The organism is Aeromonas sp. TECH754 (assembly GCF_056279295.1).
This window is the reverse complement of the sequence record NZ_JBWBRA010000001.1, coordinates 2519424-2742966: the sequence shown is the minus strand read 5'-3', so window position 1 is coordinate 2742966 and position 223543 is coordinate 2519424. Positions and strand designations below refer to the sequence as shown.

Annotated in this window: 220 protein-coding genes, 9 tRNA genes, 3 other RNA genes and 1 pseudogene (2 of these 233 only partly in view); 147 read left to right on the top strand and 86 right to left on the bottom strand. The window is 61.3% G+C overall.

What is annotated here, in order from left to right:
* The 3 genes from ACZ9IL_RS12285 to mscM form a co-directional block, all read right to left on the bottom strand.
* Positions 1-108, bottom strand: the 5' end (the start) of a protein-coding gene (locus ACZ9IL_RS12285) for a methyl-accepting chemotaxis protein (protein WP_476003765.1). 1770 nt of this gene lie to the left of the window's left edge; only the first 108 of its 1878 coding nucleotides appear in the window; it begins with the start codon at positions 106-108; the stop codon falls past the left edge of the window.
* Positions 109-266: 158 nt separating this feature from the next.
* Complete coding sequence (locus ACZ9IL_RS12280) at positions 267-944, bottom strand: glycerophosphodiester phosphodiesterase (protein ID WP_476003764.1); 678 nt, start codon at positions 942-944, stop codon at positions 267-269.
* 35 nt (positions 945-979) lie between these two features.
* Positions 980-4249 carry a miniconductance mechanosensitive channel MscM gene (gene mscM, locus ACZ9IL_RS12275; protein ID WP_476003763.1) on the bottom strand — a complete coding sequence of 1090 codons (3270 nt, stop codon included), beginning with the start codon at positions 4247-4249 and terminating at the stop codon, positions 980-982.
* A gap of 155 nt (positions 4250-4404) precedes the next feature.
* Here mscM and ACZ9IL_RS12270 point away from each other — a divergent pair, with 155 nt between their 5' ends.
* The gene (locus tag ACZ9IL_RS12270) at positions 4405-5742 is read left to right on the top strand and encodes an MATE family efflux transporter (RefSeq protein ID WP_476003762.1); all 1338 of its coding nucleotides are present in this window, start codon (positions 4405-4407) and stop codon (positions 5740-5742) included.
* Between the two features lie 83 nt (positions 5743-5825).
* Here ACZ9IL_RS12270 and ACZ9IL_RS12265 read toward each other — a convergent pair whose 3' ends face one another.
* Positions 5826-6656 (bottom strand): peptidoglycan DD-metalloendopeptidase family protein, encoded by an 831-nt coding sequence (locus ACZ9IL_RS12265; RefSeq protein ID WP_476003761.1) that lies wholly within the window; start codon positions 6654-6656, stop codon positions 5826-5828.
* Between the two features lie 259 nt (positions 6657-6915).
* On the opposite strand from ACZ9IL_RS12265, the gene ACZ9IL_RS12260 reads away from it, so the two are divergent.
* The 6 genes from ACZ9IL_RS12260 (at position 6916) to ACZ9IL_RS12235 (ending at position 13462) form a co-directional block, all read left to right on the top strand.
* The gene (locus ACZ9IL_RS12260) at positions 6916-7458 is read left to right on the top strand and encodes a fimbrial protein (protein WP_476003760.1); all 543 of its coding nucleotides are present in this window, start codon (positions 6916-6918) and stop codon (positions 7456-7458) included.
* A 10-nt stretch (positions 7459-7468) separates the two neighbouring features.
* Entirely contained in the window at positions 7469-8230 is a 762-nt protein-coding gene (locus ACZ9IL_RS12255; RefSeq protein ID WP_476003759.1) for a fimbria/pilus periplasmic chaperone, read from the top strand.
* A gap of 75 nt (positions 8231-8305) precedes the next feature.
* On the top strand, positions 8306-10882 hold the full coding sequence (locus tag ACZ9IL_RS12250) for a fimbria/pilus outer membrane usher protein (RefSeq protein ID WP_476003758.1): 2577 nt from the start codon (positions 8306-8308) through the stop codon (positions 10880-10882).
* Positions 10882-11595, top strand: coding sequence for a fimbrial biogenesis chaperone (locus tag ACZ9IL_RS12245; protein WP_476003757.1), 714 nt, complete (start codon positions 10882-10884; stop codon positions 11593-11595). Before ACZ9IL_RS12250 ends, ACZ9IL_RS12245 begins: the two co-directional genes overlap by 1 nt.
* A complete protein-coding gene (locus ACZ9IL_RS12240) occupies positions 11588-12643 on the top strand; it encodes a fimbrial protein (RefSeq protein ID WP_476003756.1) in 1056 nt (351 codons plus the stop codon). Before ACZ9IL_RS12245 ends, ACZ9IL_RS12240 begins: the two co-directional genes overlap by 8 nt.
* A 36-nt stretch (positions 12644-12679) precedes the next feature.
* Positions 12680-13462 (top strand): BPSS1780 family membrane protein, encoded by a 783-nt coding sequence (locus tag ACZ9IL_RS12235; protein ID WP_476003755.1) that lies wholly within the window; start codon positions 12680-12682, stop codon positions 13460-13462.
* A 51-nt stretch (positions 13463-13513) separates the two neighbouring features.
* On the opposite strand, the gene ACZ9IL_RS12230 is transcribed toward ACZ9IL_RS12235, so the two are convergent.
* Positions 13514-14416 carry a LysR family transcriptional regulator gene (locus tag ACZ9IL_RS12230; protein WP_476003754.1) on the bottom strand — a complete coding sequence of 301 codons (903 nt, stop codon included), beginning with the start codon at positions 14414-14416 and terminating at the stop codon, positions 13514-13516.
* Between the two features lie 124 nt (positions 14417-14540).
* Here ACZ9IL_RS12230 and ACZ9IL_RS12225 point away from each other — a divergent pair, with 124 nt between their 5' ends.
* The 3 genes from ACZ9IL_RS12225 to oxyR all read left to right on the top strand — a co-directional run bounded on the left by ACZ9IL_RS12225 (position 14541) and on the right by oxyR (position 17146).
* Positions 14541-15398 carry a Vmh family MBL fold metallo-hydrolase gene (locus ACZ9IL_RS12225; protein WP_476003753.1) on the top strand — a complete coding sequence of 286 codons (858 nt, stop codon included), beginning with the start codon at positions 14541-14543 and terminating at the stop codon, positions 15396-15398.
* A gap of 74 nt (positions 15399-15472) precedes the next feature.
* The gene (locus ACZ9IL_RS12220; protein ID WP_476003752.1) at positions 15473-16108 is read left to right on the top strand and encodes a DsbA family protein; all 636 of its coding nucleotides are present in this window, start codon (positions 15473-15475) and stop codon (positions 16106-16108) included.
* A 141-nt stretch (positions 16109-16249) separates the two neighbouring features.
* Positions 16250-17146: a DNA-binding transcriptional regulator OxyR gene (gene oxyR / locus ACZ9IL_RS12215; protein WP_476003751.1), complete on the top strand. Its 897-nt coding sequence runs from the start codon at positions 16250-16252 to the stop codon at positions 17144-17146.
* Positions 17147-17213: 67 nt separating this feature from the next.
* Here the strand turns inward: oxyR and ACZ9IL_RS12210 are convergent, their stop codons facing one another.
* Complete coding sequence (locus ACZ9IL_RS12210) at positions 17214-19703, bottom strand: penicillin-binding protein 1A (protein WP_476003750.1); 2490 nt, start codon at positions 19701-19703, stop codon at positions 17214-17216.
* Positions 19704-20000: 297 nt separating this feature from the next.
* Here ACZ9IL_RS12210 and tapM point away from each other — a divergent pair, with 297 nt between their 5' ends.
* The 18 genes from tapM (at position 20001) to ACZ9IL_RS12120 (ending at position 37789) form a co-directional block, all read left to right on the top strand.
* On the top strand, positions 20001-21062 hold the full coding sequence (gene tapM / locus ACZ9IL_RS12205; RefSeq protein ID WP_476003749.1) for a PilM family type IVa pilus assembly protein TapM: 1062 nt from the start codon (positions 20001-20003) through the stop codon (positions 21060-21062).
* Positions 21050-21619 (top strand): PilN family type IV pilus biogenesis protein TapN, encoded by a 570-nt coding sequence (tapN, locus tag ACZ9IL_RS12200; protein WP_476003748.1) that lies wholly within the window; start codon positions 21050-21052, stop codon positions 21617-21619. The genes tapM and tapN overlap by 13 nt, the downstream gene beginning before the upstream one ends.
* Positions 21616-22215: a PilO family type IV pilus biogenesis protein TapO gene (gene tapO / locus ACZ9IL_RS12195; protein ID WP_476003747.1), complete on the top strand. Its 600-nt coding sequence runs from the start codon at positions 21616-21618 to the stop codon at positions 22213-22215. Before tapN ends, tapO begins: the two co-directional genes overlap by 4 nt.
* 2 nt (positions 22216-22217) lie before the next feature.
* On the top strand, positions 22218-22745 hold the full coding sequence (locus tag ACZ9IL_RS12190) for a pilus assembly protein PilP (protein ID WP_476005348.1): 528 nt from the start codon (positions 22218-22220) through the stop codon (positions 22743-22745).
* A 16-nt stretch (positions 22746-22761) separates the two neighbouring features.
* Complete coding sequence (locus ACZ9IL_RS12185; RefSeq protein WP_476003746.1) at positions 22762-24969, top strand: type IV pilus secretin PilQ; 2208 nt, start codon at positions 22762-22764, stop codon at positions 24967-24969.
* A gap of 191 nt (positions 24970-25160) precedes the next feature.
* Positions 25161-25679 carry a shikimate kinase AroK gene (aroK, locus tag ACZ9IL_RS12180; RefSeq protein ID WP_033131012.1) on the top strand — a complete coding sequence of 173 codons (519 nt, stop codon included), beginning with the start codon at positions 25161-25163 and terminating at the stop codon, positions 25677-25679.
* 16 nt (positions 25680-25695) lie between these two features.
* A complete protein-coding gene (gene aroB / locus ACZ9IL_RS12175; RefSeq protein ID WP_476003745.1) occupies positions 25696-26778 on the top strand; it encodes a 3-dehydroquinate synthase in 1083 nt (360 codons plus the stop codon).
* Positions 26768-28303, top strand: a complete 1536-nt coding sequence (locus tag ACZ9IL_RS12170; protein WP_476003744.1) for an AAA family ATPase — start codon at positions 26768-26770, stop codon at positions 28301-28303. Before aroB ends, ACZ9IL_RS12170 begins: the two co-directional genes overlap by 11 nt.
* Positions 28304-28373: 70 nt before the next feature.
* Positions 28374-29240: a Dam family site-specific DNA-(adenine-N6)-methyltransferase gene (locus tag ACZ9IL_RS12165; protein ID WP_476003743.1), complete on the top strand. Its 867-nt coding sequence runs from the start codon at positions 28374-28376 to the stop codon at positions 29238-29240.
* Between the two features lie 245 nt (positions 29241-29485).
* Complete coding sequence (gene rpe / locus ACZ9IL_RS12160) at positions 29486-30157, top strand: ribulose-phosphate 3-epimerase (RefSeq protein ID WP_476003742.1); 672 nt, start codon at positions 29486-29488, stop codon at positions 30155-30157.
* The gene (locus tag ACZ9IL_RS12155) at positions 30147-30812 is read left to right on the top strand and encodes a phosphoglycolate phosphatase (protein WP_476003741.1); all 666 of its coding nucleotides are present in this window, start codon (positions 30147-30149) and stop codon (positions 30810-30812) included. Before rpe ends, ACZ9IL_RS12155 begins: the two co-directional genes overlap by 11 nt.
* Before the next feature lie 39 nt (positions 30813-30851).
* Positions 30852-31856 (top strand): tryptophan--tRNA ligase, encoded by a 1005-nt coding sequence (trpS, locus tag ACZ9IL_RS12150; protein WP_476003740.1) that lies wholly within the window; start codon positions 30852-30854, stop codon positions 31854-31856.
* Positions 31857-31979: 123 nt separating this feature from the next.
* Positions 31980-32195: a hypothetical protein gene (locus ACZ9IL_RS12145; RefSeq protein WP_476003739.1), complete on the top strand. Its 216-nt coding sequence runs from the start codon at positions 31980-31982 to the stop codon at positions 32193-32195.
* A 21-nt stretch (positions 32196-32216) separates the two neighbouring features.
* Positions 32217-32798 (top strand): aminodeoxychorismate synthase component II, encoded by a 582-nt coding sequence (locus ACZ9IL_RS12140; protein WP_476003738.1) that lies wholly within the window; start codon positions 32217-32219, stop codon positions 32796-32798.
* Positions 32799-33076: 278 nt separating this feature from the next.
* Positions 33077-34294, top strand: coding sequence for an aspartate aminotransferase family protein (locus ACZ9IL_RS12135; RefSeq protein ID WP_476003737.1), 1218 nt, complete (start codon positions 33077-33079; stop codon positions 34292-34294).
* Positions 34295-34370: 76 nt separating this feature from the next.
* Positions 34371-35390, top strand: a complete 1020-nt coding sequence (gene astA, locus ACZ9IL_RS12130; RefSeq protein ID WP_042643939.1) for an arginine N-succinyltransferase — start codon at positions 34371-34373, stop codon at positions 35388-35390.
* A gap of 68 nt (positions 35391-35458) precedes the next feature.
* On the top strand, positions 35459-36925 hold the full coding sequence (astD, locus tag ACZ9IL_RS12125; RefSeq protein WP_476003736.1) for a succinylglutamate-semialdehyde dehydrogenase: 1467 nt from the start codon (positions 35459-35461) through the stop codon (positions 36923-36925).
* Between the two features lie 66 nt (positions 36926-36991).
* On the top strand, positions 36992-37789 hold the full coding sequence (locus ACZ9IL_RS12120; protein ID WP_476003735.1) for a 2-oxoadipate dioxygenase/decarboxylase family protein: 798 nt from the start codon (positions 36992-36994) through the stop codon (positions 37787-37789).
* Between the two features lie 86 nt (positions 37790-37875).
* Here ACZ9IL_RS12120 and ACZ9IL_RS12115 read toward each other — a convergent pair whose 3' ends face one another.
* Positions 37876-38472: an HAD family hydrolase gene (locus ACZ9IL_RS12115; protein ID WP_476003734.1), complete on the bottom strand. Its 597-nt coding sequence runs from the start codon at positions 38470-38472 to the stop codon at positions 37876-37878.
* 237 nt (positions 38473-38709) lie between these two features.
* Between ACZ9IL_RS12115 and ACZ9IL_RS12110 the strand changes: the two genes are divergently transcribed.
* Positions 38710-38943, top strand: a complete 234-nt coding sequence (locus ACZ9IL_RS12110) for an MFS transporter (RefSeq protein ID WP_476003733.1) — start codon at positions 38710-38712, stop codon at positions 38941-38943.
* A 38-nt stretch (positions 38944-38981) separates the two neighbouring features.
* Positions 38982-39188, top strand: coding sequence for a hypothetical protein (locus ACZ9IL_RS12105; RefSeq protein WP_476003732.1), 207 nt, complete (start codon positions 38982-38984; stop codon positions 39186-39188).
* Here ACZ9IL_RS12105 and ACZ9IL_RS12100 read toward each other — a convergent pair.
* From ACZ9IL_RS12100 to pnuC, 7 genes are all read right to left on the bottom strand, one after another.
* Entirely contained in the window at positions 39158-40771 is a 1614-nt protein-coding gene (locus tag ACZ9IL_RS12100) for an alpha-glucosidase (RefSeq protein ID WP_476003731.1), read from the bottom strand. The two genes, ACZ9IL_RS12105 and ACZ9IL_RS12100, sit on opposite strands and share 31 nt — an antisense overlap.
* A gap of 191 nt (positions 40772-40962) precedes the next feature.
* Positions 40963-41343, bottom strand: coding sequence for a DUF1622 domain-containing protein (locus ACZ9IL_RS12095; protein ID WP_476003730.1), 381 nt, complete (start codon positions 41341-41343; stop codon positions 40963-40965).
* A 59-nt stretch (positions 41344-41402) separates the two neighbouring features.
* A complete protein-coding gene (locus ACZ9IL_RS12090) occupies positions 41403-42320 on the bottom strand; it encodes an alpha/beta hydrolase (protein ID WP_476003729.1) in 918 nt (305 codons plus the stop codon).
* Positions 42321-42417: 97 nt separating this feature from the next.
* Positions 42418-42738 carry a N(4)-acetylcytidine aminohydrolase gene (yqfB, locus tag ACZ9IL_RS12085; RefSeq protein ID WP_476003728.1) on the bottom strand — a complete coding sequence of 107 codons (321 nt, stop codon included), beginning with the start codon at positions 42736-42738 and terminating at the stop codon, positions 42418-42420.
* 34 nt (positions 42739-42772) lie between these two features.
* On the bottom strand, positions 42773-43444 hold the full coding sequence (locus ACZ9IL_RS12080; RefSeq protein WP_476003727.1) for a Crp/Fnr family transcriptional regulator: 672 nt from the start codon (positions 43442-43444) through the stop codon (positions 42773-42775).
* Between the two features lie 138 nt (positions 43445-43582).
* The gene (locus tag ACZ9IL_RS12075; RefSeq protein WP_476003726.1) at positions 43583-44308 is read right to left on the bottom strand and encodes a nucleoside phosphorylase; all 726 of its coding nucleotides are present in this window, start codon (positions 44306-44308) and stop codon (positions 43583-43585) included.
* Positions 44305-45021, bottom strand: a complete 717-nt coding sequence (gene pnuC, locus ACZ9IL_RS12070; protein ID WP_476003725.1) for a nicotinamide riboside transporter PnuC — start codon at positions 45019-45021, stop codon at positions 44305-44307. Before pnuC ends, ACZ9IL_RS12075 begins: the two co-directional genes overlap by 4 nt.
* Before the next feature lie 295 nt (positions 45022-45316).
* Between pnuC and ACZ9IL_RS12065 the strand changes: the two genes are divergently transcribed.
* The gene (locus ACZ9IL_RS12065; protein ID WP_476003724.1) at positions 45317-47149 is read left to right on the top strand and encodes an SLC13 family permease; all 1833 of its coding nucleotides are present in this window, start codon (positions 45317-45319) and stop codon (positions 47147-47149) included.
* Between the two features lie 176 nt (positions 47150-47325).
* Here the strand turns inward: ACZ9IL_RS12065 and ACZ9IL_RS12060 are convergent.
* The 15 genes from ACZ9IL_RS12060 to lolB all read right to left on the bottom strand — a co-directional run bounded on the left by ACZ9IL_RS12060 (position 47326) and on the right by lolB (position 55233).
* Positions 47326-47409: transfer RNA gene (locus tag ACZ9IL_RS12060), tRNA-Leu, on the bottom strand.
* 8 nt (positions 47410-47417) lie between these two features.
* Positions 47418-47494, bottom strand: a tRNA-Met gene (locus ACZ9IL_RS12055).
* A 37-nt stretch (positions 47495-47531) separates the two neighbouring features.
* Positions 47532-47606, bottom strand: a tRNA-Gln gene (locus ACZ9IL_RS12050).
* A 40-nt stretch (positions 47607-47646) separates the two neighbouring features.
* Positions 47647-47721, bottom strand: a tRNA-Gln gene (locus tag ACZ9IL_RS12045).
* A gap of 17 nt (positions 47722-47738) precedes the next feature.
* Positions 47739-47815: transfer RNA gene (locus ACZ9IL_RS12040), tRNA-Met, on the bottom strand.
* 39 nt (positions 47816-47854) lie between these two features.
* A tRNA-Gln gene (locus ACZ9IL_RS12035) sits at positions 47855-47929 on the bottom strand.
* A gap of 45 nt (positions 47930-47974) precedes the next feature.
* Positions 47975-48049: transfer RNA gene (locus ACZ9IL_RS12030), tRNA-Gln, on the bottom strand.
* Between the two features lie 14 nt (positions 48050-48063).
* Positions 48064-48140, bottom strand: a tRNA-Met gene (locus ACZ9IL_RS12025).
* Between the two features lie 235 nt (positions 48141-48375).
* Positions 48376-49467, bottom strand: a complete 1092-nt coding sequence (ychF, locus tag ACZ9IL_RS12020; RefSeq protein WP_033131036.1) for a redox-regulated ATPase YchF — start codon at positions 49465-49467, stop codon at positions 48376-48378.
* Positions 49468-49572: 105 nt separating this feature from the next.
* On the bottom strand, positions 49573-50169 hold the full coding sequence (pth, locus tag ACZ9IL_RS12015; RefSeq protein WP_476003723.1) for an aminoacyl-tRNA hydrolase: 597 nt from the start codon (positions 50167-50169) through the stop codon (positions 49573-49575).
* Positions 50170-50377: 208 nt separating this feature from the next.
* Complete coding sequence (locus ACZ9IL_RS12010) at positions 50378-52366, bottom strand: bifunctional metallophosphatase/5'-nucleotidase (protein ID WP_476003722.1); 1989 nt, start codon at positions 52364-52366, stop codon at positions 50378-50380.
* 92 nt (positions 52367-52458) lie between these two features.
* Entirely contained in the window at positions 52459-53406 is a 948-nt protein-coding gene (locus ACZ9IL_RS12005; RefSeq protein WP_033131039.1) for a ribose-phosphate pyrophosphokinase, read from the bottom strand.
* A 274-nt stretch (positions 53407-53680) separates the two neighbouring features.
* Positions 53681-53755 (bottom strand) — tRNA-Gln (locus ACZ9IL_RS12000).
* Positions 53735-54622 carry a 4-(cytidine 5'-diphospho)-2-C-methyl-D-erythritol kinase gene (gene ispE / locus ACZ9IL_RS11995; protein ID WP_476005347.1) on the bottom strand — a complete coding sequence of 296 codons (888 nt, stop codon included), beginning with the start codon at positions 54620-54622 and terminating at the stop codon, positions 53735-53737. The genes ACZ9IL_RS12000 and ispE overlap by 21 nt, the downstream gene beginning before the upstream one ends.
* Before the next feature lie 26 nt (positions 54623-54648).
* Entirely contained in the window at positions 54649-55233 is a 585-nt protein-coding gene (lolB, locus tag ACZ9IL_RS11990; protein WP_476003721.1) for a lipoprotein insertase outer membrane protein LolB, read from the bottom strand.
* A 119-nt stretch (positions 55234-55352) separates the two neighbouring features.
* Between lolB and hemA the strand changes: the two genes are divergently transcribed.
* From hemA to ACZ9IL_RS11955, 7 genes are all read left to right on the top strand, one after another.
* Entirely contained in the window at positions 55353-56612 is a 1260-nt protein-coding gene (gene hemA / locus ACZ9IL_RS11985; RefSeq protein ID WP_476003720.1) for a glutamyl-tRNA reductase, read from the top strand.
* Between the two features lie 52 nt (positions 56613-56664).
* The gene (gene prfA, locus ACZ9IL_RS11980; protein WP_476003719.1) at positions 56665-57753 is read left to right on the top strand and encodes a peptide chain release factor 1; all 1089 of its coding nucleotides are present in this window, start codon (positions 56665-56667) and stop codon (positions 57751-57753) included.
* A complete protein-coding gene (gene prmC, locus ACZ9IL_RS11975) occupies positions 57753-58622 on the top strand; it encodes a peptide chain release factor N(5)-glutamine methyltransferase (RefSeq protein WP_476003718.1) in 870 nt (289 codons plus the stop codon). The genes prfA and prmC overlap by 1 nt, the downstream gene beginning before the upstream one ends.
* Positions 58622-59005: a SirB2 family protein gene (locus ACZ9IL_RS11970; RefSeq protein ID WP_476003717.1), complete on the top strand. Its 384-nt coding sequence runs from the start codon at positions 58622-58624 to the stop codon at positions 59003-59005. The genes prmC and ACZ9IL_RS11970 overlap by 1 nt, the downstream gene beginning before the upstream one ends.
* An 11-nt stretch (positions 59006-59016) precedes the next feature.
* A complete protein-coding gene (locus ACZ9IL_RS11965) occupies positions 59017-59817 on the top strand; it encodes a SirB1 family protein (RefSeq protein WP_476003716.1) in 801 nt (266 codons plus the stop codon).
* A gap of 166 nt (positions 59818-59983) precedes the next feature.
* Positions 59984-60838, top strand: coding sequence for a 3-deoxy-8-phosphooctulonate synthase (kdsA, locus tag ACZ9IL_RS11960; RefSeq protein WP_476003715.1), 855 nt, complete (start codon positions 59984-59986; stop codon positions 60836-60838).
* Positions 60839-61140: 302 nt separating this feature from the next.
* A complete protein-coding gene (locus ACZ9IL_RS11955; RefSeq protein ID WP_476003714.1) occupies positions 61141-62424 on the top strand; it encodes a dicarboxylate/amino acid:cation symporter in 1284 nt (427 codons plus the stop codon).
* A 129-nt stretch (positions 62425-62553) separates the two neighbouring features.
* Here ACZ9IL_RS11955 and grcA read toward each other — a convergent pair whose 3' ends face one another.
* The gene (grcA, locus tag ACZ9IL_RS11950) at positions 62554-62934 is read right to left on the bottom strand and encodes an autonomous glycyl radical cofactor GrcA (protein ID WP_100860996.1); all 381 of its coding nucleotides are present in this window, start codon (positions 62932-62934) and stop codon (positions 62554-62556) included.
* Positions 62935-63591: 657 nt separating this feature from the next.
* On the opposite strand from grcA, the gene ung reads away from it, so the two are divergent.
* Positions 63592-64260 carry a uracil-DNA glycosylase gene (ung, locus tag ACZ9IL_RS11945; protein WP_476003713.1) on the top strand — a complete coding sequence of 223 codons (669 nt, stop codon included), beginning with the start codon at positions 63592-63594 and terminating at the stop codon, positions 64258-64260.
* Positions 64261-64483: 223 nt separating this feature from the next.
* The gene (locus tag ACZ9IL_RS11940; RefSeq protein WP_476003712.1) at positions 64484-65032 is read left to right on the top strand and encodes a hemerythrin domain-containing protein; all 549 of its coding nucleotides are present in this window, start codon (positions 64484-64486) and stop codon (positions 65030-65032) included.
* Positions 65033-65117: 85 nt separating this feature from the next.
* On the opposite strand, the gene ACZ9IL_RS11935 is transcribed toward ACZ9IL_RS11940, so the two are convergent.
* Together ACZ9IL_RS11935 and tal are read right to left on the bottom strand one after the other, a co-directional pair.
* Positions 65118-65297 carry a DUF3545 family protein gene (locus ACZ9IL_RS11935; protein WP_476003711.1) on the bottom strand — a complete coding sequence of 60 codons (180 nt, stop codon included), beginning with the start codon at positions 65295-65297 and terminating at the stop codon, positions 65118-65120.
* Between the two features lie 427 nt (positions 65298-65724).
* Positions 65725-66675: a transaldolase gene (gene tal / locus ACZ9IL_RS11930; protein ID WP_476003710.1), complete on the bottom strand. Its 951-nt coding sequence runs from the start codon at positions 66673-66675 to the stop codon at positions 65725-65727.
* A gap of 743 nt (positions 66676-67418) precedes the next feature.
* Between tal and ACZ9IL_RS11925 the strand changes: the two genes are divergently transcribed.
* Positions 67419-68858, top strand: coding sequence for an alanine/glycine:cation symporter family protein (locus ACZ9IL_RS11925; RefSeq protein ID WP_476003709.1), 1440 nt, complete (start codon positions 67419-67421; stop codon positions 68856-68858).
* 203 nt (positions 68859-69061) lie between these two features.
* Positions 69062-70228 carry a class C beta-lactamase gene (ampC, locus tag ACZ9IL_RS11920; protein ID WP_476003708.1) on the top strand — a complete coding sequence of 389 codons (1167 nt, stop codon included), beginning with the start codon at positions 69062-69064 and terminating at the stop codon, positions 70226-70228.
* 70 nt (positions 70229-70298) lie between these two features.
* On the opposite strand, the gene ruvX is transcribed toward ampC, so the two are convergent.
* The 7 genes from ruvX to ACZ9IL_RS11885 form a co-directional block, all read right to left on the bottom strand.
* Positions 70299-70721 carry a Holliday junction resolvase RuvX gene (gene ruvX / locus ACZ9IL_RS11915; RefSeq protein ID WP_476003707.1) on the bottom strand — a complete coding sequence of 141 codons (423 nt, stop codon included), beginning with the start codon at positions 70719-70721 and terminating at the stop codon, positions 70299-70301.
* A gap of 90 nt (positions 70722-70811) precedes the next feature.
* Entirely contained in the window at positions 70812-71366 is a 555-nt protein-coding gene (locus tag ACZ9IL_RS11910) for a YqgE/AlgH family protein (protein WP_476003706.1), read from the bottom strand.
* A gap of 210 nt (positions 71367-71576) precedes the next feature.
* Positions 71577-72527: a glutathione synthase gene (gshB, locus tag ACZ9IL_RS11905; RefSeq protein ID WP_476003705.1), complete on the bottom strand. Its 951-nt coding sequence runs from the start codon at positions 72525-72527 to the stop codon at positions 71577-71579.
* Positions 72528-72717: 190 nt separating this feature from the next.
* A complete protein-coding gene (gene rsmE / locus ACZ9IL_RS11900; protein WP_476003704.1) occupies positions 72718-73449 on the bottom strand; it encodes a 16S rRNA (uracil(1498)-N(3))-methyltransferase in 732 nt (243 codons plus the stop codon).
* A 207-nt stretch (positions 73450-73656) separates the two neighbouring features.
* Positions 73657-74370 (bottom strand): endonuclease, encoded by a 714-nt coding sequence (locus ACZ9IL_RS11895; protein ID WP_476003703.1) that lies wholly within the window; start codon positions 74368-74370, stop codon positions 73657-73659.
* 73 nt (positions 74371-74443) lie between these two features.
* Positions 74444-74956 carry a SprT family zinc-dependent metalloprotease gene (locus ACZ9IL_RS11890; protein ID WP_476003702.1) on the bottom strand — a complete coding sequence of 171 codons (513 nt, stop codon included), beginning with the start codon at positions 74954-74956 and terminating at the stop codon, positions 74444-74446.
* A 309-nt stretch (positions 74957-75265) separates the two neighbouring features.
* Positions 75266-75994, bottom strand: a complete 729-nt coding sequence (locus ACZ9IL_RS11885; protein WP_476003701.1) for a S24 family peptidase — start codon at positions 75992-75994, stop codon at positions 75266-75268.
* A gap of 420 nt (positions 75995-76414) precedes the next feature.
* On the opposite strand from ACZ9IL_RS11885, the gene ACZ9IL_RS11880 reads away from it, so the two are divergent.
* From ACZ9IL_RS11880 to ACZ9IL_RS11710, 35 genes and pseudogenes are all read left to right on the top strand, one after another.
* The gene (locus ACZ9IL_RS11880) at positions 76415-78667 is read left to right on the top strand and encodes a DNA-binding protein (protein ID WP_476003700.1); all 2253 of its coding nucleotides are present in this window, start codon (positions 76415-76417) and stop codon (positions 78665-78667) included.
* A gap of 71 nt (positions 78668-78738) precedes the next feature.
* A complete protein-coding gene (locus ACZ9IL_RS11875) occupies positions 78739-79476 on the top strand; it encodes an AAA family ATPase (protein WP_476003699.1) in 738 nt (245 codons plus the stop codon).
* A 38-nt stretch (positions 79477-79514) separates the two neighbouring features.
* The gene (locus tag ACZ9IL_RS11870; protein ID WP_476003698.1) at positions 79515-80099 is read left to right on the top strand and encodes a hypothetical protein; all 585 of its coding nucleotides are present in this window, start codon (positions 79515-79517) and stop codon (positions 80097-80099) included.
* Positions 80096-80629, top strand: a complete 534-nt coding sequence (locus ACZ9IL_RS11865; RefSeq protein ID WP_476003697.1) for a transcriptional regulator — start codon at positions 80096-80098, stop codon at positions 80627-80629. Before ACZ9IL_RS11870 ends, ACZ9IL_RS11865 begins: the two co-directional genes overlap by 4 nt.
* A 76-nt stretch (positions 80630-80705) precedes the next feature.
* Positions 80706-80936, top strand: coding sequence for a hypothetical protein (locus ACZ9IL_RS11860; RefSeq protein WP_476003696.1), 231 nt, complete (start codon positions 80706-80708; stop codon positions 80934-80936).
* Between the two features lie 60 nt (positions 80937-80996).
* Positions 80997-81617 (top strand): DUF3164 family protein, encoded by a 621-nt coding sequence (locus ACZ9IL_RS11855; RefSeq protein WP_476005346.1) that lies wholly within the window; start codon positions 80997-80999, stop codon positions 81615-81617.
* Between the two features lie 15 nt (positions 81618-81632).
* The gene (locus ACZ9IL_RS11850) at positions 81633-81830 is read left to right on the top strand and encodes a hypothetical protein (RefSeq protein ID WP_476003695.1); all 198 of its coding nucleotides are present in this window, start codon (positions 81633-81635) and stop codon (positions 81828-81830) included.
* A gap of 2 nt (positions 81831-81832) precedes the next feature.
* Positions 81833-81902: hammerhead ribozyme type II (locus ACZ9IL_RS11845), an RNA gene on the top strand.
* Positions 81903-81907: 5 nt separating this feature from the next.
* The gene (locus ACZ9IL_RS11840; RefSeq protein WP_476003694.1) at positions 81908-82120 is read left to right on the top strand and encodes a hypothetical protein; all 213 of its coding nucleotides are present in this window, start codon (positions 81908-81910) and stop codon (positions 82118-82120) included.
* An RNA gene (locus ACZ9IL_RS11835) (hammerhead ribozyme type II) lies at positions 82119-82184 on the top strand. Before ACZ9IL_RS11840 ends, ACZ9IL_RS11835 begins: the two co-directional genes overlap by 2 nt.
* Before the next feature lie 40 nt (positions 82185-82224).
* Entirely contained in the window at positions 82225-82455 is a 231-nt protein-coding gene (locus tag ACZ9IL_RS11830) for a hypothetical protein (RefSeq protein WP_042074588.1), read from the top strand.
* Positions 82442-82621 (top strand): hypothetical protein, encoded by a 180-nt coding sequence (locus tag ACZ9IL_RS11825; RefSeq protein ID WP_216944065.1) that lies wholly within the window; start codon positions 82442-82444, stop codon positions 82619-82621. Before ACZ9IL_RS11830 ends, ACZ9IL_RS11825 begins: the two co-directional genes overlap by 14 nt.
* On the top strand, positions 82605-83198 hold the full coding sequence (locus tag ACZ9IL_RS11820) for a gp16 family protein (protein ID WP_476003693.1): 594 nt from the start codon (positions 82605-82607) through the stop codon (positions 83196-83198). The genes ACZ9IL_RS11825 and ACZ9IL_RS11820 overlap by 17 nt, the downstream gene beginning before the upstream one ends.
* Positions 83191-83625 carry a Mor transcription activator family protein gene (locus tag ACZ9IL_RS11815; RefSeq protein ID WP_476003692.1) on the top strand — a complete coding sequence of 145 codons (435 nt, stop codon included), beginning with the start codon at positions 83191-83193 and terminating at the stop codon, positions 83623-83625. The genes ACZ9IL_RS11820 and ACZ9IL_RS11815 overlap by 8 nt, the downstream gene beginning before the upstream one ends.
* Positions 83626-83694: 69 nt before the next feature.
* Positions 83695-84288, top strand: a complete 594-nt coding sequence (locus tag ACZ9IL_RS11810) for a DUF6338 family protein (RefSeq protein WP_476003691.1) — start codon at positions 83695-83697, stop codon at positions 84286-84288.
* 173 nt (positions 84289-84461) lie between these two features.
* Positions 84462-84602: a hypothetical protein gene (locus tag ACZ9IL_RS11805; protein WP_476003690.1), complete on the top strand. Its 141-nt coding sequence runs from the start codon at positions 84462-84464 to the stop codon at positions 84600-84602.
* A gap of 15 nt (positions 84603-84617) precedes the next feature.
* Complete coding sequence (locus ACZ9IL_RS11800) at positions 84618-84773, top strand: hypothetical protein (protein WP_476003689.1); 156 nt, start codon at positions 84618-84620, stop codon at positions 84771-84773.
* 255 nt (positions 84774-85028) lie between these two features.
* Positions 85029-85616, top strand: coding sequence for a glycoside hydrolase family 108 protein (locus ACZ9IL_RS11795; protein ID WP_476003688.1), 588 nt, complete (start codon positions 85029-85031; stop codon positions 85614-85616).
* Positions 85613-85924, top strand: a complete 312-nt coding sequence (locus tag ACZ9IL_RS11790) for a hypothetical protein (protein WP_476003687.1) — start codon at positions 85613-85615, stop codon at positions 85922-85924. The genes ACZ9IL_RS11795 and ACZ9IL_RS11790 overlap by 4 nt, the downstream gene beginning before the upstream one ends.
* Positions 85917-86138 (top strand): hypothetical protein, encoded by a 222-nt coding sequence (locus ACZ9IL_RS11785; protein ID WP_476003686.1) that lies wholly within the window; start codon positions 85917-85919, stop codon positions 86136-86138. The genes ACZ9IL_RS11790 and ACZ9IL_RS11785 overlap by 8 nt, the downstream gene beginning before the upstream one ends.
* A gap of 14 nt (positions 86139-86152) precedes the next feature.
* Entirely contained in the window at positions 86153-86380 is a 228-nt protein-coding gene (locus tag ACZ9IL_RS11780) for a TraR/DksA C4-type zinc finger protein (RefSeq protein ID WP_124813752.1), read from the top strand.
* A complete protein-coding gene (locus ACZ9IL_RS11775; RefSeq protein WP_128296927.1) occupies positions 86361-86663 on the top strand; it encodes a DUF2730 family protein in 303 nt (100 codons plus the stop codon). The genes ACZ9IL_RS11780 and ACZ9IL_RS11775 overlap by 20 nt, the downstream gene beginning before the upstream one ends.
* Positions 86660-86956 carry a VpaChn25_0724 family phage protein gene (locus tag ACZ9IL_RS11770; protein WP_476003685.1) on the top strand — a complete coding sequence of 99 codons (297 nt, stop codon included), beginning with the start codon at positions 86660-86662 and terminating at the stop codon, positions 86954-86956. Before ACZ9IL_RS11775 ends, ACZ9IL_RS11770 begins: the two co-directional genes overlap by 4 nt.
* 2 nt (positions 86957-86958) lie before the next feature.
* Positions 86959-87534: a DUF3486 family protein gene (locus ACZ9IL_RS11765; RefSeq protein ID WP_476003684.1), complete on the top strand. Its 576-nt coding sequence runs from the start codon at positions 86959-86961 to the stop codon at positions 87532-87534.
* Positions 87534-89078, top strand: coding sequence for a terminase large subunit domain-containing protein (locus ACZ9IL_RS11760; RefSeq protein WP_476003683.1), 1545 nt, complete (start codon positions 87534-87536; stop codon positions 89076-89078). The genes ACZ9IL_RS11765 and ACZ9IL_RS11760 overlap by 1 nt, the downstream gene beginning before the upstream one ends.
* Positions 89078-90649 (top strand): DUF935 domain-containing protein, encoded by a 1572-nt coding sequence (locus ACZ9IL_RS11755; protein WP_476003682.1) that lies wholly within the window; start codon positions 89078-89080, stop codon positions 90647-90649. The genes ACZ9IL_RS11760 and ACZ9IL_RS11755 overlap by 1 nt, the downstream gene beginning before the upstream one ends.
* A pseudogene (locus ACZ9IL_RS11750) lies at positions 90649-91197 on the top strand (phage head morphogenesis protein); the annotation flags it as partial. The gene ACZ9IL_RS11755 and the pseudogene ACZ9IL_RS11750, both read left to right, overlap by 1 nt.
* A 923-nt stretch (positions 91198-92120) precedes the next feature.
* Positions 92121-92321 (top strand): hypothetical protein, encoded by a 201-nt coding sequence (locus ACZ9IL_RS11745; protein ID WP_476003681.1) that lies wholly within the window; start codon positions 92121-92123, stop codon positions 92319-92321.
* Complete coding sequence (locus ACZ9IL_RS11740; RefSeq protein WP_476003680.1) at positions 92321-92767, top strand: phage virion morphogenesis protein; 447 nt, start codon at positions 92321-92323, stop codon at positions 92765-92767. The genes ACZ9IL_RS11745 and ACZ9IL_RS11740 overlap by 1 nt, the downstream gene beginning before the upstream one ends.
* 191 nt (positions 92768-92958) lie before the next feature.
* Entirely contained in the window at positions 92959-94101 is a 1143-nt protein-coding gene (locus ACZ9IL_RS11735) for a phage protease (protein WP_476003679.1), read from the top strand.
* Between the two features lie 54 nt (positions 94102-94155).
* Positions 94156-95064 carry a Mu-like prophage major head subunit gpT family protein gene (locus ACZ9IL_RS11730; RefSeq protein WP_476003678.1) on the top strand — a complete coding sequence of 303 codons (909 nt, stop codon included), beginning with the start codon at positions 94156-94158 and terminating at the stop codon, positions 95062-95064.
* A gap of 117 nt (positions 95065-95181) precedes the next feature.
* Positions 95182-95667 (top strand): Rho termination factor N-terminal domain-containing protein, encoded by a 486-nt coding sequence (locus tag ACZ9IL_RS11725; protein WP_476003677.1) that lies wholly within the window; start codon positions 95182-95184, stop codon positions 95665-95667.
* A gap of 1 nt (position 95668) precedes the next feature.
* A complete protein-coding gene (locus ACZ9IL_RS11720; RefSeq protein WP_476003676.1) occupies positions 95669-96082 on the top strand; it encodes a gp436 family protein in 414 nt (137 codons plus the stop codon).
* Positions 96079-96516, top strand: coding sequence for a phage tail terminator protein (locus ACZ9IL_RS11715; protein WP_218408996.1), 438 nt, complete (start codon positions 96079-96081; stop codon positions 96514-96516). Before ACZ9IL_RS11720 ends, ACZ9IL_RS11715 begins: the two co-directional genes overlap by 4 nt.
* On the top strand, positions 96513-97262 hold the full coding sequence (locus ACZ9IL_RS11710; protein WP_476003675.1) for a phage tail tube protein: 750 nt from the start codon (positions 96513-96515) through the stop codon (positions 97260-97262). The genes ACZ9IL_RS11715 and ACZ9IL_RS11710 overlap by 4 nt, the downstream gene beginning before the upstream one ends.
* Before the next feature lie 76 nt (positions 97263-97338).
* Here ACZ9IL_RS11710 and ACZ9IL_RS11705 read toward each other — a convergent pair whose 3' ends face one another.
* From ACZ9IL_RS11705 to ACZ9IL_RS11695, 3 genes are all read right to left on the bottom strand, one after another.
* Positions 97339-97824: a hypothetical protein gene (locus ACZ9IL_RS11705; RefSeq protein ID WP_476003674.1), complete on the bottom strand. Its 486-nt coding sequence runs from the start codon at positions 97822-97824 to the stop codon at positions 97339-97341.
* A 57-nt stretch (positions 97825-97881) separates the two neighbouring features.
* Complete coding sequence (locus ACZ9IL_RS11700) at positions 97882-98262, bottom strand: hypothetical protein (protein WP_476003673.1); 381 nt, start codon at positions 98260-98262, stop codon at positions 97882-97884.
* A 70-nt stretch (positions 98263-98332) separates the two neighbouring features.
* The gene (locus ACZ9IL_RS11695) at positions 98333-98947 is read right to left on the bottom strand and encodes a DUF1780 domain-containing protein (RefSeq protein WP_476003672.1); all 615 of its coding nucleotides are present in this window, start codon (positions 98945-98947) and stop codon (positions 98333-98335) included.
* A 184-nt stretch (positions 98948-99131) separates the two neighbouring features.
* On the opposite strand from ACZ9IL_RS11695, the gene ACZ9IL_RS11690 reads away from it, so the two are divergent.
* The 8 genes from ACZ9IL_RS11690 to ACZ9IL_RS11655 all read left to right on the top strand — a co-directional run bounded on the left by ACZ9IL_RS11690 (position 99132) and on the right by ACZ9IL_RS11655 (position 110985).
* Positions 99132-101960 (top strand): tape measure protein, encoded by a 2829-nt coding sequence (locus ACZ9IL_RS11690; RefSeq protein WP_476003671.1) that lies wholly within the window; start codon positions 99132-99134, stop codon positions 101958-101960.
* Positions 101957-102325 (top strand): hypothetical protein, encoded by a 369-nt coding sequence (locus ACZ9IL_RS11685; RefSeq protein ID WP_476003670.1) that lies wholly within the window; start codon positions 101957-101959, stop codon positions 102323-102325. Before ACZ9IL_RS11690 ends, ACZ9IL_RS11685 begins: the two co-directional genes overlap by 4 nt.
* The gene (locus ACZ9IL_RS11680; RefSeq protein ID WP_476003669.1) at positions 102322-105936 is read left to right on the top strand and encodes a curculin (mannose-binding) lectin protein; all 3615 of its coding nucleotides are present in this window, start codon (positions 102322-102324) and stop codon (positions 105934-105936) included. Before ACZ9IL_RS11685 ends, ACZ9IL_RS11680 begins: the two co-directional genes overlap by 4 nt.
* Positions 105937-106039: 103 nt before the next feature.
* Positions 106040-107236 carry a hypothetical protein gene (locus ACZ9IL_RS11675; protein ID WP_476003668.1) on the top strand — a complete coding sequence of 399 codons (1197 nt, stop codon included), beginning with the start codon at positions 106040-106042 and terminating at the stop codon, positions 107234-107236.
* 2 nt (positions 107237-107238) lie between these two features.
* Positions 107239-108387: a hypothetical protein gene (locus tag ACZ9IL_RS11670; protein WP_476003667.1), complete on the top strand. Its 1149-nt coding sequence runs from the start codon at positions 107239-107241 to the stop codon at positions 108385-108387.
* A gap of 1 nt (position 108388) precedes the next feature.
* Positions 108389-108793 carry a hypothetical protein gene (locus tag ACZ9IL_RS11665; RefSeq protein ID WP_476003666.1) on the top strand — a complete coding sequence of 135 codons (405 nt, stop codon included), beginning with the start codon at positions 108389-108391 and terminating at the stop codon, positions 108791-108793.
* Between the two features lie 24 nt (positions 108794-108817).
* Entirely contained in the window at positions 108818-110764 is a 1947-nt protein-coding gene (locus ACZ9IL_RS11660) for a hypothetical protein (RefSeq protein WP_476003665.1), read from the top strand.
* Entirely contained in the window at positions 110761-110985 is a 225-nt protein-coding gene (locus tag ACZ9IL_RS11655) for a hypothetical protein (protein WP_476003664.1), read from the top strand. Before ACZ9IL_RS11660 ends, ACZ9IL_RS11655 begins: the two co-directional genes overlap by 4 nt.
* A 178-nt stretch (positions 110986-111163) precedes the next feature.
* On the opposite strand, the gene metK is transcribed toward ACZ9IL_RS11655, so the two are convergent.
* Positions 111164-112315 carry a methionine adenosyltransferase gene (gene metK, locus ACZ9IL_RS11650; RefSeq protein ID WP_042643855.1) on the bottom strand — a complete coding sequence of 384 codons (1152 nt, stop codon included), beginning with the start codon at positions 112313-112315 and terminating at the stop codon, positions 111164-111166.
* A 340-nt stretch (positions 112316-112655) separates the two neighbouring features.
* On the opposite strand from metK, the gene tkt reads away from it, so the two are divergent.
* The 4 genes from tkt (at position 112656) to ACZ9IL_RS11630 (ending at position 116571) form a co-directional block, all read left to right on the top strand.
* On the top strand, positions 112656-114647 hold the full coding sequence (gene tkt / locus ACZ9IL_RS11645; protein WP_476003663.1) for a transketolase: 1992 nt from the start codon (positions 112656-112658) through the stop codon (positions 114645-114647).
* A gap of 243 nt (positions 114648-114890) precedes the next feature.
* The gene (locus tag ACZ9IL_RS11640; protein ID WP_476003662.1) at positions 114891-115352 is read left to right on the top strand and encodes a GNAT family N-acetyltransferase; all 462 of its coding nucleotides are present in this window, start codon (positions 114891-114893) and stop codon (positions 115350-115352) included.
* Between the two features lie 88 nt (positions 115353-115440).
* The gene (locus tag ACZ9IL_RS11635; protein WP_476003661.1) at positions 115441-115824 is read left to right on the top strand and encodes a hypothetical protein; all 384 of its coding nucleotides are present in this window, start codon (positions 115441-115443) and stop codon (positions 115822-115824) included.
* A gap of 345 nt (positions 115825-116169) precedes the next feature.
* Complete coding sequence (locus tag ACZ9IL_RS11630; RefSeq protein WP_476003660.1) at positions 116170-116571, top strand: hypothetical protein; 402 nt, start codon at positions 116170-116172, stop codon at positions 116569-116571.
* Between the two features lie 138 nt (positions 116572-116709).
* Here ACZ9IL_RS11630 and ACZ9IL_RS11625 read toward each other — a convergent pair whose 3' ends face one another.
* Positions 116710-117975: a RidA family protein gene (locus ACZ9IL_RS11625; protein ID WP_476003659.1), complete on the bottom strand. Its 1266-nt coding sequence runs from the start codon at positions 117973-117975 to the stop codon at positions 116710-116712.
* Between the two features lie 1192 nt (positions 117976-119167).
* On the opposite strand from ACZ9IL_RS11625, the gene ACZ9IL_RS11620 reads away from it, so the two are divergent.
* Together ACZ9IL_RS11620 and ACZ9IL_RS11615 are read left to right on the top strand one after the other, a co-directional pair.
* Complete coding sequence (locus ACZ9IL_RS11620; RefSeq protein ID WP_476003658.1) at positions 119168-119476, top strand: hypothetical protein; 309 nt, start codon at positions 119168-119170, stop codon at positions 119474-119476.
* Positions 119445-121199, top strand: a complete 1755-nt coding sequence (locus tag ACZ9IL_RS11615) for an alkyl/aryl-sulfatase (RefSeq protein ID WP_476003657.1) — start codon at positions 119445-119447, stop codon at positions 121197-121199. Before ACZ9IL_RS11620 ends, ACZ9IL_RS11615 begins: the two co-directional genes overlap by 32 nt.
* Before the next feature lie 279 nt (positions 121200-121478).
* Here ACZ9IL_RS11615 and ACZ9IL_RS11610 read toward each other — a convergent pair whose 3' ends face one another.
* Positions 121479-122582 carry an anhydro-N-acetylmuramic acid kinase gene (locus ACZ9IL_RS11610; protein WP_476003656.1) on the bottom strand — a complete coding sequence of 368 codons (1104 nt, stop codon included), beginning with the start codon at positions 122580-122582 and terminating at the stop codon, positions 121479-121481.
* 105 nt (positions 122583-122687) lie between these two features.
* On the bottom strand, positions 122688-123992 hold the full coding sequence (locus ACZ9IL_RS11605) for a peptidoglycan DD-metalloendopeptidase family protein (protein ID WP_476003655.1): 1305 nt from the start codon (positions 123990-123992) through the stop codon (positions 122688-122690).
* A 114-nt stretch (positions 123993-124106) separates the two neighbouring features.
* Here ACZ9IL_RS11605 and tyrS point away from each other — a divergent pair, with 114 nt between their 5' ends.
* Complete coding sequence (gene tyrS, locus ACZ9IL_RS11600) at positions 124107-125306, top strand: tyrosine--tRNA ligase (protein ID WP_476003654.1); 1200 nt, start codon at positions 124107-124109, stop codon at positions 125304-125306.
* Positions 125307-125392: 86 nt separating this feature from the next.
* Here the strand turns inward: tyrS and ygjK are convergent, their stop codons facing one another.
* Together ygjK and ACZ9IL_RS11590 are read right to left on the bottom strand one after the other, a co-directional pair.
* Positions 125393-127870 (bottom strand): alpha-glucosidase, encoded by a 2478-nt coding sequence (gene ygjK, locus ACZ9IL_RS11595; RefSeq protein ID WP_476003653.1) that lies wholly within the window; start codon positions 127868-127870, stop codon positions 125393-125395.
* A gap of 300 nt (positions 127871-128170) precedes the next feature.
* Entirely contained in the window at positions 128171-129427 is a 1257-nt protein-coding gene (locus ACZ9IL_RS11590) for an adenylosuccinate synthetase (protein ID WP_476003652.1), read from the bottom strand.
* 170 nt (positions 129428-129597) lie between these two features.
* Here ACZ9IL_RS11590 and ACZ9IL_RS11585 point away from each other — a divergent pair, with 170 nt between their 5' ends.
* Entirely contained in the window at positions 129598-130518 is a 921-nt protein-coding gene (locus ACZ9IL_RS11585; RefSeq protein WP_476005345.1) for a LysR family transcriptional regulator, read from the top strand.
* A 73-nt stretch (positions 130519-130591) separates the two neighbouring features.
* Here ACZ9IL_RS11585 and ACZ9IL_RS11580 read toward each other — a convergent pair whose 3' ends face one another.
* On the bottom strand, positions 130592-131935 hold the full coding sequence (locus ACZ9IL_RS11580) for a TAXI family TRAP transporter solute-binding subunit (protein ID WP_476003651.1): 1344 nt from the start codon (positions 131933-131935) through the stop codon (positions 130592-130594).
* A 72-nt stretch (positions 131936-132007) separates the two neighbouring features.
* Positions 132008-133147 (bottom strand): MalY/PatB family protein, encoded by a 1140-nt coding sequence (locus tag ACZ9IL_RS11575; RefSeq protein WP_476003650.1) that lies wholly within the window; start codon positions 133145-133147, stop codon positions 132008-132010.
* Between the two features lie 164 nt (positions 133148-133311).
* Here ACZ9IL_RS11575 and ACZ9IL_RS11570 point away from each other — a divergent pair, with 164 nt between their 5' ends.
* On the top strand, positions 133312-134484 hold the full coding sequence (locus ACZ9IL_RS11570; RefSeq protein WP_476003649.1) for an MFS transporter: 1173 nt from the start codon (positions 133312-133314) through the stop codon (positions 134482-134484).
* A gap of 43 nt (positions 134485-134527) precedes the next feature.
* On the opposite strand, the gene ACZ9IL_RS11565 is transcribed toward ACZ9IL_RS11570, so the two are convergent.
* Both ACZ9IL_RS11565 and ACZ9IL_RS11560 read right to left on the bottom strand, forming a co-directional pair.
* Positions 134528-135412: a LysR family transcriptional regulator gene (locus ACZ9IL_RS11565; RefSeq protein WP_476003648.1), complete on the bottom strand. Its 885-nt coding sequence runs from the start codon at positions 135410-135412 to the stop codon at positions 134528-134530.
* Positions 135413-135501: 89 nt separating this feature from the next.
* The gene (locus tag ACZ9IL_RS11560; RefSeq protein ID WP_476003647.1) at positions 135502-136272 is read right to left on the bottom strand and encodes a YciK family oxidoreductase; all 771 of its coding nucleotides are present in this window, start codon (positions 136270-136272) and stop codon (positions 135502-135504) included.
* Between the two features lie 223 nt (positions 136273-136495).
* Here ACZ9IL_RS11560 and sohB point away from each other — a divergent pair, with 223 nt between their 5' ends.
* Positions 136496-137503 carry a protease SohB gene (sohB, locus tag ACZ9IL_RS11555; RefSeq protein ID WP_476003646.1) on the top strand — a complete coding sequence of 336 codons (1008 nt, stop codon included), beginning with the start codon at positions 136496-136498 and terminating at the stop codon, positions 137501-137503.
* A 218-nt stretch (positions 137504-137721) separates the two neighbouring features.
* Here the strand turns inward: sohB and astB are convergent, their stop codons facing one another.
* Positions 137722-139074 carry an N-succinylarginine dihydrolase gene (gene astB, locus ACZ9IL_RS11550; protein ID WP_476003645.1) on the bottom strand — a complete coding sequence of 451 codons (1353 nt, stop codon included), beginning with the start codon at positions 139072-139074 and terminating at the stop codon, positions 137722-137724.
* 361 nt (positions 139075-139435) lie between these two features.
* Between astB and topA the strand changes: the two genes are divergently transcribed.
* The gene (gene topA / locus ACZ9IL_RS11545) at positions 139436-142060 is read left to right on the top strand and encodes a type I DNA topoisomerase (RefSeq protein WP_476003644.1); all 2625 of its coding nucleotides are present in this window, start codon (positions 139436-139438) and stop codon (positions 142058-142060) included.
* Positions 142061-142175: 115 nt separating this feature from the next.
* Positions 142176-142346 carry a hypothetical protein gene (locus ACZ9IL_RS11540; protein WP_476003643.1) on the top strand — a complete coding sequence of 57 codons (171 nt, stop codon included), beginning with the start codon at positions 142176-142178 and terminating at the stop codon, positions 142344-142346.
* An 11-nt stretch (positions 142347-142357) separates the two neighbouring features.
* Here the strand turns inward: ACZ9IL_RS11540 and ACZ9IL_RS11535 are convergent, their stop codons facing one another.
* The 11 genes from ACZ9IL_RS11535 to rimO all read right to left on the bottom strand — a co-directional run bounded on the left by ACZ9IL_RS11535 (position 142358) and on the right by rimO (position 156678).
* Positions 142358-142714 (bottom strand): MGMT family protein, encoded by a 357-nt coding sequence (locus tag ACZ9IL_RS11535; RefSeq protein ID WP_476003642.1) that lies wholly within the window; start codon positions 142712-142714, stop codon positions 142358-142360.
* A 67-nt stretch (positions 142715-142781) separates the two neighbouring features.
* The gene (locus ACZ9IL_RS11530; RefSeq protein ID WP_476003641.1) at positions 142782-144335 is read right to left on the bottom strand and encodes a methyl-accepting chemotaxis protein; all 1554 of its coding nucleotides are present in this window, start codon (positions 144333-144335) and stop codon (positions 142782-142784) included.
* Positions 144336-144531: 196 nt separating this feature from the next.
* The gene (locus ACZ9IL_RS11525) at positions 144532-146397 is read right to left on the bottom strand and encodes a beta-N-acetylhexosaminidase (protein ID WP_476003640.1); all 1866 of its coding nucleotides are present in this window, start codon (positions 146395-146397) and stop codon (positions 144532-144534) included.
* Complete coding sequence (locus ACZ9IL_RS11520) at positions 146382-147254, bottom strand: glucosamine kinase nucleotide-binding domain-containing protein (protein ID WP_476003639.1); 873 nt, start codon at positions 147252-147254, stop codon at positions 146382-146384. The genes ACZ9IL_RS11525 and ACZ9IL_RS11520 overlap by 16 nt, the downstream gene beginning before the upstream one ends.
* Positions 147247-148986 carry a glycoside hydrolase family 9 protein gene (locus tag ACZ9IL_RS11515; protein WP_476003638.1) on the bottom strand — a complete coding sequence of 580 codons (1740 nt, stop codon included), beginning with the start codon at positions 148984-148986 and terminating at the stop codon, positions 147247-147249. Before ACZ9IL_RS11515 ends, ACZ9IL_RS11520 begins: the two co-directional genes overlap by 8 nt.
* 63 nt (positions 148987-149049) lie before the next feature.
* Complete coding sequence (locus ACZ9IL_RS11510; RefSeq protein WP_476003637.1) at positions 149050-150042, bottom strand: ABC transporter ATP-binding protein; 993 nt, start codon at positions 150040-150042, stop codon at positions 149050-149052.
* An 11-nt stretch (positions 150043-150053) separates the two neighbouring features.
* A complete protein-coding gene (locus tag ACZ9IL_RS11505) occupies positions 150054-151073 on the bottom strand; it encodes an ABC transporter ATP-binding protein (protein ID WP_476003636.1) in 1020 nt (339 codons plus the stop codon).
* A complete protein-coding gene (locus ACZ9IL_RS11500; RefSeq protein WP_476003635.1) occupies positions 151070-151981 on the bottom strand; it encodes an ABC transporter permease in 912 nt (303 codons plus the stop codon). Before ACZ9IL_RS11500 ends, ACZ9IL_RS11505 begins: the two co-directional genes overlap by 4 nt.
* Position 151982: 1 nt before the next feature.
* Positions 151983-152966, bottom strand: a complete 984-nt coding sequence (locus ACZ9IL_RS11495) for an ABC transporter permease (RefSeq protein WP_042642273.1) — start codon at positions 152964-152966, stop codon at positions 151983-151985.
* Positions 152967-153083: 117 nt separating this feature from the next.
* Positions 153084-154766 (bottom strand): ABC transporter substrate-binding protein, encoded by a 1683-nt coding sequence (locus tag ACZ9IL_RS11490; protein WP_042642271.1) that lies wholly within the window; start codon positions 154764-154766, stop codon positions 153084-153086.
* Positions 154767-155349: 583 nt separating this feature from the next.
* Positions 155350-156678 (bottom strand): 30S ribosomal protein S12 methylthiotransferase RimO, encoded by a 1329-nt coding sequence (gene rimO, locus ACZ9IL_RS11485; protein WP_476003634.1) that lies wholly within the window; start codon positions 156676-156678, stop codon positions 155350-155352.
* Positions 156679-157041: 363 nt separating this feature from the next.
* Here rimO and ACZ9IL_RS11480 point away from each other — a divergent pair, with 363 nt between their 5' ends.
* From ACZ9IL_RS11480 to ACZ9IL_RS11285, 40 genes are all read left to right on the top strand, one after another.
* Positions 157042-157818 carry a lipid-binding SYLF domain-containing protein gene (locus tag ACZ9IL_RS11480; RefSeq protein ID WP_476003633.1) on the top strand — a complete coding sequence of 259 codons (777 nt, stop codon included), beginning with the start codon at positions 157042-157044 and terminating at the stop codon, positions 157816-157818.
* A 218-nt stretch (positions 157819-158036) separates the two neighbouring features.
* Entirely contained in the window at positions 158037-158354 is a 318-nt protein-coding gene (gene fliE / locus ACZ9IL_RS11475) for a flagellar hook-basal body complex protein FliE (RefSeq protein WP_042642266.1), read from the top strand.
* A gap of 62 nt (positions 158355-158416) precedes the next feature.
* Positions 158417-160123 (top strand): flagellar basal-body MS-ring/collar protein FliF, encoded by a 1707-nt coding sequence (fliF, locus tag ACZ9IL_RS11470; RefSeq protein WP_476003632.1) that lies wholly within the window; start codon positions 158417-158419, stop codon positions 160121-160123.
* Complete coding sequence (gene fliG, locus ACZ9IL_RS11465; RefSeq protein ID WP_033130811.1) at positions 160116-161177, top strand: flagellar motor switch protein FliG; 1062 nt, start codon at positions 160116-160118, stop codon at positions 161175-161177. Before fliF ends, fliG begins: the two co-directional genes overlap by 8 nt.
* A gap of 69 nt (positions 161178-161246) precedes the next feature.
* On the top strand, positions 161247-162050 hold the full coding sequence (fliH, locus tag ACZ9IL_RS11460) for a flagellar assembly protein FliH (protein ID WP_476003631.1): 804 nt from the start codon (positions 161247-161249) through the stop codon (positions 162048-162050).
* A gap of 186 nt (positions 162051-162236) precedes the next feature.
* Entirely contained in the window at positions 162237-163568 is a 1332-nt protein-coding gene (gene fliI, locus ACZ9IL_RS11455) for a flagellar protein export ATPase FliI (protein ID WP_476003630.1), read from the top strand.
* Positions 163569-163595: 27 nt separating this feature from the next.
* Positions 163596-164036, top strand: a complete 441-nt coding sequence (fliJ, locus tag ACZ9IL_RS11450; protein ID WP_476003629.1) for a flagellar export protein FliJ — start codon at positions 163596-163598, stop codon at positions 164034-164036.
* Positions 164037-164126: 90 nt separating this feature from the next.
* Entirely contained in the window at positions 164127-166097 is a 1971-nt protein-coding gene (locus ACZ9IL_RS11445; RefSeq protein ID WP_476003628.1) for a flagellar hook-length control protein FliK, read from the top strand.
* Positions 166098-166154: 57 nt separating this feature from the next.
* The gene (gene fliL, locus ACZ9IL_RS11440) at positions 166155-166664 is read left to right on the top strand and encodes a flagellar basal body-associated protein FliL (RefSeq protein ID WP_476003627.1); all 510 of its coding nucleotides are present in this window, start codon (positions 166155-166157) and stop codon (positions 166662-166664) included.
* Between the two features lie 10 nt (positions 166665-166674).
* Positions 166675-167745 (top strand): flagellar motor switch protein FliM, encoded by a 1071-nt coding sequence (gene fliM / locus ACZ9IL_RS11435; RefSeq protein ID WP_033130817.1) that lies wholly within the window; start codon positions 166675-166677, stop codon positions 167743-167745.
* Between the two features lie 49 nt (positions 167746-167794).
* On the top strand, positions 167795-168190 hold the full coding sequence (fliN, locus tag ACZ9IL_RS11430; protein WP_025326247.1) for a flagellar motor switch protein FliN: 396 nt from the start codon (positions 167795-167797) through the stop codon (positions 168188-168190).
* A 112-nt stretch (positions 168191-168302) separates the two neighbouring features.
* Entirely contained in the window at positions 168303-168677 is a 375-nt protein-coding gene (gene fliO / locus ACZ9IL_RS11425; RefSeq protein WP_476003626.1) for a flagellar biosynthetic protein FliO, read from the top strand.
* Positions 168664-169422: a flagellar type III secretion system pore protein FliP gene (fliP, locus tag ACZ9IL_RS11420; protein ID WP_476003625.1), complete on the top strand. Its 759-nt coding sequence runs from the start codon at positions 168664-168666 to the stop codon at positions 169420-169422. Before fliO ends, fliP begins: the two co-directional genes overlap by 14 nt.
* Positions 169423-169566: 144 nt before the next feature.
* A complete protein-coding gene (gene fliQ, locus ACZ9IL_RS11415; protein WP_033130820.1) occupies positions 169567-169836 on the top strand; it encodes a flagellar biosynthesis protein FliQ in 270 nt (89 codons plus the stop codon).
* Positions 169837-169965: 129 nt separating this feature from the next.
* A complete protein-coding gene (gene fliR / locus ACZ9IL_RS11410) occupies positions 169966-170763 on the top strand; it encodes a flagellar biosynthetic protein FliR (RefSeq protein ID WP_476003624.1) in 798 nt (265 codons plus the stop codon).
* Between the two features lie 77 nt (positions 170764-170840).
* The gene (gene flhB, locus ACZ9IL_RS11405; RefSeq protein ID WP_476003623.1) at positions 170841-171971 is read left to right on the top strand and encodes a flagellar biosynthesis protein FlhB; all 1131 of its coding nucleotides are present in this window, start codon (positions 170841-170843) and stop codon (positions 171969-171971) included.
* Positions 171972-172355: 384 nt separating this feature from the next.
* Positions 172356-174458, top strand: coding sequence for a flagellar biosynthesis protein FlhA (flhA, locus tag ACZ9IL_RS11400; RefSeq protein ID WP_476005344.1), 2103 nt, complete (start codon positions 172356-172358; stop codon positions 174456-174458).
* A gap of 16 nt (positions 174459-174474) precedes the next feature.
* Positions 174475-175935: a flagellar biosynthesis protein FlhF gene (gene flhF / locus ACZ9IL_RS11395; RefSeq protein ID WP_476003622.1), complete on the top strand. Its 1461-nt coding sequence runs from the start codon at positions 174475-174477 to the stop codon at positions 175933-175935.
* Between the two features lies 1 nt (position 175936).
* Positions 175937-176812, top strand: a complete 876-nt coding sequence (locus tag ACZ9IL_RS11390) for a MinD/ParA family protein (protein WP_042642243.1) — start codon at positions 175937-175939, stop codon at positions 176810-176812.
* The gene (locus ACZ9IL_RS11385; protein WP_476003621.1) at positions 176805-177524 is read left to right on the top strand and encodes an RNA polymerase sigma factor FliA; all 720 of its coding nucleotides are present in this window, start codon (positions 176805-176807) and stop codon (positions 177522-177524) included. The genes ACZ9IL_RS11390 and ACZ9IL_RS11385 overlap by 8 nt, the downstream gene beginning before the upstream one ends.
* A 123-nt stretch (positions 177525-177647) precedes the next feature.
* Positions 177648-178019 (top strand): chemotaxis response regulator CheY, encoded by a 372-nt coding sequence (gene cheY, locus ACZ9IL_RS11380; protein ID WP_425266319.1) that lies wholly within the window; start codon positions 177648-177650, stop codon positions 178017-178019.
* A gap of 12 nt (positions 178020-178031) precedes the next feature.
* The gene (locus ACZ9IL_RS11375) at positions 178032-178772 is read left to right on the top strand and encodes a protein phosphatase CheZ (RefSeq protein ID WP_476003620.1); all 741 of its coding nucleotides are present in this window, start codon (positions 178032-178034) and stop codon (positions 178770-178772) included.
* 11 nt (positions 178773-178783) lie between these two features.
* On the top strand, positions 178784-180922 hold the full coding sequence (locus tag ACZ9IL_RS11370; RefSeq protein ID WP_476003619.1) for a chemotaxis protein CheA: 2139 nt from the start codon (positions 178784-178786) through the stop codon (positions 180920-180922).
* A 32-nt stretch (positions 180923-180954) separates the two neighbouring features.
* Positions 180955-182067 (top strand): protein-glutamate methylesterase/protein-glutamine glutaminase, encoded by a 1113-nt coding sequence (locus ACZ9IL_RS11365; RefSeq protein WP_476003618.1) that lies wholly within the window; start codon positions 180955-180957, stop codon positions 182065-182067.
* A 2-nt stretch (positions 182068-182069) separates the two neighbouring features.
* Complete coding sequence (locus ACZ9IL_RS11360; protein ID WP_476003617.1) at positions 182070-182807, top strand: flagellar motor protein; 738 nt, start codon at positions 182070-182072, stop codon at positions 182805-182807.
* A 2-nt stretch (positions 182808-182809) separates the two neighbouring features.
* Positions 182810-183721 (top strand): flagellar motor protein MotB, encoded by a 912-nt coding sequence (locus ACZ9IL_RS11355; RefSeq protein ID WP_476003616.1) that lies wholly within the window; start codon positions 182810-182812, stop codon positions 183719-183721.
* Between the two features lie 4 nt (positions 183722-183725).
* Positions 183726-184520: a ParA family protein gene (locus tag ACZ9IL_RS11350; protein WP_476003615.1), complete on the top strand. Its 795-nt coding sequence runs from the start codon at positions 183726-183728 to the stop codon at positions 184518-184520.
* Positions 184517-185398 (top strand): chemotaxis protein CheW, encoded by an 882-nt coding sequence (locus tag ACZ9IL_RS11345; RefSeq protein WP_476003614.1) that lies wholly within the window; start codon positions 184517-184519, stop codon positions 185396-185398. The genes ACZ9IL_RS11350 and ACZ9IL_RS11345 overlap by 4 nt, the downstream gene beginning before the upstream one ends.
* A gap of 69 nt (positions 185399-185467) precedes the next feature.
* On the top strand, positions 185468-185956 hold the full coding sequence (locus tag ACZ9IL_RS11340; protein WP_033130834.1) for a chemotaxis protein CheW: 489 nt from the start codon (positions 185468-185470) through the stop codon (positions 185954-185956).
* Between the two features lie 91 nt (positions 185957-186047).
* The gene (locus ACZ9IL_RS11335; protein WP_476003612.1) at positions 186048-186434 is read left to right on the top strand and encodes a DUF2802 domain-containing protein; all 387 of its coding nucleotides are present in this window, start codon (positions 186048-186050) and stop codon (positions 186432-186434) included.
* 163 nt (positions 186435-186597) lie between these two features.
* On the top strand, positions 186598-187239 hold the full coding sequence (ccmA, locus tag ACZ9IL_RS11330; RefSeq protein WP_476003611.1) for a cytochrome c biogenesis heme-transporting ATPase CcmA: 642 nt from the start codon (positions 186598-186600) through the stop codon (positions 187237-187239).
* Positions 187239-187907 (top strand): heme exporter protein CcmB, encoded by a 669-nt coding sequence (ccmB, locus tag ACZ9IL_RS11325; RefSeq protein WP_476003610.1) that lies wholly within the window; start codon positions 187239-187241, stop codon positions 187905-187907. Before ccmA ends, ccmB begins: the two co-directional genes overlap by 1 nt.
* Before the next feature lie 163 nt (positions 187908-188070).
* Complete coding sequence (locus tag ACZ9IL_RS11320; RefSeq protein ID WP_476003609.1) at positions 188071-188811, top strand: heme ABC transporter permease; 741 nt, start codon at positions 188071-188073, stop codon at positions 188809-188811.
* 2 nt (positions 188812-188813) lie between these two features.
* The gene (gene ccmD, locus ACZ9IL_RS11315; RefSeq protein WP_476003608.1) at positions 188814-189020 is read left to right on the top strand and encodes a heme exporter protein CcmD; all 207 of its coding nucleotides are present in this window, start codon (positions 188814-188816) and stop codon (positions 189018-189020) included.
* Positions 189017-189508 (top strand): cytochrome c maturation protein CcmE, encoded by a 492-nt coding sequence (gene ccmE / locus ACZ9IL_RS11310; protein WP_476003607.1) that lies wholly within the window; start codon positions 189017-189019, stop codon positions 189506-189508. The genes ccmD and ccmE overlap by 4 nt, the downstream gene beginning before the upstream one ends.
* Positions 189509-189590: 82 nt before the next feature.
* On the top strand, positions 189591-191546 hold the full coding sequence (locus tag ACZ9IL_RS11305) for a heme lyase CcmF/NrfE family subunit (protein ID WP_476003606.1): 1956 nt from the start codon (positions 189591-189593) through the stop codon (positions 191544-191546).
* Positions 191543-192073, top strand: a complete 531-nt coding sequence (locus ACZ9IL_RS11300; RefSeq protein WP_476003605.1) for a DsbE family thiol:disulfide interchange protein — start codon at positions 191543-191545, stop codon at positions 192071-192073. Before ACZ9IL_RS11305 ends, ACZ9IL_RS11300 begins: the two co-directional genes overlap by 4 nt.
* An 11-nt stretch (positions 192074-192084) precedes the next feature.
* On the top strand, positions 192085-192564 hold the full coding sequence (locus ACZ9IL_RS11295; protein ID WP_476003604.1) for a cytochrome c-type biogenesis protein: 480 nt from the start codon (positions 192085-192087) through the stop codon (positions 192562-192564).
* On the top strand, positions 192561-193844 hold the full coding sequence (gene ccmI, locus ACZ9IL_RS11290) for a c-type cytochrome biogenesis protein CcmI (protein WP_476003603.1): 1284 nt from the start codon (positions 192561-192563) through the stop codon (positions 193842-193844). The genes ACZ9IL_RS11295 and ccmI overlap by 4 nt, the downstream gene beginning before the upstream one ends.
* A gap of 79 nt (positions 193845-193923) precedes the next feature.
* The gene (locus ACZ9IL_RS11285; RefSeq protein WP_476003602.1) at positions 193924-194733 is read left to right on the top strand and encodes an MlaA family lipoprotein; all 810 of its coding nucleotides are present in this window, start codon (positions 193924-193926) and stop codon (positions 194731-194733) included.
* 108 nt (positions 194734-194841) lie between these two features.
* Here ACZ9IL_RS11285 and sodB read toward each other — a convergent pair whose 3' ends face one another.
* A complete protein-coding gene (gene sodB, locus ACZ9IL_RS11280) occupies positions 194842-195426 on the bottom strand; it encodes a superoxide dismutase [Fe] (RefSeq protein WP_042642207.1) in 585 nt (194 codons plus the stop codon).
* A gap of 285 nt (positions 195427-195711) precedes the next feature.
* Between sodB and ACZ9IL_RS11275 the strand changes: the two genes are divergently transcribed.
* Complete coding sequence (locus tag ACZ9IL_RS11275) at positions 195712-196056, top strand: Grx4 family monothiol glutaredoxin (protein ID WP_042642206.1); 345 nt, start codon at positions 195712-195714, stop codon at positions 196054-196056.
* 67 nt (positions 196057-196123) lie between these two features.
* Here ACZ9IL_RS11275 and ACZ9IL_RS11270 read toward each other — a convergent pair whose 3' ends face one another.
* Positions 196124-197335, bottom strand: a complete 1212-nt coding sequence (locus tag ACZ9IL_RS11270) for an RsmB/NOP family class I SAM-dependent RNA methyltransferase (protein ID WP_042642204.1) — start codon at positions 197333-197335, stop codon at positions 196124-196126.
* Between the two features lie 210 nt (positions 197336-197545).
* On the opposite strand from ACZ9IL_RS11270, the gene ACZ9IL_RS11265 reads away from it, so the two are divergent.
* The 4 genes from ACZ9IL_RS11265 (at position 197546) to ACZ9IL_RS11250 (ending at position 201604) form a co-directional block, all read left to right on the top strand.
* Positions 197546-199522: a reprolysin-like metallopeptidase gene (locus ACZ9IL_RS11265; RefSeq protein WP_476003601.1), complete on the top strand. Its 1977-nt coding sequence runs from the start codon at positions 197546-197548 to the stop codon at positions 199520-199522.
* Positions 199519-199845, top strand: a complete 327-nt coding sequence (locus ACZ9IL_RS11260; protein WP_476003600.1) for a hypothetical protein — start codon at positions 199519-199521, stop codon at positions 199843-199845. Before ACZ9IL_RS11265 ends, ACZ9IL_RS11260 begins: the two co-directional genes overlap by 4 nt.
* Positions 199846-200006: 161 nt before the next feature.
* The gene (gene pdxH / locus ACZ9IL_RS11255) at positions 200007-200645 is read left to right on the top strand and encodes a pyridoxamine 5'-phosphate oxidase (RefSeq protein WP_476003599.1); all 639 of its coding nucleotides are present in this window, start codon (positions 200007-200009) and stop codon (positions 200643-200645) included.
* Positions 200645-201604 carry a LysR substrate-binding domain-containing protein gene (locus tag ACZ9IL_RS11250; RefSeq protein WP_476003598.1) on the top strand — a complete coding sequence of 320 codons (960 nt, stop codon included), beginning with the start codon at positions 200645-200647 and terminating at the stop codon, positions 201602-201604. The genes pdxH and ACZ9IL_RS11250 overlap by 1 nt, the downstream gene beginning before the upstream one ends.
* Positions 201605-201824: 220 nt before the next feature.
* Here ACZ9IL_RS11250 and ACZ9IL_RS11245 read toward each other — a convergent pair whose 3' ends face one another.
* From ACZ9IL_RS11245 to ACZ9IL_RS11235, 3 genes are read right to left on the bottom strand one after another with little or no spacing between them, the layout of a single operon-like run.
* Positions 201825-203006, bottom strand: a complete 1182-nt coding sequence (locus ACZ9IL_RS11245; RefSeq protein WP_476003597.1) for a M20 metallopeptidase family protein — start codon at positions 203004-203006, stop codon at positions 201825-201827.
* Entirely contained in the window at positions 203006-203455 is a 450-nt protein-coding gene (locus ACZ9IL_RS11240) for a hypothetical protein (protein WP_476003596.1), read from the bottom strand. The genes ACZ9IL_RS11245 and ACZ9IL_RS11240 overlap by 1 nt, the downstream gene beginning before the upstream one ends.
* Complete coding sequence (locus tag ACZ9IL_RS11235) at positions 203452-204270, bottom strand: DUF3100 domain-containing protein (RefSeq protein WP_476003595.1); 819 nt, start codon at positions 204268-204270, stop codon at positions 203452-203454. The genes ACZ9IL_RS11240 and ACZ9IL_RS11235 overlap by 4 nt, the downstream gene beginning before the upstream one ends.
* A gap of 303 nt (positions 204271-204573) precedes the next feature.
* Between ACZ9IL_RS11235 and ACZ9IL_RS11230 the strand changes: the two genes are divergently transcribed.
* Both ACZ9IL_RS11230 and ACZ9IL_RS11225 read left to right on the top strand, forming a co-directional pair.
* Entirely contained in the window at positions 204574-205794 is a 1221-nt protein-coding gene (locus tag ACZ9IL_RS11230) for a GNAT family N-acetyltransferase (RefSeq protein ID WP_476003594.1), read from the top strand.
* A gap of 141 nt (positions 205795-205935) precedes the next feature.
* Positions 205936-206442 carry a GNAT family N-acetyltransferase gene (locus tag ACZ9IL_RS11225; protein ID WP_476003593.1) on the top strand — a complete coding sequence of 169 codons (507 nt, stop codon included), beginning with the start codon at positions 205936-205938 and terminating at the stop codon, positions 206440-206442.
* 87 nt (positions 206443-206529) lie between these two features.
* Here the strand turns inward: ACZ9IL_RS11225 and ACZ9IL_RS11220 are convergent, their stop codons facing one another.
* Positions 206530-207030: an SRPBCC family protein gene (locus tag ACZ9IL_RS11220; RefSeq protein ID WP_476003592.1), complete on the bottom strand. Its 501-nt coding sequence runs from the start codon at positions 207028-207030 to the stop codon at positions 206530-206532.
* 365 nt (positions 207031-207395) lie between these two features.
* Here ACZ9IL_RS11220 and ACZ9IL_RS11215 point away from each other — a divergent pair, with 365 nt between their 5' ends.
* Entirely contained in the window at positions 207396-207827 is a 432-nt protein-coding gene (locus tag ACZ9IL_RS11215) for an N-acetyltransferase family protein (protein ID WP_476003591.1), read from the top strand.
* A 1346-nt stretch (positions 207828-209173) separates the two neighbouring features.
* Here ACZ9IL_RS11215 and ACZ9IL_RS11210 read toward each other — a convergent pair.
* The 16 genes from ACZ9IL_RS11210 to smpB all read right to left on the bottom strand — a co-directional run bounded on the left by ACZ9IL_RS11210 (position 209174) and on the right by smpB (position 222688).
* Entirely contained in the window at positions 209174-209722 is a 549-nt protein-coding gene (locus ACZ9IL_RS11210; RefSeq protein WP_476003590.1) for a phage protein Gp27 family protein, read from the bottom strand.
* A gap of 39 nt (positions 209723-209761) precedes the next feature.
* Complete coding sequence (locus tag ACZ9IL_RS11205; RefSeq protein ID WP_476003589.1) at positions 209762-211891, bottom strand: phage tail tape measure protein; 2130 nt, start codon at positions 211889-211891, stop codon at positions 209762-209764.
* Positions 211878-212039, bottom strand: coding sequence for a hypothetical protein (locus ACZ9IL_RS11200; protein ID WP_476003588.1), 162 nt, complete (start codon positions 212037-212039; stop codon positions 211878-211880). The genes ACZ9IL_RS11205 and ACZ9IL_RS11200 overlap by 14 nt, the downstream gene beginning before the upstream one ends.
* The gene (locus tag ACZ9IL_RS11195) at positions 212032-212292 is read right to left on the bottom strand and encodes a hypothetical protein (RefSeq protein ID WP_476003587.1); all 261 of its coding nucleotides are present in this window, start codon (positions 212290-212292) and stop codon (positions 212032-212034) included. The genes ACZ9IL_RS11200 and ACZ9IL_RS11195 overlap by 8 nt, the downstream gene beginning before the upstream one ends.
* A gap of 513 nt (positions 212293-212805) precedes the next feature.
* The gene (locus ACZ9IL_RS11190; protein ID WP_476003586.1) at positions 212806-215664 is read right to left on the bottom strand and encodes a DUF927 domain-containing protein; all 2859 of its coding nucleotides are present in this window, start codon (positions 215662-215664) and stop codon (positions 212806-212808) included.
* Positions 215665-215817: 153 nt separating this feature from the next.
* A complete protein-coding gene (locus ACZ9IL_RS11185) occupies positions 215818-216207 on the bottom strand; it encodes a hypothetical protein (RefSeq protein ID WP_476003585.1) in 390 nt (129 codons plus the stop codon).
* Positions 216204-216659, bottom strand: coding sequence for a hypothetical protein (locus tag ACZ9IL_RS11180; RefSeq protein WP_476003584.1), 456 nt, complete (start codon positions 216657-216659; stop codon positions 216204-216206). Before ACZ9IL_RS11180 ends, ACZ9IL_RS11185 begins: the two co-directional genes overlap by 4 nt.
* Positions 216656-216892 (bottom strand): hypothetical protein, encoded by a 237-nt coding sequence (locus ACZ9IL_RS11175; protein WP_476003583.1) that lies wholly within the window; start codon positions 216890-216892, stop codon positions 216656-216658. The genes ACZ9IL_RS11180 and ACZ9IL_RS11175 overlap by 4 nt, the downstream gene beginning before the upstream one ends.
* Positions 216893-217290: 398 nt before the next feature.
* Positions 217291-218109 (bottom strand): antA/AntB antirepressor family protein, encoded by an 819-nt coding sequence (locus ACZ9IL_RS11170; protein ID WP_476003582.1) that lies wholly within the window; start codon positions 218107-218109, stop codon positions 217291-217293.
* Entirely contained in the window at positions 218106-218339 is a 234-nt protein-coding gene (locus ACZ9IL_RS11165; RefSeq protein ID WP_476003581.1) for a helix-turn-helix transcriptional regulator, read from the bottom strand. The genes ACZ9IL_RS11170 and ACZ9IL_RS11165 overlap by 4 nt, the downstream gene beginning before the upstream one ends.
* Before the next feature lie 129 nt (positions 218340-218468).
* Positions 218469-219323, bottom strand: a complete 855-nt coding sequence (locus tag ACZ9IL_RS11160) for a hypothetical protein (RefSeq protein ID WP_476003580.1) — start codon at positions 219321-219323, stop codon at positions 218469-218471.
* 191 nt (positions 219324-219514) lie between these two features.
* The gene (locus ACZ9IL_RS11155; protein ID WP_476003579.1) at positions 219515-219856 is read right to left on the bottom strand and encodes a hypothetical protein; all 342 of its coding nucleotides are present in this window, start codon (positions 219854-219856) and stop codon (positions 219515-219517) included.
* A 2-nt stretch (positions 219857-219858) separates the two neighbouring features.
* A complete protein-coding gene (locus ACZ9IL_RS11150) occupies positions 219859-220128 on the bottom strand; it encodes a hypothetical protein (protein ID WP_476003578.1) in 270 nt (89 codons plus the stop codon).
* A 146-nt stretch (positions 220129-220274) separates the two neighbouring features.
* The gene (locus tag ACZ9IL_RS11145) at positions 220275-221531 is read right to left on the bottom strand and encodes an integrase domain-containing protein (RefSeq protein WP_476003577.1); all 1257 of its coding nucleotides are present in this window, start codon (positions 221529-221531) and stop codon (positions 220275-220277) included.
* A gap of 187 nt (positions 221532-221718) precedes the next feature.
* Positions 221719-222078, bottom strand: a transfer-messenger RNA (tmRNA) gene (gene ssrA, locus ACZ9IL_RS11140).
* Between the two features lie 121 nt (positions 222079-222199).
* The gene (gene smpB, locus ACZ9IL_RS11135) at positions 222200-222688 is read right to left on the bottom strand and encodes an SsrA-binding protein SmpB (protein WP_476003576.1); all 489 of its coding nucleotides are present in this window, start codon (positions 222686-222688) and stop codon (positions 222200-222202) included.
* Between the two features lie 248 nt (positions 222689-222936).
* On the opposite strand from smpB, the gene ACZ9IL_RS11130 reads away from it, so the two are divergent.
* Positions 222937-223371 carry an SRPBCC family protein gene (locus ACZ9IL_RS11130; protein ID WP_476003575.1) on the top strand — a complete coding sequence of 145 codons (435 nt, stop codon included), beginning with the start codon at positions 222937-222939 and terminating at the stop codon, positions 223369-223371.
* On the top strand, positions 223364-223543 hold the 5' portion of the coding sequence (locus ACZ9IL_RS11125; protein WP_476003574.1) for an RnfH family protein. Its footprint extends 180 nt past the window's final position; only the first 180 of its 360 coding nucleotides appear in the window; the start codon lies at positions 223364-223366; its stop codon lies off the right edge, out of view. The genes ACZ9IL_RS11130 and ACZ9IL_RS11125 overlap by 8 nt, the downstream gene beginning before the upstream one ends.

Sequence of the window (223543 nt, the reverse complement as noted above, 5' to 3'; positions counted from 1 at the left end):
GGTTTCGCTGCGCAGCTGGGAGGTGTTGTACCAGACCTGCAAACCGGTGATGACCAGAATGATGGCCCCGATGGCGAGTACGAGCTTGTTCTTGATGGATAGATTCATGTGTACATCCTTGTTAGCGTCAATCTGAGATCTGGGTGTGGTCTGTTATTGTTATGAGCCAATTTTATATCGGCTTGAATTGGACTTTATGTATCCCGATGCGCATGAATTTCCCGATCTTTTTTGCCTCCTGATGGCCTGCCAGGCCGCGTAGATACTCAGCTGAATCGATCTGGTCGGTTGGTAAATATCCCATCGACACCCATGGCCCTGAGTGTGTCTGCGTCACTCGGTTCATCGACGGTGTAGACCAATATGCTCAGTCCTCGCCGATGTGCATCCGCCACCAGCTCGGCATCGACAAAATCCACATCGCAATTGAGCGACCAGGCGCCGAGCTGTTCGGCGAACTGCGCCTTTGCAAGCGGCAGACTGGCGGTCAGGGCGCCGAGGCGCAACTTTGGCCGCAACCGGGCGAAGCGCGCGAGCTCGAGGTGGTGGAAGGAGGAGATGACCCACTGCGCCGGGGTGAAACCGAGCTCGGCCTCGGCGCGCCGGGTCAGCGCCGCGACCTGCTCGGCGGTATTGGCTCCCTTGAGCTCGATGTGCAGCTCGCAGCGCCCCGCAATCAGCGTCATCACCTGCCACAGGGTCGGAATGGACTCCCCTTGGCCGGCATCCAGGCTCTCGAGATAGGCGCGGGATTGTGCGCTGAGCACCCCGCGGCCATTGGTACAGCGCTCCAGCCGCCGGTCGTGGAATACCCAGAGCTCGCCGTCGGCCCACTGCACATCGAGCTCGATGGCGCTGACTCCGAGTTCGATGGCCAGCGCCATCGCCTTGAGGGTGTTCTCCGGTGCCAGCCCGCTGGCCCCGCGATGGGCAATGATCTGCATGATGGGCTCCTGTGTTGCCTGTGGTTAGCGCTGGTTTAGCCCCGGCTCATCCTGATATCGATCTGTTGATGGGGCAGATGCATGCCGAGCTGATGAAGTTTCTCCAGGATCAGCGAGTGCACCTCGTGGGTGATCGGCATCCGGTGATCCATGTTGTTGACGTAGAGGCGGATCTCGTAGATGAGCGCCGAGTCGGTGAACTCGATGAGGAACACCTCCGGGGTCGGGGTATCCAGCACCAGAGTGGACTCCTGCACGCACTGCTCCAGCAACTGTTGTACCCGCCTGGGCTCCTGGGTCAGGCCGATGCGAATGCGCAGCTTGACCCTGGTGATGGCATCGGACAGGGACCAGTTGATGAACTGCTCGGTGATGAAGGCCTTGTTGGGGACGATGATCTCCTTCCGGTCCCAGTCCACGATAGTGGTGGCGCGCGTCTTGATCTTGGTGACGGTGCCGGTCAGATCGCGGATGGTGACGGTGTCGCCGAGCCGGATCGGCTTCTCGAACAGGATGATGAGGCCGGAGACGAAGTTCGCGAAGATCTCCTGCAGGCCAAAGCCGAGCCCCACCGAGAGCGCCGCCACCAGCCACTGGGTCTTGGACCAGTCGATGCCGAGCATGGAGAAGCCGGTGAGGGCGCCGATCAACAGCACCAAGTATTTGCTGACGGTGGTGAGTGCGAAGCCGGTACCCGGGGAGAGGCTCAGGTGCTGGAGCAGGGTGAGCTCCATCAGCCCCGGCAGGTTGCGGGCGGTGACCACGGTCAGGATGAAGACGAAGACGGTCAGCATCAGATCCTGCAAGGTGATGGCGGAGAGCTGCTCTATGCCGGCCACCTTGCTGCTCACCTGCCACACCTCGATGCTGCTGAGGAAGCTGAAGGCGGAGTTGAGATCCGACCATTGCACCACCACCAGCATGGTGAAGCCCAGCATCAGCAGGGTGCGCACCAGCCCGAGGGACTGGGCGCTGATGGTGTCCAGATCCAGCTCGGGCTCCTCCACCACATCGGGGATCTCGGAGCTCAGATCATCCTCGTCCCTCTCTCGCTGGGCCAACATCTCGGCCCGCTTGCTCTTGGCGCGATCGAAGGCCAGCCGGCGGCGCTGGATCAGCATCCAGCGCCGCGCCAGATAGTAGACGAGCAGGCAGCCGAGCCCCATCAGCAGGCTCAGCTCCAGCTGGCGCAGCAGGGTGCGGGAGGTATAGAAGTAGCCGAACAGGGTGCCCAGCACCGCCAAGAGGGGCGCCAGCATCAGGCTGTTCCAGATGAAGTGGTGCAGCAGGTGGGGCTTGCTCATGTCGGCCTGTCCCCAGGTGAGCGGCAGCCGCTCCCGGTTGAGGCGAGCGAAGAACAGCAGCAGCCAGAGCGCGCCGACGATGAAGGCCAGCCGGCCGAGGGAGTCGTAGAAGGCGTGCTCCTGATAGCTGTTGGCCATGCCCTGCACGAAGAAGCTGGGGATCAGCACCAGCAGCAGGGTCCGAAACTGGCTCCACACCCGCTGCACCCGCTCTTTTTGCCAGCGAAAATGCAGGATCAGGATCCCCTTGTCCAGGGTCAGATGGCGGGCGACCAGCAGGGCCAGCAGCAGGAACCAGATCTCGCCGAGGCCGCGGGCGACCGCCACCGCGAACGGATATTGCCAGGCGCCATCCAGCAGGCCGTGGAGCATCAGCACCATGGCGGGCAGCGGCAGGGCAGCCAGCAGGGAGCGCATCAGCAGCCGGCTGGTGAGGCTGAACTTGTCCTGGGTCACCTTGCCGATACGGGGGGCTATGTAGGTGCTGTATTCCGTCAGATGGCGGCCCAGCTTGAGCCAGCACCAGGCCAGCACCAGCAGGCCGAGCCCGGCCAGGGTCAGGCTCATGGGGCTGTTCTCGGCGATGGCCTTGGGCAGTTGCAGCCAGTTGGCGGGATCGAGCGCCAGCCCCAGCGCGGCGGGGACGCCGAGCAGCACGGCGGGGCTCAAGGGGCGCACGTCCGGCATCCAGAACAGGTGGCTCGCGCTTATCTCGCGGATCTCGTCGATCTTGCTGTTCTGGCGGCTGTAGATCAGCTTGAGGCGGGTCTGCTCCTGGATCAGGGTATCGGAGGCCTCGTTGAGGCGGGTCAGCAGCTGGCGTCTGGCCTTGAGCAGGTTGTCGAGCACGGCGCGCTGGGCCCTGTCCAGAGTCACGCCGTCCAGCAGGCTGTCGCGCATCTGGACGGGATCCTTGAGGGCATCCTGCTCGGTTTCGTACTGGTATTTCGCCATGCGCGCCTTGACGATGGCGGACTCCAGCTTATCCAGCGGGAAGTAGGCGGGCAAGTCGGCGAGCTTGCTGCGCAGGTTCTCGCCGTAGGCGTTGCTTATCTGCAACCATTCCAGCTGCTCGCGTACCGAGTTGATCAGATCGTTCAAGCCGGACAGGGATTTGTCGACCCCGCGCTGCTCGTCCTGGACCCGCTCTATCTGATCCTCCAGCGCGCCGAGTTGGATGGAGAGGGCCTGGTTCTGTTGCTGTTGCTCCTGCAGCAGCGGCAGATCCGAGGTGAGCTGCTTGCGCAGCCGTTCGCTCTCGGCCAGCGCCTGCTCGGTCTTCTCCCGCCGCAGCTGGTTCTGCTGGGCGAGCAGGCTGGCCTGCCACTCGTCTTCATCGGTGATGGCGAGGCTGAGCTCTTGCAGCCTCAGCTTGCCCAGATCGTTGCGCTGCTGGGCGGAGAGCTGTTCCAGCTCCAGCATCTGGACCCTGTCCGACAGGCTCTGCTCCTTGAGGCGAGCCGCCAGTTGCTGGGCTTCCTGCAGGCGATCCGATTCGTTGCTGAAGCTGAGGCGATCGAGCTGGGTGCGGGTCTGCTGCAACTGCTTGCGCAACTCGTCGACCCGCAGGTGATACTCCTGGCCGGTGCTCTCCAGCTGGCTGAGGCTATCGGTGACGGCCTGGCGCTCCTTGCGCAGGTTGAGCTGGCGGTTGCTGCTCAGGCTGATGGCCTGGTGCAGTGCCTCTTCTTTCAGGGAGGAGAGGGGCGGGCGCGGCTGGGGTTGGTAGTTGTGCAGGCTCTCCTTGAGGCGGGCGGACTCCTTGGGGTAGTCGATGAGGATCTGCTGATAGGCCTTGCCCTGCTCCCGGTAGCGCTGGGCGTCCCGGGCATACTGCAGCGCCTGCTGGTAACTCTCCCGCAACTGCTGATTCTCCGGGCTGTCCGTCTTGGGTACGCTCTGCAGCAACTCCTCAACCTGAGTGATGGCATCGTCGGCCTGGGCAAAGGAGAAGGGGAGCAGGCTGAGACAGAGCATCAGACAGAGCAGGCGTTGCAACATGGCGCACGTTTCCGTTCATGAGAAGTGGCCCTAGCCTAAAGCAGGGACCTGGGCGGGTAAAGGCTTCCAGAGTAATGATTCACAACATAAATGACGGGCGAACAGGGCCTTGTTTGGCTATTATTCCGCTCGTTTCCCCTGTCACAGAGTATCTTATGTCTTCCCTCGATTTGGGCACGGCTCCCCTCTCTCGCCTCTTCCTGCGCTATGTCTCGCCGACGGTGGCCGCCATGCTGGTCACCGGCGTCTATGTGACCATCGACGGCATCTTCATCGGCCATATCCTGGGGCAAGATGGGCTGGCGGGCATGATGCTGGCTTATCCCATCTGCGCCGTGCTCTATGCGGTGGGGGCCTTGATCGGCATGGGCTCCTCGTCGCTCGCCTCCTTCTACCTCGGCAGGGGGGAGCAGGGGAAGGCGCGCCATATCGTCGGCAATGCACTGCTGATGGTGCTCCTCGCCTCGGCCGTGCTCGCCTTCATCGGCATTCGCTACGGCGATGCCATGCTGGCCTGGATCGGGGCGGAAGGAGAGATCTTCAGCGCCGGCATGGCCTATCTGCAGTGGTATGCCTGGCTCGGAACCTTTGCGGTGCTCTCCATGGCGTTCACCGCCCTGCTGCGCAACGACGGGCGACCCGGTTTGACCACCTGGATCCTGGTGGGCGGCGGCGTGCTCAACGTCTTGCTCGACTACCTGCTGATGGTGGTGATCCCCTGGGGACTGGCGGGGGCGGCGATTGCCACCATGCTCTCCCAGGCGGTGACCGGCGGCCTCTGCCTGTGGCACTTCTTCACCCCCCGCAGCCAGCTGCGCATTCGCTGGGATACCCTGGTGCCGGACTGGCGGCTGATGGGGGAGACCCTGCGACTCGGGGTGTCGAGCTTCCTGATGTACCTCTATCTCTCCGTGGTGCTGGCGCTGCACAACAAGGCGCTGTTGGCGGTGGGCAGCTCGCTGCACGTGGCCGCTTACGGGGTGATCAGCTACAGCGAGGCCTTCTTCTATCTCATCTTCGAGGGGATCGCGATGGGCATCCAGCCCATCGCCAGCTTCAACGCCGGGGCGGGTAACTGGCAGCGGGTGCTGCGGGTGCGCAACCTGGCGTTAGGAGTGACCATGTTGGTGGCGCTGTGTGGCATGATCCCGCTCTATCTGTGGCCGGAGGCAGTGGTTTATCTGTTTGCAGGGGACAACGCGGCCCTGCTGCCGGTGGCGAGTCTCGGCATCTGGCTCTACTTCTGGGGTCTGCCGATGGAGGGCTTGCTGCTGGTGGGGGCCACCTACTTCCAGGCCATCAACCGGGCCCGCATCGCCTCTCTGCTCACCGGCGGCAAGCTGGTGCTGATCGGCGGCTTCCTGTGGGGCTTCTCATCCCAGTGGGGGGTGGCCGGAGTCTGGCTGGCGTTGCCGACTTGCAGCACAGTGCTGGTGTTGGTGATGTGGCGGGCCATGCGCAAGGAAGCCAGGCTGCACGCCATCGCGGGCTAGCCGCAGACTCTGGCTCACCAGCAGATAAAAAAAGAAGAGGCAGCCAAGGCTGCCTCTTCTGCATTTGTGATTCGAGACTCGTCTCAGGGCTTGAAGGCCCCGATGAAGATGGCGGGATCGACCCGGGCGTCGTTGAGGCTGACGTTCCAGTGCATGTGGGGACCGGTGGCACGGCCGGTGGCGCCGACCCGGCCGACGATACCGCCACGGGGCAGGCTTTGCCCCAGCTTCACGTCCACTTTCGACATGTGGCAGAACATGCTGATCAGCCCCTGGCCGTGATCGACGAATACCGTGTTGCCGTTGAAGAAATAGTTGCCGATGAGGATCACCTTGCCCGCCGCCGGTGCCTTGATGGGGGTGCCGGCCCCGACCGCGAAGTCCAGACCTGAGTGGGGGTTGCGCTCCTCGCCATTGAAGAAGCGGCGCAGACCGAACGGGCTGGAGAGGGGGCCGTTGACCGGTTTGTCGAACAGCAGATTGCTGGGTTGGGTGGGGCTGAAGATCTGATAGGCCTTGGTCTGCTCCGCCAGCTCGCGATTGATGCGCACCATGTCTTCGGCCAGCGGATTGACTTGGCGGCCGTTCTTCAACTTGATGCGCTGTTCGCGGTAGTGCTTGGGTTGCACCACGAAGTCGAGTTGCCGGCCATCGCCAAGCTTGAGGTGGTGAGGGCCGGTTGCGCTCTTGAGCGGGATGCCGACGATGGCTATCCAGTGGCGGCCTTCCTCTCTGACGACCAGTACGGGCTTGTCCTGATAGCGGACGCTGGGGGCTTGCGCCTCATCCCCCAGGGAGACGACTGCGACGCCGCCGGGGACGGGGTGATTGAGCAGCCGGCTGATGAAGCCGGGCTCGGCGGCATAGATCGAAGTGCTGCCCAGCAGCAGGATGAGAAAATACAGGCGACGCATGACGGCTCCATCGAATAACAGGGGGATGAGATAAAGAGCGAAAATGATGCCACATTCCCGCCGGGCTGTCCGTCACCTTGGACAAGGGGGCCGGCCAAAGATGTTATCCGACGGTGAGCAAGCTTCACCAGTCTGTGCTATTTACTAATGTGTCACTAGAAAATTGGTTGTTGAATGAAGCCCATTGTGACAGCAGGGATATAAGCGCTGGCAGGGAAGGTGGCGGTCGCCGGCGGCATCAGGGTAAATGGAGGTTGTGATGAAGACGAACGCTCTCTTAATGCTCGCACTCGCCATGGGCGGGCTGGTATCGGTTCCCGTTGCCGCCTTCAACGGCACTATTACCATCAACGGGGAAGTGACCGCCGGCACCTGTGCCATCGCCGTCAATGGCGGCACCGCATCGGCCATCGTGACCCTGCCGACCGTCAGTACCAATGCGTTGACCAGCATCGGCCAGACCGCGGGGGCGACGGGGTTCAACCTCGCGCTGACCGGCTGCCCGGTAACGGGATCTGTGCGGGCCTATTTCGAGAATGTTGGGGTGGCCCAGGCAACGGGCAACCTGACCAACAAGGCCGTGTCCGCGGGGGGCAAGAATCCGGCCCAGAATGTGGAGGTACAGATCCTCTCGGCCAACAGCAGCCCCATCGACCTGCGCACCAACACCAACAACTCTCTGGTCAATTTCAGCGGCACCGGGACGGCCACCCTCTACTACAGTGCCCAGTATGTCGCCACAGGCGCCGTCGGAGCCGGTCTGGTCTCGGCTGATCTCATCTATTCGCTGGATTATCACTGAGAGTCGCTCCATGAGCCTGCCTTGCATCCGGGAGCGTGACGGGACGGCATGGTGCCGTGCGCTCTGTTGTTTGTTGTTCCTTCTTCCCTGGCAGGCCTGGGGTTATGTCCAGATATCGGGGACCCGGGTTATCTATCCTGCCGCCGCCCGTGAGGTCACGCTGGAGCTGATCAACAAGGGCAACACGCCCTCGTTGGTTCAAGTATGGATTGATTCCGGTGACCGCCGCATCCGGCCGGGCGCCGAGGCGGTTCCCTTCCTGATCACCCCCCCCATCACTCGCATCGAGGCTCAGCGCGGGCAGTCGCTGCGTCTCGCCTATGTTGGGCAGGGGCTGCCTCAGGATCGCGAGTCGGTATTTTGGTTGAATGTGCTGGAAGTCCCGCCCAGCGCCAAGTCCGCCGAGGCGAGTCAGAATCTGGTTCAGCTCGCCTTTCGCTCAAGGATCAAGCTGTTTTACCGGCCTGAAGGGTTGGCAGGCAATATTGAAGATTCTGCCCATCACCTGAGCTGGCGTCTCGTCAGACAAGGGGAAGGCTATGCACTGCGCGCCAGCAACCCGAGCCTCTATCACGTCAGCATCAGCAATCTGGAATTGCAGACGGCTCAGACGAGGCGCTACAACAACCTCAGTGGTGGCATGGTGGCGCCAGGTGGCAGCTTCGATTTTCCCGTCGATCGCCTGTCCGGCACTGTGCATGCCAAGGCGGTGACCTTCTATTGGCTCAATGACTATGGTGCCCGCGAGGTGGGCCGATTCGTCTTCAACTGATCCCTTGGTGCGGGAGCAGGATGGCCAAGCCGATTCTCCCTGCACTTCTGCTGGCTCTGAGAGGGGAGGTATGCCGTGATTGCCAGCGTTCTCCCGTTATCCACCTCCCCGACCCGTTTTTGTGCCAGACGTCATGGCCGCCAATACGGGCTGTTGTCGTTGCTGCTCTGGAGTTTCCTGGCCATGGCGGATGAAGCAGCCCCCCACTCGGTAGCGACCCAGGTAGATACCGCCCCCACGGACGTCGAGTTTGACAGCCGGTTGCTCGACAGCCTGGGGGTGAACATCGATCTGGCCCGCTTCGCCAGCGCTGACTTCGTCCCCCTCGGCCTCTATCAGATCGACATCACCATCAATGGCAAGGAGCAGGTGAGCCAGCAAGTAGAGGTGCGAGCGGGGGCCGATCCCAAGACGCCCCTGTTTTGCTTCAAGCCGGGCCAATTGACGCAGTGGGGCCTGCTTGTCGACAAGTTGCCCCATCAAGCATCGGTCAGGCAACAGCTTGAAAGTGACTGCATCCAGGTAGCCTCGCTGGTGCCGGGGGCCAGCTTCACCTTCGATCTGGCAAGCCTCAGCGGTGCACTCAGCCTGCCGCAGGCCTATGTGGGCCAGGTCAGGCGCGATTATGTCGGTCCCGATCAGTGGGTGCAGGGGATCAATGCGGCCTTCGTCGGCTATAACGCCAATCTCTATTACAGCGAGCAGGAAGGCGTCGACGAGCAGTTCAGCAACAGCGTCAACCTCAATACCGGCATCAACCTGGGGGCCTGGCGGCTGCGTCACAATGGCTCTTTCCAGGGCAATGATGGCGGCAGTTACCAGTCCCTCAACAGCTATGTTCAGCGGGATGTCACCGGGCAGACTGCCCAGCTCACCCTGGGTGAGTATTTCACCCCGGGGGACAGCTTCGACAGCGTACCTTTTACCGGTGTGCAGCTGGCCAGCGACGATGCCATGCTGCCCGATTTTGAGCGGGGCTTTGCCCCCGTGGTACGTGGCGTCGCCCAGAGCAATGCCAGAGTCAGCATCCGCCAGGGCAGCGCCCTCATCTATGAAACCCAGGTTGCCCCCGGCGCCTTTGCCATCGATGATCTCTATGCCACCAGCTTCGCCGGCGATCTGGATGTGACCATCACAGAGGCGGATGGCAGCTCCCGCAGTTTTACCCTGCCATTCTCCTCGGTGGTGCAGATGCTGCGAGACGATACCTCGCGTTTCAGTCTGACACTTGGCCGTTATCGTAACGAGGCTGGCCCCGATGGCCCGGATTTTCTGCAAGGCACCTACAGGCGCGGTTTCTCCAACACCCTGACCCTGTACGGCGGCACCATAGCCGCCGAGGATTATGCCGCCCTGCTGGGGGGCGCCGCCGTGGGATCTGACTATGGTGCGCTGGCGCTCGACGTCACCGGCTCCTGGGCTCGGGATCTGCCTGCCATGTCCGATTTGCCCTCATCGCTCTCCGGCCAGAGCTACCGTCTCACGTACAGCAAGCAGATGGATCTGACCCAGACCTACTTCACCCTGGCGGCCTATCGTTTCTCCAGCGAGGGCTACCTGGATCTGAGCGATGTGGCGGCCGTGCAGGCGCAGACCTTCGATCAGCTGCAGCGCGAGCGCAATCGCTTCCAGCTCAACATCAACCAGCCGATAGGGGATTGGGGGGATCTCTACTTCAACGGCATCAGCCGCGACTATTGGGGTGGGCAGACCGAGAGCAGCAGCTTCCAGCTCGGCTATAACCTGGGCTTTGACTGGGGCAGCCTGACGCTCTCGGCCAGCCACTCGCTCGACGACGGGGTCGGCGATCAATACATGCTGAGTCTCAGCATTCCCATCGGGAACCGACTCGGTGCCCCACGCCTGAGCAGTACTGTCTCCTATCAGGAGGGGCAAGGGTACAGCGCCAGACTGGATCTGAACGGTGGCTCCCGGGACGGACGCTTCTACTACGGGCTCTACGGCAGCCAGAGCCGGGGCGGCGGCATGGGTTATCAGGGATACGGCGCCAACCTGCAATACCAGACGGCGGCGACCCAGCTTGGCCTCTCGACCAGCCAGGGAGAGGGCTACTCCCAGTATGTGGCCTCGGCCAAGGGCACCCTGCTGGTGCATGAGGACGGTTGGGTGCTGGGGCAGACGCAAGGGGAGACGATGGCGTTGGTGGAGGCCAAGGGAGCCCAGGGGGCCAGGATCAGTCAGGGTATCGGCAGCGAGGTGGACGGAGATGGTTACGCCGTGCTGGCCGGTCTCAACCCCTATCGCACCAACGTCATCGGCCTGGATCCGACTGGCTTGCCGCTGGACGTGGAGATAGATGGCAGCGCCCAGATGGTGGCGCCGCGCCGGGGAGCCATCGTCAAGCTGGCGTACGAGACCCACATCGGCCAGCCGTTGCTGCTGAAAGTACAGCGGCCGGATGGCAGTGCCCCGCCTTTTGGCGCCGAGGTGATGGATGGTGCGGGCGGCTCCGTGGCCGTGGTTGGGCAGGGGGGGCTCATCTTCGTGCGCGGCGACTATTCAGTGCTGCATGTCCAGTGGGGCAAGGAGCCCTCCCAGCAGTGCCGACTGGACTATCGGGCGCCAAAATCTGATCCGGCCGTACCCTATCAGCAGGTGGCTGCACGCTGCGTCACGACGGAGGCCGGATAATGAGAGGCTGGGTCTGGTGGGGTCTTGTCCTCGCTGGCTTGCTGTGGGGACCGCATACGGAAGCCGCGCTCAGCCTGATGCGTACCCGGCTGGTCTATGAGGGAGGCGGGGAGGCCAGCCTGATGGTCCACAACGGGGGAGCCGAGCCCAGCTTGTTGCAGGCCTGGGTCGATGGAGGAAACCAGAATCAGGGACCGGCCGAGGCCGCCACCCCCTTCCTGGTGGTGCCCCCCATGATGCGACTCGGACCGGACAGGGGTCAGACCCTGCGCATCTTGGGGGCGGATCTGAACCGGCTGCCCCGGGACAGGGAATCCCTGTTCTGGCTCAATGTGCTCGGCTTGCCCCCCAAGGCGAGCGCCTCGGCGGCCAGCGTGCAACTGGCCTATCGCACCCGGATCAAGTTGTTCTATCGTCCCGCCGGGTTGCAGGGAACGGTGGCGGATGCGGTTACCCGGCTCCACTGGCAGGCGCAGGCACAAGGGCTGATCGTCAGCAACCCCAGCCCCTTCCACATCAGCCTGAGCGAGGTGCTGCTGGCGACGGGGGCCAGTTGGCAACAGGCGGGCCTGATTCCGCCCTATGGCATGCTGCCAATACCCATCCAAGTAGTCGAAGCGACTACTGAAAAAGGGAAGGTGCGCTGGATAGATGATGATGGTAACTACCACGAGCAGGCATTTGTACTGGGCAGGGAGGGCAGTGATGAGTGAACAGACTGGGAGTCACGGCGTGGGCATGATGGTGCGTCGGAGCCTGATGGCCGGTGTCTTGTGTTTGGGTTGCCTGCTGTGGTTGCCGAGGGCTCATGCCGTCAATGGCCAATGCACCAGCCCCTTTGTGGCAACCGGGCCCATTACCGTTACCAGTACGTTCTATCAGCCCGGAGCCACCAACGGTCCCACCACCTTCTCGACCACAAACACGGCCACCTGTGATTGTGTCGGGATCTCGGTGGGATTATTTGTGACGGTTTATTATCAGGGCACCACCAGCCTGCCAACCGTCTCCGATCCTCTCGGGACCCTCATCAAGCTCAACTCCTATTTTGGCCTCAAGGCCGAATTCAATGCAGGCAGCGGGGGCTATCAAACCGTGCCTTTCAATACCACGACCATAGGGCTGTTGAGCGCCTGTGTCGGTGGCCTATTGAATGTCTCCGTGCTGGGGGGGATCAACGTGAATGGCGGTCGCTATACCCTGAAACTGCTCAAGGGCGTCACTGGTACCCAGACCTTCAATGGCACCGTTGCCTACCTCTTCGTGCGGCGCTCCAGTATGCCGGATACCAGCCCGGCCAATGCGTTCAGCACCCTGTCGATGAACATTAGCGTCACCTCGACCCCGACTTGTCAGTTCCCGGCCGGCACCAGCATCCCCATCGATCTCGGGGCCGTGGCCCAGAGTGCCTTCGTCGAGGGCGATGTGCCCAGAGGTTATGCTCCGCGCAGCGTCAATGTGAGCGTCACCTGCAGCCAGATCCCGAGTGACTACGTGGTGCCGCTCAGCTACAGCTTCGGGGGGGCGCTCAGCAGCCAGAATCGTTTCATCACCACCAGCCTGGCCGGGGTCGGGGTCGGCATGCTCGAGCAGGACACCCAGACCTCTATTCCATTTGATACTGTCATCGCGGTACCCTATTCGGCAGCCACCAATAACACCAACTACAAGGTGAGGCTCTATCCGACCCGGCTGCCGGGTCAGGTGGTGCGCACCGGCGCTTACACGGGGACCATCATGGTCACGGTGAGCGTGCCTTGATCGCGTGCTTTCCTGCTTTTTTCAACGAGGTTGACGATGAACAGTGACAACATCCTGCGTAGCGAACCCAAGCGCCACCCCATAGGGCGAGGCTGGGCCTGGATCCGTACGGGATTCGATATCTTCAACAAGGGCATGGGGGCCAGTGTGGCCATGATAGTGCTCTGGTTCGTGGTGGGAATGGTGCTGGAGCAGTTGCCGGCGGGTGGTTTCATCTCCCAGCTGCTGTACATGGTGTGGGGCGCCGGCTGGGTGGCGGTGGCGGCGCGCGGTTTTGCGGGGCAGCCTCTTCAGTTTTCCGATTTCTTCTCTGGTTTCCGTCACCGGCTGACGCCGCTGATACTGGGGGGGCTGATGGTGCTCGGCCTGTTCACGCTGATCCTGTTGATCTGCTTTGGCCTGCTGCATCTGTGGGATCTGACCGGCTTGCTGTCCCAGGATCCGGAAACCCTGACGGTGACGCCCGAGCAGGCGCAGGGATTCCTGCTCTGTCTGCTGCTGGGGCTGGCGTTGCTGGTGCCCGTGCTGATGGCCATCACCTTCGCTCCCGCCCTCATCTTCTTCCACGGGGTGGGGATCTGGCAGGCGGCCAGGCTCAGTTTCAAGGGCTGTCTGTACAACATGTGGCCCTTCCTCTGGTGGGGGCTGCTGGGGGCGGTACTGATACTGTTCGGCGCCCTCCTGTTGCTGGTCGGCTTGCTGGTGGTGCTACCGGCCATCAATTACTCCATCTACGCGGCCTACCGTGACATCTATCTGGAAGAGCAGGAGAGCACAGAGGCGTCACCGCCAGTCAAGGCGTTCGGCTTCGAGGCATAAGCCCGTTCTGAATGAAAAAACGGGGCCTACGGGCCCCTTTTTCTTGTGCGCTCATTCGGTTTGCCACAGGGGATCGTCGGCCATGCGCGCGATGAGGAAGTCGAGGAAACTGCGCAGCAGGGGGGACATCTGCTTGCGGGTGCCGTAGATGGCATAGACGCCAAGTCGCTTGGGCTGCCACTGGGTCAGCAAGGGCACCAGGGCCCCGCTCTCCAGCTCCGCCTGCACCGAGTAGCGTGGTTGCAGGCTGATACCCGCCCCATCGAGGGTTGCCTTTAACAGCAAGTTGGAGATGTTGGCGCTGAGGTTGCCGCTCACCGGCACGGACTCGGGTCCATCGACCCCCTGAAATTCCCACAGACTCTTGCCGAAATAGGTGTAGGTGAGGCAATTGTGCAGGGCCAGATCCTGCACCCGCTGCGGCACCCCATGACGAGCCAGATAGGCCGGGCTGGCACAGACCACGGAGTGGCAGGTGCCGAGGCGGCGGGCCACCAGGTTGGGATCCAGATCGTTGGTGATGCGTACCGCGAGATCGATCCGCTCTTCCACCAGGTTGACGGTTCTGTCCAGCAGCAGGATGTCGATGGCGGTGCCGGGATAATGGGCCAGATAGTCGTTCGCGGCCTTGACCAGCAAGGCTTCCGAGAGGGAATAACTGCTGGTCATGCGCAACTGCCCCTTGGGAGCCTCGTCACTGCGGATGGCCAGCTGCTCCATCTCCTCCCCCAAAACCAGCATGGATCTTGCCCGGTTCAGCGCCTCCTCCCCCGGTCCGGTGAGGCTCAGCCGGCGGGTGGTTCTATGCAGCAGGCGGGCGCCCATCCAGCGCTCCAGCTCCGCCAGATAGCGCGACACCATGGCCCGCGACATCTCCAGTTTTTCCCCCGCACCGCTCAGGCTGCCCTGCTCGACCACGCAGACAAATACCCGCAAGGCGGTCAGTCGATCCATTCCTGGCTCCCAATATGATCGATTTGCGCAACAGTGATGTGCTTATTATGCGGTATTTGCACCGATAAAGTTTCACTAAACTGTGGGTATTCGCTGAACAACACCACCTTATGAGGAATACCCGATGAATACCCTGCTTCGCACCCTGACCCTGACCAGCACCCTGCTCGGTGGCGCCGCCCTGGCGGGCCCGCTGACAGTGACCGTCTACAACCCCGGCGAGAAGGCCATCTTCCCCGTCGCCTCCGAGCTGGTGGCGGGCGACAAGGAGGCGATCCTCATCGACGCCCAGTTCGGAGTGAATGATGGCAAGGCGCTGGTGGAGCTCATCAAGAAGAGCGGCAAGAAACTGACCACTGTCTACATCAGCGGCGGGGATCCCGACTTCTATTTCGGGCTGGAGCCCATCAAGGCCGCCTTCCCCGACGTCAAGATCCTGGCCAGTCAGTACGTGGTCGACCATATCGAGCAGACCAAGGATGCCAAGCTGGCGTACTGGGGCCCGATCCTGGCCGAGCAGGCGCCCAAGCAGCTGATCGTGCCCCAGGTGATGACCGCCTCCCGGCTGACCCTGGAAGGGGAGACGATTGAGATCAAGGCCATGAACACGCCAGCGGCCTACCTCTGGATCCCGTCCATCAAGACGGCGCTGGGCGGTGTCCCCGTATACGGTGGCGTACACGTGTGGATGGCGGATAGCCAGACCAAGGCCGAGCGGACACAGTGGGTGCAGACCCTGGACCAGCTTCTGACCCTCAAACCCGAGCGAGTCGTGCCCGGCCACTTCCTCGGGGCCGAGCCCAAGGGAGTCGAGGCGGTCACCTTCACCCGTGACTATGTGCAAGGCTTCGAGCAGGCGCTGAGCAGCACCAAGGGATCAGCCGCGCTGATCGAGGCGCTCAAGCAGGCCTACCCCTCTCTGCCGGTCGATGATGGCCTGACCATAGGCGCCAAGGTCGCGACCGGCGAGATGAAGTGGTAATTGGCTGAGTCTGATTTCCTGTGTTTTTTACCGGGCAGTGGTTGCCCGGTTTTTTCATTTTTTGGAGTGAGCCCATGAATAACATGACCCTGCATTATGTGTACGACCCGCTCTGTGGCTGGTGCTATGGTGCGGCCCCCTTGCTCGAGGCCGCGGCCCGGATCCCGGGGCTGAATATTGCCCTGCATGCCGGTGGCCTCTGGCTCGGGGATCGCCGTCAACCCATGGGCGCGGCGCTGCGCGATTATGTGCGGCCCCATGACGAGCGGATCCAGGCCCTGAGCGGCCAGCCGTTTGGAGAGCGCTATTTCAATGAGCTCTTGCTCAAGGACGGCTTGTTGCTCGACTCCGAGCCGCCCATTCGCGCCGTCCTGGCGGTCGCGGCGCTGGGAGGGGATGACCTGAGCCTGCTGCACCGCATCCAGCAGTCCCATTACCGCGATGGCCAGTGGGTGGGAGATCTCGCCCATCTGACGAGGCTCGCGCAGGAGCAGGGCATGGCGCCGGAGGCGTTCGAGCAGGCCTACCGAAGAGTGAACCTGAGCGAGCATCTGGCCCAGTGCCAGGTCTGGCTGCGTCACCTCGGCGGGCAGGGCTATCCGACTCTGGGGTTGATGCAGGGAGAGCGCCTGGTCCCGCTGGCGGTCTCTTCCTTCCTCGGTGAGCCGGAGGCCTTCTCCCGTCATCTGGCGTCCCTGATGGCCGCCTGATGCCATGGCCATTCCCCTGGCGTGCCGCACAAAATAGTGAGGATGTGAACTGCCGCCACCCATTGTGTCGGCATCCCTTGTCCCACCCCCCGTTCTTGGGCATGCTAATGACCCCATTGGCTTAGCCGGATTTAAGGACGTATGAACCTTCGCGATCTCGAGTATTTGGTAGCGCTGGAAGAGGAGAAACACTTCCGCAAGGCGGCGGAGCGCTGTTTCGTCAGCCAGCCGACCCTGAGCGGCCAGTTGCGCAAGCTGGAAGACGAGCTGGGCGTGATCCTGATCGAACGCACCTCTCGCAAGGTGTTGTTCACGTCAGCCGGTGACGCCATGGCCCAGCAGGCCCGCAAGGTACTCAAAGAGGTGCGTGAGCTCAAGAGCATAGGCCAGCACTTTGCCGAGCCGATGTCGGGCGAGATCCACATCGGTTTCATTCCCACCGTCGGCCCCTACCTGTTGCCGCACATCATCCAGGATCTGCGGGATCACTTCCCCAAGCTGGAATTCTATCTCTACGAAGAGCAGACCCAGGTGTTACTCAAGCTGCTGGAGGAGGGGACGCTCGATTGCGTCATCCTGGCCGAGCTGGAAGGGATGGAGGGGTTTGGGTCTATCCCGTTGTATCAGGAGCCCATGTGGCTCGCCGTGCCCCAGCAGCATCCCGAGGCGCGCGCCAAGTCGGTACCGCTGCACAACCTCAAGGGCAAGAAGCTGCTGATGCTGGCCGATGGTCACTGCTTGCGGGATCAGGCGATGGGCTTCTGCTTCGCCGCCGGTATTGGCGAGGATCAGCGCTTCAAGGGCACCAGCCTGGAGACGTTGCGTAACATGGTGGCGGCGGGCAGCGGCCTGACCCTGATCCCCCGGCTCGCCGTGCCGGCCCAGCCAGAAGAGCGGGGAGTCAGTTACCGACCCGTCGTGGATCCGGTGCCGGGGCGCGCTATCTCGCTGCTTTATCGTCACTATTCGGTGCGCAGGCCCTGCTTCAATGAGCTGGCCGCTCGTATCTCGCTGCTGATGCGGCCATTGCTGGCATAATATCTTGATGGACAAATAAAAAACCGGCGCCTTGGGCGCCGGTTTTTTTATCGTCTGCGGGGGCAGCTTAGAAGATGTCGTCGGTCGAGACAGGGCCATCACTGCTGGGGCCATCGCCCCCGTAGACCTGATTGCCGTCGGAGAGCTGGCTCGCGTAGCGGGTCGGCTCTGTCCCTTCCTTGAAGAACTCCTCGGTCGTGCTGCCGTCGGTACGATTGGTCAGCAGACCCGTCTCGCGATCGATGCGCACCTGCATGATCCCCTCCGGCACCGGCATCTTGCGTTCCGGCACCTGTTGCAGGGCGGTCTTCATGAAGTCGATCCAGATGGGTTGAGCGGCACCGCCACCGAACTCGGCCCGGCCCAAGCCACGCTGGTGGTTGTCAAAACCGATCCAGGAGGTGGCGACCAGATTCGGGGTGTAGCCGGAGAACCAGGCATCCCGCGATTCGTTGGTGGTCCCGGTCTTGCCCGAGATGTCGTGACGCTTGAGGTCGCGGGCCGCGCGCCAGCCGGTGCCACGCCAGCCGTTGCCACCCCAGATGGCGGTGGTCAGGGTATCGGTGACCAGGAAGGCGCTCTGGGCGCTGATGGTCTGCGGCGCCATGTTGTTCGGCACGACAGGGTCGATCGGGCACTGAGCTTTCCAGTCCGGGACGGTATTGGCATAGGCTTCGGCAGTGTCGAGCCCGGCGGCGGCCAGTGCGCCACAGTCACGGCAGGCGGCGGCCGGATTGGCCTGATACAGCGGAGTACCGAAGCTGTCGGTCACTTCGGTGATGAAGTAAGGGGTGACCTGGAAGCCGCCGTTGGCCAGCACCGAATAACCGCGCACCACTTCCAGCGGGGTGAATTCGGCGGCGCCGAGTGCCAGGGATTCGTTGGCGGAAATGTGGTCCCGTGCGAAACCGAAACGGGTCAGGCCGTCGATATAGGTATCCAGCCCGATGGCACGCATCAGCCGCACCGACATCACGTTCTTGGACTTGGCGAGCCCCAGACGCAGCGTGGTGGGGCCTTCATAGATGGCCGGTGAGTTCTTGGGCTGCCACATGGGGCCCTTGGCCGGATCCCACTGGTTGATCGGCGCGTCGTTGATGAGAGAGGCCAGGGTGTAACCCTGCTCCAGCGCGGTGGCGTAGAGGAAGGGTTTGATGTTGGAGCCGACCTGACGGCGAGCCTGATCGACCCGGTTGAACTTGGACAGCTCGAAGCTGAAGCCGCCGACCAGCGCCTCTATGGCCCCATCCTGCGGATTCATGGCGACCAGTGCGGCGTTGACGTCAGGGATCTGGGAGAGCAGCAGCTCTTCCCCTTTCTCCCGCACCCAGATCTGGGCACCGACTTTCAGCACGTCCCGTGCCGATTTCGGGGCATAACTCTGGCGATCATCGGTGATGAAGGTACGAGCCCACTTGATGCCATTCCAGCCGAGCTCGGCCTGTTTGCCATTCTTCAATACCAGGGTGGCACTCTTGTCGCCGACCTTGGTGACCACGGCCGCCATCAGCGGCTGGTAAGTGGGTTGCTTGGCCAGGTGGGCCATGATCTGGTCGTAATTCCAGTCGGGCTCACCCGCCTTCCACAGCAGCGCGGTCGGGCCACGGTAGCCGTGGCGGGTGTCGTAGTCGAAGACGCCGTCCAGCAGGGCTTGATGAGCGGCTCGCTGGCGCTTGGCGGTGACCGTGGTGTAGACGTGCAGCCCCATGGTGTAGGCATCTTCCCCAAACTGCTCCACCATCTTCTGGCGAACCATCTCGCTCAGATAGGGGGCATTGAGGGTCGTCTCGGCGCCGTGGTAACGGGCCTTGATCGGCATCTTGGAGGCTTCGTCAAACTGGGCCTGGGTGATCTTGCCAGTCTCCAGCATGCGTCCCAGCACCACGTTGCGACGCGCAAAAGCGCGCTCGGGGGAACGGATGGGGTTGAGCATGGAGGGCGCCTTGGGCAAGCCTGCGATGATGGCGATCTCATCGAGGGTCAGATCCTTGACCTCCTTGCCAAAGTAGACCTGGGCGGCGGCGCCGACCCCGAATGCCCGATAGCCGAGGGGGATCTTGTTGAGATAGAGCGTCAGGATCTCGTCCTTGGAGAGATTCTGCTCGATACGCCAGGCCAGGAAGACTTCCTTTACCTTGCGCACTATGGTCTTCTCGTTGCTCAGGAAGAAGTTGCGCGCTACCTGCTGGGTGATGGTACTGGCGCCCTGGCGGGCTTGACCGGAGACGGCCCAGACGGTGGCAGCACGAATGATGCCGATGGGATCTATCCCCGGATGCTCATAGAAGCGGGCATCCTCGGTGGCGAGCACCGCATCGATCATGGGCTGGGGAATCTCGTCCAGCCGCAGCGGGATGCGACGAATTTCGCCAAATTGGGAGATCAGTTCCCCGTCCCGGCTGTACACCTTCATCGGGGTGGCCAGTTTGACGTCGCGCAGTGCGCTCACATCCGGCAACTGGGGCTTGATGTAGAAGTAGATGCCGATGAGGCTGGCAACACCCAGCACTGCACCCAGCATCATGACAATAAACAGGCGAACGAGCCATTTCAGCATGGAAGAACTACCAATCGTCTTAAAATTAGCCAACGGGCGCAGAGTATAGCCTTTTTACCCCCGCAGATTCGAGATTTTCCTGTCCACAGACCCTGACCTCGAGAAGAGGCGCGAGGGTAGCATTCCATGGCGCAATTACCAAGAGGGCGGCGGGCATGGCCGAAAGGAGAGCCGCGTCAATTTTTGACATAAACTTTATGACATTGATAGATAGAGCATTATATTGAGGTAAGTCACCACCTCGTGATGAGCTGTCCTACAATAAGTCCTAAAACCCAATAACGCATGGATGTGTATATGTTTGGGCTATTCAGCAAAGGATCCCTCCTCTCCTTGGCGGGTATTGATTTTGGCAGTCAAACCATCAAGGCCGTCACCCTCAGCGGACGTCCCGGCAAGGTGCATCTCGAATCGATCGCCGAGATAGCCACGCCCAAGGGCACCCTGGTCGATTATCAATTGCAGGATATCGAACGGGTCAGCCAATCCCTCAAGTCCCTCAAGCGCCTCATCCAGGGGGAGTGCCAGCACGTGGCCACCGCGGTGACCGGCTCCAACGTCATCACCAAGGTCATCCAGGTCGATGCCAGGATCAGCGATAGCGAACTGGAGAGCCAGGTCCAGCAGGAAGCTGAGCAAATCATCCCTTTCCCGCTCGACGAGGTCAGCCTGGATTTCGAGATCCTCGGCATGACGGCCGATGAGACCCGCCAAGAGGTGCTGCTCAGTGCGGCCCGTACCGAAAGCGTCAGCGGCCGGGTCAGCGCCCTCACCGAAGCGGGCATGAACACCAAGGTGGTGGATGTGGGGGTTCATGCGCTCGGGCGTGCCGTCCTGGCCTGCCTGCCCGAGTTGCAGACAGCGGATAAGCCGGTCGGCATCATCGATATCGGTGCCAGCGCCATGACCTTTGCCGCCCTGCTCAGAGGCCAGATCATCTATTCCCGCTTGCAGAACTTTGGTGGCGATCAATACAGCCAAGCCTTGGCGTCTTTTTACAGTATGAGTCTGGAGGAGGCCGAGCTTGCCAAGCTCAAGGGCACCTTGCCTGCCGATCATGAGGTCGACGTGCTTTCACCTCATCTCAGTACGCTGGTGTTGCAGGTCAGACGCAATGTGCAGCTGTTTTGCAGCTCGTCGGGCAACAAGGAATTGCCGAAACTGGTATTGACGGGCGGTGGCAGCCTGCTGCCGGGTCTGGCCCAGCAGATAGGCAGCGAGCTCAATTGTGAGGTCTTGCATCCCGATCCCTTTGTGTTGTTCGGCAAGCCCAAGGGAGACGGGGGGGAAACTCATGGGGCCAAATACATGGCTGCGTTGGGTCTGGCACTGCGGAGCTTCACACCATGTCAAATATAAACCTCCTGCCTTGGCGACTGGCCAGGGCCCAGCGCCAGAAGAAGCAGTTTGGCGTCATGCTCGGAATTTTTCTGGCGGCAACAGCATCCTTTGCGTTTGCCATTGATTGGTTGGTGATGCAGCAGATTGGTTATCAACAGCAACGCAATCAACGGCTGCAGCAGGAAATGGCCATACTCGATGCCCAGCTTGGTGAGATACGGTTGCTTAAGGATCGACGCAAGGAGCTGATCGATCGCATGCAACTCATCGAGCAATTGCAGACGCAGCGCAATATACCGGTGCGTCTGTTCAACCAATTGCCCGTGCTGGTACCCAACGGCGTCTACCTCAATACCCTTGCGCTCCAAAACAACCGGATCGATATCAACGGCAAGACCGAAGCCTACGGTCGGGTTGCCAGCATGATGAGACGCATCGATGGCTCGGGTTGGCTGGGGCAATCACAGCTCAGCACCATCTTCACGGCAGACGTGGCTCCCGTTGCACTCAGCCAATTCTCCATGATGTTCCAGATCGCCGGCACGACTCTTAACGTCGCTAAGGGGCAAGAATGAATCTGCAGCAGCTCAATGATCTGGATCTCAATGACATAGCACGTTGGCCAAAGGCGGCAAAGGGTATCTTCATTCTGTTCTGCTGTGCCTTGCTTGGTGGCGCCATCTACTACTACGTGATTGCCAACTCTGTGACGGCATTGCGCCAGGAGGCGAGTAAAGAGGGTGAGTTGAAGGCCCAGTTCGAGAGCAAGGCCATGCTGGCCGCCAACTTGGGGGCATACAAGAAGCAGATGGTACAGCTTGAACAGTTGGTCGATACCCAGCTCAAGCAGTTACCCAATACTCACGAAGTGGCGGGACTGCTGGATGACATTAGCTTTATTGCCACCGATAACGGTCTCAAACTGAACAGGATTAACTGGGAAGCCGAGATCCAGCACGAGTTTTCAACCGAGCTTCCCATGCGTATCGAGGTGGTGGGGACCTATCACGAGCTCGGTAAATTCACGGCCGACATGGCGGCCTTGCCCCGTATCGTGATCCTGGAGTCGTTCCTGCTCAACCAAAGCCAGGAGCAAGGAGAAATGATTGGCATGTCCATGCAGGCCAAAACTTACAAATACAACGGTAAAACCGTGGAGCAGAAGCCATGAGCATGAGAGTGATCGGCCTCCTCTTGTCGGTGCTGTTGTTGACGGCTTGTGGCGGACAGGAGGACATGGATGAATATGTGCAGCAAACCAAGGCAAGACAACCTATCCCTATCGAACCCTTGCCGGAAATAAAGCCATTTACCCCTATGGTCTATCAGCGAAATGATCAACGCAGTCCGTTCATTGAACCGCAACCAGAGACCAGCTCCAGGGTCGATGCCAAGGCTAAACCGGATTGCGCCCAGATAGTGGCCAATCGAGACAAGGAGGTATTGGAGCGCTATTCGCTGGCTAGCCTGAGCATGAAGGGGTCAATCGGCAAGCAAGGGCAGTTATGGGCGCTGATAAGAACTCCAGATGGGCAGGCTGTGCGTGTCGGGCTAAATCAATACATAGGGCTGGATCAGGGAAGGGTCATCAAGATCACCAATACCCATGTTGACTTGATGGAGACGGTACCGGACGGCAAAGGATGCTGGGTCACCCGAGAAACTCAGCTGGCCATGGCCAATCTCGACGCAAAACAATGATCAGGGATGAGCAGAGATGAGAACAACAATAAGCAAGATGACCAGCGTGGCGCTGCTGTGTCTTGGTGCATGTGGTCAGGTGTGGGCAGTACCAACGCTGCAGGAGGTCAAAGTGAATCCACTGTTGGCCGATCAGCTCTTGCTGGAGCTGAGTTTCAGCGAGCCCGTGAGCAGCTTTACCGACAGGCTCTCTTATGAACCCAATCAGCTTCTGCTGCATGTGCCCGGGGCCGTCGGGGCCTTGACGGTCAATCCGTTGCCCATCAAACAGCAAGGGGTGGACAGCCTCAAGGTAGAGGGCAAGGGGGAGGGGCTCGATATCAAAATAGCTCTCGATCAGTTGACGCCCTATCAGGTCCATCAACAGGGCAATAAATTGCTGGTGTCATTGGGAGAAAAGGTCAGCCAATCGACGGTGACCGCAGCCGATTCTCCCACGGTTACCTCATCGGCGCTGGTCAGGAGCCAGCCGGTGGCGCAGTCAGCCTTGGTTGATACCCAGCGGATTGCCCAGAATCAGTCACAGCCACAACCTCAGCTCACCTCGGCGGCAGCACCTATGGTGGCCAGCAAACCGGTATTGACCACTTCACAGGCCAATGCGGGGGGCGCCTATTTCAACTCGGTCAAAGGGGTGGACTTCCGGCGTGGCAAGGAAGGGCAGGGGGAGTTTCTCGTTACCCTGGACAACAGCTCGGCGGCGGTAGACGTCAGCAGCCGTGGTCAGAAGGTGCTGGCCAAGTTCCATGGGACCCGGATACCGGACGATCAGCTCAATCTCATCAACGTACAGGATTTCGCCACCCCGGTCTCCCAGGTGGAGGTTTTCCGCCAGGGCAACGACACCCTGTTCGAGATCTCGGTCAATGGGCAGTTTGACTATCGCTACGATCAGGCCGACAAGATGTTCATCATCGAGGTGAAGAAGCGTGTCGCCACGACCACGGCCAAGCAGTATCAGGGCAAGCCTATTTCCTTGAACTTCCAGGATATTCCGGTACGTACCGTGCTGCAGATCATTGCCGATTTCAATAACCTCAACCTGGTGACCACGGATTCCGTCTCCGGCAACATCACCCTGCGCCTCGATGGCGTGCCCTGGGAGCAGGCGCTGGACATCATCCTCAAGGTTAGGGGGCTGGATAAGCGGTTGGACAACAACATTCTGTTGGTGGCGCCGGCGGATGAGATTGCCGCCCGTGAGAAACAGCAACTGGAGAGTCGCAATCAGGTGGCCGATCTGGCGCCGCTCTATACCGAATATTTGCAGATCAACTATGCCAAGGCGGCCGAAGTCGCTGCCTTGCTCTCCTCCGAGAGTACCAAGTTGCTCTCTGCCAGGGGCGCGGTGAGCGTGGATGAGCGGACCAACGTGCTGGTGGTCAAGGACACGGCGGATGTCATCGGCAACGTCAAGCGGATGCTGGATATCCTCGATATCCCGGTCAAACAGGTGGTGATCGAAGCCCGCATGGTGACCATAGACGACGGTTTCGATGAGGCGCTGGGGGTGCGTTGGGGGGTGACCAAGACCGATGGTCACGGCAATGGCACCTCGGGCACCATAGAGGGCAACGATGGTTCGGGTAACAATGCCAGTACCTCTGCCATCACCCGGCCAGATGTCGAGGACAGGTTGAACGTCAACCTGCCGGTGACCAATGCCGCCGGTACCCTGGCATTCCAGGTGGCGCGTCTGGCCAATGGTACCTTGCTGGATCTCGAACTTTCGGCACTGGAAAAAGAGAGCAAGGCCGAGATCATCGCGAGCCCGCGTGTCACCACCGCGAACCAGAAGCCGGCGTTGATCGAGCAGGGTACCGAGATCCCCTATGTGGAGTCCTCCTCCAGCGGGGCAACCTCGGTCACCTTCAAGAAGGCGGTGCTGAGCCTCAAGGTGACGCCGCAGATCACCCCGGACAACAGGGTGATTCTGGACCTGACCGTGACTCAGGATACCAAGGGGGAAACCGTTCCGACCGGTACCGGGGATGCCGTTTCCATCAATGCCCAGTCGATCACCACTCAGGTGCTGGTCAACAACGGCGAGACCCTGGTACTCGGTGGTATCTATCAACAGACCATCAAGAGCGACGTCAGCAAGGTGCCATTGTTGGGAGATATCCCCGGTCTTGGCTACCTGTTCAAGAAAACCACCAGCGAGAACAAGAAGCGGGAATTGCTGATCTTCGTGACCCCGAGGATAGTCACCGACGCCCTCTGAAAACTTTACATGTGAGGGTAAAACACATATAACCTTACGCCCCAATGAGGCTGGGGCGTAAGGGCTGCGGTTGCCAGTCCCGATTTCTATTGAGATAATCCCCCTCCTGATCCATCGCAAGATAAGGTTCATAGGTACCCCGGTCGAGTGTTTACCGGGGCCATACAGTTTGTAATTACTAACGAAAAGACATGGCTGAGAAACGCAATATTTTCCTGATAGGTCCCATGGGTGCGGGCAAGAGCACCATAGGTAGACATCTGGCAGAACAACTGCACATGGAGTTTTTCGACTCGGATCATGAAATTGAGCGCCGCAGTGGTGCCGATATCGGCTGGGTGTTCGATGTTGAAGGCGAAGAGGGTTTCCGGATCCGCGAAGAGAAGGTCATCGGTGATCTTGCTGAACAGCAAGGCATCGTGCTGGCGACGGGAGGCGGCGCTATCAAGAGTCGCGAAACCCGTAACAAGCTCTCTGCGCGTGGCATCGTGGTCTACCTCGAAACCACCATTGAGAAGCAGCTGGCACGTACCCAGAGAGACAAACGTCGCCCCTTGCTGCAAACCGAAGAGCCACCGCGTGAAGTGCTTGAGCGTCTGGCGCAAGAACGCAACGCCCTGTATGAAGAAGTGGCTGACTTTGTCATCCAGACGGATGATCAAAGTGCAAAAATTGTTGCTAATCAAATTGTTAAGTTGATTGGTATGTAATCAATAGAGGACGTCCATGGAAAGGTTGAAGGTCGAATTGGGTGAACGCAGCTATCCGATTGAGATAGCTGCTGGTCTGTTGCAACGCCCCGAGGTGCTGACGCAGACCATCAAGGGCAAGCGGGTCATGATAGTGACCAACACCATCGTTGCCCCCTTGTATCTTGAGCAGATCATTCAGTTGCTGTCCGGTTTTCAGGTGGAACATCTGATCCTGCCGGATGGCGAGGCCTACAAAACCCTGGCAACCTTCGAGCGGATCATGTCTGCTCTGCTGGAAACCAACCACGGTCGTGATACCACCCTCATCGCTCTGGGAGGTGGCGTGATAGGTGACGTTGTCGGCTTTGCTGCGGCAAGCTACCAACGTGGCATTCCGTTCATTCAAGTGCCTACCACGTTGCTCTCCCAGGTTGACTCCTCCGTCGGCGGCAAGACCGCCGTCAATCACCCCCTCGGCAAGAACATGGTGGGCGCTTTCTATCAGCCCAAACATGTTGTCATCGATACCGAATGCCTCAAGACCCTGCCTGCTCGCGAATTCGCTGCCGGCATGGCCGAGGTGATCAAATACGGCATCATCTGGGATGCCGACTTCTTCTCCTGGCTCGAAGCCAACATGATCCGTCTGCAGCGACTCGATACGGCTGCGCTCTCCTATGCCATTCGCCGCTGCTGCGAGATCAAGGCCGACGTGGTCGCGCAGGATGAGACCGAGCACGGCGTGCGCGCCTTGCTGAATCTGGGTCACACCTTCGGCCATGCCATCGAAGCCGAGAAGGGCTACGGCAACTGGCTGCATGGCGAGGCGGTGGCGGCGGGCATGATGCTGGCAGCGGACACGGCCCTGGCCCGTGGCGATGTGACCGAACAAGAGGTGGCCCGGATCCGCGCCCTGCTGCTGGCGGCAGACTTGCCTGTTCAGGCCCCCCCCGAGATGGATTTCGCCGCCTTCATTCGCCATATGCGCCGCGACAAGAAGGTGCTGGAAGGCAAGATGAGACTGGTGTTGCCTGTCGGGATCGGCCAGGCCCAGGTCGTGGCCGACGTCACGGATGCACAATTGATGGCGGTGATCGAGTCTGGTCGTGACGAATAAACTGCTAAAACTCCCTTCCCAGCGGCAGCTGGTTGACCGGCTGCTGCACCTGATTGAGTTCAACCACCCCTTTATTTTTCTCTGCGGCAAACCCGGCAGCGGGCGTGGCACCCTGTGTGAATCCCTGCTGGGAAGACTACCCGACACGGTACGGGTGGTGAGCCTCATCGGCAGCTCTGCCATGAAGATGGCTGACGTGCGCCAGTTGCTGCTCCAGCAGGTGGTGGCGAGGCCGCTGTTCAATCCGCAAGACGCACTGGCAGACAGTTTCTTTCGCATGCTTGAGAGCAAATCCTCGACCCTGCTGCTGCTCATCGAGCGCGCCGACGAGTTGCCTGCGGAGCTGGTCGGGGAGCTGTGGGCGCTCTGTCGCCACAATGACACCCTCGATAATCCCCACAAACTGGCGATAGTGCTCTCGGGCGGGGCTCTCTGGTGTCACAACCAGAAGGCCGGGCTCAAGGGGCGGGCGATGCCCGCACTCGAGCTGGAAGTCGCGCCACTGAGCGCGCCGGAGCAGCGTATCTTCTTGTATGAGAAGGCCAAAGAGCTCAAGATCCCGACAGCCCTCTTGCCCAAGCCGAAAGTGGAAGAGATCCTGAATGGAGCAAACGGACACCCGTCCGCCATCATGCAGTCATTGGAGGATATCATGACCGACAGAAGGCCCAAGAAACGCCAGGCCGAGTTGCCCGTCAAGAAGATAGCGACCGCGCTGGCGCTGGCCGCCGCCGGCCTGCTGGCCCTGAGTTACCTTCCCCTGTTTGATGACAAGGGCAAGGAGGATACCCAGGCGTCGTCCGAGGGCACGGCTTTGCCCAATCCCGTTGTGGCCGATCCGCTCAATGCGGGGGGGGCGAGCGGGGCCCTGGCCAGTGGCACCTCGTCCGGCGAACCGGGTAACAATCAGGTCGCCCGGGACTGGCAGCCTGATGCCAAGACCTTGCCCAAGAAGGTCGAGAGCGAGACGGTCACCACGGAGTCGACCAATTACGAGGGACGCCGTATCGTCATCTCCGACGAGGTGGTCGAGAAGCTGATGAAGCAGCCCAACGTCAGCGGCGCCCTGCCCACGGCGGTGGTGGACGAGCTGACCGGTGGCTCCGAGCCGGCATCGACAGCGGTGACGCCGCAATCGACTGCCAAGGTCCAGAGCACTACTCCTGCTGCCAAGGTTGCACCCAAGTCTACCGTGGCGGAACCAGCCGCCGCGCCGGCGCCCAAGGTGGCGCTGACGCCGGTCGCCACGCTCAACAAGAAGGCCAGGAATCACTACAGCATCCAGCTGATGGGTGGGAGCAACACCCAGGCGGTTGACAGCTTCGTGGCCGAGAATGGGCTGGCGGGCAAGGTGTGGGTCTACAAGACCCGCTTCCGTGGCAGCCCCTGGTATGTGGTGGTGCAGGGGGATTATGCCAACAGCACCCAGGCCAAGGCGGCGATCCGCAAGTTGTCCCCGGCCTTGCTCAAGGGACAACCCTGGCCCAAGTCGTTTGCCCAGATACAAAAAGAGTTGAAGCAATAGCCATTCGCCCTGTGAAGGGGGTAGAATCTTCCCCCTTTTTTGAGCGTTGCCTTCTTAACACCGGATTTCCATGAAAAAAACACGCGCATTTTTAAAATGGGCCGGGGGAAAATACTCCCTGGTCGAAGAGATAGCCGAGCGGTTGCCGGCCGGGCGTGTGTTGCTGGAGCCCTTCGTCGGGGCGGGCTCGGTGTTTCTCAACACCGATTACGATGCCTACGTGCTCAACGACATCAATCCGGATCTGATCGGCCTCTACAATCACCTCAAGCAGCAGCCGGACAGCTTCATTGGCGAGGCACGCAAGCTGTTTGTGGCCGAATACAATCACAAGACCGCCTACTATCGACTGCGTACCCAGTTCAATCAGACCGAAGCCGGTTTCGAGCGGGCTCAGCTGTTCCTGTTCCTGAACCGCCATGGTTTCAACGGCCTGTGCCGGTACAACAAGAAGGGCGGCTTCAACGTACCGTTCGGTTCTTACAAGAAGCCCTATTTCCCCGAGAAAGAGCTGTGGGCCTTCGCCGAGAAGGCGCAGAAAGCCACCTTCATCTGCGAGAGTTATGCCGATGCCATGGCCAGAGCGGAGGAAGACTGGGTGATCTACTGCGATCCGCCATACGCGCCGCTCTCCACCACGGCCAGCTTCACCAGCTACTCGGCCGGTGGTTTCAGCCTGGACGATCAGGCCCTGCTGGCCCGTCTGGCACGCCATACCGCCGCGCACAAAGGGGTTCCCGTACTTATCAGCAATCACGACCTCGAGTTGACGCGAGAGCTGTATCGCGGTGCCCGGCTGGACGAGATCCTGGTCAAGCGCACCATCAGCCGCAATGGCGGTGGTCGCAACAAGGTGGCCGAGCTGCTGGCTCTCTACCCGCCGGGCATAGCGCCGGAACAAGGTTACTATCCGAGCGAGACCGAGCTGGTCTCCTGAGATAGTGCATGGACGGCTCCTTCGGGAGCCGTCGTCGTTTTCGAGTCGGTGGGCCGTTACCGCGGCTCAAACCCGCATCCATTCTGCTTTCTGGTCATTTTTGGTAGAAATCTGCGGGGCATTTTCACCGCCTGTTTGCGGTAAGACTGGCGGTCCGCTTTCCCTGCACTTGCGGGTCGTTTTCATCGCCCGTTTGCGGTAAAATTGCGCCGCTTTTTCTGCCACGCTGCCAATGGATGACGCTGATGAAAGACTTTCTGATTGCCCCCTCGATCCTCTCCGCCGATTTCGCCCGTCTGGGTGAAGATGTCGCCAAGGTGCTGGCCGCCGGCGCCGACGTGGTGCATTTCGATGTGATGGACAACCACTATGTCCCCAACCTGACCATAGGCCCCATGGTCTGCCAGGCCTTGCGTGACTACGGCATCGAGGCACTTATCGATGTGCACCTGATGGTCAAGCCGGTGGATCGCATCGTGCCCGATTTCGCCAAGGCGGGTGCCAACCTGATCACCTTCCACCCGGAAGCCTCGGATCACGTGGATCGCACCCTGGGCCTCATCAAGGAGCAGGGCTGCCAGGCGGGTCTGGTATTGAACCCGGCCACCCCGCTCTCCTGCCTCGAGTACGTGATGGACAAGCTGGACGTGATCCTGCTGATGTCGGTCAACCCGGGCTTCGGTGGCCAGAGCTTCATCCCCGGCACTCTCGACAAGCTGCGTCAGGTCCGTCGCCTGATTGACGAGAGTGGTCGCGACATCCGTCTCGAGATCGATGGCGGCGTCAAGGTGGAGAACATCCGCGAGATCGCAGAGGCGGGCGCAGACATGTTCGTGGCCGGCTCCGCCATCTTCGGCAAGCCGGATTACAAGGCGGTGATCGATCAGATGCGGGCGGAGCTGGCTCATGTCCGTTGAACGTCCCTTTGATCTGGTGCTGTTCGATCTGGATGGCACCCTGATCGACAGCGCCCCCCAGCTGGCGCTGGCGGTCAACCGTACTCTCGCCGATCTGGATCTGGCCGAGGCCGACGAAGCCGTGGTGCGGACCTGGGTCGGCAACGGGGCCGACAAGCTGATCCAGCGGGCGCTGGATTACCGCGAGGCCCCCGAGCTGTTCGCCAGGGCGCGCCCACTGTTCGACCAGCACTATCAGGCCTGTCTGCTGGAAGGGCTGGGCATGTATGAAGGGGTCGAGCAGAGCCTGCGCCGGTTGCAACGGCTCGGCTACCGCCAGGCGGTGGTGACCAACAAGCCGAGCCACTTCGTGCAACCCATTCTGGATGCCCTCAATATTGCGGATTGCTTCGCGCTCTGGTTGGGGGGCAACTGCGTGCCCGAGAAGAAGCCGAGCCCGGCACCCTTGCTGCATGCCTGCCACGAGCTGGGGGTCAGTCCCTCCCGCACCCTGATGGTGGGGGACTCCGAAAATGACGTGCTGGCCGCCCAGGCTGCCGGCATGAAGGTGGTGGGGCTCACCTATGGCTACAACTATGGCCGCCCCATCGCCGATTCCCGCCCGGATTGGGTGTGCGAGCAGTTTGCCCAGCTCGATGCCCTGTTGGCCGAATAAGGCTGCTGGGTTGGACGAATAACAAGGATCAACACTCTGATGACTAAACCAATCGTATTGAGCGGGGCTCAACCCTCGGGCCAGCTGACCATAGGCAACTATCTGGGGGCCCTGCGTCAGTGGGTCAACATGCAGGATGACTTCGACTGCCTCTACTGCATCGTCGATCTGCATGCCATCACCACCCGCCAGGAGCCCGCCGCCCTGCGCAAGGCTTGCCTCGACGCGGCCGCCCTCTATCTGGCGGTAGGGATAGATCCCGCCAAGAGCACCGTCTTCATCCAGTCTCACGTGCCCCAGCACGCAGAGCTTGGCTGGATCCTGAACTGCTACACCCAGATGGGCGAACTGTCGCGCATGACCCAGTTCAAGGACAAGTCCGCCCGCTTCGAGAACAACGTCAACGTCGGCCTGTTCGGTTATCCGGTGCTGATGGCGGCGGATATCCTGCTCTATCAGGCCAATCAGGTCCCGGTCGGCAACGATCAGAAGCAGCATCTGGAGCTGACCCGCGACATCTGCACCCGTTTCAACAACCTGCACGGCGAGGTCTTCACCCTGCCTGAGCCCTTCATCCCGGTCGATGGTGCGCGGGTGATGAGCCTGCAGGATCCGACCAAGAAGATGTCCAAGTCCGACGACAACGAGGCAAACTTCATCGGCCTGCTGGAAGATCCCAAGCAGATCATCAAGAAGATCAAGCGGGCGATGACCGACTCCGACGAGCCGGCGGTGGTGCGCTTCGATCCGGAGAACAAGCCGGGAGTCTCCAACTTGCTGACCCTGATGTCCGGGGTGACTGGCCGCGCCATCCCCGAACTCGAGCAGCATTTCGAAGGCAAGATGTACGGCCATCTCAAGACCGAGACCGCCGAGGCCGTGGTTGCCCTGCTGGAGCCCATCCAGGCCCGCTTCCACGAGCTGCGTCAAGATGAGACTCATCTGCAGGCAATTTTGGCGGCCGGCGCGCAAAAGGCGCGGGAAAGGGCTGAAAAAACATTAACCAGCGTATATGATGTAGTCGGCTTCGTTCCTCGAGCCTGACATACTGGGAAGGTGTAGTAGGAGAGAGCTGGGTATCTGCCTGGCTTTCTTTGTTTTCCCCGACCCCTTGTTCGTCATTCCTTCTTCCAATGTCAAACGCGGGTTTTTGCCCCAAGAGAAAGCATGTCTGTCGAATCCAATACCGTGATTGAAGAACTGGGTGACAAGGGTCACTGGCTGCGCAAGTTTCGCAAGGCCAAGAACCTCAACACCCTGCAACTGATGGTCTCCAACGCCATCGACAAGCACCACAAGACCCCGGCCATCGCCGCCGCCATCTATCTGGCCGAATGCCAGCGCGAGCGCGAGATGGAACAGGGCCGCTATCTGGATCGTTGATCCTCTGCCTTTGGTTATCCCATGCTGTTGTTGATCGATAACTACGACTCCTTTACCTGGAACCTGGTGCAATATTTTGGCGCCCTGGGGCAGGAGGTGGTGGTGAAGCGCAACGACGAGCTGAGCCTGGATGACATAGCCCGGCTCGCCCCCCGCTATCTGGTGATCTCCCCCGGCCCCTGCACCCCCAATGACGCGGGTATCTCTCTCGCGGCCATCAGTCGCTTCGCGGGCCAAATTCCCATCCTCGGCGTTTGCCTCGGCCATCAATCCCTGGCGCAGGCCTTCGGTGCCCGCGTGGTGCGCGCCCGTCGGGTGATGCATGGCAAGACCTCGCTGATCCGCCATCGGGGAGAGGGAGTGTTCAAGGGATTGAACGATCCGCTGCGAGTCACCCGCTACCACTCGCTGGTGGTGGAGCGTGAGACCCTGCCCGACTGTTTCGAGGTGACCGCCTGGAGCGAGCACGCCGACGGCAGCGTCGACGAGATCATGGGGCTGCGGCATAAACGACTGGCGCTGGAGGGAGTTCAGTTCCATCCGGAGAGTATTCTGAGCGAGCAGGGCCACCAGTTGCTGGCCAATTTTTTAGCCGCCTCCTGAAAAAATCGTGATGCCCATCCCAGAATCGGGATGAGGCCAAAAATATTTTCTCTGACACTTTATTCACCCCACTCCCTGCCCAAATTATCTCTTGCCAGCCCCCCCTGAGCCGTTATGCAATGTGGTTGCCTAAAATCTCACAGGCAATCGAACATTGTTCCCTGTAACCCGACTTGTTGCAGACTTTTAGCTTTTTTTCTGTGACAATGCCGATGTGTTTACATGGATTTAACTTTTAAGCGGTGGATTATTCTGTCGCCAGCTAGCAGGAGAGCAAAATGTCAGAGTTGTTGGCAGTGACACGTGAAGTGTTTGATGAAGTGATGGTGCCCAACTATGCGCCCGCCAAGATCATCCCGGTGCGTGGCGAGGGATCACGTGTCTGGGATCAGGAAGGCCGCGAGTATGTCGACTTCGCTGGCGGGATCGCGGTCAATGGCCTCGGTCATTGCCATCCCAAGCTGGTCGAGGCCCTGAAAACCCAGGGTGAGAAGCTGTGGCACCTCTCCAACGTGATGACCAACGAGCCGGCCCTGCGCCTGGCCAAGAAGCTGGTCGACGCCACCTTCGCCGAGAAGATCTATTTCTGCAACTCCGGTGCCGAAGCCAACGAAGCCGCTCTCAAGCTGGCCCGTCGCTATGCCATCGACAAGTTCGGGGCCCACAAGACCCAGATCATCGCCTTCCATCAGGGCTTCCACGGTCGCACCTTCTTCACCGTCAGCGTCGGTGGCCAGGCGGCCTACTCCGACGGTTTCGGCCCGAAACCCGCCGACATCACTCATGTCACCTACAACAATCTGGAAGAGCTGGCAGCCGCCATCTCCGACAATACCTGCGCCGTGGTGATGGAGCCGCTGCAGGGCGAGGGTGGCATCATTCGTCCCACCGACGAGTTTGCCAAGGGCGTGCGTGAGCTGTGCACCAGGCACAATGCCCTGCTTGTCTATGACGAAGTGCAATCTGGCGTCGGCCGCACCGGCGATCTGTACGCCTACATGGGCTTGGGGGTGACTCCGGACATCCTCACCAGCGCCAAGGCGCTCGGCGGCGGCTTCCCCATCGGCGCCATGCTGACCACCAGCGAAATCGCGGCTCATCTGAAAGTGGGTACTCACGGCTCCACCTACGGCGGCAACCCGCTGGCGTGCGCCGTGGCCGAAGCGGTACTGGATGTGGTCAACACCCCCGAGGTGCTCAATGGCATCAAGCAACGGGAACAGCTGTTCCGTGACGGCATCGAGGCCATCAACGCCAAGTACCACTGCTTCAGCGAGGTACGTGGTCAGGGTCTGCTGCTGGGCGCCGTGCTCAACGACGACTTCAAGGGGCGCTCCCGTGACTTCCTGCTGGCCTCCATCGACCAGGGGCTGATGGCACTGGTAGCGGGCACCAACGTGGTGCGCTTCGCTCCCTCTCTGGTTATCCCGGAAGCGGATATCAAGGAAGGTCTGGCCCGGTTCGAGAAAGCGGTCGCTCAGGTTATCAACGCCTGATCAGGAATTGAGGTGGGGAGCCCTCCCGGCAGGAGCCGGGACCCCACCTGTCGTCAATGAAAGGGAGTTGTCATCTATGTTGGTTATCCGTCCTATCGAGCAGCGCGACTTCGCCGGCCTCAAAACCTGTGCCATCGAATCCGGCACCGGCATGACTTCATTGCCCGTCAACGACGAGCTGCTGCAACGCAAGATCGATGCCTCGACCCAGACCTTCCTGGACAAGCCTGCCGGCAAGGGAGACTGCCTCTATTTCTTCGTGGCCGAGGATCTGGAGACCGGCGAAATGGTCGGCACCTGCGCCATCGATGCCGCAGTCGGCCTGTCCCAGCCCTTCTACAACTACCACATCGGCAAGGTGGTGCACTCATCCCCCAAGCTCGGCATTTACAACGTGGTCGAGACGCTCACCCTGTCCAACGACTACACCGGCAACTCCGAGCTGTGCACCCTGTTCCTGCGTGAATGCGCCCGCGAGGGGCTCAATGGCCGCCTGCTCTCCAAGCACCGTTTCCTGTTTATGGCCGAGCACCCCGAGCTGTTTGATGAGACCGTGTTCGCCGAGATGCGTGGTGTCTCCGATGGCGACGGTCACAGCCCCTTCTACGAGTGGCTGCAAAAGCATTTCTTCTCGATGGACTTTCCCACCGTCGACTATCTCACCGGCATCGGCAAGAAGCGCTTCATCGCCGAGCTGATGCCCAAGTACCCGATCTACGTCAACCTGCTGAGCAACGAGGCACGTGCCGTCATCGGTCAGACCCACGAGAAGACCCGTCCGGCCATCAAGATGCTGCAGGACGAAGGCTTCGTGAACCGCGGCTACGTCGATATCTTCGATGCGGGCCCCACCGTCGAGTGCGATGTGAAGCACATCCGCAGCGTGCGTCGTAGCCAGAAACTGCGAGTGCTGGTGGGCGAGCCCATCGGCGGCCATACCTACCTGCTGTGCAATACCCGCTTCGATCAGTACCGCGCCTGTTACGGCAATATCCGGGTCGATCTGGACAAGCACGAAGCCATCATCCCGCCCAAGATGGCGGCCGCCCTCAAGGTGGAAAATGGCGACATGGTGCGGGTCGTCGATCTGGAGTGATGAATCTGGCGAGGCCATAACATCTGAAACAGGCAGCCACGGCTGCCTGTGAACCACAGGGAGTGAATATGTCTTTAGTGCAACTTATCGATGGCCAGTGGCTGGCCGGTGAAGGCAAGGGGTTCGAGTCAAAGGATCCGGCCAAGAATGAAGTGATCTGGCAGGGACAGGCCGCCAGCGCCGCCCAGGTCGATGCCGCCATCCGTGCCGCTCGCAGCGCCTTCTACCATTGGTCCGATCTGGCGCTGGACGATCGTCTCGCCATCGTGCGTCGCTACGCCGATCTGCTCGGCGAGCACAAGGAGGCGCTGGCCCTGACCATCGCCCGTGAAACCGGCAAGCCGCTGTGGGAGACTCGCACTGAAGTGGCCGCCATGCAGGGCAAGATTGCCATCTCCATCCGCGCCCATGACGAGCGCACCGGTACCGTCGAGAATCCCATGCCGGGCGCCAAGGCGTTCGTGCGCCACAAGCCCCACGGCGTCGTCGCGGTGTTTGGCCCCTATAACTTCCCAGGCCATCTGCCCAACGGCCACATAGTACCGGCCCTCATCGCTGGCAATACCGTGGTGTTCAAGCCCTCCGAGCTGACCCCCATGGTGGCCGAAACCATGCTCAAGATCTGGCAGGAGGCGGGCCTGCCCAAGGGCGTGCTGAACCTGGTGCAGGGCGAGGTGGAGACCGGCAAGGCGTTGGCGGGCAATCCTGACATCGACGGCTTGTTCTTCACCGGCTCGTCCCGTACCGGTCACTTCCTGCACCAGCAGTTTGCCGGTCAACCGGGCAAGATCCTGGCCCTCGAGATGGGTGGCAACAACCCGCTGATCGTCAAAGACGTGAGCGACGTGGACGGCGCCGTCCATGCCATAGTGCAATCTGCCTTTATCACCTCCGGTCAGCGCTGCACCTGCTCGCGCCGCCTGTTCGTGGAGCGCGGCGCCCGGGGCGATGCCCTGGTCAAGCGCCTGCTGGAGGTGGTCGGCCAGATCAAGGTCGGTCTGTACGATGCCGCCGAGCAGCCCTTTATGGGCGCCATGATCAGCGAGCGCGCGGCGCTCGGCATGGTGGAGGCGCAAGCCAATCTGCAGCGCCTCGGCGGCGAGAGCCTGCTGGTGCTCAAGCACCTGAAGGCGGGCACAGGTTTCGTCTCCCCCGGCATCATCGATGTGACCGGGGTGGCTGCGCTGCCGGACGAGGAGTATTTCGGCCCGCTGCTGCAGCTCATCCGCTACGACGACTTCGACGCCGCCATCGATCAGGGCAACGCCACCAGCTTCGGCCTGTCGGCGGGCCTGCTCGGTGACAACGAGGCGGACTGGCAGCACTTCTTCAAGCGCATCCGTGCCGGCATAGTCAACTGGAACAAGCCCATCACCGGCGCCTCCAGTGCCGCACCCTTCGGTGGCATAGGTGCCTCCGGCAACCACAGGGCGAGCGCCTACTACGCCGCGGACTACTGTGCTTACCCGGTCGCCTCCGTCGAGGACAGTAAGGCCGCCATGCCGGATCAGCTCTCCCCCGGCCTGACCTTCTGATAACAAGAAAATAAAGAGGGGCACTCACAGGTGCCCTTGTCTGACCCGCCATCAAAGGAAAGAGAGATGCAAAAGGATATCGAGACTCTGTTTGGCCATCTGTGGGACAACTACATTCAGGTCACCCCGAGCGCCCATCAGGTTCATCAGCTACTGGGTGGCGGCGCCCCCATCATCAACGACCACGTGGCATTTCGGACCTACAACCTGCCCAAACTCGGGTTGGAGAAGCTGGCGGCCCACTTCCGTGCTCTGGGTTACGAGGAGAAGGGCGAGTATGTGTTCAAGGCCAAGAAACTCTACGCCAAGCACTTCGAACACGCCGACCCGGACGCCCCCAAGGTGTTCATCAGCGAGCTGAAGGTGGAGGAACTCTCCGAAGGCGCTCAGGCCATCATCCACAAGTTGGTGGATCAGGTGCCCGATCACCTGACCGATACCCCGGCCTTCCTCTACACGGGCACGGCCTGGCAGGTCTCCTGGACCGACTACCAGACCTTGCTGGCGGAGAGCGAGTATGCGGCCTGGATGGCGGCCTGGGGTTATCGTGCCAACCACTTCACGGTGAACATCAACCGCCTGAGCGACTTCGAGACCATAGAGCAGGTCAATGGAGCCCTGAAGGCGGCGGGCTTCGTGCTCAACGCCGTCGGCGGCGAGGTGAAGGGAGATCCCCAGGTGATGCTGGAGCAATCCTCCACCATGGCCGACAAGGCGGACGTGCCCTTCAGCGACGGCGTGCGCGCCATCCCGAGCTGCTTCTACGAGTTCGCCCGGCGCTATCCCCAGGCCGACGGCGTGCTCTACCCGGGCTTCGTCGAAGCCTCGGCGGACAAGATCTTCGAATCCACCAACGCCATGTAACGGTTGTTATTGCTAAAAACGCCCCGAAAGGGGCGTTTTGTTTTTCAAGGCGTGCGGTGAGCAGCATAAGGCTCCGAGTCCTGGTTTTACACCAGTTGCAACTCCCCCTCGGTGGCCAGCAGGGTGGTCATGCCGCCGGCTTTGCCAGCCTGGATGCCAATCCGGGTATCTTCGAACACCAGGCAGTTGGCGGGGTTGGCCCCCAGCAGTTCGGCCACTTTCAGGAAGGTATCGGGGTGGGGTTTGTGGTTGCTGACATCGTCGGCACTGACCACCACCGAGATGTAGGCGTCGAGGCCGGTGCTTTTCAGGATGCGATCGGCCTGATCCCGCGGTGAGCCGGTGCCTATGCCCATGGGCACCTTGCCGTGATAATGCCTGATCAGCTCCCACATGGTGGGGAAGACCTGGGCCTTGTCGATCTGCTCAAGGTAGAGCGCTATCTTGCGGCGGGCGAAGGCTTCCACGTCGATCTCCAGCCCGTGCTGCTCGGCCAGGATGGTCACTATCTTGCGGGTAGGAATACCACCGTACTCATTGAGCTGCGCCCGATCGAATGGCAGGCCGAATTCGGTGCTGGTGGTCTCCCAGGCATCCAGATGCAGGGGCATGGAGTCCACCAGGGTGCCGTCCATATCGAAGATCAGGGCGTCGTATTGCTCAAACTGGAACTGCTCGGACATGGGACTGCTTCCTCTTGGGCCAAAAGACCACCTTACCAGATCCGCCTCCCGGATGCCGCGACTGCCGTCATGGTAGGGCTGACAGTGGATTTGACCCTCGCTTGCTGATTTATTGGACCATCATGTGCTCTGCGCCTCGGGTGCCGGCATCTCACCGTCTCTGCCCCAAAAATCCTCTCCTCAAGCGCGGCCTGCTGCTTGTCCGGGGTCACTGGAAAAGAGCATAGCCGCGCCCCCTTGCCCATCATAGGAGCCAAGCTGAACGTCGGCGCCGCCCTCACCCGGGTGGTCACCGCCACCCTGCCCGTGTCCGGCAAGCTGAGCGAGCTGTTCGGCCGGGGGCGGATGCTCAACATCGGCATGGGCCTGTTTCTGGCGGGAGCTGTGGCCTGCACCCTGGCCCAGGATCTGCCCACGCTGCTGGCGGCCCGGGTGCTGCAGGGACTAGGTGGCGGGGGCTCATCGCACTGACCTTCACCGTCATCGCCGACTGCATTTCCCCGCGGGAAGTGGGCAAGTATCAGGGCTGCATCTCGGCGGTCTATGCGGTTTCCGACATCGCCGGGCTACTGCTCGGGGATGACTTCACCGAGCAGCTGAGCTGGATCTTCTGGAGCAACCTGCCCCTCGGGGCCCCGCTGGTAAACCGCACACTCGGCGGGGCCTCCATGGCCGGGCGGGACGTTTATGCCAGTAGCCAGACGGCGGTCTGGTAAGGGGCAAACAGGGCGCTGGTGGGCGCGGTGGGGTAGTTGCCGATCAACAGCCGATCCGCCCCCGGCGCCTCGTCGAAATGAGGCATCCACAGTGGCCGTTCGGTGAGGTTGGCGAGCAGCAGCAGGACCTGCGTCTGGCCGGTGGCCGGATCCCGCCAGCGGCGACGGTAGCCGATGCGTTGCGAGTCCTGTTCATCCAGCAGTGCGAAGTCCCCATGGCGGATGACCGGATGGGCCTTGCGCAGGGCGATCAGCCGGCGATAGCAGTGAAACAGGGAATCGGGGCGGGCGAGCTGCTCGGCGGCGTTGATCTCAGGGTAGTTCTCGTTGATCGGGAGCCAGGGCTTGGCCGTGCTGAAGCCGGCGTGAGGCCCGGCATTCCACTGCATCGGGGTTCTGGCATTGTCGCGCCCCAGGGCATCGAGGCGCCGCGCGAGCTCGACGGGGGCCAGCCCCAGCTCCTGCTGGGCGGTGCGATAGTTGATGGCCTCCACGTCCCGCAACTCATGGGCCTGCCAGTGGCGGTTGGTCATGCCAAGTTCCTCCCCCTGATAGAGGAAGGGGGTGCCCTGCATCATGTGCAGCACCATGGCCCACTGCTTGGCGCTGAGCGCTCGCCACTGTGGCTCGTCGTTGCCAAAACGGGAGACGACGCGGGGCAGATCGTGGTTGTTCAAAAACAGGCTGTTCCAGCCGCGGCGATGCAACCCCTGTTGGTGACGAGCCATGGCCTGCTTGAAGCGCAAGGGGTCGAAGTGTGATGCCCACTTGTCCGCCCCGAGCCCCAGATGCTCGAAGTTGAACACCATGCTGAACTCGCTGCCATCGGGGTTGGAGTAGCTCTGCATATGGGCGAGATCCGCTCCCCAGGTCTCTCCCACCGTGATGATCCCCTTGCCGCCGAAGCTGGCGCGATTGAGCTCGCGAATATAGTCGTGCAGCCGGGGCCCGTTGCTCATGGCCAGGCGCGACCAATCCTTGCTCACCATGTCGATCACATCGAAGCGAAAGCCCCGGATCCCCTTGTCCAGCCAGAAGTTGATCACCTCGGCCATGGCACTGCGCACCGCCGGGTTGTCCCAGTCGAGATCGGCCTGACTGGCATCGAAGTTGTGCAGGTAGTAGCGATCGAGCGTTGGCACGTACTGCCAGCCGTTGCCGCCGAAGATGGATTGCACCGGGTGGGCATCGACGAAGGCCTGGTCCCGAAACACATAGAAGGCCTGATAGTGGGGATCTCCGGCGAGGGCACGCTGGAACCACAGATGCTCGGTGGAGGTGTGGTTAGCGACGATGTCCATCATGAGGCCGATGCCGTGCGCATCGGCCTCATGGATCAGCTGCTCCATCTCGGCCAGGGTGCCGAACGCGGGATCGATGTCGCGATAATCCGCCACGTCATAGCCGTTGTCGCACTTGGGGGAGCGGTAGACAGGGGTGAGCCAGAGCATGTCGACTCCAAGCTCGGCCAGATAGTCGAGGCGTCGACGAATGCCGTTGATGTCCCCCATGCCATCGCCGTCGCTGTCTTGAAAGCTCATGGGGTAGATCTGGTAAATCACGCAGGTATCGAGAGGGATCATGGGGCTGGTCGGCTGGGGGAAGAGGGCTTCATTCTAGGCGCTTGGGCCAGCCCTCAACAGGGAGGGGGAGGAGCTGAAAAGGGTTCCATCATCGGCAGATTGTCAAAAGTGAGGGGAGGGTCACAGTGCCGCCACTCCCTGTCGGGCGCAGAGCGGGGATGGCGGCGTATTCGTACAACAGGCTTCGGGGCTTATGGGATGCCCCTGGTCGGTGTGTCGTGCTTCTCCTGCTGGTACTCGCTCTGGGCTTCCAGCTCCTTGCCGAGGAAGTAGTTCAGGAAGGTGCGGATCACCGCGATGATGGCGAGCTGGATCAGCTCCTCCTTGCTCGGCGATACCGTGGTCGCCAGGATGTCGGCGGCGAGCTGGAACTCCAGCGCCAGGATCAGCCAACTGCCGAAACAGAGCCGGATGCGGGGGAAGCCGGGTTCGTGATCCCGCACCCGCGCCGCCAGCCAGAGCGTCTTGCCAAGGCCGATCACCACGCAGGCGATGGAGATAAGCTCCAGCAGCAGCTGGAACAGCTCGACCCCGTGCATCATGCCTTCTCGCAGGCTCGCTAATTCAAACACGCTCGCTCCTTATCGATTCAAAAGAGTCACTATTAGCACAATGCCCGCCACAGGCCAACTCAGAGCGCCCGGATGAGTGCGGCGACCTGGGCGATGGCCGAGCGGGCCGCCGGGCTGATCCCCGCGAGCTGGAAGAAGCCGTGGATGACGCCGAGCTGGCGCTGGCAGCTCACCTCGACCCCGGCCTCGAGCAGGGCGCGATAGAGTGCCTCCCCCTCCTCTCGCAGAGGATCGTATTCGGCGGTGAGGATATGGGTCGGCGGCAGACCGGCAAGATCCGGGTGGTGAAGCGGGCTGGCCTCGGGATGGGTGGCTGGCAGCGCACCCAGATAGGCGGCAAAGCCGCTCAGCAACATGTCGGCGGTGATCAGGTAATCGTCGCCATAGTCGCGATAACTTTGGCTCTCGCCGCGGGCATCCAGCATGGGGTAGATCAGGATCTGGGCGGCGGGGAGGGGGACGCCCATGGACTTGAGCCGCAAGCAGGTCACCAGCGCGAGGTGGCCGCCGGCACTGTCGCCGGCCAGCGCCACCCGCTGCGGATCTCCCTGCCATTGGCCCAGCCGCGCCATGATGGCGAGAGTCGCCGCCAGGGCATCGTCGTGGGCCGCCGGATAGACATGTTCCGGAGCGAGGCGGGTGTGCACCGCAAACACCAGCGCATTGGCGCGGTTGCACAGCATGCGCAGCTGGCGGTCGTGGGTCTCGAACTCCCCGCTGACGAAACAGCCCCCATGGAAGTAGATGAGGGCAGGATGGGTTGGTGCTGCCTGTGCCGGGCGATAGAGGCGCACCGCATACTGGGCTTCGCACCACTCTTCAATTTGCCCGACCTCCTCGCGCTCCCCGCCCAGCACGGCCGAGGCGAGATAGCCTTCACGGCGGGCTTGCCAGCTCAGTTCACTGGCCCTGGGGCGGCCAGCGGCGATAAAGCCATCGACGATGTCGGCGATGGCGGGTTCGAGAGAGGCTTGCATGGGACACTCCATAATAACTGTATATAAAAACAGTGATTATGTGCCTCTGGCCGCTCATGGCAAGACAACCGCCGTGAGGAGGCTCACAGACTCGCGACTAGATCAGCGTGAATTCAATCACATAGAGCGGCGGCAGTTCGGGGTAGATGTCCCGGATCACCTGCTTGAGCTCGGGCAGGGTCATGTTCTCCTGGCGGGCGTGCTCCTCATTCAGGGCATCGAAGGGCACAGGCGTCACCGACAACACCTCGATGGCGCCAAAGGGCTGGTGCTCCGGGTTGGTGAAGAGGGAGAGGCGCTGGCCCGGTTGCCAGTGGGCTTCGCTCTCATCGCGTATGGTGATGGTCTTGCGGCCCGCCAGGATATCCTCGACGAAGCGGCCGAAGAAGGTGAATTCGGAATAAGGATGAGTAGACATGGGTTCTCCGATGGATAAAGGGTTGAAACAGGGATCAAAGGTCGAGATAGGCGCGCAGTCTGGCCAGATCGGCGATGACGGGGCCTTCGACCCCCTCGCGCAGTATCCCCTGTTCGACCAGCTCCTTGAGCGCGCGGCGGTAGACCCGCTCCGTGGTGCCAAAGCGCGCCGCCTCGCGGGCCCGCTTGCGCGATCCCAGCATGGGGGTGCGCTGGCGATCCCGCCACAGCTCATAGGCAATGTTGTAGGCGATGGGGTGCAGCAGGCGGCTGGTGGTGATGTCCAGGGTATCGAGGTAGTCGCTGGCCAGGGCCGCGGCGAAGAACAGGGTCAGTGCGGGTTCATCCAGCAGGCGTTGAGCCAGCTTGTGAGCACAGATGACGCTGGCATCCAGCTCGGTCTCGGCCACCACGCTCCACTGCACCGGGGTGGCGCTGAAGAACTCCATCTCGCCGAAGATCTGGGAATGACACTCTATTTCACCCAGTTGGAACAGGCGACCCGAGTGTACGGCGCTGTTGAGGGACACTCGTCCGTGTTCCACCAGATAGAGGTGATCGCTTTGTTCCCCCTGGCGCATGATGGACTCACCCGGCAGGTAGCGGCGCAGATAGAGGCTGCACTCCGCGATCACCCTGGCAAAGCGAGGCTGCTGCTGACTGAGCTCGGCGTGAAAGCGGCCTAAGGGGTAGGGCTGTTGCTGCATGGGGTTCGCTGAGGATTGACGAGGGCAAGAGGCTAACAAGAGCGTGGGTCGGATGCCAGCATGCCGGGCGATGAATGCGGCGGGCTTAACGTTTTGTCGGGGCGCGGTAGTGCCCCGACAAATTGATGGCGACTCGCGCTACTGCACCAGGGCATGGAGCGCGGCGGCGATGGCCAGCCGCTCCCCCGCCATCATGGCGGCCTCTGCACTCGCATAGTCGCCCACCCCCTGCTGCACATCTTGCTCGAACGCCACCACGTTGCAGAGCACGGCGGCCACCCGTACCTTGCGCAGCCGGCCCACGGCGAGCAGGGAGGCGGTCTCCATGTCCGCCCCCAGCACGCCGCGCTCATGCCAGTAGCGACATACCGCCTGTTCGTCATCCCGATAGAAGCTGTCGTGGGAGCGCACCAGCCCGTGCCAACAAGGCTGGCTGCTGGCAGCGATGTGTTCGAGCAAGGTGGCCTGCAGGCGAATGTCGGCGCAGGCGGGATACTCGGGGGGCAGATAGGCCAGTGAGGCGCCATCGTGGCGCACGGCGCCTTCCACGACGATCAGATCCCCGAGCGCTATATTCGGCTGCAGGGCGCCCGCAGAGCCGACCCGCACCAATGCCCGGGCACCGGCCTGCACCAGCTCCTCCAGGGCGATGACGGCGGAGGCGCCGCCGATGCCGGTGCTGCAGAGGGTGATGGGCCGCCCCCGATAATGACCGTTGATGAGACGAAACTCCCGGTTCTGGCCGAGCAGCTCGCACTGCTCAAGCTGGCTGGCGATGCGATCGACCCTGGCGGGATCGCCGCACAGGATAACCCGTTCGGCGATCTGGTCTGGGCGGCACTGCAGGTGGGGCAGCAGGCTCATACGCTCGCCTGCGGGCGCTTGGCGGCCAGCATCCAGAGGCGGGTGCCGTTGGCGGCGATGAACAGCAGGATCAGGTACTCCAGCGACATGGCGTAGACACCCTGAGCGGCATAGACACCGATGCTGATGAGGTTGATGACCACCCACAGGATCCAGTTCTCCACGTATTTGCGGGTCATCAGGATCTGGGCCACCACCGAGAGTACCGTCATGCAGGCATCCCAGAACGGGAAGGCATCGGGGGAGGGCTCAGGGGTGGCCAGGCCAGCCCCGAACAGGTTGAGCAGGGCGACCGAGGTGCGGGCCAGGGCGGCGAATACCGGGTCGATGAACAGGGTCAGCAGGGCGATGGCGACGATACTCACCCCCGCGGTCAGCATCAGCTTGGACTTGCTCAGCCAGCGGATCTGCAAGCTGTCCCCCTGCTCGTTGGCGGGGCGGGTCCAAGCATACCAGCCGTAGAGATTGGCGCAGAAGAAGAACAGTTGCAGCATCAGCAGGCCGTAGAGCTGGATCTGGAAGAAGATGATGGCGAACAGGCTGACGTTGATGAGGCCGAACAGGTAGTTGATGGTCTTCTCCTGGCTGGCGAACCAGATGCAGGCCAGGCCGAACAGGGTGCCGACGGCCTCAATCCACGACATGGCGTAGCCGCCGCCAAGGGGGATGGTCACCAGGGTGTGATGGATGCTGAACCACTCAAACATGCTCATTTTCGTTTCCTTTGAAAATTTGACCGAAAGGGAAGATCGGAACAGACCCATTCTAGGGGCTGGGCGAGGGCGACAGCAGGACTTTTGTCCGCCCAGACCCGCGCGGCTTCAAAGAATGACACAGTGGCGGCATCATCCAGTCTCTGCTCTTTTTACCGGCTTCATGCGGGCTCGGATGTGCGATGATGGGGGCTCCCCTTTTTTGACATGTAACAAGATGGGGGGGCGTAAGCTGTGGTCTGATGGACGCGGTTGCAGCCCGGCATCGGGGCGGGAACGAACGAAAGGAGCGAGTGTGAATTCCGAGTTGATCTGGGTCCTCTGCATGCTGGTGGGCGCCATCTATCTGTTTATTACCAACAAGGTGCGCATGGACGTGGTGGCCTTGGGGATCGTCATCCTGTTTGTGCTGAGCGGCACCCTGACCCTGCCGGAGGCGCTGGCGGGCTTCAGCGATCCCAACGTCATCCTGATCGCCGCCCTGTTCGTGGTGGGAGAGGGGCTGGTGCGCACCGGCATCGCCTATCAGGTGGGGGATGCGCTGGTCAAGGTGGCGGGCAACAGCGAGACCCGCATGCTGGTGCTCTTGATGGTGGCGGTGGCGACCCTGGGGGCCGTGATGAGCAGCACCGGGGTGGTGGCCATCTTCATCCCCGTGGTGCTGAGCGTGGCGAACCGGATGGGGATCCCGGCCGGACGACTGATGATGCCGCTCGGCTTTGCCGGCCTCATCAGCGGCATGATGACCCTGGTGGCGACCCCGCCCAACATGGTGGTCAACAGCGAGCTGATGCGCCACGGTATTCATGGCTTCGGCTTCTTCAGCTTCACCCCCATGGGGGTGCTGATCCTCGGCCTGGGGATCCTCTACATGCTGCTGATGCGCAATTCGTTGGTGCGTGAGGGGGAGGAAGGAAAAGGCAAACAAGCGGGGCGCAGCACCATGCGCGATCTCATTCGCGACTACCGCTTGGCCGGCCGTGCCCGCCGACTGGCAATCCGCCCCGACTCCCCCATGATTGGCCAGACCCTGGACGAGCTGCAACTGCGCGCCCGTTACGGCGCCAACGTCATCGGACTGGAGCGCTGGCGCAAGTTTCGGCGGGTGATGGTGACCGTCTCAGGCGTTACCGAGTTCCAGGCCAAGGACGTGCTGCTGATCGACATGTCCGACCCCGAGGTCGATGTGCGCGAGTTCTGCAGCGAGGCGCGGCTCGAGCCCATGATACTGCGCGGGGAGTACTTCTCCGATCAGGCGCGGGAGGTGGGCATGGCCGAGGTGTCGCTCATTCCTGAATCCCGTCTGATCGGCAAGAGCATCCGCGAGGTGGCGTTTCGCTCCCACTATGGCCTGAGCGTGGTGGGCATTCGCCGCAACGGCGAGGCACTGACCGGCAAGCTGGTGGACGAGCCGCTGCAGATGGGAGACAGTCTGCTGGTGGTGGGCAATTGGAGTCTAATACGCCAGTTGCAGGCCAAAGTGCGGGATTTCCTGCTGCTGGGGTTGCCGGCAGAAGTAGACGAGATGGCGCCGGCGCGCAGTCAGGCCATTCATGCCCTGTTCTGCCTCGGGGTCATGATAGTGTTGATGGTGACCGATCCCGTGCCCAACGTCATCGCCGCGCTCATCGCCTGCCTGTTGATGGGCAAGTTCCGCTGCATCGACATGGAGAGCGCCTACAAGTCCATTCACTGGCCGACCCTGATCCTGATCGTCGGCATGCTGCCCTTCGCCCTGGCGCTGCAGAAGACCGGCGGGGTGGATCTCATCGTCGGCGGCCTGATGGCGGCGGTGGGGGACATGGGGCCCCGCGTGATGCTGGCGAGCCTGTTCGTGCTGTGCGCGGTGATCGGGCTCTTCATCTCCAATACCGCGACGGCGGTGCTGATGGCGCCCATTGCGCTCGGCACGGCCCAGCAGATGGGGGTCTCGCCCTATCCGTTCGCCATGACCATCGCCATCGCCGCTTCGGCGGCCTTCATGACGCCGGTCTCGTCACCGGTCAACACCCTGGTGCTGGGGCCCGGCAACTACAAGTTCGTGGACTTCGTGCGGATCGGGGTGCCCTTCACCCTGCTGGTGATGGTGGTGAGCGTCATCGCCATTCCCTGGATCTTCCCGTTCTAGCGCAAACGCGTGACACAAGCGGCCTGCGGGCCGCTTTTTTGTGGCCGTCATGCCGGCTTGTTAAGAGCGGAGATTGGGGGACTAAGGGGCGAACAACGCGGGGATAGGGATGCTCAGCCACAAACGGCGGGTACAAAAAAACCAGCCGGAGCTGGTCTGTTTGGTACTGCTATTAATGGTGCGGAAGGAGAGACTCGAACTCTCACGCCTAGGGCGCCAGAACCTAAATCTGGTGCGTCTACCAATTTCGCCACTTCCGCAATATTAATGGTGGCTATGACGGGATTCGAACCTGTGACCCTCGCATTATGAGTGCGATGCTCTAACCAACTGAGCTACATAGCCATCTGTCATCAACCACAGGGTGGAAGAGACGAGATAATGGCTGGGGTACTAGGATTCGAACCTAGGGATGGCGAGATCAAAACCCGCTGCCTTACCGCTTGGCGATACCCCAACAGCGATGCCAGACATTGACTGTCAAACATCTTTAAAAATGGCTGGGGTACTAGGATTCGAACCTAGGGATGGCGAGATCAAAACCCGCTGCCTTACCGCTTGGCGATACCCCAACTGAACAACTTGTAAATGGTGGCTATGACGGGATTCGAACCTGTGACCCTCGCATTATGAGTGCGATGCTCTAACCAACTGAGCTACATAGCCATCTGTCATCAACCACGATGGTGGAAGAGAACGAGATAATGGCTGGGGTACTAGGATTCGAACCTAGGGATGGCGAGATCAAAACCCGCTGCCTTACCGCTTGGCGATACCCCAACAATGTCTTTCAACTGCCTTGCGACAGGCAAAAAACTTTAAAAATGGCTGGGGTACTAGGATTCGAACCTAGGGATGGCGAGATCAAAACCCGCTGCCTTACCGCTTGGCGATACCCCAACTGAACTGATTTATGGTGGCTATGACGGGATTCGAACCTGTGACCCTCGCATTATGAGTGCGATGCTCTAACCAACTGAGCTACATAGCCAACCGTGCTTCCAGTGAGTCGTTGCCTCGTCACTGTGCGGCCGGAATTATGCGTATCTGGCTCTGGGGCGTCAACCCTTTTTTTGCCAGAAAAACCGAATTTGGGTGCGTTTGGCGAGTTATTGGACGCTATCGTGCAAAAGCCCAACAATCTGGTTTTTTTTGCGACATTTGCCAGCAGATCCGCAATCTGGGCACATAGCAAAGAGGCCAGCAAATGCTGGCCTCTCATGGGATTAGACGTTGAACAGGAAGTTCATAATATCGCCATCCTTGACGATATAGTCTTTCCCTTCGGCGCGCATCTTGCCTGCTTCCTTGGCTCCTTGCTCACCCTTGTAGGTGATAAAGTCGTCGAAGGCGATGGTCTGGGCGCGAATAAAGCCTTTCTCGAAGTCGGTGTGGATCTTGCCTGCCGCCTGTGGGGCGGTGGCACCGACCGGAATGGTCCAGGCGCGCACTTCCTTCACCCCGGCGGTGAAGTAGGTCTGCAGGTTCAGCAGCTCGTAACCGGAGCGGATCACCCGGTTCAGGCCCGGCTCTTCGATACCCAGATCGGCCATGAACTCGGCTCTGTCGGCATCGTCCAGCTCGGCGATGTCGGACTCGATGGCGCAGCAGACGACCACCACGACCGCGTTCTCGGCGGCGGCGATTTCACGCACCTTGTCGAGGAAGGGGTTGTTCTCGAAGCCGTCTTCCGCCACGTTGGCGATGTACATGGTGGGCTTCAAGGTCAGGAAGTTGAGGTGGCTGACGGCGGCCAGCTCTTCCTTGTCCAGCTTCATGCCGCGGATCATCTGGCCGTTTTCCAGCACGGCCCGAATTTTTTCAAGGGTCTCCACTTCCAGCTTGGCATCCTTGTCGCCGCCCTTGGCGCGCTTGGACTGACGGTGGATGGCGCGCTCGCAGGCGTCCAGATCCGACAGGGCCAATTCGGTGTTGATCACTTCGATGTCATCGGCCGGGGAGACCTTGCCCGCGACGTGGATGATGTTTTCGTCTTCGAAGCAGCGCACCACGTGACCGATGGCCTCGGTTTCGCGGATGTTGGCCAGGAACTGGTTGCCCAGACCCTCACCCTTGGAGGCGCCCGCCACCAGGCCGGCGATGTCCACGAATTCCATGGTGGTCGGCACCACGCGCTGGGGATTGATGATGGCCGCCAGGGCGTCGAGACGGGGATCCGGCATGGGGACCACACCCGTGTTCGGCTCAATGGTGCAGAACGGGAAGTTGGCGGCTTCGATGCCGGCCTTGGTCAGCGCATTGAACAGGGTGGATTTGCCTACATTGGGTAGGCCCACGATACCGCATTTAAAACCCATGGATTGTTACCTTATTGATGGATGCTGTGAGGGACCGCCAAGCGGCGGCCCTGGTCATATAGTCTGCGTCTACCCCCGCTCACCCCGAGGCGATGCGGGCGGTGCTTATACTTTTTCGGCCTTGAAGCTGTGCAGGCGATTCATGGCCTTGGTCATATCTTGCTTGAACAGAATGTCGGTGGCGCGCAAGGACTCATCCAATGCGGCCTCGATCAGGTTCTGTTCGCTGCTCGGGGCCTTGGTCAGCACGAAGCCGGCGACCAGCTCCTTGGCGCCGGGATGACCTATCCCCAGCCGCAGCCGGAAGAAGTTATTGTTGTTGCCCATCCTGGCGATGATGTCTTTGAGGCCATTGTGGCCGCCGTGACCACCACCCTGCTTGAACTTGGCGATGCCGGGGGGCAGGTCGAGCTCGTCATGGGCCACCAGCATCTCTTCCGGGGCTATCTGGTAGAAGCGCGCCAGCGCTGCCACGGCCTTGCCGGAGAGGTTCATGAAGGTATTGGGGATGAGCAGCCGCACATCCTGCCCTTCCACCAGGATGCGGGCGGTGTGGCCGAAGAACTTGGGTTCTTCGCGCAGGTTGGCGTTGTGCCAGCGAGCCAGTTGCTCCACATACCAGGCGCCCGCGTTGTGGCGGGTCTTGGCGTATTCGGGGCCGGGGTTGCCCAGCCCGACGATCAGTTTGATTTCGCTTGTCACGCTCGATGTCTTCACTCGTTGCTTGCGCTACTTGTTGCCATGGGCCGTTGGCCCAGGGCAATGGGACGCAATATTCTAGCCGTCGAGTGGCGATCACTCAACCAAAGCGCAGGCCAAGTGGGGAATAAGGCCGGAACTGGCGGTCAACGATGACAAAACGGGCCCTGTCAGGGCCCGTTTTGCCGCATACCTGCGTGGAGTATTGGGGCTAGTCGGCCCGCAACAGGGTGACGCCGGGCTCCGGCAGGGCGGTCAGGACCGGGCGCCGCTCCCGCACATATTGCACGAAGGAGGCGGCATCCGTGCCGCAGTCGACGCCCTCGGCCTTGCAGTCGAGCCGCTGATCGGCGGCATAGCGAGCGCTCAGCTGGGCGCCGTTTTGTACTACCTGCTGCACGGGGAAGGCGGTCAGCTTGCCGGATACCCAGGCAAGATCAAACCGCTCGGCACGCTGTTGCTGGGCGCGAGCCAGCGCCTGCCAGCCATCGTTGCCGTTGGCACTGTAGGCGTTGGTCACCACCCGATAACGCTGCTCGTCCGCCAGATTCAGCCATTGCCCTGCCGCCGTCTGCCACTGCAGCTGAGTCAGACTGCCGCGCTCGCCCGGCACGGTCTCGGTGAAGCGGTAGCGCAGGTGGCTGCCATAGGGGAACTTGCCGGCATGAGCGCTGGCGGGCAGGGTGGCGCTGATGGTCTCGGTCAGCAGGGCCCGCACATCGGCGCCGGTCAGGGTCAGCACAGTGAGCGGATTCTTGAACGGCAGCAGGGTGAGGGCGGGATCCCCCTGGCGCAGCTCGCCGGCGGGCAGATCGGCGCGCACGCCTCCCACCGCCAGCAGGGCGAAATCGACCGGGCCGCCGGTCAGCGCCTGCACCGCCGGGGTGTTGGCCCAATAGTACTGACCCTCGGCCACCAGCGGGGCGACCCGGGAGCCATGGCTGTCGCTGCCGTTGTCGCCGGGCCGACGCGCATTTTGCAGCGCCTGTGGCAGGGTGGCGATGATCGGGCCGAAGGCCTGCTCCAGCGCCGGTTTGAAGCGGCTGTCGATGAGCCCGCGCAGACGCGGATCCTCATCCACCGTCACCAGATTGGGCTGGGCGTCGATGAAGCTGCGCGCCAGCTGACTGCGGGTCTTGTCGAGGGGCTGCTGGCGAGCCGGATCGGCGAAGAAGTCACCGCTGGCCAGCAGCTGGTTCTGACCCTTGCAGCTGATGACCCGACCCTGGCCGTCGAAGCTGAGGCGGGCCAGACCGATGGCTTGAGCGTAGGAACCCGCCTGCACCACGCAGGTCAGGCCGACCCCGTCCGGGTTGGTGACCAGCGCCGCATATTCCCCGGTCTTGCCAAGGCCGACATTGTCAAAATCGCCGAGCAGGCTGTGGGAGTGGCCACCGACGATGGCATCCAGCCCGTTCACCTCGGCCGCGAGCGCCAGATCCCGCGCGTTGCCGATGTGGGTCAGGGCGATGATGTGATTGATGCCCTTGGCTTGCAGCAGATCCACCGTGGCCTGGGCGGTCTCGACTTCCTTGCGAAAATGAAGCTCACCCACGTTGGGGGAGATGTTGGCCATGTCTTCCAGCACCAGCCCCATGACGGCGACCAGTTGCGTGCCCTGGGGCAGATGGTCGAGATCACTGACCGGACTCTTCTGGTTGCCCTCGAAGGCGTAGACCACGAAGGGCTTGAGATTGTCGGCCTGGCTCAGACTCTCGTCGTCAGTGGTATCCAGATTGGCAGCCAGCACCGGGAAATTGACCCCCTGGATGAAGCGGGCCAGCTTCTGGTTGTCGAGATCGAATTCGTGGTTGCCAAGGGCCATGGCATCGAGCCCGAACTGGCTGAGCAGCTCGGCGTTGGCCATCCCCTCGTTGAGCTTGAAGTAGCCGCTACCCTGCCAGGCGTCACCGCCGTGCAGCAGCAACAGGGGTTCGTTCTTGGCGAGCGCGTCCGCCTGGTAGGCCTTGGCCATGGTCAGCAGACGGGGGTAACCGCCGAGGCGGGTATAGAGGGTGTCCTTCTCTCCCGGGTTGCCGAAGAAGGCGCCCTTGAACTCGGCGTTGACCGGATCGAACTGGGAGTGGGTGTCGTTCATGTGCGCCAGGGTCAGGGTGAAGGGCGCATTGTTCTGGCCGGGCAGGCAGGCAGCAAGCAGGACACAGAGCGGGAGGAGTAGCAGGAGACGCAAGCACTTCATGGGCAATCCTTAACCTGCCGGGGCAGGGCAATACCGGGTCTGGCTAGAAAAACAAAAACCGCCAGTCGGCGGTTTTTGTCACAACGGGACTATCAATGCTCAAACATGGCAGAGATGGACTCTTCGTTGCTGATACGACGGATGGCTTCGGCCAGCACGGTAGAAAGGGTCAGCTGCTTGACCTTGTCAACGGCTTTCATCTCGGCGGTGAGCGGGATGGAGTCGGTGATGATCAGCTCGTCGATGACCGAATTCTTGATGTTTTCCACGGCGGAGCCGGAGAAGACCGGGTGAGTCGCATAGGCGAACACACGCTTGGCTCCGCGCTCTTTCAAGGCTTCTGCGGCCTTGCACAGGGTGCCACCGGTGTCGATCATGTCATCGACGATGATGCAGTCACGGCCGGCCACGTCACCGATCAGGTGCATGACCTGGGAGACGTTCGGGCGGGGACGACGCTTGTCGATGATGGCGATGTCGGTGTCGTCCAGCAGCTTGGCGATGGCACGGGCACGCACCACGCCGCCGATGTCCGGCGAGACAACCACGGGGGATTCGAGGTTCTTGGACTGCATGTCTTCGAGCAGCACCGGGCTACCGAACACGTTGTCGACGGGGACGTCGAAGAAGCCCTGGATCTGCTCGGCATGAAGGTCAACGGTCAGCACGCGATCCACACCCACGCTGGAGAGGAAGTCGGCGACAACCTTGGCGGTGATAGGGACACGGGCGGAGCGGACGCGGCGATCCTGACGGGCATAACCGAAGTAGGGGATGACGGCAGTAATACGGCCAGCTGAAGCACGACGCAGTGCATCCACCATGACGATCAATTCCATCAAATTGTCGTTGGTCGGGGCACAGGTGGATTGAATGATGAAGATATCGCCACCACGTACATTCTCGTTGATCTGTACGCTGATCTCGCCGTCGCTAAAGCGACCTACGGCAGCATTGCCGAGTTTGATAAACAGGCGATCTGCGATCTTCTGGGCTAGTTCCGGCGTTGCGTTACCAGCAAACAGCTTCATGTCAGGCACGGTTTGAAACCTCGGGGTTGCATCCTGTATGTGGAGAGTCTGATTTCAGACCCGTATCGTTCTCGAGCAAACGATTATCGCGTTGACGGGCAAATGATGCCAGCTCGTACGGTCCGGTGCGGCGCAAGTCAGCGGTGAATGGACATGTCATCGATGGCCTGTCTCACTCACCAAGAGAATGGCTGGGGTTCCAGGATCTGCATCTAGGTGCATTGACGAGATCAAAGCCCCTCAATGTCCCCCTCAGCATGCTGCCAGCACATTCATGCGCAGTTGGCTGGGGTACTAGGATTCGAACCTAGGAATGGCGAGATCAAAACCCGCTGCCTTACCGCTTGGCGATACCCCAATCACTGACTTGTTGCAAAGTGACGAAGAGTGGTGATATGTTCTCGCCCTTGGCGACAAACCCATCCCAACCTTCCGGCACTCTTGCCAACACCTTCCGAGCAGCCATTTCGTCTTCAAATTGAGCAAAGACGCAGGCTCCAGTGCCCGTCATTCTTGACGGCGCGTATTCTAGCAACCAGCCGAGCGCATTGGCAACCTCGGGGTGGCGCTTTTTCACCAGCAATTCGCAATCGTTTTTCCACCCCCCCTCCCGCAGCCACTGTTTATCCATCAAATCGGACAAGGTCATCTTGGGGGTGTCTCTGGGCAGCTCAGGATCCTGGAACACGGCAGCGGTAGCCACATGGCAATCTGGCTTGAGCACCAGATACCAGACGCTTGGCAACTCGACCGCTTGCAGCCGCTCGCCCACCCCCTCGGCGAAGGCGGCGCGCCCCCGCACGAACACCGGCACGTCGGCCCCAAGCTGCACCCCGAGCTCGGCCAGTTCATCCTGGCTGAGCCCGGCCTGCCAGAGGTGATTGAGCGCCACCAGCGTGGTGGCCGCATCCGAGGAGCCGCCGCCGATGCCGCCGCCCATGGGCAAGATTTTCTCCAGCCGGATGTGGGCCCCCTGCGGGTGCGGCAAACGCGCCTGCAGCAGACGGGCGGCGCGGATGATCAGGTTCTGCTCATCGGGCACGCCGGGGATGGCAGGGCTAAGGGTGAGCAGGTCTGTGTCTGCGAGTGGCTCAAATTCCAGCCAATCACCGTGATCGAGGAAGATAAACAGGGTCTGCAGCTCGTGATAGCCATCCGGACGACGGCCATTGACGTGCAGGAAGAGGTTCAACTTGGCCGGGGCGGGCCAGCGGATCGGCGCCATGGGGGGCGCCTTGTCAGTGGCGGCCATCAGGGGGCCAATGTCCATTGGTTGATCTGCAGCTTGAGGCGGCTGCCCTGGCCGGTCATGGTCAGCAGGTGGGGCAGGCGATAGCCTTCCTGATCCCGGTAGTCGCCATAGACAATCTGCCACTGGCCGTCACGCACCGAGGCCAGGCTGGCGTCGGGGTTGAGCTCGAACTCCGCCTGACCCGGCAGTCCCTTGATCCATTCGGGCAGTCCCTGCACCGGGATGGCCCAGCCAGTGAGCTGGTAGACCAGGGCTTCGGCGTCCTGGCTGTGGTGCAGCTTGCCGTCGTTGTCGATCAGCGTCACCTCACCCTTGCTGCGGGACAGCTCCAGGATATGGGTGCCGACGATGCTGCTGAGATTGAGGCGATAGTCATCGCCATCCTGCTGCCAGTTGAGGCGGGCGCTGCCCTTCTGCTGGGGGGTGATGATGGCCATCTTGCCCGACAGCTGCCAGTGATTGAGCCGCTCCAGACGGGCGCGCTCCTGCTGCCAGTTGACCTGATCCCGCTGGGGTTGAGTGGTGGTACAACCGGCCAGTATCAGCAGGCAGGCAAGGGAGAAAATACGCAAGAACAAGGTCATGCTCCAGAAAGGTGATTTGGCACAGTATAAGGGGCGGCCGTATTGCTTTTAAAGACTTACCCTTTCTCGTACAATTGACGGCCTTTACACCCTGTGCACGAAACGATCATCACCCACTCATGAGTCTGCTTGCCCTCGGAATCAACCATAACACCGCCAGTGTCGCCTTGCGGGAACGGGTCGCTTTTGGCCCGGACTGCATCGATCGCGCCTTGCGTGAGCTGGTGACGCAGCCTGGCGTCAGCGAGGCGGTGATCGTCTCCACCTGCAACCGCACCGAGCTGTATTGCAGCCTGGAGCAGGGACAGGGGGAGCAGGTGCTGCACTGGTTGCAACGCTTCCATGGCCTGGATGCGCACGAGGTGATCTCCGCCATCTACCAGCATCAGGACGAAGAGGCGGTGCGCCACCTGATGCGGGTCGCCTGTGGTCTCGACTCCCTGGTATTGGGAGAGCCGCAGATCCTGGGACAGATCAAACAGTCCTACGCCCATGCCCAGCAGGCCGAAGCGGTGAAGGGGGCCCTCGAGCGCCTGTTCCAGAAATCTTTCTCGGTGGCGAAACGGGTGCGTACCGACACCGAGATCGGCGCCAGCGCCGTGTCGGTGGCCTTCGCCGCCGTGAGTCTGGCGCGCCGGATCTTCTCCGACCTCTCTCAGACCAAGGTGTTGCTGGTCGGCGCCGGGGAGACCATCGAACTGGTGGCCCGCCATCTGCGCGAGCAGAACGTGACCCAGATGATGGTCGCGAACCGCACCCTGCAACGCGCCCAACTGCTGGCCGAGGAGTTCGGTGCCCAGGTGATGACCCTGGAAGAGATCCCGGACTACCTGCACGAGGCGGACATCGTCATCAGCTCCACTGCGAGCCCGCTGCCCATCATCGGCAAGGGCATGGTGGAGCGCGCGCTCAAGGCACGCCGCTTCAAGCCGATGTTCCTGGTGGACATCGCGGTGCCGCGGGACATCGAGGCCGAGGTGGACGAGCTGTCCGACGCCTATCTCTACACGGTGGACGACCTGCAGGGCATCATCGAGCAGAACCTCGAGACCCGCAAGAAGGCTGCCGCCGAGGCGGAGCTCATCGTGCATGAAGAGCGCGATGACTTCATGGGCTGGTATCGCAGCCAGCACTCGGTCGATCTCATCCGCGACTATCGCCACCAATCCCAACAGGTGGCCGACGAAGAGCTGCAGCGCGCGCTGCTGGCCCTGGCCCAGGGCGAGAACGCCGAGCAGGCGCTCAAGGCCATGGCCCATCGTCTCACCAACAAGTTGATCCACGCCCCGACCCAGGCCCTGCGTCAGGCCGCCGCCCAGGGGGACAGCCACAAGCTGTCCCAGCTGCGCCAGGTGCTGGGGTTGTCATCAGAGTCATAGTGACGGGGTTGCCAGCCGGCGGCCCCATCCTCCCATTGAGAACACAAGATTTATGAATCCGTCATTGATCAGAAAGCTGGAAGGCCTCATCGAGCGCCACGAAGAAGTACAGGCCCTGCTCGGCGAGCCCGGCGTCGCCTCGGATCAGGACAGATATCGTGCCCTGACCCGGGAATATGCCCAGCTCGAAGATATCGTTCACGCCTTCCAGCGCTTCCGTCAGGCCGAAGAGGATCTGGCGACCACCAAGCTGATGCTGGAGGACGCCGACACCGACTTGCGCGAGATGGCGCAGGAGGAGTTGCCGCTGGTCAAGGCCGCGCTGGAAGAACAAGAGCAGGCGCTGCAGGTGATGCTGCTGCCACGGGACCCCAAGGATGACAACAACTGCTATCTGGAAATCCGGGCCGGGGCCGGTGGCGACGAGGCGGCCATCTTCGCCGGCGACTTGTTCCGCATGTACTCACGCTACGCCGAGCGTCAGGGCTGGCGCGTCTCCATCGTCAGCTGCAACGACGGCGAGCACGGTGGCTATAAGGAGGTGATCGCCAAGGTGGACGGCGAGCGCGTCTACGGTCGCCTCAAGTTCGAATCCGGCGGCCACCGGGTGCAGCGGGTGCCGGAGACCGAATCCCAGGGCCGGGTGCACACCTCCGCCTGTACCGTGGCGGTGCTGCCGGAAGTGCCGGAAGCCGAGCAGATCGAGATCAATGCGTCGGATCTGAAGATAGATACCTTCCGCGCCTCCGGGGCCGGCGGTCAGCACGTCAACAAGACGGATTCCGCCATCCGCATCACCCACCTGCCGACCGGGCTGGTGGTGGAGTGTCAGGATGAGCGCTCCCAGCACAAGAACCGCGCCAAGGCGATGTCGGTGCTCTCCGCCCGCCTGCAAGCTGCCGAGGACGAGCGCCACCGCGCCGCCGAGCAGAGCACTCGCCGCAACCTGGTGGGGTCGGGCGATCGCTCCGAGCGCATCCGCACCTACAACTACCCGCAGGGGCGCCTGTCCGAGCACCGCATCAACCTGACCCTCTATCGGCTGGGGGAGATCCTGGAAGGGGATCTCGATTGCGTCATCACCCCGCTGGTGCAGGAATATCAGGCCGATCAGCTCGCCTCCCTGGCGGAAAACGCTTAATGCAGATCCAGCAGGCACGGGCTCACATCATGGCGACCCTGGCCGCCGGGGAGTCCCCCCGCGCCGACGCCGATGCGCTGCTCTGCCATCTGCTCGATTGTCGGCGCAGCTACCTGATGACCTGGCCGGAGCGCGAGCTCGATGCCACCCAGCAGGCGACGCTGCAAGGCTGGCTCGAACGCCGCCTCAAGGGGGAGCCTATCGCCCACCTCATCGGTGAGCGGGAATTCTGGTCGCTGCCACTGAAAGTCAGCGCGGCGACCCTGATCCCGCGCCCGGACACCGAGGTATTGGTGGAGCAGGCGCTGGCCCGGCTGCCGGCAGGGACGTGCAGCGTGCTCGATCTCGGCACCGGCACCGGCGCCATCGCCCTTGCCCTCAAATCCGAGCGACCGGATATGGATGTGTGGGCAGTGGATCGGATGCCGGAGGCCGCGGCGCTGGCCCGCACCAACAGTGCGGCGCTGGGGCTGCCCATAGTGGTGCGTGACGGCAGCTGGTTCATGCCGCTCGCCGATGCGCCGCGTTTTGCCATGATCGTCTCCAACCCGCCCTATATCGACGGGGCGGATCCGCACCTCGATGAGGGGGACGTGCGCTTCGAACCGCGTTCCGCCCTGGTGGCGGACGAACAGGGGCTGGCGGATATCCGCCTGATAGTGGCGCAGGCACCGGCCCATCTGACGGCGGGCGGCTGGCTGCTGCTGGAGCACGGCTGGGACCAGGGCGAGCCGGTGCGTCAACTTTTGCTGCAACGGGGCTACCACCAGGTAGAAACCGTGCGCGATTACGGGGATAACGAACGAGTGACCCTGGGGCAATGGCCTCATCTTGAGGGCTCAGGATCACGTTCGAGTGAGGACAACTGATGTATGTTGCTATCAAGCATCTGCATGTGCTGCTGATTGCGGCGGCCGTGCTGGTGTTTATGCTGCGTTTTTACTGGGCACAGACCGGCTCTGAGCGGGCCGGCAGCGGCCGGGTGCTGCAAGCCAGCGGCTGGCTCAACGGCCTGGTGGTGCTCTCCGGCGTACTGCTGTGCATGGTGCTGGATCTCAATCCGTTCAACAACGCCACCCCCTGGCTCAGCGAGAAGCTGACGGCCATCCTGGTGGTGGCCTTCCTGGGTCTGATGGCACTGCGCCTCGCGCGCAGCAACGCCATCCGCTGGTTCGCCTTCCTCGGCGTGCTGGGGTGGGTCTATTTTATCGCCAAGCTCGCGGTGCAGAAGCAGGCCAGTCTGTTCGGTTAGGAATGACGAAGATGATACGTGTGGACGAATGGACCGATTTCGAGGCCCATGATCTGGCCGACCTGGCGTTGTCGGTGAGCGACGAGATCCTGGGCCGCAGCGGTGCCGGTGAGACCGAGTTGGCCCGGCTCGATGCCTGGCTGGATGAGGCCATTGCCGAGGGCAACTGCGATGAGGTGCGTCGCCAATTGCTCAGCGGCTTCTACCAGACACTGGGGTTTCGCGGTGACTGGCAGGATTACTTCTCGGCCGCCAACTGCGATCTGGCCCAGGTGCTGGCGCGCAGGAAGGGCATTCCGGTGAGCCTCGGCATCCTCATCATCCAGCTTGGCCGCAAGATAGGCCTGGATGTGGAGGGGATCTGCTTCCCCGGCCACTTCCTGGTGAGCTTCGCCGGCAGCGAGGGCGAGGTCTATGTGGACCCCTTCAACGGCGATGAGCTGAGCCTGCACCGCGTCGAGCTGCTGCTGCGCGGCGCCCTCGGCAACCTGGCGACCTTGAGCGACGACCATCTGCAGCCTTCGGGGCAGTGGGAGATCATCGAGCGACTGCTCAACGTCAGCAAGGGTGCCCTGCTGCGGGAGGAGCGCATGGCAGAAGCGCTGCGCTGCAGCGAGCTGCTGCTGCGCATGAAGCCGGGTGATCCGCTGGAGACGCGGGATCGGGGCTTCATCTACGAGCAGCTCGACTGCCCGCGCTTCGCCGCCGACGATTTTGAATACTTTATTGAACAATGCCCGGACGATCCGGTGGCCGATGTGTTGAAAACCCAGCTGGCCACGCTGGATCTGAGCCCCAAGCCCCTCCATTAAGCAGGATTGGGAAATAGGCCGCTGTGACCAAGGTACGGCGGCCTGACTGGGATTTAAGCCTCTTCAATTAGGGGGCTGGGAATGGAAACAGAAGAATATCGTGGTCGCTGTGCCCAGGGCACAGCGAACTGACTTGAATTAAGCCCCTTCACTTAAGGATGCCGAGATGGAACAGAAGAATATCAAGGTCAACGATATCAACGTGGCCAACGACAAGCCGTTCGTCCTGTTTGGCGGCATGAACGTGCTGGAATCCCGCGACATGGCGATGGCGGTGTGCGAGAAGTACGTGGAAGTGACCACCAAACTCGGCATCCCCTTCGTGTTCAAGGCGAGCTGGGACAAGGCCAACCGCTCCTCCATCCACTCCTACCGGGGGCCGGGTCTGGAAGAGGGGATGAAGATCTTCCAGGAGCTGAAGGCGACCTTCGGCATGCCGGTCATCTCCGACCTGCACGAGGTGCATCAGGCCAAGCCGGTCGCCGAGGTGGTTGACGTCATCCAGCTGCCCGCCTTCCTGGCGCGCCAGACCGATCTGGTGGAGGCCATGGCCCGCACCGGCAACGTCATCAACATCAAGAAGCCGCAGTTCCTGAGCCCAAGTCAGATGAAGAACATCACCGACAAGTTCGAGGAGTGCGGCAACGATCAGCTTATTCTCTGTGAGCGCGGTGCCAACTTCGGTTACGACAACCTGGTGGTGGACATGCTGGGGCTGGGGGTGATGAAGAAGAGCACCGGCGGTTATCCGGTGATCTTCGACGTGACCCACTCCCTGCAGTGCCGCGATCCGCTGGGGGCCGCCTCAGGTGGTCGTCGGGATCAGGTGACCGAGCTGGCCCGTGCCGGCATGGCGGTCGGCCTGGCCGGTCTGTTCATCGAGTCACACCCGGATCCCAAGGTTGCCCGTTGCGACGGCCCGAGTGCCCTGCCGCTGGACAAGCTGGAAGGCTTCCTCAAGCAGATGAAGGCGATCGACGATCTTATCAAGGGTTTCGAGCCGCTGGATACCTCCGCCTGATATAGGAGGCGGATCGCTTGCTGAAAAATGCCCCGCCATGCGGGGCATTTTTATATCTGAAAGGTATTCGTTAAAGTCTTAAATGAATCACTGACCAACTATATCACGGTTGCCGTGGTGTTAATGATGTTAAGTATGTTGTGTGATTGATGTCGCTAAATTGATTCTTATAACGTGTGAAAGTGCAGCCGTCGGAATGGCGAAATAGCATGAACCGGGTGAGATGGTGAAATATCTCGCCGCGGATCCTTGCACAAATTTTTTGCCATCGCCCATGTCAATTAATTAACAGGACGTTGAGCATGCACAAGAAAATATTAAGCAGCCTCTATTTTCAGGTGATATTGGCCATCACCATAGGGGTATTACTGGGGCACTTCTATCCGAGCCTGGGCGCCGATATGAAGCCGCTCGGCGATGGCTTCGTGAAACTAATCAAGATGATCATTGCCCCCGTGATTTTCTGCACAGTGGTGACCGGCATCGCGGGCATGGAGAGCATGAAGGCGGTGGGCAAGACAGGGGCCATCGCGCTTGTCTATTTTGAGGTGGTCAGCACCCTGGCACTGGTCATCGGCCTGTGCGTGGTCAATCTGCTGCAACCCGGGGTGGGCATGAACGTGGATCCATCCACCCTGGATGCCAGCGCCATCTCTGTCTACACCGAGCAGGCCAAGTCACAGGGCATCATCGCCTTCCTGCTGGACGTGATCCCGGGCAGCGTGATCGGCGCCTTCGCCAGCGGCAATATTCTGCAGGTGCTGTTATTTGCGGTGCTGTTTGGCTTCTCCCTGCATCATATCGGTGAGAAGGGAAAACTCGTCTTCAATATGGTGGACAGTTTCTCCCAGGTTATTTTCGGCATCATCAACATGATCATGAAGTTGGCGCCGGTCGGGGCATTTGGCGCCATGGCCTTCACCATAGGGAAATATGGCATCGGCTCGCTGGTGCAGCTCGGACAATTGATCGCCAGCTTCTATCTGACCTGTCTGCTGTTTATTTTCCTGGTACTTGGCAGCATCGCCAAGGCCAATGGTTTCAGCATCCTGCGCTTTATTTCCTATATCAAGGAAGAGCTGCTGATCGTGCTGGGAACCTCTTCTTCCGAATCCGTCTTGCCGCGCATGCTGGTCAAGATGGAGGCACTCGGTTGCAAGAAGTCGGTGGTGGGGTTGGTTATTCCGACCGGTTACTCCTTCAACCTGGACGGCACCTCCATCTACCTGACCATGGCCGCGGTCTTCATCGCTCAGGCGACCAACACGCCGCTGGATCTGTTCCATCAGATCACCCTGCTGGTGGTGTTGCTCATCTCCTCCAAGGGGGCGGCGGGAGTCACCGGCAGCGGCTTTATCGTGCTGGCGGCCACCATCTCGGCGGTGGGGCACCTGCCACTCGCCGGACTGGCGCTGATCCTGGGGATCGATCGCTTCATGTCGGAGGCTCGCGCCCTGACCAACCTCATCGGTAACGGGGTGGCGACCCTGGTGGTGGCCCGCTACTGCGATCAGCTCGACGAGCAGCAGATGAACGCCGTGCTCGCCAAGCCGGCCGCCGTGCAGCGCGTCGATCAGCATGGCTAAGGACGCATCCTGCCAGCCATGAGCGGCAGACTGGCGCCGTCGGGCCCATACAGGGCGCGATGTGTCAGACATAAAAAAAACGGCCCGAGTGGGCCGTTTTTTTATGATGCAGTTTAATCGCAGAGCGACTTACAGGCTCTGGGTAAAGGTGCGGGTGACCACATCACGCTGCTGTTCCGGGGTCAGGGCGTTGAAGCGCACTGCGTAGCCGGAGACGCGGATGGTCAGCTGCGGGTACTTCTCCGGATTGGCGATGGCGTCTTCCAGGGTCTCGCGGCGCAGCACGTTGACGTTCAGGTGTTGACCACCCTCGACCACTGGCTCGGTTTGCACCGGCAGCTCACGGTATTCGAACTGACCCAGATCGGACAGGGCCACTTCCTGGTCGGCGGCGAAGCTGTCGCCCTTGGCGCAGATGCAGCGAGCCTGTTGCTTCTCTTCGTCCAGCAGCCAGAAGGAATTCAGCAGCGCGGCGTTGTTGGACTGGGTGATTTGGATGCCCTTGATCATGGTATGTCTCCTCATAGGAAAGCGGGTTCTATGGTAAGGACATCTCCCCGATGGTGTTTAACTACTTCGTGTTCGTACGCGGAGCAGTTAAAGGGGGCTTGCCTTACACCTTTACTTCGTTGAGGTCATATATACCATAATGGTAATAATACGAAAATTGATCCAAATCAAAAAATACCCAAATAGCCGCTGACTCAAGGTATTAAATTATTGAGTTTAATCAAATTTCTATCATTTTTATGATTTCGTAAGATATATGAATTATGCATTTTATATTTATGAAATCTAGTAATTTAACTACATCTTTAGGCCTCTTGGGTTTCCGAGATCCTGGCCCACACCGACCAGGCGCGGGGCAAAACCGGATCTGGCTGGAATATGGGGGCCGGCATGGCGCCAGAGGTATCGATAAAAAGAATAAGTAAATGACCAAAGCATCGTTTTATCAGATGGCCTCAGAGGGGGAAGCGCACTTGTCACAGGCCTCGCCCCAGGATTGATGGCCGAGCCACGGTTGCGTCCGATGGCCTTGGCCCCTATTCTGGGCCCCTCGTTGCCTCGCGCACAGGAGTTCGGTGTACCGGCCAGGACGGATGCATCGGATCTGAAGGGAGGGGACGCGGATCTTGGCCCGTTGTATTGATTGAGGAGAGTGGTGTGGTGACCTGGACTGATGTGATTGGCTCGGAGAAAGAGCAGGACTATTTCAAGGCAACCCTGGCGACCGTCAGGCAGGAGCGGGAGGCAGGCAAGGTGATCTATCCCCCCGCCACCGAGGTGTTCAATGCCTTCAAGCTGACCGAGCTGGACGAGGTCAAGGTGGTGATCCTGGGGCAAGACCCCTATCACGGCCCGAACCAGGCCCATGGCCTCTGCTTCTCCGTGCTGCCCGGGGTGCGCACGCCGCCCTCTCTGGTCAACATCTATAAGGAGATGCAGCGGGACTTGCCAGGCTTCGTCACCCCCAGCCACGGCTTCCTGGAGTCCTGGGCCAGGCAGGGGGTGCTGCTGCTCAATACTGTGCTGACGGTGCAGGCGGGCATGGCCCACTCCCATGCGCATCTGGGCTGGGAGACCTTCACCGACAGGGTCATCGAGCAGATCAACGCCAGCTGCCAGGGCGTGGTTTTCCTGCTGTGGGGCGCCCATGCCCAGAAGAAGGGCCGCTTCATCGACCGCCAGCGCCACCACGTGCTGAGCGCCCCTCATCCGAGCCCGCTCTCCGCCCATCGTGGCTTCATCGGCTGCGGTCACTTCTCCGAAACCAACCGGTTGCTGAGCCAGCAGGGCATGAGCCCCATCAACTGGCTGTCGGTCTGCGAATAGCCCGCTAACGCCAGCTTGACATGACCCCGACACAGCGAGCCCGAGAGGGCTCGCTGTGTTTCTGGCCGCCTGTGTGCGGGCCGGAGGCGGCAATCGCGGTCATCCGCCGGCAGGTGCATGGGCCGGGATTGTCTGCGCCAGATTTGATTGAGTGCAAAGTTAGCGCAATAAATGACCGTATACTCGAGGCAGGAACTTTCTCAAATCAGTGCAAGGAGTGCCCATGTTATCCAGTCTGCATAAGGACCACCTCAACATCGCCAAGTTGTTGCAATTGCTCAAGAACAAGCTGGCAGCCATTCGCAGCGAGCAGCGGATCAGCTACTTCCTGATCCGGGACGTGGTGGATTACCTGCGGGAGGTGTCCGACACCTATCACCATCCCAAAGAAGACATGATCTACGACTACTACCTGAAATACCGGGTGGTGGAGGGGGAGGTGGCCAACCGGCTGCACGAGGAGCATGCCCGCCTGCTGGAGGCGGGCACCGAGCTCAAGGAGATGGTGGAGATGATCCTGATGGATGCGGTCATCCCGCTGGATGAGTTCACGGTGCGGCTCGAGCAGTTCATCGAGCAGCAGGAGGCGCATATGAACTACGAGGAGGGGGTGATCTTCCCCCATCTGCGCGACTCCCTGACCGAGGACGACTGGCGTCACCTCGAGCAGCTCTGGCAGAACCGGGCCATCAACGATCCCCTGTTCGGGATCGAGGTGAGCCAGCACTTCCAGGCGCTGGCCAAGCAGCTGTCGTTGCCGCACACGCCCTGATGCCAGTGCCGGCTCCCCAACAAAACGCCCCGGCTTGAGCGGGGCGTTTTGGTTTGCCGTATCGGCTGGCGACCGGCCTGCTGCGCTACAGTTGCAGCTCGTCGGAGCCTTCGTAGGCGATGTCGATGGATTGCAGCTCCTTCTGCAGGCGATGCTTGTCTTTGAGCGCCTCAATCTCACGCCATTTACGTTTCTTGCCCGTCGTCCCGCGGCTACGTGAACCCAGCTCAACGACCTCGTCGAAATCGAAGTTGAACATGTCCATGACTCCCTCCTTGGTTTTATGGTTTTCACCACTCGTATAACACGATGCACTTGAAAGTAAAACGTTTTTGTGACGAAGTTGTGACAATTGGGGAGGGGGCATAAAAAAACCGGGCTTCCCTCGCGGGAGCCCGGTTTTTATCGGGATGACAGCCTGTCAGAAACCGCTGCTTAGCGCGTCATTTTAGAGGCGGCTGGCCAGAGCATTGCTTCCAGCTTGCCGCTAGTCACTCTTAGAGGCGACTGGCCAGCATTGCTTCCGGCTTGCCGCTAGTCACTCTTAGAGGCGACTGGCCAGAGCATTGCTTCCGGCTTGCCAGCTAGTCACTCTTAGAGGCGGCTGGCCAGAGCATTGCTTCCGGCTTGCCGCTAGTCACTCTTAGAGACGGCTGGCCAGAGCATTGCTTCCGGCTTGCCGCTAGTCACTCTTAGAGACGGCTGGCCAGCATGGTTTCCAGCTTGCCCTGGTCGATGGCGAACATGCGGATGCCTTCGGCCAGCTTCTCGACTGCCATGGCGTCCTGGTTCAGCTCCCAGCGGAATTCGGCTTCGCTCAGCGGGGCCGGTTTGGCCTTGCGCTCGCCGGTGTAGTTCAGCTTGCGTACCACAGTGCCTTCGCTCTTGCTCAGCTCTTCCAGCAGGGCAGGGCCAATGGTCAGGCGATCGCAACCGGCCAGCTCCAGGATCTCGCCGGTGTTGCGGAAGCTCGCACCCATCACCACTGTCTGGTAGTCGTGCTGCTTGTAGTAGTCGTAGATGGCGGTGACGGACACCACGCCCGGATCTTCGCTGGCGGTGTAGTCACGGTTGTGCTTGGCCTTGTACCAGTCGAGGATGCGGCCAACGAAGGGGGAGATCAGGAAGGCGCCGGCTTCGGCACAGGCACGGGCCTGGGCGAAGGAGAACAGCAGGGTCAGGTTGCACTGAATGCCTTCTTTCTCCAGCACTTCGGCGGCGCGGATCCCTTCCCAGGTGGAGGCCAGCTTGATCAGGATGCGATCGTTGGTGATGCCGGCTTCGTTGTAGAGGCGGATCAGCTTGCGGGCCTTGGCGATGCTGGCCGCGGTATCGAAGGAGAGACGGGCATCCACCTCGGTGGAGATGCGGCCCGGCACGATTTTCAGCACTTCCAGACCGATGTTGACCGCCAGCTTGTCGCCGGCGTCGATGATTTGCTGTGCCTTGTCCTGGCTCTGGGCTTTGGCCCAGTTGATGGCGTCGTCGATCAGCGCCGCGTATTCGGGGATCTCGGATGCCTTCAACACCAGGGAAGGGTTGGTGGTGGCATCGATGGGCTGGTAGCGCTTGATGGCTTCGATATCACCGGTGTCGGCAACTACCGTGGTCAGGGCTTTCAGCTGGGTTAATTTATCGGCCATGGCAAATATCATCTCTTTATGAGGGCGCACTCTCTTGGTGAGGGCGCAGGCTCGGGGGTTGCGGGCGTGAGAGGACAGTTCTGAAATAAAATTACAAGATCCCGGCGACTCAGGCTCAGAAAATCAGGATGGGAGCGGCCCATCACCATTGCCTGCCTAATTAATACGGATGTGGTGCATCCTGCAATAGGGGGGCTTGTATACGAATCACCCAGCACCTGGAAGCGTTGGGCGGAAGAGGGTAAAAGTATTTGATAAAGAAAGACTTTTATTGATTGTTGGCGATCCTGCTTCGGCCTGAATAAAAGCAACTTTTTTAGTTGATTCTTCATTGTGTGCGATACATCACATAAATAGTCTCGTCAGCTACTTGAAATTTTATTACGTGTAAAACGTTTTGCGTTCTGAGTCGCGCCGCTGGGGCGATCCGACGCAAACGCTTGTCTTTTCGGCCACCCCTTTTTCGCCTCGTTTATGGCCGCAACAGAAATCCCAAAAAGATTCTCTATTGGGTCTTATTTGTCAATTGATTGATAATTCATCAACTTTTGTTGAAACTTTGCGTGCTAAATGAAGCTTTATTGCATCAAATTGTTCGTTTTCTGTCTCTTCGGCAAGGTTAGTCCCTATTCTGAGCTCCCTCCCTATGCTAGATTTCGGCCCTTTAGCGCATTGCTAATTCGGAAACTGACAGAGAGCGGCCAGCGCAGACTGGTCATGGATGTGATAACAACGAGAGAATTATGGATACCTTTATTGCAATGATTAACGACCTGATGTGGGGAGCCGTGCTCATCTACCTGCTGATCGGGGTCGGGATCTTTTTTACTTTCCGCCTGGGCTTTATCCAGGTTCGTCACTTCGGCCACATGTTCTCGGTGCTGCGCCATAGCCGCAAATCCGACAAGGCCGGCATCTCCTCCTTCCAGGCGCTCTGTACCAGCCTGGCCGCCCGGGTCGGCACCGGCAATCTGGCCGGCGTGGCCGTCGCCATCTACCTCGGTGGCCCTGGTGCCATCTTCTGGATGTGGTTGATAGCCTTCATCGGCATGGCCACCGCCTTCGTCGAAAGCACCCTGGCCCAGCTCTACAAGGTCAAGGACGAGGACGGCAACTACCGTGGCGGCCCCGCTTACTACATGGAGCGCGGTCTCGGCATGCGCTGGATGGGGGTGGTGTTCTCCCTCTGTCTGCTGCTGGCCTTCGGTCTGGTGTTCAACGCGGTGCAGGCCAACTCCATCAGCCTGGCGATGAACGTCGCCTTCGGCATCCCGGATTGGGCCAGCGGCCTGGCGCTGGTGACCCTTTCCGGCCTCATCATCTTCGGCGGCATTCGCGGCATTGCCCGCTTCGCCGAGGTGGTGGTGCCCTTCATGGCGCTGGCCTACATCCTGATGGCGCTGTTCGTGGTCGCCATGAACATCAGCGAGCTGCCAGGGGTGTTCACCCTGATCATCAAGTCCGCTTTCGGCATCGAGCAGGCCGGCTCCGGCGCCATGGGTTACGCCATCTCCCAGGCGATGATCAACGGCATCAAGCGCGGCCTGTTCTCCAACGAGGCAGGCATGGGCTCGGCGCCGAACGCCGCCGCTACCGCGACCCCCTATCCGCCGCACCCGGCCTCCCAGGGGTATGTGCAGATGCTGGGGGTCTTCCTCGACACCATCGTCATCTGCAGCTGTACCGCCGCCATCATCCTGATGTCCGGCCAGTTTGAACCGGGCTCAGGGGTGACCGGGGTCGAGCTGACCCAGCGTGCGCTCTCCTCCCAGATCGGTGGCGGTGGCAACATCTTCATCGCGGCGGCGATCTTCTTCTTCGCCTTCACCTCCATCGTTGCGAACTACTCCTACGCCGAGACCAACCTGGTGTTCCTGGAACACAACCACAAGGGCGGTCTGATGTTATTTCGGATGTTCGTGCTGGGCATGGTGATGTTCGGCTCGGTGGGCGAGCTGCCGACCGTGTGGGCGCTGGCGGATGTCTCCATGGGGATGATGGCCATCGTCAACCTGGTGGCCATGCTGCTGCTCTCCGGGGTCGCCATCAAGCTGGCCAAGGACTACAACGATCAGCTCAAGCTGGGTCGGGTACCCACCTTCGATGCCAACAAGTACCCCGAGCTGCGCAATCAGCTCGAAGAAGGGATCTGGGACAACCCGCCAAAGAGCAAGCAGGCGTAAGCGCCGCGCGAGCCATTATGCGAAGAGGGGAGCCACAGGTTCCCCTCTTTCTTTGGTGGACGCTGATGCCCTGTGGTGCGGGAAAACGGCGCGACTTCACCCTGACTTCACACAGCCTCATACCCGGCACATGCAGGCGGGCTATGCTGGCGTCACTTCTTCGTCGCGAGTGCGGCAATCCAGACAGACTAGAGGACAACAAGATGCAACAGCGATCAGATATGAACTGGTTGGCGGTGACCACGCTGCTGTGGGCCGGCCTGACTCAGGCCGCCACCGAGCCTGAACCGCTGCGCCAGCTGGTGGACGAGACCATAGCGCCGGTGATGGCGCAGCACAGGATCCCGGGGATGGCGGTCGCCGTGCTGAAAGACGGGAAGGCGCACTACTTCAACTACGGTCTGGCCAATCGGGAGACGGGGGCCAGGGTCGATGACCAGACTCTGTTCGAGATAGGGTCGGTCAGCAAGACCCTGACCGCGACCCTCGGGGCCTACGCCGTGGCCGAGGGGCATCTGAAGCTGGACGACAGGGTGAGCCAGCACTATCCCGCGCTCAAGGGCAGCGCCTTCGATCGGGTGACCATGGGGCAGCTCGCCACCTACAGTGCCGGTGGCTTGCCGCTGCAGTTCCCGGATGAGGTGGATACCGCCGACAAGATGCAGGCCTACTACCGCCAGTGGTCGCCCGCCTATCAGGCCGGTACCCACCGCCAGTATTCCAACCCGAGCATAGGCCTGTTCGGCCATCTGGCGGCGCGCAGCCGGGGGGCGTCCTTCGAGCAGACGATGGAGCAGGTCATGCTGCCCAAGCTCAAGTTGCAGCACACCTATCTGAAGGTGCCCGACGCCGCCATGGGGCACTACGCCTATGGCTATGACAAGAACGACAAGCCCATCCGGGTCAATCCGGGCATGCTGGCCGCCGAGGCCTACGGCATCAAGACCTCGGCGCCGGATCTGCTTGCCTTTGTCGAGGCAAACATGGCCGAGGCGAGCATGGGCAAGCAAGGAGACGAGAAGCTGCGTGCGGCGATCGCGCTGACCCATACCGGCGTCTATTCGGTGGGCGGCATGACCCAGGGGCTGGGCTGGGAGATGTATGACTATCCCACCTCCCTCGCGACCCTGCAGGCCGGCAACCGCACCGACATGGTATTCAAGGCACAGCCTGTCACACCCCTGAGCAGCCCTGCGCCAGCCAAGGCCAGCACCCTGTTCAACAAGACCGGCTCGACCGGCGGCTTCGGGGCTTATGTCCTCTTCGTACCGGCCAAGGGGATCGGCATCGTCATGCTGGCCAATCGCAACTATCCCAATGAGGCCCGCATCGAGGCGGCTCACCGGATACTGCAGCAGCTGGACCAGTAGAGACGTCGTCATGAAAACGCCGGAGCCCAAGGCTCCGGCGTTGTCTATTCAGGCTCTAGTGCAAAGGGCGTCAGCCGTATTGTTCTTCCATCCAGGCTTCGACGATCAACTGGGCGGAGACCCCGTCCACGCTGCCCTTGTCGAGCGCCTTGTAGCCGCCGCGCTCGAACAGCCGGGCGCGGGCATCGGTGGTGGTGAGCCGCTCATCCTTGAACTCCACCGGTTTGCCGAAGCGGCCGTGCAGACGATTGCCGAACTTGCGGGCGCGCACCGTGATCTCCTGATCGGTGCCGTCCATGTTGAGCGGCAGGCCCACGACCAGCAGATCCGGCTGCCACTCCTTGAGCAGCTTCTCTATCTCGTCCCAGTTGGGGATGCCGTCGTTGGCCTTGAGGGAACGAAGGGGACTGGCGGTGCCGGTGAGCTCCTGACCGATGGCGACGCCGATGCTCTTGGTGCCGTAGTCAAAGCCCATGATGCTGCGTGATGACATGAAAGTCCTCGAAACTGGGATACATGAAAAAGAGCCCTGTATGTCCCTTTGCCACTGAGGACAAAGGGACATGCAGGGCGACTCGGGGTCTTAACTATGCCCCACCTGACTGGAGAGATGCAGAGGATTGACGCCTATGCTGGCGGCGGCCTGTTGCCAGCGCTGGTGGATTGGCGTGTCAAACACCAACTTGGCATTGGGCGGGATCACCAGCCAGGCGCCATCCACCAGCTCCTGCTCGAGCTGACCCGCGCTCCAGCCGGCGTAGCCGAGCGCCACCAGCCAGTGACTCGGCGCCTCATCGGTGCCGAGCGTCTCCAGGATGTCCTTGGAGGTGGTGACCATCATCTCGTCACTCACCTGCAGGGAGGAGTTGAAACCGGGGCGGAAGCTGTGCAGCACGAAACCGCGATCCCCGTGAACGGGTCCGCCTTGCAGCACGGGTTGCTTCATCTCGGTGGTGTCAGGCGGGCTCAGGTTGAGTTTGGTCAGCATCTCATCCAGCGACATGTCGACCGGGATATTGACCACCAACCCCATGGCGCCCTCGCTGCTGTGTTCACACAGATAGACCAGGGAGCGTTCGAAGTAGGCGTCAGAGAGGCTCGGCATGGCGAGCAGAAAATGGTTTTGCAGTGTTTGCATAGTGGCCAAATAGTGCAAAGGTGTTTGGGGTGATTATGGCAGTTAGGGGCGGCGGGCAAAACCGCTTTTTCGCACCCATGAGCACAAGCCTGGGCGCTGGCGCACAGAGTATCCATGACTGGAACAGAACAGGGGCCGCGAGGGCCCCTGTTCTGTTTGCCTGTCAGATCGGCGCCGCCGGATAAGCGGCCGGCACCGATCAGCAGGGTGTCAGCGTCCCAGACGGCGCTCGATAGCGTCCATCAGCATGCCGGTGATGGAGACGTCGAAGGCCGCCTCGATCTCGCGGATGCAGGTCGGGCTGGTGACGTTAATCTCGGTCAGCCGATCGCCGATGATGTCGAGCCCGACGAAGATCAGTCCCTTGGCCTTGAGGGCCGGCCCCACTGCGCGGGCGATGGCCCAGTCGGCCTCGCTCAGGGGGCGTGCCTCGCCGCGGCCACCGGCCGCCAGGTTGCCACGGGTCTCCCCTTGCGCCGGGATACGGGCCAGGCAGTAAGGCACCGGCTCGCCGTCCACCACCAGCACGCGCTTGTCACCATCCTTGATGGCGGGCAGATACGTCTGCGCCATGCAGTACTGGCTGCCGTGTTCGGTGAGGGTCTCGATGATGACCCCGACGTTGGCGTCATCTTCCTTCATGCGGAAGATGGAGGCGCCGCCCATGCCGTCCAGTGGCTTCAAGATCACGTCTTTATGCTCGGCGTGGAAGGCCCGCAGCTTGTCGGCGCGACGAGTGACCAGCGTGGTCGGGGTGTGTTCGGCGAACCAGGCGGTGTAGAACTTCTCGTTGGCGTCGCGCAGGCTCTGGGGCTTGTTGACGATGAGACAGCCCTCGTCCTCGGCCCGCTCCAGCATGTAGGTGGCGTAGATGAATTCGGTGTCGAACGGCGGATCCTTGCGCATCAGGATCACGTCCAGGCTGGAGAGCGGCTGATCGACCACCTCACCCAGTTCGAACCAGTTGGCGTAATCGTACTTCACCTTGAGCGGGCGCATGGTACCGAAGGCGCGGCCCGCTTCCATGTAGAGATCCGACATCTCCAGATAGAAGAGCTCGTAGCCGCGCTTCTGCGCCTCTTCGAGCATGGCGAAGCTGGAGTCCTTCTTGATATTGATGGCCGAGATGGGGTCCATCACGATGCCGAGTTTGATGGTCATCCGAGATTCCTTCTTGTGGCTCGATTGGGTTGAGATTATCAGAACCTGCTCAAGGCCTGTCGCGAGCGGTTGCCAGCTCGGTAAAGCGCGGGAACCGGAGTGCATGTAAATACATGAGCCTCTTGGTTCCACATAAGCGAGCAGCACATGAGCCTTGCTCACGACCTCGCAGCAAGACGTTGAACAGGTTTTAGGCCAGATCGCCAAAGCGGCACTGCAGCGCCGTGATGGCGGTCAGGGCGGCGGTTTCGGTGCGCAGCACCCGCGGCCCCAGCAACATTTCCTTGAACTCTTCCTGCACAGTACGGGCGATCTCCTCGCTCGACAAGCCGCCTTCGGGGCCGATCAGCAGGCGCACGCCGTGCTCAGGCACCGGCAGGGTGTTGATGCTGTATTCGGCGCGCGGGTGCAGATTGAGCTTGAGCTCTTTCGTTTCTTCTGCGAGCCAGGCGTCCAGCTCCATCGGCATCCGCACCTCGGGCACTGTGTTGCGGCCGCACTGCTCACAGGCGCTGATCACCACCTTTTGCCACTGCTCGCGTTTCTTCTCCAGTCGATCCGCCGGCAGCTTGACGCCGCAGCGCTCGGAGAACAGCGGGGTGATGCAGGTGACGCCAAGCTCTACGGATTTCTGGATGGTGAAGTCCATCTTGTCGCCGCGGCTGATCACCTGACCGAGATGGATGGCCAGCGGCGACTCGACCGATTGGGTATCGCAGCCGTCGATGTGCACTTCCACCGACTTCTTGCCGACGCTGACAATGGTGGCGGGATACTGGTGGCCGTCGCCATTGAACAGCTCCAGAGGCTGACCCGGCTGCATGCGCAGTACCCGGCCGATGTGGTTGGCACCGTCTTCCGACAGGGCGAGGGTCTGGCCGACCTGCAGGGGGGCCGGTTCATAGATACGTGGAGTGCGCATGCTGTATATCTGTCTCTTGAATGACGATTAAGCGGTTACATATGATGCCAAGCTGCCATTTAATGGCTCATCTGCCGCGTAAAATCGTTATTTATTGGTATTAAATAGGGATTTGACGCAATCGATCAGCCCGCTGGCAGCCTGTCGTGTCGAGATAGCACCGCTTCTCATATGGGAGGGTCTGTGACTCCTCCCGGTCAAATGGGGTCATTGGCACTGCTTTTCAACGAAGGGATTGGTATTGCCCTGCAGTTTGCCGATGCGGCGATTGCGCTCGCACTCCCAGCGATCCGCCGGATATTGCCTGTCCCAGGCTTCGAACAGTTTACGCTGTTGCGCGGCCAGGCGCAGCCCGTACTGCTCCCCCATGTAGAGGTAGGCGCGGGCTATCTGGCCGCGCACCGGCCCCTTGGGTGGTTGCACCCGCTGCTCCTTGAAGTCCACCAGCATCTGGCACTTGCCGTACTGATCCGGCTTGCCGTTCCAGTCGGAGAAGCGGTAGTTCGCGCGATCGCCGTTCACCTCGCCGATGGCGGGGAAGAGGTTGTGCATGTCCCCCTCCATCTGGTTGAACTCATCGCTCTTGCCGCAGTTCTTGCGGCCCCCTTCCTGCCAACACTGCAGCTGGTGGCCGAACTCCCAGGCGGGCACCACGTGCTCCCACTCGATGCGGGCGGCGCGGGCGGCCTGCTTGCGCGGCAGATAGCCGCAGCTCTCCCAGTCCGGCGCCATCTTCTTGCCGCTGAACTTGATGTTGCAGCCGCAGTAGAAGCTGGTGGGGTGGCTCTGATAGAGCTTGACGAGATCCTGCTTGGCGGCGCGGAAGGTCTGGGCCTCCTGTGCCTGGAGCGGCGCACTGACCAGCAGGGTCAGGCCGAGGGAGAGCAGGGGAAGGCCGAAAGCGAGCGAGGGGCGAGACATGAAGATCCTTGAAAATGAAACGGTGAAACGAAGCGGTTGCGCACCCTACCACAGGGCTGCGACACAAGCTGGCTCAGTCGGTCGCCGGCACCAATGGCTGGCGGCAGCGGCGGCAGTGGTAGCGCGCCTCCCCCCGCTGCACCTTGTTGTGACGGCGGATGGAAAGCTGATGCTGCTGACAGGCGCAGGCATAGGGCTGGGTGCGCTGGTTCAGCACCGCGAGATCGAAGCTGTGGGTGGTGCGGGGTTCGAGGTTGAACACCTCCCGCATCACCGATTGCCACTGCTTGCCGTGGGGCAGCACCCGGCTCTTGCCACGACCCTCACCCCAGAGCGCATGGACCAGCAGGTGGGCCACCTCGTGAGGCACCACCTCGTCCATAAACGCCTGCTGGTTGGCCTGATAGAGGGCCGGGTTGAAGCGCAGCTCCCAGGTCTGCAGCCGCGCCGACCCTGCCGCCCGCCCACGCATGTTCAAATAGATGCGTGGGCGCGGGAAGGGGCGGCCGAGGCGAGCTTCGGCCTGCCGGAAACAGGCGTCGACCCGCGCGGCGAGCAGGGCATCGGGGGAGGGGAGGGCAGACATGGGCAATCCTGTCGGTCGGCAGATATGTAAGGGACCGTCACCAGTGATAAACCGGGAGGTCGCAGGAGCAAGTGGGAGCATGTGGGAGAAAACTCAGTCGTGGCATAGGTTCAAGACCTGTTTAGCGTCGTGAAAACGTGAGCTCATGGGAAACCGCGAAGGTATGAGAAATTTTGGTCTCTGGCGGACATGCTCCCAAATAAAACGGAGAAAGTGAGAAATCATCGAAAACGCCGGTCCGTTCGGCTGAACTGATAAAAAAGCAGGGGCTGTCGTTTAACCCACAGCTTCTGGTTACCGGCCTTTCCATTATTTCCCCACATCCTTTCCGATCCACACCACCTGGCCGATGATGGCTAGGCGATCCAGCTCGCTGGCAGGGATGACCTGCTCTTTATATTCCTTGTTGTCGCTGAGCAGCTCGATAGCGCCGTCCCAGCGTTTCTGAATGCGTTTGGCATAGAGATCATCACCGAGGCGCACCACGAAGATCTCGCCGTCGATTGGCCTAGAACTTGCCAAGTTGATGAGAAGGCTGTCGCCGCTGTTGATGGTGGGCTCCATGGAGTCACCCTTGGCAAAAACTACCTTGAGCTGCTCAGGCTTGAAGCTGCGATATTTCAGCCATTTCCTACGAAAGGCCAGGCGTCGCATGACCGGGGTATCGTCGCCGTTAAAGGCGCCATGGCCGGTACTCACAGTGACATGGTAGCCATCGACCAGTGCGTACTCCTCGTCGAAATCATCCTTGCTAACGGCAATCGCCGTGTCTGCAGGTTGATCTCCTGGATATTTAGGACCTTCACCGGTGGCTAACCATTCCAAGTTAACGTTCTTGTAGCGAGCAATCACAACCACCTTATCGAACGTTGGCTTTGATGTTCCTGGTGGCAGGTATTTCCGTAACCCCCCCTCCGAGATACCAACCATGTGCGCGAAAGTACGCAGCGATTCGTCGCCTATCAGTTCTTTTAGTCGCAAAGGGAAGGTTGCTATTCCATCAGATGGAAAAACAACTTGGTTGCTATCGTCGCTCATGAGTTGCCATTCATTGCAAGTTATTGATTTATAACATCCAGAGTCTTTTAGGATGACGTTGTGCGAACAAAAAGGAATGGCAACTCAAAAAAAGACTTGCCGTTGTCTTATTGGGCGCATAATCTGTCTTATGTGTCGCATGTGGCATCTAGCCAAGTGCGCAACATAAGGAAAAATTCTAACACGGTGGACACATGATGAGGATAGATAATGCCAACCATATCCATGCCGCCCTCAGGGCTCAGGGATTGACCTGCCGGTCATGGGCCTTGGCGCATGGCTATCACCCTCGAACCGTCTTGCATTGTATTCGCTTGTTCTCACCCGATACCGGTAGGAAGCCAAAACGTCCCCATGCGAAGGAGATCGTCAAGGCCCTGTCTGTAGCCATTGGATTCGATCTGATGCAAGGAGAGGGTGATGAGTAAGCTCTGGTTCTCTGTTCAGGAATTGATCGGGCTGGATGGTCTGCCAAGTTCGGCATTCGGAGTCCGTAAAAAAGCAGATAGCGAAGGGTGGGAATCCAGGAAGAAAGAAAAAGGCAAAGGCTTGGAGTACCACCTTGCCAGCTTGCCGCTGGTCACTCAGCAGGCCGTAGCCAAACAGAAGGCCACGGATCTGTTACAGGAGAGCGACACGGTGGTGGTGGCGGCCAAGCAACTGGTGGCCAAGTTAGAAGCCGAAGAGCAGGCAGCCAAAACTGCCATTCAGGAGAACAAGAGCAGCGGCCTGGTGCGCTTCAACAGCTTGCCGGAGAAGCGCCAAGAGCGGGCCACTGCCAAGATGATGATCTTGTCCGTCCTGGATGCCTTTGTTGAACCCTACTGCATGGCAGGGCAGAAGACTGACGGCATCCTGCGCTTTGTTACCGCTTACAACCAGCGCCAGCTCGACTTGCCCGAGTGGGTAACAGCACATCGTCAGAAGCTCTCCCAGCCCACCCTTTACCGCTGGCTCAAGAAGCGTGAGCAGGAGGGGATCATCGCTCTGGCTGGCGCCTACAACGTGGATCGCCCACACCTGGTCGAATCGTTCCCCAGGATGGAGAAGTTTCTGGTGGCGGTGTTGACCAGCAAACCGCACCTGGCCAGCAAGGCCCATACCTTGCGGGTGATGGTGGAGCATCAAGCTGGCCAGGAGATCGACTGGGTTGTTCCCTCCCACTCCAGCCTCCGGCGCTGGGTCAGCAAGTGGTTGGCGGCTCACAGCGCGGAGTTTGCCTACGTCACTGATCCCGATGGCTATAACGGCAAGCATCGGCCGGTGTTCCAGAAGATGTATCAGCGTTATGAGTTGCCCAACGATGTCTGGGAGTTCGACAGCACCCCGGTAGATGTGCAGCTCAACGTTGCAGGCAAGCTCAAACGCTACACCATCATCGGCGCCATCGACGTGATGACCCGCCGGGTGCAATTGCTTCTGGCGCCCACCTCCGATTCTGAAGGGATCTGCCTGCTGCTGCGCAAATGCTTGCTGAGTTGGGGCCTGCCCAATGAAAACGGCATCTGCAAGACAGATAACGGCTCCGACTACGTTAGCAAACGGACCACAGGGATCTTCAACCTGCTGGATATTCGATTGGAGCGAGCCAAAGCCTTCTCCGGTTGGGAGAAGCCCTTCATCGAGCGCTTCTTTCGCACCATGTCTCACGGCTTGATGGAGTTGTTGCCCGGTTACATCGGCCACAACGTGAGCGATCGCAAGAAGATTGAGGCCGTGCGCGCCTTCTGCGAACGGATCGGCAAGAACCGGGTGAAGGGTGAAAAAGAAGCGTTGGAGCTGGCGTTGACTCCTGAGCTACTGGAGCAGGCCCTGAACGATTGGCTGGAGTATCACTACCACCACGCGCCACACGACGGATTGGGCAACCTATCTCCTTTCCAGAAGTACCAGCAAAGCGGCTACCAACCACGCCAGATCAGCGAACCCCATGCCCTGGATCAACTGCTGCATTTCGTCACTGATGCCACGGTCATTAGGGGCAAAGTCTCGGCGGACGGCCTCAAGTACACCGCCTACGAGCTGATGCAGCCTGAGTGGGATCGCCGTCGGGTCAGGGTGTTTCTCGACCCCTGCAACGTGGGGCGGGCGATCCTCTATCCGCTTGACTCTTGGGGTAGCTATGTGGAAGCAACCAACGACGAGCTGATCGGCACCGCCATGGCGCCCGATGAGTTCCGGGCCAGTCGTAAGGCCGCCACCAAGAAGTTGAACAACTTCCGGCGCGATGCCAAGCAGCTGGGGATGGAGTTCGATATCAACGACGTGGCTGCCCGCATGCTGGCTGCCAAGAAGGCCCAGAACCAAAGTCTGGTGGGCTTACCCATGGGCAGTCGCGAGCACGACAATGATGCCATTACCGCCCTCACTAATGCCGCTACCACGCTGCTGAATCAACCCGAACAGCACTTTACCGACACAGAGCGAGAGGCGCTGGCACATCGACGTGAGCAGAATCGCCTGCTGATGCGTCAGCAGGAGGAGCACAAGGCCAAGCTGCTGCGCAGCGAAGAAGAGCAAGCCTGGCACCTGTCCCGCAAGGCGTTGGCCGAGCCGCTGACAGACAAGGAGGCCGCGTGGCTGGAGCAGTATCGGAAGGATTACTACCTGGTCGCCCGGCGTATCGATTACACCCTGCGCAAAGAGCAGGAAGCAAAGGTCCAAGGCCAGTAAACCACGCTGGCAGGTTGCCAGCTATCAGCAATTAACTGGAAGTAATTGTTCATTTAACAGGAGTTTACATCATGAAAAAACGAGTCGTTCCCGTCAAAAACGTGACCCGTACCGAGTCACTGTTCCACAACCTCAATAGCCGCTCCCAGGTGGTCCCCGGTATCGGCCTGGTGTATGGCCTGACCGGGTTTGGCAAGACCACCACCATGACCTGGTTGTTCAACCAGGACGGGGTGAATGCCATCTATATCCGCTGCTATGCCACCGACACCCCCAGCAGCGTGTTGGAGCGCATCGTGCGCGAGCTGGGGATGGTACCCCGCTACCCCATGCAGCGCATGGTGGATGACGTTATCGAGAGGATGCGCGCCGAGGAGCTGACCCTGTTTGTGGATGAGTGCGACTACGTGGTCGGCTCCAACCGCATCATGGATAGCTTCCGCGACATCTATGACGGCACCGACCAGCCGGTGATCCTCATCGGCATGGACCAGATCGCCAAGCGCATCAGCCAGCGCAAGCAGTTGTTCAACCGTATTTCCGACTGGATCGAGTTCCAACCCGCTGACCTGGCTGACGTGGGGATGTTCGCCGATCACCTGCTTGAGGCAGACATCCTGCTGGAAGAGGACCTGCTCAATGCCATTTGTAAGCGTGCCCACGGCGAGGTGCGGCGGATCCTGACTGCGCTGGAAAAGGTTGAATCGTTGGCGATGGCCAACGATATGGCGGTGGTCAGTCTGGCGGATCTGAAAGGCCGTGAAGCCGATCTGTTCCTGGATTTTAACGGTAAGGGGCGTCTGGGCTGAGAACAGCCTTGGCATGGCTGTTTAAGGGGATTTTTTGAATGTCTCAAATCACAACCAATAAAAGAGCCGAGGCCTGGAGCCATATTGCGACCGCTGAACGTTTCACGGTCAACGATATTGCCACAGCCATATCAGAGCCAACTGAAAAGGGACGGGAAATTGTTAAGGAATTCGAAAAACGGGGCGTGATCCAGCAGGTCGCCGGAATCGGTGTTGCTGGTCGTCCCAAGGTGTACGCCCGCATCGAAGGGCAAGAGCCGGTACTAGGCCGTGGCCATTGTGGAGAAGGTCGGGTGGTTCGGAGCCAGAATCGGAAAACCAAACAGCAGAAGATGTGGAACGCGATGAAGATGCACAAGCACTTCACTCGGCTGGATCTGCAGATGACCGCCGAGGTGACCGATAGCCACGCCAAGTCTTACCTCAGCGCGCTTCACAAGACCGGTTATGTGCGCTTTCTGGTCAAAGTGAAGGCCGGGCAAAAGAGCAAGGGGAGGCTGAGCCGTTACAGCCTGCTGCGCAATACCGGCAAGCTGGCCCCCTTGGTGCGCAAAACAGGGATATGGGATCAGAACGAACAGGCGTTCTATCCGTTTGAACCAACAGGAGGAGATGAGTCATGAGCAGCCCCAATGCGCTGCCGGCGTGGTTGGCCGCCTTGCAGCAGGCAGTAAAGAGCAGCTCTCTGGCCACTGTCGCCCAGCGCCTCGGGGTATCCCGGACCTTGGTGAGCCAGGTCTGTAACCAGAAATATCCGGGGGATGTGGAACGGGTACAGAAGCTGGTGGAGGGGGCCTACCTCTCTTGCACCGTGATGTGCCCAATCTTGGGTGAGATACGCCAGGACCAGTGCCTGGCGCACCAAGCTCGTAGCAATGTCAGCAGCAACCCGCTTTATATCCAGGTCTACAAGGCGTGCCGCAGCGGTTGCCCGCACAGCCGGATCCCGGAAGAGAAGCAGCTCAAACGCCCCATTCGTCTGAGAACGGAGAGCGAGGAAGTTGAGTTGTATCACGCTTCGCGGGTGATCAGCCGCTTGGCCTTTCAGGCGGATGGCGACGAGCGCGAGTTGGTGAAGCTGCTTAGCAATGAGCTAGAGCACCTGGCGATGCGTTTGAACCAATTGTTGAAGAAGCAGGGCGAGGGCAAGTGATTGCCACAAACAGCCAATAAACCAGCGGGCTCGGGGTGTGCGGTGGGCCCAGTGACGAGATCACAAGGAGAACGGGATGAACAGAAATCTGCAGAACACGGCCGACCAGCTGCGCCTCTGGCTGACGGCAAACGGATGCAAGGTACGCACCGGCCAGGTGCGCCATACCCCGCTGCTGATGGTGACCGGACCTTTGCCACCGGAGATGACCCGGCGGGCGGTGTGGGGGCGCGAATACCTGGCCGGAGTGGTCAGCGAGGTGGCCATGGTGCGCTTTGCAGGCTGCGTATTGCACTGGCGCCAATGAGGGCGGGCAGCCCACCGGATAACAACGAGAGCAATCAAGGAGCATTACATGCAGGAAGTCATGCAAGAAGCACAGACCAGCAACACGACCCCGATGCGGCAGAACGCCCAGGGGCACTGGGTACCGGAGAACCTGATTGCCCCAGCGGACAAGCTGCGTGATGAGGTAGTGATGGCCATCATCGCGGCGGCCCGTGAGCAACGTTCACTGCTCGCCACCTTCAAGATTGGCGCCATGCAGCAGATCGCCGATTTTGTGGACCTCTCGGCCGAGCAGTATGGGGTGGCCTGGGGCGGTACCAAGGGCAACGTCACCCTGCTCAGTTTTGACGGCCGTTACAAGCTCATCCGGGCGGTGGGGGAACACCGCAAATTTGATGAACGGATCCAGGCGGCCAAGGTGCTGATCGATAGCTGCATCGCGCGCTGGAGCGACGGCGCCGACGCCAAGCTGCGGGCCTTGGTGGACCACGCCTTTCGGGTTTCCAAGGCGGGACACATCGACGTCAACCAGGTGCTCTCCCTGCGCCAGCTGAACATCGAAGACGCCGACTGGGAGCAGGCCATGCAGGCGATCGCCGATGCCATCCAGGTGACCGGCACCAGCCAATACCTGCGGCTCTACGAGCGGGACGGTCAGGGCCGTTACGTCCAGATGAGCCTGGATCTGGCGAAGTTATAAGAAGGGGAGTGTGCGATGGAAATCAACGTAGAAAAAGCCGAAGAACAACTGCTGCTGTGTGAACAGATCACCGAGACCGAGGGCACCTGTTACCCCGATGACACCTACGAGGATGGCATCAAGGCCGCCCTGTTGTGGGCCCTGGGGTTGGGTCCGGCGCCCCTCAATGCAGAGGAATATCAGGGGCTGATACCGCTGCAGTTTGAGCAGTGACAGTGCGAAACAGGGTGGCCATGTCGCCCTGTCTGCCCGGCGTGGTGGTCGGGCATTGATGAGCAGCCGGAGGACGGATGGATAACGTGAAAACACTTCTGAACACCAGCGTGGCCGATGCGAAAAGCTCCCTGGAGTGCCTGCTGATGAACAATCCGCAGCAGGCTCTGGAGGATGCGCAACTGGCCGTTGATTTCATCAATCAGTACGGTCAGGCCATCAATCAGAAGTCCAGGATGGCCATGCTGGCCACCATTGTGAGCAAGGCACGAAAGCGCCTGGTCAAGTAAGCGAAACGGGGGACTTTCTCCCGTCTGCCTGGCGTGGTGGCCAGGCACTGATGAGCAGCCGACCTGGGCCCAGGTCTTCACCGCCTCGAACAAGGAGCACGGCGATGACCAAAACAGAGATGGATATTCGGCTTACCAAGATATTCAGCGCGGCCGCCATTGCACAGGCGACCCCTGATAAACGGGCTGTGTGCAGACAGCTCAAGCAGTTTGATAGAGAGGCTCGTGCCCAAGGGCTGTTTGCCCTGGCAGGAGAGGCCAGCCAGATGCGCTGGCAACTCGTGGCAGAGCTGCAGCAAGCCAGAGCAGCAGAGGTCAGTCATGGCGGCGTCTAATTGGCAGGCCCTGCTGGCCTATGTGATGAAGTTTGGCCCCTTGAACCAGCAAGGTGCCGAGCAGTGGCTCGATAGTCATTGCCCTGAGTGGCGCAATGGAAACGATGTGCCTGCCGGTCAAATCTGGGTGGCAAAAGTGGGGAGAAGTCATGACAGCAAGCAATGAACGCACTCGCTTGATCCGGCTGGTGCAGGTGGGCCGCCGCTCCCTGGGGCTGGATGAAGAGACCTATCGGGAGCTGCTGGCCCAGCAGAGTGGCAAGCGTTCGGCGGCAGAGCTGACGCTCCAGCAGTTGAACAAGGTCCTGCTGGCCATGAAAGGGGCGGGGTTTAAACCGACCGTTAAACGTGGCGTAAACGGGGGCAAGCAGAAGCGTTTAAGCCCGGCCAGCGGTACACCGGTTCGGACGGCCGAGATAGGTGTGATCCGGGCTATCTGGATCACCATGCACCGCCATGGCCTGCTGCGTGATGGCAGCGAAACGGCGCTCAATCACTATGTGGAGCGTCAGACGGTGCGGATCAATAACGGGGTGGGTGTGGCCGAGGTGTCCTGGCTCGATGGTGCGTTGGCTTATTCGGTGCTGGAGTCCCTCAAGCACTGGCATAAGCGGGAGATGGTCAAGGCATTGCAGGCGGCTAATAAAACTATCCCCATCAATGAGAAGACCGGACGGGTGGCGGGCTATCAGGCCGTTGTGGCAGCCTTTGAGCAGATGCAGGCGGAGGTGCAACATGGATAGCAGCCAAGAGAATCTGGACCTGTTCGCCGATGACCATGAATCCTTGGGGCAGTTGGTGGACCGACTGGATCAAATCCCGGCGGCCGAGCTGACCGCCAAGTGGCCCAAGGCGCTGGCCGAGCTGGTCGATGTGCTCGCCTGTGAGCTGGGGCGCGGCGGGATGGTGGCAGATAAGGCCTTGGCCCAGGCCCGCAAGCTGGCGCTGGTACAGGCTCATTATATGGGCGGTCGTGCCTACTACATCCCGACCGGGGAGCATCTCAAGGCGGCGCTGCGGGATCGGGCTATTTGGGATGAGTTCAATGGCCGCAATATCGACCAACTGGCTCGCAAGCATGGGCTCTCGGTGCCCCAGACCTATGCGGTAGTGGCAGAGCAGCGGGAGCTGACCCGCCGCCGTCATCAGCCCGATCTGTTTGGGAGTTAATAGCGGGTATTCCCAGATGACATCAAGGAGTATAGATTGAAGGAATTATCAAGAAACTCGGTATAATCCATGAGTTTGGAACTGCTTGAACTGAATAAGTTGCTACTTTTTGTGGCATTTGTTATGCCCGGATTCATTGCAATAAAAGCATACGAGCTTTTTGCTGTTGCAAGTGAGCGAAAATCGACCTCTGAGCAGCTTATTGATGCTGTGTCGTATAGCTGTATTAACTATGTGCTCTGGTTGCCAGTTGTCTATGCGGTTGAGTCAGGTGAACTGAAGAACGTACACATCTGGTTGTACGTTCTTTTTTACTTTCTAGTTCTTTTCCTTTCTCCTGTAGTAATTTCATATATTTGGGTAAGGGTTAGAGTTAAGAGACTCAAATTGCACCCAATACAAAAGCCATGGGATTATTTTTTTTCCAAAAGGCAGAGATACTGGGTAATCGTCACACTCAAATCTGGTGAAAAGGTAGGAGGGCTCTATGACTCGGAGTCTTTTGCCTCAAGCTCTCCTGCGCCTGAACAAATTTTTTTGCAAAACTCATATATCATCAATGATGATAAATGTCTTGAACGGCCAAAGGATGGCTCTGCAGGAATATTGATATTATCTTCTGAAATTCTTTATTTGGAATTTTACACGGTGACGGAAGGGTGAAAATGACAGTGAAAAGTGATAACAATTCATCTAATGATTCAAATAAATATGGCTATCAACCCAAGGATTCCGGTGGTTCAGGTTCCTCTGGTGTAAGGGGCGGATATCAGCCAGCGGGTTCTGGCGGGAGTCCAACAAACCCGCCCCCTAAAAAGCCATAAGGAGTAGATGGTATGTCTCAAGACAAAGATATCCCCCTTTTTGATGGATATCAGCCCAAACGGCAAGAGCCAAATCATCAAGGAACAAGCACTCCTGGTTATCAGCCTCCCAAGACTAAGGCTGAGGTCAATCCTCCCCCCAAAAAACCATGATTAAGGTGGAGCGGAATGTCTAAAAAAAAAGAAAAATATGACAGTAAAAAAAGACTGCCTGTTCGAGAAGGAAAAATAGGAGCGAAAGAGGATATCCAAAAAGGGTATCAACCTACGTCACGTACAGAAAATCGAGCAGGTGAACCTATTTCACCCCCGAAAAAACCCTGATATCAAGGTGTTTTCTAATGTCTCACAGTAAACAGAAGCCTCCGTCGCAGAGTAATCCTGGAATCGGTATGGATGGATATCAACCGAAGCCAAGACCAAGTGGTATCAATACAAACGGATACCAGCCCCCGAAAAGTAGTGGTACAAGCCCAACTGCACCACCACCTAAGAAGCCATAGTTCTAACCCACCATAAACCCGCCCCATTAAGGCCCCTCGGTACGCTGCGATAACGCAGTTCATCGAGGGGCCTTTTATGTTGCCTGATACCTACCCCATAGCGCTTGCCTGGTTGCTTCGTCCCGATGTGGAAGGGAGCGAGGTGAACCACCCGGCCGACCGGGGCGGCCACACCAAGTTCGGCATGGCCGATGCCGCCGACGGCAAGAAAGACGGCATGATCGATCTCGATCGGGATGGTCGGCCGGACATTGCCGTCGGTGAGGCGACCCCTGCCCACGCCCAGCTGTTTTACCGCGCGAACTACTGGCTGCCAGCCCGCTGTGATCGGGTCGATAGTGTCTGCCCGCTGATTGCCATCGCCCTGTTCGACGGCGCCGTGCATCACGGCCATGGTCGTGCAGTGCGCCAGTTGCAGCAAGCGCTTGGTGTCATGGCCGATGGGTTGCTGGGCTCGCATACCTTGCGGGTGCTGGCCGCCAAGACGGGGCGAGACGGTGGCCGCGCCCTGTTGCTGACACTGCTGGAGATCCGCGCCGGCTTCATGCTCGGCATAGTACGCAAAGACCCGAGCCAGTGGGCCAATGCCCATGGCTGGGTCAACCGCTTGCTGCGCCTGCAGAGCTACCTGCTCTCTACCCGATTCGGAGAGGGGGCGGCATGAGCAAACCTAGCCTCATCAACAAGCGTCGTCAGGCATTGCAGGGGATCCATGCCGCCGGCTATTTCGGTATCCCCGAGCTCAAGAACCCCCGTTACCTCGCCTGTTTCAAGGATGGGCGCCGCGCCCATCTGAAAGCCTATCTGGCCGAATCCGCCCCCACGGACCTGGAGGCGATCCCGCTCTACAGCCATCACGCCACTCGCCAATCCCTGTTTGAGCAGGGCTGGCGGTCGGTGGGTGAGCTGGATCGCCTGCGGGCCCGTGCCCGTCTTACCCCAACCCAACATAAGGAAGCCCATCATGGCTGATTCCCTGTTACCCCAAGCAAAGCCTGCGATCCAAAGCCGCGCCGTGATCGGCGGCATCATCGCCGTGGGGGCCGGTATCGCCGGCCTGTTCGGTGTACCGGTCGATGTCGGTACCCAAGCCGGCCTGGTCACCACAGCCGTGGATCTGGCCAGTGCTATCGGTGGCCTGCTGGCCATCTGGGGGCGTCTCAAGGCGACCCATGTCATCAAGTAGGCCAGGAGACTCCCTTGAGCGACCCCATAGACCGCGCCCAGCAGCTCGACGCCGAGCGAACCGGGCGCCTTATTCAGTCCCATCAAACAAGGGCAAGGCCCCATGGGGATGGCATCTGCTGCGATTGCGATGACGCCATCCCGCCCTTACGCCTTGCAGCAGAACCTGGTGCCGAGCGCTGTATCGAGTGCCAGACCCTATTCGAGCGCAAGGAGGCTGTCCGTGTGGGAATTCATCGTTAAGAACTGGGGCCCGCTCTATGCGTTGGCCAGTCTGGTGGGGCTGATTGTCATCATTCTGCTCTCCAAGACCTACGCCAAGCGGGAGGATGTCACTGGCCTGGCCGCCAGGGTGGCCAGGGTCGAGCAGCAACTCTCGGATCTGCCGACCGAGAAAGAGCTGCACACCCTGCAACTGGAGATCAGCGAGCTGCGTGGCGAGCTACGGGCGCTGGCGCCTGAACTTCGCCAGGCCCGCCGTCTTGCCGACCTGCTGCTGGAAAATGAACTCAAGGAGAGAACATGAGCATTCAAGGGATATTGGACGCCCAGCAACGCCTGGTGATCTTGCGCTCTCTGCTCGATATCGGCGGGGCGGCCAACGAGTCGATCCTCAACGATTGCCTCGACCAGCTCGGTACCGGCCGGGTGACGCGGGATAGGGTGAAGACTCAGCTGGCTTGGCTGGAAGAGCAAGGGCTGGTACGCATCGAGCGCCTCGCCCAGGTGCAGGTGGCACACCTTACCGGCAGGGGTCAGGACGTGGCCGAAGGGCGGGCCAGCGTGCCGGGCATCAAGAAGCCCCGAGCGGAGGATTGACCATGGCCGAGAAACCGACCCGAGGCCGCGCCAGCAAAATATGGCTGCTGCCCGAGGGCATCCGCGATGCGCTCAACGTGCTGCTGCGCGACAAGGGCAACAGCCAGGCCGCCATCCTGGACGAGATCAACGGCCTTATCGAGGAGGCAGGGCTGCCAGATGATCTCAAGCTTTCCCGCTCGGGCTTGAGCCGCCACGCCAGCCAGGTGGAGCAGGTTGGCCAGCACCTGCGCGATCTGCGGGAGACCACGGCGGCACTGACGGCCCAGCTCGGCGACAAGCCGATGGGGGAGACCACCAAGCTCATTTTGGAGCTGGGCCGCTCCCAGCTGTTCAAGGCGATGCTGGCCCAGGTGCAGAACCCGGAGGAGGCGGTGGATATCGACATGCTGAAAAACGCCATGCTGGCGGCGCAGCGGCTCGAATCCACCGCCATGCAGAGCCACAAGCGGGAAAAAGAGATCCGCCAGGCCTTTGCCGAGGAAGTGGCCGCCAAGACCGAGGCCATCGTCACCCAGGCAGGCTTGAGCGGTGAAGCCGCCGCCGCCATTCGCCGCGAAATTCTGGGGATTGTCTGATGACCGCGATCGCCCAACAGCTGGCCCAGGCACTCGGCACCGAGTACGACCCGGACGAGGTGCTGCTGCCTTATCAGAAGATTTGGATAGCCGACGAGAGCCCGCTCAAGATCGCCGAGAAGAGCCGCCGCACCGGTATCACCTGGGCGGAGGCTGCCGACGCCGCCCTGACGGCCTCTCGCGCAAAGGCGGCTGGCGGCTGCCACCACTTCTACGTGGGCAGCAACAAGGAGATGGCCCGCGAGTTTATCGACGCCGTGGCCATGTGGGCCAAGGCCTACAGCAAGGCGGCTGGTGAGATCCAGGAGGAGGTATTCACTGACGACGAGGACAAGGCGATCCTCACCTTCGTGGTCTATTTTGCCTCGGGCTTCAAGGTGCAGGCCCTCTCCAGCAACCCCTCCAACCTGCGGGGGATGCAGGGCAATGTGACTATCGACGAGGCCGCCTTCCACGACCGGTTGGCCGAGGTGCTCAAGGCTGCCATGGCGCTGACCATGTGGGGGGCCAAGGTGCGACTGATCAGCACCCACAACGGCGTCGATAACCTGTTTAACCAGCTGATAAACGACAGCCGGGCGGGCCGTAAAGACTATTCCATTCACACCATCAGCCTGGACGACGCCTGCCGCCAGGGGCTCTATCGCCGCATCTGCCAGGTCAAGGGCACGCCCTGGACACCGGAGGCCGAGGAGAGCTGGAAGGCAGGGCTGCTCAAGGCCACCGCCACCGAGGAAGACGCGCTGGAGGAGTATTTCTGCGTGCCCAAGCAGAGCAGCGGCGTCTATATCAAGCGCACCCTGATCGAGCGGGCCATGCAGCCGGATATCCCCATCCTGCGCTTCACTTCCCCTGCGGATTTCGAGCTGCAAAGCGAGGAGACCCGCAAGGCGGTAGCGGAGATCTGGTGCGAGGAGAACCTCAAGCCCTGCCTGGAGGCGCTCGACCGGACTTGCCGCCATGTGCTCGGCGAGGACTTCGCCCGCAAGGGGGATCTCTCGGTGTTCGTCCCGCTCTCCATCGCGGCCAACCTGCGCAAGACCGTGCCCTTCGTGGTGGAGCTGGTCAATGCCCCCTATGAGACCCAGCGCCAGATCCTGTTCACCCTGCTGCAGGGGCTGCACCGGTTCACGGCGGCGGCTTTCGATGCCACCGGCAACGGCGGCTATCTGGCAGAAGCTGCCCGCTTGCGCTGGGGCGCCAGCATGATCGAGTGCGTGATGCTCAATGACCCCTGGTACCGGGAGTGGATGCCCAAGCTCAAGGCCGAGTTCGAGGACGACAACCTGGTGATCCCGCGCCATGCGGACGTGCAGGACGACCTCGGCAAGATCCAGGTCATCAACGGCATCCCCAAGATCGACAAAGGCAAGAACACCGGCCAGGGCGGCCAGCAGCGCCACGGCGACTTTGCGGTGGCGCTGGCCATGGCGGTGCGGGCCAGTTGGATGGAAGGGGGCGCCATCGAGTTCACCCCCTTGCCGGGCAAGCGCGACACAGGGCGCAACGACGACTACCACACATTTGAACGAGGGGGCTGGTAATGGCCGGGATCATCGACATTCATGGCAATCCTCTGCGCCTGCAGAAGGAGCCACAGACCGAGAACGACGCCAAGCTGGCCCAGCTGCGCCGCCACTACAGCGAGCACCCGACGGTGGGGCTCACCCCAGGTAAAGCGGCCACCGCGCTGAAAGAGGCGGAGGAGGGCAACCTTATCGCCCAGATGGAGCTGGCCGAGGACATGGAGGAGAAGGACGCCCACCTGCAAAGCGAATTGGGCAAGCGGCGCCGCTCCCTGCTTGGGGTGAGCTGGACCATAGAGCCGCCCCGCAACGCCACCCCCGCCGAGCAGCGCGATTGCGAGATGATCCGCGAGCTGCTGGAGGACTTCACCTGGTTGGATGACGCCATCTTTGACGCCACCGATGCGGTGCTCAAGGGGTTCAGTGCCCAGGAGTTTAGCGGCTGGGAACTGGTGGAGGGGCTGCAGCTCCCCAAGGGTATCGTCTGGCGCGATCCCGCCTGGTTCCAGACCCACCCGGATGACTGGAACCAGTTGCGGCTGCGGGACGGCAGCAAGGAGGGAGCGGCCCTCAATCCGTTCGGCTGGATCATGCACAAGGCCAAGTCGAAGTCGGGGTATCTTGCCCGCACCGGCCTTATCCGCACCCTGGTCTGGCCCTTCCTGTTCAAGAACTACAGCGTGCGGGACCTCGCCGAGTTTCTGGAGATCTACGGCCTGCCGGTGCGTCTGGGCAAATACCCGGAAGGGGCCACCGAGAAGGAGAAATCCACCTTGCTGCAGGCGGTGCTCTCCATCGGCCACAACGCGGGCGGCATCATCCCCCGGGGGATGGAGATCGAGTTTGAGAACGCAGCCAATGGCCAGGCCGATCCCTTCGTGGTGATGATGGACTGGTGCGAACGCTCCATGAGCAAGGCCATCCTAGGGGGCACATTGACCAGCCAGGCCGACGGCAAGAGCTCGACCAATGCGCTCGGTAACGTGCATAACGAGGTGCGCCAGGAGGTGCGGGACGCCGACTTGCGGCAACTCGCCGCGACTCTGACCCGGGATCTGGTTTATCCGCTGTTTGCCCTCAACGGCAAAAGCTACCAGGGCCCGCGTCGTGCCCCCCGGCTGGAGTTCGATGTGACCGAGCCGGAGGATATGCGCGATCTGGCTTATCCGCTGCGGGCCCTGGTGGGCATGGGGATGCAGATCCCGGCGCAGTGGGTGCGCGACAAGCTGCAGATCCCGGCGCCCAAGGAAGGGGAGGAAGTGCTGGTCATAGTCGATAAGCAGGCAGGTGCGGGGGAGGCGGTCCTGACGGCGCAGGGATTGGCGGCGCTGGCGGCAAAGCACCCTGTCCAGGGTGATAACAACGACGCCCAACTGGCGAGGCTGCAGGCAGAGGTCGCCCCTTTGTTGGCCGGCATGACCGATGCCGTTCAGGCGCTGGTGATGCAGGCCACCACCCTGGAGGAGATCCGGGATGGTTTGCTGGCGCTGGAACCCAACCTCAGTCATGACGAGCTGGGTGCCCTGCTGGCCCAAGCCATCGCCGCCAGCGAGCTGCTCGGCATGCTGGAGATGGAGGAGGGCAACTGATGCCTGTTCGTTACGGTTCACTGCCCTTTGCCGAGGCAATCGCCTTCTTTCGCCAGAAGCTCGACATGCCGAGTGAGCGCTGGGCTGATGTCTGGCGGGATGCCCATAACCGCGCCTTTATGGTGGCTGGGGCGACCAAGACGGATTTGCTGGCGGACCTGCGCGGGGCGGTGGACAAGGCGATCAGCGAGGGGCAATCCCTCGGTGCGTTCCAGAAGGCGTTCAAGGAAGTCGTGGCTCGCCACGGTTGGGAACACACCGGCCCTGCGTCCTGGCGCTCTCGCGTCATCTTCGAGACCAACCTGCGCCAGAGCTACAACGCCGGGCGTGATGACCAGATTGAGCGCATCAAGCACAAGCGCCCTTATGCGCTCTATCGCCACGGCGACTCCGAGCACCCCAGGGAACTGCACCTCAAGTGGAACAACCTGGTGCTGCCGGTGGACCATCCCTGGTGGGACACCCACAGCCCCAGCAACGGCTATGGCTGCAAGTGCAAGAAGTTCCTGCTCTCCGAGGCCGACCTCAAGCGGCGGGGGCTGGCCGTGGGTCAGGCGCCGGAGGATGGCGACTATGAGTGGGTCGATAAGGGCACGGGGGAGATCCACCGCATCCCCAGGGGCATCGACCCCGGCTTTGACTATCGACCCAGGAGTCCGGCCGCCCTGACCGAGGCGGTGGCCAAGCGGGAGGCGACCAAGCCTGAACTGGCGCAGCGGTTGCCAGAACGGATGGTGGAGAGCGCCTATTCCAGCGCCAAGGGGATGACCGCTCAGGGCCTGAGTGATTTGCTGGCGCAGTTGCCAGCCCCCCAGCGTGACGGGTTATCGGCGTTCCTCAAGGCGCACCCGGTCAAAACCCTGTTTATCAAGCAGACCGAGATGGGGAAGGGGGCGGCGGGGCTCAAGGTCGCGTTGGCCATTGCCGAGTACCTGGGCACAGACCCTTACCTGGTACGGGCCTTCTATCACTCGCGCCGTGCCAGCGCGACCAATGGCTTTACGGCCAAAAACTGGGGCCATCTGGTTATCAAGGTCAAGGCGGGTGATACACTCAAAGCGGTGAATATGCAGGCGGTGCAAGCGGCGGCGGCCGAGGTGGTGACCGATGCCCATGCCAACACCGGGCCCCGTCAGTGGCAGCCAAGGGGCACCAGCGGCGAGTCACTGCGCCGTCACTGGAGCATCTCCGCCAACGTCGGCGGCCAGCAGGGGGAATCAGCCCAGCGGCTCTCAACCTGGTTGCACGAACTCGGTCACCAGGTTCACTTCTGGGCCGGGGAGCCTGACCTGACGGGAGTGGGGCTGCTGACGGAGTATGCCGGCAAGACCAGGATGGAAGCTGCCGCCGAGGCGTTTGCCGCCTGGGTCTTGGCGAGGGATGCCATGGTGGCGCATTTCCCCGAACTGGCCAAACGGGTGGAGGCCATGCTGGCCCAGGCCACGACCGCCAGCCGCAAAGGAGAGAAAGGATGACTCTGTTGGATCAAGCCAGCGCCCTGCTGGCAGAAGATGGCCCCTTTACCCTGGCACAGGCCAAGGCGCTGGATGCTTTGTGCGAACAAGCCCGGGGAGAAGAGGCGGATATGTTGGGGGATCTCTGGGAGGCCGCCATGTTGTCGGCCGATGAGGAGGCCCTGCACTTTATGACCACCTTTGAGGATGAGGTCTGATGGCGGGCAGCTTTATCGCCATCAGCCACCACGGGGTGGCCGATGCGCACGAACTGCTGGCCCAGCTCTATCAGCGTACCGGCGATCTACGCGAGCCGCTGGCCGATATCGGCGAGGGGCTGGCGCTCTCCCACCGTGATCGCTGGGATGCGCAGGAGACCCCGGAAGGGGAACCTTGGGCCCCGCTTTCGGACAAGTACCGCGCCAAGAAGCCGCGCCATGCCGATGAAGTCCTACGCCTCAACGACGATTTGCGCGACACCCTCAACTATCAGGCCGATCCCCAGGCCCTCTACTTCGGCACTCCGCTCGAATATGGTGCCGCCCATCAGTTCGGACGCCCCGAGATCAACCTGCCCGAGCGCCCCTATCTGGGGCTGTCGGAAGCAGACCAGCAGAGCGTGCTGGAAACACTGGAAGGCTATCTGACTGCGGACGCGCTCTAAAGCCTCTGAGTGCGTTTACGGGGACAGGGCCGGTGCGATGGCATGGCCCGTCCGCTCTTCGCGCAGCAAAACGGTGTTTAAACACCATTAAACAGTACCGGCACCCCCTGCTGTTGCAGTAACCCACCATAAACCCCCCACCTACCTCACCTCCCTGACACTGGCGACAGTGATATTTCGGAGTGTGAGTGATGCACAAATCTGCCATTGCCTTGGCCATCTTGAACGCCCGTCCGACCACCTTGGGGTTGGCGGTACTCGACGCTGCGTTGACGACTGAGACTGATGGTTGGCAGCAGCTCCTGCCGATAGGCCCCTTCAAGGCCCGTGATGGCCGTCCCTTCGATGTACCCGGTGGCCACTGGCAACTCGACAAGGGCATTGCCACCACCCTCATCAATCGGGTGAGAGAGCTGGGGCAAGACATCCTGATCGACTACGACCACCAGACCCTCAACACCGCTCTCAACGGCCAGCAGGCCCCCGCCGCCGGTTGGTACAACGCCGACGAGATCGAGTGGCGCGAGGGTCAGGGGCTCTTTATCAAGCCGCGCTGGACCGATCGCGCCGCCGCCCTGGTGGCCGCCAAAGAGTATCGCTTCCTCTCCGCCGTCTTCCCCTATGACGCCCAGGGCCGCCCCCTGGAGCTGCGCATGACTGCCATCACCAACGATCCCGGGGTGGTAGGCATGCAGGCGCTGGCGGCCTTGAGTGCACAACCGATTCAACCCGGCCAGCCGGCCACCCCCGCCCATGCGGCACACAAGGAGACTCCCATGAATGAACTGCTGAAAAAGCTGCTGGCCAAGCTCGGCATCGAGCTGACCGGCGACCCGACCGACGAGCAACTGCAGAAGGCGCTCACCGAGCTTGACAGCCTGCAGGCCAGTGCCAAGAAGGCGCCGGAGCTGGAGGCCGCGCTCTCGGCCGAAAAGGCCTCGTTGGCCGCGCTCAAGGCGCAGCCGGGTGGCCAGGTTGACCTGGCGCAATTCGTGCCGGTGGCGACCTATAACGCCCTGGTTACCCAGGTGGCGGCATTGACCGCCCAGGTGGACACCACCGACGCCGCGACCCTCATCAAGGAGGCCCGCGCCGCAGGCAAGGTGGTGGCGGCCGAAGAGGAGTACCTGACCGCCTACGCCGCCCAGAAGGGGGTGGCCGCCCTCAAGGCGCTGCTGGAGCCGCGCCCGGCCATCGCCGCGCTCACGGCGAGCCAGACCGCTGCCGTCACCCTGCCTGAGAAGAAGGGGGAGGCCGTGCTCTCGGCCGAGGACAAGTACGCCGCCGACCAGCTCGGCATCAGCCACGAGGACTTTGCCAAGGCCAAGGCCTGAGCAAGCCTCGCTTCACGCGAAGGCAGTTCCGTTTAACCAGAGAAGGAATAGACCATGGCCATGATTACCCCTGCGCTGCTGCAGTCCCTCTTCACCGGCTTCAAGAAGAACTTTGAAGACGCCAAGAGCGAGGCGCCGAGCCAGTACACCAAGATCGCCACCGTGATCAAATCGACCACCAAGTCCAACACCTATGGCTGGCTCGGCAAGTTCCCGAGCTTGCGCAAGTGGGTCGGGGACCGGGTGATAGAGTCGATGAAGGCCCACGGTTACCAGATCGTCAACGAAGACTTCGAAGCCACCGTGGCCGTCGATCGCAACGATATCGAAGACGATGAGCTGGGCATCTATGCCCCCATGTTCGCCGAGATGGGGCGCTCGGCCGGGGTACATCCCGACGAGCTCTGCTTCGGCCTGCTGGGCGCCGGCTTCACGACCCCCTGCTACGACGCCCAGTATTTCTTCGATACCGATCATCCGGTCTATCCCAAGGCCGATGGCACCGGTACCCCGGCGATGGTCGCCAACCTGGTGGTGGATGGCGCCTATACCGGTGAGCCCTGGTTCCTGCTCGATACCAGCCGCGCCCTCAAGCCGGTGATCTTCCAGGATCGCAAGGCACCGCAGCTCATCGCCATGACCAAGATCGACGACGAGGCGGTGTTCACCCGCAAGGAGTTCCGCTACGGGGTGGACTGCCGCGACGCTGCCGGCTTCGGCTTCTGGCAACTGGCGTTCGCCAACAAGCGGGCGCTGACCCCCGACAATCTGTGGGATGCCTTCAGCCGGATGCGGGAGTTCCAGGCGGACGGTGGCCGCAAGCTCGGCATCAAGCCGACCTTGCTGGTGGTGCCGGCGTCGCTTGAGAAGCTGGCGACCAAGATGCTGGAGCGTGAGCTCTCCGAGAGCTCCAGCAACGAGCTCAAGGGCAAGCTGGAACTGGTGGTGGCTGATTATTTGTAAACCAGAGCCGTAAGCGACACCGAGCTGTTTAACGGCGAGGTTAAGCGAACGCAGTGTGAGCGTTTAACCCCCGTTTAAACCGGATCCTGGATGGAACGAGACAGAGGGAAACATGAGATGGAACACGAGATGGAACAGGCTATTCGCGTTGGCATCACATCAACGGTTCGTCAGGTCTATTTTCGCGCGGGCCTGGCGATTGCACCTGGCAAGTCTGAGCTGGCTGTGTCGCCTGTGCAGTGCGAGACCCTGGAGGCCGATCCGCGCCTGGTGGTCACTCGCTTGCTGCTTGAAGGCGTTGCCCTCGCGCCGGCTGATGCACCGCAGACGGGCCGGGATCTGGACGCAGCAGTGGGCGGCCTGACCGGTTCGGGCTACCTGGCGGGCGTCGCCACGCTGGATGGCAAGGTCACTCCGCTGGCAGAAATGAAGGTCGATGAGCTGCGCGAACTGGCCGTGGAGATGGCGATCCCGGGCGCGGCCAGCATGAAGAAGGCCGAGCTGGCGGCTGCCATTGCGGCGACCGAGGTGCAATACCCGGTCAAGGACGAGGCTGGCGCCACCACTGAGCCGCCTACCGACCCCGTAGCCGAGGGCGCCTGATATGTACGCCAGCGTCAACGACATGGTGATCCGCTTTGGCGAGGCGGAGCTGTTGCGCCTCGCCATGACCCCGGCCGGTGAGCTGGACAGTGCGGCCATCACCATCGCTCTGCAGGATGCCGGCAGCTTGATCGATGGCTACCTGGCGGGGCGCTATCCCTTGCCGCTGGCTCATGTCCCGAGCGCCCTGGTGCCGATCTGCGCCGACATTGCCCGCCACCGCCTCTACGGCGAGCAGGCGCCGGAGCAGATTGCCAAACGCAATGAGGCGGCGCTGGCCTTCCTCAAGTCGGTGGGCAAGGGGGAGCTGGCGCTGGGGCTGGCGGCTGACGGCGAGCAGCTGGAGAGCCAGAACCTGGCCCAGCTGCAGTCCGATGGTCGGGTCTTTGGCCGGGGCAGCGGGGGCTTCCTATGAACGGGCCCACGCCTGAACTCGACTACCTGGCGGCGGGGGAGCGGCTGCGCGAGCTGTTGCTGCCCTTGAAAGGGCAGGGGCTCAAGGAGGTGTTTGTGGCCACCGATCTGGAGGCGGTGGCCAACCTGGGGCAGCACACCCCGGCCATTCATGTGATTTACCAGGGGGAACGAGAGAACGATACCAGCCAAAGCGGGCGGCAAAGCGCGTTCGATCAGGTTTGGCTGCTGGTGTTGGTGCATAGAGCCACCCCCAAGGAGGCCAGCGCCGGGGTGTGGCTGGGGCGCATGTTGCAGGCCGTGGCCGGTCGGGCCTGCGGTGACAGTACCTTTCGGCGTGAAAGTGCACCGGTCAAGCCGAGTTACAAGGGTGGGGTGGTCTATCTGCCCCTTGCCTTCAAGACGACAGTGAAATTCAAGGGAGAACGGTCATGAGCGAAACACTGCACCTGGAAGGGGATCTCTATATCGAGACCTTCACCAACGGCGTCTCGAACGGGGTGATAGGCCCGGTGGACGTCAACAGCCTGGAAGTCAAACCGGACAGCGAGAAGATCAGCATCCCGAGCAAGCGCAAGGGCAAGCTGGGCCAGGCGCGGGAGACCTATTTCGTGCCCAAGCCTGCCACGGTCAACATCAAGACCAGCGAGATCCCGCCCGTGCTGCTGGCCGCCGCCTTTATGGGGCTGGAGAGCCCGATCAATCAGGGGGCGGGGACGCTGGCCGACGTGGCTCTGACTCTGCCAGCCCATCCCAAGTGGCTGAGCCTCGGCAAGACCAACCTCTCGGCTACCGGTCTGGTGGTGAAGGAGGGAAGCACCTCTCTGGTGCTGGGTACCGACTTCGAGATCAACTATGCCCTGGGGCTGCTGCGGGCCACCAAGGCGGGCGCCGTGGCCGATGGCGGCCCGGTGACGGTCAGTGCCAGCTACAACGCGGTGACCGGTTCGCGCATCGCTGGCAACGTACAGCCGGAGGTGAAGGCCAAGCTGACCCTGGACGGGCGTAGTGTGATCGGCGGGGAGTCCATCGTGCTGACGGTGCCCCGCGCCAGTCTGGCGCCCAAGAAGGCGGTGGATTTCCTCAGCGACAAGCCCATCGAGATTGAGCTGGAAGGGGAGTTGCTGGCCCTGGATGGCGAGACAGCGCCTTTCTATGTGGACCGCCCAGAGACGGTGTAAGGGGCTGGGAAATGGAAAACGGCGGGGAAACCCGCCGTTCTGTCTTAACCAGAAAATTGATAACCACTAGGTTCTTTCAATCCCAGAGAAAGCCAGTGAAAGAATCGGAATCTTGTATTTTTAGTAACTGGGTTTCTTTATATTTATATCCAAACCAGCCCTCATAGCTTATTACTATTGATAGTTCAGAACCATATTTCCAAAAACCACGGCCATCTTTGCTGGTAAAACCGAAGCTACAACTTGTTGCATCACCATTCTGCAAAATGTATATGGTGTTTTTGTTTATGGAATGTAGCCACCTTTCTTGGTTTTCCACAGATGAATCGCTGTCAAGCGCTTGATTTGCTTGGGTTTCATTGATTTTTATAGTTACATTCCTTGCTGGAATAGTGCCTGAATTCATTACTTTTAAAGAGTAAGTGATTGCTGTGTTCCCTCCGCATGCTGTTCTGACAGATGCTGTGACAATTGGCCTAAATTGCTTTCGCCAAAATACAAAGGTCATTGAGATTGCAAGAATGGAGACCATTAATGAAACCAAAGATATTTGAGTGTCCATGGTGTTATCCCTTACATTAATATTTATTGTTTAAAATATAACTCTGATGATTTATTTTTATTTCGGTGGTAATTTGCTAATTAATTCGCTGAAAAAATCCATTTCAGAACATAGTGAATTTGCACGATTGATGAAAATATTTAATTCTGAGTCGTCGCAAGGATATTCAGATAGGCTTGAGTGTAATCGGTGAACAAAATAATTCCTTTGTTGATATATGAAGTAAAGGTGCTCAGATGCGGTTGGTGTAATCGCGTTAGACTCAGTAAGTCGCTTAACAAGAAGGCCTAATGTTGCTTTCTTATGTGGTATATGGCCAATGGTAACCATAAAGCCTTTAATACAAGACTCAAGCCTTGCTGAGGACATGGTAAGTTTGCCGATTGCTTTATTAAATTCATCGTTTGAATACAATACCCTATAAAATGAATTTTCCATAATGAGCTCAATGTATTTGTCTAATAAGAAATTTATGTCCGTATCATCTAAATTAGATAATATATAGACTTCACTCCCACCTTTTTTGTTGGAGTTCACCTACATCTGTTTGTAGCCAAGAGGGCGCATTGGGGGAGGCATAGAAGCAGCATGCTGTCTCACCCTGGATAAATGAGATTGAGCGCCAACCGCAAGATGCGAGAATTGATATATCAGGGTACGGTATCTCTTCAATAGTATATATATGGCTTAAGTTGACATAGAAAAGCAAATCCAGGTTTGAACGAAGGTTATCAGGGTATTTGTTTTTCAGTTTTTCAATCCCATCAAAACAATGCTGAAAAATTTCTTGCATTGACGATGGAATGGGTGTGAATGTGGTAAGTAGATCATTAGGGTTAGAGGTTTTTTTTGCTATCGCCAACAAGCATTTATATTCTTTATGTCGTTTCCGGTCTTCATCGAGGATCTCTTTAATTTCAAATCTTCCCCCTAGGGCTAGTACGTCAGGTGGATCCTGTTCTGGAGATAGAATATCGTCAGCATTGTGCGGAATATTCATGTTTTCTAATAACTTTTCAACGACCCAGCGCTCTCGCTCGGGCTTATTCTTAGAAGAAAAAAAATGAACAGACGCCTCCAAGTCATCAATGCTATCCGCTATAAATTTGGCATTATCAACCATACATTCCTCCTGCATATGAATTCGTTATGATCTATCAATCCTTTCCAACGTTGTAGGTCTTATGAATACAGATTAACTAAGCATTTGTAGCCTTCCTGTGATATGTCTCAGTAATTGACCATAAACCCTTCCATCTTGCCACCCCTTTACCATGGGGCATATCTGAATCTCTCAGGAATGCCCTATGTCCACCTCTTCCACCCTCAAACTCGCGCTAGAGCTGGCGGCCAAGGTCACTGGTCGCGAGGACTTGGCCGCGCTGACGGGGCAGGTGCAGGAGCTGGGCCCCCTCTCTGACGAGACCGCCGCCGAAACCGAGCGTCTGGCGCAAACCCTGGGGAGTCTGAGCCAGCAGCACGACCTGATCACTCAGTTTGAGGCCAGTGGCCGCGCCCTAAGCCAGCTGGAACAGGCAACAGCGCTTTCTCGTGAGCGCTTGACCGAACTGCGCCGCGAGCAGCAGGGGACCGCAGGTAGCGCCCGTCAGTTGACCGACCAGGAGCGGCTGCTGTCCTCCGAGGTCAAGCAGCTGGAGCGCCAGCTGGTCAGCCAATCCGCCGCCCATACCCGCCTGCACGCCGGGCTCACCCAAGCCGGGCTCGATAGCCGCAACCTTGCCCAGGAGCAAGCCAGACTGCAGCGGGAGCTGGCCCAGACGGTCACCCAGACCGAGCGGCTGGGCCGTTCCTTGCAGCAGGGTGGCCAGCAGTCCAACGGCTTCCAGGGTGCCATCGGCAGCCTGACCGGCCGCCTGGTAGCCATGGCCGGTACCTGGTTCGGTATCCAGGCCCTCACCACCCAACTGATGGCCATGTTCCAAACCGGCGATCAGGCCGAGCGGCTCAATGTGCAGCTCAAGGCGGTGATGGGGTCGATTGCCGGCGGCAAAGAGGCGTCTGCCTGGATCCAAGACTTCGCCAAGAACACCCCGCTGCAGCTCGACGAGGTGACCCAGGTCTTCGTGCGCCTGAAAGCCTTTGGTATCGACCCCATGAATGGCGCCATGCAGGGCATCGTCGATCAGGCCTACAAGCTCGGTGGTGGCTTCGAGGAGGTTCAGGGCATCTCCCTGGCGCTCGGTCAGGCCTGGGCCAAGCAGAAGCTGCAGGGGGAAGAGATCCTGCAGATGATCGAGCGCGGTGTGCCGGTGTGGCAACTGCTGGAGCAGGTCACCGGCAAGAATACCGCTGAGCTGCAGAAGCTCTCGGAAGCCGGCAAGCTCGGTCGGGACACCATCCAGGCGCTGATGAACGAGATCGCGGCCCAGTCGAGCGGGGCGGCGGCCAACAACATGAGCCTGCTCTCCGGGCTTATCTCCAACGCCCAGGACAACTTGGCCAAGTTCTACCGCATGGTGAGCGAGTCCGGCGCCCTGGACTGGCTCAAGCAGCAGCTGGCTCAGCTCAATACCGAGTTTGATCTGATGGCCAAGGATGGCCGTCTGCAAGCGTGGGCCAAACGCTTCTCTGATGGCTTCATCACCCTGGGGGAAATCCTCAAGTCTTTTATCCAGACCGCCGCCGAGTGGCGCAGTGCGCTGGTGCTCATGGCCCAGGCCTGGGTTGGCCTGAAAATCGCGGGCTGGATAGCGGATCTGCGCGGCCTCTATGGCCAATTCATCGCCCTGCCGGTGGCGACCGCCACGGCGGCGGGCGGCATGACGACGGCAGGCACGGCGGCAGCGGCGGCCTCGATCGGCGTGCGGGCGTTGGGCATGGCCCTCAAGGCTGTGCTGGCCGCCGTGACGGTCGAATCTATCATCCAGATCACCCAGTTCGCCAACGCCCTGCGCCAATGGGTACAAGCCGAACTGGCCCTTAGAGAGGCGCAGGCCTTGCGCTCGCAGACTCAGGCCCAGCTCAATGGCCAGCTGGCGGCGCTCTCGGCAGAGCTGGGGATCGCGATCACCAGCGTGGAAGATCTGGACCGCGCCGTGGCCGAGGGTAAGGCGCATTACGACGAGGCCACCGGCAGCTGGCGACAAGGGGCCGCCGCCATCAAGGAGATCGGTACCGAGGCCAAGCAGACCCGCGATTACCTGGATGAAATCAACGCCGTGGCCAAGAAAACGGCGGCAGAGATCCCCGCCACCCTGGGCAAGGCAGCCGAAACCCTGGGGCTGGACTTCGAGCGGGCCAATGGCCGTATCGGCGAGAGCTTCAAGGAGACCCTCGGCGCCCTGGATACCCTGGTGCAGCACAGCGGATCCAGCTCAGCGGCCTGTGAAGAGTACCTGGCGGCCGCATTCAACCAGGCGAAGAACAAGGCCGAGATCGATGCGGTGATCGAGCGCATGAAGGCGATGACCAAGCAGGGCCAGCTTACCGGGGACGGTATTACCCGCTCCATGGCCATCGCCGCCGACTCCATGAGTAAGGTGAAGGGGGGCAGCGGCGATGCCAAGACCGCCGTGGCGGCGATCGGCGATGGCTTCGACACGGCTGCCGCCAAGGCCAAGAGTGCCACCGATGCCATGCGATCCAACCTTCGCGGCGTGCAGGACGAGGCGCAGCAGACCGGCAACGCCGTGGCGTCGGCAGGGGGCGGGGGTGGTGCGGGCGGTGGCCGGGGGGAGGTGACCCGCACGGTGGGCGGCGGCTCTTTCTTCTACAAGACCGTGGATATCAACAACCTGCGGGGCAACGCCGATGCCCTGGCCAACACGCTCGCCGGCGTGGAAGAGGAGCTGGCCCGCTACAGCCAGAAGGTCAAAGACATTCCGGCCTACAGCGAATGGAGCAAGTATTACGGCGAGAAGTTCCAGAAGGAGATGGAGGCCATGCGGGCCAAGCTCCAGCAGGAGCTGAATAAAGCCCAAGCCAAGGAGGCGGACAAGGCAGCCAAGACCCCAAGCCAGTCTGCTGCCAACCAGAGCGCGCCAAGCCTGGGCCAGCCTCAGCGGATCATCATCGAGTTACGTGCATCGAACGGTGCCAAGGCCGAGGTGCAGGCCGATGAGGCCAATGCCGCTGCCTTTATCAACATCCTTAAACAGCAGGGACTGCGCTCATGAACGTCACCTTAAACGGGCTGCTCCTGCCCGATGATCTCATCTGGCGCGACGAGTTCGACTGGGCCCCCGTCGAGCAAGTGGTGACGCCGACCCTCACGGGGGCTCTCCTGGTCGAGGAAACACCCAAGCCGAAAGGGCGCCCTATCACCCTGGTGGGGCACTGTCCCCGGTCGACCGTGCTGGCGCTCAAGGAGTTGGAGGCACAGGTGGCCCAGCTCCTGACACTGACCCTGCTGGATGGACTGCAGCGGGAGGTGTTCTGGCGTCGGCCCGGCGTGGTGGCCACCCCGTTGATCGAGATGGCCGACCCCGAGGCGGGTGAGCTCTATGCCTTAACCCTTAACTTCACCGAGGTAAGCCCATGACCATTCTTTCCGGCGACATCAAGCTGCTGGCCAGCCAGCGGCTGACCGATACCATTGATGGCGGCGGCCGGGTCACCGGCCACGAGATCGTCAGTGGCGAGCACAACAGCCTGTTCCCCGACATCAGCGACCTGGATCGCACTTATGGGGTGGTCAGCATGCGCAAGGCGTTCTTGAGCGTTTCGACCGACGACGTGGACACCTATCGCGGCGCCCACTCGACCGTCCTGCTGCCGCCGAGCGATCCCAGCGTCGGCCTGTGCCTGATGACCACCAAGGACCATCACGACACCCGCGCCAACGCCCGCGACGTGCTGGAGCGCTACCTGGCCAGAGGGCCGAAGTGGCAGGGTTTTCTCTACGACACCCAGCTGCAGGGCCAACGGGCGATCCGCTTCTTCCAGCGGGTGGAGATGCGCCTGCCGGAGATTGGCGAGACCCTGGTGCTGGTCGGCAACGAGGGCCAGGCGGGGGAGTTCGAGCAATATGTGCGGGTGCTCGATGTGAGCCAGAAACTGACCAAGTTCCAGATCCCCAATGTGCCCGAGTTCACCCGCAACGTGGTCACCTGCCTGCTGGCCGACCCGCTGCGCTACACCTTCGAGGGGGAGCAACCGACCCCCTATGACGTGGTGACCAACCCCAAGACCGCGCTGCGCGAGACCGTGGTGGCCGATGCCACCAACTACTACGCCACCACCAGGCTGGCGGAGGATGTCTCCCTGGGCGCGCGGCAGATGAAGGCCAAGACCATTTTCACCCAGCTGGTGCCAGCGGCGCGCAGCGAGACCCCGGCGGTGGACCTGACAGCGGCCGGCGAGCTGGCCAGCCTGGTGGATTCCGGCCAGGGTCTGGTCACCTTCTCGACCGTGGCCAGCATCGCCCCGAGCCGGGGCCTGTTCCTCGGCTCTGGTGCCAAGCCGGGGACGGTGACCATCACCATCGGCGCCGCCACCATCACCGACAAGGGCGGCGAGTTGGTGGTGGCGGGGTCGGTTATCGGAGCCATCGACTATGGCCGGGGACAATGTGAGTTCAACGCCCAGTGTCCGAACTACGGCACCGCCAGCAAGAGCGTCAGTTTCTGGCCAGCGGCTCGCCCGTCGCGCATCGCCGACACGGCCCAGATCGAGATCAAGGCCAACAACCGGGGCTATGCCTACACCATCACCCTGATGCCGACCCCGGCGCCGGGCACGCTCACCATCAGCTTCATGGCACAGGGCAAGTGGTACGACTTAAAGGACAACGGCAAGGGCGAGGTGTTCGGGTCAGATAGGTCTTACGGGACAGGCATCGTCAACCTGGCCACTGGATCGGTCATGCTGACCCTGGGGGCGCTGCCGGACGTGGATACGTCAATCCTGTTCAGCTGGGCCACCCCGGTTAACTACACCAACCGCAGCGGCCAGCCGATCAGCATCAGCAAGAGCGCCTGGCAACTGCCCCACACCGGCATCACCCCCAAGAGCCTGGTCCTGACCTGGGGCGCGGGCAAGACCGCCAACGATGCGGTGGGGGATGGGCGGGTCCGGGGTGACATCACCGGCACCATCAACTACGCCGAGGGCATCATCGATCTGGAGCACATCACCCTGCCGGCGCTGGGTCAGGAGTACGTGGCCCAGTACCAGTATGGGGAACCGGTGACCGAGCGCCACATCGAGCCGGGGCGCCTGAGCACCCCCGGCCAGGTGGGGCACCTTTCCATCACCCTGGACGGGGCGGGCGGCGGGGCGACCAACCTCACCCCGGGCTCGGTGCACGTCAAGTTCAACGCGCTCTATCACAAGTTCGACGTGGACGATCAAGCGCTGGTGATCCAGACCCGCGACCCCATCATCACCCTGCGTGACAACGGCCAGGGCAAGCTTGTCGACGCCAGCGGCAACGAGCTGGGGGCGATCAACTACAGCGCCGGCACCCTGCACTTTATGCCGGATGGCACGGCCCCCTTGCCCAAGCCGACCTATGCCTGGGTGACCGTGGGCACCCGCTGGGAGGGCAGCAACCAGCTCGCGGTGCAGCGCTGGACCATGACCGGGATCCAGTACCACAACACCGCTTACACCTTCCCCGATGGCGAGGGGGGCTGGGTCGATGTGACCTACCGCAACAACAACAGCGCTCAGGCACAAAACGCCACCCTGACCGCCCAGGCGCTGCGTATCGACGTGACCCCCGGCTTTGCCGAGGCGATCCTGGAGGGGTCGATGCGCTTCACCCTGGGGGGGAGTACCTACGTGGATCGCCAAGGGCTGCTCTACCGCAACCCGGACCCGCAGACGGGTGCCGGCATCCAGGCGGGCACCATCGACTACAGCAACGGGCTGGCGGTGCTGGCCGACTGGGCGGCGGGGCAGGCGGCGCAGCCCGCGCTGCAGTCCCTGGCCACCTCGTTCAGCGCCCAGTCGGTGGATGCGGTGACCTTCCGCACCCCGGGCGCCCCGGTGGCACCGGGCAGTCTCTATATTGCCGCCAATACCGCCAGCGGGCGGCGCATCGAGGCGTCGGCAGACGGGGACGGCCATTTCACCACCACCGACATGGACGGGCGGGTGAACTACCAGACCGGGGTCGTGCAGGTGCGCTTTGGCCGCAAGGTCACCGCCGCCGGCAACGAATCCCAGCCCTGGTATGACGCCGAGCAGGTGGGGGAGGACGGCAAGATCTGGAAGCCCGTCAGCGTGGTGGCCGACACCATCCGGTTCAACTGCGTGGTGTTCAGCTATCTGCCGCTCGATGCCGACATCATCGGGCTGGATCCGGTGCGGCTGCCGTCCGATGGGCGGGTGCCGTTCCTGCGCAAGGGCATGACCGTGGTGGTGCACAGCACCCAGCGCAGCGCCTTCCCCCTGGGGGTGCAGGCGGGCCAGACCCTTGCCACCGGCCGCACCCGGTTGGCCAAGGCCCATGTGGAGGACAAGAACGGCAAGGCGCTGGCCGCCGCCCTCTACAGCGTCAACCTGGACAGCGGGGTGGTCACCTTGGCCAGCCCGCTGTCCCTGACCGGTTACGCCGAACCCCTCTATGTGGTGCACCGCATCGAGGACATGAGCCTGGTCAGCGACGTGGAGATCTCGGGCCGGCTGATCCTGACCAAGGCGCTGTCCCATGACTACAGCGCGGCCGACACCCTGGTGTCATCGGCGCTGATCATGGGGGATCTCTGGGCCCGCTACACCAACCTGTTCGATCAGAAGGTCTGGACCAACAAGTGGCAGGACTTCGTGGACGGTGACCAGAGCACGGCGCAGTACAACGACACTGACTTTCCCCTGATCGTCACCAACCGCGCCACCCTGCAGGAGCGCTGGGCGATCATCTTCCAGACCAGCACCACCTTTGTGCTGGTCGGGGAGCATGTGGGGCAGATAGCGCTGGGGGACGTGAACACCGACTTTGCCCCGGTCAACCCCAACAATGGCCAGCCCTATTTCAGGCTGGACAAGCGGGGTTGGGGCGCCGGCTGGTCGAGGGACAACGTGCTGCGCTTCACCACCCAGGCGGCGAGTTATCCGCTCTGGGTCATTCGCACCATTCTGCAGTCGGTGGCGGCCAGTGAGAGCGATCAGTTTGAGCTGGCGATGCGCGGCAATGTGAACCGATAGCAGTGCAGGAAAGTGATGGCGCCCAGCAATGCACCCCGTTGACGCGCCCGCCTCTTAACCGGGTGGGGCAATCTGCCCCGCCCAAACCAATCAGGAGAACACCATGGCTTTTCCCGTGAAATGGTATGCGAGCCAGATGCAAGGTGCCCCCAGCCTCGGCGACACCACCGAGGGCGCGCTGACCGCGCTGCTCAAGGCGGTGCTGGTGACCGGCTTTGGCACCCTCACGCTCAACAGTCTGGTATGGGATGCCACCGAGGGGGCCGCCAAGGCCACCATCGCGGGCGGTCACGCCTACCTGGCGGACTCGGTGATCGAGGTGAACGGCGCCAGCCCCGCCGCCTATAACGGCGAACACCGGGTCAAGAAGGTGTCCACCACCGAGGTCTGGATTGAGCTGGACGGCGGCAACCCGGGCAGTGCCGCCAGTGGCGTCCTGACCATGAAGGTGGCTCCGCTCGGCTGGAGCCTGACCCATGAGAGCAGCGACGGCAAGGTGGCCATCTACCGCCCCACCGATATCAGCGCCTCGGGCAACGTCTCTCTGCGCATCGACAACACGGCGTTTTCGGGGTGGACTGGCGCGACCTACAGGGCTTATTTAGCCAAGGCTCAGCTTGTGGAGGATGTCGTTGATATCAACACCTACACCCTGATCTATGACCAGCGCTGGCCCTGCACGGGGCGCTACTCCGATAAGCGCTGGGATTTGATTGGCGACAGCCAGCTGTTCTACTTCCTGCCCGCTTATGCTCAGCACAGTTACCAACCGGTGCTGATGTTCGGCTATATCAAGTCGGTTCGCCCCGGTGACCGCTATCATGCGGTGCTGAGCTTCTACCCTACCACTTCGGCGGATGATGCTAATCGCCGCTGGGATCAGACCGGTGTTTCGCAGAGTTACGCTAGCGTCTATAACAGCCTGCTGGCCTTCGATGACAGCACTAATAGGGCGATGGCACGTCCCTATCATCAATTGTTCGGGGTGGCAGGGTGGTGGTTAAAGGGGTTGTTCGTCCGCTTCGGCAATGGGATGAATATTCCCAACGGGCCGGATAATGCGTTCTACATGAGCACCGATCCCATCATGGTGATTGAGACCAACAACCATTTGCGCGGCTATCTGCCGGGTTTGGTGGTCCCCTATGCCAATGTCGCCCCCTTCAGCCGTAAAAACTTTACCAACATGCCGGCCTTGCCAGGCAAGATCGTGCGGTTTATTCAATCCACCTACAACGAAAACGCCGTGGTCGCCCCCACCACCCTTATGGGGTTCGATCTGACTGGGCCCTGGAGGTAATCATGGCAAGCGATCAAGCGCTACGAGACCTGATCCTGGCCAGCAACCCGGTGGGCTATTACCCGCTGGATACTCCCGCCAATCTGGGACTGGATATCTCACCCTATGCCAATCATGGCAGCCAGAGCGGTACGTTCCGCCAGGGGCTGACTAGCTTGGCCGGGATGGATATCAAGATGACTCAGGGGGTAACCTCAGCCCTGGTCGCCATCCCGGATCGGGCCGAGTACAAGGGGCGCACCTTCACCCTGGAGTGCATCATCAGCCAGCAGGAGGATGATAACCGGGTGATCGCCGAGCGCGGGGGTGACAACCTGAACTGGTCGCTGCAGAGCATTGGGACAGCGCTCGGTAGTCAAGTGTCCTTCTATCAGTTCATCCTGGGTAACCAGACGAATGGCCCCGACAAAGGTCGAGCAGGCCCCACCATGATTGGTCACCTGATTTTTACCAGTGCGCTGGGGGTCACCAAGATTTACCTCAATGGCCAAGTCCTAAAGGAGTGGACGGTCGCCACGGGTAACGGTACGCAAGGCAACCAGGGCACCCTGCCCATCCACCTGTTTTCCCGTGGTGGTCTCTATGCCACGTCGGCGCAGATGGCCCATGTGGCCTTTTATAACCGTGAACTGACGGCGGCGGAGCGCCAAGCGCGCGCTGCCATGTTCGACAAGCCCTTTGAGATGAAACCCCACCCCATCACGGTGGTTCCTGCCAACCAGGAGCCCCGCAGCCAGTTCCAGCCGCAGGATGTTGCCGTGCGAGGCACCCCGCCGCTCTACGCTGGCCCGGTCAACAGCCAGAGGATAACTACCCTCCCCATCGTGGCAGGGCGGGATTATTACTGGTTGCGTGATGGGGTGCAGAACGTGGCGCAGGGCTATATCGAGAGCACGGTCACCATCGACGGGGAGGGGGTGCGGCGGCGAGTGCTCTGCCTCACCCAATCTGGTGAGCTGGTCGGCGAGACCATGAGCCGGGCCAGCGACGGCAAGTACCGGTTCGATCTGCTCTGGCTGAACCGCCGTTACATGCTGGTCGCCCAGGACGATCCGGCCTTCGGCCCTGCCGATTACAACGCGGTGGCGGCCGACTACCAGCTCCCCACCCCCTACGCCCCCGGTGAGGGGGTTGGCCTGACAGGAGCATGACATGCTGACATTTGCGGACTCCTTGCGTACCAGTCGCGCCCAGTTGCTGGCCCTGGCCATCGACACCGGCTCGGCCGGTGCTGCCACCCTCAAGCTGTACGGCGGCACCCGCCCGGGCAGCGGGGGCAATATCAGCGGTCAACCGCTGCTGATCACCTTGCCGCTCGCCAATCCTTGCGCCCAGTCGGTGACCGGCGGTGTACTGACCCTCAAGGCCATCGCCGAGGCCATGGTAAGCGGGAACGGCACCATCACCTGGGGCCGTTTCTCGAACCGGGACGGCGGCTTTGTCGCGGATCTCGATGCGGGGTTGACCGGCAGCGGTGCTGATCTGGAGATCCCGGTGCTGGAGGTGTACCAGGGCGCCTATATCCGCATCAACAACGCCACCGTGACCGAACCCTGATCCACCCATTGACGGGAGCGCCCCATGGCCAGACCGACCAACGCCAACTTGGAGCTGCGCAAGGCCCGCAAGAGCAATGCCGCCCTTGAGCTGAACCCAGCCCATGTAGTGCGCCTGATGGCGGTGCTGCAGGCAGTGGCCGAACGGCCGGCCCTGGCCGCCGAGGTGGCCTTTATCCACCCGGCAGTGCTGGCCAGCACCCCGGGGCCTGAGCTGTCGGCCACGGTGGTGATGGGCCAGGAGGGGGCGATAGCGGCCACCGTGCCCGCGCCCACTCCCGCCATCCAGGTCAGAGTGGTGATCGAGGCCAACATGGCCAGCACCTTGCACCCGGTTATTCCGGGCATGGCGGCCGAGTACGATATCAATGTGTTTCGGGGGCCGAGCAGTGAGATCGCCGACGACTGGCAACAGGGCGAACGGCTGACCCGGGACGTGGCCAGCGACTGGCAGCAACCAGATCGCGCGATGGCCACCTGCGGCACGGTCTGGCAGGAGGGCGTCCCGCTGGCGGTGTCGGTGGTGGAGCAGGGGGACACCCTGGCCCGCTGCCATGCCATGAACCAGGTGATCTTTGACGAAGGGGTGGCGCTGGGGGCGTCTCATGGCCAGCCGTTCGACAACCTGCCCCGGTGCCATGTGGCCAACCGCTCTTTCTGGATGGAGGGGCCGGCTGTCAGCAGCTGGCGGGTGAGCGGTTATCTCCAGCTGCCGCGGCTGGACAAGGAATGGCGATCCGACTGGCAGGAGGGGGCCCCGCTGGGTGTCCGCACCGGCCAGCGCTGGCAGTTGGGCATCCTGCTGCACCGCAGCTGGCTGGATGGTTGGGATGAGGCCATCTGGCCACCGCCCGGCACCAGCCCCCCGCCCAAGCCACCCATCACCCCCGAGAAGCCAGAAAAACGCAAACTGCGGCTGGCGTTCGGCCGGCCCCGGGACGATGCGTCGCTGGAGTTCATTTGGTTTGGGCAAGATGCCCAGATCGTCATCCCAACGCGGAGGGTATATCTGGTGAGCAACACGGCAAGTATTGTGCGGGTGCGCGACGGGCTCGATATCCCCGCCACCGCAGTGAGCATCGAACTCGATACCGACTCCTGGGCGTGGCAGTTCAGCGCCCAGATCCCGCGTATCGCGGCGGCGGCCCTGACCGATGAGGAAGAGGTGAGTATCCACATCAACGGTCAACAGTGGGACTGCGTGTGCGATGGCTGGCAATCGAGCCAGAGCTTTGGCCGTGAGTCGGCGACCCTGACCGGCCGCTCTCGCACGGCCTACCTGTCGCCGACCCACGTCTTGCCGCAAGCGGTGAGCGAGAGTTCGGCGGCCACCATGGCCCAGCTGGCAGCAGCCGTATTGCCATTTGGCTGGACGCTGGAGTGGCAGGCGCCGGATTGGCTGGTACCGGGCGGCTTCTTCAGCCTGGATGGCCAGACCCCGATCGAGGCGATCAAGTACCTGGCCGAGGCGGCCGGGGGCTTCGTGCTGCCACACCAGCGCAACCGGCACCTGGTCATCAAGCCGCGTTATCCGACCGTGCCCTGGCAGCTCGACGGGGCGCTGGCCGAGGTGGCGATCCCGCGCGCCATCATCACCACCCTGGGCAGTGACTTCCAACCGGGCCAGGCAGCCAATGGCATCTATGTCACAGGTGGCCATCAGGGCATCAGTGCGCGGGTGCTGCGCCAGGGTACGGCCGGCGAGCGGTTGGCGCCGACCATCACCCACCCTCTGGTGTGTGACCTGGATGCGGCCCGCGCCCAGGGTGTGGTGGGGTTGGCCAAGACAATGCCGAGGCGCACTCAGACCATCCAACTGCCGTTGTCTGCCGATACGGGTCTCATCCTGCCCGGGGCGCTGCTGGCGGTGGATGGCTGGAAGGGCTTTAACCGAGGTGTCAGGGTATCGGCTTCTCTGCAGGAGCGAGCCCTGACGGTGCGCCAGCAACTGAGTGTGGAGCGATTTGTATGAACCTGTTTAAACAGTTTTTAGAGTTGGTACCCGGAGAGGCTCCCTTGCTGGTTGGCACGGTCACGGCTGTGAGTGCCACGGCAACGACCCTGCAAGCGCTCGGTGGTGGGGTTGTGGTGGTGCGAGGGGGAGGGGTGGCCATCGGCCAGAAGGCGTTTTACCAAGCGGGGGCGATTGTTGGGCCCGCCCCTGATTTACCAACCTATGAAATCGAGGTTTAACCCCCTGTTAAGCGACTTTCAAACTTGGTGACGCTGGCACCGCTGAAAATGAAAAAACGCGCCGAGGCGCGTTTCCCATTCTTACCGCTAAGGTTTTTCATTTTTCGCGGCGGGCTACAAGATAAGCAAAAGGGGAGCTAGGCTCCCCTTTTATCACAGGCTCGTGGCCGGGCGAAAGTTACAGACCGGCGACGTCGCGCAGCAGGGCGGCCTTGTCGGTCTTCTCCCAGGGGAACTCTTCGCGACCGAAGTGACCGTAGGCGGCGGTGGCCTGGTAGATGGGGCGCTTGAGATCCAGCATCTCGATGAGGCCGTAGGGGCGCAGTTCGAAGTGCTCGCGCACCAGCTTGACCAGCAGCTCCTCGGCGACCTTGCCGGTGCCGAAGGTCTCGACGCTGATGGAGGTCGGCTCGGCCACGCCGATGGCGTAGGAGACCTGCACTTCACAGCGATCCGCCAGACCGGCCGCGACGATGTTCTTGGCCACGTAGCGGGCGGCGTAGGCGGCGGAGCGATCCACCTTGGACGGATCCTTGCCGGAGAAGGCGCCACCACCGTGACGGGCCATGCCGCCGTAGGTGTCGACGATGATCTTGCGACCGGTCAGACCGCAGTCACCCATGGGGCCGCCGATAACGAAACGGCCGGTCGGGTTGATGAAGAACTTGGTGTCCTTGGTGATCCACTCGGTCGGCAGTACCGGCTTGATGATCTCCTCGCGTACCGCTTCCACCAGATCTTTGTGGCTGATGGAGTCGCAATGCTGGGTGGAGAGCACCACGGCGTCCACACCCAGGATCTTGCCCGCGTCGTCGTAGGCGAAGGTCAGCTGGCTCTTGGCATCCGGGCGCAGCCACGGCAGGGTGCCGTTCTTGCGCACTTCGGCCTGGCGTTTCACCAGCAGGTGGGAGTAGGTGATGGGGGCGGGCATCAGCACGTCGGTTTCGTTGGTGGCGTAGCCGAACATCAGGCCCTGGTCACCGGCGCCCTGCTCGTACGGGTCGGTACGGTCAACACCCTGGTTGATGTCCGGGGACTGCTTGCCGATGGCGTTCAGCACGGCGCAGGAGTCGGCGTCGAAGCCCATGTCGGAGTGGGTGTACCCGATCTCGCGCACGGTATCGCGCACGATCTGCTCGATGTCGACCCAGGCAGAGGTGGTTACTTCACCGGCGACCATCACCATGCCGGTCTTGACCAAGGTCTCGCAGGCGACGCGCGCCTTGGTGTCTTGCACCAGGATGGCATCCAGCACCGCATCGGAGATCTGGTCGGCGATTTTATCGGGATGGCCTTCGGAGACCGACTCGGAAGTAAACAACTTTGCCATGATAGGTTCTCAATCGTGTGGGGTTATCGCCTTGGCCATAACCGGAAAATGACAGGATGACTGTAGAGGTATCTACATCTGGACGTCTATTTTAATTAGGCCACTGGGTGATTGCCAGCACTATTTTGGGCCGGGGCCGCCCGGGGCGGGTCGGTGCAGAGAATTACCCCATTGGGGAGTGGCAGAGGGGCTGACTCAATCGTTTTCCTGCCTAAGAAAAGCGATTGTGCTCCCAAAGCGGCTTTATTCGCCCAGATAATATTTGCACGCCGCGCGCCCTGCTGGGACAATGACGCGCCTTAATCTTGGCCATCAAATGAAGCAATCGCAGGAGATACAGATGCCTTCTCGTAAAGAGCTTGCCAATGCCATTCGCGCATTGAGTATGGATGCCGTTCAAAAAGCCAACTCCGGTCACCCGGGCGCCCCCATGGGAATGGCAGATATCGCCGAAGTGTTGTGGCGTGGCCACCTCAAGCACAACCCGAACAACCCCAAGTGGGCCGACCGCGACCGTTTCGTGCTGTCCAACGGCCACGGCTCCATGCTGCTGTACTCCCTGCTGCACCTCTCCGGTTACGATCTCTCCATCGATGATCTGAAGAACTTCCGTCAGCTGCACTCTCGCACCCCGGGTCACCCGGAGTACGGTTATGCCCCCGGCATCGAAACCACCACTGGCCCGCTGGGTCAGGGCATCACCAATGCCGTGGGCATGGCGATCGCCGAGAAGGCCATGGCCGAGCAGTTCAATCAGCCGGGTCACGACATCGTTGACCACTACACCTACGCCTTCATGGGCGACGGCTGCCTGATGGAAGGCATCTCCCACGAGGCTTGCTCCCTGGCCGGCACCCTGCAGCTGGGCAAGCTGATCGCGTTCTGGGATGACAACGGCATCTCCATCGACGGTCACGTGGAAGGCTGGTTCACCGACGACACGCCGAAGCGCTTCGAAGCCTACGGCTGGCACGTCATTCCGGCCGTTGACGGTCACAGCCCGGAAGCCATCAATGCCGCCATCGAAGCCGCCAAGGCCGAGACTGGCAAGCCGACCCTGATCTGCTGCCGCACCATCATCGGTTACGGTTCACCGAACAAGTCCGGCTCCCACGATTGCCACGGCGCACCGCTGGGCAACGACGAGATCGCCGCCGCCCGTGCCTTCCTGAAATGGGACCACGCCCCCTTCGTCATTCCGTCCGACATCGCCGCCGAGTGGAATGCCCAGGAGAAGGGCACCAAGCTGGAGTCCGACTGGGCCGCCAAGTTTGCCGCCTATGAAGCCGCGCACCCGACCCTGGCCGCCGAATTCAAGCGTCGCACCGTCGGCGAGCTGCCGGCCAACTGGGCCGCTGAATCTGCCAAGATCATCGAAACCCTGCAAGCCAACCCGGCCAAGATTGCGACCCGTAAAGCGTCCCAGAACTCTCTGGAAGCCTTCGGCAAGCTGCTGCCCGAGTTCATGGGTGGCTCTGCGGATCTGGCACCGTCCAACCTGACCATGTGGTCCGGCTCCAAGTCCCTGACCAATGAAGATGCCTCCGGCAACTACATTCACTACGGTGTGCGCGAGTTCGCCATGTCCGCCATTATGAACGGCATCGCCCTGCACGGTGGTTTCATCCCCTACGGCGCCACCTTCCTGATGTTCATGGAATACGCCCGCAACGCCCTGCGCATGGCTGCTCTGATGAAGCAGCGCGCCATCTTCGTCTACACCCACGACTCCATCGGTCTGGGTGAAGATGGCCCGACTCACCAGCCGGTCGAGCAGATCGCCTCCTTGCGTCTGACCCCGAACATGAGCACCTGGCGCCCATGTGACCAGGTGGAATCCGCCATCGCCTGGAAGCACGCCATCGAGCGTCATGACGGCCCGACTGCGCTGATCTTCTCTCGTCAGAACCTGCCCCAGATGGACCGCACCGCCCAGCAACTGGCCGATGTGGCCAAGGGTGGTTATGTGCTGAAAGACAGCGCCGGTACCCCGGAGCTGATCCTGATCGCCACCGGTTCCGAAGTGGAGCTGGCCGTGGCCGCTTATGAGCAGCTGACTGCCAAGGGCCGCGCCGTGCGCGTAGTATCCCTGCCGGCTACCGACGTGTTCGATGCCCAGTCTGCCGAGTACAAAGAGTCCGTCCTGCCGATGTCCGTCACCAAGCGTGTCGCCATCGAAGCGGGCATCGCCGACTACTGGTACAAGTACGTGGGCTTCGGCGGCAAGATCATCGGTATGACCACCTTCGGTGAGTCTGCACCGGCTGAGCTGCTGTTCAAGGAATTCGGCTTTACCGTGGAAAACGTGGTCGCGACCGCCGAATCCCTGTAATGCCCGCCGGCACCTTGGGCTGAGCAGCACCGGGCCCAAGCGCTGAGTCGATAAACGCCCCCCATCGCAAGATGGGGGGCGTTTTTTTATTGTTGCCGCCAAGACCCGCTGGTCCGGCATGCCCGGATGATGGCTGGATCTGGGTCGGCTGATCGCGTATCAATGGGGTTTACCATCGTCACAGTCGACACCGACACACCCGGCAGGGCGCTGGCCTCGATGTGAAAAAGGAGAAGAGCAGAGATGGAGATTGGTATAGACAACCTCGAAGGCCCGGACATAGCCGCGTTCCTGGCACGCCACCTGGATGACATGAGGGCCAGCTCCCCGCCACAGAGCAAGCATGCACTCGATCTCGAGGGGCTCAAGGTCGCGGAGATCACCTTCTGGTCGGCCTATGAGGGGGGCGAGCTCGTCGGTTGTGGCGCCATCAAGGAGCTGGATCGACACAGTGGGGAGATCAAATCCATGCGGGTGCATGACGCCGCCAGGGGCAGGGGAATTGGCTCCCGCCTGCTGAACCACCTCATCCTGACTGCCAGGGCGCGGGGCTATCGCTCGTTGAAGCTGGAAACCGGCTCAATGGCATTCTTCAAGCCGGCGCACGCCCTTTACCGCAAGCATGGCTTCCGCGAGTGCGAGCCCTTCGGCAGCTATGAGGCAGACCCAAACAGCCTGTTTATGGAGCTGAACATCTGCCAGTGATGAGAATTTCATCCTTTATCTTCTGTTAGCCGGCACAAGAGCAGCGTGTTTAGCTGCCCTCCGGCCTGGTCTCCGGTGGTATGAAGACATGATCCTCTATCGAGTCATCTGGCTGCTGGTGTTGCTGCCGACCTTTGTGGTGAGCGCCTTCTATATGTTGATGGGGACGGCCGCCTTGATGGGGATGGCGACAGAGGGGCTCGCGCTCGGCCACTGGCCGCTGGCACTCTTGTTGCTGTGCTGTGGCGTCGGGCTGCTGACCCTCTCCCGTCTCGACAACCATTTTCGCAGCGGCACGCCTCTTGGCAACCCTAGGCTCCATCTCGCCGGGCTGGCGAGCGGCATCCTTGTCTCGGTGGCCCTGCTGTTGCTTGTCCCGGGGCAATGGATATCACTCTGGCCTCTGCTTGCGGCTGGCTACTTTCTGGTGCGCATCCGCAGGCTGCGCGAAGGACTTGGCCAGTCGTCATGATGGATGCCGGGATCGGGCGACTTCCATGGTTGACGGGAGGATGAGTGCCTCTCGTCAATTTCCCGCGGTGGAAAGGTGATCCGCCTCGCTTTTTATCCTGATTTTGCTGCACGAAATGGCCCCATACGATACCATTCTCGGCGGGCTGTTACGCCTGTCCGCGCCACTTTGTGGGAGCTTGTCCGGTAGCCTTCATGGTGCAAGCCAAGCCAGCAAGTTGTTATCGCATCGAGCCTGGGGAATGGCGCAAAGTACAAGGTCATTCGGGATAATGACCCCTTCTCGCACCAAGCGTTGTTAATTATAAAAATGTCATGCGACCTATATTTAAAATGGAGTGTTACGATGCCTTGTTCCATTGTCATCAACAAGTCAGCAAGCAAGTTGCAAGTCAATAAAGATAGCTATGATCTGGATAAAATATCCAATGTACAAGTCAAGGTTCTTTCCTGGAAAGACAAAGTACTCAATATGATGATGCTGGGTGTCATTGCCTCCAGCTTATTGTTTATATTTGTCCCAACGGATGAAAACGGTCAGGTCATCACGTGGCTGCTGCCTGCCGTTGCATTTGTGGTGGGAGCATGCTTGGCGCTGGTGATAAGCATGAAATATGAATTCAGGCTGGAGTTCAGACATGCTGATGAGGTAGGTGTGCAGTGGTTCACCGCCGCAAAGAGCAGAGCCGCCGGTGATTATCAGATGTTCAAGGCGCGGGAAGCTGAGCTTAAGCGCTACATTCAATAAAAAGGTTGCCATTTAAAATAAAGAGAACTTAATGCTTTATTTTACCGAGCCTATATGGCAATGCTTTATACCATATTAGGTTGAATACAACAGGGCCCTGAAATAGCCATTTCAGGGCCCTGTTTGTTAATTAACTAATCAGCACTGGGGTGGGGTGCTTTCCGCATTGGACATCACCGCATCCATCTGCACCAGGGCGCCGGCGGGCAGCTCGCTCACGCCAAAGACGGTACGTGCGGGGTGGTAGCTCGGGAAATACTGGCTGTAGATGGCGTTGACCGCCTCCAGATCCTCGATGTTTTTCACCTGGATATTGACCTTGACGATATCGTCCATCACATGGTCGATGCTCTCGACGATGGTCTTGATATGGCCGAGGCACTGGGCGGTCTGCTCCTTGACACAACCGGTCAGGATCTTGCCGGTGGCCAGATCGACGGGCAGTTGACCGGCGATATGGTTGTAGTGGGAGAAGGCGACAGTCTGGGTATGCAGCGGGCTGCGGGGCGCCTTGTCGGTGTTGCGGGCGCGGATCACCAGGTTGTGTCTGTCTTCCACCAGTTGCGGCGGGGTGCCGTCACCGTGGGAGATCACGGCATCCATTTGCACCAGGGCGCCCAGCGGCAGGGCGGAGGCGGCAATCACGGAGCGGGCCGGCAGATAGGCGACGGCACGGGCGATGGCGGAGTCAGGGAAGAAGGTGGTATAGACCTCGTTGACGGCGTCGATATCCGCCAGGTTTGTCAGATAGACAGTCACCTTGACGATGTCGTCAAAGGGCACGTCAACGCTTTCCAGAACGGTTTTGATGTTGCTCAGGCACTGAGCCGCCTGTTCCTTGATACCGCCGGCAACCAGTTTGCCCGATGCCCCGTCGACGGGCAGCTGTGCCCCGATGTTGTTGTAGTGGGAGAAGGCAACGGTGTGGGTAGAGAGCGGGCTCTGCGGGGCCTTGTCGCTGTTGCGGGCGAGCTTCACCAGGGCGCAAGGGGCCTGCGGGAAGGTGCCTTCACCGTTGGAGATGATGGCTTCAATCTGGATCTCTGCGTTCAGCGGCAGGGCGGCAACGGCGAGCACGGTGCGGGTCGGCACATAGCCGGGGAAGAATTCGCGGTACATGTCATTGACCGCGTCGAGATCCGCGATGTTCTTGAGGAAGATAGTGGTCTTGACCACGTCGTCCATCACATGACCGATGCTCTCGACGATGGCCTTGATATTGGTCAGGCACTGTCTGGCCTGGGCCTTGATATCGCCTGCGATCAGTTTGCCGGTCTTGGGATCGACGGGGAGTTGAGCGGAAATATTGTTGTAATGAGAGAAAGCCACGCTCTGGGTATAGGGGCCCAGATCCTGGGGGGCATTAGGGGTATTTCTGGCAGACTTGATGATAATTCCACTCATATCTATGTTCCTCATTCAGTATTAACGCAGAGTACGGTTTGACCCTATCTGATCGCGAGCCCGACTCGGTGCCGTAAATTGGGCCGCCGAGATCTTTTGTGTGACGAATAGCTGGCCAGGGCAGGCGGGCTGAGCGGCACGCAACAGGAAGCCGGATCCGCGTCCTCGGTTATTATTGTCAATCCATTCGAATGAGGGATTGGATAAGAGAGGCATGGATGGGGTTGATTATTTCAGACAAGGCGATTCTATGAGTGGCTGGTGCGCTATGCAAACCAGGATCTCATTTCTATGAGGTGGCTCAATGGTCTGAAAAATAGCCGTTTTGCTATTCAATTCATACTTAATATCATCCATTGGTAGTTGAATGTGCTGCTTTAGCCCAGCGAAGGCAGTGCGGAAACGGCTCGGTCCCACGCAGGGTACGGGCCGTCGCTGTGAATGAAGGGTTAATAATATGCATCATCTTGCAGATAATGAGCCTTATTGTGCATGGATATGTAATTTTTGATTTTTTGGCGGGCTATCTAGGCAGCCAAAAATATGCTAGCGAAAAGGCTTGGGCGTGAGGGTAAAGATGTGCCGGGAATATAATTCATTAATTTGCATGGCGGCCCATTATGACGTCGCTGAAATAAAGCCTGGAATACCGATATTGGCGCATTCTTGTTTGCCAAAGAGGTGGCATTATATGCCATTAAATTTCAATAGTGAATTGAGAGTGGAAAGGTGAAGAGCACAGAGCGAGGAATAAAGAGTGAGTAACGATGAGACAGCAGGCTGTATGTCCGCACAAGCACACTCCTGTGTGCTTGTGCCAGCCGAACTGCTGTTGAAGGGGAGTTCTGCTTTATCCAGAGAGCGTGATAGCGACCGCTGAGTCTCAGTCAGTGTTTGTAGCAGGACGCTTGGCCAAGATCGACTGCGTTATGTTGAACTGAAATATCTCTTCTTTATGTTACTGAAAGATGAGAGGGGGGGGTTATTGATCAAATGGTCAATTTAAGGGTCTCTCTTGAGAATGTGATAATGCAGTCAAAAGGGTATCAATTTAGTCCTTTGTTGTGGCGTGTTGTGAACGGATTGTGATAATGCTAGGCGTGCAAGTGGGTTGAACCTCCGCTTCTGGCGCTTTTGATCGTAGCTGTCAGCTGGGTTGAAATTTCTTGAATGACTGACAAGGAGTCTGAACATGCAGAGAAAACAACACGTCTCACCGAGGTTGGTGTTCGTGAGTAGTTTGGTATTGGGGTTTGCTGGCCAGATACAGGCGCAAGATGGTGGATACGTGTTCACCGCAGAGCAGAAAAACGCCACCAGCTTCACCAAGGATGCCAATCAGGCGGTGTACAAGGCACTGGATTTCAATAACAAAGTCGCCTTTGAAGACTCCCGCAAGGGACTGATCGCACCGCTTATCAACAATGGAGACATTGGGGGGGGTATTCAGTGCAACCGGCCTGAATTTCATGCAGGACAAGGCAGCACCCGATTCGGTTAACCCCAGCCTGTGGCGCCATACTCAGCTTGCCAACTACGGCGGCCTGTTCAAAGTCACCGACAATATCTATCAGATCCGCGGCCAGGATCTCTCCAATCTCACCATTATCGAGACCAAAACCGGCGTGGTGTTCTTCGATGTGGAATACTCCCCCAAGGCATTGGCGAAATCCATCGAACTGTATGAGCAGCACAGGGGCAAGCGGCCGCTCAAGGGCGTGATCATCAGCCACAGCCATGCCGACCACTTCGGCGGTTTCGAGGGGATCTATGCGGCGGGCCTGGCCAAGCCGGAAGATGTGAAGAGCGGCAACCTACCCGTGATTGCGCCCGAGGGATTTGTCGAGGAGGCTATCTCCGAGAACGTCTCGGCCGGCAACATCATGGCACGCCGTGCCGGTTATCAGTACGGCAATGTGTTGAAGCCGGATGCCAAGGGCATCATCACAGGGGCCCTCGGTCCTGCTCTGGCGAATGACGCTTCCGGTCTGCCCATCCCCAATAAAGTCATCACCAGGGACGGTCAGAAGGTCAGCATCGACGGAGTGGACTTCGAGTTCTATCTGGCGCCGCACTCCGAAGCTCCTTCCGAAATGATCATGTATATCCCGCAATGGAAGGCACTCTCCATGGCGGAGGACGTCAACCACCTGCAGCACAACATCTATACCCTGCGCGGCGCACAGACCCGTGATGCCAGCGTGTGGGCCAAGTATATCGGCGAGGCGGTGGCCCGCTGGGGTGGCGAGGTGGAGGTCAATTTCGGACCTCATACCTGGCCGGTATGGGGCAACAACAATGTGGTGGACTATCTGAAGAACCAGCGCGACGTTTATCAGTCGCTCTACGACACCACCCTGCGCTACGCCAACTATGGCTATCGTCCTGATGACATTGCCGAGAATGCCCAGCTACCTGCCTCCGTGTTCAACAAATGGGATAACCGTCCTTACTATGGCCACACGCGCAACAACCTGAAATCCACCTATGTCCGCAACTTGGGCTGGTATAGCGGTAACCCGGTCGAATTGGCCAAGTACCCGGATGCCGAACGCGGCAAGCGTTATGTAGAAGCCCTGGGTGGGGAAGATAAGGTGCTGAGTGCCGCACTGGCCAGCGTCCAGAAGGGGGATTATCGTTTCGCGGCAGATCTGCTCAACAACGTCGTGGCCTATAACGGCAACAACAAGGAGGTCAATCTGCTGCTGGCTGATATCCTGGAGCAGCTGGGCTATCAGGAAGAGAACGCCCTGTACCGCAACTGGTATCTGGCAGGGGCGGTTGAGCTGCGCCAGGGCGGTAACATCAAGAACAATCTGAGTACCACGTCTGCAGAGGTGATTGCCGCCCTGCCGCCTGAGCACTTCATGAACTTCCTGGGCATCATGGTGGATCAGATCAAGGCTGAAAAAGCCGGCAATGCGGTCATCAACCTGAAATTCAAGGAGGGTGGTGATTTCGCCATCGACCTGCATAACGGGGTATTCAACCGTGTAGCCGACGTCCAGAACAAGCAGGCAGAGGCCACCCTTGAGATCGCCAAGCGGGATTTCCTGGCCTTCGCTGCCGGCCAAGCCAAGCTTGACGAGCTGGTCAGTGGTGGCAAGGCCAAGATTGATGGAAACAAAGCAGCAGTTGAAAAACTGAATGGTATTTTCGCGCTGAATGTGAAGAACAACATGAACCTTGTTCTGCCACTCCAACCGGAGAACCGCGTGCAGTAACAGCTGATGTACGGTGCGGTTACCGCTATTGGTATCAAGTGCCTACTTGTTCAGCCCTGGATGGTCTTCCCATCCAGGGCTTTTTAACAGATGCCCCTGAGATCCACGCTACGACCTCCATTAGCATTGCATTCCCCTCGCCAACAGTCTCAACCACAGCCAGAGTGCGGATGTCGCCCATTGTGTGCCGGTTGACTCGCCACATCTTCCGCTCGTCGGGTACGGCTCAAGGGGGTGACGCTTGATCAGGGCACGCACTGGACTCGTCATTGGTATCGCTCAGGCGGGATAGAGGGCGCCCAATACTGCCGGGCGGCTGGCGCCGGTGACGGCGGGCAGGTTGCCCGGCCGGCGGTGAATGAAGCGTTGTGCCAGCCAGGCAAAGGCGGCTCCTTCCACCCAGTCGGGGGCGAGCCCCAATTCCGCGGTACTGGCAAGGCGCCAGCGGGGCAACAGCGCCGCCAGCTCCGCCAGCAGCGGGCCGTTATGGGCGCCGCCACCGCAGACAAACAGCTCGGCCTGGCCTTCGGCCAGCACCGGCAACTGACGGGCGATGCTGTGGCAGCTCAGTGCCTGCAGGGTGCGCTGCACATCCACCGGGGCATGTGTGCTGCCTGCGAGCTGGCCATCGAGCCAGTCGAGAGTAAACATCTCCCGCCCCGTGCTCTTGGGCCAGGGGGCGGCAAAGTAGGGGTGAGCGAGCAGCGTTTCCAGCAGTTCAGGAACCACTTGGCCACTGGCGGCCCACCGGCCGCCAGCATCGTAGTTGCCGCCCTGTTCATGGTGGCGGCGATACCAGCCATCGAGCAGGGTGTTGGCGGGGCCGGTGTCGAAGCCATACACCCCGCTGGCAGTGCCCGGCAGCACCGAGATATTGGCGATGCCGCCGAGGTTCAACACCACCCGCAGGGCACCCGGCTTGGCGAACAGCGCCTGATGGAAGGCGGGCACCAGCGGAGCCCCCTGACCGCCGAGGGCCATGTCCATGGTGCGAAAGTCGCCGATCACATCGATATGGGTCAAGGCGGCCAGCAGGGCGGCGTTGCCGATCTGCAGGGTAAAGCCGAGCGCAGGGCGATGGCGAATGGTCTGGCCGTGGGAGCCGATGGCGCGGATATCGGTGGCGGTCAGTCCGGCTTGCTCGAGCAACGCCCGAGTGGCCACGGCAAATTCGTGCGCCACCAGGTTGTCGGCCACCCCCATGCGATCGATCTCGTTCTCACCCGGAGTGCAGAGGGCGTGCAGCGCGCGGGCGGTGTCGTCCGGCCAGGGGTGGCAGAGCGCAGCCTCGACCCGCAGTGTTTCCCCGTCCATCTCGATCAGCACGGTATCGATGCCATCCATGCTGGTGCCCGACATCAGCCCGATATAGCGTTCACTCATGGCATGCCCCTATATGCGAAGGAGAAAGGAGGCCGGCGTCGATGCCATGCCTGTTCCGGTGCCCGATATAACGCTCGCTCATGGCCTCTCCTTGTGCTCTCTGTGTCAGCTCTCGCCGTTGCTTTGCTTATTCTGGGCCAGCTGCAGCTCGGTGCTGTCGAGTTTCGCCAGCTGTGGCATCGCCTGGGCCTTGAAGCTGGCCAGCTCGCGCCCGCTGAGCGTCTCCGCCTGAGGCAGGTCCAGGGTACGCGGGTTCTTGTGCACGCCGCCTACCACAAATTCATAGTGCAGGTGCGGGCCGGTGACGCGCCCCGTGCCGCCCAAGAGGCCAATGGTCTGGCCCTGTTTGACCCGCTGACCCTTGTTGACGCTGAGCTTGGAGAGGTGCAGGTACTTGGTCACGTAGTTGCCGGCGTGCTTGATGAACACGTAGTTGCCGTTGAACTGGTTGTAACCGGCCGCCACCACGCTGCCGCCCCCTGCCGCCATGATGGGGGTGCCCACCGGCGCCACGTAATCGATGCCGTTGTGAGGGCGGACCTTGCCGGTAACCGGGTGCAGGCGGCGCGGGTTGAAGTTGGAGCTGATGTATTTGAAGTTGACCGGTGCGCGCAGGAAGCTCTTGCGCATCGCCTTGCCCTCCGGCGTGTAGTAGTTGCCGTCGTCGTTCAGCACGGCGCGATAGATGGCACCCTGGTTGATGAACTCGGCGGCCAGGATGTCACCGGAGGCGACCCGCTCGTCGTCCTGATACTTCTCCTGATAGACCACCCGGAAGCTGTCCCCCGGCTGCAAATCCTGGGCAAAGTCGATGTCCCAGCCGAAGATGGCGGCGAGATCCATGATCTGATCCTCGGTCATGCCCGCCTCGACGGCGGCGCCCCAGAAGCTGGAGCGAATGTCGCCCCTGGCCACCTGTTCGCGGGTGTCGAGCTCGAGTTTAACCGCTTTGGCGACGAAGCCCTCGGCCTTGCGGCTCACTTTCAGCGCCAGCTCCAGGCTGTGGGGGTAATAGAGGCTGTGCAGATCGCCGCCCTTGGTGAGCTTGAAGGTGAGCTCCTGACCGGGTTGTAGCCGGCGCAGGGGATCGGTCGCCTCGAGCTGGGCGATGAGGTAGAGATCGGTGGCGCTGAGGCCCAGACGCTGGAAGATGACCTGCATGTTGTCGCCACGGCGTACCTTCACCTGTCTGGTGACGTAGCTCGGCTTGGCGGCCCTCTGTGCCAGGGCTTGAGGCTGGGCCTCACCTTCGCCCTGAGAGGCCTCGGCGAGGGGCTCGTCATCATTGACGCGGGTCGCCACCGCCTGCTCGCTGGGCCAGGCTGCCAGCATCATCACCATGATGCTCAAGATCAGCACCATCTTGCGGTGCCAGGTAGGAAGAGAATTGAAGGCGTTCCAGATAACCATGCGAAGCTGACGAAGTTGGACGAAAAAGAAGGTCGGAGTTTACCGCCTTTCCAATTGGCCCGCCATTCCAGTAAGATGTTTGGCCCTGTGGAATCGTGATTGGAGAGTCAAAAAATGTCCCAGCTCGAGGTGGCGCTAGCCGAGATCAAGCGCGGAGCGGAAGAAATTCTGGTTGAAGAAGAACTTGTCGCCAAGTTGAAGGAAGGGCGCCCGCTGCGCATCAAGCTGGGGATGGACCCGACGGCTCCCGACATTCACCTCGGTCACACCGTGATCCTCAACAAGCTGAAGACGTTCCAGGACCTGGGGCACGAGATCATCCTGTTGATCGGCGACTTCACTGCCATGGTGGGTGACCCCTCCGGCAAGAATGCCACTCGTCCGCCGCTCTCCGAAGAGGCCATCAAGCACAACGCTCTCACCTATGCCGAGCAGGCGTTCAAGATCCTGGATCCCGCCAGGACCCGCATCGAGTACAACTCCACCTGGCTCAAGGAGCTGGGCGCGACCGGCATGATCAAGCTGGCGGCCAAGCAGACCGTGGCCCGCATGATGGAGCGCGATGACTTCAAGAAGCGCTACGCCGGCGGCCAGTCCATCGCCATCCACGAATTCCTCTACCCGCTGCTGCAAGGCTATGACTCGGTCGCGCTGAAAGCGGACGTGGAGCTCGGCGGTACCGATCAGAAGTTCAACCTGCTGATGGGCCGCGAGCTGCAAAAAGACGCCGGCATGGCCACCCAGTGCGTGTTGATGATGCCGCTGCTGGTGGGTCTGGACGGCGTCAAGAAGATGTCCAAGTCTGCTGCCAACTACATCGGCGTGCACGACGCCCCGGGCGAGATGTTCGGCAAGATCATGTCGATCACCGATGACCTGATGTGGAACTACTACGAGCTGCTCTCCTTCCGCCCGCTCACCGAGATCGAAGGCTTCAAGGCGGGCATCGCCGCCGGTACCCTGAACCCGCGCGACGTGAAGATCTGGCTGGCCAAAGAGATCATCAGCCGCTACCACGACGCCGCGGCGGCCGAGGCGGCCCACGAAGACTTCACCCAGCGCTTCTCCAAGAACGCCATCCCGGACGAGATGCCGGAGGTCGAACTGGCCATGGAAGGGGAAGGCCTGCCCATCGCCAACCTGCTCAAAGATGCTGGCTTGGTTGATACCACCTCCGAGGCGCTGCGCATGATCAAGCAGGGCGCGGTCAAGCGTGACGGCGACAAGCTGGACGATGGCAAGGCGCTGATCGGTGCCGGCACCGCCGTCTATCAGGTCGGCAAGCGCAAGTTTGCCCGGGTCACCGTCAAGTAAGCCGTGACCACTCAGTCAGCCCCGCGTGGCTGATAAAAAAGGCCTCCATGATGGAGGCCTTTTTGTTGGCTTATTGCCGCCGAGGATTAGCCCTCTTTCTTCAGGAAGTTGCGATAGAGCATATAGAGGTGGGCCGAGCTCCAGCTGAAGTTGCTGGCCCCCTGCATGGCGCCGGTTTCCGGGTTGTAGTTCTCGCGGATGGGACCGCTGCCGCTGAGCCCCTCGGCGTTGGCGAACAGCTTGTTGACCAGCGCCTGGGCATCGCTGCGATAGCCGTAGTTCTCCAGCCCCTTTACCCCGAAGTAGAACTGATCCAGCCAGACCCGGCCACGCCAGTAGATGTTCGGGTCATAGGCCGGGTTGGTCAGCGCCGCCGTACCGAGCGGCACCTTGGTGTTGAACTCCTGGCTGCTGAGCATCACCTCGCGCACCCGCGCCGCTTTCTCCTTGTCCGCCACCTCGGCCCAGAGCGGGCTCCAGCCTTCCGGGCCACGGCCGCGAGCGGTCAGTAGCTTGCCGACGCAGCCGTTGGCGTCTGCCACGTCTCCCTGATGGATCTGGCGATCGTAATAGAAGCCGGAGGCCTCATCGAACAGGCAGCTGTTGATGTAACCGGCCAGCACGGTGGCGCCCTCGCGGTAGCCAATGGCCTCGTCCGGCTTGCCCAGCAAGTCGGCCATGTCAGCCAGGATGCGCTTCTCCTTGGCGAGGAAGGCGTTGAGCTCTACCGACTCCTGATCGATGGAGAAGCCGACGAGGCTGCCGTCATCCTCGTGGTTCTCGAAGAAGGCGACGTTCCAGTCCTGGCGCGCACGGGCCAGATCCCCGCCATAAGTCTTGTCGGTATAGCGCTTGAGCTGATCGGACTCGATGAAGCCGAAGCGGGCGGCGTTGTCCATGCCGGACTCCCAGCCAGCGCCGTGCTGGGCACCGATGTCCATGTCGCTGTAACCGCCGACGGTGAGTACCTGCTGGTAGAGCGGCATGCCGGCACAGGCATACCAGCCATCCCCCTCGGGGGTACAGCTGGAGAGATCGATCCCGGCCGGTACGCTGGCGTACTGCACCTTGAAGGTGATATTGCCGAACTCGTCGTTGTGCTCGACGTGCTTGGTGGCGCCGTATTCGATGATGCCGTTGTGGTTGTTGTCCCGCGCCCGGTACCACCAGTCGTGGTAGGCCTGGATCTTCGGATACATCTCGGCGATGAAGGCCTTGTCCTGGGTCGCGCTGTAAATTTCCCAGATGGCCCAGGCGGAGAGCGGCGGCTTGGTGTCGCGCTCGTTCCAGTTGCCGCCGTCACCGCCCCGATCGGAGAGCTTGTTGTAGAAGACGGCGTCGATCACCATGCCGGCGTCTTGCGGGCGCACCGGATCATTGGGCTGGATCTGGTAGTCATACATGGCGCGCACGTTGTTCTTGGCCACCTCCGGGTTGAAGTGAGCCATGGCGTAGGCGTGCTTCCAGCTGTCCCAGGCCCAGACACCGTCGAACCAGCGGGCGGTGTTGGACGGAGTGACCCCGTCGTGGAGGATGGCGCCGGCCGGGGAGCGCCAGTTGCCGTTGAGGGTCTCCATCGCCTTGACCGCGATGCGCCGCTCGGATTCGCTGATGCCCTGATTGGAGAGACCGCGCTCCAGATACCCCTCCCAGCGGCGGATGGAGTCATCGAAATAGCGGGCTGGATTGGCCAGCAGGGCCAGGCGGCTCTGCTCGAAGCGGTTCGCCTCGTCGCTGGAGTGGACATAACTCTGCAGGGTGAAGACATCCTGCTGGCCCTTGGCGGCCAGGGTGAGGCTGGCCTCGCTCACATAGCCGAGTTCCTTCTCATCCAGGGTGGTGCGGGTCGGCAGGGTGCGGTCGATGCGATAGCGGGCGCTGCCGCTTTGCATCATGTTCCAGGTGCTGCGCAGCTCGCCGAACTGGAACTCGATGCCTCGCTCGCTCTGGTTGATGGTGCGGGTCCAGTCGGGGTATTGCTCGGCGATGGTCTTGTTGGCATCCCACTGGTTGAGCAACTCGCCCTGCCAGTTGAGCGTCAGGGTCAGTGGCGCATCCTGATTATTAATGAGACGGGTGCGAACAAGTGCCGTGCGCGCATCGCCGTAGCGTAACTCCAGCTCCAGGCTGAAGGCGTCGAACTCGTAGCGTTGGATAAGCGCCCCGGGGATGGCATAGATCTCGTGCTTGCTGGCGGCGGTGAGCGGGTATTGGCGGCCGCTCTCGTCGCTCAGGGTCAGCTTGTCCAGCTCGCTTGCGAAGAACAGGCTGTACTCCTCGGCGATCACCATGGGGCCGGTGAAGCCGCCCCATTCGCTCTCGCTGGCGGGCAGCAGGAAGCCGTGCCAGGCCCCCAAGTCGAGCAGCGGGTTGTACTTGAGGTTGGAGTAGCTGTCGAAGTCGCGGAACTGGAGCGGGGTGCCACTGCGATCGATCACATTCTGGTACTGGCTCGCCAGGGTCGCAGTGGGTGGGGTCGGGGCACTGGAGTCATTGCCGTTGCAGGCGGCCAGGCCAAACAGGGTGACGCCGAGGGCGACGGAAAGTAAATTTTTACGAAACATATCTCGCTCCAATTACGATCTTGTAGGTTAAGGAAGATTGTTTTTTGTCTTTATTTTAGTAAAAACGTTTGCGAGGAGCATTGTAGGACAATGAAAGGGGAAAATTTGGGGCTATGTCACAGTCTGGTGACGGGGTTGTGTGAGCTGCGTCACCCCGTTACACGAGGTTACATGAAAGTTTATTTTAGTAACTATTTACTTGTCGGGGAAGGTGAAGGGCGGGTGAGCTTCGGGGAGGCATAAAAAAACCGGCCTCGATGAGGCCGGTTTTGAGAGTGCGGTGATAGTGGATCGAACTGCTTAGCGTAGGATCATCTGCTCACGACCCGGGCCGACGGAGACCATGGGCACAGGTACACCCAGCAGGGCTTCGATACGCAGCACATAGTGCTGGGCAGCCTTGGGCAAGTCGTCAAACTTGCGGATGTGGGAGATATCTTCGCTCCAGGCTTCCATGGACTCGTACACCGGCTTGAGACCGGCGGTCTGCGGCCAGATCGGGTTCTCGGTGTTGGCACCTTCGTAGGCGACGCAGATCTTCAAGTCCGGCATGCCGGAGAGGCAGTCCAGCTTGGTCAGCGCGATCTCGTTGGCGGCCTGAATTTCCAGGCCCTGCTTGGTGGCGACGGCGTCGAAGTAGCCGATGTCACGGGGACGGCCGGTGGTGGCACCGAACTCGTTGGCGAACTTGCGGAACTCGTCCTGGTTCTCCATGGCGGTGATCAGGGTGCCGGTACCGACCGAGGTACTGAACGCCTTGGCCACGGCGATGACGCGCTCCGGACGCAGGGCCGGCAGACCGCCACCGATCCCGGCGTAGGCGCCGGAGACGTGGGAGGAGGTCACCCAGGGGTATTCACCGTAGATCAGGTCACGGCCGGCGCCCAGCTGGGCTTCGAACAGCAGGGTGCCGTTCTGGGCCTGGATGGCCTTGAGCGGTTCGCTGACGTTGCAGATGGCATCGCGCCACGGCTCTGACACTTCCAGCAGCCAGTCGGCCATTTCTTGGGCAGTCTGGCTGAACTCGAAGCTTGGGTAGAGGGCCTTGAGCTGCGGCAGTTTCCAGTCGAGGAAGAATTGGATGCGCTCGACCAGCACGTCCGGTTGTTTCAGCCAGCCGACCAGTATCGCCTTTTTCATGACCCGATCACCGTAAGCAGGGGCGATGCCCTGACGGGTGGAGCCATAGGCGCCGTCGCCCAGACGCACTTCTTCCAGGGTATCTTCCAGCGCGTGGATCGGCAGGCAGAAGGTGGCGCGATCGGAGATGGCGAGTTTGGGAGTCACGCCGGCGGCTTTCACTTCGGCCAGCTCTTTGGTCAGGGGCTCAGGGCTGATGACCATGCCAGGGCCGAGCACAACCAGGCAATCCGGGTTGAACACACCGCTCGGCAGCTGGTGCAGCTTGAAGGTGCCGAGATCGTTGACCACTGTGTGGCCGGCGTTGTTGCCGCCCTGGAAGCGGATGCTGGCGGCGGACTCACCTGCCAGATAATCGACGATGCGGCCTTTGCCTTCATCACCCCAGTTAGCACCTACGACTACGATAGACGACATGACTCTTTCTCCTAAGACGTTAGGCGTTCATCCTAGGAGCCTGGGGTGGATTAGAAAAATTAATTATCTTTATAATTCCGATAAGGAAGTCATATAATCATAGCCAGTTAATCAGCAAACAAGCCGCCATGGTGCGCCAGCCCGCGCCAGCGCTGGATGAGAACGTCTTCATGCTGGATATTCACTGGTTAAATACCTTCGTCACCCTGGCCCGCTTGCAACACTTCGGCCAGACCGCCACCGAACTGCACATGACTCAGCCCAACGTCAGCCTGCACCTCAAGAACCTGGAGCAGGCCACCCGGGTCAAGCTCATCGAGCGCAGCCCGTTTCGGCTGACCCAGGCTGGTGAGCGGCTGTTATTCAGCGCCGAGCGCGCCATCAACGAGCTGCAGCTGTGCCAGTCCGATCTCAACGCCCTCAATCAGCACAGTCAGGGCACCCTGGCCATCGCCGCCAGCGACATCCTCTCGCGCCTCTTGCTGATCCAGCCGTTCCAGCGCTTCAAGCAGGCGTTTCCGGGCATCGATCTCACCCTGTTCAACACCACCTCGGATCAGGCGGCGGAGCTGGTCAAGACGGGCAGGGCGGACTTGGGTTTCGTGATGGCACAAAAGCGCAGCGAGCCGCTTTCTTACACCGAGTTGCAGCAGGTGACCTGGTGCGCCCTTGGGCACGGGTTGGCGCGCTGGCAGGCCAGGGCCGGAGCCAGTGTGGATGAGCGAAAAAGCGATCCTCAGGACGAGCCCACTCTCATCTTGCTGGGGCACGACACCCGTACCCGGGCGTTGATCGATCCCTCCCTGCCGCTGCTCGGGCTGCCACCTTGCCGCATCATGGAGGTGGGCAGCGTGGACGCCCAGCTCGACTGGGCCGAGGCGGGCTTCGGAGTGGCCATAGTGCCTGACTTCTCCTTGCACCCCCGCCTCAAGCTCAGTGCCCCCGTGACCCGGCTGACCGACTTCCCCGCCACCAGCCTGGGGTATGTGGTGCGCCAGAATCAGGTGTTGTCGCGGGCCATCAAGCAGTTGCTGCACTGGGTGGAGGAGGAAATCCAGCGCCCGGATCCGGTGCCGGGCGCCGGGGTCTGAGCCCAGCCACCGCGTGGCGAAATGAACGGAGGCCACCCAAGGGTGGCCTCCGTCGTTATGGGGCTTGCCAGCGTCACTGGGTGGGCGAATCCTTCGTGGTTGGTGAGGCGTCGCTCGGTGCGGCTGGCGCAGGTTCAGGGTCTGCTGGCGGGGTCGGTTGTTCCCCGCTCGTCACGGCAGCGGGGCTGGGGGCGGCGGTGCCCGTCAGCGTGTTGCCCTGCTCCACGGCGGCGCCTTCGAGCACCTTGCTCGCGGCCGGTTCGGTTGTCGCAGCCTCCGAGGGGGTCGGGAGGGTGGCTCCGGGGGCATGCTCGGACGAGGTGGCGGGGGACCCTTCCGGGGAAGGAGCCCCCGTCTCGCCGGTAGACTCGCCCACCGAGGTGGGGACCGCGCCTGAGGCCGCCTCGCTTCCGGTTGGGCTGAGTGGCTCGGGCAGCAGGGCGGGCGGCGCATCCTGCATACCCGGGTGGGGCGGGATGATGTCACCCGCCTGCATGGATTCGGGGGTGAGGGTGGTCAGCGCCGGGTGCAGGCGGGTGAATTGCTTGAGGTGAGTCGTCAGCACGTCGCGCACGGTGCGCACCTCGGCCTCGGGCAGGCTCGCCAGCGCCACCAGCTCGGCGGTGACGGCGAAGGTGTTGACGCCACCGGTCTGACCCGGATAGAGGTTGGCGCCGATGCGGCTGCGCTGGTAATACGGATGCTGTTTGAGCAGCCTGTCTATCTGTTCCCCCTCGATGGGAATGAGGCGCGCCTTGCAGCGGCCGGTCAGATCCCCTATCCCCTGATTGGGGTGGCCGGCGACCAGGAAGGCGGCGTCCAGGCTGCCGTTGCAGAGTCCCTCCAGCCGGTTGCCGGGGGAGGTCACCGGTGGCACCGCGAAGCTGCTCTCCTGCCAGCCCATGGCATCGATCAACGTCTGGCTGGCGACCCTGTCCCCCGAGTCCAGGCTGCCCAGATCGACCCGTTTGCCTTCGATGTCGGCCAGGGTGGTGATGTTGCTGGTGGCACTGGCGAGCAGGGTCAGGGATTCCTGATGGAGTCGGAACAGGCTGCGCAGCTGATCGTTGGGGGCTTGGCCGGCGAAGGGACCGCTGCCATGGGCCGCGTGGTACAAGACATCCGATTGCACCAGCGCCAGCTGGATGTCGCCCTTGGCCAGCTCGACCAGGTTGGCGATGGAGCCCGGGGTGCTCTGCACGGTGCAGTGCAATCCATGCTGGGCGTTGTCTTCATTGAGCAGACGGCAGATGGCGCCACCGGTCGGATAGTAGACGCCATTGAGCGCGCCCGTCCCTATGGTGACATAGGCGGGGGTGGCCGACAGCGGCAGTGCCAGCACGCTGGCCAGTACGGCGGCCAGCCAGGGCAGGGCAGGGCTTGGGATTGACAGGTGGCGCAGGGCTCGTGGGTGCATAGTGAACCGGATCAATGGCTGAAAAAAGGGATGAGCCAGGCTCATCCCGTCATGAGTCACATTTCATCTATATCAGATGTTAGCCCGAATGGCTTCCTCCATGCGGGCAAGGGCCTCGACCAGGCGCGCCCTGGTGCAGCCGAAGTTGAGCCGCACGAACTGGCCATCGCCAAACTGGGCGCCGGGGGAGAGACCCACCCCCGCCTGCTCGAAGAAGGCGACGGGATCGGCCAGACCGAGCGCACTCATGTCGATCCAGGCGAGGTAGGTGGCCTGATGGCGGGCCAGCTTGACGCCGGGCCAGCGGGCGACGGCCTGCTCGATCAGGGCCAGATTGGCGGCCAGATAGTCGAGCTGCTCGGCGAGCCACTGTTCGCCGCCCTCGTAGGCCGCCTCGGCCGCCACGAATCCCAGCAGGTTGACGTCGGCGCTGATGCCGCGCATGGCCTGTTGCAGCTTGAGCCGCAGCCGGGCGTTGGGGATCACGGCGAAGGAGCAGCACAGACCGGCGATGTTGAAGGTCTTGCTCGGTGCCATCATCACGGCACTGCGCTCGGCCGCCGCCGGGCTGAGGGCGCCGTAGGGAATGTGGCGGGCATCTTTATCCAGCAGCAGGTCGCAGTGGATCTCGTCCGAGCAGATCACCAGGTTGTGGCGTTCGGCGATGGCGTCGATGGCCAGCAGCTCCTCGCGGGTGAAGACGGTGCCGCCCGGGTTGTGCGGGTTGCACAAGAGCAGCAGATCGGCCGAAGGGGCCTGGCGCTCCAGCTCTTCCAAGTCCAGCACCCAGCGTCCGGCCTCCTCAATCATGGGGACGGTGAGCAGGGGACGGTCGTTGAAGCCCGGCGCCTGCAGGAAGGGGTAATAGACCGGTTTGGGGGTGATGATGCCGCGGCCATGCTGGCTCCAGGCCTTGCAGGCGAGATTCAGACCCGGTACTACCCCCGGCAGGAAGACGATCCACTCGGGCGCTATGGTCCAGTCGTAGCGCTGCTGCAGCCGGGTCTGGATGAGTTCGATCAAGCGCGGGGAGGGGCGGGAGTAGCCAAAGATGCCGTGGGCCACCCGTTGGATGAGGGCCTCGATCACGGCGGGTGGCGAGGCGAAGTCGGTGTCGGCCACCCACATGGGCAGTACATCCTGACCCTTGTACTTGTCCCACTTCAGGCTCATGGTGCCGCTGCGATCAATCTCCCGATCAAAATCAAACATGTGAAATCCTTGTGCTGGCCAGATGGGCTTTCAATGTACGGGGTCGGAGACGGGCTCGCAAGCCTTGAGGTCGCTGTTGATAATGGCATAAAATAAATGCCGTCATGCCAAACGCCCGCCGGCCTCTGATCCTTTTTCCTGTTCCATATCAATGGTATCTCTCTATGAGTTTGCTGACTGCTGCCCGCAAGAGGCCGGACCCCGTCTCTCTATCCTTCCTCGCCGTGACCTTCATGACCGGGGTGGCGGTGGCGCTGCAGGTGCCCACCTTAAGCCTGTTTCTGGCCGAGGAGGTGCAGGTACGGCCCTTCCTGGTAGGGCTGTTCTACACGGTCAACGCCGTCATCGGCATCCTCATCAGCCAGTGGCTCGGCCATCGATCCGATAGCAAGGGGGATCGCAAGCAGCTGATCCTGCGCTGCTGTTTCGCCGGCATAGTGCTCTCCCTGCTGTTTGCCTGGAATCGCCAATACTGGCTGCTGGTGAGCCTGGGGGTGGTGTTGGCGAGCCTGACCGCCACCGCCAGCCCCCAGCTGTTCGCCCTGGCGCGGGAATATGCCGACAGCCGCAACAAGCGTGCCGACATGTTCAGCTCGGTGCTGCGGGCCCAGTTCTCCCTGGCCTGGGTGATAGGGCCGCCGGCCGCCTTCGCGCTCGCCATCGGCTATGGCTTCGAGGTGATGTACCTGGCCTCGGCCTTCGCCTATCTCGTCTGCGCCTTCGTGGTCTGGCGCTGGCTGCCTTCCTTGCCGTTGCCCAAGTCCAACGGGGGAGGAGAGCGGGTCAGCAGTTGGAAAGACCCCTCGGTGCGGGCGCTGTTCATCGCCTCCACCCTGATGTGGACCTGCAACAGCATGTACCTCATCAACATGCCGCTCTACATCACCCGCGAGCTGGGGCTGGAGGAGAAGCTGGCCGGGATCCTGATGGGCACGGCGGCGGCGCTGGAGATCCCCTTCATGCTGCTGGCGGGCTACTACACCCGGCGCTTTGGCAAGCGGCCCATGATGCTGCTGGCGGTGCTGGCCGGGGTCGGCTTCTACGTGGGGCTGGTGACCCTGTCGAGCCAGCAGGCGCTGATCGGGTTGCAACTGCTCAACGCCATCTTCATCGGCATCGTCGCCGGGATCGGCATGTCCTACTTCCAGGATCTGATGCCGGGTCGCGCCGGGGTGGCGACCACCCTGTTCGCCAACAGCATCCGCACCGGCTCCATCATGGCGGGGGCGATAGCGGGGACGGTGGCGGAGATCTGGAGTTTCCACGGGGTCTTCATGGTCGCCACCGTGCTGGCGCTGGCGGCGCTGGCCGCCTGCTGGCGAGTGCCCAACGTGTAAGCAAGTCGTCCCAACGCCATGACGCGGCCGTCGGAGTGAAGGCTTATTTAGCGTTGCCGTCCTGGTATTCGTTGCGCAGGCAACGCAGCAGCAGCTCTGCGGCGGGCCCCAGCGCATCGGCCGAGGGGGTGAGCAGATAGGTGTAGAGGTAGCGCTCGCTGCCCCCTTCCAGGTTGAGTTGCACCAGGCTGCCATCGGCGAGCTCGTCTTGCACCAGGTGACGCGGCAGCCAGGCATAGCCGAGGCCGAGCCGCAACATGGTGAACACCTCGTGATAGTGGGTCGCCTTCCAGCCGGTGTCGTCCGCATCGTTCCAGTCCACCGAGCGGTGAATCGGTGGATGCAGGCTGATCTGGTTATGGCTGCCGAGCAGCTCGGTGGTGATGGGCTCGGCTTGACTGGCGAGTGGATAGGTCGCCGCGCAGAGCGGCAGCAGGCACACCTCGTCAAGGGGCAGGCCGGTACGATCGAGGGGCAGGTGCTCGGAGAGCATCAGATCCCCCACCTGCAGCGCATTGAAGTGGCAGTGAATTCGTTCGTGCAGGTTGATGCGGCAACCCCGACTGCGAGGATAGAAATTGGCCAGCGCCCGATAGAGCCGCTCCCGCGGTTGCAACACAGAGACATACAGATTGATCTGCGGCTCCCACTGTCGCTCCAGGTTGTTGGCCAGGTTTTCCAGCTCCTCCACCTGCTGGCTGAGCTGACGAGCACGCTTGAGGAAGATCTCCCCCGCCGGTGTCAGCACCGCCTTGCGGCCCCGCACCTCCAGCAGGGCCACCCCCAGACTCTGTTGCAGCTTGGCCACCGCATGATTGAGGGAGGATTGGCTCTTGTTCAGCGCCTCGGCGGCCTGGGCATAACCGCCACAGTCCACCACGGCCTGAAAGATCCGCCATTGCTCAAACGTGCTCTTGGGACGAAACATAGTTCAACCTGTCAGGGTGCCGATGGGATTCAACAGGGTGCCACTGACACCCCTCTTCAATTTAACCCTATCTGGTTATTTTTGTTGATTTATTTGGGCTGGGCCGCTTTCGGTTGGGCAACAAAGGTCTGGCCGGTTTGGCCACGGCTGTCATTTCCCATCAGGTAGAGATAGAGCGGCATCAGCTCGGCCGGAGTCTTCAGCAGTTGCGGATCTTCCGCCGGGAAGGCGCTGGCGCGCATCTTGGTGCGGGTACCGCCCGGGTTGAGGGTATTGACCCGCACCCGGGTATTTTCCAGCTCGTCCGCCAGCACCTCCATCATCCCCTCGATGGCAAACTTGGAGATGGCATAGGTGCCCCAGTAGGCGCGGCCCTTGCGACCCACGCTGGAGGAGGTGTAGACGATGGAGGCATCGCCGTGCTCCTTGGCGGTCTGGCGGATGAGTGGCAGCAGCGCCTGAGTCAGCAGGAATTCGGATTTGACGTTGACCTGCATCACCTCGTCCCACTCCTTCTCCTGGATGTGTTCGAACGGTGACAGGGTGCCGAGCAGACCGGCGTTGAACAGCACGCCGTCGAGACGGCCAAACTGCTGGGCGAAGGTCTCGGCCATGCCGCGGTAGTGGCTGGCGGTCGCGCCTTTCAAGTCCACCGGCACTATGGCGGGCAGGGGGTGGCCGGCGGCCTCGATCTGGTCGTAGACAGCCTCGAGCTTGGCACTGGTGCGGCCGAGCAGTATCACGGTGGCGCCGTGGGCGGCATAGGTGAGCGCCGCCTCGCGGCCAATGCCGTCACCGGCCCCCGTCACCAGAATGACCTTGTCCTTGAGCAGTGCCCTGGGGGCCTGATAATCGAGCATGTGGACTCCTGTTAACAAATTCGTGACAGATGGACGGTACCAATAAGGGGGCAAGTGTACTGATCCGGCACAGCCTTTGACCAGTATGAGACGGCAAAAATGTGAATAAAACAGGGGGCTAGGGCCGATTAGGGGCAAGATCCCGGGGACAATGGCAGAGGTTTTGCACGATCCGGTCAAACTCCTTACTATGTGAAAAAACCGACTCATCGTGGAGCTTCAAGTGGCATTTTTGACCGAGTACGGCCTGTTTCTGGCCAAGACCCTCACCTTCCTGCTGGCCATTGGTGCCATCGTCCTGATAGTTGCAGGCAGCCGTCAGCCCAAGGCACGCAAAGGGGAGCTGGTGGTGACCGATCTCTCTCGCGAGCTGGAGCAGGGGCGTCATCAGCTGCAGGCTGCACTGGCTGACAAGCGCCAGCGCAAGCAGCTCGAGAAGGCACGTAAGGCCGATCACAAGGCGAGCGCCAAGGCGATCGATGAACGCAGCCGGCTGTTTGTGCTCGATTTTCACGGCAGCATGGACGCTAAAGAAGTGAGCTCCCTGCGCGAAGAGGTGAGCGCCGTGATAGGGGTCGCCCAGCCCGGTGACGAGGTGCTGCTGCGGCTCGAATCCGGTGGCGGCGTGGTGCATGGTTACGGTCTCGCGGCCTCCCAGTTGCAACGCCTGCGCGACAGGGACATCAAGCTCACCGTGGCCATCGACAAGGTGGCGGCGAGCGGCGGCTACATGATGGCCTGCGTGGCAGACCAGATCCTGGCAGCGCCCTTCGCCATCGTCGGCTCCATCGGGGTGATAGCCCAGTTGCCGAACTTCAACAAGCTGCTCAAGAAGCACGACATCGAGTTCGAGATGCACACCGCCGGCCAGTACAAGCGCACCATCACCATGTTTGGCGAGAACGACGATCTGGGCCGGGAGAAGTTTCGCGAGGAGCTCGGCGCCATTCACGAGCGCTTCAAGGCGTTCGTGGGCGAGCACAGACCCAACCTCGATATCGACAAGGTCACAACCGGTGAACACTGGCTGGCAAGCCAGGCCAAGCAGCTCGGGCTGGTGGATACCCTCTGCACCAGCGACGACTACCTGCTGGCCCAGGCCAGCCACCACAAGGTGATCGGCATCAGCTATCGCAGACCCAAGAGCCTGACCCAGAAGCTGGGCCAGCAGGGTGCCCAGGCGCTGGAGGGGGCGCTCGGCCGCCTGTGGCAACAGAGCCCCTGGCGCTGAGAACCTGTTCCGATCTTACTGCGAGGTCGTGATCAAGGCTCATGTGCTGCTCGCTTGTTTGTAGCCAAGAGTGCTCACGTATGTCTATACGCTCCGGTTCCTGCGCTGTTCTTCACCTTGCTGACGACCTCTCGCGACAGTTCGAAAACAGGTTCTGGGAAGCCATTTAAAGGGCAACGAAAAGCCGGGCACTTGCCCGGCTTTTTCATGCCTGCGACTCAGCGCTGGAAGGGGTAGACGGAGCCGAGTCTGAGGATCTGGGTCAGCTCGTCCAGGGCGGTGCGAGTCTCCAGCACCAGGGATGGATCCCGCAGATCGTCCAGTGCCAGGCTGTCGCGGTAGTGGCGCTCGACCCACTGATCCAGGCGGGCGAACTGACCATCGTCGATGAGGCAGGCCGGGTTGACCGCGGCCAGCTCGGCATCGTTCATGGCGACTCGCAGTCGCAGACAGGCGGGGCCGCCGCCATTGCGCATGCTCTGCTTCACGTCCATAAAATGCACGCCCTTGATCGGTGTGCCAAGGGTTACCAACTTGTTCAGATAAGCGGATACCGCCGGGTTGTCGCGGCATTCGGTGGGGGCGATGATCGCCATCTCACCGGAGGGCAGGGTCAGGATCTGGGTGTTGAACAGATAGGACTTCACCGCATCCTGCACCGACACCTCGGCGGTCGGCACCTCGATGAAGTGCAGCTCTCCCTCGCCGGACTCTCCGTTACCAAATTTGGTGCGCACTTCCGCCAGCGCCGAGGCGGTGTTGAGGAAGGCCTGCTGGTGGAAGAACAAGACGTTCTGGTTGCCGACCGCGATCACGTCGTTGTGGAACACCCCCTGATCGATCACCTCCGGGTTCTGTTGAATGAACACGGCGCTCTCTTCCCCGAGGCCATGCAGGCGGGCGATGGCCTGGCTGGCTTCCCGAGTCTGGCGGGCGGGGTAGCGCTTGGGGGCAGGCCGGGAGACGTCGAAGGCGCTGCGGCCATAGACGAACAGTTCGACCCCGGCCTCACCGTAGGCGCGGCACAGCCGGGTGTGGTTGGCGGCGCCTTCGTCACCGAAGTGATCGTTTTCCGGCAGGTGCTGATGGTGGCAGAAGTGGCGATCGTTGTTGAACACGGCGCGCAGGATGCGACCGGTGACCTCGGGTTCGAGGGAACGGTGGAACTTGTTGGTCAGGTTGGCGGGGGTGAAGTGGATGCGGCCATCCTGGGTATCGGCGCTCGGCGAGACGGTGGCGGCGTTGGCGGTCCACATGCTGGAGGCGGAATAACAGGCGGCCAGCACGGCGGGCGCCTGTTTGGCGGCCTGGGCCAGCACGCTGGCATCTGACCCGCTGAACCCCAGACGGCGCAGGGTGGCGAGATCGGGTCGCTCCTGCGGGGCCAGTACCCCCTGGGTCATGCCGAGCTCGGTCAGTGCCTTCATCTTGCGCAGCCCCTGCTTGGCCGCCTCTTTGGGGTTGGAGGCTTCCTTGGCGTTGCTCTGGGAGGCCACGTTGCCATAGGAGAGGCCGGCATAGTTGTGGGTGGGGCCGACCAGTCCGTCGAAGTTGACCTCGAAGTGCTTCATCACGATATCCTTTCGATTTTTATAGGGGGAACGGTTCCTTCCGCGCACAAAGCTGCGGTATGCGGCCATTATAAAGAGATTTCATCTTTTGTAACAAGCTGATAACCAAGCTGGTTTTTTATGTGACGAGGGCGGCTGGTTATGTCATTTCCACGCTAAAAAAGGGGGGGATATAGCATAAAAACAAAAAAGCGGTTGCGTCCCGCGCCCTGGCTTCGCATTAATAAATAAAGAGAGAGTGCGGAGCGGGCTGGTCAAGCAAATTTGCCTCCATGATTGCTTTTTTGCGTCAAATCTCTTATACAGCCCCACAAAACCGCACGCCAACCCCGTCGGGTGCAACGAGGATAATAGTTACAGCATGGGCAAATCACTGGTCATAGTGGAGTCTCCGGCCAAGGCCAAGACCATCAACAAATATTTGGGCAAGGACTACGTGGTGAAATCCAGCGTCGGTCATATTCGCGATCTGCCGACCAGCGGCAGCGCCAGCAGCGAGCCCAAAAAACCTGTCATTCGCGGCATCAAGCTCAGCGAATCCGAGAAGGCGGCCAAGGATCGCAACGCCCTGTTTTCCAGGATGGGGATCAATCCGACCGCAGGCTGGCAGGCCAACTACCAGATTTTGCCCGGCAAGGAAAAAGTGGTCAGCGAGTTGCAAAGTCTGGCCGCCAAGGCCGACACCATCTATCTCGCAACCGACTTGGATAGAGAGGGAGAGGCGATCGCCTGGCACCTGCGCGAGATCATCGGTGGGGACGAGAGCCGCTACAAGCGGGTGGTGTTCAACGAGATCACCAAGACCGCGATCCAGGAAGCGTTCGCCCAGCCGTCCGAGCTGAACATCCATCGCGTCAACGCCCAGCAGGCCCGTCGTTTCCTCGACCGGGTGGTGGGCTACATGGTCTCTCCGCTGCTGTGGAAGAAGCTGGCGCGCGGTCTCTCCGCCGGTCGGGTACAGTCCGTCGCGGTACGCCTCATCGTCGACAAGGAGCGCGAGATCAAGGCGTTCGTGCCGGTGGAGTTCTGGGATCTGAACGCCGATCTGCTGACCGGTGAGCAAGCCGCCCTGCGCATGGAAGTGGTCAGCCGCAACGGCGCCGACTTCAAGCCGGTCACCCAGGCCGAGACCTTCGCCGCCGTGGCGGCCCTGGAAGGGGTCGACTACAAGGTGGTGAACCGGGAAGACAAGCCGACCGGCTCCAAGCCGTCCGCTCCCTTCATCACCTCCACCCTGCAGCAGGCGGCCTCTACCCGTCTGAGCTTCGGGGTGAAGAAGACCATGATGATGGCCCAGCGCCTGTATGAAGCGGGTTACATCACCTACATGCGTACCGACTCCACCAACCTCAGCAAGGAGGCGGTCGAGGCGGTGCGCGAATACATCGGCGAGCAGTATGGCCAGGCCTATCTGCCCGCCGAGCCGATCCTCTATGGCTCCAAGGCCGGTGCCCAGGAGGCGCACGAGGCAATCCGCCCCTCCAACGTGCTGGTGACCGCCGAGATGCTGGAAGGGATGGAGCCGGACGCGATGCGGCTCTATGACCTCATCTGGCGTCAATTCGTCGCCTGCCAGATGACCCCGGCCCAGTACGACTCCTCCACCCTGACCGTGAAGGCCGGTGAGTTCGAGTTGAAGGCCCGCGGTCGCACCCTGCGTTTCGCCGGTTGGACCAAGGCGTTACCACCCATGGGTCGCAAGGGTGACGACAACCAGCTGCCGGCGGTGACCGTCGGCGAGATACTGAAACTGGTCAAGCTGGATCCTCGCCAGCACTTCACCAAGCCGCCCGCACGCTTCACCGAAGCGGCGCTGGTGCGCGAGCTGGAGAAGCGCGGCATCGGCCGTCCGTCCACCTACGCCTCCATCATCTCCACCATCGTCGATCGTGGTTATGTGCGGGTCGAGAGTCGTCGCTTCTTCGCCGAGAAGATGGGTGAGATCGTCACCGACCGGCTGGTGGAGAACTTCGCCGAGCTGATGAACTACGAGTTCACCGCCAAGATGGAAGACAAGCTCGATGGCGTCGCCGAAGGCAGCCTGGAGTGGAAGAAGGTGCTTGATGCCTTCTACGCCGAGTTTACCCAGGAGCTGGAGCAGGCCGACAAACCGGCGGAAGAGGGGGGCATGCGCGCCAACCAGATGGTGCAGACCGACATCGACTGCCCGGATTGCGGCCGCAAGATGGGCATCCGTACCGCCACCACCGGCGTCTTCCTCGGTTGTTCCGGCTATGCCCTGCCGCCGAAAGAGCGCTGCAAGAAGACCATCAATTTGGTCAGCGCCGACGAGTTCGTCTCCGCCACCGATGACGGTGACGAGGCCGAGACCGAGGCGCTGCGTGCCAAGCACCGCTGCGGCGTCTGCGGCACCGCCATGGATGCCTACATCATCGACGACAGCCGCAAGCTGCACGTCTGTGGTCGCAACCCGGACTGCGATGGCTACGAAATCGAGCAGGGTCAATTCAAGCTCAAGGGTTACGAAGGACCGAGCATCGACTGCGATCGCTGCGGCAGCGAGATGCAGCTCAAGAATGGCCGTTTCGGCAAGTACATGGGCTGCACCAACGAGACCTGCAAGAACACCCGCAAGATCCTGAAAAACGGTGACATCGCGCCGCCGAAGGAAGATCCGGTTCCCTTGCCCGAGCTCAAGTGCAGCCAGTCCGACGCCCACTTCGTGCTGCGTGACGGGGCGGCCGGCCTGTTCCTCGCCGCCAGCAACTTCCCGAAATCCCGTGAGACTCGTGCGCCACTGGTTGAAGAGCTCAAGCGCTTCCGGGACCGCCTCTCGCCCAAGCATCAGTATCTGGCCGATGCCCCGGCGTCAGATCCTGACGGTAACGCATCCGTGGTGCGCTTCAGCCGCAAGACCAAGGAGCAGTACGTGATGACCGAGGTCAACGGCAAGGCGACGGGCTGGACGGCCCACTACGACAACGGAAAGTGGCAGGAGAGCTTGCCCAAGGCGAAGAAATCCTGATCGCGCCATTGCTCACACAATGATGAAAGAGGCCCCGTACAGGGGCCTTTTTATTGGGAGTTGGCGGTATACTGAAGTGGCTGCATGGATGGCAGTGCTAGACACGGAGGTTGTCATGGAGATACACGAGATCCGGCCAGGCATGACCTGCTTGACGCGAGAAGGAACAGCCTACGTGCTGGAGGTGGACAGGCAGAGTCTGCTGGTGTTGCTGCAGCGGGAAGACGAAACCATCCCGGTGCAGGTGCGCAGCGACGAGATCCTGGGGCCGCTCCTCAGTGAATAGAGTGAAAGCCCCTAGAACGGGATCAGAAACAGCAGCTCGGCCAGGTCGGGCTGCCACTGCCACTCCCGCATCCTGACTCGCCCGCCGATCACCGGCACGCCCTCCTCCTGCAATAACCCCGTCTGTTTATCAAAACCTGCCGAGCCCTTCGGCAGCGAGATGGTGCCGCCGGCCCCCAGCACGCGGTGCCAGGGCAGCGTTTTGTCGGTCTCCCGCAGTACCTTGCCCACCAGCCGTGCACGTCCGGGCAGGCCCGCCAGATCGGCGACCTGGCCATAGCTCACCACCCGACCCGCCGGGATCAGGGCCAGGATCGCCTCGATGCGCGCGACCTTGCTCAAGCTGGGTTTGGGGGGATCCATCATCATGGGTCGGGCCGTCTCTTAACAAACAGAAGCGCCATTGTGGCGCTTCTGTGGTCTTTTGGGCAAGGCGTCAGCCAAAGGTCTGGCTCAGTCCCCTGAGCTCGCTGGCCCGCTTGAGCAACTCCTGGCTGGAGTCGTCCACTGCCTGCATCTTCTGGCTGTTGGCGTGGGAGTATTGGGAGATCTGGTGAATGTTGCGGCTGATCTCCTCCACCACCGCCTGTTGTTGCTCGGCCGCGGCCGCTATCTGGGTGGAGAACTCGGTGACCTGCTCTATCTCCCCCAGCACCAGATGCAGCTTGCCGGAGCCCTGGCGGGTCATCTCGGCGCATTCGCGGGTCTGCACCAGGTTATCCTGCATCATCCCCTGCCAGCGTCCCAGGGTCTGCTGGATCTGGTGGATGCTGCCCTGGATCTGCTCGGTCGCCTTGTGGGTACGGGTCGACAGGGTGCGGACCTCGTCCGCCACCACCGCAAAGCCACGGCCCTGCTCGCCGGCGCGGGCCGCCTCGATGGCGGCGTTGAGGGCCAGCAGGTTGGTCTGCGCCGCTATGCCCTGGATCTCGCCCATCAGGCTGCCGATCCGCTCCGACTCGCTGGCGAGCTCCACCGCGGAGTGGAAGGCCTGCTCGGCTTGCTTCGCCAACTGCTCCATCTGCTGTCCGGTCTGATCCAGCTGCTGCACCGTGTGCTGGCAACTGCTGCGGGCCTCTGTCACCTGACCGTTGGTGTCCTGGATGTTGCGCGCTATCTCGTTGGCCGTGCAGGCCATCTGGGTCATGGCGGCCGCCATCTGCTGGGTCTGGGCATCCTGCTCGTTGATGTCGAGGAAGGCCTGATGGGAGGAGTCCTTCAGATCGCTCGCCAGGGTCTGCAAGGGATGGGTGGCGTCGTTGACCCGCCCCAGCACGGTGCGGATGCGGGCCTGCAGCATCTTCAAGTGGAAATCGGCGATGGCGCCCGGGGCATCACCCGAATAGACCAGCCGGGTCAGGCTGTCATATTGCTTGCCGAGTTGCTTGAGGTAGCGCGGCAGTGAGATGAGCTCGCGCCAGTAGGCGCCGGTGATGAGCAGCAGGGGCAACAGCATCAGCAGCGCCGTCATGGCGCCCTGGGTCATGGCGGCCCAGCCGAGCAGCCCCAGCATCAGCAGGGTGAGCAGAGCGGGCCTGAAGCGGCTCAGGGAGGGCAGCTGGCTGGCGCCGCCGCGCTCGATCTTGAGCAGGGCCTGATAGGTCTGGTTGGCGACCTGCTTGATCTGGGGCTCCGGCTTGCAGCGCACCGACTGGTAGCCGCTTACCTTGCCGTGCTCGTAGATGGGGGTCACATAGGCATCGACCCAGTAGTGGCGGCCATCCTTGCAGCGATTCTTCACTATGCCGCGCCAGGGGTTGCCCTCTTTGAGGCGATCCCACAGATCGGCGAAGGCGGCCTTGGGCATGTCGGGGTGCCGCACCAGGTTGTGATTCTGGCCGACCAGTTCATCGGCATGGTAGCCGGCTATCTGGCAGAAGGCGGGGTTGGCGTAGGTGATGACGCCGCGCAGGTCCGTGGTCGACACGAGTTGTACGTCGGCAGGAAACTCCACTTCGCTGTCCAGTGTCTGGACGTCTCTGCGGGCCATAAGGATAAGCTCCGATGTTCATGCTGATTGTTATGGTTATTGACAGGATGAAAACCTGACCTTGTTCCTGATCGGCTTCATCTCGGGCCCTATTTTGCCAACAAAGGCGGATTAAAAGTAGGGCTTAGGTTGGCTTTTTGTTGATTGGCGGTAAAAAAACGGCGACCAAAAGGTCGCCGAAAAGAAAAAGATAACACTACCTCTGCGGCACCCGGTAACGCACCTGCCATTGGCTGAGGATCTGCAGCTGACCGGGCAGGCGGGCGGCGAAGTGCTCCCACGCCTTGCGGGCGGGAGTGCTCCAGGCCACCTCGGCCGTGGCCAGCAGGCGCGGGAACAACATGTAGTCGAGCCGATCACGGGAAATGATCAGTTCAGACCACAGGGGGCTGAGCACCCCCAGGATGTTATCGTTGGCATGGAAATCGAGGGGGGCCGGATTGCAAGCGTAGACTTGCGCCAGGCTGACCGGGCCGGCCCAGTAGAGGCCGGGTTCATGAATGTCCTGGTTATAGGCTTGATCCAGATAGAGCTGCTGGGCCGGCGCCATCACCACGGGATAACCCTGGCTCGCGGCATCCAGCCCGGCCTGGAAGCTGGTCCAGGCGACGATGGCGGCATCCCGGCTCACCTTGTCGCCGTGCAGTATCTCCTCCCAGCCCAGCATCTGTTTGTCCCTGGCGGCCAGGTATTGCTGGCAGTGGCGCAGCAGGTGGCCCTGCAACTCGCGGCAATCCTGATACCCCTCCCGCTGCATCAGCTGCTGACAGGCGGGGCTGTCGGTCCAGACGCCGCGTGGCACCTCGTCTCCCCCCATGTGTATCTGCGGTCCCGGGAAGAGCTCGCACACCTCGGCCATCACCGCCTCGAGGAACTCATAGGTGCCGGGTAGGGCGGGGTTGAGCACGTTGTCGTCGAAATACTGCACCGACAGGTAGCGGGAGTGATCCGCCTCTTCGCGCAGCAGCGTCGGCAGCGCCTTGATGGCCGCGTGGCAGTGACCCGGGATGTCTATTTCCGGGATGACGCTGATGCCGAGCCCGGCGGCGTAGGCCACCAGCTCGCGCACCTCGCTCTGGGTGTAGTACCCGCCGTAAGGCTCGGCGCCACCGCTGAGCTGGGGATCGACCGCCAGCCCATATCCGCGCCAGGCAGCCAGCTCGGTCAGCTGCGGGAAGGCCTTGATCTCGAGGCGCCAGCCCTCGTCATCGGTCAGGTGCCAGTGGAAGCGGTTGAACTTGTAGAGGCTCATCTGTTTGAGCAGGCGCTTGATGGTGGCGATGGAGTGGAAGTGGCGGGCGCAGTCGAGGAAGATGCCGCGAAAACCGAAGCGCGGCGTGTCCGTCAGCTCGAGGCAGGGCAGGCTCTCACCGTGTTGCAGCGCCCACTGGGCCAGACTCACCAGGCCGTGACGCCAACCGGCCTCACCCGCCGCCTGGATGACAATCTCTGCTGGGGTGATGGAGAGCCGATAAGCCTCGGGCGCCAGAGGTGCCTCAATCAGCCGGATCTCCGGGTCGTGATCCTGGGTCAGGGCGAGGCCGGTCAGCTCGTTGAAATGGGCCAGCAGGCCGGTCAGCGAACCGGGGCCGCTGACATGAGCCCGCTCTGCCAGCCGGAAGTTGCCTTCGGTCAACACCTGATGGGCGGGTTGGGGCACTATGCCGTTGGCCGGCTCCACCTCGGGCAGCTCCGGGCCCGCAGACGGCGGCGATGACAGATCGAACGGCAGATTGATCAGGCTCACCGGCAGCAGCTGGGGAGCGCCGCTGCCCTCGGTCAGACTCAGGAAGAAGCCCTGAGGCAGGTCGGAGAGGCGCTTGACGGGGGTGTTGCGGCAGCAGAAGCGCAGCTCGCTGGCCCCCGTTTGCGGGATCAAGACCTTGTAGCTGCCACTCTGGCGCTCCAGAGATCCGCCCTCGACCGAGGCCGGGTCTATGTGGCGAGCAAGGCAGAAGTGAAGCTTCCAGGGGGTGGCCGGGAGCTGGCTCAGGTTGAAGCGGAACCAGACATCGTCACCGTCACGTCGGTCGATCTGGCTGTGGATCAGGGGTGTAGACATGGAAATTCCTCTGATTGAGCGAACAGAATGGCTCCCTCAAGGGCATCTGCCCTGGGGGGAACCAGGTTGAGGTGGGCAAGGCGGGGAGCCAGGCGCGTGCCGACCCCGCCCAGCAGGGCAATCTGCCTGGCTCCCAGTTGCTGCATCCCCGTCAGCAGGGTCTGCAACTGGGCACAGGTTTCATCCAGCAGCTGGCAGGCGAGCTCGTCACCGTCGCTGGCGGCGTCGAACACCCAGGGGGCGAAGCGGCCATAGTCGGCCGGAATGGCCTTGGCCGCCCACCGCACCACCTCGGCCTGATCCTGCTTGAAGTGAGCGAGCAGGCGGATGGCGAGCGTGCTGGGGGGCAGGATGCCGTCGTGGCAGAGCAGCGCCTGCTGGATGGCGCGCAGGCCGAGCCAGGCGCCGCTGCCGAGATCCGAGATGGGGAAACCGCGGCCGGAGCAGGTGCGCAGCCGGCCATCCTGGTAGATGAGCCCGGCCGAGCCGGTGCCGGCGATGAGAATGGCCCCCTCCCGGCCGCCGAAGGCGCCGAGGCAGGCACCGAAGGCATCCGAGGTGAGCCTGACGCTGGCAAAGGGGAAGGGCATGGCCAGCAGGGCCTGGTAGCAGTCGGCCAGCTCGGCGGAGGCCAGCGCCAACCCCACCCCCATCTGCTGCTCGCTCTCTTTGGGCAAGCCCGCCGCGGTGCGGGCCAGCTCGATGGCGGCCAGCACGTTGGCGTGGGCCAGTGGGATGCCGAGCTCCAGATTGGAGCCCGCCGCCCGACCTTCCCCCAGCAGTTTCCCGGCCCGATCGCGGATACGGGCGCGGCTGTGGGTGCCGCCGCCGTCTACCCCGACCCAGTACTCAATCATGCTGGCCCCCTAGGCTGCTTTGCCAGCAGATGGCCAGGGCAAACCAGGCGGCGTGGGGGATCCACTGCTCCCCCCAGCGCCAGTTCTGATCCAGCCGATCCTTGTATGCCTCGGGAATGAAGGCGATGTCGGCCTCGTCATCGAACCCGGCGGTGATGCCGTTGCAGATCCCGCCGAGCGCATTGGGGTAGCCGGCGGTGTAGCCCGGGTTGTTGATGCCGTGCCCCGCCAGCATGCAGGCATTGAAGGGGTTCTGCCCCAAAATCCAGTCGAGCTGGCGCTGGCCGAAGGTCAGTAGCGGTTTGTTCTGCTGTGGCAGCAATTTTGCGGCTGAAAATGTCATGGCGGCCAGGGAGGCTAGCCGGGCGTTCTCTCCCTGCCACCAGTAACCGGATTCGTTGTGGTGGGGGATGAAGAAGCTGACGCGGGGGGCTTCGTCCACCCCCTTCACATACTGGCGGGCGAGGGCGAAGGGGTTGCCCGCCCGGGCGGCCAGCGCCAGTTCGGCGGCCAGCGCCTGCTGTACCACCGAGAGTACGGCAGCCTTGCGCGCCGGATCCGGCTCTATGCCCAAGTATTCGATCAGTGCCAGCACCGGCAGACCCGCCTCGGCGGCGTGATAGTAGGGGCGCGAGCCGTCGTCGTTGGCGGACCAATGGTGGCCGAGCTCCGGGTGCGGGCGCTGGCGGGCGCAGAGCCGGCTTGCCCTGCCTCTGGCCTCGCCGAGCCATGCCTCGCCCAGGGTCTGGGTCAGCTCGACGGCGGCGAGCAGGGCGCAGTAGTCGTCGATGATGTTCTCGACCCCGTCATCCAGGTAGGCGAGGTTGTGTTCGCGCAGGTGCAGGTAGCCGCTGCTGGCCGCGCTGGCATAGCGGCTGGCATCGAAATCACCCGTGGTAGATTCACGGGCGGCGCGGGCCAGGGCGGCGATGGCCATGCCACCCCCTTGCCGGAAACCGGCCTGCCAGTCCCTGGATTTGAGTCCTTGCTGGGTGGCGTAGGCGCACAGCTCGCGCTGCTCGGGATCCTTGCTCCACTTGTCGAACAGGGTCATGTAGAAGAAGCCGGACTCATCTTGCATCCGGCAGAGGAAATCGGCGCCGTGCAGCGCCTCGTCGTTGAGCCGCTTGCACAGGTTCAGGCTGTCGATATCGGTGCGCGTCGCCAGCAATTCCCGGCACTTGAGCAGGGCCCAGACCACCATGGGGGTCTGCTGGGGATTGAGGTAGTTGGCGTAGGAGAGGTGGCTCAAGTACTTGCTCATGTCGCCACTGGCATCGAACCAGCCGCCGTGCACATCCCGTCGCTGCTCGCTGCCAAACAGCCGGGCGGCGCGGTCGGCCCGATCGAAAGCGCCGCTCGCGCGCTGGCCCTTGAAGTAATGGATCACATCGGAGAGGCAGTTGCGACTCAGCAGCTCGGGGCCGATGGCGAAACGGGCGGAGCGAGTGACGGACGGAGTCGGGTCTATGGCGCCGGAGGACGTCGTGATGGCCTCCAGCCGGTACTGGCCGGGTTCCCTGAAGGCGCTGAAGTCGGCGCGCCAGAAGGTGCGGCCCTGCCAGCCAGGCACCTGGCCTGCGGCCTGCAGCGGCGCCTCGAACAGGATCTGGCCATCATCGAGGCGCAGCAGCCGTACCAGGCCAACGAGGTCGGCGTCGGCGCTGCTCTGCAACAGGGCCAGCTTGTGGCCGTCACAGTCGTAACCCACCTGGTTTATCAAGAGTTCCATCGCGCCTGTGCTCCTATGGTGGGCGAGAAGATGGACGGGCGGCCGGGCCGCCCGCGGGTCGGTTTATTCGTGCAGGTAGCAGCGCACGAAGTGGTTGTCGGCGAGCTTGGTCACCGGCGGCAGGCTCTCCTTGCAGCGAGCCATGGCCTGATGGCAGCGACCGGCAAAGGGGCAACCACGGGATTCCGGCGTCCACAGCGGGATCTCGCCCTTGCGGCCCCCTTCCAGCTCGGCGTGGATGCTCTTCTCCGGATCCGGCACCGCGGAGATGAGCAGCTGGGTGTAGGGGTGCTGGGGGTGATGCAGGATCTCGTCCACCTCGCCCCACTCCACCATGTGGCCCACGTACATCACCGCCAGATCTTCCGCCACGTAGCGGGCGGTGGCGATGTCGTGAGTGATGTAGAGCATGGAGACGCCGAGTTCGTTCTTCATCTGCTCCATCAGGTTGAGGATGCCGATGCGGATGGAGACGTCGAGCATGGAGGTGGGCTCGTCGGCGAGCACCACTTCCGCCTCCACCGCCAGGTTGCGGGCGATGTTGACGCGCTGGCGCTGGCCGCCGGAGAGCTGGTGCGGGTACTTGGCGGCGGTGGCCTTGGCCGGGGTCAGCCCCACCTTCTCCAGCAGGGTGTAGACCATCTCCGGCAGGTCTTTCTTGTCGAGCACCTTGCTGTGCAGCAGCAGGGGGCGGGCGATGTGGTGGTAGATGGTGTGGGTCGGGTTGAGCGAACCGAACGGATCTTGCCACACCATCTGCACGCTCTGGCGGTAGTCGAGCAGGGCGGTGCCCTTGTTGAACTCCTCCAGATCCCGGCCGCGATAGAGGATGCGACCGCTGGAGAGCTTGTACATCTTGGCGATGATCTTGGCGATGGTGCTCTTGCCGGAGCCGGACTCCCCCACCACCGCCAGGGCGCGGCCCCGGTGCAGGTTGAAGGTGATGTCGGACAGCGCCCGCATCTTGCCACTCTTGATGGCATTGGAGTTGACGGGGAAGTCCTTGTAGAGATGCTGGACCTCGATGATGGGCGCATCGGTGTGGGCGATTTGCATGACAGACATCCTTAACAGCCAGCGGCCTTGTCCAGATAGATCGGAAGATCCTGTTGCTCCGCCACGTCATAGAGATGACAGGCGGTCTGTTGTCCCGGCCGGATCTCGGCGAGGGCGGTGTATTCCTGGCGGCAGCGTGCATGCACCTTGCCGCAGCGCGCCTGGAAGCGGCAGCCGACCGGCACCTCCAGCAGGTTGAGCGGGGTGCCGGGGATCCCCTCCAGCACGGTTTTCGGGCCGTGCAGGGGCGGGAAGGAGTTGCCGAGCCCCTTGGTGTAGGGGTGCAGCGGCGCGGTCAGAATCGACTTGGACGGCGCCACTTCCACCAGTTCGCCGGCGTACATGATGCCGATGCGATCACAGAACTCGACCATCAGCGACAGATCGTGGGTGATGAACAGGATGGAGAAGTTGAACTTCTCCTTGAGCGCATAGACCTTCTGCAGGATCTCCCGCTGCACCACCACGTCCAGCGCCGTGGTGGGCTCGTCCATGATCAGCAGCTCGGGGTTGAGCGCCATGGCGATGGCGATCACCAGCCGCTGGCGCATGCCGCCGGAGAACTGGTGCGGGTAATCCCGCAGCCGGCTCGGGTGAATGTCGACGATCTCCAGCAGCTCTTGGGCGCGCTTGATGGCCTCGTAGCGGGTCAGCCCCGGGTTGTGGGCGATCAGCACGTCGCAGAACTGCTCCTCCATGCGCAGCACGGGGTTGAGTGCGTTCATGGCGGACTGGAACACCACGCTCGCCTGACGCCAGCGGTAGCTGCGCAGCCGCTCGTCATCGAAGTGCAGTATGTTTTCACCCTTGAACAGGATCTCGCCGCCGCTGATGTAGGCGGGCGGCTTGTGCAGCCGGGCCACCGAGAAGGCGACCGTGGACTTGCCGCAGCCGGATTCGCCGGCGAGGCCGAACACCTCCCCCGGCATGATGTCAAAGCTGACCGAGTTGACGGCGCGCACGTCGCCGCTCTCGGTGATGTAGTCGACGCAGAGCTGGCGCACCGACAGCAGGGGTTGTTGCGGCTTCATGCTGTCTTCTCCTGGGCTGCAATGGGGGCTGGCGCGGCCAGTGTCTTCCAGCGGCGTAGGCCCTTGTGGGAACGCAGTTGCGGGTTCGCTATCTCGTCGATGGCGAAGTTGAGCATGGCGAGGCCCGCGCCCAGGGTGGCGATGGCGAAGCAGGGGGCCAGGATCTCCCACCAGGCGCCCACCAGGATGGCGCTCGAGGTCTGGGCGTTGTAGAGCATGATGCCCCAGCTGACCACGGTCGGATCGCCGAGCCCCAGGAACTCCAGGGTCGCCTCGGTGACGATGGCGTAGATGATGGAGCCGATGAAGCTCACCCCTATGATGGAGATGAGGTTCGGCAGTATTTCCACCAGGATGATGCGCCAGGCCGGCTCACCCAGCACCTCGGCGGCGATGACGAACTCTTTCTCCCGCAGCGCCAGGGTCTGGGCCCGGATCACCCGGGCGCCGTAGGCCCAGGAGGTGAAGCCTATGATGAGGGCAATCACCGTCGGTGACGCCTCCCCGATAAAGCTCGCCAGCACCAGTAGCAAGGGGAGGTTCGGGATCACCAGCACCACGTTCATCAGGAAGGTGAGGCACTCATCGACCACGCCACCGAAATAACCGGCGGTGATGCCGATGCCGATGGCCAGGGCGCAGACCAGCAGACCTGCCCCGAATCCCACCATCAGGGAGATGCGGGCGCCGTGGGTGAACTGGGACCAGAGATCGTGACCCATGCGGCTGGATCCCATCACCAGCTCCACGCTGGGGGGCTGGTGCGGGCGAGCGACCCGCTTGGTGGGCTCATTGCTGGCGAGCAGCGGGGCAAACAGGGCCATCAGCACGAAGGTGACCACGATGGCGAGCCCGAAGGCCGCCTTCTTGTTCCCCAGCAGGATCTTGAGAATAGTGGGCATGCGCATCTTATTTACCTCCTGTACGCAGACGGGGATCCAGGAAGACGTAGAGCACGTCCGCCAGGAAGTTGAAGCTGAGCATGGTGATGGTCATGATGAGCAGCTGCCCCTGGATGAGGGGGTAATCGCGGGCGAGTATGCCCTGATAGAGCGTCAGACCCAGGCCCGGATAGTTGAAGATGACCTCGGTGATGAGGGAGCCGCCGATGACGAAACCGAGCGCCATGGAGAGGGCGGTGACGCTGGGCAGCACGGCGTTGCGGGCCCCGTAGTTGAAGATAACCCTGTTGCTGGAGAGCCCCTTGGCCTTGGCCATGGTGATGTAATCCTCACCCAGCAAGTTGATCATGTTGTTGCGCATGGTGATGAGGAAGCCCCCCACCTGCACCAGGGCCAGGGTGCCGACCGGCATGATGGCGTGCAGCATGATGCTCTTGATGTGTTCCCAGCCGAAATCGGCCTTGATCTCCGGGCTGTAGGCGTAGCCGATGGGCAACCAGCCGAGGCTAACCCCGAACAGGAAGAGGGCGAGCAGGGAGACCACCACCGGCGGTATGGCCTGCATCACCAGGGTGAGCGGGGAGAGGATGCTGTCCATGCGTCCGCCCCGGTACCAGGCGGCAAAGATGCCGACGATGGAGCCGAAAGAGAAACTGATGATGGTGGAGGTGCCCACCAGGAACAGGGTCCAGCCGATGGCACGGCCGAGTACGTCAGCCACGGGCTGCGGGTAATAACGCACCGAGGTGCCGAGATCCCAGGTGAAGACACTCTTCACATAGGTGAGAAATTGGGTGCCGATAGGGCCGTCAACGAAGCCGAAGGTGGCTTTGAGGGCTTCCAGGGCGGCGGGTTCCATCATGGCGCCAGCGCGGGCGAACATGACGGAGACGGGATCCCCTGGCATGGCTCTTGGCAACAGGAAGTTGATGGTGGCGGCCACCAGGAAGGCGACCAGATAGAAGGAGAAGCGTCTTAGTATAAATCCCATGGTGATACCTTTTACTGCAAGCCTGCCCCGCGCCGGGCAAAGCTCCCCCAACCCCGGCGGATGCGAGGGATGGAAGACATGGCGGGGAAGAGGGCCCCCCGCAGGGGGCCGAGGTGGTTAGCTGTTTGGCTTGAGTGACAACACGTGCAGCAGACGCTCCGGGGTGTCCGGGTGCAGTTGCGGCTTGGCGACCGGGTTGTCGGCACTGAACCAGCCATTGAAGCGCTTGGTGCTGTATTCGTACCAGGTCGGGTTGTTGAACACCGGGATGATGGTCTGGTTGGCCCCGACGCGCTCCTGGATGGCAAACATGATCTCTTTCTGCTTGGCCGCATCTGCGGTCTGGGTGAAGTCATCGATCAGCTTGTCGAGGGCCGGATCCTTGTAACGTGGCGCCGCGAAGCGGTTGCCGCGCTCACCCATGTTACGGGAGTGGAAGGCGGTCTCGAAGTACTTGTGCGGGTTGGCACCGGCGAAGTAACCCTGCAGGGCGACGTCGAAGTCACCGGTGATCAGGTTCTCGGTCCAGACGGTGGCTTCCGGAGTGGAGGTCTTGGCGTTCAGGCCCAGTGCCTGCAGGCCTTCCACCCCGATCTGGACTGTGTTGACCCAGTCGGTCCAGCCGTTCGGTACCAGCACCTTGAACTCGATCTTCTTGCAGCTCGGGGTGTCGAGGAACTTGTCGCCGTCACAGTCCTTGTAGCCGGCCTGTTTCAGCAGTGCCTTGGCACCTTCCAGGTCGAACTTATTGAACTTGCCGTATTTCTTCTCGACATCCGGGTTGTCCCAGGAGGCGAATGCCTTGCCAAGGCCGGACGGGTATTCGTTGACGGTCGGGTAGCCGTAGCCCGCGATGTCCACCATGGACTGGCGGTCCATCGCCATGGAGAAGGCGCGGCGGAAGTTGATGTCGTTGAAGGCTTCGTGGTTGCCCGGGTTCTTGGTCTGGAAGTTGACGTTGAACGCCACTGTGCCGGAGGCGGGGAACCAGTACTTGTTGTTCTTGGGATCGTTGCCGACGTAGAGGCGCTCGATGTCCGGTACGAAGGAGCCGAACCAGTCCACGTCACCCTTCATCACCGCGGCCAGTACCTGGTCGTTGGTGGCCATCTGCGGCATGCGGATGCAGTCGATGGAGAGGCTGGCGTTGTCCCAGTAGTGCGGGTTGCGGCACTGGGTGTAGAGCTGGGCGGAGAAGTTGTCCACTTCGGTGAAGGGACCGGTACCGACCGGCTTGTCGTTGGTGAAGGCGACCGGATCCTTGACGGATTTCCACTGGTGCTCAGGCACGATGGGGACCAGCACCAGGTCGTTCACCACGTTGGTGTTGACCTCGGTCAGGTCGAACTTGACCTTGTGATCACCGAGCTTCTCGACGCTCTTGATCTGAGTCCAGATGGAGCGCTCATCCAGCGCCTTGTTGGCCTTGACCAGGTTGAAGGAGAAGAGGATATCGTCGGCGGTGAAGGCTTCACCATCGGACCACTTGACCCCGTCACGCAGATCGAAGGTGACGGACTTCAGATCATCGCTGAAGGCGTAGTTGGTGGCCAGACGATAGACGGGTTTGCCACCCTGCATATCGTTGAAGATCACCAGCGGCTCATAGATGAAGTGACGGGTCGTGTGCAGCAGACCGGCCTGCAGGAAGGGGTTGAAGTTCTTGACCCATGCGGTCTCCTGCTGTGCAACCAGGGTCAGCACCGTCTTGTTCTCGGCGGCCATGGCGGTACCGGCGGCACCGAGCATCAGGGTTCCCAGCATGACTGAGGTAGCGATTTTGGATACTTTGGCAAGCATATGTTTTCCTTTCTTATTGGGTCTTCCATCTTTGGAATGGAGCGCCGAGATCGCATGCTTGGATGTCGGCCCTCTGTGTTGGTCAGGTTTTGAACCCTTGTAGTTGTGTCGTCCAACACCACTAGAAAAGCAGAATTAACAGGAAAACAACAACTGTTCATTTCGTCGATATCGTAAAAACGTGCGTCGTCTCGTCATTCTCGTCAATTTGTATTTTTAATCCTTTAAAATTAGCCTTTTATGTTAATTAGCACAGAGCATCAAGTCACTCATTGTTGCCAGCTAAAAGCGATTGTGTGAACTGGATCGTGCTCATTTTTTATTCCGTCCGGTGGCTTTTTTTCGAGATTGAAACAAGAACCCGGAGCGCGATGCAGAAGTGTGCGCTGGCTCACTGAGGGCATCCCCGGATGGGACGCCGCTGTTGGTAGGCGATGGGTGATTGTCGTTGATGGCGGTGGACGGGCTCAGTAACTGACCCTGCAGGATGGATACTTCTTCACGGCCAATAAAAAAGCCAGTCAGCGTGGCTGACTGGCTCTTGTCCGGACACCGGCATGGGCGCCGCTGGGGAGAGGCGAGGTTACTCTACCAGGCTGGCCCAGAGGTCATACTCGTCCGCTTCATCGATGCGGACCTTGACCATGTCGCCGGGCTTGAGGCCGGTCTCACCGTTGAGGTAGACCAGACCGTCGATCTCGGGGGCATCGGCGAAGGATCGACCGGTGGCGCCCTCTGCGTCCACCTCGTCGATCAGCACCGTCATCTCCTTGCCGACCTTGCGGGCGAGCTTGCGGATGGAGACCTGCTGTTGCAGCTCCATGAAGCGCACGAAGCGCTCTTCCTGGATGTCTTCCGGCACCGGATCAGGCAGCTCGTTGGCCTTGGCGCCATCGACCGGGCTGTATTTGAAGCAGCCGACCCGGTCCAGTTCCGCCTTGTCGATGAAGTCCAGCAGCATCTGGAACTCTTCTTCGGTCTCGCCGGGGAAGCCGACGATGAAGGTGGAACGCAGGGTGATTTCGGGGCAGATCTCGCGCCACTTCTGGATGCGCTCCAGGGTGCGCTCGACGGTGCCGGGACGCTTCATCAATTTCAGGATGCGCGGGCTGGCGTGTTGCAGCGGGATGTCGAGGTAGGGCAGCACCTTGCCATCGCGCATCAGCGGGATGACGTCATCCACGTGCGGGTAGGGGTAGACGTAGTGCAGGCGCACCCAGATGTCGAGCTTGGCCAGCTCTTCGCACAGGGCCACCATGCTGGTCTTGACCGGCATGCCGTCGTAGAAACCGGTGCGGTGTTTGACATCGACACCGTAGGCGGAGGTGTCCTGGGAGATCACCAGGAGTTCCTTCACGCCGGCTTCTTTCAGGCGTTTGGCTTCGGCCAGCACGTCACCGATGGGGCGGCTCACCAGATCCCCGCGCATGGAGGGGATGATGCAGAAGGTGCAGCGGTGGTTGCAGCCTTCGGAGATTTTGAGATAGGCGTAGTGACGGGGGGTCAGCTTGACGCCGTGGGCCGGCACCAGGCTGGTGAAGGGGTTGTGGGTCGGCTTGGCCACGTATTTGTGGACGTGACCCAGCACCTCTTCGTAGGCGTGGGGGCCGGTGATCTCGAGTACCTTGGGGTGGATCTCGCGGATCTGATCCACTTTGGCGCCGAGGCAGCCGGTGACGATCACCTTGCCGTTCTCGGCCAGGGCTTCGCCGATGGCTTCCAGCGACTCTTGTACCGCGCTGTCGATGAAACCGCAGGTGTTGACCACCACCAGCTCCGCATCGTCATAGCTGGGCACCACGTCGTACCCTTCGGTACGCAGCTGGGTCAGGATGCGCTCGGAATCGACCAGATTTTTGGGGCAACCCAAGGAGACGAATCCTACTTTGGGGGCCTGTTTTGTGTTGGACATCGCTCAATCACTCTTAGGTGGCTCTTCTTTAAGGGCGCGGATTTTACCGGAATGGCTAACCAAAAACTATACAACCGGCATGCTCGTGCTGAACAATATTTACCGGTGACGCTTCATCCGGGCCAGATGCGCGGCATTTGCCATTCAGGCTGCCAGCATCTGACGGTGCGTCCGGCGGTGGCAATCGGCTTCCCGGGAGGCGGGAGCGACTGCCTGGGGCCGCGTGACAACGCGGCATGGAGGGCAACGACCTGACGAGCCTCTATGCTGACCCAGGCTGAATGGGTATGCACATGGCACTTCTTTGAATAAGCTTAAATCTGATAGGGTGATGACCCGCTGACGAGCAATAAGGAGAACATCATGAAGAGCCGATCCTGGCTGATTGTCGCCACCTTGGTACTGGCGTCTACCCCCAGCCATGCCGACTGGGCGAAGTTGAAGGAAGCCGCCTCCGAGCTGGGCACGGCGGTGAGCGATACCAGCAAGGAGGCCTGGCAGGGCATCACCGACTTCTCCAAGGCGACCTGGGAGTCGGTCTCCAGCTGGGGGGCCGATGCCTACAACAAGACCGGTGCCTGGACGGCGGAGAGCGCTGCCACCGGCAAGGAGTGGCTGTCGGCGGCGGACAAGAAGCTCGACACCATGCTCGAGCCCAAGACGCCGACCGAGGCGCGTACCGCCCTCGATACCATGGCCGACACCGCGCTGGTGCGGCTGTTCAACGAACAACCCTCCGCCAAGCTGCTGTTTGACAAGGCTTATGGCTACGCGGTGTTCGATTCGCGCAAGTTCTCCCTGATGGTGCACACCAACCAGGGCGCCGGGGTGGCGGTCAATCGCTCGAGCAACAAGCACACCTACATGAAGATGTTCGGCGCCGGCATGGCGAGCGGCTTCGGTGGCAAGTTCTACCAGCAGGTGATGTTGTTTGAGACCAAGCAGACCTTCGACAACTTCGTGAACAAGGGCTGGGAAGCGACCTCGGACGCCGGGGTGGTGGCCGGCAAGGAGAGTGCGTCTCTGGATACCGGTTACAACGGTGGCATGGCCATCTACCAGATTGGCGAGAAGGGGCTGATGTATGGCATCAGCATCACGGGATCCAAATACTGGATCGATGAAGATCTGACCCAATAACCCTCAAGATCCGTTGTGACAATGGTCCGCCTGATGCGGGCCATTTTTTTATCCGGGATCCTCGTCTTTTCATCATCAGCCCAGACTCTGGCGCATCACCAGGGGCTGGTTCGTCTAAATCCTGACCACTCGCCGCCGCGGCATCACAGGATCTGCATTCGTTGGCACTCTAATTGCTTAGTGGCAGTCAGCGTCAATGATTTGTCTGGGGATGGAAGATGGAAATAAGTGCAAGCAGCCTGATGCAAGAGATGCAGTCACTCAAGATCGAGGCAGGCGCCACGCCGCTGACCCAGCCCGGCCGTCAGGTCAGCTCGAATTTTGGTCAGATGCTGCAACAGGCGCTCGACAACGTCAACGAGCTGCAGGGCGGCGCCAACGATTTGCGCACCCGCTTCGACATGGGCGACAAGTCGGTGGATCTCTCCGAGGTGATGATCGCCGGACAGAAATCGTCCATCGCCTTCGAGGCGACGGTGCAGGTGCGCAACAAGATGGTCGATGCCTACAAGACCATCATGAACATGCCGGTCTAAGGGATTTCAATAAACCATGGCGACTGAGCATCATGAACATGTCAGCAATAAGGACATAATCCGTGGCTACTGATCAAAACGGCGACCTGCTGATCAACAACGAGGGGGCGGCAGCCCTCGACGAGCATGAGCAGAAGAGCTCGGCGCTGGGCTTCCTGTCCAATACCGATGTGCTGCGCCAGATCACCCTGATCCTGGGGTTGACCATCTGTCTGGCCATCGCCGTGTTCATCCTGTTGTGGGGCAAGGAGCCGGAGATGCGTCCGCTCGGCACCTTCAACACCCAGGAGCTGGTCTCCACCCTCGACTATCTGGATCAGCAGAAGATCCCCTATCAGGTCGATGGCAAGAGCGTGCTGGTCAGTGCCGAAAACTATGCCGACATCCGCCTGCGTCTGACCCGGGCCGGGCTGGCTGGCAACAGCGATGCCAGCAACGATGGTGAGTCCATCCTGCTCAAGGACTCCAGCTTCGGCGTCAGCCAGCGCATGGAAGGCGAGCGTCTCAAGCTCAGCCGCGAGCGTCAGCTGGCGAGTGCCATCGAGCAGTTCCAGAACGTGGCCAAGGCCCAGGTGCTGCTGGCCATTCCCAAAGACAACGTATTCGCCCGCAACGAGCGCAAACCCAGCGCGACCGTGGTGCTGAGCCTCAAGGGCAGCGCCCTCGGCCAGGGGGAAGTGGATTCCATCGTCGACATGGTGGCCTCCGCCGTCCACGGCCTGGAGCCGACTCGCGTCACCGTGACCGATCAGAACGGTCGCCTGCTCAACTCCGGCTCTCAGGATCCGCTCTCCGCCCAGACTCGCAAGGAGTTTGCGATGCAGCAGAAGCAGGAGCTGGAGTACAAACAAAAAATTGACGCCATCCTGATCCCGGTGCTGGGCGCCGACAACTATACGGCTGAAGTGGATCTCTCCCTCGATTTCTCCCAACAGGAGCAGACCCGCAAGACCTACAACCCCGACTTGCCCGCCGTGCGCTCCGAGATGACCATGGAGGAGAACAGCGCCAATGGTGGCAATGGCGGCGTGCCCGGCGCACTCTCCAACCAGCCTCCCGCCGCCTCCAGCATTCCCCAGCAGGCGACGGGCGCCGATGCCGAGTCGGCGTCCAGTGGCCGCTCCCGCAAGGAGGCGACCCGCAACTTCGAACTGGATACCACCGTCAGCCACATCCGGCGTCAGCAGGGCGGCATTCGCCGCATGACGGTGTCGGTGGCGGTGGATTACAAGGCCACCCCGGGCGCCGAGGGCGCCGTCACCCGGGAGGCCCGCAGCCAGGCCGAACTCGATACCCTGCGTCGCCTGCTCAGCGGCGGCCTCGGTTATGATGTGACCCGGGGGGACACCCTGGAGGTGGTCGCCATCCCGTTCAATCGTCCCGAACTCGAGGCCATGACCGATACCCCCGTCTACGAGCAGCCCTGGTTCTGGCGTGCGGTGCGCATCGCCGCCTCCGTGCTGGTCATCATAGTGCTGATCGTGACCGTGGTACGGCCCATGCTCAAGCGCCTGCTCTACCCGGATGCACGTCCGGAAGGGGAGCTGGATCTGGACAACAGCATAGTGCTGGGTGGGGATGACGAGCTCAGCCTGCTGGCGGCGCAAGCGGAAGCCGAACCCGTGTTCGGGGTGCGTGACGGTCATCTGAAACTGCCGGATCTGCACCGTGACGAAGACTTGCTCAAGGCGGTGCGTGCGCTGGTGGCGAATGAACCGGATCTGGCCGCTCAGGTCATTAAAGAATGGGTAACGAACAAAGATGCCTGAAGAGAAGAAAAACCAAATAACCGGTAACGAGATTACCGATGTGCAGCGCCAGATCCTGGATCAGATGCCCGGGATGGAGATGGCGGCCTTGTTGATGCTGAGTCTCAACGAAGAGGATGCCGCCCAGATCTTCCGCCACCTCGAGCCCAAGCAGGTGCAGCGGCTCGGTATGTCCATGGCCTCGATGTCGGACTTTAGTCACGATCGGGTGGCGGCGGTGCACCGTCAATTTATCGAAGACATCCAGAAATACACCAACATCGGTATCGGCAGCGAAGATTTCGTGCGCAAGGCCCTGGTGGCGGCGCTCGGCGAGGACAAGGCCAGCAATCTGGTGGATCAGATCATCCTGGGGTCCGGTGCCCGGGGTCTCGACTCCCTCAAGTGGATGGACGCGCGCCAGGTGGCCAGCATCATCCAGAACGAACACCCGCAGATCCAGACGATCGTGCTGTCCTACCTGGAGCCGGAGCAGTCGGCGGAGATTTTGAGCCAGTTCCCGGAGCAGGTGCGCCTGGATCTGGTGATGCGCATCGCCAACCTGGAAGAGGTGCAACCGGCGGCGTTGCAAGAGTTGAACGACATCATGGAGAAACAGTTCGCCGGTGCGGCCGGGGCTCAGGCCGCCAAGATGGGCGGTCTCAAGGCCGCTGCCAACATCATGAACTACCTCGACACCAACATCGAAGGCCAGCTGATGGACTCCATCCGCGACTCGGACGAAGAGATGAGCCAGCAGATCCAGGATCTGATGTTCGTGTTCGAGAACCTGATCGACGTGGACGATCGGGGCATCCAGACCCTGCTGCGGGAAGTACCGGGGGATCTGCTGCAACGGGCGCTCAAGGGCTCCGACGATCAGATGCGGGAGAAAGTGTTCAAGAACATGTCCAAGCGGGCTGCCGAGATGCTGGCGGACGATCTCGAGGCCATGGGGCCGATCCGGGTCTCCGAAGTGGAGGCGGCCCAGAAGGAGATCCTCTCCACTGCCCGCCGTCTGGCGGATGCGGGCGAGATCATGCTGGGCTCCGGTGGTGGCGAGGAATTCCTCTAAGTCATGCAACCTGAACCCTGTGATGATATTGCCCTGTCATCTGGTCGTCGCGAGGAGCGTCTCTGAAGCATGAATAACAAAAACAACAAGCTGCGCGGCTATGTCAGGCCCGAAGAGGATGAGAGTCAGGTGCAGGCCTGGGGCTGGCCCGAGATGGAGGTCGAGTCCGAGATCCAGGTCAATGCCCTGGGACTGAGTCCGGATTGGTACCGGCAGGAACAGGAAGCCGAGGCCCTCATCGAAGAACCCGAGGAGGAGCCGGCTCCCAGCATCACCGCCGAAGAGCTGGAGGCCATTCGCCAGGCCGCCTGGGAAGAGGGCATGCGCGAGGGTCAGGAAGCCGGTTTTGCCAAGGGGCTGGAAGAGGGCAAGCTGGAAGGCCTGCAACAGGGCCATCAGGCTGGTCTGGAGCAGGGCAGGGAAGAGGGGCTCGCCCTCGGTCAGGAGCAGGTGGAGCAGCAGATTGCCCACTGGCAGGGGCTGGCAGACAGGCTCGCCAACCCCTTGAGCGAGCAGGACAGCGCGGTGGAGCAACAGCTCATCGCCCTGGTGCAGCAACTGGCCCGCGCCCTCATCCGTCACGAAGCCGAAACGTCACCCAGGCTGCTGCTCGAGGCGCTCAAGCAGGGGCTATCCCTGCTGCCCGCCGCCGAGCAGGGGGTCACGCTGCAGCTGCACCCGGATGATGTGACCCGGGTCGAGCAGGCCTTCGGCGCCGAGGAGTGTGCCAAGCGTCACTGGCGGCTGCGCAGCGATCCCACCCTCTCTCCCGGTGATCTGCAACTGGCCACCGAACTCTCCAGCATCGATCTGACCCTGTCGGGACGCATCGATCAACTGTTGCGCAACTTCCTGCGTGACAATGCAGAGTAACTTTGTGCCCAGCGCTCTCTACGCGGCATCGTGCTGCTGTGCGGTATCTCCCAGCGCGACAATGCCGAGTAACGGCATGTTCCGTGCTTTCCACGAGATCCCGCGCCGCTGTGCGGTATTTCCCTGCGTGACAATGCCGAGTCACCCTGTGACCCGGCATCTTTCCCCTTTCTCTCTGGAGGCGCGATGACAGCGTCCTTGCTCAATCGGCTGCAAGGCTACCGGGTGCGCGATCTCGCCCCCATTCCACCGGTCGCGGGCAAGCTGACCCGGGTGGTGGGGCTGACGCTGGAGGCCATCGGCTGCCGCGCCGCCATCGGCGCCCTGTGCCGTATCGATACTCAGGATGGCTGGCTGGAGGCCGAGGTAGTGGGCTTCTCCGGCGATCGCCTGTTCCTGATGCCGAGCGAGCAGCTCAAGGGGGTGATCCCCGGCGCCCGGGTGGTGCCCATCACCGAGGATCACGGCATCCCGGTGGGCATGAATCTGCTCGGCCGGGTCATCGACGGTATCGGTCAGCCCCTCGACGGGCTCGGCCCCATCATCTCCTCCCAGACGGTGCAGTTTGCCCAGCAACGCATCAACCCGCTCGCTCGCCGCGCCATCCATCAGCCGATGGACGTGGGGGTGCGCGCCATCAACGCCGTGCTCACCGTGGGGCAAGGCCAGCGGATGGGGCTGTTCGCCGGCTCTGGCGTCGGCAAGTCGGTGCTGCTCGGCATGATGACCCGTGGCGCCGCCGCAGACGTGGTGGTGGTCGGCCTCATCGGTGAACGGGGTCGGGAGGTGAAGGAGTTTATCGAGGAGATCCTCGGGGCCGAGGGGCGCGAGCGCGCCGTGGTAGTGGCGGCCCCGGCCGACGCCTCGCCGCTGATGCGGCTCAAGGGCTGCGAGACGGCGCTCGCCATCGCCGAATACTTCCGCGAGCAGGGGCTCAACGTGCTGCTGCTGATGGATTCTCTCACCCGTTACGCCCAGGCCCAGCGCGAGATCGCCCTGGCGGTGGGGGAGCCTCCCGCCACCAAGGGCTACCCGCCCTCGGTGTTTGCCAAATTACCGGCGCTGGTGGAGCGGGCCGGCAACGGCAGCGACGGTCAGGGCTCCATCACGGCCTTCTTCACCGTGCTGACCGAAGGGGACGATCTGCAGGATCCCATCGCCGATGCGGCGCGGGCCATCCTCGACGGCCACATAGTGCTGGCGCGGGAGCTGGCGGACGCGGGCCACTATCCGGCCATCGACATCGAGAAATCCATCAGTCGGGTTATGCCCATGGTCACCTCGCCGGAGCACATGGAGCTGGCGCGCACCTTCAAGCAGTTCTACTCCCTCTATCAGCAGAACCGGGATCTCATCACCATAGGCGCCTACAGCCAGGGCTCGGATCCCCGCATCGACAGGGCCATCATTCAGAAGCCCTATCTGGATCAGTTCTTGCAACAGAAAATGCGCGAGGTGATTCCCTACGATGAAGGCCTGCAATCCCTGCACATGGTGGCCATGCCACTGATGCGCTGATGAGATGAACTGGATGGGAGTGTTGGAATGAGTAAAGGCTTGGAGTTGCTGGCCACCCGGCTGGTCGAGGCGGAGCAGCAGGCGGCCATGGCACTGGCCAAGGCCCAGCAGGACCTGAAGCTGTTCATGGATCAGCAAGAGGCGCTGAACCAGTACCGCCAGATCTACCACCAGCAGTGGACAGATCGGGGCCTGCAGGGGATCACGCCCCAGCAGAACAGCCAGTATCACGCCTTCATCAGCAAGCTTGAGAATGCGGCGACCCAGCAGTACGAAGGGGTGTTGCAGGTACGCGAGGCGCTGGCACTGTGCCGGACCCAATGGCTGGAGGCTCAGCAGCGACGCAAGGCCGTCGAACTCCTGCTTGAGAAACAGGCGGGACGGGTGCGCCAGAAGGCCCAGCGCCAGGAGCAGAAGATGCTGGACGATTACGCCATCATGCGGCGCTATCACCATTCTGGCCTGTAATTTGCTTTCGTTTTCTTTATCGTGATAAATACGCGGTGACGGGACGACGTCGATGTCGCCGGCCACCGGATTGTCGTCAGGGATCCCCGCATGATACAGACCCAGTTGCTCAAGGCCGTCATCCAGGCCACCCCTGCCGACAGCGGTACCGCGTCGGCCATGCCCAATCTGGGCAACGAAGGGGGCGAACTGCCGCTGCAGGGGGATGGCAAGGCCGCATTTGCCGAGGCCATGGCCAGGGCCCAGCTCGTCGGCAAGGGGGCGCCAAGCGCGCCAGCTGGCGAGGCTGCTCCCGCAGCCATGGTGCCGGATGCCAAATCTTTGGCGACCGACGGGACTCCCGTCGCGGCGCAGCCAACGTCTGACAAGAGCGACGAGACCGAGCTGCCCCCCGAGGATTTTCTGCAACAGCTGCAGGCTTCACTCCGACAGGATGTGAGCCTGGTGGTTCCTGCTGCGCCGACTCAGGCGATACCGACGGCGTCAATCGTCGACGGCAATGGCTTGCCGCCCGAGTCGCAATATGTATCACTGGCGGATGCTGGCAAGCCCGCGGCCACGACCGGCTCCGCCACGGCGCAGGCGCTGTTGCAACAGGCGAGCGCGGGCCAGGGGGCGGACGATCCCAGTGCTGAAGGCGCCGCCGATCTGCCAGTGCAAGGCGAGGCAGGCAAGACCGGCAAACTCGACAAGGGCAGCGAACCGACTGTCGAGTCCGGCAAGGGTAACCAGGCCGCGGCCCTGCCTGCCAACGCGCCGCCCGCCGGCCCGGCCACACGGTCAGCAGAGCAGCTTGTCACCCAGACCACCCTACCAACAGAGCAGGCCGTCACCGAGACAGAAGAGCCAAAGGCTGTCGAGTCGAAAGCTGCTAGCCAGACACAGCCACAGCCACAGCCGCCGCTGTCCGGTCAGGAGCGGGCCGCCCTGCTGGCCAAGGTGATCCCCACCCAAACGGGGGCCGCGCCGGTAGCGGACGACCCTGGTGGGCTGCCCACGGCGGGCAAGCCGCAGCAACCCATCTCAACCGAGCGCGCAGTCACCAGTACTCAGGTCACTCAGCAAGGTGCCCAGGCGAGTGCGGCCAAGGCCTTTGGCGAGGGGCTGGTCAGGGTGGATACCCGGCCTGACACCGGCACCAATGCCACCCCGGATGGCACCCAGTCAGGGGATGAGAGCAGACCGGCAGCCGAGCAGGAGGCCAACGTAGGGCAGGCGTCGGCAGCCAAGCCCGAGGCAAATATTGCGGCCAAGAGTGCCGCTGAGAGCGCGGCTTCCGCAGCCGCCAACGCGGATCCTGAGCCGGTGCTGACGACGGCACCGCAGATCCTGGCGCGCCACGAATCCCAGGGACCACAAGCCTCGCTGACGGCCCTGTCGGCCGGTATCTCGCAGATGGAGGCCGAGCCCGCGGTGGCCGTGAGGGCGAGCGCCGAACTCAAGCAGACCGAGCTGAAACCAACGCTGGATGAGTCCGGCACATCTGCGCTGGAGACCCAATCGGTCGAGCAGCGCGAGTCGGCTCCGGCGCTGCAGCATGCACAGGCACAGCCTGGCGAGAGCAGGCCGGCGGCCGAGGTGGTCGCCAGACAGGCATCGACCCTGCCACACCTCAAGCTGGCGACCCCGGAGGCACCGGAGCAGTTGCAGCAGAAGGTGAACCTGATGCTGACGGACAAGTTGCAGCAGGTGGAGCTCCAGCTCGATCCTCTCGGGCTTGGCAAGATGAAGATCCAGATCCAGATGGGGGCCGACAGCCAAGCCAGCGTCCACTTCGTGGTGCAGCATGGCCAGACCCGGGAGATGCTGGAGCAGGCCATGCCGCGGCTACGGGACATGCTGGCGGGGCAGGGGATCCAGCTCGGCCAGACGCAGGTGCAGCAGCAGACACAACAACAGTCACAGCAGCAATCCCAGGGCCAGTTCAACGGGCAGGGTCAGCAGGGCCAGCAAGGAAGTGGATCCTTCGGTGACAAGCAGGCCGAAGGGGAGGGCAGGAGCCACACAATGAGTCTGCTGGTGGAATCGACAAACGACAGCGGAATTGATTTCTATGCTTGATGCCTGCCTGAGTAAGTTTATGATACCGAACCAGTTTAGGACCAGGGTGGACAAGGGATGGCAGACGATAACGAACTGACGCTGAAGGATCCGGCGGCAGCCAAGAAAAAGAAGCTGATCATGATAGTCGCCCTCGCCGTCATCGTGCTGGGGGGCGGCGGAGCCGGTGCCTGGTTCATGCTGGCGGGCGGGGACAAACCGGTGGCCGCTGAGACCGAGGAGGCCAAGCCGGCCACGAGCACGCCACAGCCATCGCTCTATGTCGCCATGCTGCGCCCCTTCGTGTTCAATGTGGCGGGCGGACAGCGGGATCGGCTGGTGCAGATCAAGATCCAGCTGATGGTGCGTGGCGCCGCTGACGAGGCGCTGGCCAAGCAGAATATCCCCCTGATCGAAGGCACCCTGCTGCGGGTCTTCAGCGCGGCCACCGCCGAGCAGCTGATGACCTTCGAGGGCAAGGAGAAGCTGCGCCAGGATTCACTGGAAGAGTGTCGTCGGGTACTCAATGACCTGGTCTCTTCCCCCGTAATCGAACAAGTGCTGTTTACCGGCTTTGTCATGCAATGAAAGGTGAAGCGTGAGCGATCTGTTAAGTCAGGACGAAATTGATGCCCTGTTGCACGGTGTCGATGATGTCGAAGAGGAAGAACTAGGGGCGGCGGGCGATCCCGGCATCGCCCAGTTCGATTTCTCCTCCCAGGACCGTATCGTCCGTGGCCGCATGCCGACCCTGGAGCTGGTGAACGAGCGATTCGCCCGCCACATGCGCATCAGCCTGTTCAACATGATGCGGCGCACCGCCGAGGTCTCCATCAACGGTGTGCAGATGCTGAAATTCGGCGAGTACGTACACACCCTGTTCGTGCCGACCAGCCTGAACATGGTGCGCTTCCGTCCCCTCAAGGGGACGGCGCTGATCACCATGGAGGCCCGCCTGGTGTTCATCCTGGTGGAGAACTTCTTCGGCGGCGACGGCCGCTACCACGCCAAGATCGAGGGGCGCGAGTTCACTCCCACCGAGCGGCGCATCATCCAGATGCTGCTCAAGCTGGTGTTCGAGGACTACAAGGACGCCTGGGCACCGGTGATGGACGTGGGCTTCGAGTATCTCGACTCCGAGGTCAACCCCGCCATGGCGAACATCGTCAGCCCCACCGAGGTGATAGTGGTGAGTTCCTTCCACATCGAGCTCGATGGCGGCGGTGGTGATTTCCACGTGGCCATGCCCTACTCCATGCTCGAACCCATCCGCGAACTGCTCGATGCCGGGGTGCAGAGCGACAAGGGCGATACCGACGTGCGCTGGAGCAAGGCGCTGCGCGACGAGATCATGGACGTCAAGGTGGAGCTCAAGGCCAAGCTGCTGGAGACCGAGCTGACCCTGCGGGATCTGATGGAGCTCAAACCCGGCGACATCATCCCGGTGGAGATGCCGGAGAACCTGCTGGTCTACGTGGAAGACTTGCCGACCTTCCACGCCAAGATGGGGCGCACCAAGGAGAACGTGGCGCTCAAGATAGTCGATAAACTCAAACGCCCGGACGGGGTCAAGACAGAGATGCATCTGGTGACCCGTGGGGGCGTGCGCATCGATGGCGAGGCCGAGCTGGAAGAGCTCGAGCGCAGCATCGAAGACAAACACTCTTAACAGACCCGTCGTGTCAGACGCGGGCCACGAAGCAGCATAAGGAAGCAAGATGAGCGGAACCGATGACGAGCAGGATTTGATGGCAGATGCCTGGGCGGCTGCGCTGGAAGAACAGGTGACGGCCGAGGCCAAGCCCGCCCCGCTGGAGGAGCTCAAAGACGATGCCCCCATCAGCGCCGAGGAGCGCCGCAAGCTGGACACCATACTGGACATTCCGGTGACCATCGCCATGGAAGTGGGCCGCAGCCAGATCAGCATCCGCAACCTGCTGCAGCTCAACCAGGGCTCGGTGGTGGAGCTGGACCGGGTCGCCGGCGAGCCGCTGGACGTGCTGGTCAACGGCACCCTGATCGCCCACGGCGAGGTAGTGGTGGTGAACGACAAGTTCGGCATCCGCCTGACCGATGTGATCAGCCAGATTGAACGGATCAAGAAGCTCAAATGATGGGCTCCTTCGTCCCGCCGCTGTTCATTGCCCGGATGTTGGCCAAGACATTCGGCATCCTCCCTTTGTTGGCCGATGTCATCAGCCAGATTGAAAGAATCAAGAAACTCACATGATCCGCATCCTCGCCTTGTTGCTGTTTACCACGCCGGCGCTGGCCGAGGGCGTCACGCCCCCCAGCATCACCTCCTGGCTGCTCTCCAGTCTGATGGTGATCGGCCTCATCCTGGTGCTGGGTTTCCTGCTCAAGAAGAGCAAGCTGACCCAGGTCATGGGGGGCGGCCAGATGAAGGTCATCGCCAGCCTGCCGGTGGGTTACAAGGAGAAGCTGATGGTGGTCAAGGTGGGTGAACAGCAGCTGCTCATCGGGGTGACCCCCCAGCAGGTCAACTTCCTCTATCGCCTGGAGCAGCCGCTGGATGAGAGCCAGCCCCAGGCGTTCTCCCAGCAGCTCGGCAAATTGATGGGCAAGCATGAAAAAAGCTAACTGGATCCGGTGGCTGGGCCTGCTGTCCGTGCTGCTGTTGTCGCCACTGGCAATGGCTCAGGATGGCATGTCGGCACTGACCGTCAAGACCATGGCGGATGGCAGCCAGGAATACAGCCTGACCCTGCAGGTGCTGGCGCTGATGACCGCGCTCTCCTTCCTGCCGGCCATGGTGATCATGATGACCTCCTTCACCCGGATCATCGTGGTGCTCGGCATACTGCGCCAGGCCATCGGCCTGCAGCAGAGCCCGTCCAACCAAGTACTGATCGGGATCGCCCTGTTCATGTCCTTCTTCATCATGTCCCCTGTGCTGGATCGCATCAACGACGAGGCGCTGCAGCCCTATCTGGCGGAGACCATAGGCGCCAAGGAGGCGCTGGAGAAGGCCGAGCTGCCCATCCACCAGTTCATGCTGGCCCAGACCCGGGTCAAGGATCTCAACACCTTCATGGAGATAGCCGACGTGCAGGCGGACAAGCCGGCGGACGTGCCGCTGCGGGTGCTGATCCCGGCCTTCGTCACCAGCGAACTCAAGACCGCGTTCCAGATCGGCTTCATGCTGTTCCTGCCGTTCCTGGTCATCGATCTGGTGGTGGCCAGCATACTGATGGCGATGGGGATGATGATGCTGTCACCCATGCTGGTCTCGCTCCCCTTCAAGCTGATGCTGTTCGTCATGGTGGATGGCTGGAATCTGATCCTGGGCTCCTTGGCCAACAGCTTCGGATTGGGCGCCGGATGATGTTCTCCTCCGGTGCCGCTCTCACTGCCCTTCAAGCCGATGCCGGTTGTCATGATGGACGGCTGGAGCCTAGTCCTGGGCTCTTTGGCCAACGGCTTCGGGCTGGGCGCCGGCTAAGCCGGTCAATGGAAAGGAGCCGATAAGATGAGTCCGGAAACCTTTGTCGACGTGTTTCGCGAGGCGCTCTGGCTGGTGACCATCATGGTGTGCGCCGTGATCCTGCCGAGCCTGATGGTGGGGCTCGTCGTCGCCATCTTCCAGGCCGCCACCTCCATCAACGAACAGACCCTGAGCTTTCTGCCTCGTCTCATCGTTACCCTGCTGGCGCTCGGCGCCGGTGCGCACTGGGGCCTGCAGAGCCTGATGGACTTCTTCCAGCTGATGGTGAGCCAGATACCCGAGGTGGTCGGTTGATGTCTGCCAAGGCAAGCACAGCCACCGGCGCTCTGTTGATGGCGGCATCTCCAAATCCTCCCGAGGTGGTGAGGCAATGCGGGTGACGCGGCCTGCTCCGATGTGTCCGTCTCCCCCTGAGGAGGCTGCATGACCTACACCACGGCGATGATCATGGAGTGGCTGGCCTCCATCCTCTGGCCGCTGGCACGGGTGAGCAGCCTGCTGATGGTGATGGCGGTGTTTGGCAGTCGGCTGGCACCGGCCCATGTCCGCATGGGCTTGGCGCTGGCCATCACCCTCATCATCGCCCCCCTGCTCCCCCCCATGCCCAAGATAGAGCTGTTCTCCGTCGGCAGCTTTCTGGTGCTGGGACAGCAGTTGCTGATCGGTGTCGCCCTCGGCCTGATGACCCAGTTTCTGCTGGAGAGCTTCGTGATGGCGGGCCAGGTCATCGCCATGCAGACCAGCCTGGGGTTTGCCACCCTGGTGGATCCCATGAACGGCCAGTCCGCCCCCGTGGTGGGCCAGTTCTACCTGATGCTGGCGACCCTGGTGTTTCTGGCGGTGGACGGTCACCTGCTGATGATCAAGATGGTGGTGCTGAGCTTCGAGACCCTGCCGGTCTCCGACAGCGGGCTGACGCGGCCCGCCATTCGCAGCCTGATAAGTTTCCTCGGGGTGATGTACCAGGCCTCCCTGGTGATGGCGCTATCGGCCATCGTCGCGCTGCTGCTCATCAACTTTGCGTTCGGGGTCATGACCCGGGCCGCGCCCCAGCTCAACATCTTCAGCATCGGCTTCGCGGTCAGCATGATGTCCGGCCTGTTCATCCTCTGGCTCACCATAGGCGGCTTCATGGGCCACTTCGAATCCATCTGGGAGCGAGTACAGGAGACCAGCTGCGAGCTTATCAACGTTCAGTGCTTCGGGGGCCAGAATGGCTGATCGGGAGCAGGGCTACGTCGGGCAAGGCGCCGTCAACGGTGGCATGTTGCTTGTTCAATATGATGGGGAGCAGCTGAATGGCTGATACCGATCAGGAACGTACCGAACAACCCACGGGCAAACGACTGCAACAGGCCCGGGAAAAAGGGCAGATTGCACGCTCCAAGGAGCTGGGTACCGCCAGTGTCTTGCTGGCGACCGTGTTCGGCCTGCTGATGATCAAGGAGAGCCTGGCTGGCGCCATGGTCAAGGTGCTCACCGTCGGCTTCACCCTGAACCGGGATCAAGCCTTCGACCCCAACGCCATGGGGGCCATGGTACCCGCCCTGCTGGCCCCGCTGCTGCAACCGCTGGGGCTGCTGTTCCTGCTGGTGGCCATCGCCGCCTTCGTCGGCAACACCCTGCTCGGCGGGATGAACTTCTCCTCCGAGGCCATGCTGCCCAAGTGGAGCAAATTGAGCCCCTTGAATGGTCTGAAGAGGATGTTCGGGGTGCAATCTTTGGTGGAGCTTGTTAAATCCATTGCAAAGGTGATTTTTATCAGCGCATTTGCCTGGTGGATGCTCTCCAGCAAGTTCAATCATCTGCTGAATCTCTCCCTCGAAGGCTTCCCCGGCGGCATCATAGACGCGCTGGACCTGCTGCTGTGGATGCTGATCATCCTCTGCTGCGCCCTCATCCCCATCGTCGCCATCGACGTGCCGTTCCAGACCTGGAACCACATGCGGCAACTCAAGATGACCAAGCAGGAGATCAAGGACGAATTCAGGGACAGCGAGGGCAAGCCCGAGGTCAAGGGCAAGATCCGCCAGTTGCAGATGCAGATGGCGATGCGCCGCATGATGGGGGATGTGCCCAAGGCGGATGTGATCATCACCAACCCGACCCACTACTCGGTGGCACTGAAATACGATGCGAGCAAGCCCGGCGCGGCGCCCAAGGTGCTGGCCAAGGGAGCCGACGAGGTGGCGATGAAGATCCGGGAGATCGCCCGCGAATACGATATCCCCATCATGCCGTCCCCGCCGCTCACCCGCGCCATCTATCACGCCACCGAGATTGGCCAGGAGATCCCGGAGGGGCTGTTCGCCGCCGTGGCACAGGTGCTGGCCTATGTGTATCAGCTCAAGAAGTTCCGCCGTGGCCGTGGTCGCCGCCCGACCCCGATCGCCAAAGACCTGCCGATCCCGCCGGAGTTCCGTACCTAGCGACGCTTGAGCAACCTCACCGGCAGCAGCACTGCCTGCCGCCCGACTCCAATCGCCAAAGATCTGCCCATTCTCCCCGAATACCGTACCTAGCAGTGTTTGAGCAGCCTCACCGGCTGTCTGCCGGCTGGCCTATGCGCATCAGCCCAAGATGCTCCGCTGTGGCCCAACTCTTGATCGTCAAAGATCGATCTGTTCTCCGAATACCGTCAACAAAGGCGAAGCCCTGGTTCTGCTGGTCAGGCGCGGGGCAGGTTGTTTCGTAGGCAGATGGCGACGGACTTCTGACATCTTTAAAATAAAATACATATATATCAATCAATTAAATTGTTGGCTTGATGCTTGCTTTACTCCGGCACTGGCGGTTGATAATTGAGAAAAATGATGGGATTCAAGGCTGGACTTGGCCGTTTCAAAGAGTACCGATGGTTGCTGACCAAGGGGGTGGGGACACCGCTGCTGGTGCTCGCCTCGCTCGGCATGGTGGTGTTGCCCATTCCGCCCCTGATGCTGGATATCCTGTTCTCCTTCAACATCGCCCTCTCCATCGTGGTGCTGCTGGTGGCCGTCTATACCCGCCGGCCGCTGGAGTTCGCCGCCTTTCCCACCGTCCTGCTGATTGCGACCCTGCTGCGGCTCGCGCTCAACGTCGCCTCCACCCGGGTGGTGCTGCTGGAAGGCCATAACGGCAGTGCGGCGGCCGGCCATGTGATCGAGGCCTTCGGCAACGTGGTGATCGGCGGCAACTACGCGGTCGGCATCATCGTCTTCATGATCCTGGTGATCATCAACTTCGTGGTGGTCACCAAGGGGGCGGGCCGGATCTCCGAGGTGAGCGCCCGCTTCACCCTGGATGCCATGCCCGGCAAGCAGATGGCCATCGATGCGGACCTGAACGCCGGTCTCATCACTCAGGAAGAGGCCAAGAAGCGCCGTCAGGACGTGACCCAGGAAGCGGACTTCTACGGTTCCATGGACGGTGCCTCCAAATTCGTGAAGGGGGATGCCATCGCCGGCATCATGATCCTCTTCATCAACATCATCGGTGGCTTCATCATCGGCATGGTGCAGCACCAGCTCACCTTCGGCGAAGCGGCCCAGATCTATACCCTGCTCGCCATCGGTGACGGCCTGGTGGCCCAGATCCCGTCCCTGCTGCTCTCCATCGCCGCCGCCATCATAGTGACCCGTCAGAATACCGATCAGGACATGGGCACGGCGGTGCTTGGCCAACTGTTCGACAATCCCAAGGCGCTGGTGATCTCCGCCGGCATCCTGCTGATGATGGGCAGCGTGCCCGGCATGCCGCACCTGGCGTTCCTGAGCCTCGGGGCGTGCGCCGCGGTGGGGGCCTGGTGGTTGCTGCGCCGGGAGAAACGGCAAAAGGCCGGGGTGGCGAGCGGTGAACTCTTGCCGGCCCACGGGGATGCCCCGGTCGAGCAGAAAGACCTGAGCTGGGACGACGTGATGCCGGTGGACATCATCGGGCTGGAGGTGGGTTATCAGCTGATCCCGCTGGTGGACAAGCATCAGGGGGGTGAACTGCTCAACCGGATCAAGGGGGTGCGCAAGAAGCTCTCCCAGGAGTTCGGCTTCCTGGTGCCTGCGGTGCACATCCGCGACAACCTGGATCTCGCCCCGAACCAGTACCGCATCACCCTGATGGGGGTGAGCACGGGGGAGGCGACCGTCTATCACGACAAGGAGATGGCCATCAACCCGGGCCAGGTGTTCGGCCAGATCCAGGGTATTGCGACCCAGGATCCCGCGTTCGGGCTGGAGGCGGTCTGGGTCGCCAAGGAGCAGGTCTCCCAGGCCCAGACGCTCGGCTATACGGTGGTGGATGCCGCGACCGTGGTGGCCACCCACATGAGCCAAATTCTCTCCAATCATGCCGCCCTGTTGCTCGGCCATGACGAGGTCCAGCAGCTGCTGGACATGATCGGAAAACACCAGAGCAAGCTGGTGGAAGGGCTGGTTCCCGAGGTGATCAGCATGGGGAACCTGGTCAAGGTATTGCAAAATCTGCTCAATGAAGGCGTGCCAATTCGCGATATGCGCACTATCCTGCAGACCCTCGTGGAATATGCGCCGCGCAGCCCGGATCCGGAAGTGCTGACAGCGGCCTGCCGTATCGCCCTGCGCAGATTGATCGTGCAGGAGATCGCCGGCCCCGAACCCGAGTTGCCGGTGATCACCTTGTCACCAGAATTGGAACGTATATTGCATCAATCCCTGCAAGCAGGTGGAGGAGATGGCGCCGGCATAGAGCCGGGACTGGCGGAGCGGATGCAGCGCTCGCTGGTGGAAGCCACTCAACGACAAGAACTGGAAGGCCAGCCGGCCGTGCTTCTGACATCGGGGATACTGCGCAATACCCTGGCGAAGTTTGTCAAGAATGCCATTCCTGGATTGCGTGTTCTGTCTTATCAGGAAGTGCCTGATGACAAGCAAATCCGCATCGTCAGTGCGGTAGGACAGAACTAGTTAGCGGAGATGACGGGTGAAGATTAAGCGGTTTTTTGCCAAAGACATGCGAACGGCGCTGGCCGAGGTCAAGGAGACGCTCGGGCCGGATGCCGTCATCATGTCCAACAAGAAGGTCACCGGTGGGGTGGAGATAGTCGCTGCCGTCGATTATCAGTCCCAGGTGCCTGGACCCAAGGATGCGCCGGTTCGCCGTCAGTTGAACGATGAGAGCGTCAATATCTCGTCTGCGGGCAAGCAGATGACGCGCCCGGCTCCCCCCAAGGAACAGAACGAATATTATGCCGATACCCTGGCCGCCCTGCTGGCGCGTCAGCAAAAACTCAACCCGGCCAATCCGGCGGGTGCTGGCAATCCATCGCCGGGTGCCTGGCCCGCGAATGCGGCAGGCAATGGCAACCAGTCCGCCGGTCTGGTGTCCGCCAATGCGGCCCCCAGAACCCTGGCCGAGCAGGGCCAGTGGGGCGCGGCCCCCGAGCCCGCTAAGCCAAAGCCGCGTGCCGCCCAGGGCCCGCGTCCAGCCCCGACTCCCCAACGGGATCAGGAGATGGAGGGGATGCGCAAGGAGATGGCCAGCATCCGCAAGCTGCTGGAGCATCAGATCTCCGGTCTGATGTGGCAGGAGGTGGAGCGCCGCGAGCCGATGCGGGCGCTGCTCATCAAGGAACTCAAGAAGATGGGGTTCGACGATGCCTTCGCCGATCAGCTGGCGGGCCTCATCCCGGAAGACATGCCCATCCATCAGGCCATGGCCCAGTTGGCCGAGGTGCTGACAGCCCAGCTCAAGATCAGTGAAGACGACATCTTGCGCCAGGGTGGCGCCGTGGCGCTGCTCGGCCCGACCGGGGTCGGCAAGACCACCACCATCGCCAAGCTGGCGGCCCGTTTTGCCATGAAATATGGCGCCGAGCAGGTGGCGCTCATCACCACCGACAACTACCGGATCGGCGCCCATGAACAGCTGCAGACCTATGGTCGCATCATGGGCTGTCCGGTGCGCCAGGTGCGCGATGCCGAGGAGCTGGCCAATGCGCTCTATCAGTTCCGTCATCGCCGGTTGGTGCTCATCGACACCGCCGGGGTGGGGCAGCGCGACATCCGCTTGACCGAGCAGCTCGATACTTTGGTCAAGAATGCCAAGGTGCGCATTCGCAGCTATCTGGTCATGTCTGCCACCTCCCAGCGACGGGTGATGCAGGAGGCGGTGGATCACTTCCGGCGCATCCCGCTCAGTGGTTGCATCCTGACCAAGCTGGATGAGAGCCTGAATCTGGGTGAAGTGATCAACGTATGCATTCAGAACGCCCTGCCCATCAGCTACATCACCGATGGACAGCGGGTGCCGGAAGATATTCAAGTTGCCAATGCGGCGCTGCTGGTCGGTGCCGCCATGGGCTCGCTCGAGCGAGAAGCAGAGGATCCCTACTTCTGGGGATCGGGTTTTGGCGAGACCGAAGATTCGGAGTTTTATGAGTAACATGTATATGGATCAGGCGAGTGGTCTGCGCAAAATGCGTCAAAACAATCGAGTGAAAGTGATCGCCGTGTCCGGAGGCAAGGGGGGCGTGGGCAAGACCAACGTCACCCTGAACGTGGCGGGAGCCATGGCCGCCCAGGGCAAGCGCGTCTTGGTACTGGATGCCGATCTTGGTCTGGCCAACGTCGATGTCATGCTCGGGCTGCGGGTACACCGCAACCTGTCCCATGTGCTGGCCGGGGAGTGCACCATCGACGACATCATCGTCGAGGGACCCTACGGCATGATGATAGTGCCAGCCACCTCGGGCACCCAGTCCATGGTCGAGCTCTCCCCGGTGCAACATGCCGAGCTCATCCGTGCCTTCAGCGAGATGAAGACCCAGGTCGACGTGCTGCTGGTGGACACGGCGGCGGGGATCTCCGACATGGTGCTGAGCTTCACCCGCGCGGCCCAGGACATCATGGTGGTGGTGTGCGACGAGCCCACCTCCATCACCGATGCCTATGCCCTGATCAAGATCCTGTCCAAGGATCACGGGGTGTTCCGCTTCAAGGTGGTGGCGAACATGGTGCGCTCCTTGCGCGAAGGGCAGGAGCTCTACGCCAAGCTGACCCGGGTCACCGACCGCTTCCTCGACACCTCGCTGGAGCTGGTGGCCTGCGTCCCCTACGATACCAACCTGCGGGCCGCCGTGCGCAAGCAGAAGCTGATCGTCGAGGCCTTCCCCAAGTCGCCCGCCGCACTGGCGTTTCGCGCTCTGGCCAACAAGGCGGCGAGCTGGCCCATCCCGAATCAACCGGGCGGCCATCTCGAATTTTTCCTGGAAAATTTATTGCAAAAGCCGGTCATAGCACAGGAAGACTCCCGTGAATAAAGCCCAAGCATACTTGCGTCATCAGGATTCCTATGTGCTGGTGGAGCGTCATGCTCCGCTGGTGAAACGGATCGCCCAGCATTTGTTGGCTCGCCTGCCGAGCAGTGTCTTGCTGGATGACCTGATCCAGGCAGGTATGATTGGGCTGCTCGAAGCCTCCCGCAATTTTGACGGCAGCAAGGGCGCCAGCTTTGAAACCTATGCCGGTATCCGCATTCGCGGTGCCATGCTCGACGAGATCCGCCGTGGCGACTGGGTGCCGCGCTCGGTGCACCGCAACAGCCGGGCCATCGCCGAGGCCATCGAGAACGTGGAGCAGGCCCATGGCCGGGATGCCCGCGACAACGAGGTGGCCTCCCGGATGGGAGTCTCCCTCGGCGAGTATCACGCCATGTTGCAGGACGTCTCCTGCGGCAAGATCATCGGCATCGAGGATCTGGGGGTCAGCGAGGATGTGATAGGGCATCCCGATGACGCCAGCGGTCACGGTGGCTTCGACGATCTGGCGGCCGAGCGCTTTCAGGGCGCGCTGGCCGAACACATCGCCCGCCTGCCCGAACGGGAGGCGCTGGTGCTTTCGCTTTATTACGACGAAGAGCTGAACCTGCGCGAGATTGGTGAAGTCCTGAGCGTAAGTGAGTCTCGGGTGAGCCAGATCCACAGCCAGGCCATGCACCGATTGCGCGCGCGTTTGAGAGATTGGAATGTATAAGTGATTGTACTGGCTACACTGGAACGCAACTCTAAGGCATAATCCGCACCATTCAACCTGCATTCAGCATCATGTAAATCAGCCGTTTTGGCGGCTATTTAGGAGGGAATTTTGGACAAGAACATGAAAATCCTCATCGTGGATGACTTTTCAACGATGCGCCGGATTATCAAGAACTTGCTGCGTGACCTGGGATATAACAATACCCACGAAGCAGACGATGGCAACACGGCGCTACCGATGTTGAAAAACGGCGACTACCAGTTTGTGGTCACCGATTGGAACATGCCTGGCATGCAGGGCATCGACCTGCTCAAGGCCATTCGCCTCGATGACAAACTCAAGCACCTGCCGGTGCTGATGGTGACTGCGGAAGCCAAGCGCGAGCAGATCATCGAAGCCGCCCAGGCAGGGGTCAATGGTTATATCGTCAAGCCGTTTACCGCCGCCACTCTCAAAGAGAAGCTCGACAAAATCTTTGAACGTATCGGTTAAGGAGTGGCAGGGATGACGGCCAAAACGAGTGCCCTGATCTCGCTCGATCAGGCAAGGATGCTGGTGGCCCACCTTGAGCAAGGGGAGTTTGAACAGGCCGATACCATCCTCGCCGAGGTGTGTGCCCCCAATGCGGCGGCGCTGTTCGACAAGGTGGGACAGCTCACCCGCCAACTGCACAACTCTTTGCAGGATTTTCGCCTGGATCCCAGGATCCCCGACCTGGCCACCCACGAGATCCCCGATGCCCGGGAGCGTCTGAGCTATGTCATCGACATGACGGACAAGGCGGCCAACCGCACCATGGATGCGGTAGAAGCCAGCCTGCCCATCGCCGATCGGCTCAATGACAATATTCAGCTGGTCATGCCCAATTGGAACGCCTTGATGAGCCGGGACCTCGAGCTGGGCCAGTTCAAGGCGCTCTGCCATCAACTGAATGATTTTATTAAGGCTTCAGAGGCTGATGCCGATAAGTTACGACAACTGCTGACGGAAATTCTGATGGCTCAGGATTTCCAGGATTTGACCGGTCAGATGATCCGCAAAGTCATCAAGCTGGTGCAGGAAGTTGAAACGAAGCTGATTGAGATGCTGACCATGTTTGGTGAGGCGGTCGCCGAGAACTCGGCACGCAGCCTGCCGGTGAGCGGCATCGAAGCCGAGGGCCCCATCATGAACCCGCAGACAAGGTCCGATGTGGTCAATGGTCAGGATGATGTGGACGATCTGCTGTCTAGTCTGGGATTCTAATGGAGTGACGCATGGCCTTCGAAGTTGATGAAGACATACTGCAAGACTTTTTGGTCGAAGCATCAGAAATATTGGAACAGTTGTCTGAACAACTGGTCGACTTGGAAAAGCGACCCGATGACAAAAATCTGTTGAATGCCATTTTCCGCGGCTTCCACACCGTCAAGGGGGGAGCCGGTTTCCTCTCCCTGACCGAGCTGGTGGACGTCTGCCACGGTGCCGAGAACCTGTTCGACATGCTGCGCAACGGCAAGCGAACCCTCAGTGCCGAGCTGATGGATGTCATCTTGCAGGCCCTCGATGCCATCAACGTCATGTTTGCCCAGGTACAGAATCGGGAGCCGACCAGCCCGGCTTCCGCCGATCTTCTGCACGATCTGCACGAGCTGTGCAAGCCCGAAGGACAAGAACGGCTGCGAACCGCCAGCATTGTCGCCGCTCCGCAACCCGCCACCCTGCCTGAGCCTGTGATCGTCGCCGAGGTGGCGCCTGTTGCCGTGAATGGTGGTGGCTCCATCGATGAAATTTCGGCCGATGAATTCGAGCGGCTGCTCGATGAGCTGCACGGTGCCGGCAAGGCACCGACGGTATCGGTAGCTCCTGTCCTGAGCGGCTCTGGCGACATCACCGACGACGAGTTCGAAGCACTGCTCGATCAGTTACACGGCCAGGGCCAGCACGGCGGCGCGCCGGATTTGAGCCCGCTACAGTCGGTACAAAAAGAGGTGGACGAGCTCATCGATGACGACGAGTTCGAGCGCCTGCTGGATGAATTGCACGGCCGCGGCCAAGCGCCGCAGCACAATATGTCGGCGCCGGTTGCTCCCGCAGTATCTGCACCTGCTCCTGCCGCCCAACCGAGTGCCCCGGCCGTCGCCAGCCCTGCGCCGGTTGCCAAGGCCGCCCCGGTGGTAGCCAAGCCAGCGCCTGCCCCTGCGCCAGCCAAACAGGCCGCCCCTGCCGAGAGCAGCACGGTACAGAACGACACCACGGTGCGGGTGGATACCAAGACCCTGGACGTCATCATGAACATGGTGGGCGAGCTGGTGCTGGTGCGCAATCGTCTGGTGAGCCTCGGTGTCGCCAGCAACGACGAAGAGATGTCCAAGGCGGTGGCCAACCTGGATGTGGTGACCGCCGATCTGCAAGGTGCGGTCATGAAGACCCGCATGCAGCCAATCAAGAAAGTATTCGGTCGCTTCCCCCGGGTGGTACGCGATCTGGCCCGCACCCTCAAGAAAGACATCGAGCTGGTGATGGTCGGGGAGGAGACGGATCTCGACAAGAACCTGGTGGAGGCCCTGGCCGATCCGCTGGTTCACCTGGTGCGCAACTCCTGCGATCACGGCGTCGAGATGCCGGATGTGCGCGAGAAGGCGGGCAAGCCCCGTCAGGGCACCATCACCCTGAGTGCCTCACAGCAGGGGGATCATATCCTGCTCTGCATCGAGGATGACGGCGCCGGCATGGATCCGGAGAAGCTGAAGTCCATCGCCATCAGCCGCGGCGTGCTGGATGCCGACAGCGCGGCGCGCATGAGCGACAACGATGCCTACAACCTGATCTTCGCCCCTGGTTTCTCGACCAAATCGGAGATCTCCGACATCTCGGGTCGTGGCGTCGGCATGGACGTGGTGAAGACCAGCATCGTCAGCCTGAACGGCTCGGTGCACATAGATTCGACCTGGGGCAAGGGCACTCGCCTCGAGATCAAGGTGCCCCTCACCCTGGCCATACTGCCGACCCTGATGGTGGAGGTGGGCAAGCAGACCTTCGCCCTGCCGCTCGGCTGTGTGAACGAAATTTTCCACCTGGATCTGAAGAAGGCCAACGTGGTGGACGGCCAGCTCACCATCATAGTGCGCGACAAGGCGATCCCGCTGTTCTACCTGCACAAGTGGCTGGTGCGCGGCGCCGGCAAGACGGCGCGCCAGGACACCGGCCACGTGGTCATCGTCCAGATAGGCACCCAGCAGGTGGGCTTCGTGGTGGATAACCTCATCGGCCAGGAGGAGGTGGTGATCAAGCCCTTGGACAACCTGCTGCAAGGCACCCCTGGGATGGCCGGCGCGACCATCACCAGCGATGGAGGCATCGCCCTCATTCTGGATGTGCCCAGCCTGCTCAAGGCTTACGCACGTCGCCACTGATCGTTCTGGCCCAAGGAGTTAGAAGAATAACAATGGCAGTCAAGGTACTAGTGGTCGACGATTCGAGTTTCTTCCGCCGCAGGGTGAGCGAAATCATCAATCAGGATCCGCTGATGACGGTGATCGACACGGCCCAGAACGGGCGGGAGGCGGTGGACAAGGCGTTGCAGTTGCGGCCCGACGTCATCACCATGGACATCGAGATGCCGGTGCTCGACGGCATCAGCGCCGTGCGCGAGATCATGGCCAAGTGCCCGACCCCCATATTGATGTTCTCCTCGCTGACCCACGAGGGTGCCAAGGCGACGCTGGAGGCGCTGGATGCCGGTGCCCTCGATTTCCTCCCCAAAAAATTTGAAGACATCGCCCGTGACAAGGACGAGGCGGTGCGGTTGCTGCAGCAGCGCGTCAGGGAGATCGCTCGCAAGCGCTTCCTGATGGCGGCCAAGCCCAGAGCCCCCGAGCCCCTGGTGCGTCCCGCCCTTGGCGGCAGCCTGACGCGCCCCCTCGAGCGCCAGCCCGAGCCGGTTCGCGCCCCGAGCGCACCCGCCAGCTTCAAGCGCAGCGGCAAGAGTTATCAACTGGTGGCGATCGGGACGTCCACCGGCGGCCCGGTGGCACTGCAAAATGTGCTGACCAAGCTGCCCGGCGACTTCCCGCACCCGATCTTGCTCATTCAGCACATGCCGGCGACCTTCACCGCGGCGTTCGCCGCCCGTCTCAACGGGCTGTGCCAGATCGGCGTCAAGGAGGCCGAGGACGGTGATGTACTGAAGGCGGGCCATGCCTATCTGGCGCCAGGCGGCAAGCAGATGCTGCTGGAGGGACGCGGTCCTGGGGCTCGCCTGCGCATCATCGAGGGCAATGACAAGGTCAACTACAAGCCTTGTGTCGACATCACCTTCGCCTCGGCCGCCAAGACTTACGGCGACAAGGTGCTCGCCATCGTCCTGACCGGCATGGGAGCCGACGGCCGTGATGGCGCTCGTCTGCTCAAGGAGCAGGGCGCCACCATCTGGGCGCAGGATGAAGCCTCTTGCGTGGTCTACGGCATGCCGCAGGCGGTCGCCAAGGCCGGCATCGCGAGCGAATCCCTGCCGCTGGATCGGGTGGCGCAGCGCATCCTGGTCGAGTTGGGTCGCTGAGCATGAGCATGCTCGGCCTGGTGCTGGCGTTGGGCGCCGTTGCCGTTGCCCAGTGGTGGCACGGTGGCAGCCTGCTGACCCTGCTCGATGGTCCGGCCTTCGTCATCGTCGTTGGCGGTACCTGGGGCGCGGTGATCCTGCAAACCCCCCGCAAGTACATGCTGGCGGCGCTCAGGCAGGCGCGCTGGATGCTGTTCCCGCCGCAGTGGGATCTGGTCCAGCAAGCCGAGCGGCTGCAGAGCTGGGCCCAGTTTGCCCGCCAGCAGGGTCTGTTGGCGCTGGAGAACCAGGCGGAAGAGGAGACGGAACCCTTCACCCGCCAGGGCCTCACCATGATAGTGGACGGCGTTTCCATCGACGACATTCGCCGGCTGCTGGAGGCGGACATCGACATCGAGCAGGAGCGCAACGAGCACGCCGCCCGAGTCTTCGAGTCCATGGGGGGCTACAGCCCGACCATCGGCATCATAGGGGCGGTGATCGGTCTCATCCAGGCGATGTTCCATCTGGAAGAACCGAGCACACTCGGCGCCGGCATCGCCATCGCCTTCGTCGCGACCATCTACGGAGTGGGGTTTGCGAACCTCATTTATCTGCCTGTTGCGAATCGTCTTCGAGCATTCCACTACCAATACGGCCTCTATCAGGAGATGACGCTGGAGGGGCTGCTGGCCATCGCCCACGGGGAGAATGGCCTGCAGGTTGAGCGGCGGTTACGGGCTTATCTGAAAGGGGAATAGCCATGCGCAAGCGCTACCGTTTGCACCTGCAGGGACGAGAGCACCTCGATCGCTGGCTGGTCTCCTACGCCGATTACATGACGCTGATCTTTGCCCTGTTCGTGGTGCTTTATTCGGTGGCCATGGTCAACAAGGAGCAGTATCGCGCCGTTATCGATGGCATGACCCAGGCATTCAATCAGGCAACCCCGCGTAGCGATGGCTTGCTGGAAGGGCAGGGCAAGTCGTTGCTGGACAACCCGGTATCGGCCGCCCCCTCGTTGCTGGAGAGTGCGGCGTCCCCCTCACCCTCGCTCGCCCCCATCACGGGCACTCCCATCTCGCAAGATGGCACGGCCCTTGCGACCATAGCGCTGCAACTGCAGCAGGCCATGGGCGCTCTGGTCGATGCCGGCGTGGTCAAGCTGGCCCAGGATGACAACTGGATCACGGTGGAGCTGAGTTCCGGCCTGTTGTTCAACAGTGGCAGCGCCTTTCTCGGCAGCAATGCGGCCCCGGTGATCGATACGCTTTCAGGTATTCTGACGCCGGTCGATAACTATGTCAGGGTGCGGGGCTATACGGATAACCAACAGATAAACAATGAGATTTTTCGCTCCAACTGGGCTCTGTCCGCGGCAAGGGCCGAGGCCGTGCTCAATGCCCTGGTGGGCAAGGGCATAGTGCCACAGCGGCTCGCCTACGAGGCCTATGGAGAATTCTCCCCCTTCGCCGATAACAGCACTGAGCAGGGCCGGCTGCAGAATCGCAAGGTGGTGGTCGCCATTTCCAGGTTCGCCTGGGTGCCGCCAGCCCCCGCCAATCCGGTGACGGCGACCCCTGTGCCAGCCGCTCAGCAGGCGTCAGAGGGCGAGGATGTCAGGGTGGTGACGCTACCCGATGGCGGCATACGCATAACAACAAGGCAGGATTGATACAGTGATTGTTTGGACGGTTGCCAATCAGAAAGGTGGAGTCGGTAAAACCACCACAGTGGTCTCTCTCGCAGGGCTGTTGGCCCAGCGTGGCCAGCGCGTGCTGCTGATCGATACCGACCCTCATGCCTCCCTGACCTCCTATTTCGATTTCGATTCGGACCGGCTGGAGGGCACCCTCTATGAGCTGTTCCAGGCGACCAAGCCCAGTGTCGAGCTGGTCAACCGCATGACCCTCAAGACCAAGTTCGACAACCTTCATTTGCTGCCAGCGTCGATTACCCTGGCGACCCTGGATCGGGTGATGGGCAACAGGGAAGGGATGGGGTTGGTGCTCAAGCGCGCCCTGTTGCGGGTGCAGGATCAGTATGACTACGTGCTCATCGACTGCCCGCCGGTGCTCGGGGTCATGATGGTCAACGCACTGGCGGCCTGCGACAGGATCCTGGTGCCGGTGCAGACCGAGTTTTTGGCCCTCAAGGGGCTGGAGCGGATGATGAAGACCTTCGAGATCATGCAGCGCTCCAAGCGGGACAAGTTCCGCTATACCGTCATCCCGACCATGTTTGACAAGCGCACCCGCGCCTCCCTGATGACACTGCAGTCCATCAAGGAGCAGTATGGTGAGGCGGTGTGGAATGCGGTCATCCCCATCGACACCAAATTCCGGGATGCCAGCCTGCTGCACATTCCGCCTTCGATCTATGCGCCGGGCAGCCGTGGTACTTACGCCTACGAGACCCTGCTCAACCATCTCGATGCTCAGGAGCGTCAACGGACCCAAGAGGTGATGTCATGAGAGAAACCACCCAGGTGCGGGCCATGGACGACTATTTCAACTCCCTGCTGCTGGACGATGCCCTGCTGCGGGAGAGTCTGGATGACGAGGAGCCGGCGCCGGTACTGCAGCGTCAGGCCAAAGCCATCTCGCAGCCCGAGGTGGTCGTCGCCCCCTATCTCGAAACCGACACGCGGCTCGAGCAACTGAGCGAGCTGCTTGCCCAGGTGGGTCAGGTGCAGTTCGAGATGGATGCCCTGAGCCATGAGGAGAGCCACGCCGAGCCCTTGCAGATCGAGGTAGAGCTCGAGACCCGCGCGCCAGTCGAACTCGAACCGGCGCAGCCCGAGATCATCCCGGCACCTGTCGTCATCGAGCCGGCCACCCTGCTGGTGACCGAACCCGAGCTGGCGCCCCGGCTCGAGGTGGAGGCCGCTCCGTCGAGCTGGGAGAATCTGGACACCGGCAACGAGTTTCAGGCACTCTTCTTCGATGTGGCGGGGGTGACCTTTGCGGTGCCCCTGACCGAGCTTGGCGGCATTCACCAGCTGGGGGAGGTGACTTCCCTGTTCGGCCAGCCGGCCTGGTACCGCGGCATCATGGCCTCCCGGGATCAGAAGATGAACGTGGTGGACACGGCGCTCTGGGTGATGCCGGACAGATCACTGGATGTCACCGACTACAAGTATCTGATCATGCTGGGAGAGTCCCCCTGGGGGCTGGCCTGCCATCAGCTCAAGGGCACCGAGCTGTTGCGTCGGGACCAGGTGAAATGGCGCCATCAGGAGGGCAAGCGCCCCTGGCTGGCGGGCATGGTCAAGGAGAAGATGTGTGCCCTGCTGCACGTCAGGGAATTGCTGGTGCTGCTCGGGCGTGGCGTGAACATTGAAGGTCGCTGAGAATATCGGCAATACCGTGGTTTTATTGCTAATTTTACCCGTTGACGGGTTCATACAAGGATTAAGAGCATGACAGAGAAGCGCAATATCGCACAGAATCTGGCCGAAGATGAAGTGCTGCAGTGGGTGACCTTCCAGCTGGAAAACGAGACCTATGGCATCAACGTGATGCAGGTCCAGGAGGTGTTGCGCTACACCGAGATCGCCCCGGTACCGGGTGCCCCCGACTATGTGCTGGGCATCATCAACCTGCGTGGCAATGTGGTGACCGTCATCGACACCCGCTCCCGCTTCGGCCTGCCGGCCGGGGATGTGAGCGAGAACTCGCGCATCGTGATCATCGAAGCGGAGAAGCAGGTGATCGGCATCATGGTGGACAGCGTGGCCGAGGTGGTCTATCTGCGTTCCTCCGAGATCGATCCCGCCCCGGCGGTGGGCACCGAGGAGAGCGCCAAGTTCATTCAGGGGGTCAGCAACCGCGATGGTCAGCTGCTGATCCTGGTGGATCTCAACAAGCTGCTCTCGGACGAAGAGTGGGACGATATCGGCTCCCTGTGATCGGGAACGGAAGTACGAGACAATGCGGGCTTCGGGCGCACATGCCTGGGGTCGCATTGCTCGGTTTGCTTGACTGGAAGGTGATAGCTTGATGATTGAATTCGCAGCCTTGGGGTTGTCCTTGTTGGCACTGGTGCTGGCCCTGGTCGGGATATTCGGCCAGCGTCGCAGCCGACGAGAGTCCGAGGCCAGGGTAGAGACGCTGCAGGGCCAGCTCGAGAGTCTGCGCAAGCAGATGATGGAGCTCCATACCGGGGCCATCGGCATGGGCCAGCGCCTGCAATCGGCCGAAGGGGCCATGCAGAAGATCCATGACAGCCAGCAGGAGCTGACCCTGCAGGACCCGGAGCGCCGTCTCTACAGCCGCGCCGCCAAGATGGTGGAACTCGGTGCCGATCTCGATGAAGTCATGAGCGAGTGCGAGTTACCGCAAGCCGAAGCCGAGTTGCTGATCTCCCTGCGCAAAGGCCGCTCCTGAATCCTGAGGGGAGGTATTCGCTTCCCCGATTTCCCTTGCCACATATGCCTCTGGCAAGGCGCGATCTCCCCCACAAATCCTGCTGATTGTTGGCATCTTTGAAAAGACGCTCTCCAATCCTGTGTTAACATGCAGGCCGCCTCTTTCCATTGATTAAATCCTCATGCTGCTTCAAGCCAACAATCTGAGCTGCGTGCGTGAAGATCGCACTCTGTTTGAACATCTCTCTTTCGCGGTGACGCCCGGCGATCTGGTGCAGATTGAGGGCCCGAACGGGGTGGGCAAGACCAGCCTGCTGCGGTTGCTGACCGGGCTGTCCCAGCCCTTTGCCGGTGAGGTATGCTGGAACGGGGAGGATATCCGCCGTTGCCGCGATGAGTACCATGCCAATCTGCTCTATCTGGGCCATCAGCCCGGGGTCAAGGCGACCCTGACTCCCCTCGAGAACCTCGCCTTCTACCAGAAGCTGCACGGCACCGGTTCCCATGACGTGGATCTGTGGCAGGTGCTGGCCCAGGTCGGCCTCGCCGGTTTCGAAGACTACCCGGCGGGCCAGCTCTCGGCGGGCCAGCAGCGCCGAGTGGCGCTGGCCAGGCTCTGGCTGTCGGCGCGACCGGCACTCTGGATCCTGGACGAGCCCTTCACCGCCATCGACAAGCAGGGGGTCAAGGTGCTCGAGCGGTTGTTCCTGACCCACGCCGAGCGCGGCGGCCTGGTGATCCTCACCACCCACCAGGACTTGACCCTGATGCAGGGACGCCTGAAGACCCTCTCTCTCACCCCCTTGCTGCAGGATGCTGTCTGATGCTGAGCGCCGTATTCACCCTGATCCAGCGGGAGCTGCTGATGGCCCTGCGCCAGCGCGCCGACATCTTCAACCCGCTCTGGTTCTTCCTCATCGTCATCACCCTGTTCCCCCTCGGCATCGGACCCGAGCCCAAGCTGCTGGCCCGCATCGCCCCCGGTATCATCTGGGTGGCGGCCCTGCTGGCGGCCATGCTCTCCCTGGAGCGGCTGTTTCGCGATGACTTCAGCGACGGGTCGCTGGAGCAGATGATGCTGATGCCCCATCCACTCGGGCTGCTGGCGTTGGCGAAAGTGGTCGCTCACTGGCTGCTGACCGGGCTACCGCTGCTGCTGGTCTCGCCCCTGCTCGCCATCTTGCTGTCGCTGGACATGAAAACCTATCTGGCGGTGGTCGCCACCTTGGCCCTCGGCACTCCGATATTGAGTCTGCTTGGCGCGGTCGGGGTCGCGCTGACGGCGGGGCTGCGCAAGGGCGGGGTGCTGCTCAGCCTGCTGCTGTTGCCGCTCTACATCCCGGTGCTGATTTTCGCCACCTCCGCCATCGATGCGGCCAGCATGGGGTTGCCCTATGCCGGTCAGCTCGCGATCCTGGGGGCCATGCTGGTGGGGGCACTGACCCTGACGCCGCTGGCCATCTCGGCGGCGCTGCGGGTCAGCGTTAACTGATTAATTATGCAAGAAGTCCTTTTTGAGGCCTTTTTTGAGAATATCTAATTGAGATAGATCAAGGGGATGGCTGCTTATTGCTTTCGGGGGATATGATGTTTCCCGGCTGTGGGTATGGTAGGCCTCGCCACTAAAAATTAATAACTGAAAGGTTCTGTGAGCTATGTGGAAATGGTTGCACCCTTATGCCAAACCCGAGCGAGCCTACCGGCTGGCGGGGACCCTGCTGCCCTGGTTTGCCGTGATCAGCCTGCTGGCCTTCATCACCGGCACCGTCTGGGGGTTGGCATTCGCGCCTTCGGATTACCAGCAGGGGGACTCTTTCAGGATCATCTACATCCATGTGCCCTCCGCCATCCTCTCCATGGGAGCCTACTCCACCATGGCGGTGGCGGCCTTCATCGGGCTGGTGTGGCAGCTGCGCATGGCTGACATGACGGTGGCTGCCGTCGCCCCGGTGGGCGCCGTGTTCACCTTCATCGCACTGTTCACTGGCGCCGCCTGGGGCAAGCCCATGTGGGGCACCTGGTGGGTCTGGGATGCCCGCCTCACTTCCGAGCTCATCCTGCTGTTCCTCTATCTGGGGGTGATCGCGCTCTACAACGCCTTCAGCGACAAGGTGGTGGCAGGACGTGCCGCCGGCATACTGGCGTTGGTGGGGGTGATCAACCTGCCCATCATTCATTACTCGGTGGAGTGGTGGAACACCCTGCACCAGGGCGCCTCCATCACCAAATTCGACAAGCCCTCCATCTCGGCCGAGATGCTGTGGCCGCTGCTCATCATGATACTGGCGTTCGCGACCTTCCTCGGCGCCCTGACCCTGATGCGGTTCCGCAATGAGCTCCTGATGCGGGAGTGGCATCGCCCCTGGGTCGCCGACATCGCCAGGCAGGAGAAGTAAGCATGCACTTTGCCTCATTCAGTGACTTCGTGGCCATGGGCGGTTACGCCTTCTACGTCTGGCTCTCCTTCGGTCTGACCCTGCTCTGTCTGGTCGGCATCGTCATTTCCACCCGGTTGAAAACCCGCAGCCTGCTCGGCGAATTGCGCAACAAGCAGGCCCGCGAGGCCCGCCGTCAGGCAGCCCAGCAGATGGAGAACACCCTATGAACCCGAGACGCAAGAAACGCCTCAGCATCATCCTGGCCATCAGCCTCGGCCTCGCCGGCGTGATTGGCCTGGTGCTCTATGCCCTCAGCCAGAACATCGATCTCTTCTATACCCCGAGCGAGCTGGTCGAAGGCAAGGGAGCGGACAAGATCAAGCCGGAGGAGGGACAGCGTCTGCGCATCGGTGGCCTGGTGGTGCCGGGGTCGGTGGCGCGGGATCCCCAGAGCCTCAAGGTCGCCTTCAAGCTGGTGGACAACGGTGGTCATCTGGTGACGGTGGAGTTTGACGGTATTCTGCCGGACCTGTTCCGCGAGGGGCAGGGCATCGTCGCTCAGGGCACCCTCAAGGATGCCACCACGGTCGCCGCCTTCGAGGTGCTGGCCAAGCACGACGAGAACTACATGCCGCCCGAGGTAGCCGATGCCACCAACGGGATGCACTTCAAGCCGGAATATACCGAGGCGCAGCTGAAGGGGGCCACACAATGACCCCGGCAGCATCAGTGCCATTCTCACCGTCTCCTGCCCGTGCACCGGTTCATGCCGCGGCTCAATTGAAAGGAAGTCGTTCATGATCCCGGAATTAGGTCAATTTGCACTGATCCTGGCCTTTGCCACCGCCCTGCTGCTGGGCAGCTACCCGCTGCTCGGCGCCAAGCTGGGTCGCCTCGGCATGATGTCGGCGGCCAGACCGCTGGCTTATACCCAGTTTCTGCTGTTGCTGCTGTCGTTCCTCTGCCTGACCTGGGCCTTCGTCGACAACGACTTCACCGTGCAGTACGTGGCCACCAACTCCAACAGCCTGCTGCCGCTCGCCTACCGCATCTCGGCGGTGTGGGGCGCCCACGAGGGATCCCTGCTGTTGTGGGTGCTGACGCTCGGCGGCTGGACCGCCGCCGTGGCGCTGTTCAGTCGCCGTCTGCCGCTCGATGCGGTGGCGCGGGTGCTCGGCGTGCTCGGCCTCATCTCGGTCGGTTTCACCGCCTTCGTGCTGTTCACCTCGGATCCCTTCACCCGTACCCTGCCGTACTTCCCGGTGGATGGACGCGACCTCAATCCGCTATTGCAGGATCCCGGCCTCATCTTCCATCCGCCCATGCTCTACATGGGGTATGTGGGCTTCTCGGTGGCCTTCGCCTTCGCCATTGCCTCCCTGATGACCGGCCGACTCGACGCCACCTGGGCGCGCTGGTCCCGTCCCTGGACCATGGCCGCCTGGGTGTTCCTGACGCTCGGCATAGTGCTCGGCTCCTGGTGGGCCTATTACGAACTCGGCTGGGGCGGCTGGTGGTTCTGGGATCCGGTGGAAAACGCCTCCTTCATGCCCTGGCTGGCGGGCACAGCGCTGCTGCATTCACTGTCGGTGAGCGAGAAGCGCGCCAGCTTCAAGGCCTGGACCGTGCTGCTGGCGCTGTCGGCCTTCTCCTTGAGCCTGCTCGGCACCTTCCTGGTGCGCTCCGGTGTGCTGGTGTCGGTCCATGCCTTCGCCTCCGACCCGACCCGCGGCCTGTTCATCCTCGGCTTCCTGCTGGCGGTGATCGGCAGCTCCCTGCTGCTGTTCGCCTTCAAGGGCTCTCAAGTCAAGAGCCATGGCAAGCACGCGCTGTTGAGTCGCGAGACCCTGTTGCTTGGCAACAACATTCTGCTGGTGGCGGGCCTGCTGACCGTGCTGCTCGGCACCCTGCTACCCCTGGTGCACAAGGAGCTGGGGCTTGGCAGCATCTCCATCGGTACCCCCTTCTTCAACCACATCTACAGCTGGCTGATCATCCCGTTCGCCCTGCTGATGGGGCTGGGGCCCCTGTTCCGCTGGCGTCGCCAGGAAGTCGGTGAACTCAAGGGCAAGGTGATCTTCGCGCTGGTATTGAGCCTGGCCGCCGCCTTCCTGCTGCCCTTGCTGCTGGCCGAGGAGTTCAAACCCTGGGCGGCGCTCGGCATTGGTCTGGGCGCCTGGATCATCATCACCAGCGTGCAGGAGACCTGGGTGCGCGCCACCCACAAGCACAGCTTCTCCACCGGAGTGCGCAAGCTCGGCAACAGCCACTGGGCCATGATCCTGGGTCATGTGGGGCTCGCGGTCAGCATCATCGGCATCGCCTGCACCCAGAACTACAGCATCGAGAAGGACCTGCGCATGCAGGCAGGCGACAGGGTGAAGTTCGCCGACTACGAGTTCGTCTTCACCGGCATCAAGGAGAAGAACGGCCCCAACTACGACGGCTTCAAGGGCGTGCTGGAAGTGCACCAGAACGGCAAGCAGGTCGCCCTGCTCAAGCCCGAGAAGCGGATGTACAAGGTGAGCCGCATGCCGATGACCGAGGCCGCCATCGACGCGGGCATCACCCGGGATCTCTATGCGGCGCTCGGCGAGCAGCTCGACAACGGGGCCTGGGCGGTGCGGATCTACTACAAGCCATTCGTGCGCTGGATCTGGTTCGGCGGCGTCTTCATGGCCATCGGCGGTGTGCTGGCGATGCTGGACAAGCGTTATCGGTTCGGTCGCCGTGACGAGGAGGCCAAGGCATGAGCAAGAAGACCTGGCTGTTTCTGCTGCCGTTCATCATCTTCCTGATGGGCGCGGTGTTCCTGTTCAAGGGGCTCTATTCCGATCCCACCAAGCTCGAATCCGTGATGGTGGACAAGGAGGTGCCGATGTTCACCCTGCAGGACATCTATGACCTCGACAAGCAGCACGACAGGAGCATCCTCAAGGGACGCCCCATGCTGCTCAACGTCTGGGCGACCTGGTGCCCGACCTGCTATGGGGAGCACACCTATCTCAAACAGCTGGCGGGGCAGGGTATCTACATCGTCGGCATGAACTACAAGGACGAGCGGGACAAGGCCATCAAGTGGCTGGCGGAGCTCGGCAACCCTTATCAGGTCAACCTCTATGATCCCGACGGCATGCTGGGGCTGGATCTCGGCGTCTATGGCGCCCCCGAGACCTTCTTCATCGACAGCCAGGGCATCATCCGCTATCGCCATGTGGGGGATGTGAATCCCGAAGTCTGGGCCTCGACCCTCAAACCCATCTTCGATGCCATGAAATAAGGGAGCCATAGATGAAAACACTGATTGCTTCTTTATTGCTGATGGCGGGCCTGCTCGGCGCCGGTCAGGCCCGCGCCGCCATCGATGTCTACACCTTCGACAGCGACGCCCAGGAGCAGACCTTCCGGGAGCTGACCAAGGAGCTGCGTTGCCCCAAGTGTCAGAACCAGGACATCGCCGACTCCAACGCCGGGCTTGCCAAGGACCTGCGGGACAAGACCTACCAGATGGTGCGCGAAGGGAAAGACAAGCAGCAGGTGGTGGACTACATGGTGGCCCGCTACGGCAACTTCATCCTGTATGACCCGCCCATGATGGCCTCGACCCTGATCCTGTGGCTCGGCCCCTTGCTGGTCATCGTCATCGGCGCCACCACTGTGGTGGTGCGCAGCCACCGCCGTTCCCCCGCCGCCGTCCAGGTACAGAGCGCCCTGAGCGCGACAGAGCAGGCCCGGCTGGCCGCCCTGCTCAAAGAGGAAGAGAAACAATGACCGCTTTTTGGATAGTGATCGCGGCCCTGCTGGTGCTGGTGAGCCTGGCGCTGATCTTGCCGCTGTGGCGCGGTGAGGGTAGCCAGAGCATCAGCCGCTCGGCGCTCAACAAACAGCTCTATCGCCAGCGCCTGCTGGAGATAGGCGAGGAGCGCGAGCAAGGGGTGCTGGCGGAGGAGTCGGAATCTCTGGTGGAGCTGCAGCGCAGCCTGCTGGACGACATCCCCGATGTGGAGCAGACCGCCCGTGGCGGCAAGAGTCTGGTGTGGATCCCGGGCGTGTTGGTGCTGGTGGTGGTGAGCCTCGGCCTTTACTACAAGCTGGGTGCCTGGCCCGAGGTGCAGCGCTGGCAGGATGCCAGCAGCCGGCTCGGGGAGCTCAGCAACCGCATCCTGGTGGAGCGTGACAGCGCGGTGACCGAGCAAGATCTGCTGGACTTCACCTTAGGCCTGCGCACCCGCCTCAAGGATGAGCCGAACGATTATCGCGGCTGGTTGCTGCTGGGTCGGCTGACCCTGGATGGCAACGATCCCGAGATGGCCCGTGAGGCGCTGGAGCGGGCCTATGGCCTGGCGCCGCAAAAATCCATGGTGGCGGTGCCCTATGCCCAGGCGCTGATGATGACGGGGGAGGAGGCGCAGGCGGCACAACTGCTGCAGGCCGCCATCACCCAGGATCCTGCCAACATAGAGGCGCGTTCCGTCTACGCCTTCATGGCGTTGCAGAAGGAGGACTTCCAGACCGCCCTCGATCGCTGGCAGGCGATGTTGCCGCTGCTGGAGAAGGGCTCGACCCGCCACGCCATGGTGGAGCGCTCCATCGAGTACGCCGAGCAGCAACTGCGCCAGCGCGGCATAGCCCCGACCGCTGCCCCGGCCGCTGCCCCGGCCGCTCAGGCGACTACCCAGGCAGAGGCTCAGGTGCTGGCGGTGAAGGAGGGGGAATTCCCGCTCCACATCAGCCTGGCGCCGGGGATCCAGCTGCCGGAAGACGCCCACCTGTTCGTGTTTGCGGTGATCCCCAACGGCCCGCCCATGCCCATCGCGGTCAAGCGTATCCCGGGTCCCGGCTTCCCGCTGACCCTGTCTCTCGGGGATGGTGACGCCATGATGGAAGGCAGCAAGCTGGCGGCCTATCCCGAGTTGCAGTTCAAGGCCCGTTTGTCCCGTGGCGGCAACGTCATGGACAAGGAAGGGGCCTTCGAAGGGGTCTCTGTCACGGTACCTACGACCTCAATTCCTACAGCGCCGATTGACATCCGCATCGATCACGCCCTCTAATACCCTCTTGGCCCGACCCCGGGATGGGGCGGGCTACCTATAATTCATAAAGATTCCCAAAAAAGCTTAGGACTTTCATATGTATCTGCGTTCAGGAGCATTGGCAGTGGCACTGCTATTGGGGGGCTGTGCGGGTGGCCCTCCCAAGCCGGGCCCAGAGAGCCTGGATCTCGAAGAAACCCCAAACCGTCCCGAGGCCACCAGTACGGCCAGCGATCCCCGTGATCCCTTCCAGAGCGCCAACCGTGCCATGTGGGCGGTCAACTACGACGTGCTTGAGCCCTATGTGGCCCGTCCCGTGGTACACGGCTATGCCCGCTACGTACCGCAGGGGGTGAAGGACGGCATCGACAATTTCGTGGATAACTTCGACGAGCCGAGCAGCATGGTCAACCACCTGCTCACCGGTGACTTGAAAGGCGCGGGCACCAACCTCGGCCGCTTTACCCTCAACACCACCGTGGGTCTGCTCGGGATCTTCGATGTGGCCAAGCATGCCGGTCTCGAGCGCAACATGCTGGAGATGGATACCGTGCTCGGCAAGGCTGACATCGGCGATGGCGCCTACATCATGGTGCCTGTCTACGGCCCGACCACTACCCGTGAGCTGGTGGGCGATACCATAGATACCATCTACTTCCCCTATGCCCTGCTGACCTTCCCGTTGCGGGTGGTGCACTGGGCGCTGGATGGGGTGGGAACGCGAGCCAAGCTGATCGATCAGGAGCGGATCATCGACAACGCGCTCGATCCCTATGCCCTGACCAAGGACTTCTACCTGCAGTACAACGATGGCAAGGTGAGTGGTCGCCAGCCTGAGCTCAAGCAGCAGAAGGGCCAGCAAGATGACAGCAACCTGGACGAGTATCTGGACGAGATAGACCAGTAAGCGTCAGCTACGTGTGAATAAAGAGGGCGCCAGTGGGCGCCCTTCTTGTTGGTTATCAGCCATAAAAAAACGCCCCGCGGTGCGGGGCGTTTTGGCAAGAGCGGGCTATCAGGCAGCCAGGTTCTTGGCCACGAATTCCCAGTTGACCAGGGTCCAGAAGGTTTCCATGTACTTCGGACGCAGGTTGCGGAAATCGATGTAGTAGGCGTGCTCCCACAGGTCGACGGTCAGCAGCGGGGTGGTCCCGGCTTCGGTCAGCGGGCAGCCGGCGTTGGAGGTGTTGACGATGGCCAGGGAGCCGTCGGCTTTCTTCACCAACCAGGTCCAGCTAGAACCGAAGTTGCCGATGGCAGACTTGGTGAACGCATCCTTGAACTCGGCGAAGGAGCCGAAGGCCTTGATGATGGCATCGGCCAGGGCGCCAGTCGGTTCGCCACCGCCGTTCGGGGAGAGGCAGTGCCAGTAGAAGGTGTGGTTCCAGATCTGGGCGGCGTTGTTGAAGACACCACCGGTGGAGGTCTTGATGATCTCTTCCAGAGACTTGCCTTCAAACTCGGTACCCGGCACCAGGTTGTTCAGGTTGACCACGTAGGTGTTGTGGTGCTTGCCGTGGTGATATTCCAGGGTCTCCTGGGAGATGTGCGGTTCCAGAGCATTGATTGCATAGGGCAGAGCGGGAAGTTCGAAAGCCATTTTCTACTCTCCATTGGCTGGACCGTGCGACAGCGACGGTTGCAAGACATTGCGTACTCTTTTCTATTTTGAAAAGAATTGTTGTTAAAATAGGGGCCGAAAGGCCCAAAGCCCGTCGATTGTAGCAGTATCAAAGATGGGCTAACAACTCTTGATTCTCGCCATGACTTGGATCAAGCTGCCACTTATTGACCCATATCTTCTTGCACTTCGCACGGTTTGCCAGTTTGTGGTCTGCCCGGTTTGCAGTAGAATGGCCGCCGAAATCGCTCTAGTGAGGCACCTATGGAAACTATCGAAAAGATCAAACAGCAACTGGCTGACAACCCCATCATCCTCTACATGAAGGGATCCCCCAAGCTGCCCAGCTGCGGTTTCTCTGCCCAGGCTTCCCAGGCCATGATGTCCTGCGGTGAGCCCTTTGCTTACGTCGACATCCTGCAAAACCCGGACATCCGTGCCGAGTTGCCGAAGTTCGCTAACTGGCCCACCTTCCCCCAGCTGTGGGTGGAAGGAGAGTTGGTCGGTGGCTGCGACATCATGATCGAGATGTTCCAGGCCGGTGAGCTGCAGACCCTGATCAAGGAAGTGGCCGCCAAGCACAAGCAAGATGAGGCCGCTGCCGAATAAGGTCGCATCCACATCATGCAAAAGGGGGAGCCAATGGCTCCCCCTTTTTTAATTCAAGCTGACGGCATCAGCCGATGCGTTCGATCCGCGCCATGTAGAAACCGTCGAAGCCGGTCTCGGCCGGGCTGACGGTATGGTCGTCACGCAGCCGGTAGTTGTCGTTGGCGGCCAGGAATTTGTCCACCTGCTGGCGGTTTTCCTGGGGCAGGATGGAGCAGGTTGCATAGACCAGCAGACCGCCGACCTTCACCATCTGGCTGTAGCGCTGCAGGATTTCTTCTTGCAGGGCCATCAGCACCGGCAGGCGCTCGGCGGTGTCGCGCCACTTGGCATCCGGGTTGCGCTTGAGCACGCCCAGGCCGGAGCAGGGCACGTCCAGCAGCACCCGATCGGCGGTGCCCTTGAGGCGCTTGACGGTCTTGCTGCTCTCGATGACCCGGGTTTCCACGTTGTGGGCACCGGCGCGGCGAGCGCGCTGCTTGAGGTTCTCCAGCTTCCACTCTTCCACGTCCATCGCCAGCAGACGGCCCTTGCCGCTCATCATGGCGGCGATGTGCAGGGTCTTGCCACCGGCACCGGCGCAGGCGTCGATGACGCGCATGCCCGGGGTGACCTCAAGAGCAGCGGCGACCAGCTGGGAGCCGGCATCCTGTTGCTCGAACAAGCCATCGGCGAAGGCCTTGGTGCGGAACAGGGCGGCGTCAGAGGTGACCTGCAGGGCGGTCGGCACACCCTCGACCGGTATGGTATTGACCCCTTCTTTGGCCAGAGCGGCTTGCAACTGCTCCAGGGTACCCTTGAGGGTATTGACCCTCAGGTAGCGCTTGGGCATCCAGGCCAGGGCGGCACGTTCGGCAGGCCAGGCGTCACCCAGCTGCTCGCTGCCGAGTTTCTCCAGCCAGCTCGGGCAGCCATCCATCAGCACCGGGTTCTTCTTGGCTTCGCTGAGACGGCGGCGGAAGGCCTCTTCGTTGAAGCGATCCAGAGTCGGGTGGTTCGACTGAGCTATCTTGTGGAAGGCGTGCCAGCTGTGCAGCAGCGGCCAGACGTTCTTCGAGGCCTGACGCACCTGGATGCCGGTCAGGGCGCAATAGAGGCTGAGGCGGCGCAGCAGATCGCCGGTGACCAGGGCAATCCTTGCCTGTTCTTGCGGTTTGAGTTCGATGCCGGAGAAGTGACGGGCATAGGCTCTGTCCAGGGTGAGACCCTGGGCCAATACATCGTCAACGATGGCAACGACCAGATCCCCGGAACGGGGCAACAGTGGGGACTTGAGCATGAGATTAACCTTGGCCAAAAAAGGATGAACCGGCCCCGTAGCACAGGGGGTTCTGAAACGGACAAATCCGCGCAATGATAGGGGTTAGACCGCGTTGGCGCAACCGTCCCCATACGGGGAATGTACAGCGGATGGCGCTGGACTTATCGGCGTGGCGGGAAAATGATGTTGGGCAGTTCGGGCGAACGCATTAAAAAAGGAATTAAAAAGATGCCGTTGATGAAACATTCTCCGTTGGTGCTGATGATGGCCGGGCTGCTGGCCTCCAGCGGCCTTGCCGCCAAGGAGTGGAACACGGTCGCGGCGCGAGCCACTGCCGCCGATGGCTACGAGGTGCGAGCCAGCCAATACAGAATCGCCACCGTGCCCGCGGATCACTTCGCCGGCTTGCTGGCGGGGGAGTCGCGGTTGACCCTGCCCCTGCCGGACGGCAACGAGGTCGTTTTCAGCCTGCAATCTTATGATCTGCTGCCTGCGGATCTGGCCGCCAAGTATCCCGACATCCGGGCCTTCAAGGGATACAACGAGTCCAGCCCGGTGGAGACGGGGCGCTTCGATCTGGGGCCGCAGGGCTTCCACGCCATGTTCAGTCATCAGGGCAAGATGGTTTTCGTCGATCCCCTGCGCAATGGGGAAGGCTACGCCGTCTATTACCAGCAGGATGCCCACAGCCGGCTGGAAGAGGAGGCAGACAGCGTCATCGGTAGCCAGGCCAGAACGCTGGCGCGCCAGGTGCTGGTGGATGGCAACGAGCGCAAGCGTTACGTCATCGCCATCTCGGCGGCGGCTGAGTACACCCAGTACCATGGCGGCACAGTGGTTGCCGGGCTGGGGGCCATCGCCACCCTGCTCAACCGGGTCAACGAGGTGTATCAGCGCGACGTCGCCGCCGAGTTCCAGCTCGCCAGTGGCAACGACACCATCATCTACACGGATACCGCGTCCGATCCCTTCAGAAACGATGACAACGACATCGACATCAACGTCGCCGTGCAACAAGCCGCCCAGACCCAGGCCGGCCCCAAACTCGGCGCCTTCGACATCGGTCACGTGGTCAACACCGGGGGAGGTGGTCTGGCGCAGCTCGACTCGCTGTGCGGGGGCAGCGAGAAATCGGCCGGCATGACGGGCTCCCCCAACCCGGTGGGAGATGCCTTCTTCATCGACTATGTGGCCCACGAGATTGGCCACCAGTTTGGCGCCGAGCACACCTTCAACGGCACCACCGGCAGTTGTGGCGGCGGCAACCGCTCCCCCGGCCAGGCCTGGGAGCCCGGCAGTGGCAGCTCCATCATGGCCTATGCCGGGATCTGCGGTGCCGAGAACCTGCAGCCCAACAGCCTGCCCTATTTCCACAGCAAATCCATCGAGCAGATGCGGGCCCGCATGGCGGCCGTGCCGAGTTGCGGCACTGCCCTGAGCCTGGTCAACAATGCGCCCCAGGCGGCCGGCGGCGGCGATTATGTGATCCCGGCCAATACCCCCTTCGTGCTCAAGGGGGCCGGGGCCGATCTGGACCAGGATCCCCTGACCTACACCTGGGAGCAGATCGATCTGGGCACCGAGTCCTTCAGCGCCGCCAGCATGGTGGACGATGGCAGTCGTCCGCTGTTCCGCTTCGTGGCGCCGACGGCGGTACCGGAGCGCGTGCTGCCAAGCCTGCCCTCCCTGCTCTCCAATACCCTGGCGAAGGGGGAGGCCTGGCCCGCCACCAACCGGGATCTCAACTTCCGTCTCACGGTGCGCGATGGCAAGGGCGGGGTTGCCAGCGATGACATGAAGATCCAGGTGGTTAACACCGGCAAGGCATTTGGCCTGACCAGCCCGCTCATCACGCCGCTCGCGGCGGGCCATAGCCAGACCATCAGCTGGGAAGTGGCGGGCACCAATGCAGCCCCCATCAACTGCAGCAGGGTGGATCTCGCCATGACCCGGGACGAGGGGACGAGCTGGATCCCGCTTGCGAGCGGCCAGCCGAACTCTGGCTCGGCCAGCGTCACCATCCCGGCCGGCAATGATGGCACCGCCAGATTGAGGGTCGCCTGCAGCGACAATATCTTCTTCGCCATCAGCCCGCTCAAGCTGTCGGTGACTCAGCGGGTGGAAGAGGGCGGTGGCGGCGGTGGTGCCCTCGGCCTCTGGACCCTGGCACTGGCCCTGCTGGGCTGGCAACGGAGACGGGGATGAGGGCCGGTTACGCCCTGCTGCTAGCTTTGCTTGCGGGTTGCCAGGCGGATGCCGGCACCCTGGAGCAGGCCGTGGAGCAGAGTCTGTCCCTGCAGGATTACCGGCTGATCGTGCGGGCCGGGCGCGGCGAGGTGGCCCCCGGCATCCCGGCTGAGGCGCAAGCCGAGGCCAAGGCGCGCTGCGGCGTGCGCTACCTCGATGGGCTGGGGGATGTGATAAGGCCCGAGCAGAAAGAGGATCACGCCAAGCTCAGCGCCTATGCCGCCGAGTACAACCAGCGCATGCTGGCGCACTGCCCCAAGGCGTCGCCGCCGGAGAAATAGGCTCGCCTGCGAGGTGACGACTATGAAGGGAGGCCAAGGCCTCCCTTCCTTCATTTTCGGGCCCCGATTTGCGGGAATTCGGGCTTGTACCCTCGGCGTGCTCGTCGCACAATGCCCCCATGCAGGGCCGCACGGGCGGCAAAGAGAGAAGGAAAATCAAGATGATGGACGTAGCCGATCTGCGCCGTGAATACACCAGGGGCGGATTGCACCGGGCCGATCTGCCGGCCCAGCCCCTCGAGCTGTTCGAGAAATGGCTGGCCCAGGCCTGCGAGGCCAAGCTGACGGATCCCACCGCCATGGTGGTGGCGACCGTGGACGCCGATGGCCAGCCCTGGCAGCGCACCGTGCTGCTCAAGCACTACGACGCCCTTGGCATGGTGTTCTACACCAACATGGGCAGCCGCAAGGCGGGCCAGCTCGAGGGCAACCCCCGCATCAGCCTGCACTTCCCCTGGCACACCCTGGACCGTCAGGTGCACGTCACCGGTCGGGTGGAGAAGCTCGGCACCCTGGAGGTAATGAAGTACTTCCACAGCCGCCCGAAAGACAGCCAGATCGCGGCCTGGGTCTCCCAGCAGTCGTCCCGTATCTCGGCCCGCGGCGTGCTGGAGGCCAAGTTCCTCGAACTCAAGCAGAAGTTTGCCAAGGGCGAGGTGCCGCTGCCGAGCTTCTGGGGTGGCTATCGCGTCGTCATCGACACAGTGGAGTTCTGGCAGGGGGGCGAGCATCGCCTGCACGATCGCTTCTACTACAGCCGGGAAGGGGAAGGTTGGCAGATAGAGCGACTGGCCCCCTGATGAACATCGCCAGGCTCAAGAACTTCACCGAGATAGTGAAGAACAACTTCAATATCTCGGCGACGGCGGAGAAGCTTTACACCTCCCAGCCGACCCTCAGCAAGCAGATGAAGATGCTGGAGGATGAGCTGGGGCTGGCGCTGTTTACCCGCAAGGGCAAGAACCTCGTCGGCCTGACCCCCATGGGGGAGCAGGTGATGGAGCTGGCCAAGGGGGTGGTGGCCCAGGTGGATCAGATAGGCCAGCTCTCCTCCCGCGAGCAGCTCGCCACCAGCGGGGTGCTGCGCATCGCTACCACCCACACCATGGCGCGCTACAAGCTGCCGGCGGCGATCACGGCCTTCTTCCGCCGCTATCCCGAGGTCACCCTCCACCTGCATCAGGGGGCGCCGGCCCAGCTCGCCCAGATGGTGCAAAACGGGGACGTGGAGATGGCCATCGCCACCGAGTCCATGCACCTGTTCGACGAGTTGGCAACTGTGCCCTGTTACCGCTGGGGCCGCAGCGTGGTGGTGCCTCACGGCCACCCGCTCATCGACTGCCAACCGCTCTCCATGGCAGATCTGGCCCGCTATCCCCTCATCACCTATGTGTTCGGCTTCACCGGCCGCTCCAAGATGGACAAGGCCTTTGGTCGCCACGGCCTCAGCCCCCGCATCGTGCTGACCGCCACCGACACCGATATCATCAAGCACTATGTGCGCCTCGGCATGGGGGTGGGGGTGATCGCGAGTTCGGCCTTCGACGAGGGGGACAAGGGGAGTCTGGTCGCTCTCAACATCGATCATTTGATCGCCTCGAGCGCGGTCCACATTTGCCTGCGCAGGCACGTGCATCTGCGCGACTACATGTATGACTTCATCCACCTCTTCGCCCCCCACGTGAGTCGGGAGACGGTGCAGCTGTCGCTCATCAACCAGCCGCCGGCCACCAATCTGGCGATCCTGCCCTGGCTCTGAGATGAGTCTCTGGCTGCAGACAAAGCGACTGCTTTGGGTAAAAAAAGAGAGGCCATTGGCCTCTATTTTCATTGGGTGGTAGTGTTTCAAGCTGCCTCGTTCGCCTGAGTCGGCGCAGAGTTGAGCCCCATTCAGCAGGCCGTCGTCCAAGCCGTGGGGATTGGTGCGGATCGCAGCCGTTCCCCTTGGTCTGGCAGGCGCTACCTGCTCAAGGTTGCTCTCAAGCCGTGCGGGTCGCCAGGTTGACGAAGATCTGGGCGCCAATCAGCAGGCAGTCGTCGTCCAGATAGTAGGGGTTGGCGTGCAGGTAGTTGCAGATCCCCTTGGCCTGGCAGCCGCTGCCGAGGAAGAACATGGCGCCCATGCGGTCCGGGGTGGCGTTGATCATGTAACTGAAGTCCTCACTGCCGGTCATGGGCTGGCCCTGTGCATTGATGCCCTCGGCGGGCAGCACGCTGGCGGCGGCTCGTTGCAGCCGCTCGCAGGCGGCGGCGTGGTTCTCCACCGCCGGGTAGCCAGCGTAGCTCATGCTGGTCTTGAAGCCGCGCAATTCGCTCTGGGCGACGATGTCCTTGAAGCTGTTTTTCAGGATCTGGTCGGTCTCGGCGTCCATGGCGCGGATGGTGCCGCGGGCCTGCACGTGGTCGGCCACCGCGTTGGGGATGGTGCCGCCGTTGATCATGCCGCAGCCAAATACCGCCGGGCTGAACGGGCTGGTGCGCTTGGCGACGATGTAGTCCATGTCCTCGATGATGCGCACCGCCTCGCGGATGGCATCCAGTCCCTTGTGGGGGGTCGAGCCGTGGGCCGAGATGCCGTGCACCTCCAGGGTCCAGGCCGAGCCCCAGGAGGACATGACGCCGCGGTTGAACTTGATGGTGCCGGTCTCCATGGCGCCGTCGTTGTGCAGGGCGTAGACCTCGTCCACCCCCGCCATGCAGCCGAGCTCCACCATCTTGCCGGCACCCGGCACCCGCATGTCTTCTTCGGCCATCTGGAAGATGATGCGCAGGTTGTAGCCAAGGCGCTCCGGGTGCTGGGCCAGAAACCTGGCGGTGGTGAGCGCGATCGCCATGTGGGAGTCGTGACCGCAGTTGTGGGCCATGCCCTCATGGGTGGACTTGAACGCCACCTCGCTCATGTCGTGCATCTCGAGGCCATCCATGTCGGCGCGAAACGCAATGGTGGGCAGGCTGGGGTCGATGTGCAGATCGCCGTGAAAACCGGTGAAGCCCGGATAGTCGGTGATCCGGTAGCCGAATTGCTCCATCAGTTCGCGGCAGTAGGCCGAGGTCTTGAATTCGGCGCCCGAGTATTCCGGGATGCGGTGCAGATGGTGGCGCACCTCCTGGCTGAAGTCACGCAGGGCAAGCAGGTCAGGTTCGATGTGGTAGTGGTGCATCAGATGATCCCTTGAATGGAGAAGCCGAGTTGGGCAACCAGCGAGGCGCCGAAGAAGCAGCAGGTGGAGACGATCATGAAGATGAGGATCACCTTCCAGGACATCTTCTTGAGCTCCTCGAGCTGACCGCCGACGGAGAGGCCGGCGAAGGCCAGCAGTGGCACACAGCAGGAGAGGAAGGAGATCTTCCCGACCGCGTCGATGAACAGGCCGCGCACCGGCGTCTCCGGCAGGCAGATGAGAATGCCGATGATGGTGGCATAGGCAAAGGCCGGCAGGGAGGAGGGCAGGTAACGCTTGGCCACCAGGGAGGCGAACACCACCAGCGCCATGGCGACGAAGCTGTCCCCCATCTGCCACAGCGGCAGGCCGGTGGTCAGGGTCTGGGTAAACATGGCCAGCAGGATCGCCAGGAAGACGAAGCGCATATCCATCACGATGCTTTTCATGCTTGCTCTCCTTTGGAGGTCATGGCGAAGATCTTCTCGGCGAGCGGCAGCCCCAGATAGGTGAGGGAGAGGGCGCCGAGCGCAGAGGAAAGCAGGTTGGAGGCGGCGGCGATGCTCAGCACCTGCTGGGCCAGTGCCTCGTCCAGGCCGTTGATCAGGGCGCCGGAGGCGGCACTCAGCATGGAGCCGGAGCCGACCCCGGAGCCGGCGGCCAGGGCCAGCGGATGCAGACCGGTGAGCGGGGCTATGCTGCCGAGCACGCTGAACCAAAGGGTGCCGATGACGGAGCCGCACAGGTAGATGGCGAGCACGCCGATGTACTCCTGGGAGCCGGTGCCGAACTTGCCCTGAATGACCGCGACCGAGGGTTCACGGCTGATGGAGGAGCAGGCCCCGATGGCGCGGCGACCGAAGCCGAACTTCACCGCCAGCGGGATGGCGATGAGGATGGGCAGCAGATTGCCTATCTCCTGCAGGAAGAGGGGCACCCCGACGCTCAGGATCATCTTGAGGTTGGGGATGATCATGCCGGCGTACTGGGTGCCGAGGATCAGCAGGCTGAAGCCCACCATCTTGCCGCAGAAGCCCTCTTCTTTTTCGGTGAAGAGCTGCTTCCAGCCCGGGATGCGATCCTTGACGGGCTTGGCGGAGACTATCATGCCGATGATGACGGCGAACAGCATGGGCAGGATGGGAATGATGGCGATGCCGATCCTGATCTCTTGCTTCCCGATCAGGTATTGGGCCACGAAGATCAGCAGGGCGGTCGCCAGGGTACTGACTAACACCGTTTTGAGGGGGCTGGTTTGCTGCATAGTGTGTTCTCTTGTTATGCGTTGTCATTCATGCGCCTGGGCGGGTGGCGCAAGATGGGGGCATGATAGGAAGGAGGAGGCCCCATTAATGTGACGTTCATCAAGCTTGGCATATGGCATTTTTTCATGGGGTATGCCGTTTAACCGCGTCAAACATAGGGTTTAACAGCGAGTTAGCAGCAGGCTATGCTGCCTGTTTGCAGGATGTCCTGACGGTGGAAAATGGCGCGCCGCGGGGATCCGGATCTGATTCGCGTGATGGTAGTCGGCCATCGTCGCTGTGCGGCTCACAGGAGGGGAGTGATGGAGTTGTTGATCGAGGGGGGGCTCTGGCAACCCCACTGGCTGGTGGCATTGCAGGACTGGCGCGCACGGGGGCACCGCTGGCAGCTGCTGCAGAGCAAGCGGGCCGCGCACTATCCCGAGGGCGAGCCGATGCCCTGGGCGGCCTGCCCGCCGGACGGCATCCTCTCGGCCAGCGCCTTGCTCGCCGCCTGGCTGGACGGGGACGAGGCGCCCGTGATGGCAGAGGATCCTAGCCAGCGGATCCTCATCAGCGCCTCCTCCGCCCTGCTGATCCTGGCCAAGGAGAGCGGTCTGCTCACCCTGGGCCCCCTGGGGGCGGATCTCGCGCTCAATGCCGGCGACGATCTGGCCGCCGTGCTGGGGCGGCTACTCGCCCGGCGCTTCGTTATCCCCGAACTGCGCGAAGCGTCAGGCTCCCTGGTGCTGCGGCCATTGCGGGCGGAGGATGAGGCCGACATAGCCCGTTACTGCGCCGACGCCGCGCTCGCTCGCTACACCCTCAACATTCCTCACCCCTATCCCGCCGAGGCGGCCCGCGACTGGCTGGCCCTGAGCGGGCGAAAAGCGGCCCTCGGATTGGGCTGGAGCTGGGCGCTGACCCTGCCGGACTATGCTGAACCCGCGCCCCTGATCGGCGTCATCTCCCTGCACTGGCAGGGCGAGCTGGCCTGGTGGGTGGGGGTGCCCTGGCAGAACCGGGGGCTGGCCACCCGGGCGGCGCTGCTGGTGGCCGCGTTTGCGTTCGAGGTGGTGAGGCTGCCGGCCCTGACCGCCCGCCATCTGCCGGACAACCTCGCCTCCGGCCGGGTGATGGCCAAGCTTGGCATGCACTATGGCGGCCGCCGTAGCGGAGGGGATCGCTATCCCGGTGAGTTGAGCCACTGGCGGCGGGATCGCGACCTCGCGCTGCCCGAGCCGGTGCGGGCGGGACTGGCACCCTGGCTCGCGGACTCGCAGGTGGCGGTGGTCATACTGCACGGTGCCTGGGGCCGGGGAGAAGAAGGCGGCGCGCTGGAGCTGGCCCTGTTCATGGATAACGCCGAGGTGGCGAGCGAGCGGGCCAGTATCGCGGGGATAGAGGTGGTGATCCGGCGCCATCCCTTTGCCTGGCTGGCGCGCAGCGACCCCTGGCAAGAGTCCCATGGCGGTGGCATCTTGCTGAAAGAGCGGGGGGAGTCGGGGCTGGCTTACCTGCTGCGGCTGCTCGGCGAGCGGTGATGGCCGGCTGTGTCGATGGGATCTGTCGCTCTTGCCATTCGTTTTCCTGAGTCCGCCCTCCCATTTTCGAGCAAAGGAATTCAAGCCGGGCCCGACTTCTGTGAAATAATGGCCGCCCTGCTGTACGAGGAGTAACGCTGTATGTTGAGAACCGAGCGCCCCGGCGACATGCTGCCAGTCTATGAGCTGGTGAGCGCCGCCTTTGGCCGTAGCGACGAGGCCGAGCTGGTCAATCGCCTGCGCGAGTGTGGCGCCGCCGTGGTCACCATGGTCGAAGAGGAAGAGTACGAGTTCATGGGGCACCTGATGCTAAGCCCGATCACCATTAACGGTCAGGACGGCCCCTGGCTCGGTCTGGCGCCGGTGGCCGTGCATCCTGACTGGCAGGGGCAGGGCATCGGCTCGGATCTGGTGCGAGAGGGGCTGGACACGGCGCTCGAGATGGACTGGAAGGCGGTGGTGGTGCTCGGCGATCCGGCCTACTACGCCCGTTTCGGTTTCCGCCCGGCCAGCGACTTCGGCCTGCACTGCATCTACGAGGTGCCCGCCGACTGTTTCATGGCGATGGAACTGCAACAGGGGGGTCTCACCGGCCTGCAGGGTGAGGTGCTCTATCACCCCCTGTTTGACGAGATGGAAGAGGAGTAGGCTCGCCAATCCATCCCGGCACGCCGATGTGACAATGCCGTTCATTTGAACGGCATTATCGTAGATGGTGGTCTGATATCGGTCAGGTTACTGGGCCAGGGATTTCAGTTGCAGCTTGTCCGGTGGATTGTTCCAGTCGATGGGGCCGTGGGTGAAGCGATATTGCAGCCTGGGCAGGCTCAGCTCCAGCCACTCCTCCCGGAAGTAGGCATAGCCCTGATCCCAGTCAGGATCATTGGCCCAGCCGGTTTGCAGGAAATGGAGCCGGGTACCCTGACCCTCCGGCACGAAGCGCAGGCTGACCTGGGTTTTTTGCTGGCGGATATGGTGGAACTGGGGAGGGAAATTCCAGCTGAAGCTGAGCAAGTCATGGGGCATGACCGCCATCACCCGGCATCCTTCACTGCCGCGTTCCCCCAGCGGAGCGTCGGGCCTGAAGTAAATTTCGAAAGGGCCGTTGGGCTCCGGCACCATCAGGCACTCCGGTGCCAGAAAGCTGCGCAGCCCGCTCTCGGTGGTCCAGGCCCGCCAGACATCGTCGATGTGAGCCGGAACCAGAATGCTGCCTTCTATCTGTTTGTTATCCATAAATCAGTGAACCTCAAACCAGTCATGGACGGGGCTCAGGCAGTATAGCCCCAGAGCTGATTAAATTGGCAGCCCTCTGTCACAGCATTACGTATTCAAGAGGGTCTATTTTGCCCATTTGACACGGCGACAGGATCCATTGAAAGTGAGAGCACATGGTCACGTGAATCAAGGATGCAGGCATGATTAGAAGGATGCGAGACACGGATGTGCCCATGCTGGCCCAGCTGTTTCTCAAAGGGCGGCGACAGGCGTTTCTCTGTCACAGCATTACGTATTCAAGAGGGTCTATTTTGCCCATTTGACACGGCGACAGGATCCATTGAAAGTGAGAGCACATGGTCACGTGAATCAAGGATGCAGGCATGATTAGAAGGATGCGAGACACGGATGTACCCATGCTGGCCCAGCTGTTTCTCAAAGGGCGGCGACAGGCGTTTCATTGGGTCGAACCCTCGCTGTTCTTGTTGAGCGACTTTGTCGAGCAGACCCGGGGCGAGCAGATCTGGGTGGCCGAGCAGGGTGGCACCCCCTGTGGCTTCGTCTCGATTTGGGGCGAGGACAACTTCGTGCACCATCTGTATGTGTCGGCCGACTGGCACGGGCAGGGGGTGGGACGGGCCTTGCTGGCCGAGGGAACGGCAGGCTTTGCAACCCCCGCATCCCTCAAGGTGGCCACCCGCAACACCACGGCGCTGGCGTTTTATCATCGACTGGGCTGGCAAAATACGGACGAGACGGGCGACTGCGATATCACGGGTCCCTGGCGCAAATTGATCCTGATGGCCGACGATTAGTCTCTCACCTCCCTCCAGGGCACGAGCGAAAGCCTTGGAGCCCTGACGGCAGGCTTTCTGGCACTCGAGATAAAAAAAGGCCACGTCTTGCGAAGTGGCCTTTTCCAAAACTCTGGATGGGGGAGTTTGAATCTCGGTGGTAATATATTGTTTTTGATTTGTTTTTTGGTTCGTACAGTGGCGCTGGCTGTTGCACTGATTTGAAAGGCACCCCCAATCTGGCCTGGTTATAGGGGAGATCGTGCATGTTGGTGAAATAGCCTTTCAGCGGGTGCGGGTTCAGATATAACCCTGCTGCGCTGCGGGACAAGGCCATGACTGTGCGCCAACAGTTGAGTGTGACGCGCTTTGTATGAACCTGTTCAAGCGATTCCTGAAGCTGGTACCCGGTGCCGACCCTCTGCCGGTCGTTACCGTCACAGCCGCCAGCTCGACTACAACAATGCTCGAAACGCTGGCAGGTGGTTCCGCACAGTGCGCGGTGTCAGGGTAGAGATCGGCAAGACGGCATTTTACAGTGGAGGGGAGCTGGCAGGGGAGGCGTCGGATTTACCGACCTATGAGAGAGAGGTTTAATGCCGGTTTAACGGGCTTATCAAACTCGGCGATTCTTGTACCATCAAGTTTGATAAAGGTACCAAAGGCAGGCTTTTTCGTTTTAGGTAGAAAGATTTTTCATCTTTCGCGGCGGGCTACAAAACGTAACGCACAAAAACGGTGTTACCAGAATGGCGTTACCACAGATGTTACCTTTTGAGCTGGATTAAATCGGCTCCCTCGGATTTTTTCGGACAACAAAAAACCCGCAAGACGTTGAATCTTGCGGGTTTTTGTACTTCTTCGTTCCCGGCCGGAACATTATTGGCTGGGGGAGTATGAATTGAGATTGTAAGTTGTTGATTTTAATTAATTTAAGTTATTTGTATTTTTCATTGTGTTCCGTGTCGTGTTCCAGTTCGCAAAACTACCCCCTGTTTCAAGGTTTTTTCCCCGCGACCGGGGAGGGCAAAACGGTTTTACCGGATGCGGGTTCAAATCCCTTTCCACTGCTGCGCCAGATCCGGGGTTGGTGCTGCCCAGGTGAGCGCCCATCCGCGCCGTCTTTGTCACGTTAAAACCCGGTAAAACCCGTCTAGACTCGCTTTTTTTGTTGAATTATGGGCCTCCACACCTTGATTTTGCTGGGTTTTTGACGCTAAAGCGCCTCGCGGGCGATAGGCCACCATTTTTCCCGGTACACAGGCCCCCGCGCATCATCTGGGGGTGATCTGCTGGCCGTGGGGTAGTGTGGTTTTTGTGGCGGAGTAACAAAAAAGGCGGCCTGGTATGCCGCCGCGTCTCTCTGGTTACGGGCTTCGTTTTGCCCCCTTGCCCTGCGTCACCTCAACGCGCTCAATGGCATCCATGACCGTGAGCAATACCTCAGGCCTCTCCGCCATCAGCACCCGCTTGAGCTCATCCTCTAGCGCCTGCTTGGCGGCCTTTACGCCGCCTTCAAATTCCATCCTCAAACGACTCACGCTGACTTGAGCACGGGAGATATTGGCGACTGCCTCGACCAGCTCCCCGGCATTCTTGAAGCTGAGCGCATCTATCGAGCGAACATACTCCGATATGCGCTGAGCTAGCATCTGCTGGGCCATCTCAAGAATATCCGTCCCCGGATTGCCCTGGATCTCCTGTAGCAGCATCCGCGATTCGTCTAGGGCTCGTTTGTAGTTGACCGCGACCTGTTTGTTTTCCTTGAGTGAACGCTGAATCGCAGAGGATGAAATGTCGTAGCCCTCCTCTCGCAGCACCTTGGCAATGTCCAAGATAGGCATCTTTTGCCGCTCGAACATCTCAACGATACGCTCTAGCAACCCGTGTAAATCCACCTTTGAACGGCGTCCCATGGCGTTTCCTTATGGTTAATTGATGGTGATAGTTGAGGCTCATTCGTTTGACGGCATGGCGTAGGCCTGTGACTGCATGACCCGCTCTAAGGTGCTCATGATTTCCTGTGTCATCTCTGGAGTGGCCTGCCGGAATACCTCGATCATCTTGCGTTCCAGCGCCCCACTGTCGCCTATGAGCTGCCCCTCAAAATGAAAGTCGTTGGTGATACTGAACTGGATCGGCATGACCGCGGGAGGTGCTGCGCCATCACCCCGTGCAGGGTCAGCTTGTTTGGGGAGTAGTTGGCTCATTTCAGCATCCGCCTTGTTGCCGCCCCCCTCGTCTAACCACTCCATCGCAGACTTAACCAGCGCTTCAACGGCCGCCTCACCAAAAATAGCTCCAGCAATGCCACCTAGCGCCGTACCCCATGGGCCAGCCAGTGAGCCCAGCGCCGCCCCGCCGGATGCCCCAGCAAGCGCACCGGCCACGCCTGACGCCTCCACGGTGGCCCCCTGCACATCCCCCTGAGCAAGCGCGGTGACCGTCTCGACTCCACCCACCAATAGCGGCGCACCCTTCATGGCCTTGGCTAGGTACTTAGGTACGCCTTGCGCCAGTGGGGTGAGTCTGGCGTTATCGGCCTCCTGAACACCTCGGGCCAACAGCCTGGCGCGTGCCTGGGCTATCTTGTGCTTGCCGTAGTAATAAGCACCCCCAGCGGCTCCCGTTCCGACGGTGGCCACTGTGCCAGTGGTAAGGGGATTCTCTGTTGCGAACTGCCCCAGATCGTTGGCCTGCTGCAATAGGGTGGGAACATAGGGTGCTGCCTGCTGCTCAGCGTTAGCCACCTGCACGGCGGCCAACTCCTTGGCGGCAAGCGCTTGATTGAGCGCCAGATAGGCCGGTGTCAGCGCCTGGGTACTGTCTTGACTCAAAGACCCCTGATACCCCTTAACGAGGGTCTCCGTCTCACGCAGGCCTTTCAGCATGCCCGTAATCGACTCCTCCCCCAAATCCTCTGACCACAGCGTCCCACCAATCCCCTCAAGGATCGCCTTGGCAGCGTTACGGTCTGTTTTGTAGAGGGTCTGCACACCTTCCAGCAGGTTGGCGATAGGCTCGGCGACACTTTCCCCACGCTCATAGGCTGACCGGTATTCGTGGATCCCGGTCTTCAACCGCTGGCGCATCTCCCTGTCTTTGACTTGCTCATCTATCAGGCCGGGTGTCTTGCCATCCCCGAGCAGCTTTTTCCGCTCGTCCGGGTCTGCCATTCTGGCCTTGAACAGCTCCTTCAAGCCATCCATCACCTTGTCGTAGTTATGGGCCCCGGCCTGTGCGCCACCAATCAGCAGCCCGCCGAATTGTTCAAGGCTTATCCCCGAGCCCTGTTGTGTCTGGGCATACTCTTTGATGGTATCTAACAGGTCATTTTCCTTGTCACCGCCTTTTCGCCACACCTGATAAATCATGTCGGCAGCGTCATCGGCCTTGGCTCCCAGCCCCACCACCAGACCATTAATCGCGGCGACCGCCTCTTGTGGGGCAAAGTTGGGATTGAGCTTGTTGAGCTTGATGGCGCCCGCCGTTGCTGTCATGGCGTCCTTGTCATTCAGACCAAGGCGCATTGCTTCGGCTTGAATATCGACAATGTGTGCCCCGCTGGCCCCGGTTTGCTTGGTCAGGTCAAGACGCCACTGCCTTTGCGCTTCACTGCTGAAATAGTCACTACGCCCCAGAATGACCCCCTGTCGGCGCTCCTGAGCTGACAGATTGACCCCTTCCCCCACCAAGCGACCCGCCCCATACAGCGCGGCGAAATTCGCGCCTAATCCCTTGGCCCGCTCGAGCAGTGTCATGGTCGCCTTGAGTTCGCCCTGTAGCTCCCGCTGTTCACGTGCGGCGGTGCCCGTCGCGTGCGCCATGCGCCGCAACGTCTCATCGGTCTGTCCGACCTCCCGCGCGTAACTACTCGCGGCGTGGGAGCCCTGTCGTAACTCGTTTTCGAGTTGGGTGGTTTCCCGCTCAAGGCGGGCGAACCCATCAGCATCCCCCGCCGTCCGTTGCAGGTGCTTCAATGAGCGTTCGAGCCGCTCAATCTCGTGCTCGATGTTTTTGGATGGGTTGGTGAATTGGTCGTTAATCCCGACCGTCAATTCAAGGGCAAAATTACCGTTGTTCATGTTCATTCTCCCTGGGTTTCAGACCGACGACGAACCACCCGGACAGCCGGAAGGCGAACAGCTTTTGTTGTCTGACGAACTCATAGCGGGCCCGCCTTTTACGCGGGGTGACATTCGCCAGCGGGGTGAAGCGCAGCGGGTTATTCATGGTCGAATCCCTCACAGTAGTTCGAGCGCGACCACAGAAAGGCCGCGAGCTCCGTGGTGGTGTAGTGGCGCCGCTGGATACCTAGCCGACTTTTGATGAACGAGGTATCAAACGGCGATAGCTCGAAGGCGGCGAACAGCTCGGCGGCAGGGACGAACGGCCCCGGCCATCGCTGGTCAAGGATGGCCTTGAGCTCCCCCTCGGTCTGCGGGTCGCACAGGTGCAGCGGGGTTGTCAGGTGTGAAACGTTCACGGTGTGGTCTCCTCTCTTCGGCCTCTTCTGGTCATGTCATCCGTCCCCAACGGCGGCCAGCCAGAAGGGAGGGTTTTCGTGTGACGCCTGCACATCAATTTCACGGCATCGGCAAAAATGAGTTGCGAAAATTACGCCATTCGACTATTCGCGTGTGTGCACACACATGTGTGTATTTAAAAAACCGGTGGGAACAGTGGGTACAGTGGGAACAACCCCCGCTAACCCGCGCCGTTACTGGGTTTGTCTGTTCCCACCTCAAGCAAAAGGCAGTGGGAACAGTGGGCAGCCAGTGGGAACGGCACGGTGCGACCGCTTTTTTGTTCCCACCTGTTCCCACCTTGTTCCCACCAAAAAATCGCGTTGGTGGGAACAGCGAAAACCCTTACAGGACAAGGCTTGTAGAGGTGTTTTTAGTTTTGTTCCCACTGTTCCCACCTGTTTTGTGTTCTCACACGTGCGTACGCGCATGCATGAGGCTTGCGCCTAGTTCATTCCTGGTCGGCCTGGCGGTTACTCATCCTCGACCCCCTCCGCCTCATCGGCGAGCACACAGGCATTCAGCACGTAAGCCCAGACCGGACCGTTTATGCCGGGCAGCCTCACCTTGCACTGCAAGCGCTTCTTGTCTTTACCGGTCTGCAGAAAGCCCGCATCCGCGCAAACCTGCGCCGTTCGCTTGGGGTCGAATCCCTTGGTGATTTCGAGCCATCCCGCCATGGGCACATAGAAACGCGCCTCATCCGCCTCCACCTTGCGAAAGCCCACCACGTTGGCCGGTCGGTGGTTGGCGTCGAACCAATCCGCAAAGCGGCTGAACTGGTTTGCCACAACGAACCTACGCACCTGCGCCAGCATGGCGGCCTCTTCCCGGTTGCCAAGGTGGCCCCGCTCATCCAGCCATGCCCTGAGGCAGACCCTGACAGCGCGGGTCGCCTCCCCAGTGGGCCAGCCGGTGACGCCAAGCTGTGTTGCCAGCTCCCCGGCGGCGGCCACCAGGGCAAAGCGGTTGATGGCCCGGCCTACCTGGTTGCCTGCGCCCTCGGGGGTGAGCTCATCGGCCAGACGCTTGATTTCGGCCCTCAGGCGCTCGCTGTGCGCGTTCAGGTCGCCCGCCAAGGCATGGGCATAGGTACGGAAGGCGGTGCCGTGGTGGCGCTCTGTGCTGGCCTTGAGGGTGTCGGCAAAGGTGCGGCCATCAGGCAGGCCGTGCAGGCACTCAAACGCGCCATAGTGGCCGGTGCGGCTCGGGATTTGGATGGTGCGTACCTCCATTCCGGCCTGGGTGCGCTGGCCCGCGCTGGCGGCATGGTCTTCCAGTGACAGCTCCCCGTTACTCAGGAACAGCAACCGCCACGCCTTGCGCTCGCGCAGCTCGCCGTCTTGCTTGCTACGGCCCTTGCCCTGGCCGTTCGCCAGCATGTAGGCCACCTGTCCCGCCTCGCGCCCGTCCACCTCGCCGATTTCGTCCAGGCACAGCAGCGCGTCATTGCGCCGACTGGCTATCCCCTCGATAGCGTTGCCGGTGGCTCGCCACGTGTGCCCAAAGCTCGCCGCCCCGTAGACACTGGCGGCGGCCTTCGTGATGGTGCTCTTACCGTCGGTGGAATCCCCCTTAAGGTGGAAGCCACCGCCCTCCATGTTGACCAGGGAGAGCAGCGGGGCGGCAAAGGCCAGCGACAGCGCAAAGCAGAGTCGGGAGTTGCCCACAGCCAGCGCCGCAATTTCCCGTTGCCAGTCGGCCAGGGTGCTGCGCTCGGTGAAGTCGTTGCCCGCATAGCCCGCCGACAGTAGCGCCACCTCCCCGGCGTTCGGGCCGATGGCCTCACCGGGCAGCACATAGGCCCCCTCATACCAGCCGGTCCGCGACACACAGGTGACATGGCGGCCGGGGTCGCACTCCATCAGGTACTCAATGAGTTTGCGGCGGTGCTTGACGCTGATGAACGGCAACCCACCATCAAGCAGCGCCGTTAGCACATCGTCACCCCCACGAACGACAAGCGCCCCCATTGGCATGGCCCACTGCCGTGAGCGGCCTTTGCGGTCGTGCCACGCCAGCAGGCGACCCCAGTCTTGCCCGCGCTCGCTGGAGGTGTCGGCCTCCACCCGCACCAAACTAGATACCTGCACCCGCTCTTGGTGCGCATCGTCGCCGCGCCCCACCATCACCCACGCGCACAAATGCCCGTCTATGACGTCGAACCCCTCGGGCATGCCCTGATATGGGTCGGGGTCGTCGGCGTTGCCTACGGACGCGCCAGCGGGCTCGGCGGCTGCCTGCCAAGGGGAGCCGCCTTCGGCGGTCGGCGCTCGCTCCGCTCGGCTCTTGTCGGCCGTCCAGGGCCCGTCTTTCTGGTTGGCGGTGTTGGGGTTTGGGGTGGGGGTAGCGCTGGCGCTCATGATGGCCTCCATGGTTGCGGGTAGGCCCTGGGCTTGGTGGTAGTCGTTCCAGTCGCCGACAATCGCAGGGATGGCGACCTGTGCCCCCACGGCAGCCGCTGCCTGCATGGCTTTGGTGTATCCGGGGTTGCCCTTGGTCGCTGCGTCGTTGTCACCACACAGCAGGATGTGCGCCTCGGGGTGCCGGCGGCGGGCAATCTCGGCCACCGCCAGCAGGTTGCCGCTGTCCATGGCGCAATAGACCGTGGCCCCGGTCGCCAGATGAACGGACAACCCGGTGGCGTAGCCTTCCACCACGGCGACCAGCTCGCCGCCGTCGATACGGTGAAAGGCGGCGGCCTTCTGCCCGCCCGGCAGGTAACGCTTGGTGCCATCGCCCTGGATAATCTGCACGTTCACCAAATCACTCGACTCGTTGTGCAGGGTGACCACCAAGGCCCCCGGCTGGAATGTCTCATCCCCGACGCAAAGCAACGTGCGGGTGAGCGCCCCAGCAGGCCAGCACAGGCGTTTGCGCTCAAGGTAGGGGGATTGCCCCGGCGATGTGTCGCGAACGATGTCAGCGGCCCGCCTGATGGCCTTCTTGCGCTGTTGCTCGGCCTGTTTGCGGGTTACCTCGGCGTTCTCGCGCTGCTGCTGCACCAGGCGCTCCCGCTCGGCGGGGTCAAGGCCACTGCCAGACAGGCCAACCAGAGGGGCGATAATCTCGGCGGCTGCCTTTACGCCCTTGCCGGTCATCCGACACACCAGGTCGAGGCCGTCCCCGGATTGTGGGTCGCACTGGTTGCAAATCCAGGTGCCGCGCCCGGCCTTGTCGTCGAGCCGGAAACGGTCGGTGCCGCCACAAACGGGGCAGGGGCCATGCTTGCCACGGGGCGGAACGGCGATGCCCACCGCCGCCAGTACATCGGGCCAGTGGCCGTTGGCGGCGGCCACCACATCAGAAACAAAACGGTTGGAATGGGTCATTTGATGCCCCTTTGAAGCGGGTGAAAACGGGGGCCGGTAGACGGGACAAGGGCTGCCCACGGCGCGAGGTCGCCACCGGGTTGAGCTGGATTTTCGGCAAGCCGAGCCCCTCCGCTGCGCGGATGGTGGTTGTTTTTCATGGGGTAACTCCGATTACTGGGGCGCGGTGGCGCTGGGTTCGCTGCTGTTCGCTGACAGATGGGGGCCAAACACAATGGCGACGTGGGCCGCCATCCCCTCGCGAGAACCCAGCGGCATCGACTCGCGGCGGTGCTGCTCGGCCTCAAGGTGGGCGGTGTGCTTCGCCATGGCGGCCACCTCATTACCTGTCGCGCACAGCCCCTCAACGGTCTCCTGACATTGGTCTGCGACTGCGCCTATCAGGGCGCTCAGACCGTGCGCAAATTCATCATGACGCTGCGGGAGGTCGGCTCTGTCGCCAACATCGGCCAGCAGGGCGGCCAGGGTGCGCAGGCCGTCATGATTGCGGCTCACGGTGTCGGTGATGCGTTCAAGGCGGCGGATTGTGTTTGCGTTGCTCATGCTGACGCTCCCTGTTGCAGGGCCGGGGATGCGGCACCAGGGAACAACGTCATGGCTTGGTCGAGCAGCGACCATGCCTCCTCCCTCAAGGTGTCGGCCTCCTCCACGTCTGGGGTGTCAAGGGCGCTATCAAGAAGGCGAAGCGCGGTTAGTACCAGATAAGCGCGTTGCTGTTTGGGGGATGCGGGCACCAACTGGGTGCGTCCATCCCGGCAGAGCACATGCTCCACACGCTCACGGGCGTCTACCTCGGCCACGCCGGGCGAGGCAGTCACGATCACCGCTCTGGCAGCGGTGAACGGCTCGGCCTGCACCTCCTCGAATGCCTCGGCTATCACGGCTTCCAAGAAAGCCAGCTTCTCGCAGTAGGTGCGATATTCAGCGAGGGTGTCCGGCTCGTTCGGGTTCAGGTCGTAGTGAGCGGCAAATTCAATCAGGGTTGCGGTGCTCATGCGATCACCTCCAGCGCCGGGCGGCAGGACTGGAACACCAACGGCAGGCCAGCCAAGAGGGAACGGGCTTCTGCCTCGGTGCGGGCGATGGTGGAAACGGTACGGATGCGGCGCAACGCTGCCAGGCGGCAGGGGCGCGGAGCGAGTAGGAACGTGAAGAATTTGGGGCCAGCGCTCAAGGGCGAACGGCTGGTAAATTCAGGGTGAGTTTGGGTACACTTCGGTTTAGCCATAGCGTTAATCCTTCTAACGTTGTTGGTTAGACGCCCCGTTAGTGTTTCCGCACTGCGGGGCGTTGTTTTTATAGGCTTCACAGTGTTAAGGTGGTCACCTATTCGCAATAAGGCTATTTTAATAGGTGACCACTTGTCAACGATAAAGCGTGATAAAAGCCCCAAAGGTGATGGGCAATCCCCCCAGTTCAGAATGCGTATGACGCCCGAGTTAAAGACACAATTTGAGGTTGCTGCTTCTGATGCGGGTATGAGTTTGGCTAACTGGCTTAAGACGCTAGGCCGCAAAGAGCTTGAGCGCCTGGGCATCGAGCCCAAGGGCTGATAATCCCCGGCGTACTGGCAAAGGGTGGCACTCGCAATGCCGCCCTTTTTTGTGGGCATCCGGTTAGAAATCATCACGCCCGTGTCTCCCGCTCGACCTTGGCAGCCAGCATCGCGGACAGCCTCTCCTTGCGCTCGTTGAATGGCATTCCGGCATCCAACAGGGTCGCGTTACTGCGTTCCAGGTAGGCCACCAAGGCGAGCTGATAGGCGCTCATGTGCTGGCGGATAGGGCCGCTGACTCCGTGCAATTTCGCCCACTTGGCAGCATCCATCCCCAGCACCAGGCGGTTAAGTAGGTTCGCCTCGTTGCTGTAGTGGTGCCCCAGGGTGGCCTTGCCAAGGCGCAGTCGGTGCGCCTCTAAGGCTTCGCTCATCAGCTTGCAGTAATCCTTGCTCGCCTCCCTCTCGCCGTGCCAGTGCTCTTGCGCTGCTTGGTTGAGTTCGGGGGCGACAGCTATCAGCAGGTTTTCGCAGTCGATGAAGTAGCGTCGGGCGCGGCGGCCCTCTTCGTTGCGCTCAACCATCGCCAGTTCTTTGCCCATGTCGAGGGCGATGAAGTATTCCTTCAGTCGTTGCGGGCGAGCTTTTGCGTTGTTCTTTCGGTACAAAAGAGACTCGCTTGTGCTCGCCAGATTTGGTGAGCACAAAGTTTCGACAATCGTGAAGTCCACCCCATCAACAAAGCCATATTCGGCAATGCGGTCTTTTATCCAGTTGGAGAAGTCACGCCCCACTTTCAGGAAGGCGTGCAGCTCACGGGCGTTGACGGTCTTAACCTGCTTGCCCTCTATGACCTGCTGGGTCAGCGGCAGCCACTTAGCAAGGGATGGCAGGGCCTGCTGGTTGAGTGCGGGCGGGGCCTGGGTGGTGTGGGGATGGCCGGTCATCATTTTCCCCCCTCAGTGAGCTGCGCTTGAGGGCGGTTCACCGCCAAGATGGCGAGCATCCAAGCATCAACCTCTGACTCGACAAAGGCGACGGCCCGGTCGCCCAGGCGCACGGGTGCCGGAAAAGTCTTGGCGTTGATTCGGTCGTAAATGGAGGATTTGGCAAGCCCGGTCTTGCGGCATACCTCTTTCATGCGGATGTAACGTAAAGCCGGGGCGTGTTGTGTTTCCATTGCGGGTTCCCTTGGTCGTTATTGACGTTAGGGCAATGAAAACATAGGGGATGGAGTAAGTGGTGGAGTTAAGAGCGATTCCGTGGAATCGCCATTTATTCCGTTTCAGATGAAAATTATTAAAGCAATCTAGCGGACACCGGCTTTAATGAGCCAATCGATTAAGGTTTTATCGTCAATGTCGGTGAGTGTGCGAGAAGGCACTTTGGCAGCGATTTTCATTTTCAGCTTAGGGATCGAGCCCTTGAAATCTTTCTCGGTGAACCCTAATGATTCGAGCACTTCAACTAATGCAACGCAGGATTTTGGGCTTGCGCTGGCTTGACGAAATTCCGGCCTAATACCTCTCCTGGCGCGATAGGCTTTTAGTCCCTCTGCGTCTCCCGTGCGGATAAGGAATTCCTCTATCGCTTTATGCTCTTTAGGGTCTTTGATTTCCAAGGGTTCTCCGGTTGTAATTGCTGTGCGCAATCGTTGCAGGTCACGCCCCAAAATGAACAGTTCATTATCAGGGGGGAGCTCTGAACTAACGGGGATTTCAACCATGACGCGCCCCCATTTTTCAGAGGAAGAGAAAGAGAGGATATGGTCGACCTTTTGCCATCGGGGATTTATACCGGGATCGTGACGGCCATCCGCCTCCCACAATCCACACAATAAAACAGATATTGGAGCCTCTGGATCGGTCTCATCCATCACCCCTCCTTCTTTTTCACAAAATGCCTCGGCATATCCGCTAGATGGAATCTGGTCTCCCATATCTTCCACCGACAGACTCTCCCCATAATGTATCCATTGATGGCGGGTAATTGCTGGGAAATGGTCAAAATTCCAAAACAGGTCTATCTGATTGCAATACTCCAAATGAAGTAAGTCGCAGATTTCACAACCAAGCAGCTCGGCGGCGCGGTCAATGCGGCAATACTCCAACAGGTGGAGAATGTCGGGTTTGGTCTGGGGTTCAGTCTTAGGGGCTTTGCTCATGGTTGCGTTGCCTATCTCGCGCCTTGTGGAAGAGGTTGGCGGGTCAGGCGGCAAGGCTTCCGCTCTTCGATTGGCCTATCTAGGCCCGCCATTTTGAACAGGGTACAAGCCCTGACGCACTCGGACAATATCGACCGCCTCGGACTTGGTGATCCCCTTCTCGCTGGCGTAAAAAAACCGCCAGATGGCGGTTATTTTTTTGGAAGCGATTGGAGATTATCCCATATCGTTTGGAAGTCTGAGCCGAAAAAGAAAGCAATCACGACGGCGGCGCCAGCTATGGCGCCCACTGCCCAGGTCAAGCGCGTGTTGAGCTTCCTTAGCTCATCTTCAACCTTGCCTGTGCGGGTATCTGCGCTACTTGCCTGATTGACTATAGCCCGCTGCCCTTCCTCTAACCGGCCAAGAACTCGGTGGATCTCGTTCAGTGATTCTTGCTGCCATTGTGCTGCTTGCGCAAAACTGGCTCCGCCACGTTCAAGCGTTGGCCGCTCATTTGTTGGTTGACTCGACTGGTCACGAGTTTTTGCCATGGTTATAGCCCACGCTCACTAAGCCACTGCCAGAGTGCGGCATCATGAAAGCCCCAGTAGGCATTGAGAGGAAACACCACCAGTCCGGACGGGGCTTCACCGTGATGAACGAGCTTGTCCACAACATCCTTGGGCATGATGATGTTTTTCATATCAACAGCCCACACACCCTGACTAATCTCGAAGCGATCGCTCTCGGATGAAACATCGGATAGTCGAGTTTGTGTAAAGCTGAATGACTCTGGCGACGAGACGACAACAAAAACAGACATGATTTGCGCCCTAGTTTCGAGTGGATTTTTTATCGCATTTTAAGCGCCATGCGGCACAAATTTATGATAACGAAAACAGAGCAAAAAAACACAAAAACTACCTTAGCGAATGCCATCGTCTTCATTGGACTAGGCTATACACCTGATTAACCACCGCATTCCACCACCTTCAAGGCCCTATACCCGCCAGCCAGAGAGAGGCTACCTTGACTCGCTTGCTCGATATGGTCGCTCCACCAGCCCATCATGATAACCCGCTGCTCGAAGTAGTCCGACCGGTTGTAGGCGCGACGGATCTCGTTGTCGTCGGCATGAGACAGGGCCGCTTCGATAGCGTCGGGGTTGAATCCCTGCTCGTTGAGGGTGGTACTACCCAACGAGCGCAGGCCGTGGGCTACCAATCGCCCACCGTAGCCCAGCCGCTTCAAGGCAGCGTTCGCGGTCTGGTCGTTGATGTGACCCAGCGGGTCACGGTAACCGGGGAACACAAAGGGGCGGTGCCCGCTGATGGGCTTCATTCGCTCCAGCAGGGCAAGGGCTTGCGGGGTAAGTGGAACACGGTGAGGGCGTTCCATCTTCATCCGGTCAGCGGGTATGTTCCAAATCCGGTTATCAAAGTCGATTTCGTCCCATCGGGTGCCCGCTGATTCACCGGGGCGCACCAGGGTATGCAAGCTCCACTCAATCTGACAACGAGTCGTGTGGTCTAGGCGGCCATGGGCAATATCGGCCATCAAGGCGGGCAGTTCATCCGGCCTGAGGGTGGGCATGTGCTTCTTGCTGGGCTTCTTGAACACCTTACGGACGGCGGCGCAGGGATTGGCGTCAAGCAGGCCATGATTCACGCTGTAGTCGAGGATCTCGTTGATGCGCTGGCACAGGCGGCGCACGGTCTCTAGCTTGCCGTCAGCCTCCAGGGGGCGCAGCAACTCGATCACCTTGGGGGCTCGGATCTGGTTGATGGGCATCGCCCCCATGAACGGCAGCACGTACAGCTCAAGGGAGCGCCAAGCATCGTTGGCATAGGCTTCTGACACATCATGGCGTTTCAGTTCCAGCCACATGGCGGCCATGCGCTCGAAGGTGTTGGCGCTGGCCTCTTGCTCCGCTTGTGTAATAGCTGCCAGCTCCTGCCTGTGCTCTTGGGGGTCTATGCCTTGGGCAAGCAGGGCGCGGCATTCCCGGCGACGTTCACGGGCTGCTGCCAGTGTTACATCGGGGTAGTTCCCAAGCGCTAGGTTGGTGCGCTTCTTGTCGCCTGGGCGGGTGTATTTGAACAGCCAGAGTTTGACCCCGTTGGGCCGGACGCGCAGGGACAGCCCGCCGCCATCGCCCAAGTTGTACTCCTTGGCCTCCGGCCTGGCGGCTTTGATGATGGTGTCCTTAAGGTTGTCGATACTCACAGCCAGCTCCCCTGGTCATTCAACATGGAACACAGAAAACACCCATATCTTGCCAGTGTTCCCCGTGATGTTCCATTTATTGCTGGTTCTTACCGACCATATCGGACGCCAACGGACAACAAAAAACCCGCAAAGCCTTACGCTGTGCGGGTTTTTGGTCTTCTTTGTTCCTGTCTGGAACGTTATTTGGTGGAGCTGGGGGGATTTGAACCCCCGTCCAAAATTACTACATCCTCGGTACTACATGCTTAGTCACTCTTTACATTCGCCAACCCGCTGCGGAGAGACACGCCACGAATTGACTAGCTCGATTGGTTTTAATGCTTCCGCCCCGAGCAGGACTTCCACACGATCCTGTGAAGGATGACCTTCCGTTTCCCTAGGACACAGGCAAGCTAGGGGAGAAGGGCTCAGCGCAGGTTATTAAGCTGCGAGTGCGTAGTTTTCGTCGTTTGCGACTATTTTTTTGCGGTTTATTAACGAGGCCTACCGCACCTCGGCATGCACCTTGGGTTTCGTGAATCTTGTCGAATCCAGAATCAGCCCCAAGTTGTCAAAAGCGATTGTACGCAAAAATCCTGTCATGGCAAGGCGTTGATGGCAATCGACCGGCTGGTGCCGGTCGATTGCTGGTTTATTGGCCGCCGAGCATCGACAGCTGGCACACCTCAACCGCGGTTTTTGTTCTTCATGATGCGGGACTTTTCCCGATCCCATTCGCGGGCTTTGGTGTCTTCCCGCTTGTCGTGTTCCTTCTTGCCCTTCACCAGGCCGATCTCGACCTTGACCCAGCACTCTTTCCAGTAGAGCGCCAGCGGCACTATGGTGTAGCCCTGGCGTGCAACCAGGCTCTCGAGCTTGTCGAGTTCGCGGCGGCTCAGCAGCAGTTTGCGGGTCCGGGTCGGATCGCAGACCACGTGGCTGGAGGCGGCGTTCAGTGGCAGGAAGGTGGAGCCAAACAGGAAGGCTTCACCCTGCATGAAGATGACATAGGCTTCGCTGATGTTGGCTTTGCCCGCCCGCAGGGATTTCACTTCCCACCCTTGCAGGGACAGGCCGGCTTCCACGCGCTCTTCGATGAAGTATTCGTGGCGGGCGGCTCTGTTGAGTGCAATGGTGCTGGACCCGGCTTTGTTTTTACTGTTCTTTTTGCTCATGACGGGGGCCTTCGGCAATGTTGATGAAGGCGCATTATACGTGGGTGGCGGCGGCTGTAAAACGCGCAACCGCTCGAGTGGTGGCTTTGTGAGCGATCCTGGGGGGATTTCGGCTGACGAGGTGTGTATACGTGATGAGTGATGGTGAAAAAATGAGCGATTGGTCGGGTGATGGCTTTATGAACCGTTTCGGCGGTGATTTTGGCTGACAAGATGGTAAAATCGGGCCGATTGGATGAGGAAAGACCATGCCCCGGATTACTCGCAGTGCCCTGGTAATGTTCAGCGCGGAACAGATGTTCCGGCTGGTCAATGATGTTCACGCTTATCCCGAGTTCTTGCCCGGCTGCGTCGGTAGCCGCGTCCACGAGAGGGGGGAAGACTACATGATGGCCTCGGTCGATGTGGCCAAGGCGGGGATCGCCAAGACCTTCACCACCCGCAACCTGCTCGACGCCAATCGCCAGATCAGGATGGAGCTGGTGGAGGGGCCCTTCAGCAAGCTGGCGGGTTGGTGGACCTTCACCCCGCTCGATGTGGATGCCTGCAAGGTGGAGTTCGATCTCGATTTCGAATTCACCTCCAAGTTGATCGAACTGGCCTTTGGCCAGATCTTCCGCGATCTGGTGGGCTCCATGGTGCTCGCCTTCTCCAACCGCGCCAAGGTGGTCTACGGTGTCTGATCTGCTCAATATCGAAGTCGCCTATGCCCTGCCGGAGCGGCAGACAGTGCTGCGGATCCGGGTTGCCTCCGGCACCAGCGTGCTGGCCGCCATCGAGCAGTCCGGCATAGTGCAGAAACACCCGGAGATCGATCTCTCGGTCAACAAGTTCGGTATCTATAGCCGACCGGTC

What these genes read in the sequence shown, in the direction of transcription:
- flhA (WP_476005344.1), top strand. Translation starts at nt 172,356, where the DNA reads ATGGGATTCAAGGCTGGACTTGGCCGTTTCAAAGAGTACCGATGGTTG.
- ACZ9IL_RS11715 (WP_218408996.1), top strand. Translation starts at nt 96,079, where the DNA reads ATGAACGGGCCCACGCCTGAACTCGACTACCTGGCGGCGGGGGAGCGG.
- ACZ9IL_RS11815 (WP_476003692.1), top strand. Translation starts at nt 83,191, where the DNA reads ATGGATAGCAGCCAAGAGAATCTGGACCTGTTCGCCGATGACCATGAA.
- ACZ9IL_RS11765 (WP_476003684.1), top strand. Translation starts at nt 86,959, where the DNA reads ATGGCCGAGAAACCGACCCGAGGCCGCGCCAGCAAAATATGGCTGCTG.
- fliL (WP_476003627.1), top strand. Translation starts at nt 166,155, where the DNA reads ATGGCAGACGATAACGAACTGACGCTGAAGGATCCGGCGGCAGCCAAG.
- ACZ9IL_RS11700 (WP_476003673.1), bottom strand. Translation starts at nt 98,262, where the DNA reads ATGGAAAATTCATTTTATAGGGTATTGTATTCAAACGATGAATTTAAT.
- ACZ9IL_RS11580 (WP_476003651.1), bottom strand. Translation starts at nt 131,935, where the DNA reads ATGCACCCACGAGCCCTGCGCCACCTGTCAATCCCAAGCCCTGCCCTG.
- ACZ9IL_RS11445 (WP_476003628.1), top strand. Translation starts at nt 164,127, where the DNA reads ATGATACAGACCCAGTTGCTCAAGGCCGTCATCCAGGCCACCCCTGCC.
- fliO (WP_476003626.1), top strand. Translation starts at nt 168,303, where the DNA reads ATGATCCGCATCCTCGCCTTGTTGCTGTTTACCACGCCGGCGCTGGCC.
- tal (WP_476003710.1), bottom strand. Translation starts at nt 66,675, where the DNA reads ATGGCCGATAAATTAACCCAGCTGAAAGCCCTGACCACGGTAGTTGCC.
- ychF (WP_033131036.1), bottom strand. Translation starts at nt 49,467, where the DNA reads ATGGGTTTTAAATGCGGTATCGTGGGCCTACCCAATGTAGGCAAATCC.
- ACZ9IL_RS11610 (WP_476003656.1), bottom strand. Translation starts at nt 122,582, where the DNA reads ATGAGTGAACGCTATATCGGGCTGATGTCGGGCACCAGCATGGATGGC.
- ACZ9IL_RS11680 (WP_476003669.1), top strand. Translation starts at nt 102,322, where the DNA reads ATGACCATTCTTTCCGGCGACATCAAGCTGCTGGCCAGCCAGCGGCTG.
- ACZ9IL_RS11210 (WP_476003590.1), bottom strand. Translation starts at nt 209,722, where the DNA reads ATGGGACGCCGTTCAAAGGTGGATTTACACGGGTTGCTAGAGCGTATC.
- ACZ9IL_RS11890 (WP_476003702.1), bottom strand. Translation starts at nt 74,956, where the DNA reads ATGTCTGCCCTCCCCTCCCCCGATGCCCTGCTCGCCGCGCGGGTCGAC.
- ACZ9IL_RS11170 (WP_476003582.1), bottom strand. Translation starts at nt 218,109, where the DNA reads ATGATGACCGGCCATCCCCACACCACCCAGGCCCCGCCCGCACTCAAC.
- ACZ9IL_RS11850 (WP_476003695.1), top strand. Translation starts at nt 81,633, where the DNA reads ATGGAAATCAACGTAGAAAAAGCCGAAGAACAACTGCTGCTGTGTGAA.
- ACZ9IL_RS12090 (WP_476003729.1), bottom strand. Translation starts at nt 42,320, where the DNA reads ATGCAAGCCTCTCTCGAACCCGCCATCGCCGACATCGTCGATGGCTTT.
- ACZ9IL_RS12120 (WP_476003735.1), top strand. Translation starts at nt 36,992, where the DNA reads ATGCAAAAGGATATCGAGACTCTGTTTGGCCATCTGTGGGACAACTAC.
- ACZ9IL_RS11745 (WP_476003681.1), top strand. Translation starts at nt 92,121, where the DNA reads ATGACTCTGTTGGATCAAGCCAGCGCCCTGCTGGCAGAAGATGGCCCC.
- ACZ9IL_RS12155 (WP_476003741.1), top strand. Translation starts at nt 30,147, where the DNA reads ATGTCCGTTGAACGTCCCTTTGATCTGGTGCTGTTCGATCTGGATGGC.
- ACZ9IL_RS11755 (WP_476003682.1), top strand. Translation starts at nt 89,078, where the DNA reads ATGGCCGGGATCATCGACATTCATGGCAATCCTCTGCGCCTGCAGAAG.
- ACZ9IL_RS12115 (WP_476003734.1), bottom strand. Translation starts at nt 38,472, where the DNA reads ATGTCCGAGCAGTTCCAGTTTGAGCAATACGACGCCCTGATCTTCGAT.
- ACZ9IL_RS11605 (WP_476003655.1), bottom strand. Translation starts at nt 123,992, where the DNA reads ATGGTTATCTGGAACGCCTTCAATTCTCTTCCTACCTGGCACCGCAAG.
- fliH (WP_476003631.1), top strand. Translation starts at nt 161,247, where the DNA reads ATGAATAACAAAAACAACAAGCTGCGCGGCTATGTCAGGCCCGAAGAG.
- ACZ9IL_RS11495 (WP_042642273.1), bottom strand. Translation starts at nt 152,966, where the DNA reads ATGGGATTTATACTAAGACGCTTCTCCTTCTATCTGGTCGCCTTCCTG.
- ACZ9IL_RS11225 (WP_476003593.1), top strand. Translation starts at nt 205,936, where the DNA reads ATGTTGAGAACCGAGCGCCCCGGCGACATGCTGCCAGTCTATGAGCTG.
- ACZ9IL_RS12080 (WP_476003727.1), bottom strand. Translation starts at nt 43,444, where the DNA reads ATGCAGCAACAGCCCTACCCCTTAGGCCGCTTTCACGCCGAGCTCAGT.
- ACZ9IL_RS11935 (WP_476003711.1), bottom strand. Translation starts at nt 65,297, where the DNA reads ATGGACATGTTCAACTTCGATTTCGACGAGGTCGTTGAGCTGGGTTCA.
- fliR (WP_476003624.1), top strand. Translation starts at nt 169,966, where the DNA reads ATGACCTACACCACGGCGATGATCATGGAGTGGCTGGCCTCCATCCTC.
- sodB (WP_042642207.1), bottom strand. Translation starts at nt 195,426, where the DNA reads ATGGCTTTCGAACTTCCCGCTCTGCCCTATGCAATCAATGCTCTGGAA.
- ACZ9IL_RS11200 (WP_476003588.1), bottom strand. Translation starts at nt 212,039, where the DNA reads ATGAATAACCCGCTGCGCTTCACCCCGCTGGCGAATGTCACCCCGCGT.
- ACZ9IL_RS12225 (WP_476003753.1), top strand. Translation starts at nt 14,541, where the DNA reads ATGAATACCCTGCTTCGCACCCTGACCCTGACCAGCACCCTGCTCGGT.
- ACZ9IL_RS11355 (WP_476003616.1), top strand. Translation starts at nt 182,810, where the DNA reads ATGCGCAAGCGCTACCGTTTGCACCTGCAGGGACGAGAGCACCTCGAT.
- aroK (WP_033131012.1), top strand. Translation starts at nt 25,161, where the DNA reads ATGGCTGAGAAACGCAATATTTTCCTGATAGGTCCCATGGGTGCGGGC.
- ACZ9IL_RS11720 (WP_476003676.1), top strand. Translation starts at nt 95,669, where the DNA reads ATGTACGCCAGCGTCAACGACATGGTGATCCGCTTTGGCGAGGCGGAG.
- ACZ9IL_RS11300 (WP_476003605.1), top strand. Translation starts at nt 191,543, where the DNA reads ATGAGCAAGAAGACCTGGCTGTTTCTGCTGCCGTTCATCATCTTCCTG.
- ACZ9IL_RS11675 (WP_476003668.1), top strand. Translation starts at nt 106,040, where the DNA reads ATGGCTTTTCCCGTGAAATGGTATGCGAGCCAGATGCAAGGTGCCCCC.
- ACZ9IL_RS11265 (WP_476003601.1), top strand. Translation starts at nt 197,546, where the DNA reads ATGCCGTTGATGAAACATTCTCCGTTGGTGCTGATGATGGCCGGGCTG.
- ACZ9IL_RS11830 (WP_042074588.1), top strand. Translation starts at nt 82,225, where the DNA reads ATGACCAAAACAGAGATGGATATTCGGCTTACCAAGATATTCAGCGCG.
- fliQ (WP_033130820.1), top strand. Translation starts at nt 169,567, where the DNA reads ATGAGTCCGGAAACCTTTGTCGACGTGTTTCGCGAGGCGCTCTGGCTG.
- tapO (WP_476003747.1), top strand. Translation starts at nt 21,616, where the DNA reads ATGAATCTGCAGCAGCTCAATGATCTGGATCTCAATGACATAGCACGT.
- ACZ9IL_RS11730 (WP_476003678.1), top strand. Translation starts at nt 94,156, where the DNA reads ATGGCCATGATTACCCCTGCGCTGCTGCAGTCCCTCTTCACCGGCTTC.
- ACZ9IL_RS12075 (WP_476003726.1), bottom strand. Translation starts at nt 44,308, where the DNA reads ATGAGCCTGCTGCCCCACCTGCAGTGCCGCCCAGACCAGATCGCCGAA.
- kdsA (WP_476003715.1), top strand. Translation starts at nt 59,984, where the DNA reads ATGGAACAGAAGAATATCAAGGTCAACGATATCAACGTGGCCAACGAC.
- ACZ9IL_RS11215 (WP_476003591.1), top strand. Translation starts at nt 207,396, where the DNA reads ATGATTAGAAGGATGCGAGACACGGATGTACCCATGCTGGCCCAGCTG.
- cheY (WP_425266319.1), top strand. Translation starts at nt 177,648, where the DNA reads ATGAAAATCCTCATCGTGGATGACTTTTCAACGATGCGCCGGATTATC.
- ACZ9IL_RS12265 (WP_476003761.1), bottom strand. Translation starts at nt 6,656, where the DNA reads ATGCGTCGCCTGTATTTTCTCATCCTGCTGCTGGGCAGCACTTCGATC.
- mscM (WP_476003763.1), bottom strand. Translation starts at nt 4,249, where the DNA reads ATGTTGCAACGCCTGCTCTGTCTGATGCTCTGTCTCAGCCTGCTCCCC.
- ACZ9IL_RS11760 (WP_476003683.1), top strand. Translation starts at nt 87,534, where the DNA reads ATGACCGCGATCGCCCAACAGCTGGCCCAGGCACTCGGCACCGAGTAC.
- ACZ9IL_RS11590 (WP_476003652.1), bottom strand. Translation starts at nt 129,427, where the DNA reads ATGTCGTCTATCGTAGTCGTAGGTGCTAACTGGGGTGATGAAGGCAAA.
- gshB (WP_476003705.1), bottom strand. Translation starts at nt 72,527, where the DNA reads ATGACCATCAAACTCGGCATCGTGATGGACCCCATCTCGGCCATCAAT.
- ruvX (WP_476003707.1), bottom strand. Translation starts at nt 70,721, where the DNA reads ATGTCATCACGCAGCATCATGGGCTTTGACTACGGCACCAAGAGCATC.
- ACZ9IL_RS11305 (WP_476003606.1), top strand. Translation starts at nt 189,591, where the DNA reads ATGATCCCGGAATTAGGTCAATTTGCACTGATCCTGGCCTTTGCCACC.
- ACZ9IL_RS11175 (WP_476003583.1), bottom strand. Translation starts at nt 216,892, where the DNA reads ATGGCTAAACCGAAGTGTACCCAAACTCACCCTGAATTTACCAGCCGT.
- ACZ9IL_RS11295 (WP_476003604.1), top strand. Translation starts at nt 192,085, where the DNA reads ATGAAAACACTGATTGCTTCTTTATTGCTGATGGCGGGCCTGCTCGGC.
- ACZ9IL_RS11655 (WP_476003664.1), top strand. Translation starts at nt 110,761, where the DNA reads ATGAACCTGTTTAAACAGTTTTTAGAGTTGGTACCCGGAGAGGCTCCC.
- ACZ9IL_RS11885 (WP_476003701.1), bottom strand. Translation starts at nt 75,994, where the DNA reads ATGAGCGACGATAGCAACCAAGTTGTTTTTCCATCTGATGGAATAGCA.
- fliN (WP_025326247.1), top strand. Translation starts at nt 167,795, where the DNA reads ATGAGCGGAACCGATGACGAGCAGGATTTGATGGCAGATGCCTGGGCG.
- ACZ9IL_RS11910 (WP_476003706.1), bottom strand. Translation starts at nt 71,366, where the DNA reads ATGCAAACACTGCAAAACCATTTTCTGCTCGCCATGCCGAGCCTCTCT.
- ACZ9IL_RS11320 (WP_476003609.1), top strand. Translation starts at nt 188,071, where the DNA reads ATGTGGAAATGGTTGCACCCTTATGCCAAACCCGAGCGAGCCTACCGG.
- ACZ9IL_RS11375 (WP_476003620.1), top strand. Translation starts at nt 178,032, where the DNA reads ATGACGGCCAAAACGAGTGCCCTGATCTCGCTCGATCAGGCAAGGATG.
- ACZ9IL_RS11725 (WP_476003677.1), top strand. Translation starts at nt 95,182, where the DNA reads ATGGAACACGAGATGGAACAGGCTATTCGCGTTGGCATCACATCAACG.
- smpB (WP_476003576.1), bottom strand. Translation starts at nt 222,688, where the DNA reads ATGAGCAAAAAGAACAGTAAAAACAAAGCCGGGTCCAGCACCATTGCA.
- ACZ9IL_RS11810 (WP_476003691.1), top strand. Translation starts at nt 83,695, where the DNA reads ATGAGTTTGGAACTGCTTGAACTGAATAAGTTGCTACTTTTTGTGGCA.
- ACZ9IL_RS11875 (WP_476003699.1), top strand. Translation starts at nt 78,739, where the DNA reads ATGAAAAAACGAGTCGTTCCCGTCAAAAACGTGACCCGTACCGAGTCA.
- ACZ9IL_RS11185 (WP_476003585.1), bottom strand. Translation starts at nt 216,207, where the DNA reads ATGAGCAACGCAAACACAATCCGCCGCCTTGAACGCATCACCGACACC.
- ispE (WP_476005347.1), bottom strand. Translation starts at nt 54,622, where the DNA reads ATGGCGCCGATCCGCTGGCCCGCCCCGGCCAAGTTGAACCTCTTCCTG.
- ACZ9IL_RS11515 (WP_476003638.1), bottom strand. Translation starts at nt 148,986, where the DNA reads ATGGAACTCTTGATAAACCAGGTGGGTTACGACTGTGACGGCCACAAG.
- ACZ9IL_RS11575 (WP_476003650.1), bottom strand. Translation starts at nt 133,147, where the DNA reads ATGTTTGATTTTGATCGGGAGATTGATCGCAGCGGCACCATGAGCCTG.
- ACZ9IL_RS11640 (WP_476003662.1), top strand. Translation starts at nt 114,891, where the DNA reads ATGGAGATTGGTATAGACAACCTCGAAGGCCCGGACATAGCCGCGTTC.
- ACZ9IL_RS11860 (WP_476003696.1), top strand. Translation starts at nt 80,706, where the DNA reads ATGAACAGAAATCTGCAGAACACGGCCGACCAGCTGCGCCTCTGGCTG.
- ACZ9IL_RS11895 (WP_476003703.1), bottom strand. Translation starts at nt 74,370, where the DNA reads ATGTCTCGCCCCTCGCTCGCTTTCGGCCTTCCCCTGCTCTCCCTCGGC.
- ACZ9IL_RS11880 (WP_476003700.1), top strand. Translation starts at nt 76,415, where the DNA reads ATGAGTAAGCTCTGGTTCTCTGTTCAGGAATTGATCGGGCTGGATGGT.
- ACZ9IL_RS11735 (WP_476003679.1), top strand. Translation starts at nt 92,959, where the DNA reads ATGCACAAATCTGCCATTGCCTTGGCCATCTTGAACGCCCGTCCGACC.
- ACZ9IL_RS12185 (WP_476003746.1), top strand. Translation starts at nt 22,762, where the DNA reads ATGAGAACAACAATAAGCAAGATGACCAGCGTGGCGCTGCTGTGTCTT.
- ACZ9IL_RS11390 (WP_042642243.1), top strand. Translation starts at nt 175,937, where the DNA reads ATGTATATGGATCAGGCGAGTGGTCTGCGCAAAATGCGTCAAAACAAT.
- ccmB (WP_476003610.1), top strand. Translation starts at nt 187,239, where the DNA reads ATGCTGAGCGCCGTATTCACCCTGATCCAGCGGGAGCTGCTGATGGCC.
- ACZ9IL_RS11740 (WP_476003680.1), top strand. Translation starts at nt 92,321, where the DNA reads ATGGCGGGCAGCTTTATCGCCATCAGCCACCACGGGGTGGCCGATGCG.
- ccmA (WP_476003611.1), top strand. Translation starts at nt 186,598, where the DNA reads ATGCTGCTTCAAGCCAACAATCTGAGCTGCGTGCGTGAAGATCGCACT.
- ACZ9IL_RS12240 (WP_476003756.1), top strand. Translation starts at nt 11,588, where the DNA reads ATGAGTGAACAGACTGGGAGTCACGGCGTGGGCATGATGGTGCGTCGG.
- ACZ9IL_RS11535 (WP_476003642.1), bottom strand. Translation starts at nt 142,714, where the DNA reads ATGATGATGGATCCCCCCAAACCCAGCTTGAGCAAGGTCGCGCGCATC.
- ACZ9IL_RS11585 (WP_476005345.1), top strand. Translation starts at nt 129,598, where the DNA reads ATGCTGGATATTCACTGGTTAAATACCTTCGTCACCCTGGCCCGCTTG.
- ACZ9IL_RS11970 (WP_476003717.1), top strand. Translation starts at nt 58,622, where the DNA reads ATGTATGTTGCTATCAAGCATCTGCATGTGCTGCTGATTGCGGCGGCC.
- ACZ9IL_RS11630 (WP_476003660.1), top strand. Translation starts at nt 116,170, where the DNA reads ATGCCTTGTTCCATTGTCATCAACAAGTCAGCAAGCAAGTTGCAAGTC.
- ACZ9IL_RS11570 (WP_476003649.1), top strand. Translation starts at nt 133,312, where the DNA reads ATGAGTTTGCTGACTGCTGCCCGCAAGAGGCCGGACCCCGTCTCTCTA.
- ACZ9IL_RS12245 (WP_476003757.1), top strand. Translation starts at nt 10,882, where the DNA reads ATGAGAGGCTGGGTCTGGTGGGGTCTTGTCCTCGCTGGCTTGCTGTGG.
- ACZ9IL_RS11665 (WP_476003666.1), top strand. Translation starts at nt 108,389, where the DNA reads ATGCTGACATTTGCGGACTCCTTGCGTACCAGTCGCGCCCAGTTGCTG.
- ACZ9IL_RS11260 (WP_476003600.1), top strand. Translation starts at nt 199,519, where the DNA reads ATGAGGGCCGGTTACGCCCTGCTGCTAGCTTTGCTTGCGGGTTGCCAG.
- yqfB (WP_476003728.1), bottom strand. Translation starts at nt 42,738, where the DNA reads ATGTCTACTCATCCTTATTCCGAATTCACCTTCTTCGGCCGCTTCGTC.
- ACZ9IL_RS11340 (WP_033130834.1), top strand. Translation starts at nt 185,468, where the DNA reads ATGACAGAGAAGCGCAATATCGCACAGAATCTGGCCGAAGATGAAGTG.
- ACZ9IL_RS11955 (WP_476003714.1), top strand. Translation starts at nt 61,141, where the DNA reads ATGCACAAGAAAATATTAAGCAGCCTCTATTTTCAGGTGATATTGGCC.
- tyrS (WP_476003654.1), top strand. Translation starts at nt 124,107, where the DNA reads ATGTCCCAGCTCGAGGTGGCGCTAGCCGAGATCAAGCGCGGAGCGGAA.
- ACZ9IL_RS11500 (WP_476003635.1), bottom strand. Translation starts at nt 151,981, where the DNA reads ATGCGCATGCCCACTATTCTCAAGATCCTGCTGGGGAACAAGAAGGCG.
- ACZ9IL_RS12190 (WP_476005348.1), top strand. Translation starts at nt 22,218, where the DNA reads ATGAGAGTGATCGGCCTCCTCTTGTCGGTGCTGTTGTTGACGGCTTGT.
- ACZ9IL_RS11965 (WP_476003716.1), top strand. Translation starts at nt 59,017, where the DNA reads ATGATACGTGTGGACGAATGGACCGATTTCGAGGCCCATGATCTGGCC.
- ACZ9IL_RS11670 (WP_476003667.1), top strand. Translation starts at nt 107,239, where the DNA reads ATGGCAAGCGATCAAGCGCTACGAGACCTGATCCTGGCCAGCAACCCG.
- tkt (WP_476003663.1), top strand. Translation starts at nt 112,656, where the DNA reads ATGCCTTCTCGTAAAGAGCTTGCCAATGCCATTCGCGCATTGAGTATG.
- astB (WP_476003645.1), bottom strand. Translation starts at nt 139,074, where the DNA reads ATGAAGCACTTCGAGGTCAACTTCGACGGACTGGTCGGCCCCACCCAC.
- ACZ9IL_RS11940 (WP_476003712.1), top strand. Translation starts at nt 64,484, where the DNA reads ATGTTATCCAGTCTGCATAAGGACCACCTCAACATCGCCAAGTTGTTG.
- ACZ9IL_RS11230 (WP_476003594.1), top strand. Translation starts at nt 204,574, where the DNA reads ATGGAGTTGTTGATCGAGGGGGGGCTCTGGCAACCCCACTGGCTGGTG.
- ACZ9IL_RS12100 (WP_476003731.1), bottom strand. Translation starts at nt 40,771, where the DNA reads ATGATCCCTCTCGATACCTGCGTGATTTACCAGATCTACCCCATGAGC.
- ACZ9IL_RS11180 (WP_476003584.1), bottom strand. Translation starts at nt 216,659, where the DNA reads ATGAGCACCGCAACCCTGATTGAATTTGCCGCTCACTACGACCTGAAC.
- ACZ9IL_RS11130 (WP_476003575.1), top strand. Translation starts at nt 222,937, where the DNA reads ATGCCCCGGATTACTCGCAGTGCCCTGGTAATGTTCAGCGCGGAACAG.
- ACZ9IL_RS12235 (WP_476003755.1), top strand. Translation starts at nt 12,680, where the DNA reads ATGAACAGTGACAACATCCTGCGTAGCGAACCCAAGCGCCACCCCATA.
- aroB (WP_476003745.1), top strand. Translation starts at nt 25,696, where the DNA reads ATGGAAAGGTTGAAGGTCGAATTGGGTGAACGCAGCTATCCGATTGAG.
- ACZ9IL_RS11710 (WP_476003675.1), top strand. Translation starts at nt 96,513, where the DNA reads ATGAGCGAAACACTGCACCTGGAAGGGGATCTCTATATCGAGACCTTC.
- ACZ9IL_RS11770 (WP_476003685.1), top strand. Translation starts at nt 86,660, where the DNA reads ATGAGCATTCAAGGGATATTGGACGCCCAGCAACGCCTGGTGATCTTG.
- grcA (WP_100860996.1), bottom strand. Translation starts at nt 62,934, where the DNA reads ATGATCAAGGGCATCCAAATCACCCAGTCCAACAACGCCGCGCTGCTG.
- ACZ9IL_RS12230 (WP_476003754.1), bottom strand. Translation starts at nt 14,416, where the DNA reads ATGGATCGACTGACCGCCTTGCGGGTATTTGTCTGCGTGGTCGAGCAG.
- fliJ (WP_476003629.1), top strand. Translation starts at nt 163,596, where the DNA reads ATGAGTAAAGGCTTGGAGTTGCTGGCCACCCGGCTGGTCGAGGCGGAG.
- ACZ9IL_RS11690 (WP_476003671.1), top strand. Translation starts at nt 99,132, where the DNA reads ATGTCCACCTCTTCCACCCTCAAACTCGCGCTAGAGCTGGCGGCCAAG.
- ccmI (WP_476003603.1), top strand. Translation starts at nt 192,561, where the DNA reads ATGACCGCTTTTTGGATAGTGATCGCGGCCCTGCTGGTGCTGGTGAGC.
- ACZ9IL_RS11150 (WP_476003578.1), bottom strand. Translation starts at nt 220,128, where the DNA reads ATGTCTGTTTTTGTTGTCGTCTCGTCGCCAGAGTCATTCAGCTTTACA.
- ACZ9IL_RS11205 (WP_476003589.1), bottom strand. Translation starts at nt 211,891, where the DNA reads ATGAACAACGGTAATTTTGCCCTTGAATTGACGGTCGGGATTAACGAC.
- astD (WP_476003736.1), top strand. Translation starts at nt 35,459, where the DNA reads ATGTCTTTAGTGCAACTTATCGATGGCCAGTGGCTGGCCGGTGAAGGC.
- oxyR (WP_476003751.1), top strand. Translation starts at nt 16,250, where the DNA reads ATGAACCTTCGCGATCTCGAGTATTTGGTAGCGCTGGAAGAGGAGAAA.
- ACZ9IL_RS12255 (WP_476003759.1), top strand. Translation starts at nt 7,469, where the DNA reads ATGAGCCTGCCTTGCATCCGGGAGCGTGACGGGACGGCATGGTGCCGT.
- ACZ9IL_RS12145 (WP_476003739.1), top strand. Translation starts at nt 31,980, where the DNA reads ATGTCTGTCGAATCCAATACCGTGATTGAAGAACTGGGTGACAAGGGT.
- ccmD (WP_476003608.1), top strand. Translation starts at nt 188,814, where the DNA reads ATGCACTTTGCCTCATTCAGTGACTTCGTGGCCATGGGCGGTTACGCC.
- ACZ9IL_RS11825 (WP_216944065.1), top strand. Translation starts at nt 82,442, where the DNA reads ATGGCGGCGTCTAATTGGCAGGCCCTGCTGGCCTATGTGATGAAGTTT.
- ACZ9IL_RS11530 (WP_476003641.1), bottom strand. Translation starts at nt 144,335, where the DNA reads ATGGCCCGCAGAGACGTCCAGACACTGGACAGCGAAGTGGAGTTTCCT.
- ACZ9IL_RS11490 (WP_042642271.1), bottom strand. Translation starts at nt 154,766, where the DNA reads ATGCTTGCCAAAGTATCCAAAATCGCTACCTCAGTCATGCTGGGAACC.
- fliG (WP_033130811.1), top strand. Translation starts at nt 160,116, where the DNA reads ATGCCTGAAGAGAAGAAAAACCAAATAACCGGTAACGAGATTACCGAT.
- ACZ9IL_RS11925 (WP_476003709.1), top strand. Translation starts at nt 67,419, where the DNA reads ATGGATACCTTTATTGCAATGATTAACGACCTGATGTGGGGAGCCGTG.
- trpS (WP_476003740.1), top strand. Translation starts at nt 30,852, where the DNA reads ATGACTAAACCAATCGTATTGAGCGGGGCTCAACCCTCGGGCCAGCTG.
- ACZ9IL_RS11345 (WP_476003614.1), top strand. Translation starts at nt 184,517, where the DNA reads ATGAGAGAAACCACCCAGGTGCGGGCCATGGACGACTATTTCAACTCC.
- ACZ9IL_RS12210 (WP_476003750.1), bottom strand. Translation starts at nt 19,703, where the DNA reads ATGCTGAAATGGCTCGTTCGCCTGTTTATTGTCATGATGCTGGGTGCA.
- pnuC (WP_476003725.1), bottom strand. Translation starts at nt 45,021, where the DNA reads ATGAGCATGTTTGAGTGGTTCAGCATCCATCACACCCTGGTGACCATC.
- rimO (WP_476003634.1), bottom strand. Translation starts at nt 156,678, where the DNA reads ATGTCCAACACAAAACAGGCCCCCAAAGTAGGATTCGTCTCCTTGGGT.
- tapN (WP_476003748.1), top strand. Translation starts at nt 21,050, where the DNA reads ATGTCAAATATAAACCTCCTGCCTTGGCGACTGGCCAGGGCCCAGCGC.
- ACZ9IL_RS11625 (WP_476003659.1), bottom strand. Translation starts at nt 117,975, where the DNA reads ATGAGTGGAATTATCATCAAGTCTGCCAGAAATACCCCTAATGCCCCC.
- ACZ9IL_RS11155 (WP_476003579.1), bottom strand. Translation starts at nt 219,856, where the DNA reads ATGGCAAAAACTCGTGACCAGTCGAGTCAACCAACAAATGAGCGGCCA.
- ACZ9IL_RS11190 (WP_476003586.1), bottom strand. Translation starts at nt 215,664, where the DNA reads ATGACCCATTCCAACCGTTTTGTTTCTGATGTGGTGGCCGCCGCCAAC.
- fliE (WP_042642266.1), top strand. Translation starts at nt 158,037, where the DNA reads ATGGAAATAAGTGCAAGCAGCCTGATGCAAGAGATGCAGTCACTCAAG.
- ACZ9IL_RS11560 (WP_476003647.1), bottom strand. Translation starts at nt 136,272, where the DNA reads ATGCTCGATTATCAGGCCCCCAGGGCACTGCTCAAGGACAAGGTCATT.
- ACZ9IL_RS11615 (WP_476003657.1), top strand. Translation starts at nt 119,445, where the DNA reads ATGCAGGACAAGGCAGCACCCGATTCGGTTAACCCCAGCCTGTGGCGC.
- lolB (WP_476003721.1), bottom strand. Translation starts at nt 55,233, where the DNA reads ATGACCTTGTTCTTGCGTATTTTCTCCCTTGCCTGCCTGCTGATACTG.
- ACZ9IL_RS11370 (WP_476003619.1), top strand. Translation starts at nt 178,784, where the DNA reads ATGGCCTTCGAAGTTGATGAAGACATACTGCAAGACTTTTTGGTCGAA.
- ACZ9IL_RS11505 (WP_476003636.1), bottom strand. Translation starts at nt 151,073, where the DNA reads ATGAAGCCGCAACAACCCCTGCTGTCGGTGCGCCAGCTCTGCGTCGAC.
- ACZ9IL_RS11855 (WP_476005346.1), top strand. Translation starts at nt 80,997, where the DNA reads ATGCAAGAAGCACAGACCAGCAACACGACCCCGATGCGGCAGAACGCC.
- astA (WP_042643939.1), top strand. Translation starts at nt 34,371, where the DNA reads ATGTTGGTTATCCGTCCTATCGAGCAGCGCGACTTCGCCGGCCTCAAA.
- ACZ9IL_RS11220 (WP_476003592.1), bottom strand. Translation starts at nt 207,030, where the DNA reads ATGGATAACAAACAGATAGAAGGCAGCATTCTGGTTCCGGCTCACATC.
- ACZ9IL_RS11660 (WP_476003665.1), top strand. Translation starts at nt 108,818, where the DNA reads ATGGCCAGACCGACCAACGCCAACTTGGAGCTGCGCAAGGCCCGCAAG.
- ACZ9IL_RS12010 (WP_476003722.1), bottom strand. Translation starts at nt 52,366, where the DNA reads ATGAAGTGCTTGCGTCTCCTGCTACTCCTCCCGCTCTGTGTCCTGCTT.
- ACZ9IL_RS11235 (WP_476003595.1), bottom strand. Translation starts at nt 204,270, where the DNA reads ATGCAGCAAACCAGCCCCCTCAAAACGGTGTTAGTCAGTACCCTGGCG.
- ACZ9IL_RS11820 (WP_476003693.1), top strand. Translation starts at nt 82,605, where the DNA reads ATGACAGCAAGCAATGAACGCACTCGCTTGATCCGGCTGGTGCAGGTG.
- rsmE (WP_476003704.1), bottom strand. Translation starts at nt 73,449, where the DNA reads ATGCGCACTCCACGTATCTATGAACCGGCCCCCCTGCAGGTCGGCCAG.
- ACZ9IL_RS11480 (WP_476003633.1), top strand. Translation starts at nt 157,042, where the DNA reads ATGAAGAGCCGATCCTGGCTGATTGTCGCCACCTTGGTACTGGCGTCT.
- ACZ9IL_RS11705 (WP_476003674.1), bottom strand. Translation starts at nt 97,824, where the DNA reads ATGGACACTCAAATATCTTTGGTTTCATTAATGGTCTCCATTCTTGCA.
- ACZ9IL_RS12270 (WP_476003762.1), top strand. Translation starts at nt 4,405, where the DNA reads ATGTCTTCCCTCGATTTGGGCACGGCTCCCCTCTCTCGCCTCTTCCTG.
- ACZ9IL_RS11520 (WP_476003639.1), bottom strand. Translation starts at nt 147,254, where the DNA reads ATGATTGAGTACTGGGTCGGGGTAGACGGCGGCGGCACCCACAGCCGC.
- ACZ9IL_RS11365 (WP_476003618.1), top strand. Translation starts at nt 180,955, where the DNA reads ATGGCAGTCAAGGTACTAGTGGTCGACGATTCGAGTTTCTTCCGCCGC.
- ACZ9IL_RS11800 (WP_476003689.1), top strand. Translation starts at nt 84,618, where the DNA reads ATGTCTAAAAAAAAAGAAAAATATGACAGTAAAAAAAGACTGCCTGTT.
- ACZ9IL_RS11805 (WP_476003690.1), top strand. Translation starts at nt 84,462, where the DNA reads ATGTCTCAAGACAAAGATATCCCCCTTTTTGATGGATATCAGCCCAAA.
- ACZ9IL_RS11245 (WP_476003597.1), bottom strand. Translation starts at nt 203,006, where the DNA reads ATGCACCACTACCACATCGAACCTGACCTGCTTGCCCTGCGTGACTTC.
- ACZ9IL_RS11360 (WP_476003617.1), top strand. Translation starts at nt 182,070, where the DNA reads ATGAGCATGCTCGGCCTGGTGCTGGCGTTGGGCGCCGTTGCCGTTGCC.
- ACZ9IL_RS12140 (WP_476003738.1), top strand. Translation starts at nt 32,217, where the DNA reads ATGCTGTTGTTGATCGATAACTACGACTCCTTTACCTGGAACCTGGTG.
- ygjK (WP_476003653.1), bottom strand. Translation starts at nt 127,870, where the DNA reads ATGTTTCGTAAAAATTTACTTTCCGTCGCCCTCGGCGTCACCCTGTTT.
- prfA (WP_476003719.1), top strand. Translation starts at nt 56,665, where the DNA reads ATGAATCCGTCATTGATCAGAAAGCTGGAAGGCCTCATCGAGCGCCAC.
- ACZ9IL_RS11285 (WP_476003602.1), top strand. Translation starts at nt 193,924, where the DNA reads ATGTATCTGCGTTCAGGAGCATTGGCAGTGGCACTGCTATTGGGGGGC.
- ACZ9IL_RS11795 (WP_476003688.1), top strand. Translation starts at nt 85,029, where the DNA reads ATGTTGCCTGATACCTACCCCATAGCGCTTGCCTGGTTGCTTCGTCCC.
- ACZ9IL_RS11565 (WP_476003648.1), bottom strand. Translation starts at nt 135,412, where the DNA reads ATGTTTCGTCCCAAGAGCACGTTTGAGCAATGGCGGATCTTTCAGGCC.
- ACZ9IL_RS11840 (WP_476003694.1), top strand. Translation starts at nt 81,908, where the DNA reads ATGGATAACGTGAAAACACTTCTGAACACCAGCGTGGCCGATGCGAAA.
- fliP (WP_476003625.1), top strand. Translation starts at nt 168,664, where the DNA reads ATGAAAAAAGCTAACTGGATCCGGTGGCTGGGCCTGCTGTCCGTGCTG.
- ACZ9IL_RS11240 (WP_476003596.1), bottom strand. Translation starts at nt 203,455, where the DNA reads ATGAAAAGCATCGTGATGGATATGCGCTTCGTCTTCCTGGCGATCCTG.
- ACZ9IL_RS11685 (WP_476003670.1), top strand. Translation starts at nt 101,957, where the DNA reads ATGAACGTCACCTTAAACGGGCTGCTCCTGCCCGATGATCTCATCTGG.
- topA (WP_476003644.1), top strand. Translation starts at nt 139,436, where the DNA reads ATGGGCAAATCACTGGTCATAGTGGAGTCTCCGGCCAAGGCCAAGACC.
- ACZ9IL_RS11270 (WP_042642204.1), bottom strand. Translation starts at nt 197,335, where the DNA reads ATGCTCAAGTCCCCACTGTTGCCCCGTTCCGGGGATCTGGTCGTTGCC.
- rpe (WP_476003742.1), top strand. Translation starts at nt 29,486, where the DNA reads ATGAAAGACTTTCTGATTGCCCCCTCGATCCTCTCCGCCGATTTCGCC.
- ACZ9IL_RS11160 (WP_476003580.1), bottom strand. Translation starts at nt 219,323, where the DNA reads ATGAGCAAAGCCCCTAAGACTGAACCCCAGACCAAACCCGACATTCTC.
- ACZ9IL_RS11540 (WP_476003643.1), top strand. Translation starts at nt 142,176, where the DNA reads ATGGAGATACACGAGATCCGGCCAGGCATGACCTGCTTGACGCGAGAA.
- metK (WP_042643855.1), bottom strand. Translation starts at nt 112,315, where the DNA reads ATGGCAAAGTTGTTTACTTCCGAGTCGGTCTCCGAAGGCCATCCCGAT.
- ACZ9IL_RS11335 (WP_476003612.1), top strand. Translation starts at nt 186,048, where the DNA reads ATGATTGAATTCGCAGCCTTGGGGTTGTCCTTGTTGGCACTGGTGCTG.
- ACZ9IL_RS11165 (WP_476003581.1), bottom strand. Translation starts at nt 218,339, where the DNA reads ATGGAAACACAACACGCCCCGGCTTTACGTTACATCCGCATGAAAGAG.
- ccmE (WP_476003607.1), top strand. Translation starts at nt 189,017, where the DNA reads ATGAACCCGAGACGCAAGAAACGCCTCAGCATCATCCTGGCCATCAGC.
- ACZ9IL_RS12280 (WP_476003764.1), bottom strand. Translation starts at nt 944, where the DNA reads ATGCAGATCATTGCCCATCGCGGGGCCAGCGGGCTGGCACCGGAGAAC.
- ACZ9IL_RS11790 (WP_476003687.1), top strand. Translation starts at nt 85,613, where the DNA reads ATGAGCAAACCTAGCCTCATCAACAAGCGTCGTCAGGCATTGCAGGGG.
- ACZ9IL_RS11250 (WP_476003598.1), top strand. Translation starts at nt 200,645, where the DNA reads ATGAACATCGCCAGGCTCAAGAACTTCACCGAGATAGTGAAGAACAAC.
- ACZ9IL_RS11510 (WP_476003637.1), bottom strand. Translation starts at nt 150,042, where the DNA reads ATGCAAATCGCCCACACCGATGCGCCCATCATCGAGGTCCAGCATCTC.
- ACZ9IL_RS11275 (WP_042642206.1), top strand. Translation starts at nt 195,712, where the DNA reads ATGGAAACTATCGAAAAGATCAAACAGCAACTGGCTGACAACCCCATC.
- pdxH (WP_476003599.1), top strand. Translation starts at nt 200,007, where the DNA reads ATGATGGACGTAGCCGATCTGCGCCGTGAATACACCAGGGGCGGATTG.
- prmC (WP_476003718.1), top strand. Translation starts at nt 57,753, where the DNA reads ATGCAGATCCAGCAGGCACGGGCTCACATCATGGCGACCCTGGCCGCC.
- ACZ9IL_RS11635 (WP_476003661.1), top strand. Translation starts at nt 115,441, where the DNA reads ATGATCCTCTATCGAGTCATCTGGCTGCTGGTGTTGCTGCCGACCTTT.
- ACZ9IL_RS11785 (WP_476003686.1), top strand. Translation starts at nt 85,917, where the DNA reads ATGGCTGATTCCCTGTTACCCCAAGCAAAGCCTGCGATCCAAAGCCGC.
- ACZ9IL_RS11525 (WP_476003640.1), bottom strand. Translation starts at nt 146,397, where the DNA reads ATGTCTACACCCCTGATCCACAGCCAGATCGACCGACGTGACGGTGAC.
- ACZ9IL_RS11695 (WP_476003672.1), bottom strand. Translation starts at nt 98,947, where the DNA reads ATGGTTGATAATGCCAAATTTATAGCGGATAGCATTGATGACTTGGAG.
- ACZ9IL_RS12260 (WP_476003760.1), top strand. Translation starts at nt 6,916, where the DNA reads ATGAAGACGAACGCTCTCTTAATGCTCGCACTCGCCATGGGCGGGCTG.
- ACZ9IL_RS12165 (WP_476003743.1), top strand. Translation starts at nt 28,374, where the DNA reads ATGAAAAAAACACGCGCATTTTTAAAATGGGCCGGGGGAAAATACTCC.
- ACZ9IL_RS11620 (WP_476003658.1), top strand. Translation starts at nt 119,168, where the DNA reads ATGCAGAGAAAACAACACGTCTCACCGAGGTTGGTGTTCGTGAGTAGT.
- ACZ9IL_RS11870 (WP_476003698.1), top strand. Translation starts at nt 79,515, where the DNA reads ATGTCTCAAATCACAACCAATAAAAGAGCCGAGGCCTGGAGCCATATT.
- fliI (WP_476003630.1), top strand. Translation starts at nt 162,237, where the DNA reads ATGACAGCGTCCTTGCTCAATCGGCTGCAAGGCTACCGGGTGCGCGAT.
- flhB (WP_476003623.1), top strand. Translation starts at nt 170,841, where the DNA reads ATGGCTGATACCGATCAGGAACGTACCGAACAACCCACGGGCAAACGA.
- ACZ9IL_RS12220 (WP_476003752.1), top strand. Translation starts at nt 15,473, where the DNA reads ATGAATAACATGACCCTGCATTATGTGTACGACCCGCTCTGTGGCTGG.
- ACZ9IL_RS12135 (WP_476003737.1), top strand. Translation starts at nt 33,077, where the DNA reads ATGTCAGAGTTGTTGGCAGTGACACGTGAAGTGTTTGATGAAGTGATG.
- hemA (WP_476003720.1), top strand. Translation starts at nt 55,353, where the DNA reads ATGAGTCTGCTTGCCCTCGGAATCAACCATAACACCGCCAGTGTCGCC.
- ACZ9IL_RS11865 (WP_476003697.1), top strand. Translation starts at nt 80,096, where the DNA reads ATGAGCAGCCCCAATGCGCTGCCGGCGTGGTTGGCCGCCTTGCAGCAG.
- tapM (WP_476003749.1), top strand. Translation starts at nt 20,001, where the DNA reads ATGTTTGGGCTATTCAGCAAAGGATCCCTCCTCTCCTTGGCGGGTATT.
- ampC (WP_476003708.1), top strand. Translation starts at nt 69,062, where the DNA reads ATGCAACAGCGATCAGATATGAACTGGTTGGCGGTGACCACGCTGCTG.